A 230686-nucleotide genomic window follows, 5' to 3' on the forward strand; every position below is an offset into this window, starting at 1 on the left:
TGGGATTTAAATGTCAAAGCTAGAAAGACAATCCGTGCTCAACTACATTTATCGGTTTTTCGATATTATTGTATTGTTCTTTATTGTCTTCGATTTAGGTTTTGACCATACCGATAACTTTACAACACCGCATGTCTTCGGCTTAATTGTACTCTCCGTATTATTAATCGTTTTTAATGCGGTTAAGCTTTCGGTTTACAAGTACAAAAAAAACCAAAGAGTAGCCCTGGTAAACATTGTTATCCTCTCGCTGCTACTCCTAGCCTCTACTTTTGTGGGGCTTACCCACCTTAATAACGATTATCATTTTGTATTTCAAAAAATAAAACCGATTTTAGAATCCGGACTCGTTCTCTACTTTCTTCTGCGGCTTCTAGTTTTTGTACGCTACATTTATGAGGTCTATTTTAATCCTGCCATTGTATTTGTAGGAAGCTTTTTTATCCTCGCCATTTTAGGAGCTTTCTTATTAATGCTTCCCAGTGCCACAAGCCATGGCATAAGCTTTACCAACGCTTTATTTACCGCTACAAGTTCGGTTTGCGTTACTGGCTTAGCCGTCTTAGACACCAGTAAAGATTTTACCATTATAGGGCAATCCATTATTCTTGTTTTAATACAATTAGGCGGATTGGGTATTCTTACCTTCACCTCATTTTTCGCCTTTTTCTTTAGAGGAAGTTCTTCTTTTAAAGAAGGCCTTAATACCCGCGATTTTATTGCACAAGATGGATTAAAAGATGTGTTTCGTGCCGCCTTAAATGTGGTGATTTTCACCATCTCCTTAGAGCTTATTGGTGCCATCATTATTTATTCAACCATTATAGAAAATAGTATTATTAAGGATAAGATTTTCTTCTCTATTTTTCACTCTATCTCTGCCTTTTGTAACGCTGGGTTTTCAATATTACCCTCTGGATTGTTTGAAGAAAGCATTCGCTTTAATTATAGTTTTCAATGGATTATAATGCTACTCATTATCTTTGGCGGACTTGGGCATAATATTATTTTTAACTACTATAAGAAAATAAAAATTTTCTTCCTTGAATTGTTTGATCCTGAAGGGGTACACAAACGCGTAAGCATCATCACGCTAAATACCAAAATTGTCATCTTTACCACTATAATTTTACTGCTTGCAGGTTGGCTAGTCTTCTTTATTTCAGAATACAACAACACCATGTTAGAGCATACCACACTTATAGGCAAGCTTACTAACGCGGCCTTTAATTCGGTTAGCCCTAGAACCGCAGGGTTCAATGTTATTGACTATAGCCAAATGACTGTTCCGTCCTTGCTTTTTGTTATTTTTTTAATGTGGATTGGAGCCTCACCCGCCTCTACCGGTGGTGGTATAAAAACAAGTACCTTTGCATTAGCGACGTTAAATATTTTTTCGGTAGCTAGAGGAAAAACGCGAATAGAGATTTTTGGTAAACGGATCTCCTCACAATCAACCTCTAGAGCCTTTGCTATTTTAAGTATTTCACTTATAGTTATAGGTATTGCTATTATGGCTTTATTAGTTTTTGAACCGAAAAACACCCCGATATTAAATGTTGTTTTTGAGTGTTTTTCGGCTTATAGTACAGTAGGATTAAGTTTAAATTTTACACCAACACTCACAGAAGCGAGTAAATATGTTATTATTATCATCATGTTTATTGGCCGTATAGGAATGCTCAACTTAATGATTGGTTTATTAAAACAAATCAACCATCAGTTTTACGAGTACCCTAAAGAGAATATTTTAATTAACTAAGGTCGTTTTACAAGGCATAATTTTTATACAGATGAAAGTAATTGTTATTGGACTCGGAAATTTTGGAAATGCATTGGCACTAAGTCTTACAGAAACAGGCAACGAAGTCATTGCAATAGACCGAGACATGGAAAAAATCAACTTATTAAAGGATTTAGTGTCCCATACCATTTGTATGGACTCTACCAATGAGTTAGCCTATGATGCGGTTCCTTTAAATGATGCCGACAAAGTTGTTGTGGCTATTGGTGAAAACGAAGGCGCAGCCATTATTACCACCGCGATTATTAAAAAATTGAGCGATGTAAAGATCATTAGCCGTGCTATATCACCTATTCACGATACCGTTTTAGAAGCCATGGGCGTCAACAGCATCATTCACCCAGAACAAGATTCTGCAAGACGACTCACACAGCAAATCAACTTTAAATCGACGTTAGAAAACTATCAGTTAGATAATAATTTCACGATTTCTGAAGTAAAAGCTAAAAAGGATTTTTTCAATAAATCTTTAAAAGAACTCGATACCACAAACAAATACAAACTCACACTAATTACTATTATACGAGAGCGAGAAACGCATAATTTAATTGGTAAAAAACGAATAATAAAAGAAAGTATAGGTCGTATAAATTCGGAAACCGTAGTTTTAGAACATGACACTTTAGTTGTTTACGGAAACAACAAAGACATAGAGAATTATTGTGCCGGACAAGAAGAATACGATTTAAGATATAAAAATATATAATATGATTAAGAACGATTTATTTTTAAGAGCATTAAAAGGTGAAACTGTAGAGCGTCCGCCCGTTTGGATGATGCGCCAAGCAGGACGTTATTTACCTGAGTTTATGGAAATCAAAGCCAAATACGATTTCTTTACACGCTGCCAAACACCAGAATTAGCGAGTGAAATTACCGTACAACCAATTCGTCGTTACGGTATGGATGCTGCCATTTTGTTTTCAGATATCTTAGTCATTCCACAAGCTATGAATATTGAGGTTCAAATGAAACCTAATTTTGGCCCTTATTTACCAAATCCTATTCGTTCTCAAAAAGACGTCGATAATGTTATTGTTCCCGATGTAAAAGACGCTTTAGACTATGTTTACCAAGCTATAAAAGCCACTAAAGAAAAACTAAACGACGAGATTCCGTTAATTGGTTTCGCTGGTTCGCCTTGGACTATTCTTTGTTACTGTGTACAAGGTCAAGGTTCTAAAAACTTTGATAAAGCAAAAGAGTTTTGTTTTACAAATCCTATTGCGGCACATGGCTTATTGCAAAAAATTACAGACACGACCATTGCTTACTTAAAAGAAAAAGTAAAAGCAGGTTGTAATGCAGTGCAAGTTTTTGACTCTTGGGGTGGTATGTTATCGCCAGTAGATTATCAAGAATTCTCTTGGCAATATATCCAACAAATCATCGATGCTTTAAAAGACGACGCACCAGTAATCGCTTTTGGAAAAGGCTGTTGGTTTGCTTTAGATACCATGGCAAAATCGGGGGCTTCTGCTTTAGGGGTTGATTGGACCTGCTCTGCTAGAAACGCACGTTATTTAACCGGAGGCAATATCACCCTTCAAGGTAATTTTGATCCTACGCGATTATTTTCGCCACCTGCAGAAATCAAAAAGATGGTGACTCAGATGATTAACGACTTCGGAAAAGATAAGTATATCGTTAATCTTGGTCATGGTATTCTACCTAACATTCCATTAGACCATGCTAAGGCATTTATAGATGCTGTAAAAGAGTACCAAAGCCCGTCATAAGCGTTTTAAAAGCAATAAACGGCTTAGCTAAAACCAGATAATAAGTGAATTAGCGTTTCCATTAACCGGAATCACCTTATAAATTATTTGGGCGTTACCTACTTTTTTGAGTAACAATTTCTTATAAATTGCAACATATAAGTACAAAAAAGTAGGTCGCGCTTTCACGGCTCGCTCTCTGCGAGGAGCTCAAACAAACCGTTCAATCGCTAACGCAAGGCTAGGCTTTAAAACATAGACTATGGTTAAAAACATCCTAAACGGCTTAAAAGCTTACGCAAATAGTTTCACATTAATTTCAGAATTAAAACTCTGGAAATTCTTTTTTATCCCCATTATAATAAGCATTATAACCGCAGCCCTTATTGGGATTTCGGCCTATGGGTTTTCAGATAATGTTGGGGGCTTTATAGCAAAAATATGGTTTTGGGACTGGGGAAAAGAAACCTTCACTTCCATTGCAACAGTTATTGGTGCCATTGCCGTTTTAGCCATTGGTTTAATTTTATACAAACACATTATTATGGCCCTTTCTGCGCCATTTATGAGTCCGGTTTCAGAAAAAATTGAAGCCCACCTCACAGGAGTAGAAAACCACAGCCATAGAAACACCACATTTCAAGGCCAATTATGGCGCGGTATTCGTATAAATATTAGAAACTTAGGAAAAGAACTTTTATTCACGATCCCATTATTACTACTGAAGTTTATACCTATTGTCAATATATTTTCTACCATTTTATTGTTTTCATTACAAGCCTACTATGCGGGTTTTGGTAATATGGATTACACTTTAGAACGCCACTTTAAATACCGAGAAAGTATACAGTTTATTAGAAAAAATAAAGGCGTTGCCATTGGTAACGGTATTGTATTTATGCTCTTTTTATTAATTCCTGTAGTGGGTGTCATTTTAGTTTTACCTCTCAGTGTTACGGCAGCTTCTATAAGCACGGTTAACCTTTTAAAAAACGAAAGCTCAACCACAAATACACTTAAAAATGCAATTTGACGGTTTCGAATTTAATCCAATCCATAATGGAGAGGCATGGAAAATCTGTGATTTCTGACCTGACCTAGCAGGTTTTAAAAACCTAGCAGGTCTTGATCAAGCTTACAACACACAAGACTAAATCCCTAATAAACTAGAATTACTAAATTAAACGTTCAAATAACAAAATAGTACTTTACACTTAATATTTAGCCACCAAATGAGTACACTCAAACCTGACCTAGCAGGTTTTTAAAACCTAGCAGGTCTTGTTCACGCTCACAACACAAGACTAAATCCGTAATAAAATGGAATTACTAAAAAAAGACAATTACTATCATATTTACAATCGTGAAATCAATAGTGAAACTGTATTTCAAGACGCCAATAATATGTCTTATTTTCTCAAGCTTGTTGAGAAATACCTCATTCCAAAAGTTAATATCCTAGCTTACTGTCTACTCAATAATCATTTTCATTTTGCTATAGAAGTTACGGCAGACACTAAAGACGTTAATCAAGCATTTTCTAATTTATTTAATGCCTATACCAAAGCTTACAACAAGCAGAATTCTAGAACAGGGGCCTTATTTGAAAGACCATTTAAAAAGAAAACAGGTTAAAGATGAAAATTATTTAAAACAACTCATTTTATATATACATAGAAATCCAGAAAATCATAATATTGTTGAAGATTTTAAATCTTATGAGTTTTCCTCTTTTAAATTATACAGTACTGAAAACACTACATTAATTAGTGAGAAGAAATCTTATAGTATTGGGCTTTTTGATGACTTGAAAAACTTCAATATAACACATAACAAAAATACAACGGACGCACTACATATGGAATACGATGATTCTAGACCTGCTGGGTTTGAAAAACCCGCGAGGTCTTCAATGAAGGACAAATTCTTCAACTACATACATCAGCTACAAGACAGTATAACCTCAAAACTTGAAGCAGTAGATGGCAAAGCCAAGTTTCAAGAAGATATTTGGGAACGCCCAGAAGGTGGTGGCGGACGAACACGCGTTATAGAAAACGGTAACGTTTTTGAAAAAGGGGGCGTCAATATCTCTGGTGTTCACGGCAAATTACCAGACTCTATGCAAAAATACTTTGGTGTAGAAGACGCCGATTTCTTTGCTTGTGGACTAAGCTTAGTCTTACACCCAACAAACCCAATGGTACCAACCGTTCATGCGAATTGGCGTTATTTTGAAATGTATGATAAGGACGGTAATATTGTAGACCAGTGGTTTGGTGGCGGACAAGACCTAACGCCTTATTATTTGTTTGAAGACGATGCCAAACACTTCCATCAAACCTGTAAAACGGCTTGCGATAAACATAATCCAGAATTCTACCCAAAATACAAAGCCCGTTGCGATGAGTATTTTTATAACGCACACCGAAATGAAGGCCGTGGCTTAGGTGGTTTATTCTTTGATTACTGCAAAGCTACTGCTGAGATGAGCATGCAAAACTGGTACGATTTTGTCACCGAAGTTGGTGATAGTTTCTTAGAAGCTTATGTACCTATAGTTGAAAAACGAAAAGCCTTAGATTACAGCAAAGCACAACGCGATTGGCAAGAAATAAGAAGAGGTCGTTATGTTGAATTTAATCTCGTACATGATAAAGGCACCTTATTCGGATTAAAAACCAACGGTCGTATTGAAAGTATCCTAATGAGCTTACCACCACATGTGCAATGGGTGTACGACCACCATCCAGAAGCAGGAAGCGAAGAAGAGAAACTAATTAAAGTGTTACAAAACCCTGTAGATTGGGTATAATTAGACCTTCAGACCTAGACCTAGACCTTGCAGGTTTTAAAAACCTAGCAGGTCTCACAATCTCGCACACGACAAAGGCACCTTATCTAGATTAGATTAAAAACCAAGAGACGTATTGAACGTATCCTAATAAGCTTACCCACACAAGTGCAACGGATTTACAGCCAGAAGCAGGAAGCGAAGAAGAAAAACGAATTAAAGTATTACAAAACCCTGTAGATCAGACACAACCTAAAACAGACCAGATCTAGCAGGTTTTAAAAACCTAGCAGGTCTCACAATCTCGAACACGACAATCGCACCTCATTTAGATTAGATTAAAAACCAAGAGATGTATTGAACGTATCCTAATAAGCATACCCATACAAGTGCAACGGATTTACAGCCAGAAGCTGGAAGCGAAGAAGAAAAAAGAATTAAGGTATTACAAAAACCTGTAGATCAGATATAACTTAAACAGACCAGACCTAGACCTTGCAGGTTTTAAAAACCTAGCAGGTCTAAGTTCTGAGTATAAACGAACAACCATGAATTGCTACTGCGGAACGACCAAAACCTACCAAGACTGCTGTGAAGTTTTCCATCGTAACAACGGAAAAACAGACACTGCCGAACAACTTATGCGTTCTAGATATTCCGCTTTTGTTCTTGCCGATGGCGATTATTTAATGGCCACACATCACCAATCCACACGACCAATAAAAGAGAAAAAAGCCATTGTAAAATGGGCCAAATCGGTGCAATGGATTAAACTGGAAATCTTAGACACTTCAAAAGGCACCAAAAACGATATTGAAGGCACCGTCACCTTTAACGCTTATTTCTTTGAAAACGGAAAAGTAGATGTCATCCATGAAAAATCGGCTTTTGTAAAAGAGGATGGGCAGTGGTTTTACTTAGGCTTGAGTCGATAGCAAAAACCTCAAAACTGACCTAGCAGGTTTTAAAAACCTTGCAGGTCTAACTTATCACTTCCAAACCAGAACCTCTTTAGTCACGTCCTTAAACGCATTATACACATGAAACAATCGTGCTTTTAAAAGCAGTTTTCGGCCTTCAACGCTTCGTGTAAACACCAATTTGTTTTTCCCTAAATAATGTTTCCAGTGCTTTTGAAACACTAAGGCATTGCCTTTTTTATCACCAAATAACTCCGGAACCGGATAAAAATTTTCAACATCAAAACGCTTTCTAAAGAAGCTGGTTTTTATGATTAAATATCGTGGTGAATCCACAGGTTCTATAAGTTCACTTAAGGCTTTTGCGAATAAGGAATTTTCAAGCGCATTGGCACCAACCAAATTACACACCACATCACCTTTTCCTAAGACATAAGAATTCACGTTTATACTAGCTCTACCCGAAGTGATATAGCCTAAATCATCTAAGGTATCGAGAATGGCTAATCCCATTTTTCCAATCTTTTTATAGAGGTAACCATGACGCAAGTATAATTTTACCGCTTTGTAAAGTTTATAGCCAAAAACACCAACAGAGGCGGCTAAAAGCGCATATATAAAATAGAAAACACCACGCTGTAAGATGAGATGAAAACTTTGAGCTACAAACTCAACATAAAAGAGCAACATGGTAAATAGCAATTCCACCACAAAAAACCGAAGCACATCAAAATAATAGATTTGCTGTTGGCGTTTATAAGGGCGTTTGCCTTGATGTAGAATCTTAACTTCCTTGGTTAATTTAGTACCTTTCCCAATGGCATTATTCCATTTTTCGGTAATTAAAATCCGTTTGGTGGCCACTTCTAATGTAGATTCATTTAAAGTATCAATAGAGTCCACAGGAATCTCATCAGGAATATTTAAACGTTCAAAACCATTTGAAATAAACGGAATGGTACTGTTGGTGACACCCACAAAAGCTTCGAAACGTCGTTTTAAGGTATCCACCTCTTTACCACCATCTAAAACCGTGGGGTCCACACAGGCCAAATGCCAAATATTTCCTGTTTTTTTTGGTGCATTGGCATCTTTCCGAATCGCGCGACCTCGCATTTGATTAGACGACACAAACGAGCCTATGAATGAGGCCAGAATTAAACTGTTAATGGAGGGTGCGTCCCAACCTTCACCTAATAACGATTTTGTGCCGATAAGAACTCTGATATAACCTGCTTCAAAAAGTTGGGTGAGAATGCTTACAATAGAATTTTTCGATTTTCCTTTTGGTGTGACCAACACAAAAGATTCATCGATTTGTAAGGGCGAAAATGAAAAATTATCTAAAGTTTTAATCACCTCAAAATGCCTTAAAATAGAGTGATGAATAATAACGATACTTCCTGAAAGCACTGCTAAATCTTCAGGTTTTTCGCAATACTGCCTTATGTATTGAAAAATAGGAAGCACGCCAATTTTATCGATATGTTCTATTTCAGCGTCTTTAACCGTTAAGAATTCCTTCCGAATATAATCTGTAAGAATCACACATCTTAAATCGCGTTTTAAACTCTTACGTTCGGCATTTACAATACTTACGATGCTTTTTAATTTACTCGGACTGTTTGAAAGGGATTTATAAAGCCGTTGTTCCCCTATAAAATCGACTGAATTTCGTTCAAAAACATGAAGTCGTCTGAGGCGTTTTTCTAAAGCAGCAACGTAGTCTTCCTGTTCAATTAATTGTTCTCTATCACTAACTAGAATGTGCTGAAATAAAATGCCCAACCAATGTAAATCGAGTTCAGGAAACTGAATCAGTTCTTGCTTATCAAAGCCTAAAACTTCTAATTTGTGATGGTCAATTTCAAAACCACAAGCGTATAAAAAGATAAGAATAGCCGAAAAATATTCGGTATTCGCATAAAGTTCGTCTAAATGCCAATTCGGGTTTTTATAAAAACGGTGTTCTATTAAAAAATTAATGAAGGTTTCATCCTTTACTATTTCGTCTTTAAAATCGGCAATATCGCGTCTAAAATCAACAATAAAATTTATCTCTAAATCCTCAGGTTTTGAGAAGTATACGAAATCTTGATGCGGACTTAAATCGCCTTCACGTACCAAATCCGGAACCGCAATTTCATCATCTACCTCGCCACAAAGCGTAAAATATTTAGACACCTCTGCTCTACTGCTATCATAAGGAGGTGTTGCTGTGAGCGCCACAATGTAAAATTCAGAATTCTGTTTTAAATCCATTAAGCATTTCCACCAGGCATTTTTTAAGTGATGCGCTTCATCCAAAACTAAGGTTTCAATGTGATGGGTTTTAAAGAATTGGTAGTAGTCGTTTTTGTCTTCAAACGTCTTATAAAAGGCATGTAACGATTGATAAGTAGAAAATGTAATGTCGCTCGGCGCTTTTAAATCGAAAGAAAAAGCTTCAAAATGGGCCTCTTTCGTAAAAAAAGACTGCAATCTGCTTTCCCATTGGTTTCTAATGGTCAATGTGGGCGCCAACACCAATGTTTTCTTTCCTAGCTTCCTAACAATCTCTAATCCTAAAATGGTTTTTCCTGAACCAGGTGGTGCAATCACGTGAAAATGGTTGTCTGCAATATGGCTATTAAAATGCTTTAAAAGTTCAGCCTGATAGCTGCGCCAAGGAAAAATAAATTCTAAATCATCTAGGGATTTGAGCACTCAGAAATGGGTTTAAATCGTTAACTTTGTATTTCATAAAAGTAATCATAATCCTCATACATAAAAACCTGTCAGGTTTTAGATACTGAATTAACTTCAGCACAACGCCTAACAAGTCTAAAACACATCATCATGTTTCCATTACGAAGAAATAGAAGACTAAGAACTAACGCGGCTATTAGAAGTTTAGTTAGAGAAAACTACATTACACCAAATGATTTTTTAGTACCACTTTTTGTGGTTGAAGGCAAGGGCGTAAAAGATGAAATTCCATCTATGCCCAACTATTTTAGGTACAGTTTAGATTTACTTGAAAATGAAGTGAAAGAATTATGGAGCTTAGGTTTAAAAGCAGTGTTACTCTTTGTAAAAGTTCCGGATAATTTAAAAGATAATAAAGGAACAGAAGCATTAAACCCAGATGGACTGATGCAACGTGCTATTAAAACGGTAAAAAATGCTTGTCCGGATATGATAGTAATGACGGATGTTGCGCTAGACCCTTATTCTTCCGTTGGCCACGATGGTATTGTACAAAACGGGATGATTATTAATGACGAATCGGCCGAAGTACTTGCAAAAATGGCCTTAACACACGCTCAAGCGGGTTCTGATTTTGTAGCGCCTAGCGATATGAATGATGGAAGAACGTTACAAATGCGTCAATTATTAGAACAAGAAGGCTTTAAAAACACAGGTATTATGGCTTATACCGCCAAATATGCGTCTTCGTTTTATGGCCCTTTTCGCGATGCTCTTGATTCTGCACCTGTGGATTTAGTTGATGTCCCAAAAGACAAAAAAACCTACCAAATGGATTTTGGTAACCGAATTGAAGCCGTTAGAGAAACTTTAATAGATATTGAAGAAGGTGCCGATATTGTAATGGTTAAACCAGGGCTTTCTTATCTCGATATTTTAAGAGACATTAAAAATGAAGTCGATGTGCCTGTGGCCGTGTATCAAGTCTCTGGTGAATACGCCATGATTAAAGCAGCTGCAGAAAAAGGCTGGTTAAATCACGATCAGGTTATGCTAGAAACCACGATGGCTTTTAAGCGTGCTGGTGCCGATATTATTACTTCTTATTTTGCTAAGGATGTGGTTAAAATCTTAAACGACTAGTCAATACACTACGAATTAGTGGTTTACAATACATACTTTTTCATTATATTTGGTTATGAATCGTTTGAATAAGACTCAAAACAATTTCGAAACCAAAAATGGACAGTATTGATCAAAAAATTATAGAAATGCTTCGTGTCAATGCGCGCGAAGCATTTTCTACATTAGGAAAAGCGGTAGATTTATCGGCTCCGGCGGTTGGAAAACGCGTAAAACAGCTGGAAAAAAATGGCATTATTGAAGGCTATTCTTTACGCCTTAACCATGATAAATTAGGCGTCAGCGTTAGAGCGTATATCAATTTAAAAATTCACCAATCGAGCACCATAAGAACAGCCTACAACCAAATTAAACCCATTAAGGAAGTAGAACGTTGCGACCGAATTACCGGTGAAGACAGCTTGTGTATTTTAGGCTTTTTCAAGGATAACAAAGCCCTAATTACCTTTTTAGAACGGATTTCGCAATACGGCGTTCCGAATACTAGCATAATTTTAGAAACTTAAGCATGTTATGACCGCTATTAGAAAAACACTATTAATTGTCCTGATCTTAAGTTTATGTTTTAGCTGTAAAGAACAGCCTAAATCAGAAATTCAAAACCTTACTTCTACAGCAAACTCTAGTGAAAAGGAGGATAAAAACCACAAAACAGATCCATTAGCAGACTATCCTTTTAAGACCATTCATTCTAACATAAACCTCACTTATCAAGACTCTTTAGAGTTGCTACAGCTATGGCGAAAAGACGCTTTTACCGTCTTAGACACGGTAAATACAGCGCTTTCAAACCTAGAACTTCAGCAATTGTTATCGGCTAGTACTGATGGCATTAAAGGCATTTCTGTGGGTCGGGTCTATGCCTCTCCAGATCATAAATTTAAAATTTTTGTGGGTCGTGGTGAGTCTTGGGGAGCGTATTGCAACCCGTATTGGATTTCAAAAATTTTACGTACTAAGGACTCCCCACTCTATAACCTACAGTTTAAAGATGTGGAAACTATAGCGGTGATGCCCGATGGGAAATATCTTGTTCTAGAAAGTAGTTTTGGTAGGCCGGCATCCGTTTATTCTGAAACTACTAAATCAGCAACCTTAATAGCCTTTGAAGATTCTGGTATAGACTACCAACGCTTCCATTATAAATACCCGAAATATGGGGACATTCAGAGTGACAGCCTTTACAATCCTACCGGAAAACTCGTCTTGTCTCAAGAACATTTTATTACCAACAAACAGGATCTAACCTATGACCCAAAATCTCAAAGACTGAGGTACCAGTATGCCACAGATTTTTCCTATTGTTGTCAGATTGATTCGGTCTATGCTTACAAAGGTGCATTTGAATATAAAAATGGAACATTTATCCATATCAAAGAACAAAAGCAATACATCAAAGTAGATTAAAACACGCTAAATCGTTTCATTTTAGATTCTGAATTTCAAAACCGCATTCTGCCTAAGAAGTAAAAGACCTTAGCCTTTTTTTACATTAAGTTTCCCCTATTTTAATTTCTTAAATCCCAATTAGAAAGACGGCGAAACATGAAGGCTATTTCTGATAAGCAAAAATTAGGCGACTATTCCACATTCATTTTGTAACTTAGCCATAACTAAAATTTTTATCTATTAATGGGCCTACTCATTTTTTACGCTATTATATCTGTTTTTTTCTCCTTTCTATGTTCTGTTTTAGAAGCTGTGCTGTTAAGCTTAACGCCTACTTTTATCAATATTAAAAAGAAAGAAGGCAAAGCCTATGCGGTGACTTTAGAAGACTTAAAGCAAGACGTAGACCGTCCGTTAATTGCCATTCTTACCTTAAATACGATTGCTCATACTGTTGGAGCTATTTTAGTAGGGGTACAAGCAAAAGTCGCTTATGCCGAACTTTACGGATCAACGCAAAGAAGCATTCTAGGTATTAATCTTACAGAAGATGTTATGGTCGGATTAGTCTCTACCGTAATGACCATTCTTATTTTAGTGGCTTCGGAAATTATTCCGAAAACCATTGGTGCGACCTACTGGAAACAATTAGCTAATTTTACAGCGAAAGCGCTTAACGTCTTAATTTTCCCTTTAAAATATACGGGTATTTTATGGCTTTTACAGCTCACTACAAAACTTATTGGAGGTAAAGGTCACGGAAGTGTACTTAACCGAGAAAGCTTTGCTGCAATGGCAGAAATCGCTCATGAAGAAGGTGTTTTTGAGGAAAACGAAAGTAAAATTATAAAAAACCTACTCACCTTTAAGGAAGTTTTTGCGAAGGATGTGATGACCCCAAGAACGGTCATGAAAACCGTAAATGAAAACATGACGGTAGCACAATTCTTCGAAGAAAACATGAACCTGAGGTTTAGCCGAATTCCTATTTTTTCTGAAGATGCAGATAACATTCAAGGTTTGGTCTTAAAAGATGAAGTTTTTAAAGAAATGGCTTTAGATCATGGCTCTGTAAAGCTTTCAGAACTGAAAAGAAATATTATCGTTATTGAACGAAATCTTCCTATTCCTAAATTGTTTGAAAAATTAGTTGAAAGCCGTAACCATATGGCTTTAGTGGTTGACGAATACGGTTCTGTAAGTGGTATTGTTACTATGGAAGATGTTATTGAAACCCTTCTTGGACTTGAAATTATGGACGAAAGTGATAACGTTTCAGATTTACAATCCTTAGCACGAAAAAGCTGGGAATCTAGAGCGAAAAAATTAGGTATTCTTGAAGAAATCCCGACTACAGATACGGATCCGAAAGACCTGTAATGGCTTTTTGCTATATTAATTCGCCCTTAGGCATCACCAAAATTGTTGGGGACAGCGACGGAATCTCTGAAGTCCGCGTATTAAATTCAGACGTACAAACCTCAGCAATTATACCCTTAGAGCTTCAAGACTGTGTAACCCAATTAGAAGCCTATTTTAATGGCGAACGTAAAGAATTTCAGCTTAAATTAAATCCTAAAGGAACCGTCTTTCAGAAAAAAGTATGGGCCTTACTTCAAAATATACCTGCAGGTAAAACCCTGTCTTACCTAGAACTTTCAAAACAATTAGGCGACCCTAAAGCCATTAGAGCTGTAGCCAATGCCAACGGAAAAAATCCACTTTGGATTATCATTCCCTGCCATAGAGTTATTGGAAGCGACGGAAGTTTAACGGGCTATGCCGGTGGCCTGTACCGCAAACAATGGCTACTGAACCACGAAAACCCCAATAAACAACAATCCTTATTTTAGGCATTTATAACACTATTTTCGGCCTTTACACCAATTCCTTTTCTAAGCATTAGACCGCTAGCCGTGCTAAAATCCACACCCTTAGTATTGAAAACCAAAATATAATTGCTATTTTTAGTCTAAGCCTTTCGAGATCTAAAACCAATTTTAGATTTAAAAGGCCTCATCATCTGCCCACTAACTAACTACTATTGTTAATGAAATACATAAAGAACACGTTTAAAATTCTAGGCCTACTCCTTATACTGCTCGTCGCTACTTTATACATTACAGACACCGATTACCTCCTTAAAGCCGTACGCACCATTTATATGAATGGGCATAAAACGGCCTATTTAGAAGATTATCAAAAATTTGATAACCAAAATATAGCAGCGCCTTCAAACGTACAGCCTTGGCCAAAACATCAGGATTATAACATCGCTACAGAAACGAAAACCCTTACCGCGCTCCACGAGTCCTCTGGAAGTATCGCTTATGTTATTATAAAAAATGACAGCGTTTGGTTTGAAAACTATTACGATGGTTTTACTGAAGATTCTAAATCCAATAGTTTTTCAATGGCCAAGAGTTATGTGTCAGGATTAATGCAAAAAGCCGTTCAAGATGGCTATATAAAAAGTTTAGACCAACCGGTTTGCGATTTCCTTCCTGAATTTTGCGAAGGCCTTGCTGCAAAAATGACGGTTGGCGATTTGTCTAGTATGAGTTCTGGAACCAATTGGGATGAGGCCTACTATTCGCCATTATCTATAACCACACGCGCTTATTTTGATGATGATTTAGCCAAAGTTATTAATGGCTTAGAAATGGAAACTGAACCTGGACAGAGTTTTAAATATGCTAGTGGCGATACGCAAATGCTCGCTATGGTTATTGAAAAAGCCAGTGGCAAAAAACTCTATGACTATTTTGAAGAAAGCTTTTGGAAACCTTTAGGCTCAGAAAACGAAACCCTATGGCAAGTAGATAGTGACGATCACGATTTAGTAAAAGCCTATTGCTGTATTGCCAGTAACGCTAAAGATTTTGCACGTTACGGTAAACTTTTTAAAAACCACGGCAAGTGGAACGGAAAACAAATCCTAGACTCTACGTTTGTCGCCAAATCGGTAAAACCTCGTTTTGAAAATGGAAAAATGTACGGATACGGTTGGTGGTTAGCCGAACGTAATAATAAATCTATTTTTTATATGCGTGGTCATTTAGGGCAATACGTTATTGTAATTCCTGAAGATGATGTCATTATAGTAAGACTTGGACATACCGTTGCAAAAGCAAAAGGCGATGCCCACTCACCCGATTTTTACACCTTTATAGATGAAGCTTATGCCATGATGAATCCCTAAAGACCTAAGCTTTGGTTTAGAGGTTTATAGAAGGACTTAAATTACCGCTTATGATCAGTAAACTCAATCTTGAAAACATTCTATTTTTAGATATAGAAACCGTACCAGAGACCGCACATTATTCGGATTTAGACCCTACCAAACAAGCCCTTTGGGATGCTAAATCGCGCTACCAGCGCAAAGAAGAATACAGTGCTGAAGAATTCTATGACCGGGCCGGTATATGGGCAGAGTTTGGTAAAATTGTTTGTATTTCTGTAGGCTATATTAAAATGGAGGACGAGGTCAGGCAATTTAGAGTTACCTCCTTTTATGGAGATGAAGTAAAAATCTTAAACGATTTTAAGACCTTATTAAATACCCATTACCAAGAGCAAAAGTATTTACTTTGCGCCCATAATGGTAAGGAATTCGATTTTCCCTATATCGCTAGACGTATGATTATTCATCATATTGAATTGCCTAATAAACTCGATCTCTTTGGTAAAAAGCCATGGGAAGTTCCGCACTTAGACACTTTAGAGCTATGGAAGTTTGGCGATTACAAAACCTATACCTCCTTAAAATTACTCACCAATGTTTTAGGCATCCCATCACCAAAGGATGATATTGATGGCAGTGAAGTTTACGACGTTTATTATAAAACGAAAGAAATAGAGCGTATTGTAGTTTACTGTGAAAAAGATACCATTGCAGTAGCCCAAATATTTCTCAGATTACGTGGCGATCAATTGCTTCAGGAACACGAAATTATTCACGTATAAAAAAAGTCCAAATTTAAAATTTGGACTTTTCACCTTTAACTAATTTATTAAGATATTACTGCTTAACAAATCTCTTTACTTTGGTTTTTTCACCAATGTTTAATTGTAATATATAGACACCGTTATCAAACTTAGAAACATCAATCTTAGAGGTATATCTACCTTTAGCAACGGTCTGTCCTAGCATATTATGAATTTCGTAGGTTTGTGCTTCAAAACCGGCCAATTCTATATGGAGTATGTCATTTACTGGATTGGGATGTAATTTAAAAAATTGGTTTGGATTATCAGCTATACTTACTGAAGAAATATCAAAATTAGCATTCCCACTTCCTAAGCAAAAATTTGTGGTTTCAGAACTCGTAAAAGAGCCACCAGACGCTAAAACGACTCCAGAATCGGTATTGGTTAAGGTATAAGAACCATTACCATAAGAACAGCAAATACCATCGCCATACGCATCAGTAATTATAAAATCGTAACAGCCTATTTCTAAACAACCCATATCTATATTTATAGTAGAACCATCAGCTTGACTGCCATAAGTTCCTCCAGAGGCTACTGTAGATCCGGATGCATCAACAAGACTCCAAGCCGTTTCTTCTGGGTAATTATCAAACGTTAAGGCTAAAGAAACCTCAGCACAGGTTGCTCCAGAGCCTGCTTCAGTTAATAAATTAACAGCATCTACCGCCATATCGCCTTGCCAAGTGGTCCCTGTAACCCCATTAAATCGTAATTGAATGGTCTGCCCAACATAAGCGGATAGGTCTACACTAGCAGACAACCAAGAGTTTCCTTGATTTCCAGAAGCACTCCAAACGCTGCTCCAAGAGGCTCCATCATCAAGACTTAATTCTAAGGCTAAACTTCCCATTTCAGAAGCACCATACATATGATATTTAAATGCGAAAGTCGCTTGAGTCTCTGCACTTAAATCAAAACAAGGTGAGTTTAAAATAGCACGCTTCGTGGCATAATTAGGAGATGATGCTTCCATGTAAATATAATAGCTTCCTGTATCGGCACTAGAAGGACCGGTATTACTAGAGGCTGTACTTCCACTTTGAAGGGCCCAATTAAAATCGTCACTTGTACTCTGAGACCATGCGCCTAAAGTATTTTCAAAACTTTCTGAATACGGAAAAGTTGCAATTCCATTAGTACAAGCTGTACCAGAAGCAGGCTCAGTAACTATTATTGTTCTTGTTAGTTCAGTGGCCGCATTGCCAGCCGCATCACTCACATTATAATATTTTGTATAAGTTCCGGCTGTATTAGTATTCACCGTACCTGTAACTACAATGCTCGCGGTTAAATCACCGTCACGATCGTCGGTTGCCGTAGCTCCCAATTCGTTATAAGTATCTCCAACTTCTAAGTCTATAGACGAAGCGCCTATTAAACTCAACACCGGAGCAGTTGTATCTGCTGCACTTCCCGAGAGGTTAACCGTATAATCTTCAACTTCACCATAAGTAAAGGACTCACAAGCTGTTGGTACCGCATTATAACTCATAGAAACACGTAGTCTTGTGGCTCCGGAGTAGGTTCCTGAAGGCACCGTAAACGTACCACTAACCGGAGTGGTTTGCGTGGCCGATTGTGACCAAACTTGTTCTCCTGAATCTGAAAAATCACCATCGTGGTTATAATCAATCCATACGGCATAGCCTTCAGCATAAGAAGTACCTGTCCAAGTTGGTGTTACGGTAATGGTATAAGTTTCACCTTCAGTTAAATCTGTAGACACATTGGTAAAGTCTGAATAAAATTGGGCTGAAGACGCATTATCAATACTTCCTAATTGCACTCGACTTATAAATTCATCATTAACATTACTACTGCTAGAGGCACAATAATTAAGTTGTACCTCTGTGGTGGTAAAGTTTACAAGACTAGAATACGCCGAGCTTGTATTATCATCACAAAGACTTTTCACTTGCGCCTCATACGTCGTTTCTGGCGATAATGCTGAAATTGAAGTAGACGTTGAAGCCACCGTTGAAGTCACCCATGACGATGTTCCCACTTCGCGATATCTTAACTCATAAGTCGCTCCTGGTACAGCATCCCAAGATATGCTTGCTGAATTAGAACCAAAACCATCTACAGAAAGTCCTGTTGGTGTGGTGGCATTACAAACTATTGGCGCACTAGACAAACCGGTAACAATTAAAGAGAAATTCTGACTTCCTCCTGTAAGGCTACCTTTATGACTCACTGTTATGGTATAGGTACCCGAAGCATTAGCCACCTCTACACGTTCGTAAGGATCTTTTGTATTATCTCCTGTTCCATTAGTCGTCACTCCTGTTAATCGCCATGGCGAATAGCTAGTACCGCCTTTAGCAACTCTAATATCTAAGTCATTAACTAAAACGGCTGTATTGCTATTGGCGGTCGTTGTGGCTGTCCCAGCTCTATCGGTCCATGAAATTGAAGCGTATAAGTCGTTTATCCCATCTGCATCTACAGTAATTTGGTAAGTTTGACCATTACTTAAGGTTAATTCTTCAATTTTTGAAGCACCTCCATTAGCAGACAGAGCTTCCGCAGCACGTTTTGTATTCATAAGTCCCCAACCATAAATAGCATCGGGTCCATTAGATCCGGCATCATCTGCAGTGTGTAAGGCCAATCCTTTTAAAGTCGCTGCTCTTAAATAACTTCCTTGGAGGTTTTGAGCATGCTCTTGTAATAACAATAAAGAACCCGCCACATTAGGTGATGCCATTGAGGTTCCAGTAATACTGTTGTACGCCGTATCACTAGATTCGTAAGTAGAATAAACAGAGGTTCCATTTCCAGTAATATCTGGTTTAATTCTATAATCGTCTGTAGGACCTTCACTACTACTGCTATTTATGGTAACACTAATTAAATTTCCGTTGGCATCAATATTAGCATCGTTAGCATTGGCCACAACGATATTATTTTTTGCCGTGGCATGTCCCGACAATTTATCATAAGACGAATTCCCATCTAAAGGAGCGCTATTTGCTGAGTTATCGGCTCCATCATTTCCTGCTGCTACCACCATTAAATAGTAAGGCGCATTAAACATAATCTCATCCCAATCTCTAGAATCGGTGATATAACCACCAAAATAATAACTTGGTAATTGGGCTTGTCCGGCAGAATTTCTTGCAGCATAACCATAAGAGTGGTTAGAAATTAACATCCCATTAGCTGCGGCTGTTGTAGCTTCAGAGGTATCACTATTCCAATCATAACCTACCGCTTTGGCTTTTGGTGCCATTCCTTTTGCATTAGCCACAACACCAGACGCTATGATTGTTCCGGTAACATGAGCCGAGTGATAATGTAAGGTAGAAGTGCCATCGCCGATTGAAAAGCGATTATTACCCCCTGCACCATCGTATTCTTGATGCGAACTTCGAGCTAAACCTCCATCCCAAACGTGGGCCGTCATATTAAGACCGTCTAAACTTAAGCCTAGCGATCCTCCAGAATTTAAATGATCTGCTCTAGTCGATTTTGCCGCGGCCACATTAAAGGTGCGGTAATAAATAGGACGCCCTTCAGAAGATACTTTTTGAAGTTCCATATAAGTGCCCTCTTTTTCGATTACTAATGGCCAACCATTAGTCATGGCCATTTGCTGTGCTACGGCTTTTTCCACTTTAGTTTTAGACTCAAACTGTTTGGATAAATCCTGAAGCGCTTCAAGATTATAACGGCTTATAATCTGTTCTTTCTGAGCTTTTGTTTGTGCAGATGTCGGAAGAACGACCAACATGACTAAAATTACACAAAAAGCAATAAAGTAATTGTTTTTCATAAAAATTGATAATTTTATAGGGTTAAAATTGCTTTAATTCTCTTAAAACTATTAAAATATTGTTAAGAAGAACAAAAATAAATGGGCGTTTTCGATGAAAAACAGCCATAATTTGAAGTTTACGGTTTTACCACAGCAGTATTGAAGAAAATAACTACATTTACTTATGGAGAATACACATTTACTTCAGGTTGAAGCTTTAAATATTTCATTTTATAAAGAGCAGGTTGAAAAGCAAATTATTAACAACAGCTCCTTTTATATTAATGAAAATGAAATTGTTGCCGTTGTCGGCGAGTCAGGATCAGGAAAATCGATTACCTCTTTAGCCCTTATGGGATTACTCCCAAAGGCGATCTCTAAAATTACCTCGGGTAAGATTATTTTTGAAGGTCGGGATCTCGTGAACCTCCCTGAAAATGCTTTTCAACAGATACGTGGTAAAGACATTGCCATGATTTTTCAAGAACCTATGAGTTCTTTAAATCCGTCTATGCGTTGCGGGCAGCAAGTTGAAGAAATCTTAAAGCAACATACAAATTTATCATCATCCGATTTAAAAACGGAAGTTCTTCAACTATTTGATAAGGTAAAGTTGCCCAATCCATCACGACTCTACAAAGCTTATCCTCATGAAATTTCTGGCGGACAAAAACAGCGTGTAATGATTGCTATGGCCATCGCTTGTAAGCCTAAATTACTCATTGCCGATGAACCAACAACAGCTTTGGATGTTACCGTACAAAAAGAAATATTAGAATTACTGAAAAGCATACAAACGGAAACTAAAATGAGTATTCTATTCATTTCTCATGATTTATCTTTAGTTTCAGAATTAGCAGATCGGGTTTTGGTGATGTATAAAGGTGATATTGTAGAACAAGGTCGCACTCATACTATTTTTACAGCAGCAAAACATAACTATACAAAGGCTTTAATTGGCGCACGACCATCTACCGAGGTACGCTTAGAACAACTTCCTACCATTTCAGATTTTATGCATCAAAAGGTAGCGACACGCATCGTGTCTTCTGAAGAACGGGCGGAACATCATAAAACCCTATACCAACAGTCCCCGTTATTGGAGGTGATCGATGTTACAAAAACCTATCTTTCAAAGGCCGGATGGTTTTCTAAAGCTGAACCTTTTAATGCCGTAGATGGGGTGAGTTTTAAAGTTTACCCTGGGGAGACTTTAGGTTTGGTTGGCGAATCGGGTTGCGGGAAATCGACTTTAGGGAATGCCATTTTACAATTAGATAAGGCGAGTTCTGGGCAAATACGTTATAAAGGCCAAGATATTACCCAATTGAGCACTTCGGAAATGCGCCGAATGCGAAAAGACATTCAGATCATTTTTCAAGATCCTTTTGCATCCTTAAACCCAAGACTTACCGTAGGAAATGCAATTTTAGAACCCATGAAGGTTCACGGTATTGGCCGTTCTTCTAAAGACCGAAAAGAAAAAGTTTTAAGCTTATTAGAAAAAGTAGGGCTTGATGCTGATGCTTTTGACCGTTATCCGCATGAATTCTCTGGAGGACAACGTCAGCGTGTGGGAATTGCAAGAACGATTGCCTTAGAACCTCAGCTTATTATTTGTGACGAATCGGTATCTGCTTTAGACATATCGGTTCAAGCTCAGGTTTTAAACCTCTTAAATACTTTAAAAACGCAATTTGGATTTACCTATATCTTTATTTCGCACGATTTAGCCGTTGTCAAATATATGGCCGATCAGTTATTGGTTATGAATAAAGGTAAAATTGAAGAAATTGGAGATGCAGATGAGATTTATGCTGCTCCGAAAAAAGCTTATACTAAAAAGTTAATTCATGCTATTCCTAAAGGTTTATAGCATGAATACTTTTTTAGTTAATTTAAATACTTTTGAGACGAACTCGAAAGTGTTTTCCATTAATGAAAAATCTTGACTTTCCATTAAAGTAGGTTCTGGTAGATTTGATGTAGGTTTCATAAGCGGTATTTCAATATAGGTTTGGGGCAAAAAGGAAATCTAGTTTATGACACTTAGTAGGATTTAATTTAATCTGTTTAGGTACTGCAATATGACACATTTTTTCAATAAGTCAGTCTAAATACATTATAAATCGACAAAAAGCACAAAATTTTAACATTTATAGAAAATTGCTTAAATTTTAGATCTAAAAAAAGCCGCTAAAATTAGCAGCCTTTATACTTTATTCTTTTCGTTCTACAGTTGCATTTCAGGAATATCACCGTCTACAATTAAGGTTCCTTCCGTAGCCGCTTGGATGGCTTCAACAGAAACCCCTGGAGCGCGCTCTAACAATTGAAATCCCTTAGGCGTCACTTCTAAAACGGCCATATTAGTCACAATAGTTTTAACACAACCCACACCTGTTAATGGCAAGGAGCAAGACTTTAATAATTTAGATGCCCCTGCTCTGTTAGTGTGCATCATGGCTACAATAATATTTTCGGCACTGGCCACTAAATCCATGGCGCCCCCCATACCTTTAACCATTTTACCTGGAATTTTCCAATTGGCAATATCGCCTTGTTCTGAGACTTCCATAGCGCCAAGAATGGTTAAGTCTACATGTTGACCTCTAATCATTGCAAAACTGGTTGCAGAATCGAAAAAGGAAGCTCCTGGTAAGGTGGTAATAGTTTGCTTTCCGGCATTAATGATATCTGCATCTTCTTCCCCTTCAAACGGAAAAGGTCCCATACCAAGTACGCCATTTTCGCTTTGAAATTCTACTTCAATATCATCTCTCACAAAATTTGCAACGAGTGTAGGAATACCAATTCCTAAGTTTACGTAATACCCGTCTTTAACTTCTTTTGCTATACGCTTTGCGATTCCGTTTTTGTCTAACATATTATTGAGTCTTTCCCGCCAAGGCAGGCGTCTATTTTATTACTATTACAACTTTATACGTCGCTCTTCGTTTAGAGCTTATACCCCTTTTAAACCTCTGGTTTTGGTCTTACGGTGCGTTGTTCTATACGCTTTTCATAATTGGTTCCTTGAAAAATACGTTGTACAAATATTCCTGGAATATGAATTTGATTAGGATCTAAGCTGCCCACAGGAACTAATTCTTCCACCTCCACAACGGTAACTTTAGCCGCACCACACATATTAGGATTAAAATTTCTGGCGGTACCTTTAAAGATAAGATTTCCGGCCGCATCACCTTTCCATGCTTTGATAAAGGCAAAATCTGCCTTAAATGCATGTTCTAAGACATACATTTTACCGTCAAATTCTCGTACTTCTTTACCTTCGGCAACTTCTGTTCCGTAACCTGCAGGTGTAAATATTGCTGGAAATCCGGCTTGTGAAGCTCTACAACGTTCGGCTAAGGTGCCTTGTGGAATTAATTCAACATCTAATTCTCCCGATAACATTTGGCGTTCAAACTCATCGTTTTCGCCAACATAAGAAGAGATCATTTTTTTGATCTGTTTCTGTTGTAACAACAAGCCCAAACCAAAATCATCCACCCCTGCATTATTAGAGATACAGGTTAGACCTTTTACATTTAGTTTTACAAGTTGAGCAATGGCATTTTCTGGAATCCCAGAAAGGCCAAAGCCACCAAACATAAAAGTCATATCATCACGGACCCCATTTAAGGCTTCAGAAATAGTGTCTACTTTTTTATTAATCATCAGTACAAATTTTTGCTTCTGAAAAATACAAAAATCAGCCTCAAATTAATAATTAAAACTATAAAAAATGGGTGTAGCGCTTAAACGTCTAGAAATCAAAATCGACCTCATCGTCTGAATTATCATCACCAACGAGATCCCCTTCATCTACAGCTTCACAATCAATATTGATAGAAAGATCTACAGGTTTTTCGAAATCTGCAGTAGAAACATTTAAGGTTTCATCGGCATAACAGGCTTTCATATAAAGTCCCCAAATAGGAAGCGCCATAGAAGCACCTTGTCCGTAAGTAATACTTCTAAAGTGTGCTGCTCTATCTTCTGCACCAACCCAAACTCCAGTCACTAAATTAGGCACCATTCCCATAAACCAACCATCACTTTGATTTTGGGTTGTTCCCGTTTTTCCTGCAATTGGATTGGTAAGTTTATAAGGATAACCCGTCATCACCTCTTTATACATTGCCGTATTCTTTAAGTAATCAGAATCATGTCTTAAACGTCTACCAGAACCTGCTTGGGTAACCCCTTCCATAAGATTCACAGTGACATAAGCGACTTCTTCACTCAAAACATCTTTACTTTCAGGAGCAAATTGGTATAATATGGTTCCGTTCTTATCTTCAATACGCGTGACCATAACCGGCTTGTTATACACCCCTTTATTTGCAAAGGTAGAATAAGCAGCTACCATTTCGTAAACGCTAATATCTGCAGTTCCTAGAGCAATTGCCGGAACAGGTAAAATGTCTTGCTCTACCCCTAATTTCTTAGCCATCTCAACAACAGGCTGAGGCCCAATTTCATTCATAAGCCTTGCTGTAACCGTATTGGTAGAACTTGCTAAAGCGTCTTTAAGGGTTTGTTCTCCTGAATAGTTACCATCAGAGTTTTTTGTAGTCCAAGGTTCTGGATTTCCAAATTTATTAGCAGCAATGGTAATTTGTGTTCTTGGAAAGTAATCACAAGGGGATAATTGTAGCTGATCTATAGCGGTCGCATAAACAAAAGGTTTAAAGGTAGATCCTACCTGACGTTTACCTTGCTTCACCATATCGTACTGAAAATGCTTGTAATTCATACCTCCAACCCACGCTTTTACGTGTCCTGTAAGTGGATCCATAGACATCATACCTGGACGTAAAAAGGATTTATAATAACGCATAGAATCGATAGGTTTCATAATGGTATCTACTTCACTAGCTTCACCATTAACCCATTTAAACACACGCATTTCTGTAGGCTCATGGAAAGATGCACGGATTTCCTTTTCAGATTTCCCTTGATTTCTTAAAATTCTCCAACGCTCTCCACGTCTCATGGCATCGTTCAATAATTTATCGACCTCAGATTTACTCAAGTCTAAAAACGGTGCTGTTTTATTTCGTTCGGGTGTGTTTTGATTATCAAATTCAGCTTGTAACCTTGGCATATGTTGCCCAACGGCCTCTTCAGCATATTTTTGCATACGCGAGTCAATAGTCGTATAAATTTTAAGACCATCGGTATACAAATCATATTTACTCCCATCAGGTTTTCTATTGGCTTCATCTTTAGCCCAATCTTTCATAAAACCTCTTAGGTATTCTCTAAAGTAAGTGGCTATCCCTTCACGGTGCGATTCTGGCGAATAATTAAGATCTAACTCGGTTTCTTGAAGTGAATCTTTTACATCTTCAGATAGCCTTTCGTATTTGGCCATTTGTGCCAATACCACGTTTCTTCGATTTCGTGTTCCTACAGGATTTTTATGAGAACGTGGATTGTAGAGTGAAGGATTCTTTAACATCCCAACGATCATTGCAGATTCCTTAATATCTAGGTCCTTAGGTTCTTTGGCAAAATAAATTCGCGCCGCACTACGGATCCCATCGGCATTGTTATTAAAATCTACAATATTAAGATACTGAGCTATAATTTCTTCTTTGGTGTACTGACGTTCTAAACGGATGGCAATAATCCATTCTCTTACTTTTTGAGACAAACGTTCTATGATATTTCTAGAGACTTGTTTGGTAAACAGGTTTTTAGCTAATTGCTGCGAAATGGTACTGGCACCACCACCTTTACCAAGTTTAAAAATAGCACGAAGCGTACCACGCGCATCAATACCCGAGTGGTCAAAATAACGGACATCTTCTGTAGAAATCAGCGCATCTACAATATTTTTTGGTAAATCTTCAAAACCCACAGGGGTTCTGTTATCGTTGAAATAGAACTTCCCTAAAGTTTTATCATCTGAAGAGATAATTTCTGTTGCCAGATTCGTTTCAGGATTTTCTAATTTGGTATGGTCGGGCATTTCACCAAGTGCGCCCCATGATGCGAATAAAAATAATAGTACTACTGAGGCAATTCCACTTAAAAATAGAATCCAAAACCAACGTACATATTTTGAAAAATCTTCTGTTCCTTTAGGAGATTTTACTGTTTTCTTTTTTGCCATATTTACTCTTTTTGAGCTTTTTCTACTCTAAAACCTATATCTGTAATTCCCTTTAAACGCTCTACACCATTAACTGTACCATTTTTTCTCATGGCATGCTGAATATTCACCGTGTAGTTGCCTTCTTCGTTAAATTTGAAAGGTGTTTTATACCCTCTAAACCAAAGTTTATTTTCTTTTACATCTGAAAATCCGGTACCTAAAAGTTCACCGTTAGGCGCCGCCATTTTATACTCTAAGGTATCTGCTACGGTTTTACCATGCGGATAATTGAGCTCTACAATTAAGAACAAATTACTAAACTTATAAGCATCCGTATTTCTAAGATTTACAAAAAGATTGTAATTGTTAGTGGTATCTGGAGCCGTAAACTCAAAACGCGCTATAGAATCTTTGTGCCATTCTTTAGGCACCGATTTATAGGTATCAAACACCGCATTAGAGTCGCAACTCACACTAAAAAAACAACAAAGGACGATAAGAATTAGGCCACTAATTTTTCTTAGCATTTGGCTTTGACTTTGCATTAGAATTTTGATTACGGTTTCGGTTACGAGATTTGTTTTTATTGTTATTTCGGTTATTCCTATTGTTTTTACGTTTCTTTTTCGATTTTGGATTATCGAAACGTGTTAAACTATCTTGACCTACAACGTTCTCAAATTCCGTTTTAGTGTCTTGAATATGGTCAACCGCATACATTTCTAAACTCGCAACTTTCTCTCTTTTCTTATTTTTCTCTATAATTTCATTGGCTTGTTGCGTAGTAATGATATGCCAATTCATCCATTCACCTTCATAAGCATACCACATTAAGCCTTTAAAAATATCGGTTTTCTGGCATACGGCAGTTCCTTTCTCCGTGTACAGCTTCACATCATTTTTAGGAAAAGCCTTAAGCGCATCTAAATAGGCGTCTAACTCGTAATTAAGACAACATTTTAGTTTCCCACATTGTCCTGCTAATTTTAAAGGATTTAAGGATAATTGTTGATAACGTGCCGCAGACGTGCTTACCGATCTAAAATCGGTTAACCATGTAGAACAGCACAGTTCTCTACCACAAGAACCAATACCACCAAGCCTTGCGGCTTCTTGTCTAAAACCAACTTGTTTCATTTCTATACGCGTTCTAAACTCACGTGCAAAAACCTTGATTAGTTCTCTAAAATCGACGCGTTCTTCTGCTGTATAATAAAATGTTGCCTTACTTGCATCTCCCTGAAATTCGATATCAGAGATTTTCATTTTAAGGTTAAGATCTATAGCAAACTGGCGGGCCTTTACTTTCATAGGCTCCTCACGATCTCTCGCTTCAGACCAAATATCAATATCTTTTTGGCTAGCTTTTCGGTATATTTTTAGAACGTTTTCAGAGTCGTCAATTCTCACTTTCTTACGTTTCATTTGTATGCGTACCAACTCCCCAGTTAGGGTGACCATACCAATATCATGTCCCGATTTTGCTTGGGTGGCCACGATATCGCCAATGCTTAATGTAAGATTTTCTGTATTTTTATAATATTGTTTTCTGCCGTTTTTAAAACGCACCTCAACCCCAATAAAAGGCTGTTGTCCGTTAGGAAGTGACATATTAGCTAACCAATCAAAAACCGTCAATTTATTGCAGCTATCCGTGCCACAAGTTCCGTTGTTTTTGCATCCTTTTGGTTGGCCATCTTTACCAGTTGAGCAACTGTTACAAGCCATAAAATTTATATATTAAATCTAATCTCAATACGATTAGATAGCGGATTCGTAAATAATTAATGAGTAAAGATAAGATTATTTCCTGAGTTAACTAAAGTCTCCTTTGTTAATGCTCAACGAGAGGGCTTTGTAAGACTTTACGAGCACTATTTTTTTAAATACGATGTTGTTTTCGGATAAAATCATGAAGGGTTTTAGCTACAAATGAAATTCAATAGCTTCAGAATAATAGGACTTAACGCGCCAAATTATTTCGGATAAAAAAAGCCCACATAACGGTTTTGTTATGCAGGCTAATCAGTTTATAAAACTTGAGGTTCTTTAGACTTTATCAGTTTTTAAAGTCTCAAAAATGTTTCTTAAATCTTTTTTATAAGGCAAATGATCGGCTCTCCCTTTTTTAAATATATCATTACTATTGCCTTGACCTTTACGCAGCGCTTTTTGCTCCTCGTGCGGCAATCGGTTTATCTCCATACAGTTTGTAGAACAGCAGTTTTCCATCTTTTCTTTACAAGAATCACACTGAATAAACAATAAATGGCAGGCTTCATTAGCACAGTTGGTATGTAAATCTGCAGGCTCTCCACACTGGTGACAATGCGCAATAACATCATCACTAATACGTTCTGATCGACGTTGATCGAAAACAAAGTTTTTACCTAAAAATTTATTTTCTAAGCCTTGGGCTTCAATCTGTCTTACGTAATTGATAATACCACCTTCTAACTGAAATACGTTTTTAAACCCTTTGTGTTTGTAATAAGCACTGGCTTTTTCACATCGAATTCCACCGGTACAATACATCACTAATTTCTTATCTTCTTTATGCGCTCTTAGGTCTTCTTCAATTAAATCTAAAGATTCTCTAAAGGTATCAACATCTGGAGTGATGGCGTTTTTAAAATGTCCTATTTCACTTTCGTAGTGGTTACGCATATCCACCAAGACCGTATTAGGGTCTTCTATAAGTTCATTAAACTTTTCAGCATTAACATGTACACCTTTATTAGTGACATCGAAGGATTGATCGTTTAAACCATCGGCAACAATCTTTTTACGCACTTTTACTTTCAACTTTAAAAAGGCAAAATTATCATGCTCAATAGCAATGTTTAATCTTACATTTTCTAAAAATGAAATGGTATCTAAATGTGCTTTAAAGGCGTTAAAATTTTCAGCAGGTACAGAAAGTTGTGCATTAATACCTTCGGTGGCCACATAAATTCGGCCTAAAACGTCTAAAGCGTCCCAAGCTATAAATAGATGGTTTCTAAAAATTTCGGTGTTGTTGATTTTGGCGTACTTGTAGAAAGAGATGGTTAAGCGTTCTTTTCCCGCTTGTTCAATAAGTTCAGCTCTTTCTTTAGCACTTAAGTTATTGTACAGTTGCATGCTATACTAATTTTTAAGGTTAAAGAATAAATAATTATAAGCTGCAAAGGTATCACTTTTAACGAAAACAACTTATAGAAGCATAAAAAAAGCACTCCGATTTTGTCAGAGTGCTTTTAAGATTAACTTACTAACTTAAAACTAAAAAAATTAATCTATACCGGCTTCACAATCGCTGAGGCTTCAACAGCAATTGAAACACCTAATTTTTCAGGCGCGTTGAAAAGAAGACGCTAACATTTCGACCTTTCAACATTAAGATAATCATAGCAATTTTTTCCTTTTTCATTTAGTAGATGTAAAAATTGTAAAAGGGTTGCGTACTAAAATTGAAAAAAATTAAGTTTTATCTTAATCTACAGATCTCCCTTCTACTTCTTTACCTACAAATATTTGTCTTTCAATAACAAATCTTAAAAATAAAATTAGACCCTATTAATGCCATAAAATCCCTTTAAAAACAAGAACCTAGACTTTACTCAACCCTGAATCCACACTCAAGAATTATCATTCTAAAAAAACACTATTTTTATTTGGAATAAATATAAATAAGGATATTTTTGTCAAAAATTCTCACGTGTTCCGATTCAAACTATCTGTTATCTATGTTTTTCTACTTACCAGCGTAATCGCCTTTGGACAAGAAGGTAATTTTTATGGAAAAGTAAAGTACAATTCTAACGAACCTGCAGTGGCTACTTTTATAGCGCTAAAAGGAATGGATATTGAAAAGGAAACGAACGCCAACATTAACGGCGCTTATAATTTTAAGAACCTGCCTTATGGTACTTACAGCATCACCTTTTACTCTGTAAACGACTTACCTAAAACTGTAAACGTACAGTTAGATGCTAAAGACAAGGAAGTCAATGTAACTTTAGAAGTGGCCGCTTTAGATGAAGTTTTTGTAAGATCTAAAACGGAACAACAAAAAATTGAAGAAAAGGGCTTTGCCGTTAGTGTTATAGAAACCAAAGAAGCCGCCATACAATCTATACAAGTTAATGAATTATTAGACCAAACTGCCGGTGTTAGGGTACGCCAATCTGGTGGATTAGGATCTCATGTGCATTATAACCTTAATGGAATGACGGGAAACTCTGTAAAAGTCTTTATTGATGGGGTTCCTATTCTCAATTTCGGACCTTCATTTTCTTTAAACAGCATCCCTCCTTCTTTAATTAAACGAATAGAAGTTTATAAAGGTGTAGTTCCACCGCATTTATCTGATGATGCTATGGGTGGCGCCATTAATGTGGTTTTAAATGGAATTACAAAGAATGAATTAAAAGCTTCAATTTCCGCGGGATCCTTTGGGACTTACAGAGCCGATGTTAACGGAGGCTACCGAAATAATAAAAATGGATTTACCGCAAGAGGATCTGCCTTTATCAATTATGCGGATAACGACTATGAAGTTTGGGGAGATCAAGTTGCTGTGGCACTTTCCGCAGGCACACCCGATGTTTATATTAGAGCAAAACGTTTTCATGACCGCTACCGCTCTCAAGGAGCTAGAGCTGAATTTGGTTACACCCATGTGTCTTGGGCCGACAAATTATTGGGTGCTGTTCTTATCTCTAATATGGATAAACAGATTCAAACCGGGGCCACAATGGAAATTGTATACGGAAACCGTTTTACAGAGCAGACCACTAGAATGTTCAGCTTAGATTATGCGAAAACAAACCTCGCAAAAAATTTAGATGTTAGTGCCTTTGCCTCTTACTCACGACTAAAAAGAAAAACAATAGATACCATTGCCACACAATACAGTTGGTTAGGATACCCAACCAGTTATTATAACGATCCCGATGTATGGGCCTCAGGAGCAGAAGCCGGGGACCCTACCTTACAAGAAGATATAGACCAAACTATTAATACACGTACCAATCTTGCTTATCATCTTAACGACAATAATACATTACAGTTAAATCATCTATTAAATACGTTTTCTCGAGATTCTGATGACCCTATGCTTCCTGCCGCAGAAAATGCACTTAAAGAAACAAGAGAGTATTTAAAATCTATACTGTCCTTATCTTTTGAAAATAAGGCTTTCGATGAAAAATTAAGAACCTCTATTTTCGCTAAATCCTACTACCTTCATAGAACTTCTAAATTAAGAACGCGAGACTCTAATACCTCGGAGGCCACGATCTCTATAGATGAAAATAACATTTCTTCTCACGATCTTGGGTTTGGAGGCTCCATATCCTACTCCATTACTCCACAGCTTACCGTATTTGGGTCGGCAGAAAAAGCCCTTCGCTTACCAGATGCCGATGAAGTTTTTGGAAACGTTGCCGATAATTTAAATGCCTCTATAAATCTGAAACCCGAGCACAGTAACAACTATAACTTAGGGTTTAGTTACGACAATATTCGCTTTAAAAAACACAGTTTTGGTATTTCATCTAATGTCTTTATTAGAGATACTGAAGATTTAATTATGCAACTCCCAACAGGCAGTAACGAAGAGTTTTTTGAAAATTCTAATATCGGAAAAATCTATACTGAAGGTTTTGATTTCACCTTAAGTTATAATTACAATGACGCCTTATTTTTTAGTGCCAACACCTCCTTTTTTAACGCCCGAGATTACAATGTAACCTACGACGTTGACGGAAATCCTATAACACCTACTTACGAGAGACTGGCCAATACACCTTATTTTACGATGAATTATAATGCGAAATATGAAACGCAAAATTTTATTCAGAAAGGCTCAAGATTCAGCACCTACACCAACCTACTTTATGTTCACGAATTTTTTAGAGGAAGTAGCGTTTTAGGAGGTTCTGGGAAAACGGTAATCCCAAGTCAGGTTTCTTTTGATGCCGGATTTGCTTACACCTTCCCGAAAAATAAGGTCTCGCTAAGTTTCGATGTTAAAAATATTTTAGACAATCAATTATTCGACAATTATGCCCTTCAAAAACCAGGAAGAGGCTTTTACGGAAAACTAACTTTTTCAATTTTATAATCATTCAACTCAATACATTATGAAAATTAATTTCAGATCCATTTTAAGTATCGCTTGTTTATCAGCCTTATCATTAAGTACTTTTTCTTGTAGTGAAGATGACACAGCTAGTGCAACGTCTTCAGAAACTTCAGACTACAGACCTTACCACTTAGTGATTGGCTCTAGTCCAACGGGAGAATCTGAAACTTATGCGCAAGGTGCCACTGTAGAAGAACTAAATGATCCTAATAAAACCTTCACCTTTAACGGTTATGGACAGGAAATTCCATCAACACGTACCGCAAGATTATACACTTCTAATGACGGAGAAACGGTATACAACTTAAATTATGGTGGTGGTGATATTGCTAAATACGATTTCATTGGCGGACAAACGTACAACTTACAGCTTACCACAGATGTACAAGCTGTAATGGGAACAGCATACCCACGTTGGACAAAGATTGACGATAACTACGCCATGATCCATAACGTTACCACAGAACATATTTACGAAGATCCAGAAGATGAAACGTCTCCATATATTAAAACTGTGGCTACCGTAACCTTAGCGCGTGTAGAGTTAAGCTCAATGACCGTTGTAGAAAACAATTCTTTTGAATACCCATACAATGAAGCAGAATCTAACGCCGGAATTTACACTTTCCGTATCGATGCCCCTGTAATTACAGATGGTAAACTATATTATGGTGTTGCCAAGAGTTTCTACGATGCCTTAACCGGTGAAAATGGCGATATGGTTTACGACCACGTTGAAACTTTAGTGGTAGACTACCCTTCTTTAGAAAACGAAACTATTATTAGCTCAACTTTAGCACAAGGCTCTACTAACGGTTATAGAACTCCTGTAGCTCATAAAGACGAAATTGGTGACACTTACCAATTAGTAACTTCAGGTGATGTATCTATAATGAAAATTAGCAATGGTGCCTATGATGAAGCTTATGGTAAATTTGATATCCAAGCGCTTTTAGGACATAATGCTGAAGCCAATACAGGATGGTTTTACGTTGGTAATGGTATTGGATATGTTCCTGTTTTAAACACAGACGAAGGAGACAGCGAAAGTTCTAATTGGGATGTTGTACGTGTAGATATTTACAATAAAACTGCCGTAACTATGAATATACCTTTAGACTTATGGTTACGTCAATACCAATGGGCAAGTGTTATTGATGGAAAATTATACATGGCTTTAGCCTCTTTAGGAGGTGAAGGAAAAGTGTATATTTTTGATCCAAGTTCTACAAGTGCAGATGGCTACACGACCGGAGCCACCTTACAAACTGGGACAACAGATGCATCTTACATTGGTTTATTTTAAAAATAATTTGAATCTCTAAGCTTATTAAAAGCGAAATTGATTTATAAGTCTAAAGCCAGAACCTTTTAGTGTTCTGGCTTTTTTTAGTCTTTCTCTTTGAGTTTTAACACCACAAGCTTTCATCTTTTAAAAAAGGCCTAAAATGCCACCTTGCATTTGTAGTAATTTGAAACGAGGAATGTTATTAATTAAAATAAGTGGTATTTTTGAATAATTATTAAATGAAGAATTCTAGAAAAAAGAAATATGAGTAGCGAAAAAGATGCCAAATTAAAAGCTTTAAAATTAACTTTAGACAAGTTAGATAAAGCTTACGGAAAAGGAACAGTAATGAAAATGAGCGATCAAGCTGTGGTAGATGTAGATGCCATATCTTCTGGATCGTTAGGGTTAGACATCGCCTTAGGCGTTGGTGGTTATCCAAGAGGACGTGTCATTGAAATATATGGTCCAGAATCATCAGGTAAAACAACCTTAACGCTTCACGCTATTGCAGAGGCTCAAAAATCTGGTGGTATCGCTGCATTTATTGATGCTGAGCATGCTTTTGACCGTTTTTATGCTGAAAAACTAAACGTTGATATTGATAATCTAATTATATCTCAACCCGATAATGGAGAGCAAGCTTTAGAAATTGCTGATAATCTAATTAGATCAGGGGCAATTGATATTGTTGTTGTCGATTCTGTTGCGGCTCTAACACCTAAAAGTGAGATTGAAGGTGAAATGGGAGACTCTAAAATGGGCTTACATGCACGTTTAATGTCACAAGCGCTTAGAAAATTAACCTCTTCTATTAGCAAAACAAACTGTACTGTAATTTTCATTAACCAATTACGTGAAAAAATTGGAGTGATGTTCGGTAACCCAGAAACTACAACTGGTGGTAACGCCTTAAAATTCTATGCTTCTGTACGTTTAGATATTAGACGCTCAACGCAAATTAAAGATAGTGATGGTAATGTAATGGGTAACAAAACCCGTGTAAAAGTGGTAAAAAACAAAGTTGCACCACCATTTAGACTTGCGGAGTTTGATATTATGTATGGCCAAGGGGTTTCTAAAGTAGGTGAAGTCTTAGACCTTGCTGTAGAACACGATATTGTTAAGAAAAGTGGTTCTTGGTTTAGCTATGGCGATACCAAACTTGGACAAGGTCGTGATGCCGTTAAAATGATCATTAAAGACAATCCAGATTTAATGGATGAACTTGAAGAAAAAGTGCGCACGTTAATTAACGAAGCCTAGTAATATATTAAATGAAAAAAATCCTGATAATCTCAGGATTTTTTTTGTTTATAGACGCAACCCTTTTAACTTTCTCTCATCTACCTAGTGTAATTGATGATGATTATATATGAAAAAATACGCCTTTCTATTTTTAGTTTTTATAGCAACACTCACCTCGTGTAGTATTGAGGACAACGATAACACCCAATATTCCGTTGAGTTTATGCCTATTGAATCTGTTGAGGTTCCAGAATATTTTATTTATGGTGAAACCTATGAGATTGCAATGACTTACACACAACCTAGCTCTTGTTATTTATTTAGAGACTTTTATTACAGTATTGAAGGCAACGAAAGAACCGTTGCTATAGAAAACAACGTCTACCTTAGTGATGCCTGTGTAGAAGAACCAGAATTGGTTACCGTAAGTTTTGATTTCAATGTTACGGGCAACGAAACCTATCTCTTTAAATTTTACCAAGGAAAAGATGAAGATGGTGTAGATCAGTTTCATTTGGTTGAAGTGCCTGTCATAGATTCAAGATCTATTTTAGAAGATTAAGTAAAAGTCAATTATTAACTAATTTCAAACACATGTGAGTTTAGAACAACTCATAGAAAATTGTAAGAAGAGTGATGCTCAAGCTCAAAGCCAATTATACAAGCAGTATGCAAGTAAATTATTTTCGCTTTGTCTCAAGTACTCAAAACACTATGCTGAAGCAGAAGACAACCTGCATGATGCCTTTATTACTATCTTTGATAAAATAGGGCAATACAATCATAAAGGTTCTTTTGAAGGCTGGCTTAAGCGTATTACAATAAATACAGCCTTACAACGCTATAGAGAAGATGTTGGCGTTTATGATATTGTCAATGAAGATCGTATTGAAGACGTCACTTTAGATATTAATAATGAAAATGTAAGCCTTGATTTCTTATTAAAAATTATTCAAGAATTACCCGACAGGTACCGCCTAATCTTTAACCTGTATGTCTTAGATGGCTACTCGCATGTTGAGATTAGTAAACTAATAAAAATTTCAACCGGAACATCAAAATCCAATCTTGCACGGGCCCGAATGATTTTAAAAGATAAAATTGAAGCTTACAATGCGACTCCAAATTCGCAGAGTATTTAGATCATGAACGATAAAAAAAACATAGACAGACTTTTTCAGGAAAAGTTTAAAGATTTTGAAATGGCACCCAACGATGCCGTTTGGGAACGCATTAACGAAAGTCTTCCAAAGAAAAAGAAAAAACGTCGCGTCATAGCCCTATGGTGGCAAATTGGTGGTGTAGCAGCTCTCATTGCTCTACTGTTAACCGCAGGTATTTCCTTTTTTGATACCAATGAAAGTTTTAAGCCAGAGGTTCCTTTGGTAAATACAGAAAATTCAGAGGCTCAACAACCTTCTAAAACACAAGACACAAATAAGCTAGAGATTCCTGAAGCTGAAGCCTTCAATAAAGAGAAAATTGCAGACACAAATACGGATACTTCTAGCGACACTAGCGATACGCTAACCAACGACGAAACTTCTAAAACGACTAAAGAATCTTCTATTAAGAACGATCCTCTAAACACTAATGCTTCCAAAGCTGTAAATACGGCATTGGCGCAGACAGAAACGGGGAACCAATCTACCCAAAACAGGCAAACCACAAATCCAAAAGCTTCAAAAGCGGATAAGGCAAATGGCACGAATGCTCATCAACCTTCGAACTCTAAAAATTCTACGGAGTTCAGCTCAGATGTAAAGCAAAAATCGACCATAAAAGAAGCTACTAAAGCACAAAACAACCAAATTGCACAACAGAGCACCTCAAGTTCTACTCAGAATAATGCAATTTCTAAAACGGATTCAGAAGCCAACAAGGCCACAACTACAGTTGCCGAAAATGACCTTACTGAAACCACTGAAGACAATGCTATCGCTTCCGCTATTGCGGCTTTAGAAGAAGCCACAGATAAAGACGATGAAGAATCAGAACAGACCAAGTGGAGTATTGCACCTAATGTTGCCCCAGTATATTTTAACTCTTTAGGAGAAGGATCATCATTAGACAACCAATTTAATCAAAATGGCAAAAGTGCTGATGTAAATATGAGTTATGGTATTGCTGCAAGTTACGCTGTTGGTCCTAAATTAAAAATTAGAGCGGGTATTAACCGTGTTAACCTGAACCAAACCACAAATGATGTTTATGCCTTTTCAGGTACAGAAACGGCTTCTAGAGGTATTGAAGGCTCGTTTACCAATATTAGCTTTAATAATGCTGAAGAGCATGTTTCTTTAGTGAGTTCTAGCCTAATGAATCGATCTACAGTACCAGAACTATTAACCAATACCGTGGCGGGTGATATAGACCAACGCTTTGGTTTTATAGAAATTCCCGTAGCTTTAGAATACCGTCTTTTAGACCGTAAATTTGGAATTAATCTTATAGGAGGTTTTAGTACACTTTTATTAAGTAATAATGAAATATATGCCGATGTTAATGGTAGTTCTGAACTCATCGGAGAAGCCAATAACATTAACGACACCAGTTTTAGTGCCAACTTAGGTTTTGGTGTAGATTATAGTTTATCTAAACAGTGGCTTCTTAACCTAGAACCCACTTTTAAATACCAATTAAACACTTTTAATAATACTACCGGTAATTTTAAACCCTTCTTTATTGGAGTGTACACCGGATTACGATATAAGTTTTAGGTTGACTTAAATTATTGCAACATAAGAGTTATGTATAGCAATGGTGACAAAAGCTACTCTTGGTTAGGGTAGCTTTACTTTTTTAAAGTCTTAGCACTTAAAGCCTCTAAAATTAAGGTTCTAGTCGTTTTATTTAACGTTTTAGTATCGGCTGTTGTTAAGCCTTCAGTAGGTATAAACTTATGGATTTTCGCACGCATTTTTCCAGGGCTTCCACTGAAAAAGGTATACGAAAAGCGTTTTTTATTATCGTAGAATGTAAGCGGTACAATTGGAATTTGATGGTTAATAGCCAAGCGGAAAGCACCATCTTTAAATTCATCTAATAAAATATGCTCTTCAGGCACACCACCTTCAGGAAAAATACAAATACTTAAGCCTTGCTTTAAACGGCGTTGCGCTCTTAAAAATACGGCCTGTCTACTTTTAGCACTTCTTCTATCCACTAAAATACAGGTGCGCTTATAGAAAAATCCGAACAATGGAATTTTTGCCAATTCTTGTTTACCAACAAAAACAAATGGATTTTTTACGGCCACAAGCATTAGCATTATATCTGCCATGGAGGTATGGTTAGCTACAAACATATAGCTCTTGTTAGGATCAGGCACTTCTGCCCTCTTAATTTTATAGCCAAAGCCCATGCCTATTAATATAAACTTAGACCAGATTCGTGCTAATTTAAAAAAATAAGGGTACCACTGTTCTCTAGAAATAGAAATGATCAACAGCGGAAACAGTACAATAATCGGTATGGCTACTAAAATGTAGAACCAAATCCGGTATAAAAGCCATAATGGATATTTCAAAAATGCCATAGCACCAAAACTAGTTAATTAAATTAAATGCCTACTTATAGTTCTGCTAAAAAATTTACCTTTGTTTTATATTACCAATAGAAGTTTAATTAAAAAAGATTCCTCCTTAAATTCAATACCCAAATGTAATTTGAATTGGATTGAGATCAAGGAACAATTAAAGAGATCCCTGCTTTTGCAGGCATTATTATGGCAAGAATATTAACAGGCGTACAAAGTACAGGAACCCCACATTTAGGAAACATTCTAGGGGCTATTTTACCAGCAATAGAAATGGCAAATGATGCTAAAAACGATTCGTATTTATTTATTGCGAATTTGCATACACTAACCCAAATTAAAGATGCTGAAGAATTAAGAAACCATACATATTCTGTTGCTGCGACTTGGCTTGCCTTTGGCTTAGATATTGAAAAAACAGTATTTTACAGACAAAGTGATATTCCACAGGTTACAGAACTCTCATGGTACTTAAGCTGTTTTTTCCCTTACCAACGTTTAACCTTAGCGCATGGCTTTAAGGATAAAGCAGACCGTTTAGAAGATGTTAACTCTGGTTTATTTACCTACCCTATGTTAATGGCTGCAGATATCTTATTATATGATGCTGAAATTATTCCGGTAGGAAAAGACCAGTTACAACATATTGAAATGACCCGAGATGTAGCCTCTCGTTTTCATGCTAAAATGGGAGAAACTTTTGTTCTACCTGAAGGCAAAATACAGGAAAACGGTATGCTTATCCCAGGTACTGATGGAGAAAAAATGAGTAAAAGCCGTGGTAATTTTATCAATATCTTTTTACCGGACAAAAAGTTACGTAAAAAAATAATGTCTATTGAAACAGATAGCACGCCTCTTGAAGAGCCTAAGGATTGGTCTACATGTAATTGCTTTGCAATCTTCAGTTTACTCGCTTCAGAAGCTCAAATTGCAGAAATGAAAGCAAACTACGAAGGTGGAAATTACGGCTATGGACATGCTAAACAAGCCTTATATGAATTAGTGATAGAACGTTTTGCAGAACAAAGAGAACGTTACCACTATTATATGGATCACTTAGAAGAAGTCGATGCTGCTTTAGCTAAAGGTGCAGAAAAAGCAAAACTCGTTGCAGACGCCGTACTTGAGCGTGTGCGAGAAAAGGTTGGATACTAGTTTTAACCTCCTTTTAAAAGCATTTGAAATAAAAAAAGACCACTATCATAATAGTGGTCTTTTTTATTTAACAGTTGGGCTTATGGTTCCTCAACCTTAATTTATAATTTTCTTAGACACTACGGTATGACCTTCTAAAGTAATAGAAGCCACATAAACCCCTTTTGAAAACTGAAAGTCTTCAGAAATACTATTAGATTGGCCATTAAACTCATAAGACACCACCTGTCTTCCATTGATATCATAAACCTGAATCGCTTTTATAGCTGCGCCAGATTGTACATTTAATACGTTTCCTTTAACAAAAGCAAAGGTATCTGTCTCTAAATGATCATCAACAGAAAGTATATTTTGATATAAAAGATTAAACCTTCCGGTAATTTCACCTTGTTCTCCTGTAAAAGTATATGGTGTAGTTCTTAAATCGACTCCAGTACCCAATAAAGTATCTTCTAAATAAATGCCTTGTGCAGCATTTACAAATACCGATCCTTCTAAATCGCCAATAGCAATTGTATACGATCCTGTTTCAGGCAAGTGTACGCCTAAAGGCACCACATCATCAACATCAAAAGGTAAAGGACGACCTTGAATAACCATTGCTTCGTCATTCAGCATAGAATATATGGCTAATTCCTCTTCATCAGCGTAAGCATCAAAAAGTCTATCTTTAGCTAAAGTTGCGCCATCTACATAACCCACCAAGGTACTTGCCGAAGCATTATTAGCATCAATAAGACTTAACCATACTAAATGTTTCTCTAAATCTTGCGTACTATTTACAGTTACGTTTGGTCTATAAAACTGGGTATTATCATAAGCGATTTCATCTTCATCATAACGCATTTCATTTGTAAAGGTTACTGCTCCTTCAGAGGCATTATCATCTACTTGAACAAAAAATCCTTGTCCAGCCCCCACATAACCATTGGCACTTGCAGGAGGATTAGCTCCTGTAAAGTTGTAACTTACATATTGTTGACCATAATTATAAGCTAAAGCTTGATAAGCGGCACTTGATAAAGGCGTTTCAGTATTAGGCATATCCATATTATTAGCCCATAACTTTATGTTCCCCTCTATAAGGGTGTTGTCTAATAATAATTGGTCAATGCTAAGTCCAGACGGATAAGGATTCCCAATAAGATTTCTATGTTTTTGTTCTGCACTTGGTAAATTTGCACCAACCGATTTATACACGTCAATTGCCACATCACCATTATTTGGTGTCCCATTAAAGCTCGCTGTAAATCCGGTTGACGCCACTTCTGAAGGCACCTCAACAGCATATCCTGTTGCAGTTTGCATAGCCCCAATTGCAGACTCCCATGAGCCAGCTACACCATTAGTATTTGCGGTATTAACACCCCAACTAAAAGCTTGAGCTGTTTCTGATGGGGTTACATTAGCAACATCAAAATCAGCCACCGGTGAAGACCACATAATAAAATCCGTGTCATCTAAATCACTCACCTCACGATTCACAATTATAGCGCCACTATTTTCATTACTCGTCACCTCTTTAGTTTGAATTAAACTTGCACTATCACTTAATGTTAAGGTTCCTCCAGACTCTACCGTTACGGCACCGTATAATTTCAACGTTGAACCCGATGCTATGGTAACTTCACTACCTGAAGGCACTAAACAATCGCATCCTTCTAAATCTCCAGCTTCATTATAATCTGATGAAAAAACCAAACCTCGATCTTGAGGATTTACCACCACACCAGCATTTTGATAAACTAAAGGCAATTGCCAATCCGTTCCGTTCCAATATACAGGAGTTCCTCCAATAGATAAACTAACGGGTACAATTACAGATCCAAAACTATTGGTAGCCTTTAATTTGTAGCTTCCTAAACTGTTTTCGTCTAAAGGTCCTGGAACGGTATAACTAGTTGTTGTCGCTCCGGCAATAGCCGTATTATATTTATACCATTGGTAAGATAATGTTTCTTCAGGAGCACCCGTAGCATTTCCAGAGACTTCAGCAACCCCTGAAAACGTAATTGTTGATGTACTCGGTAAATTACACACAAACTGTGATACAGGATACTCCGTAAACACTGGGGTTTTAATATCAAAAGATCCTCTATTGTAGGCCAAAAAGGCCAAATCTGCTGTTCCACCGGCTACCATATTGATATTATTAATCTCAGAAATGTTTGTGGCATTGATTTCAAAATCCTCAAATTTGAATGCCGCCATACGTAAAGGTCTTTCCTCATTATTACTAAAAGCCCTATCGGTTGGTGTAGCAATTCCGAAGTTAATACCCGATAAAAAGTTATATAAGTCTAAACGCCAACGTGCAAGCAAAGCATCTCCTTGATTATCACTTTCTTCTGAAATGGTTAATTTTATTGGTCGGCCCACAACATTATGTTCAGAATCCGTATAATAATAGACATCTGTACTTCCTGCAGATGCAATTTGTGAGATTAAAAAATCTGGCACATCATCATCTAAAGCTCCTAATTGTCCTCCACTACTAAAAAATTCTACATCGGCGGTAGCATTAAAATTGGTCACCCCTGTTCCAAGATCTAAGCCATTAACACCATCAATAATGGCATCGTAAACTGTGGTTCCAGAAATATTTGGAGACGTAATTGCAGTACCCTCTCCAACTTCACCATCAATCATATCTGCCATCGCTAAATAGTTGTTACCATGTGTAACCCCATCAACTCCATTGGTTGTATAGGCGAAGAACAATTGCGTGCTAAAGCTTACACCGTTATCGGTAAGCAATTGATCATTAACACCTGTAGAATACGTTACCCCATTATAGGTAAAGGCTAACAAATCATGACTCGTATTCGGTTTTAAGTTGTTATTTTCAGGATCGGCTTTCCAATCTGATGATCTCCAAAACCCGTTATAAGTTGTAAAGATCTCTGTGATTTTAGTAACATTACTAGTTTCCCCGTTTTTCAATGCTTTTGATGTTGGACTAATGTAATTTATTACAATGCCTGTAGAAGTCCCATCAACGACAAGTTCTCCCGTTTTATCTACAGAACCCGTATGGGTAATTGTAAAAATCAGTTCCGTAGAGCTAAGCAAGGTAATACCACTATTGTTAATGCCCGCAATACTTACCGTTGTGCTTTCAGTAAAATTTGTTCCTAATACCCTAATTTCAGAATTCGTTGTAATACGACTTGGAAAAGCCTCTGAAACTGAAACCTGTGCAAATAAGCTATTTGAAACAACTATTAAAAACATTATTACAGTCCATTTATGAACATGTCCTAGAAAAAAAGTAGTTTTTTGATTCATAGTAAAAGATTTAAGAAAAGGGCGTAGGTGACTACGCCCTTTAGTATGGTTAAAGCTTAGTTTCGTTTTTCAGTATTTTAAAAGCTCTTGTATTTAAGCGAAGGGGTGCTTAAATAGACTATTCTAGTTCATTAACTTTTTAGTGACTACACTACCATTATCTAGAGTAATAGAAGCAACATAAACACCTCTTGCAAAGTTAAAGTTAGTATTAAATGTATTTTCTGAACCTCTTAAGGTATAGTTCACAACCTTCTTACCATTCATATCATAAACTTCAATAGCTGTAATACCATCAGAAGATTTAACATTTAAAGTCGCGTTGTTAATAAACGCAAAGGTTGTATCGGCAGCAATTTCATCAACAGAAAGTGTAACCGGTGGTGTGTATCTTAAGATAAAACGATCATTAAACGCACCCGATTCAGATGTAAAAGCGTAAGTAGAGGCTCTTAGGTCATGAACTACTCCTGTATAGGTATCTTCTACGTAAATATCTTGTTCTTGTTCTTCAAAAACACTTCCTTTTACATCAGCAATAGCAATTCTATAGATTCCACTTGCAGACACCTCGTAACCTAATGGTACGGTGTTGTAATCTATGAATGGTAAAGGAAGTCCTTGTATCACTAAATTATCATCTTCAGAGGTTAAAGAATAAATATTAAATCCGCCATTATTAGTCTGTGCATCATAAACTCTATCTTTTCCTTCTGTAGCTCCTTCTACATACCCAATTAAAGTACTAATTGCACTATCATTTTCGTTGGCTAAGCTTAACCACAACAATTGCTTTTCAGTTGTTATGCCAGCTTCTGTAGAGGAGCTTCTATAAAACTGATCATTATCATATGCCTCTTCTGCATCGTTGTGACGCATGGCATTAGTAAAAGTTACATTAGATGTGTCATCAGCATCATTTAAGACTTTCACAAAGAACCCTTGTCCTGAAGCAATATAGTTTTCACCTTCATTGGTTGCTCTAGACGCTCCGGTTCCGTTGTAAGCGACATACTGGTCAGAGTAATTAAGACCAAAATTGTCATAAAATGGACTTGAAGCTGAAGCAGAAATCGGGTCACTATGTGTCCATACATAAACGGCACCTTCCAAATTAGTATTATTGATCAATAATTTTGCTGGATCTATAGCTGATGGATACGGACTCCCAATTAGGTTCCAATGTTTATCTCCAGAATCCATACCAGTAGATCCTGATGTTGGTGTTTTCTTAACCTCAATATCAATATCACCATTATTAGGCGTACCTGTAAATACCGCAGTATAATCTATAGCAGAGGGTACTCTTGCAATATAACCTCTTCCTATCTCCATTATATCCGTGGCACTCGTCCAGTTTCCAACAGTACCAGAAACTGAATTGGCTCCATCGACATCCCATTGATATTTGGAAGTACCCGGCATCGAAGATAAATTAGCACTCTCTACAGGAGAAGACCAATACACAAAATCATTAGCATGTAAAGTCGCCCCTTCAACGGTTCTTTTTACGATAATCTCTCCACTATTTTCTACATCATTAATTTGTACTAGGCTAGCATCATCTTCTAGAGTGAATGTTCCTGCTGCAACATAAGGAGAAGTGTATTCTTCTTCATCTGTAAATTCAGGTATTTCATCTTCAACAGTTAATTCATTAACAAGTATTATTTTTGAATCTTGAGGAATAACAACATTTTTACCCGAAGACACAGTACAATCACAACCAAATAAATCATCAGACTCGTTGTAATCATTTGAAAAAATTAAACTTTTATCTTCTGATTTTATACTAATCCCATCGTACACTGGAGCCATTACCCAATTTGATCCGTCCCAATAGGTAGGCGTACCACCTTTTGTGATTGTAAAAGGAATATCTACAGATCCATAATCATTTTCAACTCTTACCTTATAAATTTTGTTTTCAACATCAGTTTCAGTTAAACCAGCTGCAAAAGTGTATGAATCTAAAGTTTCGCTCTTCGAAGTGACTGACGCAAAATTCTCAAACCATTGGTAAGTAATAGTTTCAAGTGTATCTATAGGAGTAGAATAACCGCCTTCTACAGAACCTAAAGCATCAAAAGTAATACTTTCTGTTGTAGGGAATCTACAAAAATATCTAGATACTGGAGCCTCTGTAACAATCGGAGACTTAATATCAAAGGCATCTTTATTATAGGCCATAAACGCCATATCCGAAGAACCACCAGCAGCCATATTAACATTATTTACATCATCAATATTGGATGCATCGATTTCGAAATCTTGAAGTTTCAAAGCTAACATTGTAAATGGTCTAGTCTCTTTTGTACCAAAAGACTCAACCGTTGGATAAGCATTTTCATAAGTTACAGAAGATGACTGATCCATTAAATATAAATCTAATCTCCACTCAAACAATCGTATACTATCTTCATTATAAGGGATTTCCAATTTCACAGGCCTTCCAACAACATTACCATCTGGATCGGAATAATAATAAACATCTTGATTATTAGAGCCACCTGGTTGTGCCATTTGTGTAATTATCAAATCTGGAATAGCATCTAGCGCCCCTACATTACCATTACCACTGTAAAATTTAATTTCGGCATCTTTATTAAAATTGGTAATTCCCGTTCCTAAATCTAATCCATTAACCCCATCTATAATTACATCGTAAACCGTAGCTAAAACAGAACTATTTAAGACACGTCCATTAATAACACCATCCACTTTATCCGCCATAGCTAAGTAATTTGAACCGTGTGGTTTTCCAGTAATTCCTCTAGAGGAATAGGCATTAAATTCTTGACTAACATATTGAGTAGCATCTGTTATATCTACTCCTAAGTCTGTTAACTCATCCTCAAGTAAATCGTCATCTACCCCAGTAGAATAAATAACTCCATTATTCATTTTGAAGCCAAGTAAATCGTGTCGATCGTTAGGCCATGTGGCTTTTCCTTCTACCGAGTTAGATGAATCAAAGTCCGAAGATTTCCAAAATCCAACACCATCACCATTCTGATCCCAAGTAGTGTATATTTCATTCACTCCAAAATCACTTGAGACTGTTAAGATTTTATTTGCTGGAGCAATAAACTCAAAGGCTCCATCAACGCCAGTAGCAAATGAAGTGCCAACATTACCAAGACCGATTGACCTAGTAGTTATATCACCCCCATCTCCTTCATCATAATCAGAAGTTACAGTATAAGTCATTTCAGTTGAACTAACTAAAGTTACATCTGTTGAATTTATATTTGTATCAATCGCACCCGCTGTGGTAGAAGTAAATCCAGTACCAAGGATAGTAACTACACTTCCCGTAGTTAACCGTCGTGGAAAAATATCTGTTATTTCTTGTGAAAAAGATAAGGCACTCACAAAAAGTAAAACTGCTGTCATTACTTTTTTTGACGCTGTGAATGAAAAAACGGTAGGTAAAATTGTATTCATAGGTTAAAATTTTAAAGTCGTTTGAATTGATATTAACATAAGAGATCGTTCTTCGGCTTATATCATTTCAGTGTAAATTTGGGTTTCACACTACAAATGTGGTACAGATTAGGCGTTCACCAAAAAATATTAGCTGATGTGTAAGTAATTTCCCTTTAAGTGTAGAAATGCGCACATAACTCCCACGAACGGTGGTTTTTAAAGGACAAAATATGTCCGTTTTAGATAAAATTTTAACAGTTATTTTGCAATTAATTGAAATAATTTACCCGGTAAAGGTCGTATAAGGTCCTTTAATTCTAGGTTTAAAAGCAAGCTGGCTAGCTTGTAAGTGGGGATCGCACAAGCGAGTGCTATCTGGTCTAAAGAGGATTTATCATTAACTTTCAGGTAATCGAATACCATTTGCTCATCAGGTGTAAGGGTCACAAAAAGTTGGGTCTGCACCGGCGCTTTTTTGTCGGCATCTAATTCCCAATTTAACATATAAGGCACATCTAGAGGTGTCGATAATAAATGGGCTTGTTGCGATTTAATAAGGTTATTACACCCCACACTTTGGCTATCCGTTGTGCGCCCCGGTACCGCAAAGACTTCTCTGTTGTATGAGTTAGCAATATCAGCCGTAACAAGGCTACCTCCTTTTTCTGCGGATTCTATAACAAGCGTTGCTTCACTTAAACCGGCTATGATACGATTGCGTTTTAAAAAGTTATTACGATCAAAGGTGTCGGTACTCCAAAAATCAGTGAAAAATCCGCCATGGGCTTCTACAGCTGCGACGTATTTTTTATGCACTTTGGGATAGATTTGATTAAGCCCATGTGCCAAACAGCCTATGGTTTGTAAATTGTGTTTTACCGCCGCTTTTTGGGCTGTAATATCCGTTCCGTAGGCAAAACCTGAAACAATAATCGGGTTATATGGCGCTAAAGTTTCTACTAATTTTTCGCAAAATGCAATGCCATGGGTTGTAATTTTTCGCGCTCCAACAATACTAATAATTCGTTGATTTTTAATATTAACAGCACCACTCTGAAACAATACTATAGGACCATCAATACAGTGTTTAAGACGTTCTGGATAATGGTCTTCCGTAAAATATAAGACCTCTATATTATGTTGCTTTATAAATTTTAATTCCTGCTCCGCATCACCGATATGGTGACTATCAGCAATTCCTTTAACGGTTAAGGCCCCTATGCCATCTATTTTTAGCAAGGTAGACGGCTTTTCTTTTAAGACCGCCTCTGGAGAACCACAATGCTTAATAAGCTTCTTGGCGGTTGTAGATCCAATTTTTGGAATGTGCTGTAAGGCTAAAGCATAAATAAGTTCTTGGTCTGTCATGAGGTCCATAAAATTTAAAATAGAAACCAACCTTAAACGAATATAACTATTTAATTATTAACATCATAACCTTAAATATCATAACCCTTACATAGGACATCCCCAATGCATATATCACACTCCAAAAACATACTCTATATTATAACAGCATCAAACCAATAGGGACTTCGCTTTAAAACTTCACCTTTCAAAACGACCGAAAGACTTTTATAAACCATCAATAAAAAGCTACTCGTGCTACTCCTCTGGTGATGTTAATAAAAATTTCATCCAACACTTCTTTCAGAAATAAAAATTTTTAACTTTGTCTTTATGCAGTTAGAGACTTACATTAGTGACCTTTTATACCGTTATGATTGTGTGACCGTACCTGAGTTCGGCGCCTTTTTAACGCAACGTGTTTCAGCAGAAATTCATAAGACCACACACACGTTTTATCCGCCTAAAAAAGCATTATCGTTCAATGCGCAATTGCAAAAGAATGATGGCTTATTAGCGCATTATATTGCCGAGGTAGAACAGATCTCATATTCGGCTGCATTACAAGCTATTGCTAAGCAAGTTAGGTCTATTAAATTATACCTTTCTGAAGGAGAAACCATTCAATTTAAAAACATTGGTGATTTTATTTTAAACACGGATGGAAAACTTGAATTTGATCCGTCTCAACACATTAATTATCTGACGGATGCTTTTGGTTTATCGCACTTCTCATCTTCTGAAATTACAAGAGAAACGTATAAAGCCACTGTAGCGACTGTTGAAGAAACGGCCCCTATTAGCATAAGCCCAGAAAAACGTTCTAACCGTAATTGGTTTAAATATGCTGCTGCGGCTGTATTATGTTTAGGTTTAGGTGGTGTTGCTGCTGTAACCTATTACAATACGAGCATTGAAAACCACAATCAGTTAGCTCAAGAACAAGCAAACGAACAACTTGATGCCAAGGTCCAAGAAGCGACTTTTGTGATGAGTCCATTACCTGCTGCAACATTAACTTTAGAAAAGCAGACCGGAAACTACCATATTGTTGCTGGCGCTTTTAGAGTGGAAGCTAATTCCGACACTAAAGTTAAACAACTTAGAGCACAAGGGTTTAAAGCTCGTAAAATTGGAACAAACCGATTTGGCTTACACGAGGTTGTTTACGGAAGTTTTGAAACCCGATCTGAAGCTCAAAACGAATTGTCTAAAATTCGTCGCGACCATAATAGAGATGCGTGGTTATTGATTAAAAATCTTAAATAATTTTATTTCAGAAGTGCTTACTTTTAATAGCGCTTTACCCTCTAATTTCTTAGGATGCCGTCTTATAATAGACTAAACCAAAAAGACTAGACAGGCTTTCGGTTGCTCTAATTGCACCTTATTCGTCTCGGTTTTTTCTCTAATTACAACTTAGAAAAATAGCTTTGAGGTCCGTCTATTTATTTTGAGGCGCTTTTTTCCTATTTCATAAAGGCAACTGATAAAATCCCTTTATCTTTGCGCAAAATTTTAAAAATTACTATGCTATCTAGAACCGCTAATCAGTCTAAAACAGTTTCAACCGATTTGGTATTACCCGGAGAAACCAATCCGCTTCACAATTTATTTGGAGGTGAACTCTTAGCGCGTATGGATAAAACCGCTAGTATTGCTGCAAGAAGACATTCTAGACATATTGTTGTTACTGCTGCTGTAAACCACGTGGCTTTTACTAAAGCGATTCCTTTAGGAAGTGTGGTTATGATTGAAGCTAAGGTTTCTAGAGCATTTTCATCTTCAATGGAAGTTTATATTGATGTTTGGATTGAAGACAGAGAATCTGGCGAGCGTATTAAAGCCAATGAAGCTATTTACACCTTTGTGGCGGTAAATGATGCCGGACGCCCTATGAAAGTGCCTGAGCTTGTCCCAGAAACAGAATTAGAACAACAACGTTTTGATGCTGCTTTACGTCGTAAGCAATTAAGTTTAGTCTTAGCCGGTAAAATGAAACCTGAAGATGCTACTGAACTTAAAGCGCTTTTTGTAGAATAGCCTTAAAGCCGTTCTTATTGTCGTGCTAACCAGGACTCTGGATTAAGCTTTAGATTATTTTTATAGATTCTGAAATCGAGCAGGGTCTCTCCTGTAATTTTATTGCTAAACACCTTACCAATCACCTGCCCTGTGCTAATTTTATCACCTTTTTTCACGTAGAGTTTAGAGAGGTTATGATATATGGTAATGTAATCTCCATGCCTAATTAAGATGGTTGGGTTTCCTCGTTTCATAACGTGTATTGAGGATACTACCCCATTAAAAATCGCCTTTACATCGGCATTGACTTCCGTTGCAATTTTAATTCCGGAGTGATTTACCTGTACAGAACGATCCGTTAAAGAACGTCCTTTACCAAACTTCGCTTTAACGACCCCACGGGCTACTGGCCATCCTAATTTCCCTTTATTAGAGGCAAAATTTGCAGCTAGTTTTTTAGCTTCAGGCGTTAAAATAAACTTTCCGGTTGATGATTTTTTACCCGACTTTTTATTGGCTGCCGCAATAGCTTCAGCAATTAAACGGTCTATTTCCTTATCCAAGCGGTTGGCTTCTTGTTGTTTGGCTTTAATTTGTGAGGCAAACTTGCTCATATCCGATTTAATAGAAGCCATAAGGGCTTCACGCTCCTTTAACTCGCCTTCTAATTCGCGTTTAGCAATTCGGTTTTCTTCAATAAGCTTCTTCTTATCCTCCTTTTGCTTAGAAAGCTGAATATTTAAGTCTTGAAGTTCTTTTGTTTTTACCTTAATCGCTTCGCCTTGCTCTTTTTGATAATCTCGGTATTGTCTAATATATTGAAGCCTTTTATAAGCTTGTTGAAAGTTCTGAGAAGACAACAAAAACATCACTTTACTTTGCTCAGATTTGCTTTTATACGATTTTACCACCATAGCAGCGTAATCGTCTTTTAACTCTTGTAATTGCGTTCTAAGGCTTGTTATTTCTTCTTGATTGCTATTAATTTCTCGCGTCAGCAGATTGGCTTGCTCGTTGGTAATTCGGATTAAATTCTTTCTAACATTCACCTTATAATTAATATCTTCAATAAGGGTAATCGCTGATTTTTGTTCCTTCTTTTTAGAAAATAACAAGGCATTGATCTGCTTCATTTCTCTTAAAACTTGCTGCCGTTGTTGTTCCAATTGTTTTTGCTTATCGCTTTGTGCCCAAAGGGAAATTGTCGGTAGGATTAAGCCGATAATAAGAAGGATATAAAAATTCTTTTTCATTAATTATATAATGATTTTTAGTCGCGATACAGCCTAGTATTTAAAGGCTATCAATGTTATTTAATCTCAATTTCTTTGTAACCCGCCGGAATATTAAATGGGAAACGCACTTCACCATCTAAAGCAACCGATTTAAACTCTAGCGTAATCTTAACTTCATCTTCATGATCTACCGCTACAATTTTAATATTCTGAGGAATAATTTGCTTATTTACCTCTTGATAACTCGCATAATCTACTTGTAACATACGACGCTCTAAGGCTTGATACATTTGTAAGCTATCGATTTTAAAATGTGAAGGGTTTATTAAATAAAACAACTCTAAAAACGCTTCCTGATCTTTAGGACTTAAAGCATAAGCATTATCACTTATAGCTACTTCATGAACTTGATCTTGCAAGTTAAAAATAGCTTGACCCAAAAGAATATTCTGCACTTTATTAAAGTCTAGGTCTACCCCAACAACTTCACTTAATAATTGGTAATTGCCATCAAAATATTCGTTATCTAATTTATTATAAAACTGAACTTTGTTGGGCGTAATCATCATGCGGGCCATCCCGAAAGAGGCACTTAACCAGATGACTTTATCTTTTTCCATGCGCAGGTTAAAGGTATGCCCTTGTTCTTTTTCACCTTGAATAAGATCAATAGCCACTTTAGCATTCATGGTTTTAAAATCGGCCTCACTTTTGTCGTGTTGTTTTATCACTTGTTTGGCCGAGAGCTTATCGCTAGGCACCCCAGAGGCAATGACACTTTTTGTCCCACGACAACTGCTTACTAAAGCAATAAGTAATGCACATAAAACAATTTTGAAAGTGTTATTCTTTTGAAATAAATTCATTTACGATTTAGATTTTAAGGCTTTAGCTTTTTTAGCAAACGTTTCTGATTTACTTATATTATTTAGGGCTTTGTATGCACGACTCAATTCGGAATAAAAATCGGCTTCCATATTAGGATTATCAATTAAAAAATCTAATCCCATTTGAAGCTGCGGAATGGCTTGTTTTGGTGCTTCGGTATTGTTTAAAGCCACAGCATAGACCAAATATAATAGCGGTTGCGCCGGATACAACTCCAAGGCACGTTCACTATCTTTAATGACAGCGTCATAATCTTTTATATCTAGCTGAAGTAATAATACATCTTTTATTAATTTGAAGTCATTAGGCGTCTGTTTTAAAGCCGCTTTAAAATTAGATAAGGCCTTAACCTTATCACCAGCTTTTAAATAATAATGCCCTAAATCGCTATGCGTTTGTGCATCTTTATTTTCATCTACAAGCGCTGTGATATCAATAAGATCTGATTCGTATTCCGGATGCTTGGCAACAAAACCTACAAAATCCTTTAAGACTTTAGCTTTAGCATCGGCATTTATTTCTGGACTCGTTAAAACAACTTTTACAGAATTAATGGCCTCTGAGACTTTATTATCCTGAAGGTAAAATTTATACAACGCCAAGTGTACAAATTTAGAATCGGGCTTCTCTTTTAATAAATTCTTAGCGACTTTATAGGCGGCTTTATGATCTCCAGTTTGGCTATAACGGTAAATTAATTTTAAATGGTTGTCCTCGTTACTTGGATTATTAGCAATACGTTGTTCTAAATTTTCAATTCTATCGTCGGCATTTCCTGTAATGCTATAAATATCGTTACGCATGGCGTCTCTAGACTCACTAAGACCAAACTCGGCATCAAGTTCATCTAAAATCTCTAGAGCTTGCTTATAACGTTCCTCGCGGACGTAAAGTGCCGCCAAATCTTCTTTATAATCGGGATGGTATTTTACCAGTTGTTTAATGGTTCTTAGGGCATTTTTTATATCATCTTGCTGAAAATAGACATCATAAAGTTCATCTAAAAACCACACATTATCAGGTTGCATACTAATAGCCTCCTTTAAGTGCTCTTCTGCCGCACCAAAGTTTTTAAGTTTGTTGTAGTTTTTTCCTAATTCAAAATAAACTACAGGCAACTTATCATTTAGAGTCAGACACTTTTGAAGCGCTTTAACGGCACGCTCATAATTTTCTATCCCTTTTTGTTTTAAGGCTTCAAAAAAGTATTCTTGAAACTCGTCTTCAACATTCCCTAAATCGTCTTCTGCCGTTTTGTTAAAATCCGCTTGGGCATAACTAGGCTGCGGAAGACACATTCCGAACACTAATACAACGATAAAAAGATACTTTTTATTCACTTAAAACTTCCTTTAACCAAGTCCTATTCTTGGTTGTTAAAAACCGGATTCCCGCTTATTCTATAACCGTATAATCACCGATACTAATCTTGGTAAATTGGCCGTTATAAGTCACGTGATTTCCAATCATAGCTTCGTCTAAATTAGCGTTTTTAATGCTAGTCTTATTTTGAATTAAGCTATTTTTAACGCTTGTGTTTTCAAGAACACATTCTTCACCAATAGACACATACGGTCCTACAGTTGTATTTTTTAAGACGGTACCTTTACCAATGTAACACGGCTCTATTATCTTTGAATTTTCTAAAACTACCGACGGGTCCACTAAGACCTCTTCTTTATCTGCAGTTAAAAAGCCCAACATCTTAGCGTTAGTATCTAGCGTAACGGCTTTATTTCCGCAGTCCATCCACTCATCAACCGTTCCGGTTTTAAACACACGACCATCGGCCATCATACGCTTAATACCGTCATTAATTTGGTATTCCCCGCCATTCATAACATTTTCATCTAAAACTTCTTGCAATTTGTCTTTTAAAACGGCAACATCTTTAAAGTAATAAATACCTATTACGGCTTGATCGCTAACAAAGGTTTCAGGTTTTTCTACCAGTTCAACGATATTTTCACTCGCGTCTAGTTTTACAACCCCATAAGCTTCTGGATTGGCCACATGCTTGGTCCAAATAACGCTATCGGCGTTTGGATCTAAATCAAATTCAGCACGGATCAACGTATCGGCATAGGCAATAACTGCAGGCCCCGTTAACGACGGTTTAGCACTCATTATAGCATGACCGGTCCCTAAAGGCTGATCTTGTCTATAAATAGAAGCTTTAGCGCCTAAACCTTCAGCAAGTTCTGTTAAACTCTTAACGACCTCGTCTCCAAAAAACGCAGGGTCCCCTAAAACAAAGGCTATTTCTTCTATAGGCTGCTTTAATACTTTAGCAATATCTTTAACCAAACGGTGAACAATAGGTTGACCAGCTACAGGAATTAATGGTTTTGGTACGGTTAAACTATGTGGTCTAAGGCGCGATCCGCGACCTGCCATGGGTACAATTATTTTCATCTGAAAATTTATTTTTCGTTTCCCAAAAAAGGAAATCGATTGATTGATATCATTTATGTTATTCTTCAGTTTTTTTTACAAGGTAACCTGAATCCTTATCTAAAATCGAGGCTTAAAATACTAATTCTTAGCTTATTTTACACCGGTACTCCCAAATCCACCTTCTCCTCTAGCGGTATTTGACAATTCTTCGGTAACTTCCCATTCCGCACGTTCGTGTTTCGCAATGACTAATTGCGCAATACGCTCACCATTTTCTATGACAAAGTCTTCATTAGAAAGGTTGACTAAGATTACACCAATTTCTCCTCTGTAATCTGCATCAATAGTTCCTGGGGCATTAAGTACCGTGATCCCTTTTTTAGCGGCCAATCCACTACGTGGTCTTACTTGGGCTTCGGTACCAATAGGTAATTCTATATATAACCCTGTGCCAACGATACTACGCTCTAAAGGTTTTAATACTCTAGATTCTGATAGGTGGGCACGAAGATCCATACCTGCTGAAGCAATAGTTTCATAGTGTGGTAATGGATGATTAGATTTATTAATGATTTTTATATTCATGTTGTAATCTGAATGACGAATTAATTTCTCTTTAATACTTGTTTTAGCGTTTTCTTTTCGAGGCTAAATGCTAATCCCAAAAATACGATTAACATTGCAATTCCGATGCCATAATTTCCGCGATAGTTATAGAAAAACACAAAGGAAAACAAAATAGAAACACCTAGATACAGTCCTATTTTCTTTAAGTTATACGGAATCGGGTAGTGTTTTCTTCCGAAGTAAAAAGACAATAACATCATTATGGCGTAGGCAGAAAGCGTTGCAATGGCTGATCCTTTAAAGCCCATACTTGGAATAAGCATATAATTAAGGCCTAGCGTTACAAGTGCTCCTAATATTGAAATATAAGCCCCGTAAGCTGTCCGATCTGTAATTTTGTACCATACGGAAAGGTTGTGATAAATACCGAGGCAGAAATTAGCTAAAAGGATAAATGGGACAATCCACATGGCTTCATAATAGGCCTCACTTCTTATGATAAAGGGTTTAAGCACATCCGCAAAAATTACAACACCGAGGAAAATAAGCGCACCGAGAGCCACAAAGTACTCTAAAATGGTTGCATAATTCTTTTGTGGATTAGCAGCTTTAGAATGGCTAAAAAAATAAGGTTCTATCCCTAAACGGAAGGCCGTGGCAAAAAGCGTCATAAACAAGGCCAATTTATAACAGGCGGAATACATTCCTATTTGTGCATCGGCTAGATCTGCGGGCAAGAGGTATTCTAAGAGAATACGGTCAAAGGTTTCATTAACCGAATAGGCAATCCCTGCGACTAATACTGGTAGCGCGTAGCGCATCATTTTTTTCCACAAGGCGGTATCAAAGTTGAACTTTAATTTGGCGTAAAAAGGCAGAAGGATAGCCAAAGTGACTCCACTAGCAATAAGATTAGATATGAAAATATAATTGATTTCGAAATCGGGCTTATAGATAGGCGCCAAAACAGAATCTGGATGCGCCAAATCTTTTAAATACAGTAACAAAAAGATGTTGAGTCCGAGGTTTATAGCAACATTGAGTATTTTAATAACCGCATATTTCATGGGTTGAGCTGTGGCACGTAACCAGGCAAATGGAATAATGACTAAGGCATCTAAGAGTAAAATGACAAATACAAGATTAAGATATTGGAGATCTATATTTATCAGTGCTGAAATTTGATGACGGCACAAAAAGGCCCCAGCCAATAGTAGCAATGAACTAAGAATAAGAGAAAGGCTTGCGGTATTGGTGACCTTATCTTGCTCTTCTTCTTTATTAAAAAACCTGAAAAATGCGGTTTCCATTCCGTATGCTAAAACCACATTAAACAGTACAAAATAGGCGAATATAAAGGAGACCCGCCCGTATTCTTCTACAGATAGCACCGCAGGATCGGTATATAACGGCACTAGGATAAAGCTCAGCATTCTAGGCAATACCGTAGCGAGTCCGTAGATAAAAGTCTGTTTAAAAAGGGATTTGAAGCCGCTCAATGTAATTCTATTGGTTGAGTTCAAAAGTATTGAAATAATATGAAAAGAAGGTCGATTTAAACCAAGGATTGGCAGATTGTAGTGCTCTAATTAAATCCAAGACCTAGGAAGGTTTAAACCAAAAAAAAAGACCTAACGACTAACTGTTAGATCTTTAATTATAAGAATTCTGCCTCGACAGAAAAATTTAGTTGTTTAAAGCTTCAGCCCCACCAACAATCTCAAGGATTTCGTTAGTAATAGCGGCTTGTCTGGCTTTATTATAAGTTAATTTCAATTGGTCTCTTAACTCAGTAGCGTTATCCGTTGCTTTATGCATCGCTGTCATACGCGCTCCGTGTTCAGAAGCAAAAGAATCTCTAATTCCTTTATACAATTGTGTTTTTAAAGACTTCGGGATTAATTCTTCTACAATTTCTAATTTAGAAGGTTCAAAAACGTAATCTAAGTTCACACTATCATCAGCTTCAACAGGCACTATTGGTAAGAACTGCTCAGTAATGATAATTTGTGTTGCTGCATTCTTAAAGTGATTGTAAACGATCTCTATCTTATCGTAAGTACCTGCTACAAACTCTTCCATTAACATTTCTGCAATTTCAGAAACATTATCAAAAGTTAGATTATCGAAAATTTCACTTTTATTAGCAATGACTCTGTCTTGTTTGGCAAAAGCATCATTGGCTTTTTTTCCAATTGCTAATACAGAAACGTTTTTAGAGGCGTATACTGAATTGATTAAATGTTGTGTTTGCTTTATAATGTTAGAATTAAAAGCCCCACATAAACCTCTATTAGAAGTAATTGCTACAACAAGCACATTTTCAACTTCGCGTTGTTCAGCAAATTTGCTTCCAGAACTCTCATCTAAAGTCGCACTTAGACTCTGCAATAATTCTGACAACTTATTAGAGTAAGGACGCATTGCAGTAATAGCATCTTGCGCTTTCTTTAACTTCGCAGCAGATACCATTTTCATGGCACTTGTAATCTGCATCGTTGAAGATACCGATGATATTCTGTTACGTATTTCTTTAAGATTAGCCATTCTATATTTGTATTCGAATGTTATACAAAAGACTCTTCGCTATTGCTCGGAGTGACATTCCGTTTTAAATCTATTTTATATTATAAAATTTTGAGTTATAGTCGTGAATTTTCAAAACTATAACTCAAAATCTAGGCCTTATTAAGCCTTGTATTTGCTAGAAAGGTCTTTAGCTACAGTTGTTAATGTATCTATAACCTCGTCTGTTAATTTACCAGCTTTAAGCGTGTTTAAAGTGTCTTTATGCTTCGCATTTAAGAACTCTAAATAATCGCGCTCAAATTCTTTCACTTTCTCTACAGGAACATCCTTTAACAAGTTCTTAGAACCAGCGTAGATAATAGCAACTTGATCTTCTACTTTAAACGGATCGTTTTGCGCTTGTTTTAAGATTTCAACGTTACGCTTACCTTTGTTAATTACGTTTAAAGTAACGGCATCTAAATCTGAACCAAACTTAGCGAATGCTTCTAATTCACGGTATTGTGCTTGATCTAATTTTAAAGTACCAGAAACTTTCTTCATTGATTTAATCTGAGCGTTACCACCAACACGAGATACAGAAATACCTACGTTAATTGCTGGACGTACACCAGAGTTAAATAAATCACCATCTAAGAAAATCTGACCATCAGTAATAGAAATTACGTTGGTTGGAATATAGGCAGAAACGTCACCCGCTTGTGTTTCAATAATAGGTAAAGCTGTTAAAGAACCACCACCTTTAACCATAGGTTTTAACACTTCTGGAAGGTCATTCATTTCTTTAGCAATCGCATCATTATTGATAATTTTTGCAGAACGCTCTAATAATCTTGAGTGTAAGTAGAATACATCACCAGGATATGCTTCACGTCCCGGTGGACGTCTTAATAATAAAGATACCTCACGGTAAGCAACGGCTTGTTTTGATAAATCATCAAATACAATTAAAGCTGGTCTACCAGTATCTCTAAAATATTCTCCAATAGAAGCTCCTGTAAACGGTGCATAAACTTGCATTGCTGCAGGGTCAGATGCATTCGCTGCCACGATAGTAGTATACGCTAAAGCGCCTTTTTCTTCTAATGTTTTAGCAATAAGTGCTACTGTTGAAGCCTTTTGACCAACAGCAACATATATACAATATACAGGCTCACCTGCATCGTAAAATTCTTTTTGATTTAAGATCGCATCGATACAAACTGCTGTTTTACCAGTTTGACGGTCACCAATCACCAACTCACGTTGTCCTCTACCTACAGGAATCATAGCGTCAATAGACTTAATTCCGGTTTGTAAAGGTTCTGTTACCGGCTCTCTGTAGACAACACCAGGCGCTTTACGCTCTAAAGGCATTTCGTAAGTATCACCAACTATCGGTCCTTTACCATCAATTGGGTTTCCTAAAGTATCTACAACACGACCAACAATACCTTCTCCTACTTTAACAGAGGCGATACGTTCTGTACGTTTTACTGTAGACCCTTCTTTCACTCCTACTGAAGTTCCTAAAAGTACAATACCTACATTATCTTCTTCAAGGTTAAGTACGATTCCTTCTGCACCACCTTCGAATTCTACTAATTCACCATATTGTGCATTAGCTAATCCGTAAGCACGTACAATACCATCACCTACAGTTAATACTGTTCCGACTTCATCTAAAGAAGCTCCCGCTTCAAAGCCTGAAAGTTGTTGTTTTAAGATTGCTGATATTTCAGCTGGTTTTACTTCTGCCATCTTTATTTAGATATTAGTCGTTAGAAATTGAGATTTTAGTCCCTGCTTCTAACGCTTCTTAATTTAATGTAAATTCTCTTTTTAAATTATTTAGTTTGTTAGCGATACTCGCATTATATTGAATATCTCCAACACGTAACACAAAACCACCAATGATGCTTTCGTCGATAACGTTAGTCACTTCTGCGTCTTTTCCTGTAAGCTCTTTTACTTTGGCTAAGACTTTAGATTTTAAATCGTCACTTAAAGCCACCGCAGTTGTTACTGTTGCAACCTGCATGCCTTTCATCTCATCATATAAATGCGTATAGCTTACGGCTACATCATTTAAAATGGCAAGTCTTTTATTGGCGATTAAAGTATCTATTAAGTTTACAGTAACTGCATTAGTATTCGTAAATACTTGTGTTAATACTGCTTTCTTATCTGAAGCTTTTACTACAGGACTTTGAAGCATCTGACTTAAATCTGTGCTTTCTGCAATGGTATCTGTGATGGTTTTCATATCACTCTGCACTGCATCTGTAGACTTTTGATCTATTGCTAAGCTCAAAACCGCTTTAGCATATCGTATGGCCGCTCTTGATCCTGACATCTATCTTAGTTTAAAGTTGCTTCTCCTAACATTGACTCCACCAATTCTAATTGCTTGTCTTTGTTAGATAATTCATTACGCACTACTTTTTCTGCGATTTCTAAAGATAAACCGGCAACATGACTTTTTAATTCTGCCATTGCTGCTTTCTTTTCTCCTTCAATTGCTGCTTGAGCTTGAGTAATTATGGTATTAGCTTGCGCCTGAGCATCCGCTTCAGCTTCTGCAATCATTTTTTCTTTAAGTTCGCGCGCTTCTTTGATCATTGTTTCTCTTTCTAAGCGTGCTTCTTGTAATAATCTTTCATTATCTGCTTGTAAGTTCGCCATTTCACGTCTTGCTTTTTCAGCTGCGTCTAAGGCCCCTTGAATTCCTTCTTCTCTTTCGTTTAAAGAACTAAGGATTGGTTTCCAAGCAAACTTCACCATTAAGAAAATTAATAATAAAAGCAATACAGTTTGTACGGCAAATAATCCTGGTGAAAAATCGTTTAATAATGTCTCCATTGTATTAAATAATTAAATGTTTTTTTAATTTTTTTTAATTAAAATAGGCTCTGCAACCAACCGTTGCAGAGGCTCTATCTTGTTTTTTAAGCTTACTTTCCTAAGATTAAAGCACCGAATGCTAAACCTTCTAAAAGTGCTGCTACGATAATCATTGCTGTTTGGATTTTTCCAGCAGCTTCAGGCTGACGTGCAATACCTTCCATTGCTTTTCCACCAATTTGACCAAGTCCAAAACCTGCTCCAATTACGATTATTCCTGCTCCAATTAAATTGTACATAGTAAATAAATTATATAGTTAAATTAAAAAAACTCTTCTTAAATGAAATCACCTCTTACGTCTTGCGCATCTGGGATTTCGTGACCGTGAGCATCGTGCTCATGATCATGATCGTGTTCTGCTACCGCCATACCAATAAATAAAGCTGAAAGCATCGTAAAAATATAAGCTTGTAAAAAGGCCACTAAAACCTCAATAAACATAATTAAGACTGAAAGCACAAAAGATAATCCGGTCGCTCCTGCAACACCTAATGAATCTTTCATTACAAACATAATTGCAATTAAAGCCATAATAACCGTGTGACCTGCTGTAATGTTTGCAAACAAACGTACTAATAATGAGAAAGGCTTAATTACAAAAGTACCTACCAATTCAATCACGGCTAAAATAGGACGGATTAAATACGGTACTCCTGGCATCCATAAAATGTGTACCCAGAAATCTTTATTACCACTAAAGGCATAAATAATCAGGGTGAAAATAGCTAAACATGCTGTTACTGCAATCTGCCCTGTAACGTTAAATCCTAATGGTGTTAAACCTACCATGTTTAATAACCAGATAAAAAAGAACACCGTTAATAAATAACCTGTGAATTTTCTGTAGTGTTTATCTCCAATGTTTGGTTTTGCAATTTCGTCTCTTACATAGATAACAAGTGGCTCTAATACACGACCAAAACCAGTAGGAATCTTTTTATTCTTGTACTGCTTAGCCAATCTAGAGAACCAGAAGAACATTAATAAACCAATGACTAAGATACCAACAACACTCTTTGTTATAGAGAAATCTAAAACTCTAGCAGCGTTTGTAGCGTGGTGCTCAGCATCAAAATTAACTGCTGTTGCTCCGGCTTCTAATTCGTAAATCTTAGAATGAATTTTAACAAACTTCAATCCGTTTTTCTCAACAATGACATGACCATCATCATTATGATGAAATTCCGAAGACATAAAAGTCACTAGTCCTTCAGAAGACCACAAGATCACTGGAAGTGGAAAACCGGCGTGTTTGCGCTCACCTTCATCATTCGTATAAGAAAAGAATGAGAAGTCGTGAGAGTCTTGAAGGTGATGTGCAATATACGCATCCACTTCTTCTCTTGTATCTACCTGTCCACCATCTTCAGTAGATGTATTAGCGTAAATAGTTGTTGACAAGAACACTAAGACTACAAGTGCTAAAAATTTAAAACTTCGTTGAAATATCTTCATTGTTAAAAAAATCAAAAAAATTACTCTTTTCAAATTCGGTGCAAAAGTACGTAATAAATTAAAAATACAACATCTTTTTATTCTTAATATTTACGCATCGATTTCCTCTAAGATCTTTACTACAAAAATGACTTCAAGTCCTAAAAATAAGAGCACTGGCACCAAAAGGCTATACCGTTCGGGAGATGTTAAAATTTCTATGTTAAAAATTGAAGTCTTAAAAGCAGCGTAAAATAGCCCCCCTTTGATAAAAAGAGTTGGTAAATAAATGAAGCCTATTTGAGTGTGTAACATTTTTATGCTAGAAAACAGCTTAAGATGTACACATATTAATAAGGACACAATAGCCAAAAACATATTCACATCCCAAGTGCTAAAACGAACCTCAGCATTAAAGGTCTGAAGCAAGCCTTGTTGCGCAAAATGAAGAACAAAAAACATGGCGGTAAAAGACGCAATGTAAATGAAAAGCGATTTAGTCATCTTCTTTAGTTAGATTTATAACTTGCGAAATTACCAAATAAATAGAAGCAAAAACGGATAAAAGTGTCAGACTGGTTTCCCAATAGGTTTTACCATAGGTGGCATCTAGCCATGTGCCTAAATAATGCCCTAAATAAATAACACCTCCCATTTGGAAGCCTACACCTGCAAACCTAAGAAACTTGCTAGGGGTTTTACTTGGCTTTGGCACCTGAAGATTTTAAAGCTTTTACAGCGTTGTCCTCCACGGATTTTACATCGCCCTTCATAGAACAAGTGGCATTAAAGGTTGCTCCAGGCTCTACAGCAAGTTTAGCAATATGCACTTCGCCTTCAATATGAGCACTTGATTTTAAGGATAAGGTCCCGGTAAGAACAAGCTTTCCAGAAAATTTCCCTTCGAAATCAGCATTTTCACCTTGTAAGGTTCCTTGAATTAAACCTGATTTTCCAACCACTACTTTTCCAGATGTTTTTACATTACCTTCTACAATACCATCAATTCTAAACGGACCTTGACTAGAAATATCTCCAACAATTTTTGTGCCGTGAGCGATGATATTCTGTTGTGTACTTGATTCCATAATAGCTTGTAGTTTTGGTTTTTTTCTTTCTGAAGAAAACATAGTGATTAGATTTATATTACTGTATTTTTAAATACGCATTTAAGTTTTTATGACGCTGAACGATGGCGTAATTTGGAGAAGAAATAGCGATGTAAGGTCTTGTAATCTTTGGTTTAACCACACGCCCTCGTTTATCTTTTTCTTCAGACTGAAGTAACTCTGCAAAGCCACTAGCCCCTTGATAACTTTTTAATCCATGGACCACTACAAAGGTTGTATCTGCATCATATACATCTTTTGATACCGTAAGATCAAAGTAGGTAATTTTAGCAACCTCTTCTTCTAAGCGCGTTATAAAGGCTTCAACATCCTCTCCGGCATTATTTTCAAACTGATAAATAACGTTAAACTTATCTGCGGCATCATCTGCAACAAACTTCTTTTTCGCCAAGACTGGTAAGGCCTTTGCAATAATGTCTTTAGCTTTTTGCCCTTCTTCTGTGTTAGAATAATTTAATGCTATGGCGTTAATCGCTTTTTTATAGGCTTCAAAACCATATAATCGGCCTTCAGCAGAAGCTTTTAAAATTTCAAACTTAGGCACTATAGCTTCGCCCTCAAAGCGTTTAATCTGAGCTTCCGTACCTTCAATAACCTCTGCATAGGCTTCTTCTTCAAATTGTTTGTAAAGATTGGCGTAAATCACCTCTGGACTGTTTTCATCTTTAGACAATTCAGAACTTGGGTTTAAAAGTATTTCTGCATAGCGCGATTCCGGGTAACCTTCAATGATAGCTGTTTTCATGGCTGCCGCTTTTTGATTACGCCCCAGAGCTAAATAAACTTGATACAAATTGTATTTTGAAGGTAGAATAAGTCGGTCTTCAGGTTCTTTGGCCAAAAGGCTTTCAAGCTTATCCTCTGCCAATTCAAACTCTTTAAATTTTTCCTTGTAAATAACGCCTAATTGGTAATAGGCATAGTTACGGGCCTTAATAATACTATCGATGTCTTTCTGTTCCTTAGGAAGGCTATTGAGGTAGGTCTCTGGCATAAAACGAACATCTTCAACCGATTTCTCCTCGTCATCATTAGAGGCTACAGATTCATTTTTATAATCAGAACGCTGTGTGTTACGTCTCCAATTGTCTTGAAGTTTGCGTTCGCCCCAAAGTTTTAAAAATTCATTTTTTCCGTAGGCTACTGTTGTAGAATTATAAAAGTAAAACGAACTATTCTGTTGTGAGCTATTAAGACTCATAGGTTGCCTTGCCCCCATAATCTTGGCTTGGGCTGCTAACCTATTATTAGAAGCAGCCTTTGGTGCCGCTGCATTTTCTCTACGCTCTAAGGCTTCTTCTTGTTTTTTTAATTCTTCTAAAGCTTTTAAACGCTGCGCTTCCGCATGTGCTGTGTAGAGCGCTAATTGCTCATCTTTAGAAAGACTTAAAATATGTAAAATACTATCGTTGGTCTGTGCAATTCCTTCATAATAAATAACATCATCAAGATTTTCGCGCTTCCTTTTAATTACTCTATAAGGCTTAGAATTGAATTCCATAGCCGTCATGGTACTGTCATAATACGCTCCAGCCGTTTTATAGCTATTATTATCAAAATACATATTTCCGAGCGTCTCATAATCGAGTGCTTTTAAGTATTTGTCTGAACGAATTTTTCTAAGCGACTTATTATAATAGACTTCTGAAATACTATCGGATCCTTTCTCGCGGTAATACTCAGCAATACGGTAGAAAATTTTATCTAAATACGGACGGTTTTCTCTATTCTCCTCTAAGTCTACAAGGTATTCTTCGAATTCAACGCGGTCGATATTTGAAAAATCATAATTATTAGATTTCTCAATATGAGCATTAATATAGAAAGACCTCGGAATTTGACGGTGCATCTTTATAATAGCATCGAACTCTAAATTAGCGCTATCCTTTTTACCAAACTCGTTATACAACTGCGCTTTAATGTAATGGTAGCGTGCTTTTTCTCTTTTTATTTTGGTATGTTCTGCCGCTATGCCAAGTTGGGTAATGGCACTATCTTTAGCTTTTATATTGATATAAGCTTGGGCTAAGGCCGCTGTAGCATCCGCTAAATCTTGATCTTCGAGTTCTTCTTCCTCTAGAAGGCGTTTTAGCTTATCTATTGCACCACGGTTATTATCGAGGCGCATACTCGTTTTTTCGCGCCAAATTTTAACCTGATTAATTTTATCTGAGGTTGGGTATTTATTTAGAATATTATTGAAGGCGGCCATGGCTGGTACAAAGCGCTGATCGAAATAACGGGCTTGACCAAGGAGTAAATACGCCTCATCGATCTGAGGGTTTTTCTCTTTCCCGTCTATATTCATCCCATGCTTCTGAACGGCTTTAATGGCCTTTTCTTCCGCACGTTCAAAATCGGCATTTTTGGTTTGCCCTGGCAAAAAGATATCCTCTTTAACCTCCATACGCTCAACAGGCAAAAGGTTCCAGAAATCTTCGGTAAACTCGTTATTGACACTCTCAATTCCGCGTTGTAAGGCAATATTTCCGTTATAGAGAATATTGTATTCCGTACTAAGAGCATGGAAATTTCGGTTAATAAATTTATCCTTTTTACGCGAACAACTTTGCATTAACACAAGGACACCAAATAAGGACAATATGACTTTGTAAACGGTTTTCAACGGGAATTCTATTTGATTAATAGATAACTAAAATGTACGGTATTTAGTGTGTTAGTTCGTAAAAATAAGCATCTTTTTGAATTTCTAATATTATTTAGTGCCTTTTCGAGCAAATGCGGCGTGTTGTAAGTAAAAAAGGCGCACTATGATCACCTCATAGTACACCTTTTTCGTTGTCTAACTATAAAATTTTAAAGCTTAAACTTCTGTAAGCACTGTAGCATTGGCGAAATGTGCTTCTAGCTCCTTCAAGGTTTCTGGATTGGTCTCTAAATCTTTTACAATTTGTCCTTTCTCTAAAACCACAATACGTTCGCAGACTTCAGTAACGTGGGTTAAGTCGTGACTAGAGACTAAAACAGTAACCCCTTGTTTTTGCGCAAGATCTTTTATAATTTGCTTTAATCGTATTTGCGTTGTTGGATCTAAGTTAGCAAAAGGCTCGTCTAAAATAATCACTTCAGGATTCCCGATAAGGGCCGCAACGATTCCTACTTTTTTCTGATTTCCTTTACTGAGGTCTCTTAGGTATTTTTTCTGATTGAGAATTTCGCCGTGGAAAAAGTCTGAAAACTGTGCTAATAATGCATCCACATCAGATTTATTTTGACCTCTTAATTCACCAATAAAATAGAAGTATTCCTCTGGTGTTAAATAACCGATTAAAAAGGTCTCGTCAATAAAGGCTGCCGTAAAAGGCTTCCAATCTTCACTTTCATTGACTTGGATATTATTGCTTTTTATGGAACCCGTTGAAGGCTGAATTAAATCGAGCAACAAACTAAAATAGGTTGTTTTACCCGCACCGTTATTTCCTACTAAACCAAAACTTTGACCTTTTGGAATCTCTAAGGCATCAATATTTAAAACAGTGTTCTCTTTATAGGTTTTTGAAAGCTTATACGTGGATATCATAGTTTCTAATTTTTTTGTTGGTAAGCGGCTAGTGTTTTATATTTTTCTGCTTTGTAAATTCGCTCTACAATGCCAAATACTTTATTCTTAAATAGCAGTCCAATAAGACCTGATACCGCCACTAAGATAAAGCCTAAGACCTCACCACTGGCAAAATGACCAATGGCATAAATGGCTACGGGTAATATTATTTTAGGGATGGTTAAAAGCAGTGTTTTTACATTAAATGCTTTTTTGTCTCCGAAGGCTTTTTTATTGGAGGATAAATCGATAGGCGTTTTAATATAAGCACCACCCCACAGAACAATATGAGAATTCACACCAATATTATAAATAGCGCCAACCACAACAGCAGCATAAGCCTGCCAGCCCAAATAGAGATAAAATGATGCTATTATGGTGGTAATAATCGTAGCAATAACCATTAAATACCATTTAGATTCTAAATACTGTTTGTACCTGATATTTTGACTCATCATTAGTGGATAATACGCACTGTCCCAACTAGGCACAAACTGTCCGAAACTAAATAGAAAACCACCAGACACAAAAATACCTGCAAATACGCGCCAAAAAGGACCGTCATAAGCTTTTACAGCTCCAGTAAAAAATAATAAGCCATAAAAGATAAACAGCACACTCATTAAAACCGTCGTTTTAGAACGCTTGTTTCTTTTTATAAGTTTTATATCATTCTTTAGAAATGTGGATACACTACCAAAGCGGTCTAAATAGGCCATATTATCGGTTTCTCCTACAGCTACTTTTTGAGCTAAACCAGCATCTAAGTAAAAGTTTTTTCGGAAGTAGTTAAAGGCCATTTTATAAAGCAGAACCATTAATCCTACAGCTAAAATTGCAAGGTAAGGTCTATCATAAAAAGCCTGAAAAATTGGGCCTGTAAATACGGTGATATCAAAAATATTGTAGTACGTCAGTGCAGCAAAGCCAACAATCACAGCGACTAAGGCATAAAACACCACATCTTTATTATTTACAAAAATATTAATGAAGTTATTGCAATACACCAATGCCAACATAGCCACGACCCATCCTGAAACGTTAAGCGCATCATGCCCATTTAGGAGCATTACAATTGAAAAAGGTATAAAAAAGAAAGCGTGGACAATATTAAAAAACGAAATGATGGTTTTATTAATTCCGAAGCCTACAATTTTGTCTTTCTTCAGCGGTAAATACAAAAAGGACTTAATGTTTAAAATTGGCATTTTCTGAAGAAAATAACGCAGTGATAAGTCGGCTAGAAAATAAAATATGAGAATTTGATTTACAAATACTAAAGGCTCCTTTTTAAGGTACTCATCAATGATGTAATAGGCCCCTACCCCAATAAGCAACATATAGAGTAATATTGCCAAAGCACCGAACGCCATTAAAATTTTTAATATAAGATTGACTTTAAAAGAGGCTGAGCGCGTAAATGCTTTCCACTCTAAGCTTATAAAATGTTTTATCATAAGGCAATGAAGGGTTGGTTTATGCAATAAGTATGAAAAAACAACAAAATGTTACAGACTAAATTCTGGATAAGTCTCATTAAGTAGTTTTTCAGCTTTACTTGGTATAACTTCTAAACTGATATAGTTAATTAGCGTTAGAGCCGTAAAACCTAAAGAAAAGAGGAATAAAAAATAGGCATTGTCGCCAAAGTGTTCTGGGATTTTATAAACGTTGTACAACTGTGACATAAAGACAAACATTGTACTTCCTGCTTGTCTAAAAATCATTTCTTCAAGCATCCATTTTTTATGAGACACTTCTTTTCGTCGTCTAAACTGCCTATTGAGCTGTATACTTTTATAGCTACACCAGATTAAAATAATTCCGAAGAAAATTAAAGCTATAGTCGCAATATCTCCTAGAGAGAACGAGACGTAGAACACTAAATACAATGTAATGGTGGCCAAAACCTGAGGTAGCTGTAACCATTTTTTAAGCTCTGCCCACAAATAGCCTCTGTAGCGTTTATTCATGGCTTTACCTTTTTGCTCAATGGCATCCATAAAACCAAATATGCCGAATTTTTTAAAGGCTCTGTTTTTAGCGTCTTCAAAAGAAAGCTCTGGCCTTACCTGCCATTGGGCTTCTATATCATTGGCCAAGTGATCAACGAGTTCCGTTTGTAAGTCGTAATGCTCCACATAATGTTGTCTTGTAAAAGCGTAAAGATCTTGTATTTGGGGTTCGGTTAGTTTCATATTTCTTTTACAAATTGGATATATTTCTCTACAATTTTACTTCTATTATTTTCAATTACAATTACCGCAGAAAGACTTAATAAAAGTGAAACACTACAGTATAAGACTAATACTATCGGCGTTTCGAATAAATAATCTTTTAGAGCACCAAACGCATATAAAAACACAGAAGGAAGCGACGTTATCGTAAACAATGATTGCATAGATTGCACTTTTTTTAATGCTTTAGAATACCTAATTTGATAATATATTGGATAAAGCATCAAAATTGCTATTGTTGCTAACCAAATAAAGCTAAAGGTCTTTAAGCTAAAAAGGTTAAATGCCGTGTATACAAAAATTTCTAATGCTATAAATATGACTACAAATTTTAATTGATAGAAAAACTTTGCAAACTGCAGCCACAGCAACTTTTGATAACTCCAATGTATCGTCTTTTTTTGTTTCTTATCAAATTCTATTATGAAATTAACTTTACTTAATAAAAAATCTTCAATAAGCACATAAGCAGAGCTTTCTTCGAACTCTGTTGCTAAATGATCTATTAACTCAACTCTAATATCGAGATATTTAATCTTTTTATTTATAAGAAAATCATCTATAAATTTTATGTCTTCTTTGGATAATTTCATTTTGGTTAACTCTTAAAGACCTCCAGGTCAACATCCTTATTTTTGTTTTTACGCCAATTTAGGGTTTACTAAAGCTTGCATTGTTTTAATATACTCGGCAAGTTCTTCTAATTTATTCACGGTTTCTTTAGTCCCGGTTTCGGTGAGTTTGTAGTATTTACGCAGCCTATTATCCACCTTGGCCACTTCAACATCCAATAAACCTTCAGCTTCTAACTTATGCAAAGCCGGGTATAAGGCGCCTTCAGTTATCTTTAACTCGCCTTTAGTTAATTCCTTTACTTTTTGGGTAATTTCATAGCCATACATCTTATCGTGCTCATTTAAAAGCTTTAAGATAATGGTCGTTAAACTCCCTTTATATAATTTTGAATTGCTCATGGTCTTACAAATATATACATAATTTTCTTATGTATAAGAAACTTAGGTATGTCTTTTACCCATACAAGCTGTTTTATAACTTGCGGGTCTATGTCTAGAATGTTTATCTTTGCTCAAAATAATTTTTGATGTCACAATTTCATTCACTCACTATACAGTCCATTGATAAGGTTACAGATCAATCCGTTGCCATAACATTTGATATTCCTGAAAACCTAAAGGAGACGTTTAGCTTTACAGCTGGACAATATATTACTCTTAAAACCACAATAAACGGAGAAGACATTCGTAGAGATTACTCTATTTGCGCTTCACCAAAAAGTGGAAACTTAACCGTAGCTGTAAAAGCTGTAGACGGCGGAACATTTTCGGTTTATGCTAATAACAGCCTTAAAGCAGGTGATGTTTTGGACGTTGCCGCTCCTAATGGTCGTTTTACTTTTGAAGCGAATCCGGCTAAAACCAGAACCATTGCGGCTTTTGCTGCAGGAAGTGGTATTACCCCTATTCTAAGCATTGCTAAAACGCTTTTAGAAGAGGAACCTTTTAGTAATTTCATCTTGGTTTACGGAAATAAGTCGTCTAAAAACACCATGTTTTTTAAAGACCTAGTAGAATTACAAGCCCAGTATGGTAATCGTTTTCATGTTCATTTTATCTATAGCCAAGCACGTGAAGAAGGCGCTTTATTAGGTCGAATTGAAAAAAGTACGGTTAACCTTATTGTAAAGAATAAATACAAAGGGGTAACTATTGAAAAGTTTTACCTCTGCGGACCTGAACAGATGATTCACACCGTAAAAGAGGTCTTAGTAGAAAACGGCGTTAAGGAAAAGGCCATTGCTTTTGAATTGTTTACGGCACCAGTTGAAGCTGAAGCTACAGCAGCCACAGATTTACCTTCTGGAGATACTAAAATTACGGTTTTAGTTGATGAAGAAGAATTTGAATTTAGCATGCCGAAAGACCAGTCGATTTTAGAAGCAGCCTTAAAACAAGATATTGACGCGCCTTATTCTTGCCAAGGCGGAATTTGCAGCAGTTGTATTGCACGTGTAACGGAAGGTGAAGCTAAAATGCGACAAAATAATATCTTAACGGATGGCGAAGTTGAAGAAGGCCTAATATTAACGTGCCAAGCCCACCCAACTTCAGCACAGATTGTTGTAGATTATGATGATGTTTAAATAAGTGATTAGCGTTTAGATTACGCAACTTTTATAAGACTTAAGACCTGTTAGAATTTAATTTCTGATAGGTCTTTTTTATTGTAGAAGTTCTCGATACAAAATTCTGAAAAACGAATTTCACTCGAACTGACGTGCGCTAATTAAACCCAATACCGTCACTTCAAGTGATTTTTGAGGCACAAGAAAATTGTATCGAGAAGTATTAGAAACTGAATTAAAAAAGAATATGACTGACTCTTAAGGCGAACCACTTAAAACGATTCTCGATACAAAATTCTGAAAAAAGAATTTCACTCGAACTGACGTGCGCTAATTAAACCCAACACCGTCACTTCGAGTGATTTTGAAGGCACAAGAAAATCGTATCGAGAAGCATTTGAAACTGAATTAGAAAAGAATATGACTGATTCTTGAAGTTAGCCACTTGAAAGGTTCTCGATACAAAATTCTAAAAAAGGAATTTCACTCGAACTGACGTGCGCTAATTAAACCCAACACCGTCACTTCGAGTGATTTTTGAGGGACGAGAAAATCGTATCGAGAAGCATTTGAAACTGAATTAGAAAAGAATAAAGTTGACTCTTAAAGTTAACCACATGAAAGGTTCTCGATACAAAATTCTAAAAAACGAATTTCACTCGAACTGACGTGCGCTAATTAAACCCTATACCGTCACTTCGAGTGATTTTTAAGGGACGAGAAAATTGTATCGAGGAGTATTTGAAACTGAATTAGAAAAGAATAACATTGACTCTTAAAGTTAACCACTTAGAAGGTTCTAGATACAAAATTCCGAAAACGAATTTCACTCGAACTGACGTGCGGTAGTTAGACCCAATACCGTCACTTCGAGTGATTTTTGAGGCACGAGAAAATCGTATCGAGAAGCATTTGAAACTGAATTAGAAAAGAATAAAACTGAATTTTTAAGTTAATTACTTAGAAGGTTCTCGATTCAAAATTCTAAAAAGCGAATTTCACTCGAACTGACGTGCGCTAATTAAGCCCAACACCGTCACTTCAAGTGATTTTGGAGGCACAAGAAAATCGTATCGAGAAGCATTTGAAACTGAATTAGAAAAGAATAAAGTTGACTCTTAAAGTTAACCACTTCACACCGTTCTCGAGACAAAATTCTGAAAACGAATTTCACTCGAACTGACGTGCGCTAATTAAACCCAACACCGTCACTTCAAGTGATTTTTGAGGGACGAGAAAATCGTATCGAGAAGTTTACAACCTAAACCACTTCTTTAATTTTGGAAACAACAGTCGCCTCGAGCACACTACCCGCAGCGTTCTCGTACCCTTCTGGATATTTATTTCCGTAAATTGAAGTTGGAATTAAAGGAAACTGTGTTCTGTCAGCTAACAAGGCCATATCTTCAGCCTGATTAAAAGGTGCAAAGCCTGCAAAAGGATGCGTTACGCCCCAAATGGTTATAACTTTTACCCCTAACATCGCTGCCATATGAGCATTACCAGAATCCATAGCCAGCATAACATCTAAATGTGAAATAAGGCTTAGTTCTTCTTCTAAACTTAGTTGTCCTGCCACAGATTTCACATGCCTATTATCCTGCTCTATTTGATCTAAAATTTTAACCTCTTTGGCGCCACCTCCAAATAAAATAACGTTATAATGCTCAGAAACCTCAGCTATAACGGCTTTCATTTTCTCAAGAGGATACATTTTACTACTATGAGCCGCAAAAGGGGCAATTCCAACAGTTTTACGATTTTTATTAGAAATATATTGCCCTAAATAAGGCGCCAAAGCTTCCGGTTTAGCAAAGGTCGGTGCCGTTAAATCCACAGGATAACCTAAAGTCTTAAACACCTCGGCATAACGTTGATGTGTTGTTTTTAAGGGCCTAAAATCGGCTCCTGAAACCAAAGCTTTTTTCTCTGCCCTCCCCTTATCTAGCTGCACGACTTTTTTCCCGAAGAAAAAGACCTTTAAAATCTTACTACGAAGTACGTTATGCAAATCGGCCACGGCATCAAAACGTAAGGCTTTTAGCTCCTTGGCCAATTTATAAAGCCCTAACACCCCCTTATGTTTTCCTTTAAAGTCGGCAGCATACACGGTAACGTTATTTAAATCCTTAAAAAACGGTTTAAAAAAGGCTCTTGTTACCACTGTAATTTTTAAATCAGGGTATTGTGAAGTCAGTGCTCTTAGTACGGGAACGGTCATTGCCACGTCTCCCATAGCCGAGAATCTAAGTACTAGTATATGATTAGGATTTGCCATAAAACTACTTATTACAAAAGGCATTAAAAAAACCGTTATCGTAGAAACACCACGACAACGGTTATAAATTTATATCGAATTCGATAGTTAAGATTTTAGAATTGCTCTTATAGGTTTTTCAACCCTAAAAACACTTATTTCTGTCCTCTTAACACCGGATTAAGCTCATCGTCGTTGTACATTTTCATTTGCTTATAAACTTTCATGTACTTATCGCCATTAGCAATATCAGTAAGTAAATCGTCTATAGCAGTGCTTAAATCTACACGTTGCTCTAATAAAACGTCAAGTTTTTTCTGACAAGCTGCTTTATGAGCCTCAGAAGCATCTTCTCTTACCGTTTCAATATGCATATGATAAATTTTCAACGCTAAAATAGACAGTCTGTCTATGGCCCACGCCGGACTTTCAGAATTAATCTTAGCATCAGGTTTAACGCTAACCTCTTTATATTTATCTAAAAAATAGCTATCAATAAACTCCACCGTATCCGTTCTATCCTGGTTAGAGGCATCAATCATTCGTTTCAGCTTTAAAGCCGCCACAGGATCGATATTAGGATCTCTAATAATATCTTCGTAAGCCCACTGAACAGTGTCTATCCAAGACTTTCTATATAATAAATGCGCTATTAAATCTTCGTTTTTATCGTACTTATTAGTAAAAGGTTGATCTACGGTATTTAATACTTTATAGGTTTTTATAACGTCCTGAAAAATGGCGTTTGCTTTTTGTGAAAACATAATGAAATTAATTTATTGTTTACAAATATAGTTGGAATTATTAACTTTAACGACTGAACTAATTCTCAAAATATGCATATTCATAACCTTTCTGAAACCCCTTCGATTTTAAATACTTTTATGTCAGAATTACGTGACGAAACCATACAAAAAGACAGTATGCGATTCCGTAGAAATATTGAACGTATTGGTGAAATTATGGGGTATGAATTGAGTAAATCGCTTCAATATGATGCTGAAACAATACAGACACCTTTAGGGAAATCTGAAACAGTGTTACACCGTAAAGACATTGTACTTTGTTCTATCTTAAGGGCTGGTGTTCCGCTTCATGATGGTTTACTAAATTACTTTGATGCCGCAGAAAATGCTTTTATTTCAGCTTACAGACAGCATAAACATGACCCTGAGAGTTTTGAAATTATTGTTGAATATTTAGCCTGCCCTAGTTTGGAAGGCAAAACCTTAATCCTAGCCGACCCGATGTTAGCAACCGGGCAATCGATGGTGGCTACCTTTGAAGCTCTTAAACCTTTTGGAACGCCTAAAGCCATTCATCTTGTCAGTGTTATTGGCGCACAGCCAGGTGTCGATTTTGTCTCTAAAGCCTTTGACCAAGAGGTACACCTTTGGATTGCTGCAATTGATGAGAAACTAAACGACAAGGGCTATATAATTCCGGGCTTAGGAGATGCTGGCGATTTAGCGTTTGGAAATAAGTTACAGCAATAAACCAATTATAGGAACCACAATTAAAAGGCCTACAAAGACTTCTTTAAACCAACGTTCCGAAATCATTTCCATATAGTTGGCCATTACAATAGCAAAAGGGGCCAACAAAAAGAGAAATTCACTTCCGTTTTTAATCGGGGCGATAAGCGCTATTAATACCGCGATTACAGAAGCCCAAGCGATTAAAAAATAAGATGGTTTTAGTTTTTTATTTTTTTCAGGAATCATTCTGAAATAATAAAAAAGCGCCCAAACCAACAAACTAAATAAAATGGTGAGTTTCAGAATGCTCTCTCTACTGTTGTAAGCGGTAAAGTCTAAGCTGGCATAACGCTCAAAATCCGACGGATTAAAGTAAACATCGTAAAAAACAATATTATAAGCCATCAATAAAATTAGTGCTGTAGCCATCCCCGTAAAAGGAATGATAACATTTTTAATATCGTTCTGCGCGTAATAAATTAAGGCTACAAGAATTAAGGCAAAAAACAAGATGGCCCAAAAGTAAAATAAGGCCGCGATACCAATCCAGAAGGCCGCATCAAACAATTTTTTCTTAATATGTAATTTAGAATGGAGACTTATAAGGCGTCTTAGCGCAAAGATTACAAACAAATTAGAGAGCAGTAAGTCAGCATGTTTTAAAGCCTCTGGCAGTAGTCCAACAAGCAGACCAAACGTCATAATAGCATAACTATTTCGTTGTGTAAGATTGTTTTTGGAAACAATAAAATCGAGTAAAAAAACTAAAAACAAGGTTAAGAACCACTTAAACAGCACCGCAAGACCGCTTTGCATATTAGATAGCATTGCGCTGTAGTTGGTAAGTACAAAAAGTATACTTACGTAAACGGCAACTATAATAAAGTTTATAGGTTTAGATTTACTAAAAATACTTGTAATCATAGCGTAATTCTTATAGGTATACTAGGGGTTGGTGTTGCGCGCATCGACTTAAACCTTACTTATTCTGAATAAAACAATGCCACAAAAAATGTATAGAGCCAATAATAACAGTCTGATTTCTTTTTGTATTTTTGCTTTTCAAATCTCAAATATATAACCAACTTAGAATTGGTGTAAATTTATAAAGTTATGAAAGATTTCTTTTACGCAATACAAGATTTATTTGTTAATGTGCTACTTGCACCGCTTGATGGCTTAAGAGCACTTGAATTAGAAAACTGGTTTTCTGCCAACATTTTAAACTGGCTTTTTATGGCTATTGGTGTTGTTGCTTTTGTTTATTGGATGTTACAATTGAAGAAATTCAATGATAATAACGAAGAAAATAAAAGTATTTCTTCGCACTCATACCTTTAATAGTTTCCTTATTACAGTAAAAGAACTTTGATTTCCGTACTTAATTAAAGCAATAATAGAGGACCTATTAGTGTTTTAGTATTCGGCAACCAAAGTTCTTTATATAATAATAATTGGGTTGATTTTTATAAATCGAACCCAATATCTTTACGATAATACATCTTATCAAAATGTAGATTTTCTATACTTTGGTAAGATTTTTTTATGGCCTCATTGTAAGTATCCCCATAAGATGTAATAGCCATTACACGACCACCAGAGGTGACAGTTTTTCCTTCTTTAGAGATAGCCCCCGCATGGAAAGCAATAGAATCTGTAAGCGTCTCTACTCCGGTAATTTCTTTACCTTTTTCGTAGGCTTCCGGATATCCACCAGAAACTAGCATTACAGTTGTAGCTGCGCGCTCATCAATAGTAATTGTTACGTCTTTTAGCGTTTGGTTAGCCATAGCCTCAAAAACCTCAACGATATCCGTTTTTAAACGAGGTAATACAACTTCGGTTTCAGGATCCCCCATTCTAACATTATATTCAATAACTTTAGGGTCGTCTCCTACCTTAATTAAACCGATAAATATAAATCCGACATACGGTAAGTTATCTTTCTTTAAACCTTCTACTGTAGGTTTTACGATTTGATTTTCAATTTTATCTAAAAAGGCCTCAGTTACAAAAGGTACTGGCGATACAGCTCCCATTCCTCCTGTATTAAGTCCGGTATCCCCTTCTCCAATACGTTTATAATCCTTTGCCGTTGGTAATACTTTGTAATCTTTACCATCGGTTAAGACAAAGCAACTTAATTCGATACCATCTAAAAACTCTTCAATAACAACTTTAGTACTTGCCTCACCAAACTTCGCATCAACAAGCATACTTTTTAATTCAGCTTTAGCGTCGTCTAAATCATTAAGGATAAGCACCCCTTTACCTGCTGCTAAACCATCTGCTTTTAAAACGTAAGGTGGTTTTAGGGTTTCTAAAAATTTGTACCCCGCTTCTACGTTCGCTTTTGTAAAGCTTTCGTAAGCCGCAGTAGGAATATTATGACGCATCATAAATTCTTTAGCAAACTCTTTACTTCCTTCTAATTCTGCAGCCGCTTGTTGTGGTCCAATAACCGCCACGCCTTTAAGGGCTTCATCTTGTAGAAAAAAGTCGTGAATACCTTGCACTAAAGGATCTTCAGGACCTACCACAACGATATTGATTTTGTGTTCTAAAACAGCCGCTTTAATGGCTTCAAAATCAGTAACACCAATATTAAGATTGGTGGCAATAGCCTCTGTGCCCGAGTTTCCTGGCGCTACAAAAAGCCCTTTACAACGGTTACTTTGCGCAATTTTCCATGCAAATGTGTGTTCTCTTCCTCCAGAACCTAATACTAAAATATTCATCCTAAAAATTGTTTCAGCAAAAATAATTGGTTTTAAGTTTAAAAAGCAATTATTTTACGGAAACCTTAAAGCCAAAAACAACATTGCGATTATTCGATTTATCATTACAACTCAATGGCTTTAATATCCAAAAGGCGAAGTCTGTATTATCTACAATTCAGGCCAAAAGTGATAAGGACTTTCAATTGTATGTTGAAGCCCAAAAAAAGGCCATTATTTTATACCATTTAGCGCATAATCCATTTTATAAAACTTTAGGAAAAGCCATTGACCCTGAAGATTTGGATACCGTACCTATTCTAACAAAACGCCATTTACAGCAACCCTTAGAACAACGATTGAGTTCGGACTACACCCCTGACACTGTATACAAAAACAAAACCTCAGGAAGTTCTGGAGATCCCTTTATTTTTGCAAAAGACAAATGGTGCCATGCTCTGACTTGGGCCGAAATAATGAATCGTTTTGGTTGGTATGGCATTGATTTTAATCACTCTAAGCAGGCGCGTTTTTACGGTATTCCTTTAGATAAAAAAGGCTACTACAAGGAACGATTAAAGGATTATTTTATTAACCGCTATCGATTTTCCGTTTTCGATTTAAGCGATACGGCTTTTGAAAAGGCTCTGAGCAAATTTCAAGCGACGCATTTTAATTTTATAAACGGTTATACTAGCGCTATTGTTCAGTTTGCGAAATTTTTAAAGCGCAAAAACATCATTTTAAAAAGTGTCTGTCCTAGTTTACAAGCTTGTATTGTAACCTCTGAAATGTTATTTGATGCCGATAAAGAATTATTAGAAACCCAATTTGGACTGCCGGTAATTAATGAATACGGGGCTTCTGAATTAGATTTAATAGCTTTTCAGAACCCACAAGACGAATGGCAGGTTAATAGCGAAACGTTATTTGTGGAAATTTTAGATGCTAACAATAAGGTTTTACCCTACGGAGAAGAAGGCCGGGTGGTCGTTACCTCCTTGTACAATAAAGCCCATCCTTTTATTAGATATGATTTAGGTGATATAGGTGTTTTATCTGAAGAAAGTACCTTAAGAAAGCCTATTCTGAAGAAACTCACCGGAAGAACCAACAGTATTGTAGAACTGCCTAGTGGTAAAAAAGCCGCAGGATTAACCTTTTATTACATTACTAAAAGTGTGATTGAAGATGATGGTAATGTTTCTGAATTCATTGTAGAACAAACCCTCATAGATCATTTTATTATTAGATATGTAAGTGTGGAAGCCCTAAAACCTGATAAAAAGGATAAAATCACTTCTGAAATAGAACGTTATTTAGAAAGTGGTATTAAGGTTAGTTTTGAGCGTGTCTCTCAACTGAAGCGCACCAAAGCAGGGAAATTAAAACAGTTTATTTCTAATTTTAATACAAACAGTTAGTGGAAAAATTAATGATCATAACAAGTTACTACCCTCCTGAAATTGGTGCAGCTTCAAATCGAATTAATCACTTGGCAGAGGGCTTGAAAGAAGATTACAAAATAAGTGTAGTAACCCCACTTCCTAATTATCCAACCGGAAAAATTTTTAAAGAATATAAAAATAAATTTCAGTGTAAAACAGAAGAGAACGGTATTGAAGTGATTAGATTATGGCTTTATGCATCAGTATCTAAAAATAAGTTTTTACGATTATTTGCAATGCTATCATACAGTATGAGTTTAATCTGGTTTTTTATTTGGAATAAAATTCCTGATAAAGTAATTGTACAATCTCCCCCTCTTTTAGTTTCTTTCACTTGTATGTTCTTTTTAAGGTTTGGTAAGAGAAAACTAATTTTAAATGTAAGCGACCTTTGGCCAAGTGCCGGTTTAGAATTAGGCGCTTTAAAAGAAAATTTTTCCTATTATCTATTAAAAAAGTTAGAGGCTTTTAATTATAACAATGCTAATCTAATTTTAGGACAAAGTAAAGAGATTCTTGCTCATATTGAAACCATTACTACAAAACCAAAACTATTTTTATATAGAAATTTTCCAGAAATTAAAACTATCCATCTTGAAAAACCGAACGCAGCTAAAGGAAGAATAAAGGTAGTTTATGCAGGGCTTTTAGGCGTAGCTCAAGGAATTCATAAACTTTGTAAAAAAATAGATTATACGAGTATCGAATTTCATATATATGGATCTGGTACTGAAGAAGAAGCGATTAAAAGCTTCATTAATTCTAATAAAGATATACCACTATATTTTCACGGAAGAGTTAATAGAGAGGAATTACATCAAAAACTTCTCAACTATGATCTGACTATTATTCCACTATTAAATCGAATTTACGGATCTGTCCCTTCTAAAATATTCGAATATGCAAATCTAGGTTTACCCATGCTATATTTTGGAGGAGGCGAAGGAGAAGAAATAATAAACCAAAATAATTTAGGGTGGGTTGCTGAAGAAGGAAATTACAAAGACTTAAATAACGTCCTTAATTCCATTTCTACTGAAGACTTAAACTTAACGTTTAAAAATAATATTCAGAATGTAGCAAAACTAAATTTCGATTTTAAAAAACAACTAAAGCATCTTAAAGACCTAATTTAATACGCCTTTTCGTCACCTTTAATCATATTGACTAAGGTTTGGAAAATAATTTTTAAGTCTAAGAGCGGTGACCAATTTTCGATATAAAATATATCGTATTTAATTCTATTAATAATATCCTTATCGCGTTTAATTTCACCTCTATAGCCTTTAATTTGCGCTAATCCCGTGACTCCTGGTTTAACATTATGTCTAAAAATAAAATTGTATTTATTAATCTTTTTAGAATAGTCTTCAGTGTAGGAAAGCATATGAGGCCTTGGTCCTACCACCGACATATCGCCCTTTAGGACATTAATAAATTGAGGCAACTCATCAATACTAGTTCTTCTTATAAATTTACCAATAACTGTAAGTCGCTTATCATTTTCTTTTACATAAGTGCCTTTTTGCTCTTTCGTTTCTGTTAAAGATCGGTACTTGTAGCAAGTAAAGGGGTGGTAATTGATCCCTGTTCTTTTGTGCTTAAAGAATAAAGGTCCTTTAGATTCTAATTTTATTAATAGGAATAAAATGACCGAAACCCAAGACAGTACAAAAACAATCATCAGTAAGGAAAACACAATATCAAAAGTACGTTTTAAAAACTTGTTGACGTCGTTATTTAAAGCTACATCTTGTATAGACAAGACCGGTATATAATTGTAATAATCGGTTTTAAAACGCTTTGTAAAGAGCTTTTTGGTATCTGGAATAAACTTAATATTACAATGGTTAAGGTTAGCGTACCTTACATACTCGTTAATTTCGGGTTCCGTTAAATCTGAAATGGAACAATAAATCTCATCGATATTGTCTGTATTCGATTTTAAGTACTTAAAGCTATCTTTTATAGTACCAGTAGTCTTATTGCTCTTAGTATCGCTAAAAATGGCTTTAATATGGTATCCTAGATCTTTTTTCTTGAAGACTTTTTTTAATTCATTAACGCTATTACCACTTCCTATTAAGATAATGTTTCTTTGATTTCCGCTTAAGTATACTCTAAAGTATTTGAGCACGTAATACGTAAGCAGTTTCATAAAACTGATGGCCAAGAAGACTAGTAACAGATATTTCAACGTAATAGAGGCTTCTATATTGATACTTCTAAATAACCCTTCAAAGGCAAACACCAATATGGCATACACGAGAAATTGTTTTATAATAAGCGATAAAATATTGAGTACGGAAGTGTATCTATAGACTTTATAAAACTTTAAAAACTGTGTGGATAGTAACCAGAATACAATAGAGTAAAAAAGGTAAAGGAAATTTTTGTTGTTTAAGAATTCTATTGAAAAAAAATAAAGCCCTTGACGGTTAAAATTAAGCAGGTAGAGCGCAAAAACATTGATAACAAGAAGATCGTAAATCATTAAAAGAGGCCGTAGCAGCCATGAATATCTTCCTCTTATAAATTCCATATTTAATTGCCCTTACTGTAGGGTTATTTTGTTTTTTAACTGATCTCTATTGGAAAGGAATTGATTTGATTTAGCGCTAAGCCTAATAGGCTTTATCTTCTCCTTTTACGGCATTGACAAAGGTCTGAATGATGATTTTGATATCTAAAAGTAAGGACCAGTTTTCGATATAAAAAATATCATATCTCACACGGCCAATAATATCTTTATCCGTTTCTACCTCACCTCTAAATCCACTTGTTTGCGCTAAACCTGTAATTCCTGGCTTTACAAAATGTCTCACCATAAATTTGTCAATTTTCTTAGCGTATAGCGTCGTATGGCTCACCATATGTGGTCTAGGCCCTACTACAGACATATCGCCAAAAAGCACATTGAAAAACTGAGGCAATTCGTCTATACTTGTTTTTCTTATAAATTTCCCCACTTTAGTAACCCTTTGGTCTCCCCTAGTGGCTTGGTTAGCATGTGCATCTTTATTAGGCATCATTGACCTAAATTTATAACAATCAAATTCCTTATAATTAAATCCGTTTCTAGTTTGTTTAAAAAATACAGTTCCCCGAGATTCTAATTTAATTAATATCGCAATTATTGGAGTTAACCATGAGAGTATCAATATAATTACTAAAGAAGAAAACAGAATATCAAACCCTCGTTTTATAAAGGTGTTTACTGAATCTTCTAATGGAATATTTCTTAACGTAAGAACCGGGATATAATCATAATATTCGTAACGCAGTTTTTTGGAATAAATTTCCTTACTGTCTGGAATAAATTTTAAAATCTTAAGATTATTATCAGCGAAATTTACAATATCTGCAATTTGGCTATTGGTAAGTTCTGAAATAGAACAATAAATTTCATCGATATCTTCAGCTAATACATATTGAAAACACTCTTTTAAAGTGTTTGTTTTATGTTTCAGGTTGAAGGTCTTTTTGTGCAAATAACCGTATTCTGGATTTTTATTAAAAAAGTTATTTAACGCTAAAGTTTTCTTATTCAACCCTATGATTACTGTTTTTCTATAATTACCACCAAAAGAGGTTCTATACTTTTGCAATAGATAATAAATGGTGAACTTAAAAATTGAGATCAGTATAAAGCACAGTATGGTATATATGACGATAGGCTTTGAATATATAAGCAACTCATGAAATAAGCCCGAAAAGGCAAAAACGACGAGTAAAAATAGAATGTATTGCCTTACTATAAGAGATAGAATATTTACGGGACGTGTATATCTATACACCTCATAAAAACGAGAGTAAACCGATAATAAAAACCAACTTATGGAGATGATAATAAAAAACACCGTTGGGTCATTACTTTTAAATAAGTATAAAGCCGCTACACCATTAATGATAATTAAATCAATAATGTATGAAATAGGTCTTAAATATCCGGAATATCGGCCTTGTTTGAATAAACTCAATTCTTAAATTTTATTATCTAACGTTTTAAATGTAAGCCAACCTATCTAAACTTATAAGTCAACACCTTAAAATATTTATTGAACAATTAATTTGAAGCTTCTATTAGGTTAACTTTTCTTTCAGGACTAAATATATAAATTTTGAATTACCAACTAAATAACGCTTCCACATCCGCTTAGGTTCTTGAGCAAACCTATAAAACCACTCTAAACCGTAATTCTGCATCCAAACGGGAGCACGTTTCACTTTACCGGAAACAACATCGAAGCTTCCTCCTACACCCATAATAAAGTTGACGTTTTTAAGTAAAACCTTGTTATCATATAAAAAGTTTTCTTTAGTTGGAGAACTAATTGCTACGAAAAGCATATTCGCACCACTTTGGGCTATTTCCTTTGCTATATCTTGCTCTTCTTCTTTTTTAAAGTATCCATTTCTATATCCTGCAATAATATCAGGAGAGTACGTTGACGAATATTTATTAACTACAGATTTTACGATTTCTTCTTTAGCACCGAAGAAAAATATTTTATATTTTTTTTTGTGCGCTAATTCCACCAAATTAACCATAAGATCAATACCTGCTACACGCTCTTTTAAAGGCTTTCCAAGGGTTTTAGACGCCCACACAACGGCTTGCCCATCGGCATTAATTAAATCACTCTCATTAACGCTTTGTCGGAGTTGTAAATCTGTTTGCATCGCAACGATCTTCCCAGCATTTACAACGACATGATGAATTTGTTGATCAGCATCAATGGATCTCTCTACCAAATCCAAAGTTTCTACCATGGAGAGGTTATCTACCTCTGTATTTAAAAATTTATGTCTATTCATCATTTAAATTATAAAAGCTTAGCGCATAAAACATCCATCCTTGTGCCCAGCGAATGTAAGGGATTTTAGAAGAAACCAATTTTCGCTTTTGATAAATAAAATATCCTTTTCGAGTTTGCATATTATCTATCGTCCATTGTAAAACGCGATGAACTAGTTCTTTATTTTGGTCAATTTTATGATTTCTAAAAAGTGTTACAACAAGTTGCGCTGGTGCATGAACATCAATAGGATAAGTTTGGTTGTTGTAATATTTTGACATGCCATCTTCAGTAAAGAAAGTATTCAAATAATAATTCATCCCTTTATCTATATGAGAACTAAAGGTGAAATCATCCGAGACGTCTTGATAAATTTTCAGGCACTCCAAATTATAACCTGTGTGAAAGTTATCAATCCATTGATGAAAAGGTAAAGTTCCATAAGCCCATGATCCATCTTCATTTTGTTTCTTACAGACATAAGAGGCTACAGATTTTGCACAAACTAATAAGTTTTCATCCTTGGTGTATTTATAGACTAAACTTAAAAGTTTGGCCCCCAATAAACCTGCGTTATAAACTTGAGTCTTATCTATTGGTGAGTAAGAAAATGTAAAATCTCCTTCATCATTATAAGACCTATTTAAATCGTTCAATACAAATTTAGAGGCACTAATAGCGACATCTAAATAACTATCGTTTTTAGTAATCTCATACGCTTCGATTAATGCATCTGCTATAAACGTTGTTGCAACAACTGTTGGTGTATATTTAGGTTGAAAAAAAGCTCTTGCCTGCCAGTCAAAATTATAGCCCCAACATGCCCCTGAATATCCTTTTGTTTGAAGCTTAATAATTTTTTCAGCTAAAAAAATAATCTTTTCTAAATAAGTCGTATTGGGATCTTTCTTGTATAAATTACAATAACCCATAAGGAAAAGTCCTAATCCTTTTGGATTATAGTCTTTTGTAATTCCAAATATTGGTCTTAAATTTATTGGGTTTCGTTTAAACAATTGAATCCATGCCAATCTAAAAAAACGAGATTTCCCAAGTGGTGTTTTTTGAATCACCCAACTATTTAATCCATCATAAGGATCCCAACCTTTAAATGTTTCCTTCTCACAATATTTTCTAAGATTTTCAAAACTAGTTTTTGTATCCAAAATTTTAATAAATCAATTTGGCACAAAAATATTAAATATTACCTTCAATTAGCATGTGTTCAACATAAATAAATAATAGACTATAAGATATTTAGATTGTCTCTTATTAGACCTGTTATTGATTTAAAATTCCTCGCTCTTTATATCATTATCAACACAGGCGTTTATACAAATAGCAATTTATGCTTAATTGAGACTAGGACCGTTGTACTAGTTCTGTTTTATGAGATAGACGATTTTGATTATTATTAAATTTTAAACAGAAATAGATTCACAAAACCAAAAGTAACATAGAATATTACCCGTTGACTTCAGATTTTAAGATTAAAAACTTTCCATTAGAATTCATAATCAACTTTTTAACTGTCACAATTTTTATCTTAGTTGACAGATGTAATCGACTTTGAAAATGCTCTATGAGTTTCTTTTCTACCGTATCGTTATAACTGTCATTCGGAATTATTAGCACCTCTAATTCTCCTTTTATTTTCTGATAATACTGAAGTCCTTCAATATGCGTATACAACTCGTTGTGTAAGTTTAAGGCTGTTGGAGAAACAAAGGTACCGTCTTTATTAAAAATTTTCATTTCTCGCCATCTCCCTTCTATAGCATTCAAAATAGATCCGCTATTAACGTTGTATTGATAATAGGAAGAAAAGTCACCTGTTTTATAACGTATTAAGGGCTGTCCGTAATTATCTAAAGTTGTAGTAACTATTTCTCCAATTATACCAACTTCTGTAATAACATTACTGTTGTTATCAACCAGTTCTAAATAACCATAATCATTTAACACTTTATATCTACCTTCTCCTTTAAAGTCCACAGCTAAGCCAAGTTTTTCGCTATGGCCGTAAACCGAAATAACAGGTAGATTAAGTTTATCTTTTAATAAAGCCTTTTGGTGCGGTAAAAATATTTCTGAACTCAGAAAAATTCCTTTAATGAAGTTTAAATTCCACCCTCGTTTATTAGCTATAACAGCAAAATGATATGCCGATGAAGGGTAGCATTGTAGGTAATTAATCTTGTATTGTATAAGTGTGTTGTATATAATTTCAAAATAGTCTTCTGTATTTCGAAATCCATCAAAAACTAACTCTTTAGTAATCGGGTTTATTTTATAGTCTATATTCTCGTCTAATTTAGTGTTTCTGATAACACCTCTTAGTTGATTTTTATAGCCTTTTGTAGCCCATATCTTATGAAAAAAGGCATATTCCTTTTTAAATCTATCTTTTTTGAGATAAAATCGGCTTGGTTTACCAGAGGTACCACCTGTTGTTACAATTTCATATTCTTTTCTATCAAAATTTTTGGATAATAAATCTTGTTTATCCTCAAACAAGTTATCTCTAGTTAAAAACGCTATTTTATTTTCAAAATCGGCTCTACTCTCAATGTTGAAATTGGAATATTTCTTAGCATAGTAGGGTACATTTTTAATCGTGTAATTAACGATACTAAAGAGTTTTTTATCGTTGATTTTGGAATCAAAATTGATTTCATCGTAATAACGCCTATAAGATTTACCAAATAAGAATCTATTCCCTGGAATGATTTTATATACTAAAAAAGCAAACAATGGATATTTATCCAGCTGCGTGTTTATTTTTTTTACAAAATTTATAATTGAATTCATTTGTATTCACTTTTTAATCTATTATTACTACAAGCACAGATAAAACTAATCAATAAACTAAAGAGTATAATTCCTCTTTGTCTAACCAAAATAGACTCTGTAATCATAAAAATCACAAACGCAGCTACAATTATAATAGACAGTGTATTTTTAGATTTTATGGCATAAAACAAGGGATATACTAAAGTTGCTATTAAAAAAATAAGCCCTAATATTCCATAATAAATGGTTTGCTCTAAATATTGATTATGAGCGTTATATTTATACCTAAAACCAGACTCAAAACCAACAATATCGTATTCGTTTATTAGTAATTCTTCGCCTCGTTCTCTTCCGCTCCCAACCCATAAGTTTCCTTTTTGAATAGATTGAACTACGGCTTCCCAATGAAGCCATCTGGTACTTAAACTAGGGGCTTTAAAATCGGTAGTAGAGCTTTGTGTATTTCTTTTTTGAAAATTTGGAGATAGCATAAGTCCTACCACTGAAATAGTAACGATTGCTATTGACACTATTTTTTTACTAATTGAAAATGATGGAAACAATTCAAAGAATAAAAATAGTACTGAGCCTACTAAAAGAACCAATAAACTAATTCTAGCACTTACAATATATAAAGATAGTATTAGAAAGAGGCTACAGCCGTAATTAACCCAACGATTATTACTCTTGTAAATAAAAATATCTCTAACAAAATAGAATATAGCAATGACTATAAAAAGTGCCATATAGGTGGTGTGCATTTCTAACACTTTAGAAAAATCAGTGTAATAAAAATAGGTACCTAAATCAAATATTTTAAATAACAATGCTTTTAATAAACCAATACATAGGCTTAATACCACACCAAAGCTAAAAACTTTTAATACATAATTAAACAGCTTCTTTTCATTAAATGAAGTTAAAATGATTGTAGGTAAAATTAAAAAAGGTAGGTTTTTTGTTATCAGTTTAGAATCGAAATTATCTATAAAAAATGAGTTAAATATACCCAACCAAAATGGAGAAGAAATCAGTATAATTGGAATACAATTCCTTTTAAATTTATCGAACCAACAGGTCCAATCATTGTATAAAATCCAGGAGATAACAAACAAAATTAAGCTTAAAGAGTTTAAACTATACTTTGGCAATGGCACAGTAATTACAAATAAAAACAAAGACCAATAAAAAAACGGTGCAATTTTTTCCTTCATTTAAGCGCATTAGTTAAGTTTAATGTAAGGATGTCTTGACCTACCGAATTTAAATGTATTCCGTCTGCCATAAATATATTAGTATTAATAGGTGCTAATGCTTCCAAATCAATAATCTCTACATTATCATGTTTATCAAAATCTTTATATACTGACGTAATATTTTGATACGATTTTTCAAAACTAGACACTTTGTAATGTGGAGGCGAAACTAAAATAATTTTTGATTTACGCTGCAACAGCTTATCTATTATTAAGCTTAAATTCTTGTTTGTTTGCTTCACTTTTTCTTCATGCGCACCTAAAAATAATATATAGGTTTCAGATTGTGGTACTTGATTAATTTGATTTAATAACCTTTCACTATTATTTAAGAGGCTTACTGAGTGTTTATAACCAAAGACATCCGTGTTATTACCAACAAATTTTACGTCTTCCAACTTTTGACTTATAGCTCTTCGAAGATATTTTAAATCTAACCATATTAATTGGGAATCTCCAATCATACACACCGTATGATTCCCTTTTTGGTTCAATTCTAAATTAACAATCGAAAAATCAGAGGCATTTGTTTGCTGACTAGGCTTGGTATTGATCCAATATACTCCTTTAAATTCTATAGTATCAGATTCCTTTGATATACTAACACACCTAAAATAATAGTCATCGTTTATTGCGTATGAACTAAAAGGACTTAAGTTTTCATTTCCTATAGTATTATTATCAATAAGCCTCAAATAATCATAGGATACAGAATCTAACTTCACATTCGTAAAGCGTTCTATTGTTTTAATCTCACCCCAATTATAATTTAATTGAAAGAACTTATTCTTTGCCTTATATTGAAAATCTATCGCTAGATAAATTAAAAGGGATAGAATTGTCAGAAAAACAATTTTATTAGATGGAAGGTTCTTCACTCTGATATTTAATTATTTTTGCAGGAATACCTGCAACTATAGCATTATCTGGAATATCATTGATCACAACAGCATTTGCTCCAATAGTAACATTATTACCAATTGTTATAGGTCCTAAAACCTTTGCTCCGGTCGCAATATATACATTGTCTCCTATCTTAGGTACTTCGTAATGATTAGACTTTCCGCCAATGGTTACATTGGTACCAATTGTGCAGTGACGACCAATTGAAACTCTTTTATGTAAAACAACCCCTATTCCACCGTATCCAAATCTTGTACCTTCTTTTATTTCACACTGATAAGGAATACTAGAATTATAAAGTAAAAAACATAGAAGTTTAATTAATTTAGGCACTATTGGAATATGCCATTTGTATAACTGATGACTAAGTTTATATAAATAATAAGCGTTTAGCATTATTTAAGAGTATGGATTATATAGTTTTGATTTAATTAATAACGTTCTTATAAATTGAGTAAGCAAAATATAGTTATACTTTAACGTAAAAGAAAAATTACCGTAAGTGTCAAAAGTAGGGTAATACTTAGAAGCTTTTTTGTTTTTTGTGTAAAATTGTAAGTATTGCTTATTTGAAAATCCTTTAAAAGGGTTCTTTTCTAGCATCTCATCAATATTCAACTCCTTATCATAGCTCACTTTATTTTCATCTTGATGCATCTTAACTCTATGAACTCTTATATTTTCTTTATTTTCAAATTGAATTATATAGCCAAGATTAGTTAGTGGGTTATTGTAATTTAACTTTTTACCTAAATAAACCGTTTCAGGTATCGCGAAATTTCCTATGGAATAAAAAATATATTTGCCCTTATATTTTTCTACATCTTGAACAATATGAGGATGATGAGCAATAACGCTATCGACTCCTAAATCAATAAATTTCTTAAATAATTCTCTATCGGCTGGTACAGGATAAGGACTTAACTCTAAACCGCAATGCGATATGACTATTAATGTTGTATTAGGATTTTTCTCTCTATATCGTTTTACTTTTGCAAGACTATCTTTATCAATAGAATTTACTCCTTTATTACTAACGGGCAAGGTTAGTTTACTATTAAAGGCAAATACGCAGTAATTCTGATTATCATCTGTGTTTTTATATTCTATATAAGGATTTTTATCTGTTCCGAAATAAGGTTTATTATCATTCTCAAGAATGTCTATAGTAGCGTTTAACCCCCTCTTAAAATCATTTATATGATTGTTTGCTAAAATTAATGAAACATCATAGTCTTTAAAACGATCTAGGGCATCATTATTTGAATACAAATTATATTTATGAGGGTTTATTGGTCTAAGAACTTTATCATCCAAAATAGGCCCCTCTAAATTCAATATTAATTTGTCATGTGGTTTTATTAAGCTTTTGAGTAAGGGGAATTCAAGATCGCCATTCGGATTAACAAAATCACCTAAAAAAAACAAACTCATAAATTTCGATTTATATAATTAAAGAAATTATTAGATACCACACCATTAGAATAATTATCAATAATTCTATTCTTAGCCTTTTCAGATAGAATTAGCCATTGATTATTTGTTATAACTTGTGTAATTGCCTTAGTATAATCCTCTTCTGAGGCTTCCTTACTAAGAACAATACCACAATCATCTACTATTGTTTTATTAAAACCGTTGTCAGACACAACAGGTACAAGACCATAGGCCATAGCCTCCGTTAACGCGTTAGATTGACCTTCTCCCGGGTGCAGCGATGGAAATATAAAAAAATGAGAGTGCTCTAATAAGCTATTTATTTCGCTTTTGCTCTTTGGTGGTAGAATAATTAAATTCTCCTTAGCATAACATTCTACATCTTGTTTTAAATCTAAACTATTAAAACCTCCTATTACTATTAGTTTAATATTAAAACGTTGTTGTAATAACTCAAAGGTTTTTAGAATTGTATAAATTCCTTTAGTTTCAGTTATTCTTCCAAAATAGATTATCTGAATTGGTTCAGTACCTATTAAAGTTCTCTTAGCTGGCAGTATGTGATCATCTTTAACATAATTAGGGTAATATAAAATATCTTTATTTTGACTTAAATCTTCAATAATAAAATTTTTATAAATCAATCCCTCAACGGCAATATGCTTAGATAAGGAGAGAAGCTTTCTAATAAAAAACCTATAAAACCTTGTGTTTTTATTGTAATAATCTATAAAAGAACCTGCTCTGATATCTGTTAAAATATCTTTATTAGACATTTTGAAGACCAGCACCAAAAAAAACTCGATATAAATAAAATACTTATACAGAGGGGTTATATGCACTAATGTAGCCTTAGATGAGTTAAAAAGAGAATGATAAACACATTTAAAAAAATATAAGAACCATTTTAAAAGATATAAAACAATTTGAACAGGATTCTTGGCATATAAAATTGGGTAGTGAATAGCTAAAACTTCGATATTCTGTTTTTTATACTCTTCAATATTTCTCTTATTTGCTGTAGCATACCCGCCTACAAGATCTCGCTTATGGCTTGGTATTATCCCTAAATAAATCACCTTCGTGTACTTCATTCTTCTAATAAGGTTTTTTGCTTGTTATACAATATTGGATAAACAAATAATATGGTCATTGTTAGCATGACTAAGTTATTTAAAGAAAAAGAAAATAAACTATCAAAAAATAACATCCCATAGACAATACATAACATCTCGAGTTTATCATATCTCATCCTTCTATACATCAAAGGGATTAAAAGGACGAAAAGATAGGATAGTCCACCTAATATTCCCATTTCTACAAACAAGTGAGGATAGTATGTATCCGTTGTCGCTAGAAGCGTAGTATCATACCAGTTAAAATCTATTTCGTCATAATATGGCGAATTATATTTGGTTGATGCCGGCCCACCAAAAACTCCAATACCTTCTCCCAACAAATTAAAATCTTTAAATTCATTGAACATAGCTCTATAAGATTCCGATCTCGCAGAATTACCTTCTGTAACGTAAAGTCGTAATCTTATTTCAATAGATTTCTCTATAGAATCACGTATTTCACTCCCTACAAGAAAATAAAGACATATCGCTACAGGTGGTAGTATTAGTAAATACTTTAGCTTTTTATAATACTTAATAACCAACGTTATTAAAAAGAAGCCTATAGTTTTAAACGATGTACTAATAAACACACCTAGTGAAAAGATTATTAAGCATAGTTTTCTATACCTACCAAAATAATAGTAATAGGTAAGCCAAAACGCCATAAAATTCAAAATTCCAAATGCTCCAAAAAAGATCACCAGTCCTGTAGCCCTAAGTACACCAAAAGTTTTGGCTGGCCAATAGATTGTTTTATTTTGACTTTCTATAAAATACCTTATATAAAACCATTGCCGTTGTGGATCAATATAATAGTAATAATAATTATTTAATTGGGCTAAAAAATTAAGGAGGGTAAATATGATAATAAATCCAACAAAAAGATTAAGCTTATGTTTGTTGTAATACCCATATAACAGTACTGCTATTGGAAAAAAATACCTAATACCATCTTCTAATGCTGCCTTATAATTAAAAGATTTAGTAAAAGCAATTACAAAGAAAAAGATAAAAACCAATAGTGCAAAAACCAGCTTACTTGGTATTTTTATTTTTAACCAAATCGGAAAAATTAACATCAAACAGGTTAATACCTTTATTGGTGAAGATAAAAACGGATAAATGTAAGACACAATTTCACCTACAAAGACCATAATAAGAGGTATCAGTAAAGTGAAATCATTAAAATATTTTAATTTTAATTTCATCTAATTATAAATCAAATCCTGTTATTTATTCTCACCAACAATATAAACCTAAGAATTAAACTCATTAAGCTTGAAAGAGCGATTCCTATCAAGCCAAATTCATAGTATAAGAAATAACTTAGAATAACATTAGCAATTAAGGCAGAAAGGTTAATGGTTAAATTCTGTGAAAATAACTTTTTAATTAGGACTACTGCCCCGTATGAAACTGAAATAGCTTGGATAAATTTAGCTGCGATAATTATTAAAAACACATATAGTACGGAGCTATAATTCTCAAAGTAATAATGTGTTAAAAAAAGAAACACCATAACCAAAATCAAAGTCATACTAGCCACTAAATACAAAATTTTATTTCTAAGTACTTTAAAATAGTCTATTTGCTTCTTTAGCTTTTCAATATCAACCTGAACTAAAGTTAAAGGAATAATGATAAGTGCATTGGCTATATTTAATGAAAAACTATAATTCGCAATTTCAATATCTGCAGTATTTGATAATAATTTGATGATCAATATATCTGTATACAAAAACATCATATTAGCAAAATTACTCACAACAATAGTTAACGAGCTAATAATGAGTTTTTTAAAAATAAACCAATACCGTTTTAAAGTATGAAAAATGATATTATTCTTATAAATATAAAAGATGGTATAGCAGAATAACAGAGGTAATAACAAGTAACTTACATATACAAATGCAAAATCGGGTTCTTTAGAATATAGAATAGTTATAAGTACAATGCTATAAAACAATAATGAAATTACAGCCTTATAAATGGAAGCATAGTTACTCCCTTTATGCGTTAATATAAAGGGAGCTATAATACCATTATTAAAAAAAATGGAATGAAAATATATGGGTATTAATAAAAATAAGTAATTAAAAAGATTAAGAAATGGCGCTGTCGCTATAGATAAACCCGTAATAAACAATAAGGATATAAATGTGAAGTATACCTTACTCTCATTACTTTTAGGATAACTTAATATTAATGTAGGTAATCCAAAAGTTAGAATAGCCGCACCAAGTTCAATTATTTTTTTATAGAACTCTAAGCTCCCATAATTTTCTTTTGTAAGATATAATGGAGCTATTAGAAGTATCAAGTATTCTAAACCTCTACTAAATAATATTGAACTACCATAAAAAAAATATTTTTTCAAAATTCTTACTTTCTAACCCCACAAAAATCTAATATCACCTTATCCGAGGATATTTCTAAGGTCTTAAACTCATCATGGGCTACCAAAAAAGCAAAAATATCAGCTTTATCTACAGCTTCTTGATAAGGGGTAATTTTAAACACCTTATGGTCATTTATGTTTGGTTCTACAATATAGTAGGCTTCATTGTTTGAGTTTTGCAATACTTTTTGTGCAATATATTTTGCAGGAGACTCTCTTAAATCATCAATATTAGGTTTAAATGCTAGTCCCATTAAAGCAATACTAGGTTTACGTCCATGTTTTAACTCAAACTCTAATTTTGCAGTTTGAACTTTTTCTGCACACCAAAAAGATTTGTAATTATTGATCTCACGGGCTTTACCTATAATTTTAGACTCCATAGGATAATCAGATACGATAAAATAAGGGTCTACCGCGATACAATGACCACCAACTCCACAACCAGGTTGTAATATATTAACCCGAGGGTGTTTATTAGCTAATTCTATGAGTTCCCAAACGTTAATATTTGCTTTGTCACAAATTAAAGATAACTCGTTAGCAAAAGCAATCTGAACATCTCTGGATGAATTTTCCACTAATTTACACATCTCTGCAGTACGTGCATTAGTTTTATGTAAGGCCCCTTGAATAAATTGCTGATAAAATGCAACCGCTTTTTCAGTTGATTTTTCATTTACACCACCAATAACGCGATCGTTGTGCACCAATTCATACATTACGTTTCCTGGCAAAACGCGCTCCGGACAGTAGGCAATATTAATTTTATCTTCTAGCTCTGGGCGCTCAGTATAAATCAATTCCATCATCTTTTCAGTTGTACCGATTGGAGATGTTGATTCTATGATATAAAGATCATTTTCTTTTAGTAAAGGTAATACTGCTTTTGTTGCCGCTTCAACAAAAGAGATATCAGGCTCATTTTTAGCTTTAAAAGGCGTAGGTACAACAATTAAATAGGTGTTTGCTTGCACCGGTGTTGTAGCCGCTTTTAAATAACCTTCTTTAACAGCTTCTGCTACTGCTGTATCTAATTCTGGCTCTACGATATGTATTTTTCCTTGATTTATTGTTTCAACAACACTAGGATTGATATCTACACCATGTACATAGGTCTTGTTTTGAGCAATTAAGGCCGCTGTTGGCAACCCTATATACCCTAATCCAATCATTACAACTTCAGGTTTATTCATGTGATTTATTTAATATAAAATCGACGATACGTTGACAAGCTTTTCCATCTCCATAAGGGTTGTGAAGCTTACTCATTGTATCATAGTTTTTTTTATTGCTTAAAAGTCTTTCTGTTTCACTTATTATTTTATCCGCATTAGTGCCTACTAGTAATACCGTACCGGCCTCAACAGCTTCAGGTCGTTCTGTTGTATTTCTCATGACCAAAACTGGTTTACCTAGACTTGGAGCTTCTTCCTGCACACCACCGCTATCCGTAATAATTATATGAGATTTATTCATCAACCACACAAAAGCTGGATAAGACAGAGGGTTTACTAATTTTATATTATCTTGATTACTCAATAATTCATAAACTGGCTTTTGAACATTTGGATTTAAATGAACAGGGTATATGATTTGAACATCTTCATGATTTTGAGCTATCTGTTTTAAGGCTAAACAAATATTAATAAAGCCTTCTCCATGATTCTCTCGTCTATGGCCTGTTACTAATATTAGTCGCTTTGATGCATCTACAACACTCTTTAAATCCTCTATTTCTTGGTCTGAATACTCCTCAGAATTTACAATAGCTGAACTATAATCTAGAGCGTCTATTACCGTATTACCAGTTACTAAAATATTAGATTCTTGTATGTTTTCATTCAACAAATTTTGCTTAGATGTTAAAGTTGGTGCAAAATGATAATCTGAAATACGACCTGTAATACTTCTATTGATCTCTTCTGGAAATGGAGAACGCTTATTAAACGTTCTTAAACCGGCCTCCACGTGGCAAATTTTAGCTCCAGAATAAAATGCTGCAATACTAGCAGACATCGTCGTTGTTGTGTCGCCATGCACGTACACATAATCTGGATTAAAATCTTCTAAAACTGGTTTAAGTTCCGTAATAATATCGGAAGTTAAGGTATAAAGGTTTTGATTTGGCTTCATTAAATCCAAATCATAATCTGGAATTATATTATAAAAATCTAAAACTTGATCTAACATCTCTCTGTGCTGAGCAGTAATGCAAACTTTAGTTTCAAACTTATCTGAATTTTCTAAGAATAATTTCACTAATGGGGCCATTTTTATAGCCTCAGGACGTGTTCCGAATATAATAAGGTTTTTCTTTTTCATTTAAGAATAATATTCTCTTTTTAGTCTAATTACAAGGTATTAAACTTTGCAAAAGCAAAAATACTATTATAAATGGTTTCAGCAATTAATTACTTCAAATACAGTTAATATCTTCCCAGATACAATAACCCTTTAAAATTTCTTTAAACTTTAGGACCAACTGAAAATTGTTTTATATAAAGCTTAGCTCTAATGAAGCCCTTCATAACGAGTGCTCCAAATACACAGAACATAATGACTCTATTCTGATAACAAAAAAAATAGCTTAAGTAGTTAAAATAGGTACCAATTTATAGTTGGTTTAAGATAACGAATAGCTATTTTAATGCCTCTCTCTTAATGTTATTCCTCTAAATTAGAATAGGCTATTAGTAAACTTTTTTCCCAAGCAGGAATCTTTATGTTTAAAGTTTTTTCAATTTTAGACGTATTTAAAACACTGTACATAGGGCGTTTTGCTGGTGTAGGATAATCTGAAGTTTCTATTTTATTAAGTTTAATCTGGCTCTGCGCTATCTTAAAGATTTCATTCGCAAAATCATACCAACTCACTTCGCCTTGATTGCTATAATGGTAGGTACCAAAATTGGTGTCATTCTGTTCTATAATTTGTAAAACGACTTCTGCTAAATCCTTGGCATAGGTTGGGCTTCCTATTTGATCACCAACCACCCCAATTTCATCACGCTGGCTAGCCAATCTTAGCATTGTTTTCAGAAAATTATTTTTGTATTCTGAATACAACCAAGAGGTTCTTATAATAAAATGTTGTTCTAAAGTCTTAGCGATAGCCTTTTCTCCATCTAATTTGGTTTTGCCATAAACGCCTAATGGATTGGTAGAGGCGCTTTCTAAATAAGGGCTATGCGCTTCCCCATCAAAAACAAAGTCTGTAGAAATATGGATTAAAGTCACTCCGAATTTCTCACAAGCTTCAGCAATATTCTGGGCGCCTAAATGATTCACCTTATTGGCTAATTCAACAGCTTCTTCGGCTTTATCTACGGCCGTATAAGCCGCACAGTTAATACAGTAATCAAAAGCTTGTGTGTTAAATACAGCTTCAATATGGTCTTTATTTGTAATGTCTAATTCTGAAGAATTTTTAAAAACAAATTGAAGATTTTGATGCTTAGAGGCTAGATCTTGAAAGCAATGCCCCAATTGACCATCTTTAGCAGTAACAAGTATGTTTATCATAGTTTAGCATCTTTTAATTTAGGTAAAATGATGTCTTTGTCTGAAAGAATAAAATCGGTACTTGGCAATTGCCAATCGATATTTAAGTCGTCATCATTATAAATTATACCTGCTTCTGATGCTTTGTTGTAATAATTATCGCATTTATAACTAAAAATGGTTTCATCTTCTAATACAATAAAACCATGTGCAAAACCTCTAGGTACAAAAAGCTGCGTTTTATTGGCTTCCGTTAATTCTACAGCTACATATTGTCCAAAGGTTTTAGAACCCTCTCTAACATCTACGGCAACGTCTAAAACAGCGCCTTTTACTACACGAACAAGTTTAGCTTGGGCATGTGCACCCAATTGATAATGTAAACCTCTTAAAACACCTTTAGAAGATTTAGATTCATTATCTTGAACAAAATTGACCTCTAAGCCTAATAATGAATTAAAGGTCTGTTGATTAAAGCTTTCAATAAAATAACCTCTTTTATCTGTAAAAATATTAGGTTGCAAAATATAGCAACCTTCTAATTTTGTTTCTTTAAATGTCATGCTTTTTATTTCGGTAATAAACTTAATAAATGCTTCCCATATCCGCTTTTAATTAAAGGCTCTACAAGAGCTTTAAACTGCTCTTCATCGATATATCCCATTTTAAAAGCCACTTCTTCAATAGCACCAATTTTTAAACCTTGACGCTCTTCAATGACTTGAACAAATTGAGAAGCTTGCATTAAAGATTTAAACGTCCCAGTATCTAACCAAGCCGTGCCTTTGTCTAAAACACTCACCTTTAATTTCCCTGCACTTAAATACGCTTTATTAACATCTGTAATTTCTAATTCTCCTCGATGACTAGGGGTAATATTTTTAGCAATTTCTACTACAGAATTATCATAAAAATAAATCCCTGGTACGGCGTAATTAGACTTCGGCTGTTCAGGCTTTTCTTCAATAGAAACAGCCTTACCTGATGCATCAAATTCTACAACACCATAACGTTCAGGGTCATGCACATGATAGGCATACACAATTCCGCCGTCAGGATCGTTATTTTCTTGCAATAACTCAGCTAATCCAGTGCCATAGAAAATGTTATCTCCTAAAATTAAAGCCACTTTATCATCGCCAATAAATTCTTCACCAATAATAAAGGCTTGGGCCAAACCATTAGGTTCTTCTTGTACGGCATACTGAAAATCACAACCAAACTGTTTTCCGTCACCTAATAATTTCTGAAATAAAGGTAAATCTTGAGGTGTAGATATAATTAAAATTTCCTTAATCCCTGACCACATTAACGTCGATAAAGGATAGTAAATCATAGGTTTATCGTAAACCGGCATTAATTGTTTACTAACAGCTAAGGTTAAAGGGTGTAATCTTGTTCCGGATCCCCCTGCCAATATTATTCCTTTCATCTTAGTTATTGTATTTATTTAGGTACCATTCTATGGTTTTCATGATGCCAGATTCAAAATTCTCGCTAGCCTTCCACCCTAATTCGTTTTCTAATTTAGTGGCGTCAATAGCGTATCTAAAATCGTGACCAGGCCTATCAGTAACAAAAGTGATTAAATCGGCATAAGAACCGCCATCTTCCTTTGGTTTTATACTGTCTAGGATTTCACAAATTTTATGAACGATATACAAATTATCGCGTTCATTCTTTCCTCCAACATTATAAGTCTCTCCAGCTTTTCCTTTCTGAAAAGCCAAATCAATTCCTGTACAATGATCTAAAACGTACAACCAATCTCTAATATTCTTACCATCTCCATAAATTGGGATTGGTTCATTAGTGATGGCTTTTCTTATGATGGTCGGAATCAACTTTTCATCATGCTGTTTTGGACCATAATTATTACTACAATTGGTCGTTACCACATTCATCCCATAGGTATGAAAATAGCTTCTTACAATAAAATCTGAGGAAGCTTTAGACGCACTGTACGGACTGTTAGGTGCGTAAGGGGTGTCTTCTGTAAATAAACCCGTTTCCCCTAAAGTACCATACACCTCATCTGTTGAGATGTGATGAAATCTATTATTTTCACAACCCGTCTTAAATGTAAATGGGCTTTCCATCCAATGTTTTTTAGCAACATCTAATAAGTTAAATGTTCCGTTAACATTAGTTTTTACAAAGGCATCAGGGTTTTTAATAGAATTATCTACATGAGATTCTGCAGCAAAATGAATAACACCAGAAAACTTATAGGTTTCAAATAAGGAATTGACAAGCGCTGTATCGCAAATATCACCTTCTACAAAAGTGTAATTTGAATTATTTTCAAGTTCACTTAAATTACTCAAATCTCCTGCATAAGTCAGCAAATCGAGATTAACAACCTTAGTATCCTTGTAGGTTTCTAAAAAATAAACGATGAAATTTGAACCGATGAAGCCTGCGCCTCCTGTCACTAACATTGTTTTACTCATAATTTTTAATAAACCTTATAAATTTAATAAATAAAAACCCAACAGTTAATAACAACAATACGAAAATAGGAAGTTTAAAATAGAAACGATTTATTAAAAGCTTATCGTAACTTCCAAATTTATCGAAATCAGAGATGATATCGAAATAAGTATTCTCTTCTGCAATCAAAGAATTCACTTCATTAAGATTTCTTCTAATCTCTTGCTCTTTTATAAAAAGTTCATACTCTTTGGTGATCGATCTTTCTTGTTGCAAAGGGATACTTGAACTAATAGCAAACGATAATGCTTTATTTTGAGAATCATTTTTTAATACTTCTAAATATGTTTTCTGAAGACTATCTAAACGCGATAATTCTGTGGTTAAAGACTGACGCTCAATATAAGCAATAGTATCTCTAACCTGCATTTGATGTTTTGAATATTCATTTTCAAAGGTCTTTTTTATCCCCTTAGTTAAATCTAAAAAGATATTTTGCTTACTAGAATACGCCGTAATCGTAAAAATATGACCCGATAAAAGCCCTCTATTATTGATGTACTCTACGTAACTCAATTCGTTAACCAAAGACGTATCTACAGATTGTAGGTATTCATCATACTCTAAGAATAAATCATTTTGAGTCTCTGGTCCTGCTCTAAGTTCAAATACCTTTAACTGTTTTGCAGAGGCACTATCAATTTCAAAAATAGTGGATAATTCTTCAACATTATCTGCACCTATAAGGGCATTAAAGTAATCTATATCACTCTTTAATTGATACTTGGAGTCAAAATGCGTTTTAACGATCAAATCAGAAAAATAAATCGGTTTTTTCGTTTTTTCAATTATAAAACCAACAATAAACGCCGCGACTAACGCAATACCTACTATTTTAAAATGATGTACTAATGGTTTTAAAACATAAATAAATGCTGAAAAAATGCCTTTAAAAATACGCCCTATAAAAGCAAAAAACTTATCGAATAACTTTCCTATAGCATTAAACAATTGCCCTAAATCAACCTCTTCATTTTGGGGTTGCTGCGGTAACTTTTCACTCATTTCTTATGAATTAAATATTTGTTCTATTATTTTTTTTGTAATGACGTAAGTTGGTTTAACTCCTGAGGTTCCTAGACCTCCAGAAGCTAAGGTTGCCCCAGTTTCTAAAGGGTTATCACTAGCGTAATACGCATAGCGTACTTTAACATCTTCATTGATGTTCCCTCTCACCTTAGAAGCGGCCTGAATGGCTTTTTGGTAATGTGCCCCCTCCATTTCTAAACCAATAACATTCCAAGTTGATTTTTTAAAGAATTTTAAAATCTCTTTATTCTGAAGTGAGGTTCCTAAAACAGTAACCATTGTACCTTCGTAAACAGAGACCCCGCAATCAGAAAGATCATCTTTACTCAATTCATTTTTAAAAGGATAGTTATCTGCAGTACCTTCAAAAATATGCGCATTAGGAATCATAACATCTCCTTTTCCTCCTTGTAAAATACCTGCTTTCCCCATTATAGAGATCGATTCTACATTAAGGTGAACATCCTTATCCTCAACATAAATTGGCTTTAATAATTCATCTAAGGTTTCATACGCCTGTTCTCCAAAGGCATAGTCCATAACAATTAGCACCGCTTTCTTCTCTTTAACCTCTTCTAAATACTTAAATTCTGTTTTAGAGAAATCTATTTTATCGGTATCAAAAACTTGAATGTCTATGTTTGTTCCTGAAGTATCTTTGATACTCATCATACCATTTTGAAGGGCCAATTTTTCAATCTTAGCTCTTAAATGTCCGTTTTTAGAATCACTTAAAGCTTCATAGGTTTGGAAAATATCCTTTTTAGCGTCTGCACCTTTAAGGGCCCCTTTGGCAAATAAAGAATTCATAACACTGTGCATATTGGCACTGATAATATGAATAGGACGCTCTAAAAGTCCTTTGTCATGTAAAGCCGTCTTAATGGTATCTGCCCATATTTCACCATGAATATGGTGCCCTAAACGCTCTCTTAATACAGGACTAAACGTAATGGTACGCTTAACGTTATTAATGGTTTCTTCTATGGCTAATTTTCCTAACCAATATACAATATGCAGTAAACGCTCTGGCTGACTTTCTGTTGCAAATTTAGGATAAGCGTCAGTTAACTCATGAAACGTACGGCCTAAGATATTTGCCGTATGCGTAATAGCAATTTCGCGCTCCTTTTGTGTTAATTTATTAGAAGACAATACCGCGTTTTCTAATTTCTGCCAATCTCTAACCGTAGAGCCGTCTTCATCAATAATAACGCGTTTGCTAATTTTATGAGACTCCACAAATAAAAACGTAAGGTGCGTTAAAATATCGTAAATCTCTGAGCGCCCTCTAGTGATTTCAATATTCATTTGTTCATCGTCAATACGATAACAGTTACGTCTTCTTTTTGGTGGAATTATAGATTTAAAATGCGAATTAGCATAGCCCTCATCACTGGTTAAGTTAATAAAGGTACACTCTTCTATTCCTTGTGGTAAACGATCTACGACGTAAAGTAAGCCTTCTAATTCTGCTTTTTCTTCTCCAATAGAACCGTAAATTTCTGGACGTAAAAGTAGTAAAGCCTCACGTAAAGTTTCTCCTGAAACTCCCATAGGCTTATAAAAACCACGATTAAAAAGGTGGCGCATAGTAATATACATACGCTCTATAGCACTAGAACTCTCTTGTGCTCTTGTTCGTCCTTGTTCTTTTTTTGTTGTACTCATATAATAATTTAACCTACAAATATAGGCTTATTTAGTTAATTTCAATTCATATAAGCGGTCTGCAATTTTTCGATCGTTCGCCAATCTTGGAATTTTGTTTTGTCCACCCAATTTCCCTATAGATTTCATATACGTCTGAAAACCATCTTTTTTAATTCTTGTGAGCTGTAAGGGTCTTAACACCTTTCCTGTTATTAAATCGAAATAATAACTGTTTTGTTGTTGTAAGGACTGTTCTAAAGCTGCAATAAACTGGATTTCATCTTCAGGGGCGTTCTCAAACTCAATAAACCATTCGTGATAAGGTAAACCTTCCTCAGGATTTATTTGCGGTGCCACCGTAAACTCATTGACCGAAATTAAAGTATTTTTTGTGGCTTCTTTAAGCGCTTGTTCCACTTCCTTACCTATAACATGCTCTCCAAAGGCCGAGATAAAATGTTTAATTCTCCCGCTAACAATCACTCTATAAGGCTTTAAAGACGTAAACTGAACCGTGTCTCCAATATTGTAGGCCCATAAGCCCGCAGTAGTAGAAATAATCATAACATAATTTACGCTTAACTTAACCTCTGCAATGGTAAGACGCTTTGGATTTTCATCAAAAAAATGTTCCGCCTCAATAAATTCATAAAATATGCCCGAATTTAATTGCAGCAACATCCCTTTTTCATTTTGCTGATCTTGAAACGCAAAAAATCCTTCACTCGCCGGATATAATTCTATACTATCAACTTTCCGCCCGATAAGGTTCTCAAATTTTGAACGGTATGGCTCATAATTCACCCCTCCAAAAATGAACAAATTAAAATTCTTAAATAAGTCGCCTACGTTCTTACCAGACTTCTCAATAAGCTTTTCAAAATACATTTGTACCCATGATGGAATTCCAGAAATGATACTCATGTCTTCATTTATGGTTTCCTCAACGATGGCATCAACTTTAGTCTCCCAATCTTCAATGCAATTGGTCTCTAAACTTGGCAATCTATTTTTTTGTAAATACTTCGGAACAAAATGCGCCACAATACCAGACAAACGCCCTAGTTTAATGCCATTTTTTTCTTCTAAAATCGGACTGCCTTGTAGAAAAATCATTTTACCATCTACAAACTTAGAATTCCCAGTTTCATGTATATACATTAAGATGGCATTCCTTGCCGCTTCAATGTGTGTAGGCATACTTTCCTTAGTAATAGGAATGTATTTAGCCCCGGAAGTGGTCCCTGACGTTTTAGCAAAGTACAAGGGTTTTCCCTTCCAAAGAATATCAGGTTCACCAGCAACAACGCGTTCTACATAGGGTTTTAAATCTTCATAATCTCTAATTGGAACTTCTTTCTGAAAGGCCTCATAAGAGCTTATGCTTTCAAAATTATGATCTTTTCCAAAGGCCGTATGTTGTGCTGAAGATATTAAATCTTGAAACACTTTTTGTTGGGTTTCTACAGGATTGGAAGACCATTTATTGATTTTCCAAGCTATATATTTCGCAAACGGTTTTGAGAGTGCGGCTTTAAGTGATGCCATTACTGAAAATTAATAAAGTTAATAGGGTTTACAGAATAACCTTTACTCCAAAGTTCAAAATGTAAGTGAGGTCCGGTGGTTAATTCGCCCGAATTCCCAGACATAGCAATCACCTCCCCAGATTTTACAACATCGCCTTGGCTTTTTGTAATTGCAGAATTATGCTTGTACACCGAAATAAGTTCGCGGTTGTGCTCAATTATCACCACATAACCGGTTTCTACGGTCCATTCTGCAAAGATTATAGTGCCATCTGCTGTGGCTTTCACGGGTGTATTTAAAGGCACTACAATATCTACAGCGTAATGCTTTTCTTCTAAGTTATAGTTTTCAGAAATCGTACCATTAACGGGAGGAAACAACACATAACTAGACTGATCTGCGGTTTCTTCAAACAAACTGTACTTATCTTCTTTTTCTACTTTTTCTCTTAAAAGGGAGTCTTCTTTATTGGTTGGGACCTGTAAAATATCAAGATCATTCTTAGCAGCTTCTATGATAGAATCTCTATTAAAATCTATAGTTGCCACGTCTCCGGTAAGCACTTTTCTTATGGAAGCGTAATACCGCTTGTTCATCTCTAATTCTTGAACTAAAGAATCGGTTTTATAGTTTAAAATCGTGGCCTTCTTTTTTAATTTGGCTGAAGAATACCCCGGAATATATTCTCTTAACGGTGTAAAAGCAATTAAGAGCACCGTAAAAAAGATTAAAGAAATTGCGGAGATGGTAGATAACACAAAAACGTTAAGCCGTGTTAGTTTAATAGCGAAACGTTCTTCAAAAGTATCTTCATTAAGGATCACCAATCGATACTTATGTAGCAATTTTTTCCTGAATTTTTTCTCTTTATTTTTCTTTTTTGCCATCGAAACAAAATTAGTTAAAATCCTGTAATAGCATCATCATAAAGTCTTAAAGTTGACTAAAGAATACTATTATATAAACTATAATCACTAACTTTGTACTCTAAAATTTAAAATTATGATTTTCAGCAATATATTTTTATTTATTGGACCATGGCAATATGTAATTATTGGTCTTGCGATACTTTTATTGTTTGGTGGGAAAAAAATCCCTGAGTTAATGAAAGGTTTAGGTAGTGGAATTAAGGAGTTTAAGGACGCTAGCAAAGAAGAACCTAATGACGTTAAAGAGAAAGACTCTAACGCTTAAGAAAAAGACATATAACAAAAAAGCCAACTGATAAAGTTGGCTTTTTTTGTTTCTTATTTAATGTCAATGGACTTAATCATTGCTTCCAATTCAAATATATAATCCCGTTTTTCTAATGACGGTGCATACACATAACCATCGGCAACAACATAGCGGTTGTTTGCTTTATCTTCAATGGCATAAGTAATAAACGGTCCGGCCATTGTAAAACCATTCATCACCCACATACCGCGCACTTCATAAGCCGCTTTATCATCTATAACGGTTTCAAACATTGAAGGCACATAGGCATCTTCAACTTCCATATAGATGTCGTCTTCTCCAGGAATTTTAGTTTTAGTAATCTCATTTCGCATTTTTACGATATCTACAATAGTACTATCACTTTTAGAAATGGTTTCCATAGGAACCGTATAAAGCATTAAATCGATCGTTTTAGTATTACTTAAACTCTTTCTAATCCAGAAAAATTCATCTTCAGATTTTCCTATTTTGTACGCAGAAGGAATATCTATAGTAATCCCCAATTGCTTTTCGATATCCTTATCTGAAAGTGGTGATAAATTAATTCGTCTTAACTTCTCCTTCACCTCTTCTTGGGTAAAAGCTTCGATAATTTTATCCTTATTGGCCTTTAACTGGGCTATGATATCCTCATCGGTCTTTCCGCCAACAACGGCCACTGTTTGAGGCTTAGCAAAGGCTTCATGGACTATTTTAGTCGTAGTTTCTACATTTCCTTTTTCAATTTTAAGTACAATTCTGCTTCTCGCCGCAAAACCATCAAAAACCTGCGTTGGGATTTGTTTCATGTTAAACATAGGCTCTTCGGTTGGTAAACCATTAACAGGGGCCGCAAAAATGCCTCTAATAGCCTCACCGACTTCGCCCTCCCAAACTATATTATCAGCAACAATAGAAATGGTATTTAAGTTTCCATTAGATGAGGGTAAATAAGTCCGATTGTCATTCTCCTTATTATCGCCACATGCCAGCAATAACACACAAAATAATACAGTATAAAAAGCTTTCATAGTTAAATGTTTAAGTTGGGTTTTTATTTAGACACAATAAGTGTCATTCCTATTTTGAGTTTATTACCACTAATATCGTTCCATTCTTTTATATTATCAACAGAAACGCCAGGAAACTTTTGAGCAATACTCCATAGTGAATCGCCCGACTTTACCTTATAGACCTGTTTACCAGCAGTATTAATGACTTTTTTAGGCGTTTTTGTGGTCGTGGTAACATTGTGATTTTTTGGAAAAATAGTAAGTCGTTGGCCAATTTTTAGGTTATGACCACGAAGTCCATTCCATTGTTTTAGCTGACTCACCCGAACTCCATATTTCCTTGCAATCTTCCCTAAGTAATCGCCACTTCTTACGCGATAGGTAATTTTACTCTCTGCTTTTATGAGCTCTGGTAAAGGCTTTTCACGTTTTTCAAATTCAGCATTAGCATAAGCGTAAATTTGATCTTCATTGGTGACAAAAGTGCCTATAGCTGTACGTGGTAACCTCAGTGTATAGCTTTTACCTTCTACTTTTGGTATAATATCTAATTTATAAGCCGGATTCAAAAATTGTAAAGCTTCAATTTTTATCCCCGTAGCCTCAGACACATGATTTAAAGAAATCATTTGCTTAACATGAACCGTATCCGTTTGTACCAACTGAAAATCTGGTCGTTCAGGTTTAAATCCGTGCTCTTTAGCATATTCAAAAATATACATAGTGGCTAAAAAGGCTGGTACATATCCTGCGGTTTCTCTTGGTAGGTTATGGCGAATATTCCAATAGTTGGTAGCACCATTAGAGCGCCTTATGGCTTTATTAACGTTGCCTGGACCCGAATTGTACGCTGCTAACGCTAAATCCCAATCATTAAAAATACGGTAAACCCTATTTAGATATTCAGCAGCCGCAGTTGTTGCTTTTATAGGATCGCTACGATCATCAACATAACTGCTCACCTCTAAACCATGCTCTTTCCCTGTTCCATACATAAATTGCCAAAGTCCGGTGGCACCCACACGCGAACGCGCTCTAGGCTTCAAGGCCGACTCTACAATGGCCAAATATTTCATCTCTAAAGGAATATCATGAGTAGCAAATTCTTGCTCAAACATTGGAAAATAAAAATGACTCAAGCCCATTAACTTTTCAAACGATTTACGTCGGTGTTTTAAGTAGCTTTTAATTACACTCTCTAAAGAGGCATTATATTCTACATTAAAAGGGGTTCTAGCGTTTAAACGTGCTAATCTCGCCTTTAATGTGTCTGTAGAAAGCTCAGGATACTCAACGGGTTCGTAACTCATTTCTACGACAGACTTATAAATGGTGTCGTAAAGCGCATTGCTATACAGCTCATCTAACCACTTTTTATCTAAGGCCGCAGCTTCGGGTAAATCTAAAAGGTTTTTAATATCTAAAGAATCCTTAATTGGATGAATCTTATCTCCAGATTTAATCAACTTGCCATCAATTACGGAAGTTTGGCTTGAATCAACTTTAGTCGATGTACTTACAATGCTATCCGTTTTAACTTGTGCTACAAGATGAGCACTACAAATAATTGTACAAAAAAATAATACTATAACGCGTAGCATAGCTCAATATCGTTTATTAAATTAATCGAATTGATTAATTAGGTTTAAAATAAAAAATTGGGGAATTTCTAGAATGAGGTTCACCTTCCACACCTTGTGGTAATAACTCTCCTGTAATGGTATTTATTATTCCGACTTCTTCCCTACCGTCACCATCTATAAAATATTCAAAAGTACTTTCATCAGTATCGTAACCTATTGAGGCCCGTCCTATAAACGAATAACCATCAGAATTATCAGTAATTAAATGACCTTGTAAATCTGTTAAATATTCGTGGACTTGATAACTAATTTCCTTTCTTCCGATTAGAAATTGATGCTCGGCATCACCAAAAGCTTTAAAAAAGTTGTAATTAAAGTTGGTATGCTCTCCTACTAAACTAAAGGTATCTAAATCGATAATCTTTGTTTTTTGAGTTGAAGAATTAAACACATCTTGAATAATAACTAGTTTATTAGACGCTTGAAGATAACTAATTCCTTCTATACCAAAATTAGAAATACCAAAGGTTGACGTTACATTTTGAGTCTCTACCAACGCTCCATTCTCAAAAGTTTTTAAAAGAATATTTGAATCGTCTTCAGTAACCAAAAAATGATATCTATTTTCTGATTCCATAAAGACACCAGACATTAAATAATCATTTTCATCAAAATTAATCTCAGAAGATTGAACCATATAGTGGTAATCTCTATTCTCGTATAAGTCTTGTAAATCAATATAATTCAACTTAAAACCTGAATAAAAATCACTTCTAGAAATAAAGTACAACCGTTTAGATTGTACTTTATTATAATAGCCTAAAATGCTCAAATAATACTCAGAAGAGCTACTTTCAAAAATCACCTTATTTGATTGGTCACCTATGAAAACGATATCTCCATCATAATCTAAGAGCACTTTATATCTTATATCTGTTACTTCTGAAGAGGTATCATCAGAATCACAGCTAAAAAAGAAAAATAATAAGAAGATGTATTTAAACAACCTCATATATTAATCTAATATCGCAGCGATACCTGGTAACGTTTTACCTTCTAAGCTTTCTAACATAGCACCTCCACCAGTACTTACGTAGCTTACTTTGTCTTCGAATCCAAATTGTTTTACAGCAGCAACAGAATCACCACCACCAACTAAAGAAAACGCTCCGTTTTTAGTTGCATTGGCTATAGAGTTTCCTAATTCAATGGTCCCTTTAGCAAAACTTTCCATTTCAAAAACACCTAAAGGTCCATTCCAAAGAATCGTTTTACATTGGTTTACAACAGTATCAAAAATCTCGATAGATTTAGGTCCTGCATCTACACCTTCCCATCCATCAGGGATAGCTGTAACATCACAAAATTGTGTATTTGCCGTATTACTAAAATCATCAGCAGCAACTACATCTACAGGTAAATGTACCTTTACACCTTTAGCTTCAGCTTGTTTTAAAATATCTAAAGCCAATTCCATTTTGTCATCTTCACAAATAGAATTACCAATTTTACCACCTTGTGCTTTAATAAAAGTAAAGGTCATACCTCCACCAATAATTAAATGGTCTACTTTATCTAAAATATTCTCGATAACGGTAATTTTAGAGGACACTTTTGCACCACCAAGAACGGCTAATACTGGTTTTTCACCATCTTCCATTACTTTTTTGATGCTTTCTATTTCCTGTGCTAATAGGCTTCCAAAACATTTGTGTTCCGGGAAAAACTCAGCGACGATTGTTGTAGAGGCATGAGCTCTATGAGCAGTACCAAAGGCATCGTTTACATAGATATCACCTAACTTAGATAATTGTTCTGCAAACTCTTTATCCCCTTGCTTTTCTTCTTCGTGAAAACGTAAATTTTCTAATAATAATATTTCTCCAGGTTGTAATGCTGCAGCCATTGCTTCAGCTTCAGCCCCAACACAATTGTCGGCAAACTTGACTTCAACCCCCAATATATCTTCAATTTTTGGAACAATATGCTTTAAAGAAAACTCATCTTGCACCCCTTTCGGTCGTCCTAAATGCGACATTAAAACACAGCTTCCTCCGTCTTCTAAAATCTTAATTATCGTTGGTTTTGCAGATACAATTCTTGTTGCATCAGTAACTTCAAACTGATCATTTAACGGCACGTTAAAATCTACTCTGATTAATGCTTTTTTATCCTTAAAATTAAAGTCGTTCAATGTTTTCATGATATATATTTTATAACACAAATATAAAGATTAGAAACATAAATATTTTATATAGTTTTGCTTAATATCGAATCGTTGTAGAATTTAACCTTTAAATTAAATTTACAACGGAAAAGCGGCTAATAATCCCGTAAAATCAATCCTCTTAAGTGAGGTTAACCTATAATAGAATTCATTTCATGTTATTTTCTGAAGTTTTAGGTCAAAACCATATAAAAAAACACCTTACTACGAGTGTCGATGCCGGCAGAATTGCCCACGCCCAACTCTTTGTTGGGGCTGAAGGAACCGGCACCCTCCCTATGGCTTTAGCCTATGCGCAATATATACTTTGCCAAAATACCGATGGTGAAAATACAGGAGGTTTAGAGGCCTGCAATATTAAGTTTAAAAATTTTTCGCACCCCGATTTGCATTTTGCTTTCCCGGTAACCACAAGCGATAAAGTAAAAAGTAAACCCGTTTCTAAATTTTATTTAGAAGAATGGCGTCAACTATTAAACCAGCAACCGTATGGAAATCTTTTTGATTGGTACAAACTATTAGGTGTCGATAATAAACAAGGTATTATTGGTGTTGAAGAAGCCATGGATATTGTAAAATCACTAACGCTAAAATCTTTTGAAGGCGGTTATAAAGTGATGATTATTTGGATGGCTGAAAAAATGAATATCCCTAGCGCCAATAAACTTTTAAAACTTATTGAAGAGCCACCAGAGAAAACCATATTTCTTCTAATAACTGAAGATGAAGAGCAAATTATTAATACGATAAAATCGCGTTGTCAGGTGTTGCACTTTCCGCCTTTGGCCGAAGAAGCCATTGTAGAAGGTTTAATAAAAAACTACCATATTGAAGAAGCTGTAGCGGTTAAAATAGCGCATCAGTCTAATGGAAATTACAACAAAGCCTGCGACCTTATTTATAATGACAGTGAAGATATTCAGTTTGAAAAATGGTTTGTGCTATGGGTGCGTTCTGCATTTAAAGCACGCGGAAATAAAGCCGCTATTCACGATTTAATTTCGTGGTCTGAAGAGATTGCGAAAACCGGACGTGAAACCCAAAAGAAATTTCTAAACTTCTGTCTTAATTATTTCCGCCAAGCTTTACTGATGAATTACCATGCGAACGACTTGGTATACTTAGAACCGAAATCAGAAAATTTTAAACTAGAAAAATTCGCTCCTTTTGTACATGATAATAATATCATGGAGATTGCAGAAGAATTACAAGATGCCATTTACCATATAGAACGAAATGGAAATTCTAAAATTATTCTCACCGATCTCTCTATAAAACTAACGCGGTTATTGCATAAAAAAAGTCAAGCTTCATAGCTTGACTTTTTTAGTTCCTAATAAAACTTAGGTTTATTTTTTCGCTTTATATTCAGCGTTAAGGGCCTCAAGAACTTCGTCCGTTAAATCGTTAGCCTCTTTACCATACATTACACTTCTAGACGCATCACTAGTTCCAAAAATATAAGTGTATCCATTGGTTTCTGCATAGGCTTTTACAAAGTCTACCACTTCTACAATAGAAGAATCTATTTCCGTTTGAAACTCCGTTTGGAATTTCTGCTGCTCAGCTTTCATTTGCTGCTCTACCATTTGCCATTTTTGCTGAAACGGTTGTGCTGCGGCTTGCTGTTGCTGTTCTGACATCGTTCCTAACTTCTGTTGCAACTCCACCACTTCCTTTTGGTAAGCTTGTGCTAAACTATCACTCTTCTTTTGTGAAGCGACATCTCTAGCCTGATACTTTTCTTCAATATCGATTTTTCCTTGATAGTCATTAATCAATTCTGAATTATTTATAAAACCCGTTTTTTCTGTTTGAGCGCAAGATGCTAAAACAACTAATGCACCTAAGCTTAAGATTATTTTCTTCATAATTTATATTAAAATTAATTTCTGCAAATGTATAAAAGTTAAGCAGGCATTTAACGAATTATTTAACTATTGACGTTTCCTATGCTTATAATTATCAATAATTAACAAAATCTATTAAAAACAAGTCCAAATAAAGCGTTTTAAGCGCGTTTTAAAAATTTTTATTACCACAGTACATTTATCCTAAAAATAAAAACACAGCGCCTTTTAAATTAAGAATTCGACTTATTTAAGACGTAAATAAGGGATGAATAGGAATTTGTACGGCGCGCCTTAAGATTAGAGCGCCAACCTATCCAAAAGGCCTTGAACGGATTCATAACACCAGTCTTATACTTCTCGGAAAGTAAAGACACATAGTAGGCATCAAATTTCATCGGGAGCGTTTTTACCACAGCCATCTGATGATTTTGAAATAATTTAGAAATAGACGTTTTAGAAAAGTGCCACAAATGTCTTGGCACATCATAAGCGGCCCAAAAGTTTTTATAATAAGCCGCATCGTAACTTTTATAATTAGGAACCGCAATCACTAAAGTACCTGTTGGTTTTAAAAGTGATTCTAACAATTGTATATGCTGCTCAAGATTTGGTAAATGTTCCAAAACATGCCAAAGCGTAATCACATCAAAACTATTCGGTTTTAATTGCGCTAAGGTTTCGCTATTAAAAACCACACCGTTCGTTTTTGTATTCGCAATCTGTCGCGCTTTCTCATCCGGTTCAATACCGGTAACCTCCCACCCGCCTTTAAGAGCCGTCTCTAAAAAATCGCCTGTTCCACAACCAATATCTAAAAGTGTTTTAGATTCCGTCTTAAACGAATTGATAAGTTTTAATTTTCGTTTTAACGCCAGACCTCTTACAATATGGTAAACATATTCTAACGCATTTCGCTTGGTATCGGTGTGCGAAATATAATCTTCACTTTTATAATAAGCCGCTAATTGTTCTCCTTTGGGTTGCGGAACGGTTTCCAACATATCAAATTCCGCATTGTACATTAATTGGAATTCTTCCTTAGAAACAGAATGATCTTTTACTTTAATATAGATTGAATTTTCGCTTAACACTAACGTCGTTTATTTTTATGAAGTTCCATTTTAAACAGAACGAAAAGTCTATTTTTTAATTTAAATTCTGAAAGCTGAACCTTAAATTGAAATACCATAATTCTTCGGCATTTTAAAATTCGCGATATGCTTTTACTAAAAAATTGATTCTGATTAGCGTTTTTTTATCCTTACAATAAACTCTAAAATCAGAATCAATTTCTTCAATTGTTTCACGTGGAACATTAAAATTTTAAAATTCTAAGGTCACCACTTTAATAAAATTAGCGTCCTAAGTAAACCAATAATACCGAAATATCGTTTGGTGAAACGCCACTAATTCGAGACGCCTGCGATATGGTTACCGGTTCAATTTTACTTAATTTTTGACGCGCTTCAATACTCATAGATTTCAATTTTGAATAATCGAAACCAGCCGGAATTTTTAAATTCTCAAGTCGATTAAGCTTATCAGCGTTGTTCTTTTCCTTAGCAATATACCCTGCATACTTCACTTGAATTTCGGTTTGGTCAATAACTTCTTGATCTAAATCATTAGACACAATATAATCATCAACCGCTTTAAATTGTCTTACATCATCAATGGTAATATTAGGACGTGCATACAATTTAAACATCTTATCTTGCTGCTTCACCGGTGCTGATTTTTTAGATTCTAAAACCGGATTTGCTTCTTCAGGAGTTACACTTGTATCTCTAAAAAATTGAACAAAGGCATCAGACTTAGACTGTTTTTCTTCCATACGCTTTAAACGTTTTTCAGAAGCTAAACCTAAATCAAAACCTTTAGGTGTTAATCTAAAATCGGCATTATCTTGTCGTAATAAGGTCCTATATTCCGCACGAGAGGTAAACATTCTATAAGGCTCTTCCGTGCCTTTTGTAATTAAATCATCAATCAAAACTCCAATATAAGCCTCATCACGCTGCAAGGTAAAAGCATCTTTTTCCTGCACTTTTAGACTAGCGTTTATACCTGCCATTAAACCTTGAGAAGCTGCTTCTTCATACCCCGTAGTTCCGTTAATTTGCCCTGCAAAATACAAGCCATCGACCAACTTCGTTTCTAAAGTATGCTTTAATTGTGTCGGTGGAAAATAATCGTATTCTATCGCGTAACCCGGTCTAAAGAATTTTACATTTTCAAAACCAACTACAGAACGCAGCGCTTTAAATTGTACATCTTCTGGAAGGGAAGTTGAGAACCCATTAATATAATATTCGCAAGTATTCCAACCTTCCGGTTCCACAAATAATTGATGACGATCCTTATCTGCAAAGCGGTTAATTTTATCTTCAATAGACGGACAATAACGTGGCCCCACGCTTTGAATTCTTCCGTTAAACATCGGCGAACGATCAAAGCCTTCACGAAGTAAATCATGAACCAATTCACTCGTATAAGACATATGACAAGAGCGCTGTTCCGTTAGCGGTTTTGAGGTATCTAAATATGAAAATTTATGCGGATGTTCATCACCAGGTTGCTCAATCATTTTAGAGAAATCTAAAGAACGACCATCGACACGCGGAGGTGTTCCAGTCTTCATTCTTCCTGATTCAAAACCTAAGTTTACGAGTTGTTCTGTTATCCCCGTTGCAGCTCTTTCTCCTGCTCTACCACCACCAAAATTTTTATCTCCGATATGGATTAAACCATTTAAAAAAGTACCGTTGGTAAGCACTACAGATTTGGCTTTGACTTCAATTCCTAAAGAAGTTTTTACACCGACCACTTTATGATTTTCGACTAACAAACCAGAAACCATTTCCTGATAGAAATCTAAATTCTCAGTCCCTTCAAGGAGCATTCTCCAATCCTCAGCAAAGCGCATACGATCACTCTGTACCCTCGGACTCCACATTGCTGGCCCCTTAGATTTATTAAGCATTTTAAATTGAATGGCAGAGGTGTCAGAGACGATTCCGCTATATCCACCAAGTGCATCAATTTCGCGCACAATTTGTCCTTTAGCAATCCCACCCATAGCAGGATTACAAGACATCTGTGCAATATTCTGAAGGTTCATGGTAATTAATAAGGTCTTACTTCCCATATTTGCAGCTGCCGCGGCAGCTTCACTCCCCGCATGTCCTGCACCAACTACGATAACATCGTAAACTTCATTAAACATAATTCATTTATTTAATTGTTCCACGTGGAACATTTTCGATTTTACTTTCGTAGAATCCTATTTCAATACTTTAACTAAGCGCGTATTATATGCAATTCTATTAGACGATAACTCAGCTAACAACTTGCAAATATACGCTTAAAGCCCGACTTAAAAATCACGTTTTTCTAAGTACCAATCTTCTTTAGTTCGCATCACTTTTTCATCGGCTTCGGTCTTGTCTTTGTAACCGCAATAATGAAGGACCCCATGCACCATGACACGGTTAATTTCATCCTTAAAGGATACTTTAAAATCCTCCGCATTATCCTTTACACGATCTACAGAAATATAAATATCGCCATGCAATTCTTTCCCTAAAGAATAGTCAAAACTAATCACATCCGTAAGGGTATCATGATCTAAAAAATCGACATTCAATTGGTGTAAATAATCATCAGAACAAAAGATATAATTAATCTCTCCTTCATTACAATTTTCTTCTGCGATGGTCTTTGAAATCCAATCTGAAATTTGATCGGCCTGCTCTAAACTAAAGGCCGTTTCGTAATTAAAACTTATCATTTATAATGCTTTATTAACGAATGTAAACACATCCGTTTTCTTATTATACGCTAAATATCTAAAGGTTGTTTTTGTAAATACTGTAGAAGTATGCTTTAATTTTTTATTCTCTTCTAAGGTCTTAATATGTGCTTTCTTATCGATCTCTTGGTATAAGGTTTCACTAGAAGCCCCATCCACTACTCCACCGGAAGCATCAATAGTAATTTCAAAATAACTCTTATTCTCACCAACAAAATAATAATCACTAACTGCAGCAGGACCAAATGAAGGCACAGAATGTCTCATATTCTGTTGCATCATTAATTGCATTTGTTGCATCTGCCAATGGTGATGCCACCACCAATCGTAACGGTAATTGTAGGTGTTTTTATTTACAAAATCGAAACGCACTTTTAACTTATTATCCTTAGTCGCGTTAATCGTCACTGTAGGTTCATTAACCTTCTTTGACGCTTGTTTTGTAAACGCCTTAGTGCTCTCAAAATTGTCGGCACTACCCGACGGTTTTACATTCATAAGATCAGTAGAACTTTTAAAATCTGAATCGATTCCGAAGACATCTAAAACCGCCACTTCTTTTCCTAATTGCAATTGGTACAACTTATCATTATTTACATAAGAGGTACTTTTTTTAATTTTTAAATCTGGTTTTTCACCACCAAAAATTAAGGTCTTTGCCGTCTGTTCTGAATCTCCATCTAAAGGAATTTGAACCACATTTGTTAAAGCCTCCTTAGTATTTTCTTCAGTAATTAAAACCGAAGCTCCATCACTATAAGCTCTAAACGTACTAATAGAACCATTGGCCACAAACTCATCATTATTAATGGCGTCAAGGTTACTATTGGACAAGGTTTTTAGAAAATCGGCAGAAGAAGCATCCGCTTTTACCGTAATTGTATTCATGGTTTCTGCGCCTTTAACATCAATAATTTTAACCTCTTCTTTATCGGAAAAGACCATTAAATTCTTATCCTTTTTTCTGATCAGGGTTTTAAAATCATCCGTATCAATAGCCTCTGAAATTGAAGACGCACCCGAACTTAAATTAAGATCTACAACGTTAATCATCTCATCACGCCCCACTTTAGATTGGGTCACTAAACTTAAAATATCGTCGTTGTTATGAAACGATAAAACGGAGGGTAACTTCTCAAAAGTAACGGCCTTTAATTTGATGATTTCTTCCTCTTGATACAGATAAGGTATAATTTCAAAATTCTTGGTGTTGTTGTTCTTTGCTATAATTAAATGGAAACTGTTTTCACCTTCAGTGTTCCCGGAAAAGGTCCCTTCTATTTTATAATGATCTGCTAAACTTATAGAATTTACAACCCCTAAATTAGGTGGTGCATGTAAGGCAAAAAGAGTAACGAAGAGTACGACTAATGTTTTCATATAATTTATGGTTTTGATTGATAAAATTCAATAACATATAAGCACACAAAAACACTATAGACTATTCCTCTTCACGCTTAAAGTACTCCTGTATTTTCTTTTTTAAATGCTCTTGCAAAGGTAAGGCTTGGCGATTTAAAATTTCAGTGGTATTAAAATATTGTTTCGCCGTTTTAATCGGGTCCACATGATTTGGATTAAAGCTTTCGGTACTCGTTTCCGATTTACGCTTTTTATCTTGTCCTTGCATAAAAGTGGCATTCTCCATTTTTAACAACTGATGCTGCACATCCATCATTTTTTGTAAGGTCTGATTAGTGAATCCCGTATTCAATAAATCTAATTCTATAGCCTCCATTTGACGTATTAATTGTCCGGCCGATTGTATGGTACCATCTTTAGTTAAACGGTCCTCTAAGGCCTGTCTAAGTTGTTGCTGCTGCTGATATATTTTATACAACTCGGCGTTTTGTTCTTCGGACCCGCCTTCTCCATAACCATCATTCTTCTCCCCTTCACCATCGCCGTTAGGACCATCACCTTTTCCTTTGCCTTTTTGCCCATTTTTGCCTTGCTGACCTTTAGAATTCCCTTCGCCATCTTGTCCATTTTCTCCAGATTGTCCCGACTGCCCACTTTTCCCTTGCTGTCCTGATTGTCCGTTTTCACCGGATTGGCCTTGTTGTCCTTCCTTACCCGATTGCCCTTGCTCTCCGGGTTTTTCCCCTTCGCCATCTTTTCCAGATTCACCAGGTTTTTCGCCTTCACCTTTTTCTTTCCCCTCCTCACCAGGGCTTCCTTCTTTACCTTTTTTAACGCCCTCTTCCATTTTTTTATTGAGCTCTTCTTGACTCATAATAATATCTGGAAGCGACTCGCCATCACCTTCACCTTGCCCCATTTGAGGTTGCATGGCCATTTCCATTTGATCTAAAACATCACTTAGAAAATTAGCCAATTCATTGGTAGCAGTAACCGCATATTGTTGGGCGCCTACACCAAGGTAAATATTATTTTCTGTTAATTGCGATAAGGCTTTATCAATATTAAAATAGACCTCGGTAATTTGCTTATTAACGTGTTCTGAAAGTTTAGGTTGACGCATAGACAGGGCAAATAAACTATCGTCTATATGCTCAAAATGCGCACGGAGATTACTCTGTTCTATGATATAACTTCCATACTTATTACTGTTACTATCTAAATCTTCAAAAGTCTCCATAAGCGCCTCTTGATCAAAAGAATAATTTAATAAATTCTCTAAAATTTGACGTAGCGTATCCATATCTTCCGCATCTTGGCTACCACCACCGCCACCACCAGACATAGTCTGCTCTAACATTTCGGCCATCTTACGCATCTTCTTAGCAGCACTCTTCTGCTTTTCTTTGGCCTTTTCTTGCGCTTCTTGTGCTGCTTTAGGGTCTTGGTCACCTTCCTGCTTTTCCCGAGATTCTAGAGCCTCTTTCGCCGCCTTTTGATCGTATTCTATTTCATCCTCTAAAAATTCATCCGTAGGCACCTTCATCGGTTTCCTTAACTTTCTATCTTCACTTTTAAGGTCTTCTAAATCCTCCTGAAGTTTATTAAATTCTTTGTTCAATTCCTCTTGAGCAGCTTTCGAATTTTTATCTTTAGATTCTGATAGTTCCTCTTGCTTGTCGGATAATTCTTTCAATTCATTTGAAATCTTTTCCGCCTTCTTCATCACATAAAAACGTTTCGTCAACTCTAAAAGCTGTTGCATACTTCGTTTTTTATTCTTGTTTTGCTTGGCTAACTCTTCAAGTTTTTGCGTGAATTGTTCCTTATTAATTTTGTCCTTTAATTTCTCAAGTTCTTCAAGAAGCTTTTCATCTTTCTTAAGTTGTTCTTCATTATCTTTTAAACGTTCAATAAGATCGTCTTTAAAAGGATGCTCTTTCTGTTCTTCTTTTTGAAATTCTTGTAAATTGTCTCGAAGCTTTTTGTTGAAATTTTTCATCAACTGCTCCTGATTCTTCTGACGCTTTAAGAAGTCTTCAAATTTCTTTTTGTCATTAAAATTTAAACGTTCCTTTTCTTTTTGAGTTTTTGAAAATTCATCCAAACTCTTATCTTGCTCTTCAAGTTTTTGAAACGTTTTACTAATATCTTTGATGGTTTCACTTTGCTCATTAAGCTGTTTCTCCTCCGTTTCTTCTTTCGTTAATTTACGGTAATTAAACGTTGCGCTCTTGGTACGCTTATACTGATGGATAGCGTCATTATCAAAAACTTCAAAATAGAGTTGGTAACTCACCCCCTCTTCTAAGTTGAATTGATTTGGAAAAGCACTAACAAATTCACTAAAATTAGCTCTGCTCAAAGCCAAGGGTACCACCACTTTTTTAGAACTGTCTTCAGCAGGATAATACACCATTTGCAATTTGCTTAAGCCATAATCGTCGCTGGCCTGACCATAGAAATATAAACTTTGTTGATCTATAGAATCCTTTTGCACCTTTATAGTCAACTCCGGATGAAGATCCTTAACCACACTTATATTATAAGCTAAGTTTTCGTAATCCTTTAAATCTTGATTACTAGTCGTAAGGTTATAATTATAATGCTTAAAAAGTTGCTTGGTGGCTTCAAAATTGTCTTTAGCCTTCGCTGTAAACGTTAAGGTATCGTCAGCAAAAATTTGCACCTTAGTTGTCGCTTTGGTTTTAGCTTTCCATGTGACTTTGGTTCCTTCAGGAATGACAGCAGATCCTGTACTTTTTAAAACTTCATCTTGCTTTTGGGTATGAGCAGGGTAATCTAAAACCATATCAAAATTGACAAGATTTGGTGTGTTCACCACCTGAAGTTGATAAGGTTTTGAGGTTACTCCATTAGCTGTTAACCTAAATTCTAAAGCATCCTTAGGAAGGGTAAACGTATATTGAAATTGCCCTGGAGTTATGGGTTGTAAAAAATAAGACTGCCCGTTAAATTTAATTTCTGCATTTTCCGGAATCACCTCTCCTGCTGTAGACACATGTAGCTTAAAATCTTTATTTTCTACCGCCTCTAGCGATTCATTTAAAATAAAGAATTGAAACGGAGCCGGTGGTTCATAAGCTGTTTTATAATTAACCACACGCTCATAGCTATCACTAAACCAATTTATTTTACCACTCACTAGAGAGACAATTAAAATAAGCACCGGAATCGCGGCATATTTTAAATATTTGGCATTCGATTTAAAATTAATAGCCGCTTTAAACGGAATGGGTTGGAGTTCTAAAGACTTTTGTTCTATACTAGCAAGTAGTAGATCCGATTGTTGCGGACTTTGATTAAGCTGAAGGACGTTAACTAACTTATCGTTAACTTCAGGAAAGTGATTACCAATTAAGGTCGAGGCCGTTTCAAAATTAATCCCTTTTCTCAGGTTAAATAAATGGAGTAACGGCAGCGCAATAAATTTTATAAAAAGGGCTAGTTCTACGACCACAAACAACCAAAATAAAATTGTCCGTGCTGTCGGATTTAACCATAATACATATTCAATAAGTAAGGTTACCATAAAATAAAGCAAACCCATGGCAAAAAACAGAATAGCGCCCTTTAGTAACTCATTGGTATAATACCGTTTAATGAATTCCTCTAATTTGATTTTTATGGTTTCAAAATTGCTCATATATGATTCTAACTGACTAAACTACAATTTTATTTTTACTGTAATCGCCTCAAAATTGGTAAGATTCTGTTAATAATAGCCCATTTTGTCGGAATATTTAGATGAAATGCCTCGATTTTTAATATTAAGCGCATTCAACACCGCTAATTTTTGAACTTTAATTTAGCACTATCAATAAAAAAGTATAGCCCTCACCCTTCCTACTTCACAGTGATAATTTTATCTTTGCACGAAATTCTGAAATAAATTCAGATTTACAAACCATTACGAAATTCTGTTATGTCTCAAAAAGTACGTGTGCGATTTGCACCAAGTCCAACAGGACCTTTACATATAGGTGGTGTAAGAACCGCTTTATTTAACTATTTATTTGCCAAGAAACATGGTGGTGACTTTGTTCTTAGAATTGAAGATACAGACCAAAACCGTTACGTAGAAGGCGCAGAAGATTACATTATAAAATCTTTAGATTGGTGTGGAATGCCTTTTGATGAAGGTCCAGGAAAAAATGAAAAATTTGGTCCTTATAGACAAAGCGAACGTAAGCATTTGTACCGACAATATGCAGACGATTTAATTGCTAGCGGAAACGCGTATTACGCCTTTGATACTGCAGAGCAATTAGACGCTGAACGAAAAGGTCATGAAGCCGAAGGAAAAACATTTATCTACAACTGGCATAACCGTGAAAAAGGGCGTTTAGTCAACTCTTTAACCTTAAGCCCTGAAGAAACTAAAGCTAAGATTGAAGCCGGTGACGATTATGTGATTCGTTTTAAATCGCCACAAGATGAAACCTTACATTTAAAGGATATCATTAGAGGTAACATAAAAATTGACACTAATATTTTAGATGATAAGGTCTTATTTAAGAGTGATGGGATGCCAACCTACCACCTTGCTAATATTGTTGACGATCATTTAATGGAAATTACCCACGTGATTCGTGGTGAAGAGTGGTTACCTTCTTTAGCGTTACACCAATTATTATACAATGCTTTTGGTTGGAAGGCTCCAGAATTTGCCCACTTACCTTTAATTTTAAAACCAACAGGAAAAGGAAAATTAAGCAAACGTGATGGTGATAAAATGGGATTCCCTGTATTTCCTTTAGAATATAACGCCGCAGATGGTAGCGTTTCTAGAGGGTATAAAGAAGATGGTTATTTCCCTGAAGCTGTAGTTAACTTTTTAGCCTTTTTAGGATGGAATCCTGGTACCGAACAAGAAATATTTAGCTTAGAGCAGTTAATTTCTGATTTCGATTTAGAAAAAGTTCATAAAGCAGGCGCACGTTTTGATCCGGATAAAACAAAATGGTTTAACCACCATTATATGCAACAACAGTTAGACTTAGATTTAGCGACTCAATTTAAAGCGATTCAACCAGAATTAGCGGAAATGGACGTTAATTATATTGCTTTAGTTGTAGGCTTAATTAAAGAACGTGCCACTTTTGTTAGCGATTTTTGGAACCTAAGTCACTTTTTCTTTACCACCCCAACTTCCTTTGATGAAAAAGCTTCGAAAAAAGCCCTTAAAGAAGGAACTGCTGATATCTTAAATAAGGTAATAGCCCTCGTTAATGCCACTGAAGATTTTACCGTAGAAAACCTTCAAACTGAAATTAAAGGTTGGATTACCACCAATGAGATTGGATTTGGAAAAGTAATGATGCCCTTAAGACTTGCCTTAGTTGGTGCCTTACAAGGTCCGGATGTATTTGATATTATGTTTATGATAGGAAAAGCAGAAACGGTTAAGCGTATCGAAAATTTAGTGCGTACGTTATAATTTATTGATACCTTTAAGATTCACTAAACTACCGACCATGCAATCTAATTATAAACTCGTTTTACTTCTGTTTTTAGGGCTCAGTTTAAATGCCTTTGCGCAAACCAAAGCTGATGCTTTAAGAGACGCTAAAATAACGTCTAAAGCCGCAAAAGAGATGGATTTCGATCTGGTCTTAAAGCACACCTTACCTTCTGTCTTAGATATGATGGGTGGTAAAGACGTGGCTTTATCAGTACTAAAAGCGACTTTTGAAGGCATGGAAGCCCAAGGTTTTGTCTTTGAAAAGGCTAATGTTGTAAGTGTTTCTGAAGTGGTAGAAGAACAAGGCCAATACCGTTGTTTGGTAGAAAGCTATAAACAAATGCTTATGTCAGGGCAACGTATTTCTTCTACAAGTCACCTTTTAGGAATTTATAACGAGGCCGATAACTATTGGTGGTTTATTGAAACCAAGCAATTAAACAATAACGCAATGACGGCGGAAATTTTACCGAATTTTAAAACGGCAATCGAAATTCCGGAAGATAGCGTGAGCATGGAAGCGATCAAGTCTTAAATGGACTTGTTTTTATCCCATAAAAAAAACCTCATAATCTAAATTATGAGGTTTTTTTATGTTCAAATAAGACTAATTATCAAGCGTTTTCGTCTAAAACTTACCTAGAGTTCTGAAGCTTCAGCTACTAACAATTCATTCTTATCCGCTTTTGCTTTTGTAATAAACTCATCAATAGCTTCATTACGTTCTAAGCCTTTATTGAGTAGCACTTTTAACGCGATTAAAGTAGCAATACGTGTCCCTACTTTTTTAACTGCAGTACCAAATAATGGCTCTAATTCTTCATAAGCTACCTCTTCTGCAAGCTTTATAATTTCTGCCTTAGATTTTTCTTGTTTGGCCTCTGGGACATTAGTGTATTTTTTACCTAATTGCTGTATCACACTTATCGCCGATCGTTTTTGCTGTGGGGCTTTAGGTTTATTTTGTCCTGAATTATTCTGTGCTTTTGGCTTTTGTTTGGCCCAACTGTCTCGTAAACCTACCGTTTTATTAAAGACTAAATGCTCAGCGGTAGAATCATCATCTACATTAAAATACCCTAAACGTTGAAATTGAAACTGCTCCCCTACTTTAGCCTCGGCTAAACTTGGTTCTAAATATCCTGTTTTCAGGGTAAGCGATTTCGGGTTAAGATGTTCCATAAAATCTTTATCCTTATCACTGTCTGGCGACTCGTGCTTAAATAAACGATCGTACTCTCTAATTTCAGCTTTAATGGCATGTTTTATAGACACCCAATGAAGCGTACCTTTCACTTTTTTAGAGGTATCTTCATCATACGTACAGTGAATTTCAGTGATGTTACCATCCGCATCTTTCACCACGTCATTAGCTTGTATGATGTAAGCATTCTTTAAACGCACCTCACCACCAAGTTTCAACCTAAAGAATTTATTGCCTGCTTCTTCCTTAAAATCTTCCTTTTCAATATAAATTTCTCTAGAAAAAGGCACTTTTCTAAATCCGGCGCTGTCATCTTCTTGGTTATTTTCTGCTTCTAACCATTCTTCTTTCCCTTCAGGATAATTAGTAATGATCACTTTTACAGGATCTAAAACCGCCATAACACGGTTTGCTGTTTTATTTAAATCTTCACGAATACAAAATTCAAGTAAAGACACATCAATTACATTTTCGCGCTTAGCAACCCCAACTTTTTTAATAAATTGACGTATAGAATTTGGTGTATAGCCACGACGACGTAAGCCAGAAATCGTTGGCATACGCGGATCATCCCAACCTGAAACGACACCTTCTTCTACCAATTTGAGCAATTTACGCTTACTCATTATAGTATAGCTTAAATTTAAACGGGCAAATTCGCGCTGTTTTGGTAACATTGGGTAATCTCCTTCCGCATATTGGTACACATGTTCTTTAAACCAATTGTAAAGTTCGCGGTGTGGTTTAAATTCTAAAGAACATAAAGAGTGTGAAATTTGCTCTATATAATCGCTTTCCCCATGGGTCCAATCGTACATTGGGTAAATGCACCAATCGTTACCCGTGCGGTGATGCTCGGCATACATAATACGATACATCATAGGATCGCGCATAAGCATATTAGGGTGCTCCATATCTATTTTAGCACGTAAAATATGGGTCCCAGCAGGAAATTCGCCCGCTTTCATACGTTGAAATAAGTCTAAATTTTCTTCAACACTACGATCTCTATACGGACTGTTTTTCCCAACTTGTGTTGGAGTTCCTTTTTGTTCAGCAATCGCTTCAGAAGTTTGGCTGTCTACATAAGCTTTCCCGTCTTTTATCATTTGAAGGGCCCAATCATATAACTTCTGAAAGTAATCTGAAGAATACAATTCATTTTCCCATTGGTAGCCTAACCACGCAATATCTCTCTTAATAGCATCTACATACTCTTGTTCTTCTTTTGATGGGTTGGTATCATCAAATCTTAAGTTTACCGGAGCGTTATAAGTTTCCCCCAAGCCAAAGCTTATTCCTATAGCCTTAGTATGTCCTATATGCAAATACCCATTAGGTTCTGGTGGAAAACGAAATCGAAGTTTATCTTTTGCTAAGCCATTAGCTAAATCTTCCTCTATAATATGCTCAATAAAATTGAGTGCTTTTGTTTCTTCTGACATGCTTTTCTTTATAATTAACTATTGAATGTTTTAGGGCATTAAATCCGCCTAAAACGCAAAACCATCTTACACTCCTATTCTGCTATAAGACCCTACAAAATTACACAAATTGTGGGTATAATACTGTAACATTTTCACTGTGGTTTACACTTATCTATTGAACCTAAAAATATAATAATGATGAACTACCAATGTCCTAAATGCAATAACACGACCTATACCGTAGATCAGATGCGTGCCACAGGTGGAACTTTTTCTAAAATATTTGATATTCAAAATAAGAAATTTACCTCAGTGACCTGTAAAAAATGTACCTATACTGAATTTTATAAGGCTAAAACCAGTGCGATTAGTAACATTTTTGATTTGTTTACCAGCTAATAAAAGTCTTGGTTGCCCATCATTTTAAAAGCGCCAATTTTAACCTATTTTTGTAGTATGGGAAAAATTAAAGTTGAAAATATAAGAGTTTTTGCAAACCACGGTTGTTTAAAAGAAGAAACTGCCATTGGTAGTGATTACCGTGTAGATTTAGTTATTAAAGCGAATTTGCAAACGTCTGCCGTTTCTGATGAACTTAATGATACTGTAGATTACGTTTTACTCAACAAGGTGGTTAGAGAAGAAATGGCGATTCCGTCTAAACTTTTAGAAACCGTTGCTAAACGAATTTTAGACCGTGTTTTTGAGGAAGAATCGTTAATTACTAAGGCAACTGTAACCGTGAGCAAAATAAATCCGCCCATAGGTGGTGACGTTGAGATGGTTAGAATAAAAATGAGTCAGAAGCGAAAAAAGTGATGCTAATTAGGGGTTAACGTTAATAATTTTTATATTTGCGCTCTCAATGTACAATTGAGAATCCTATTTGCAATATATAGGGTGTCGTGGCCGAGTGGCTAGGCAGTGGTCTGCAACACCATCTACAGCGGTTCGAATCCGCTCGACACCTCTGAAAAATGAACCTCTAAGAACTCTTAGAGGTTTTTTTATGTCTTAAATTTTAAGAAAATTTAGAGTAATCAATACGCGGTTCGAACTCAAACGCTTTAACAACCTCATAAAATGAACCTCTGAGAACTCTTAGAAGCTTTTTTATAATTTAAATTTTTAGAAAAATTAGAGTAATCGTTACGCGGTTCGATGCTTAACGCTTTAGCAACCTCACAAAATGAACCTCTAAGAACTCTTAGAAGCTTTTTTTATATTTTAAATTTTTAGAAAATTTAGAGTAATCAGTACGCGGTTCGAACTTAAACGCTTTAGCAACCTCAGAAAATGAACCTCTAAGAACTCTTAGAAGCTTTTTTATGTTTTAAATTTTTAGAAAATTTAGAGTAATAAATACGCGGTTCGAAGCCTAGCGCTTTAGCAACCTCAGAAAATGAACCTCTATCATCTCTTAGAAGCTTTTTTATATTTAAATTTTTAGAAAATTTAGAGTAATCAATACGCGGTTCGAACTTAAACGCTTTAGCAACCTAATAAAATGAACCTCTAAGAACTCTTAGAGGTTTTTTTATGTCTTAAATTTTAAGAAAATTTAGAGTAATCAATACGCGGTTCGAACTCAAACGCTTTAACAACCTCAGAAAATGAACCTCTATCATCTCTTAGAAGCTTTTTAATGTTTTAAATTTTTAGAAAATTTAGATGAATCAATACGCAGTTCGAACTCAAACGCTTTAGCAACCTCAGAAAATGAACCTCTAAGAACTCTTAGAAGCTTTTTAATGTTTTAAATTTTAAGAATATTTAGATGAATTGATATGTGGTACGAAGTCTAACGCTTATAGGAACTTCAGCAAAACTTCAAGACAACATAGCGCTAGACAACTAAACAACCTCTGAGATCATTAGCTGTTTATTTATGCTCAATATGTAAGCTTTAAATCAGTTAAGCCTTCACTTCTACCGTGTTTTAAGCCGGTTTTAAGACCTTAAACCTAAATTGCTTGAAGTATGTTTCATTCTGAATTTAATGGACGTCAAAGAGGCTTTAAAGTCTAAATAGCCTTTTCCGTATGTACTGGAGAAAAGAAGTTGAACGGAAAACTAAGAAGACCTAAAATTTAAATAGGATTCACGTTTTCTAACTGTTCAATCCCTCTTTCATAGAGATCAGGAAACAAGCCTTGGCTGAGTAGAATAATCCCAAAAACTAAAATGACTAAAGCTACAATCTTCTTCGTTTTAAAAATACGACGCGGCGTCAGTTTACTTTTTAGACGTTTTGCCGCGGCTATTTTGACCAGATCGGTTAAAAAATAAGCCAGCAACATAGTTACAATGAAAACGGTTACCCCATTTTCTGATTTGGTAATAGAAGTCCCAATAACAATAAAGCCCAACCAACCGAGTAATACCCCAATATTGATAAAGTTTAAAAGGAAACCTTTGATAAATAGCATCCCGTATTTCTTTTTAGGCAAGGCTATTTTATGGTGTTCTCTTACAATAGTTCTAAAGGATTTAGAGGTTTTAATAAAACTAATAAGTCCGTAAATAACCAAGAGCGCACCCCCAAAGACCAAGAGTTTAGGGTCGTCCTTAATTTTTTCTAACAAGGAATCGGTACTGAGAAAAATGACAAAGATGAAAACAACATCTGCCAAAATAACGCCTAAATCAAAAATAATGGCACTAGTAAAGCCTTTGGTAGCACTAGTTTCTAATAATACAAAAAAAACTGGACCAATAGTAAAGGCTAATATAATTCCGAAGGGAATGGCTGTTAAGATATCGTCTAACATGTAAAAACTTGCGGTTTTTACAAAGGTAAGAAACTCAAAGCATATTACATACGTTTTATTGTACCTCCAAGCATTGTACTTTCAGTAACCTCTTTAGGTTTACCGTAGATAAATACACTACCTCCCGCTTTAACTTTGGCATCTACCGTTTCTGAAGCATAGATATAAGCTTCACCTGCAGCATTTATACTCACTTCGGTATGTTCTGTAATCAAGGTTTTAGCATTAACCTCGCCACCCGTATAAATAGAGATATCTTGTTGTTTAGAGCTTCCTGAAACGTTGATAACCCCACCTGTTACTGCTCTTAAATTAGCATAGGTAGTTTCTAGTTCCGCAGTGATTTCAGCACCTTCTTGGGTTCTTAAATCAATTTCATATTGTTTTAATGGTGCTTTAAGCGTCACCTTAGCGCCTTCATTAGCATCTATTTCATCTACAGACGTAAAATACAATTGTACCACGGTGTCTTCACCATCATAACTTTCTCTGATGTTCATTCTGATTTTCAGCTTTCCATTGTTATTTACAACTTCTACATCTTTTCTGTTTTTACCAGAAATGACCACTTTATTTTCATTAGAAGCAATCATCTTAAGATGAATTAAATCGAAAACCTTAACGGTTGAAAAACTCCCTAAGTTTTTTTCTATAGACTCTTGAGCATTTATAAAAACTGAACTACACAAAAGACATAACAGCAAAATATTTTTCATTACAATAACTTATTTTAAGTTCATTATTTTTTTACTAAATAACCATTTTAGTTGAATTTCCTCTCCCGATTGTTTTTTAACGATACGACGCTGCGGCGTTAAAATCACCGTAATTACGGCCGATGCCACTGCTAATACCATTGAATTAATATCTTCAAAAATAAATTGAAGCATAAAACGTACGGCTACATAAATAACGGCGAATATGACAAAAACGTATATGCCAGCTTTGGTACTTGTTTTCATTATAGGATCACTTTTACAGCCGTTCCGGTTACGGAAACCATGGCATAATTATGTGTTGTTAATTCTATTTCAACTTTTATGCCAACCACGGCATTGGCTTTTAATTTATTGGCATTATCCAATAAATTTTGAAAGGCTTCTTCCTTTACGGTTTCAATACTCGATTGTATTTTACCGTAATATTTAGACATACTAAAGCCCATACCAATCCCCTCTTTGTTCATGGAGACCCCAGTAACAATACCGAGGTAGTTTACAATATTATACCCTTCAATAGAATTTGTCGTTGTAAGAATCATGTTTAAAATGTTTATGTATAAGACCTCTTTGGGCCCAAACGTTACACTAAAAATTTAAGCTTCGTCTTCAGTTTCCGGTTTTCCCACCATATAAAAATCCAAATGCTTTTTCACTAAATCGGCATTTTTCACTTTTACAATAACTTCATCACCTAATTGGTACATGGTTCCGGTTTTGCTTCCAATCATGGCATACTGATCTTGATCAAACTGGTAGTGGTCGTCTTTCATATCTCTAACACTAACCATCCCTTCACATTTATTGGAAATAATTTCAATATAAATTCCCCAATCAGTAACTCCAGAAATAACGCCTAAGAATTCTTCATTTTCATGATCCTGCATAAAACGGATTTGCATGTACTTAATAGAATCACGTTCGGCTTTAGTGGCTAAATACTCCATATTACTCGAGTGCTTACAACGTTCTTCGTACACCTCTTGGTTGGCCGATTTTTCGCCGTCTAAGTACTGTTGTAAAAGTCGGTGTGCCATAACATCGGGATAACGACGTATTGGCGATGTAAAATGGCTATAATAATCAAAGGCTAAACCGTAATGCCCAATATTGTGCGTGGTATACTCGGCCTTAGACATGGTTCTAATGGTAAGCGTATCAACTAGATTTTGCTCTTTTTTACCAACAACATCTTTAAGTAAATTATTTAAAGACGAAGAAATACTGCCTTTATCTTTAAAATTTAATCGGTGGCCAAAACGTCCAACCACAGTTTGCAGTTGTGCCAGTTTAGATTCGTCCGGTTCATCGTGAACACGATACACAAACGTTTTTTCTGGTTTTTGTTTTCCAACAAATTCTGAAACTTTTCGGTTAGCTAATAACATGAATTCTTCAATCATTTTATTAGCATCTTTACTTGTTTTAAAGAACACCCCAACCGGATTAGCCTCTTCGTCTAAATTGAATTTCACTTCAACCTTATCAAAAGAGATTGCCCCATCGCGCATTCGTGCATTACGCATTTTTCGCGCCAGCTGATTCATTTTTACTGTGGCCTGTGCAATTTCGGTAGTAGTTTGGTATTCCTCACCCGTTAATGATACTTCCTGCGGAATAGTGGTCTCTATTTTATTTTTGTGTTTTAAAACATCGATTTCATTAAGACCGGCATTATTCTCAATAATAGCTTGAGCTTCTTCATAAGCAAAACGCGCATCAGAATACGTCACAGTTCTTCCAAACCACTGGTCTTTGATTTCACATTTTTCATTCATCTTAAAAACCGCCGAAAAGGTATATTTTTCTTCATGCGGACGTAAGGAACAAGCACCATTAGATAAAACCTCTGGCAACATTGGCACCACACGATCTACTAAATAAATAGATGTGGCACGCTCATAAGCTTCATCATCTAATACGGTACCTGGTTGCAGGTAATGTGAAACATCTGCAATATGGATTCCGATCTCATATAAGCCATCATCTAGAATTTTAAAAGATAAGGCATCATCGAAATCTTTGGCGTCCTTAGGATCGATGGTAAAGGTTAAATCTTTACGCATGTCGCGACGTTTCGCAATCTCTTCGGGTTTAATTTCTAAATCAATATTATTGGCGTAAGCTTCGACCTCATGAGGGAACTCACTTGGTAAGCCATACTCTGCCAAAATGGAATGAATTTCGGTGCTGTGTTCTCCAGGTTTTCCTAACACCTGAATAACTTTTCCATTTGGTGAATCGGCTTTTTCTGGCCAATCTTCTAAAGACACCAAAACTTTGTCGCCATCTTCGGCTTTGTGAATTTTATTTATCGGAACAAAAATATCGGTATACATTTTATTGTTGTCCACCACCACAAAAGCAAAATTCTTTTTGTCGTGAATTTGGATGGTTCCGACATATTCACTTTTAGCCCGTTTTACAATATTGGTAATCTCACCTTCTTGTTTGCCTCTGTGTTTTCTTTTGTACGCGTAGAATTCTACTTCGTCTCCGTGTAAGGCTTTATTAATATTGTTTGAGGCTATGAAAATATCGTCTTCAAAATCGTCTGAAATAATATAACCATTTCCTTTAGACGCCATGTCTAAAATTCCGGTATGGTATTCTGTATTAACGACAGCTTTGAACTTTCCACGATCTACTTCTTCAATTTCTTTTTTGGCTTTAAGTTGTTGAAGTTTTTTTATAATCTGGTTACGACTACTCGCATCATTGACGCCAAGCTTAGCTGCAATTTGTTTATAGTTGAAAGTTGATTTTCTATCTTTTTTTAAAATACTAAGAATTGTATTTGTAAGGTTGGAAATCTTATTATGTGAAGGTTTCCTTTTTCTCTTTTTTGTCATTTAATTGTAATCTTATTCGTTTCCTAAAAAGTGTTAGGAATTCTAAATTTAAACTCAATATAGGTAGAAGAGAAGATACTGAGTTTCTTACAAAGTTAAGCTATTAAAATTAAATAGTGTTTAGTAAAGGTTAAATTAATAAAAAGCTATAGTCATAAGGTAAAAAAAATGGGCTGTTTTTCTGATCAATTACACCTGTAAAAACGGACTAGATTTTTGGCTATTCTACCGACTAAAATTAAGGCTCTTTTAGCACCTCCATTTCTAACTGATTTTGAAAATTAACTAAAGGTTAGGCTAAGGGTCATTTATATTAAGGTAACACAAAAACGAGGTTCTATGTTCTATTTTTATAGCAGTCCTTAAAATTAAAAAAACGGAATATTCATAGGTTATAAAAGCCCTAAATCTACATCTAATAAATAGCCTAAATTTTCAATTTTAAAGCCTCTAAAAACACTCCGTTTTTACTGCTTTAGGTTATAAACATTGTAAGCAAATAGTCTTTAAAATGGCGTTTTCTTATTTTCTGTTTTCTAAAAAAATCGAGGTTATCAACATCTCTATTCATATCATCTTTTTTCTTTAAAAATTTAAAAAATAAAATAATGGTTATTATAGTCTGTTAATATCTGATATAACTTTTAGAAGATTTATTTTGATAACTCGTAGTTTACAATTCGCTAGCATTTAATTAACAATTGATTTTTTTGTAACAAGTTCATTTATAAGAGAAACTTTAAGGTTATTAACAGCTGTTGATATCGATTGTTAATAGAATTTATGGATATGTTTATTTTGAAAAACTGTTAACTTCGTAAAAATGATGTTTAATAACTTAATCGAAAAAAAATGCTAACTAATTAGGTTTTTAATTTCTGATTCTTGTTTGAAAAATTTTATGGATAATCCTAATTTTCCTTATCAATAGTTATGAACAGATATTAACATTTATTTTTCAGTTTATCTTGAGTTATTAACATTGTTAATAACTGCGATTTTGGACACTCGAAACAAAGTTAAAACTAATGGATAACTAAGCCCTCATAAGTTGTGCTTACTTGTTAGCAATTATTAACTTTGAGCTTGAATAAAAAAACTCATTTATTATGACTATTTCAATAGGAAACGATCACGCAGGTCCAGATTACAAATTTGCAATTGTAAAACATTTAGAAGCCAAAGGGCATACAATTACCAACTACGGAACCGACACTTTAGACAGTGTAGATTACCCCGATTTTGTACACCCAGTTGCCAAGGATGTTGATGCCAATAAAGTTGATTTTGGGATCCTTATTTGCGGGAGTGCAAATGGTGTTGCAATGACCGCAAATAAATACCCTAAAGTGAGAGCTGGGGTTTGTTGGACAAACGAAATTACCGAGCTTACACGCCTCCATAATAACGCTAATATTATCTGTGTTCCGGCACGTTTTACATCGATTCCTCAAGCTATAAAAATGGTGGATACATTTTTGGAAACGGCTTTTGAAGGTGGACGTCATCAAAACAGAGTGGATAAGATTTCACTATCCTGTTAATCTAAAAAGGTCCGTAAAAAGGTAGACCATGAGTCATTCACATCCCCATATTCCTGCAACAGATTTAAGCGGCAAAAAGCTCTTAATATCTATTGTTTTAAATATTGTTATCACCTTAGCACAAGTGGTGGGTGGACTCCTTTCTGGGAGTCTGTCTTTGCTTAGTGATGCCTTGCATAATTTTAGTGATGTGGTGTCTTTAATCGTGAGCTATATCGCCTCTAAATTATCAAAACAAAAGGCTTCAATTAATAGAACTTTTGGCTATAAAAGAGCTGAAATTTTGGCCGCATTTATCAATGCTTCCACCCTTATTATTGTTGCTGTTTTATTAATTATTGAGGCGATAAAACGGTTTAGTGATCCGCATGAAGTGGCTTCAGATTTGGTGATCGCTTTGTCTATAATTGCGATTATTGGGAATGGTTTAAGTGTGCTCCTTTTACGAAAAGATGCAAAGAATAACATCAATATGCGGTCGGCATATTTGCATTTATTTACGGATATGTTAGCCAGTGTGGCGGTATTAATTGGAGGTATATTAATGAAATTTTACCAACTTTTTTGGGTAGATAGTTTGTTAACCCTCCTTATTGCTTTGTATTTAATTTGGGTGGCTTATGACCTTTTAAAGGTGTCTACTAAAATGCTCATGTTATTTACGCCAGACACTATTAGTATTAAAGAGGTGGTTAGAGCTGTAAATAAGCTTCCAAAAGTGGCTAAAATACACCATGTGCATCTCTGGAATTTAAGCGATGATGAGTTGCATTTAGAAGCGCATTTAGACCTTAAAGAGGATATTTCTATTACCGCTTTTAACGATTTATTGCTGAAGATAGAAACCTTATTACATGAGAAATTCAATATTAATCATGTTACCATTCAACCAGAATTTAATAAAAAAGACCCTAAAGAAGTTATCGTTCAAGATTAAATTTCGCCATCATAAAGATTAAATATGTTAGCTATTAAAATAAAAACCTTTGATGAATTATCCACTCAAGAGCTCTATGAATTGCTACAATTGCGTAGTGAAGTTTTTGTTGTAGAACAAGATTGTGTTTACCAAGATATCGACGGAAAAGACCAAAAAGCGCTTCATGTTTTAGGGTATAGTGAAGGTGAATTAGTGGCCTACACCCGCATTTTTGATGCAGGATATTATTTTAAGGAAAGCAGTATTGGACGCGTTATAGTGAGATCTAAGGCACGGAAGCTAAACTATGGCTATACTATTATGGAAGCTTCTATTGCAGCTATTAAATCGCATTATAACACGACGAGTATCCGAATTTCGGCACAACGCTACTTAATAGGGTTCTATACAAACTTAGGATTTGTTGCTGTTGGTGAGGATTACCTAGAAGATGGTATTCCGCATATTAATATGATCATGTCTTAATTAGTCTTCATCGTAAACGCGAGTCACCACAATTTCTACACGTCGATCTAATTCTGGTTCGCCACCAAGGGGAAATTTTCTACGCATTCCGGCAAATTTCATTCGGTAATGCTTTACACCTTTGTCTATAAGATAATCATAGATATACTTAGCTCTTGCTAGCGATAAATTACGCTTTTTAGTCTTACGATCAACCGCATCTCTTTGCCCTTGTGTACAGCACACATGACCTTCAATAGTGAAATAGATGTTGGTTCTTTTGGCTAATATTTCAGCAATTCTATCAAGAACTAGCTTAGATTCCTTGGTTAAGTAGCTATACCCGGTTCTAAATAATAGATTTTCTAAAAGAATTTTATCGCCTTCTTTAAGGTCACCCTTTAATAAATCTTCAGTGCTTTCTGGTTTTGGTGCCTCTACAACTACAGGCTCTGGTGGGGATAATGGCGTTACAATAATCTCTACTTTTCGGTTTAATCCACGGATTTTATTAAGATCATTTTCCTTAATAATGTTCACCAAAATCTTTCCTTTTCCATCGACATTAGTCATTTTTGACTCGTCAAATTTATTGTCAGAAAACACTTTTTTTATGGCATCGGCTCTATTCTGAGATAAAACTAAGTTGTAATTGTCGCTACCTCTATCATCCGTAAAACCGTATATGGTAACCTTTTCAATATTGATATCTTTAATTTTAGATAAGAAAAGTAATAATCTACTATGCTCGGTTTCGGGAATGTCGTGCTGATCTGTTTCGAAATAGACCTCGTGTTTCAATTCCTTTTGAGCGAAAGACAATTGAAAACAAAAGCATAAAAAGATAATAAGGGATTTCATTTGTTGTAATTTTCTTGTTGCAGAAAAGGATTGTGTCAATAAATATAGAAAAATAATGTTCTACCTCAAAATACTCGCATATTGTGTAGGATTATTTAGAATGCTTAAAGCCTTTTTTATTTCTGAATTGTGACTTGTGTAGTAAGTATAAAGCCCTTCACTATAAAAATAACGCTTAATAATCTCATCGGTAAGTAAGGCGTTTAGTTGGGTTTTATTCTCCTCGATAGCCATGGTTTTATAGGCTTCTAAAGTTTGGGTTAAATCTTTAAAATCGGAGGCAATGACGTTGTCTAAAGCTTCTTCTTTGGCTACTAAAATAGCTTCGTTTAAAGCCTTTTCTGTTTTAGTTTCAAAATTAAATCCGCTTTTTTTGACGTAGTTTTTAAAGTTTTTGAAATCCGCATTAGAGAGTTCAAAGGTCTTTAAATCTTTAACCTTATTGTTGTAATAATACTCGGTAGCAAAGTTGAATATTAAATTTTCACTAGAGATCGCTTTGGTTACTGGGGTATGTTTAGAGAATTCCACTTCTACATCGGGTTCTACACCACCACCATCGTAAACATCACGGCCATTTTTAGTTTTAAAGGCGTTATAGTTTTCTTGTTTTGTTCTGGTGGCTTTTCCATTTTCATCGCGATTCCAATAATCTAAAGCCTGAATACAACGTCCAGATGGAGTATAATATCTAGAGATTGTAATTTTCATTTGCGTGCCATAGGTAAGGGCTTTTGGACGTTGAACGAGACCTTTACCAAAACTACGTGTTCCAACCACAACGGCACGGTCCATATCTTGTAAAGCGCCCGAAACAATTTCACTTGCAGAGGCACTTTTACCGTTAATTAATACGACCAATGGCATCTGTGTATCTACGGGTTCGCGTTGCGTATAATAGGTTTTGTTGTATTTCTTTACTTTAGATTTAGTGGTTACCACCAACTGATCTTTAGGAACAAAAATATTGGTAACATTGACAGCTTCACTTAATAAACCTCCAGGATTCCCTCTAAGATCTAAAATAAGTTGTGTGGCGCCTTGATTCTTTAAGGCTTTAATAGCACTAATGGTTTCTGCCGATGCTTTTTGGTTAAATTTTCTAAGCACAACATAACCGGTATGCGCATCAATCATGTTATAATAGGGTACAGCTTTAATTTCTAAAGACTCTCTAATAATAGAAACGGTAGCTGTTTTACCTTGTCTTTTGTACGTGACCGCTACTTCTGTTCCAGCGGCGCCTTGCAATAAATTGGCCGCATCATCTTTAAAATCGGCCACCGATATTTTATCAACTTTAATAATTTCATCACCTGCTTTAAGGCCCGCTTTGTCAGCCGCATAACCTTGGTAAGGTTCTACAATAACTAGTTTATCTTCTAAGGTTAAGACTTTGGCTCCAATACCTGTATAATCGCCGGCATTATTAATTCTAGAGGCTTCTACGTCTTGTTCGTTGTAAAATTGTGTGTAAGGATCTAAATCATCTAACATGCTTTTTATCGCGGTATCCATAAGGTCACCAGGATTGGTATCATCCACATAATTCATATTAATTTCTTTGAAAAGTGTGGTAAAGATTTCAATCTGTTTTGCGATTTCAAAAAAGTCATTTTTAAAAGCCGTAGTGCTAAAGAAAATGAGAAGGGCAATTGCGGGAATGACTATTTTTTTTTGAAGCAATGTTTTCATGTTTCAGACGTATTGGACTCTGATGTTTCAATCAAAGGCTCATTTTTAAGTAAAAATTTTTTAAATAACTGTTGGATGCTCTTATTCAGTTTATCAAAGGTGGTGGCATCCTTACTAAGGTACAAAATCATAAACGCATAAGAATGCGAATTAGTGTTAAAATACTGTGGTTTATTAAGGCGATAGACCTCACGTAAGAGTCTTTTAATTTGATTTCTAGCCACAGCGGTTTTGTGCAAACGCTTGCTCACCGAAACTCCTGTTTTTAGCTGAGAACCATCCTCAAATTCGGTTTTAAGATACACCAATCTTAACGGATAAGCGGTAACGGCTTTCCCTTCTGTAAAAAGCTGATCTATTAGCTTTTTACTTTTTAATTTATCTTTCTTAGTGTATTTAAAACTCATTAGGTTGCATCTATAATAGCGCAAAAATAGAAAACCGCATCAACTTGATGCGGTTTTGTGAGATTTATATTATTGGTAAGGCTTATTTAGACCATACATTATTTTCTCGTTTTACGTCTGCCATTCTTTTTGAGGCATCAATTTCAACAGATTTTACAGCTTTTTTAGCATCAAAAGTATAGGTTGGTATAGCCCAAGCCCAATCTTTAATAAGCGTTGCTGAAGTTGGTTTTTCACCACGCATCATTTGTAATGGAATATAAAATGATTCCGTTGTACCATCTACATAAGTCACTTCTAAATCTATAGGCATTGGCATTAAACCAATACGTTCTAGCGTAATTGTATTGCCTTCTACCGCATTTACAGCATAGTCAATAGTGTTAGTGGTTTGTGCAAAATCTATAAAATACCAATCCAATTCTAAGTTTGTAACGCGTTCTGCTGTTCGGATAATATCGAAAGGCTTAGGGTGTTTAAATTTAAAATCTTGGTAGTATTTTTTAATGGTAGCTTCTAAATTCTCTTGCCCTATAACATAACCTAACTGTGCTAAAAATACCGCGCCTTTACTGTACGCTGCGGCACTATACGCTTGGTTATATTTATAGCGGTCTGAGTGTGTGGTTAAAGGTTGCTCTACCCCAGAGTTTGCCAAAGCGATGTAACCTGCATAGGTTCTAGCAAGTGGATTATCGCTCTTTTTTTCTTTAAAAAGTTCCATAGCCAAAGTAGAAATATAGGTTGTAAATCCTTCATCCATCCACTCGTGCTTAGATTCATTACTGGCTAATAAAAATTGAAACCAAGTATGGGCTAACTCATGTGCTGTAACGCCCAATAAGCTTCTGTAGCTTCTTTGGCCTGTAATTAAGGTAGACATGGCATATTCCATACCGCCGTCACCACCTTGAATCACGGAGTACTGCTCATAAGGGTAGGTCCCAACAGAAGTACTGAAAAATGACATTAATTCTGCCGTATCGGCTTGAAGTTTTTTCCAGTTTTCAAGATATTGAGGCTCTAAATCCTTTTTGTAGTAGAAGTTTAAAAGTGGACCATTAGTGACCTGAAATGTATCATGGATAAAATCTGGATCTGCAGCCCAAGTGAAATCATGTACATTAGGAGCTTTAAAATGCAGGGTTTTCTTTCCTGATTTTACTGTTGGTTCACCTTGTAAGTATCCGGTACCTCCTACTACATAGTCTTCATCAATGGTTAGTTTGATATCAAAGTCACCCCAAACACCGTGAAATTCTCTTCCGATGTACGGATCTGCGTGCCATCCTTCATCATCGTATTCCGCTAATTTAGGATACCATTGCGCCATAGATAAGGCAACACCTTCTTTATTGTTTCTTCCTGAACGACGGATTTGAACAGGCACCTGAGCATCAAAATCCATATCGAAAGTTACCTTCTCACCAGGTTGAATAGGCTCAGCTAAACGAACTTCTAAAACAGTCCCCACAGTATTATAACTGATGGCTTTACCATTTTGTTTTAACGCATTTACTTTAATATAGCCAATTTCATCAGGACCAAGCTGACTAATTCTACTGCCTACACGAGGATCTGGATCTTGAATGGTACGTGAGCGTACATCCATTTCGCTACCAGGTTGAAAGGCATTAAAATAAAGATGGTAGTACACACGGTGTAATACGTCTGGCGAGTTATTAGTGTAAACTAATTTTTGCTTCCCTTGGTATTGGTAGCTGTTAACGTCCATGTCTATATCCATGGCATAGTCTACATGCTGCTGCCAATAACGATTGGTCGCCTTGCTAGTCGTTGTAACATCTGCGCTAGGCTGAACCGCCGAGCCGCAAGATGTTAAAACGAGAAGTAATAAGAGATTTATTTTGAAAAATTTCATGTCTTATAGTTTTGAAGCCATAATTAAGGCGTTGTAAGCATTCACAATGCGTCCAGAAGTCGATAAATCTGAAAAAGGTTTCACATTTGAAGCATCACCACCAACAACAACTTTAGTCGGTATTGCTAAGCCAGAATTTAAAATAACTTGCTTTACCTGCGCCGCAGATAATTTAGGAAAGTAAGAACGTACTAAAGCTACAACTCCTGCTACAGATGGAGAGGCCATTGATGTACCGCTGATACTCTTGTAATCGTTATCTGGGAACGTTGAGTAAATTGCAGAACCAGGACCAAAAACATCAACGTTCTTTTTTCCGTAGTTAGAGAAACTTGATACAATTTTAGAACCGTATTTAGAAGTGATTGAACCAACTCTAATATAAGTTTCAGAAATTTCTACAAAATTTACGTTATCATCAGGGAAGTTTGTGCCTTCATCTACATTTTTACTGTCATTACCAGCAGCATGTACAAATACCACATCATTATCTGAAGCATATTTAATAGCATCTCTTACCCATTCTGCATGTGGAGAAAATGACTTACCAAAACTTCCATTAATAACTTGTGCACCATTATCTACAGCGTAACGGATAGCTAAAGCTACATCTTTATCGTACTCATCACCGTTTGGTACTGCTCTAATAGACATAATTTCTACGTTATTAGCAACACCATCTACACCAATACCATTATGACGCTCTGCAGCAATAATACCTGCAACGTGTGTACCGTGAGATTCTGAATTTTTAACAGGCTTTACATTCCCATTACCGTATCCGATATCAGATAAATCATTGATATCATCTCCAGTTGTACGTCCAGAAAAATCAGGATTAAAGTGGTAGTTTAAACGCTCGTTAATCCCAACTAAGGCATTGTTAATTTCAGTTTGAGCTTCCGCTAAACTAAAACCATTTGCATTCATTCCATTAGCAACTTGGATGGCTTGCGATAACATATCATCTTCAGTTGTGATAGCGTTTACCTCTTCAATTGTATAATCGCTTTTTCCAAAGTGCTTTGTTAAAGTAGCATCAGCGCCTTTTATAGCTTGTGCAATCTGATCGTATCTTGCTTTTGCATTAACGTATTGTTTAGACTCATCTTCAAGAAGTTTTACAGCCTCGTCATAACGTGGATCTGTAGTATCTCCACTTGCAATTAAGCGTACATATTCTAATTGTTCATCATAGGCATCTCCTAAGAAATTCCAACCATGAATATCATCTATATAGCCATTTTTATCATCATCAATCCCGTTATTAGGAATTTCATCTTCATTAGTCCATAATACATTTTGTAAATCTTCATGATCAATATCAATACCAGAATCGATTACTGCAACGATGACTTTACTTCCTTTTTTGTCTTTAATGATTTCATCATAAGCTTTATCCACACTCATCCCTGGGATGGTATCTTTAATAAGGTCTAAATGTCCCCAGTGTTTCTTTTCTGCGTCTGTTAAATCAGATACTTTTAGAGGTGTAGCATCGATATTTTCAATCGGTGTAGAAAGAATTTCTGCAGTACTACCACAACCTACAAATAAGGCTCCAGCAAGACTTAGGTATGCTAATGATCGGTAATTAAATTTCATTTGTTTTAGTTTAAGTTTAAATGATCATATTCCTATTCCGTAGGTCAGTTACTTATAGAAATAAGCAGGCTTATTACGCGCTTAGGAATATATTGTTTATGTTTAGTTGAATATTTCTTGAGTTGTAAAAGTGTCCTTAAGGCGCACTCCTTTTTCGGTATGTTTTACCGTAATAATTTCGTTATGTGCGTCGTGTTCTAAAAATAAAAAGAGTTCTTGGTCTGCAGCTTTATTAAGAAACAGCTCTTTTTCATCTAGGGTGAGCAAAGGTCTCGTATCGTAACCCATAACAAAAGGCATAGGTAAATGTCCTACGGTAGGTAATAAATCGGCCATAAAACAAATGGTTTTACCTTTGTAATGAATCATAGGAATCATCTGCTTATCGGTATGGCCATCTGCAAAAAAGATATCGAAACCAAGGGCCGAATTTTCTAAAATATGATTTTCAGCTAAGCCCGTAAATTTCAATTGACCACTCTCTTCCATCGGTAAGATATTTTCTTTTAAGAAGGAAGCGCGTTCTCTACGATTGGGTTCTGTAGCCCATTTCCAATGGTCTGCATTACTCCAAAAATGAGCGTTTTTAAAGGCAGGTTCGTAACCGGTACGGTTTTTATTCCATTGTACACTTCCACCACAGTGGTCAAAATGCAAATGGGTCATAAATACGTCGGTAATATCATCGCGATGAAAACCATGAGCCGCTAAAGATTTATCAATGCTATGGTCGCCCCAAAGGTAGTAATAGCCAAAAAACTTTTCACTTTGTTTATCGCCCATACCTGTATCTATAAGTATCAGTCGGTCCCCATCTTCAATCAATAAGCAGCGCGCTGCTATATCAATCATATTATTCGCATCAGCAGGGTTGGTACGTTGCCATAAAGGTTTGGGTACAACACCAAACATAGCACCACCATCTAATTTAAAGTTCCCGCTTTCTATAGGATATAACTTCATATTCTGAATTTAAAAAGATAGACTGTGCAAAGTACTAAAACCATCAAAATTAAACGATGAAACGGTCAATTATTAGGGCATATTTAACAAATTGATTTGACAAGTTTTTAACTCCTTTTAAAAATAATTACATTTAGAAGGAATAAATGAATGTCTCATGGAAAAATTATCAAAATCCCCTTTAAAAATGAAGAAGATTAAACTCTTACGTTTTGGGCGTGATTTTAAGCCCGATCAGCAAGTTATTTTACGCGATTATTTGGCAATTGAGCGTACACGTTTGGCTAATGAACGCACCCTTCTCTCCTACATTCGGTCTTCCTTATACCTGCTTTTAGGGGCTATTGCCTTATTCCAACTCAAAGAATTTTCAAATTTTGAATACTTAGCCTTAGCAGCTTTAGTGTTTAGTATTTTGTTTTTTATCATTGGGGTATACCGATTTACCTTACTAAAAAAGAGTTTAAAGCGGGTGTATTACAAATCGGAAGAGAAGGAAGCCAGTAATGATGAAAATGAATAAGGGGAAGACCTACAATTGTGTTGAAGATGTAAATTTAAATCTGCTATAAAGGGAGAATTTAGTATTTTCACAAAAAAAGTAAATCAATGTTAGAACTTGCTGGAATTATCATTCTGGGAATATTGGCACAATGGGTGGCATGGAAATTTAAGATTCCGGCTATTTTGCCTTTAATTTTAATAGGATTATTAGTAGGCCCTATTGCTGCAGAATTTTTAAGTGAAGATGGGACCAAGTGGATTGAACCTATTTATAATCCTCAATTGGACCAATACGGAAAACCAATTTTAGATGAATTTGGAAAACTCATCACCGGAAAAGGTCTGTTTCCGGGAGACAGTTTGTATTATTTTGTGTCCTTAGCCATTAGTATTATTTTATTTGAAGGGGGCTTAACGCTTAAGCGTTCTGAAATTAAAAATGTAGGCCCTGTGATTACTAAATTAATCACGGTAGGTTCTGCAATTACCTTTTTTGGTGCTGGTATTGTAGCCCATTTTATTTTTGAATTAAGCTGGGATGTTTCCTTCTTATTTGCGGGTTTAATCATAGTTACCGGACCAACGGTAATTACGCCAATCTTAAGGAATATTCCCCTTAAAAAAGACGTTTCGGCGGTCTTAAAGTGGGAAGGAATATTAATTGATCCCATTGGGGCTTTAGTGGCCGTATTGGTTTTTGAATTTATTAGTGTTGGTGGCGATAGCGGTTTTACAAAAACAGCCCTTATTGAGTTTGGTAAAATTGTGTTATTTGGGACCACCTTCGGGTTTACCTTTGCCCATGCCCTAGCCTTTGCTATCAACAAAAAATTAATTCCGCATTATCTATTAAACGTCGTCTCTTTATCTACGGTACTCTTGGTTTTTGTGGAGTCCGAATTGTTTGCTCACGAGTCCGGTTTACTCGCCGTAGTGGTTATGGGAATGGTGTTAGGAAATAGTAAATTAGAGAATTTAAAAGAGCTACTGTACTTTAAAGAATCTTTAAGTGTATTATTAATTTCTATTTTATTTATCCTTCTAGCCGCCAATATTGACATTTCAGATTTACTCTTGCTATACACTTGGAAAACGGCTATTCTTTTTGCTATTGTGGTCTTTGTTATTAGGCCTATTGCGGTTTTTGTAAGTACGCAAGGTTCTAAATTAAACCTCAATGAAAAGCTATTTATCAGTTGGGTTGGCCCACGTGGTATTGTAGCGGCAGGTATTGCTTCTTTATTTGGAAGTAAACTCATGAAGCAAGGCGTTGAAGGTGCCGAATATATTACACCTTTGGTGTTTATGATTGTTTTAGGTACCGTATTATTAAATGCTACGACGGCGCGTTTGTTTGCCCGTTTAGTAGGTGTATTCCTTACCAAATCTAATGGTATTTTAATTGTTGGTGCTTCAAAATTACCGCGTTTATTAGGGCATTATTTGGTAAACAATGGCAGACATGTGGTGCTTATAGATAGCAATCAAAATAATATTGATAAGGCTCAAGAGTTAGGATTAGAAGCGTTGAGCAGTAATATTTATTCGGATACGCTTTCGGATAATATTGAACTTAACGATGTGGGGTATATTATGGCCATGACCGGAAACTCGGACATTAATGCTTATGTGATTGAAAAATTCAGCAAAGAGTTTGGTGAAAATGGGTCTTATAGATTGGTGACTTCAGATGAAATGAATGATCCTGATAAGAGTCCGAAGGAAGGTTTATTTTCTCCTACCGATGACTATATAAACTTAACGGAAGTTACCCGTAAATATCCTGCGATACAAGAGGTTGATATTGATGATGCAACGCATTATGCCAGTCTTATTGAATTAGCGAGTAAGGATAAATATATGATTCCTTTATTCTTGAAGGATGATGAAGGTGAACTTCACATTATATCAGTTTACGATACTAAAGCGGAAGCTATAGGGAAAGACTACAAATTAGTGTATTTGGGTAAACCTTATGACGTTGAAAAAGTGACTAATGAAGAACAACAATAGTTGACTTGATATAAAGGCCTGTAAACGGTTTTATTCATAAAAAAAGATTCCCACTTTCGTAGGAATCTTTTTTAGTTTTAAGCGGCGTTAAAAAATTAATCATTCAATTTTAAAACGGCCATAAAGGCTTGCTGAGGAATTTCTACATTTCCTACTTGACGCATACGTTTCTTACCTTTTTTCTGCTTTTCTAATAACTTACGTTTACGAGAAATATCTCCACCATAACATTTAGCGGTAACATCTTTTCTTAAGGCTTTTACGGTCTCACGCGCAATAATTTTCGCTCCAATGGCAGCTTGAATCGGAATATCGAACTGTTGTCTTGGAATTAATTCCTTTAATTTTTCACACATCTTTTTACCGATGTTATGAGCGTTATCAGCGTGGATTAATGCTGATAGTGCATCTACAGGTTGAGCGTTTAATAAAACGTCTAAACGTACTAATTTAGAGGTTTTCATACCAATTGGGTGGTAATCAAAAGAAGCATAACCTTTAGAAACCGTTTTTAAACGATCGTAAAAATCAAAAACAATTTCTGCGAGTGGCATTTCAAAAATTAACTCTACACGTTCTGTGGTTAAATAGGTCTGATTTACAATCATTCCTCGTTTTTCTATACAAAGACTCATTACGTTTCCAACAAAATCAGATTTGGTAATGATAGTGGCTTTTATAAAAGGTTCCTCTACCCTATTTACAGTTGTAGGTTCGGGTAAATCACTTGGATTATTTACAATAAAAGCTTCATCCGGGTTTTTATTGGTATAGGCATGGTAAGATACGTTAGGTACGGTGGTAATCACGGTCATATCAAACTCACGTTCTAAACGTTCTTGGATAATTTCCATATGAAGCATTCCTAAGAAACCACAACGGAATCCAAACCCTAAGGCTGCAGAACTTTCTGGAGCAAAAACCAATGACGCATCATTAAGTTGTAATTTTTCCATAGAGTTTCTTAACTCCTCATAATCTTCGGTATCTACAGGGTAAATTCCGGCAAAAACCATAGGTTTCACATCCTCAAATCCTCCAATAATATTGGTGGTTGGATTAGCAAAATCTGTAATGGTATCTCCTACCTTAACTTCTTTAGCCGTTTTAATTCCTGTAATTAAGTAGCCTACATCACCTGCTTTTACACTTTGTTTTGCAACTTGATTTAGTTTTAAGGTCCCTACTTCATCTGCAAAATATTCCTTATCCGTAGCGACGAACTTAATTTTTTGTCCTTTTTTAATTTCTCCATTAAAGACTCTAAAGTAAGTTTCAATACCTCTAAAGGTATTGTAAACAGAGTCGAAAATTAAGGCTTGTAAAGGTTCATCTACATTTCCTACTGGCGCCGGAATACGTTCAATAATAGCTTCTAAAATATTTTCAACACCAAAACCGGTCTTTCCACTAGCATGGATGACCTCTTCAGGATCGCAACCTAAAAGATCTACAATATCATCTGTAACTTCTTCTGGATTGGCACTTGGTAAATCGACTTTATTTAAAACAGGAATAATCTCTAGATCATTTTCTAAAGCTAAATACAGGTTAGAAATGGTTTGAGCTTGAATACTTTGTGCGGCATCTACAATTAATAACGCGCCTTCACAAGCGGCAATAGATCGTGATACTTCATAAGAAAAATCAACGTGGCCAGGCGTGTCAATAAGGTTTAAAACATAGTTTTCTCCTTTGTATATATAATCCATTTGAATGGCATGCGACTTAATAGTGATACCACGTTCACGCTCCAAATCCATACTGTCTAGAAGTTGCGCTTGTTGTTCACGCGCGGTTACAGAACCTGTAACATCTAATAAACGGTCGGCCAGGGTACTTTTACCGTGATCAATATGGGCTATAATACAAAAATTACGAATGTTTTTCATGTCTTTATTCTAAGGCAATAATCTAATTTGCAAATATAATCGAATTCTTGTGCATTAAGGTATCAATTTCAACAATAAAAAGTATAAGCATTACGTAAAAACCACAAGAGAATTTAAAAAACAATTTATATATTGCAAAACAAACCTAATTTTATGATTATAAGCTTACGCCATTGTTTTTGTGTGATTTTTTCTGTTTTAAGTTTATCTCTTTTCTCACAAGAATACAGCGTCTCCGGACAGGTTGTGGATGTCGATCAGCGTCCCATAGAATTTGCAAATGTTGTTGTTCTAAACGCCATCGATGAAGATTATTTAACCGGAACCTCTACCGATGAAACCGGACATTTTACCCTAGAGCGGCTAGAAGAAGATAGCTTCTTTTTAAAGATTAGCTATATGGGTTTTGAGGATTATTACCAAAAAATAGAACTCACAAAAGATTTAGATTTAAGAGTCATTACGCTTAAGGAAACCGCCGAAACTCTTGGTGAAGTCACTGTTGTTGCTAAAAAACCAACCATTACCAGAAAGCCGGACCGCTTAGTTTTTAATGTAGAAAATACGGCGCTTATAGAAGGATCTACCTTAAGTGTGTTAAAAAATACGCCTGGAGTTATTGTTACAGACGGGAGTATTAATATAAAAAGTGTAGCTGCTACGGTCTATATCAATGACAGGCGGGTGCAATTAACTTCAGAAGAGTTAATACAGCTTTTAGATAGTGCCCCAGCAAATAGTATAAAATCTATAGAGGTGATTACCATTCCTCCTTCTAATTACGATTCCGATAGTGCTTCTGTGATTAACATTATAATGAGTAAAAACTTAATAACGGGCTATAGAGGGAGTGCTGTAGTGAATTATTCGCAGGGTGTATTTCCGAGGTATAATGCCGCTACGAGTCATTTTTTCAAGAATAATAAGGTGAATTTAAACGTTAACTATAGTTATACGGGGCAAAAACGCAATAGAGATACCGATGCTACAGTGAATTATTTAGACCAATCCAATGCTTTAGAAGAAGTGTGGCAATCTAATGTGAACCGAAATACTTGGTCTGAATCGCACCACTTGAATTTAAATTTTGATTATTATTTTGATGATAATAATACATTGAGCCTAACAAGTACTGGGCTTTATACACCTTATTTTAAGTATAAGATTGCAAACCGTACTGATATTTACGATGAAAATGCGGTGTTTCAATCGGGTTTTACAGCCGATAATTTATCTAGAGATAACAAGTTTAACATTGGTACAGATTTAAGTTTTGTACATAATTTTGAAAATGGGGCTAGTTTAACCGCACAAACTCACTATACCTTTTATGATTATGATAGAGATCAGAATGTACTAAGTAATTATTACGATAATACGGATGCCTTTGTTGGTGCTTCAGAATTTAATACCATAGCCAATCAGAATACCGATATTATTACCGGAAAATTAGATTATAACCTTCCTTTTGAAGATGGTTCTACCATAGAAATGGGACTTAAATATTCTAATGTAAATACGGATAGTGATATTACAAGAACTGATATTATTGGAAATACCGAAGTGATAAATACGGGGAATACAGATCGTTTTAATTATGATGAGAAAGTATTTTCAGCCTATACCAATTATAGCGCCACTTGGGAAAAATGGGATATGAATTTAGGCCTAAGGTTAGAGCAAACCAATATTGAGGGCGAATCGTTAATGATGGGCGAAACCAATACACAGGACTATCTTAACCTATTTCCTAATGTGAGTTTATTGTATAATATTTCTGATGCTATTAGTGTGTATGGAAATTATAAACGTAGCATTTCTAGACCATTATATACCAATTTAAATCCTTTTACATTCTATTTAAATGAAAACACGGTGGTTAAGGGAAATCCAAATTTAACACCGAGTTATAGAAATCATTATGTTATAGGAACTAGTTTTCTAAGACACTTTAGCGTGGAGGCTTATTACAGTCACTTTGATGGAGATATTGTAGAGTTAGCGTTTCAAGACAACTCTACCAATATATTTTCTTATACGCCAACCAACTTAGATCGTAAAGTAGATTATGGTTTCGATTTTCTATTCCATAAGCAGCTTACGGAGCGCTATTATATTTCAGCAATTACCTCATTTTTTAATTTAACCGAAGAAGTTGATATTAATAATAGTACCGTTAAAATGGAGCGTTGGTCTAACTATAGTGTGCTTTATAATGGCTTAACTTTTTTAGAAGATAATAGTTTAAATGTGGGCTTAACTCTAACATGGGTTGGGAAAAATGTCCATAAATTACATACGGTTGAACATCGCTTGTTTTCTGATTTAGGGATCTCTAAATCTATAATGAATAGAAAAGGCGTTATCTCATTAACTATAGAGGATCTTTTTAATCTTCAAGATACTGATGCTTCACAACGTTACCTAAACCAGTGGAATTCTTATTTTAATGACTCCGATACGCGTTATATTAGACTTGGTTTTCGTTACAATTTTGGGAATACCAAACTTAACACTAATGAACGTCGCACAAGTGCAGAAGAGCGTACAAGACTTGGAAATTTAAGGTAATTTAAAACGAAATATTAACCCACTAAGGAATTAATCTTGCCACTCTGCAATAAACAAGTTGGTATCTCTACCTCCACCATTATTTCGGTTAGACGAGAAGGCTAAATACTTTCCATCATTAGAAAACACAGGGAAAGCATCAAAGGTTGTACTATGGGTTACACGCGTTAAATTCTTACCATCAATATCAATTAAATAAAGGTTGAATGGAAATCCACGTTCAGATTCAAAGTTAGAAGAGAACAATACTTTTTCTCCTGATGGGTGAAAAAATGGACTCCAGTTAGCGTTTCCTAAATCGGTTAATTGGCGTAAATCTGAGCCATCAGCATTACAGATATACAATTCCATATCCGTTGGTTCTACTAGACCTTCAGCCAATAGATCTTTATAGTCTTTAATTTCTTGTTCTGTTTTAGGGCGCGATGATCTAAAGATAATTTTAGTACCATCTGGTGAGAAGAAAGCCCCGCCATCGTAACCTAATTCGTCAGTAATTTGCTTTACATCGCTCCCATCTAAATTCATGGTGTACAATTCTAAATCGCCACTTCGTGTGGATGTAAATACAATTTTATCGCCCTTAGGAGATACGGTTGGTTCCGCGTCATAACCTACTTCATTTGTCAATTGACTTACAATATTACCTTCTAAATCGGCCACAAAAATATCATAGGTATCATAAATGGGCCAGATGTATTTTCCGTTTTTTCTCAGTGGTGTATCAGGGCAAGCATCATCGCCAAGATGTGTAGAGGCATAGATGATATGTTTGTTATCGGGCATAAAATAAGAACAGGTGGTTCTCCCCTTTCCGGTACTCACCATAGGCGGCGCAATACTGTCGGTAAAAGTTTGGTTGGCGTCCATTAAAAACATTTGGTCACAACTTACATTCCAATTGGTGTTATTAGATTGAAATACGAGTTGTTTATCATCAAAACTCCAATAGGCTTCAGCATTATCGCCACCAAAAGTAACCTGTCTCATAGACTTAAAATGTGTTTCTTCAGGGTAAATTAAAGAGTCGTATTTTTTGGTAGCACCAGAAGTAGTATCTGTTGTTTTAGCAGTTTCATTTTTACAAGATGAAACGGTAAGTAAGAGTAATAAAATAGCGACGATTCTGTTCATAATATTGAATTATAATAAGTGGTATTTAATGCCTAATTTTGGGCAAAAGTAAGATTTAATAGTGAAATATAAGCGGAATAGTAGTTTATAAGTATTTCAATAGAATGTCTTAAATCACTTTAAAGTTAAGGTCTTCAAAATAGAATTCAGAATGAAAAAAATAGTGTTATTATCTTTAATGTTAGGAGGTCTCGCCTGTACTAACCAAGTTAAAGTTGCAGAAAATAAAATTGAAGCTGATGTAGAGTATTTAGCCAATGATAAGCTAGAAGGTAGGCAAACCGGAACAGCGGGTGAAGTTCTAGCTTCAGAATATCTGGTAAAACGATTTAAAGCTATGGGCGTGGCGCCTAAGGGAACGGATGGTTATTTGCAGTCCTTTTCGTTTAAACCTAAAACCGATCCGCATAGCGAAGTGGATTTTACCACCAATGCCGATAGTACAATTACAGGTCATAATGTAATAGGTTATATAGATAATAATGCGGCAACCACAGTGGTTATTGGGGCACATTACGATCATTTAGGTTATGGTGGCGAAGGGTCTTTATACCGTGGTGAAGATAAAGCCGTCCACAACGGAGCCGATGATAATGCTAGTGGTGTAGCGGTAATGCTGAATTTGGCGAGTCGCTTAAAAGTAAAAAATGAGCAAGCTGAAGTTAAAGACCGTAATAATTATCTTTTTATGGCTTTTTCTGGCGAGGAAATGGGCTTATTAGGGTCTAATTACTTTTCTAAAAATCCTACAATTGATGCCAGTTCTATTAATTACATGATTAATATGGACATGGTAGGTCGTATGAAAGCTGATAGTACTTTGGCCGTTTACGGAACCGGAACTTCACCAATGTTTAAGCAGACCTTAAAGTCTAATAATGATAAGTTTAAGATTGTGGAAAATGAAAGCGGGGTAGGACCAAGTGATCATACGTCATTCTATCTTATCGACGTCCCAGTGTTGCACTTTTTTACAGGTCAGCATGAGGATTATCATAAGCCTGGTGACGATGCCGAAAAGCTTAATTACGATGGGATGAATCTTATTTCAGACTATATCTACACCATAATTAATGATTTGGATGATAATGGCGAATTAGCCTTCAGAAAAACTAAGAACGAAACCGAATCGACGCCACGTTTTAAAGTGGGCTTAGGGGTTGTACCCGATTATTTATATGACGGTACCGGAATGCGAATTGATGGCACTCGTGAAGAAACCCCTGCATTTAACGCGGGTTTACAAAAAGGAGATGTTGTTTTAAAGCTAGGCGATAGTACCATTACAGATATGATGAGTTATATGCGTGCGCTTTCCGTTTTTGAAAAAGGTGATGAAGCGGGCATAATCGTGAAGCGTGGTGAAACAGAAATACAGACTAAGGTTCAGTTTTAAAATTACTGAAATAGACCTTATATAAATGGCTTAGACCTTGCAAGTTTTAAATCTTGCAAGGTCTTTTCATAAAAAGCAGTAATTTTGCATCAAAATATATACTCTTGGTTAAAATAGGCGACATAGAATTACCAGACTTTCCATTGCTACTAGCACCTATGGAAGATGTAAGCGATCCACCATTTAGAGCCCTCTGTAAGGAGCAAGGTGCAGACGTAGTGTACACGGAGTTTGTAAGTAGTGAAGGTTTAATACGTAACGCCGCTAAAAGCGTTATGAAATTGGATATTTACGAAAAAGAACGCCCTGTTGGGATTCAGATTTTTGGCGCTAATATGGAGAGTATGTTGCAAACCATTGATATAGTTGAAAAATCCAATCCAGATATTATAGATATTAATTTTGGCTGTCCGGTTAAAAAAGTAGTGTCTAAAGGTGCAGGAGCAGGGATTTTAAAGGATATCTGCCTAATGGAACAATTGACTGCGGAAATGGTAAAACGTACCAATTTACCAGTTACGGTTAAAACCCGATTGGGTTGGGATCATGATTCTATAAAAATTGTAGAGGTGGCAGAGCGTTTGCAAGATGTAGGCTGTAAGGCCATTTCTATTCATGGGAGAACCCGTGCGCAAATGTATAAGGGCGAAGCCGATTGGAAACCTATTGCAGAAGTTAAGAATAATCCACGTATGCATATTCCTGTTTTTGGTAATGGTGACGTTGATACTCCTGAAAAGGCCATGTTAATGCGCGATTCTTATGGTTTAGACGGCGCTATGATTGGCCGTGCTTCTATAGGAAACCCTTGGTTTTTTAAACAAGTAAAGCACTTTTTTGAAACCGGTGAGCACCTAGGTCCTATTTCGTTAGCTGAACGTGTAGAAGCCGCGCGAAGACACCTTCAGATGGCTATTGATTGGAAAGGTGAAACGCTTGGCGTGTTTGAAACCCGTAGACACTATACCAACTATTTTAAAGGAATTCCTCATTTTAAAGAATACCGTATGAAAATGGTTACTAGTGACGACTCTAAAGACGTATTTGCGGCTTTTGACGAGGTATTAGATAAGTTTGCAGACTATCAGTTTTAGAGATACCTTAGAGCATTCTAAGCCTTGTTTAATCTTTATGTTTTGTAATTAAGGAAGGGCTTTGCTTTCTTGAGTGTAATCCCATTTTTACATAGCCTTATTCCTAAAGAGACAATTGGTGATTTTTTCGGCGTAGAGCAGGAGAGAAGTGTCTTTAGCTTTTAATTAAGTTAGGGGTAATACGCTGTGAAGCAATCTTAGAAGCCAAGATTCCCAAGCCAAAAATGGTAGCTAATACAATAAGAATATTTAAGGCGTTAATTCTAACCGGATAAGGTAAGTCTGGGGTTAGCATTACCAATTCAAACATCAGTTGTAAAAAGACCACGAGTAAGCCTATACTCACGCCTATAAGGCCACTTACCACGGTCATTAAACTTCCTTGTAAAAAGAAAATAGATTTAATAGTTTTTGTTTCGGTCCCTAAATTAAACAGGGTATTGAGGGAATTCTTTTTATCTAAAATCATCATAATTATGGCACCAATGACATTAAATAAGGCAATGATTATGACGAGCGTAAAAATTAAATACACGGCTAAATTTTCAGTATTTAGCATTTTAAATAAGGCATCGTTAAGTTGTGCTCTATTTTTTATGCTAAGTTGATCTCCAAAAGTCGTTTCAAGTTGTGCTCTTATATCAGCTTCATTGGCTGTTTCAGCTAACTTAAGTTCAATAGCACTGAGCTGATTGGCGTTGTAACTGAGCAATTCCTTAGCCAATGAAATATCAGAAAAAATATAATTATTATTTAATTCTTCATTAATTTCAAATAGTCCCACGTTATTGACAAAGACAGAATTATAATAATCTTTAACCGAGCTAGCCTGACCTTTACCGGCCTTAGGGACGTATAATGACAAGGATTTTCTAAAATCTAAAATACCAAAAGAGAGGTTGTTAGAAATTCCCCAACCCGAAACCACTTCATGGCTGTTAGGGTGTATCCAACTGCCTTTAGTCACCATAGTATCAATTTGGGTCACATTAAGATAGTTGTTATCCACGCCTTTAAGTGTGGCAATAAGGTTTTTGTTGTCAGATTTAATAATAATGCGCTCTTCAATCACTTTTGAATAAGCCGTTATCCCCTCAATATTTAATAAAGCGGTATGGTCGTTATCCGTCCATTGAAAGGATTTCCCTTCTGAAGGAATAAGTTTTAAATCGGGATCAACAAATGAAGAGAAGTTAAGACTGTAGTCCTTTAACCCTGCAAAAACCGATAAGACAATAAAGAGAGCTGCTGAAGCGATGATAACCCCTCCAGAAGCAATTAAAGTCATGATATTAATAGCATTATTACTGCTTTTTGAAAACAGATAACGTTTTGCTATATACAGGGGGAAATTCACTTAAGATTTTTTACGCTTACCTAATAAATCTGGATTCTCTAAAGGGTTGTCTTCTCCTTTTAAGGAACGTTCTATACCGTCAATATATTCTAAAGAATCATCAATAAAAAATTCTAATTGAGGCATACGTCTTAATTGGTGACGTGTACGCTGTGCTAATTCGTGTCTAATAAGCGGTTTATTAGATTGAATACCTTCTAATAAAGGTTGCGCTTCTTTATTTGGGAAAATACTTAAATAGACCTTAGCTACAGAGAGATCTGTAGTTACATTAACCTTACTTACCGAGATAATAACGCCTCTTAAGCCCCCGTCAGTAGCGGCTTTTTGTAAAACTTCAGCTAAATCTTGTTGGAGTATACCTCCTATCTTTTTTTGTCTTTGTGTAAATTCTTCCATAATATTCATTATTAACTAATGATCTGCAAAAGTAGAGGTTATTTAAAGATAATCTTATTTTTGAATGCAATTTATTCATATATATTCCATTTTAAGAGGAAAATAAAACCCGTTACAGATGAAAAAAATAGAGCATATCGGTATTGCTGTTAAAGATCTTGAGCAGTCTAATCAGCTTTTTGCGACCTTATTTGGTGAAGCCCATTATAAAGTTGAAGAGGTCGAGCGTGAAGGGGTTAAAACCTCGTTTTTTCAGTGTGGTCCTAATAAAATTGAATTGCTACAGGCAACAAATCCCGAGAGCCCAATTGCTAAATTTATTGCGAAAAGCGGGGAGGGGATGCATCATATTGCCTTTGCTGTAGATGATATTGAAGCTGAAATAGAGCGTTTAACACAAGAAGGGTTTACCCTAATTCATAAAAGTCCTAAACCTGGCGCCGATGATAAATTAATTGCTTTTTTACATCCAAAATCTACTAATGGGGTATTAATTGAGTTGTGTCAGGATATAAAGGGATAAAAATACTTTGCCAGTTTTAAAATATGTAGTAATATTGCACACTCTTTTAACGAAGAGTAAAAATTAGCAGCAATGTTAATGGTCCCATAGCTCAGTTGGTTAGAGCACCTGACTCATAATCAGGTGGTCCTTGGTTCGAGCCCAAGTGGGACCACTTCCAAAATTATAAACCCTTGCAAGCATTTAATGTTTCAAGGGTTTTGTTTTTTCTAGGCCTTAGCGACACTTCTTTTTCTAAGGGTATATAAATAAGATCCATATCCGTTCTTTTTTAGGATTCAGTAGCTTTTATGGAGCACTTCAATCAATTTACTTTTTTCAATATGAAAGCATCTTCAGCTTCTTTCGTCTATTTCAAGTATTAACCTGTAATCGAAGCAGATGTTATTTTTTAAATGACATAATATCGGGATACTTTCTTGATACTTTAAGACTAGATTGCCCACAAAATATATTAAAATGGTTCAAATTTTAGTTGTTGAAGATGATGTCCATATCGCAGAATTGGTCACGATCAACCTTGAAGACGATCAAACAAGCGTAAAAAGTTGCTATAATGGTAACGAAGGTTTTATAGAAGCCTCTACCCATACGTACGACCTTATTATTTTAGATTTAATGCTTCCCGGTAAAAAAGGCTTAGATATTTGTCGAGAATTAAGAGCTTCAAAAGTTAATACGCCTATACTTATGCTTACGAGTAAAAGTGATGAAATCGATAAGATTTTAGGTCTTGAAACCGGAGCAGACGATTATATGACCAAGCCTTTTAGCGTTCGCGAATTGCAAGCACGTGTCAAAGCCATTATTAGGCGCCAAAGCTTCGGTACTACAAGTACGACTTCAGAAGAAGACGCTGATTTACCGGTATTAACCCGTAAAGATCTTGTGGTTAATCAGGAAATGCGAAAAGTTGAATTACAAGGGGAACGTCTTAATCTTACACCCAAAGAATTTGAACTACTCTGTTTATTAGCCAATAACGTTGGTAAAACCTATAGCCGTGCGCAATTATTACACCGCATCTGGGGCTATGAATTTGAAGGTTACGAACACACCGTAAATTCTCATATTAACCGCTTACGCGCAAAAATAGAACAAGACCCTGGAAACCCTGAATATATTCTGACCACTTGGGGCGTGGGCTACCGATTTTCTGAATCTTAAGACCTTATGAAAACAAAAAACACCTTATTCTACAAAATTGCGGGTGTCCTTACCCTCTTATTTGTAGTACTCGCCTTTTTAATTACCAAAACATCTACACAGCTTTCGGAAGATTATCACGATGAAATTACCCAAGGCCTAAATAAAAATGTCGCTGGATTTATTGTTGAAGAAATCCAAGGACTCTACGATGGCGATTCGGTAGTGGGTTCTAAAATGAGCAGTTTAATGCATCATGTTATGGCCACTAATCCTGCTACCGAAGTCTATTTATTAGACTTAGAAGGGAATATCCTGAAGCATGTCGCTATGAATAAAGAGGTGAAAGCCACAAGCATCGATTTAAAGCCGATAACCGAATTTATCGCCCAAGATGGTGAGGTATTTATTAAAGGTGACGACCCAAAATTACCAGGAACAAAAAAAATATTTTCAGCAGCACCTTACCTTTATAAAGATAAAAAAGTAGGGTATATCTATACGATTGTTGGTGGTAACGATTACGACTCGCTAATTAAAAAACATGAGGCCAGTTATATTCGTAAACTCAGTATGCGTAATATTTTATATGCGCTATTTGCAGCATTATTGGTGGCATTGCTGTCCATTTATATTATCACAAGAAATTTCAATAAAATTATTGCGGCGTTTACCTCCTTTAAAAATGGGGATCATGATGCTCGCGTTGCAGGAGTGCAGCATGGCGAAATGGGATTATTAGCCAATACCTATAACGACATGGCCGATACCATTCAAAGTAATATTCAAGATTTGCAGAGCGTAGATAACTTACGTAAAGAACTTATTGCAAATATTTCTCACGATCTAAGAACACCTATTGCCTCTATTCAAGGTTTTGTTGAAACCATTATGATTAAGGGTGACACTTTAGAAGACAAGGAAAAGCAGCGTTACATGGAAATAGTGCTTAAAAATTCTGAACGACTTAAGAAATTGGTGAACGATTTATTTGAGTTAAGTGTTTTGGAAGCTAATCAAAAAGCCGTGCAGCCAGAAGCCTTACAAATGGCCGAAATTATTCAAGATATTGCCGATAAATACCGCATTATCGCTAAAAATAAAGGGGTGAGCATAAACACGGTGTATTCTAAAGATCTCCCTTTTGTTTACGCAGATATTGCTTTAATCGATAGAGCGTTACAGAATATTATAGACAATGCCATTAAACATTGCGAGCAAGGCGATGTCGTTACCTTAGAGCTTTACACAGTAAATGATCAGGTGATGGTAAAGGTGTCCGATACCGGAAGAGGCATAGAGTCTCAAGAGTTACCGTATATATTTGAACGCTACCGAAAAGGCAAGTTTTATTCCGATGCCACAAAAGGTAGTGGACTAGGCTTGGCCATTGTTAAAAAGATTATGGACCTTCACAATTCAACAATAAAAGTAGACAGCATTCTAAACCAAGGAACCCAGTTTTATTTCAATTTGCCTGTGCTTAAAAGAACGGCTTCGTTATAAATTTTATATAATAATTTACACTATAGTTATGGTGCTGTTATAATTTGGTGATACTCTCAGAAGATATTTGTAGGTATATAATCATTAACATATTTACAAATGAAAAATTTTAAATTTATTACCCTTTTATCCGTTATTACCCTTTTAGCAAGTTGCGATAGTGACGACGACAACACAATAGTTAACCCAAGCGAAACTACCAATTTTACAGTAAGTATTGAAAATATTGGGACGGCCTATAGTTTTATAGACTCTGGAGTATTTAATACCCCTGTGGGCGATGCAGGTCCTGGCCCAGCAACTCCAGGAAAACGTTACGAATTTATGGTTGATGCCGGTAGAAGTCAAAAATTGTCTTTTGTAACCATGTTAGCAGCAACCAACGATTTATTTTTTGCGCCTGATGGTAACGGTATTGCGTTTTACGATGAGAATGGAGACCCTATTTCTGGAAATGTTACAGATCAAGTTTATTTATGGGATGCAGGAACAGAAGTCAACGAAGAACCAGCAGTGGGTCCTAATACGGTTGGCATGCAATCTGGTCCTGATACTGGAGAAGTAGAAAACGGAAACGTATTAAAGATTGCAGACGTTACCAATGGTTTTATGTTTGATTACCCAGCGGTAAACGAAATAATTTCTGTAAGCATCACTCATGAAGAAGGGACACTATTCACCGTTTCTATAGAAGATTTAACAACAGCAAGTTTAGAGACGAGCGCAGGTAGTTCTGTTGCGCCTTTATCACCTGGTGTTTATGTGATTCATGGTGGCGAAAATCCTTTGTTTACAGAAGGTGAAGCAGATTACGGACAAGGTGTTGAAGCGATTGCTGAAGATGGAAATGCAGCCCCTTTAAGCGACTATACAGTCGATAATACGGGCGTAACTTACCCATCGTCTCCAGGAATCTTTGTAGTTCACGAAGGAAATACGATGCCATTATTCACTTCAGGAGTTACAGATTACGATTTAGGATTAGAACATATTGCTGAAGATGGAAATACGGCTGTTTTAGCGGATAATCTAAGTGCTTTAGAAGGCCAAATTTCAGGTGCTGTTTTTAATACTGTAGAGGGAGGTAGTGGTCCTGGGCCTTTATTACCAGGAAACACTTACACGTTTAGCTTTACAGCTGAAGCAGGAAATAGCTTATCATTTGCAAGTATGTTAGCGGCTACAAACGATGTGTTGTTCGCCACTCAAGATACAGGAATTGAATTATTTAGTGCAGACGGATCGCCTTTAAGTGGTGATATTACAAATGAGGTTTACTTATGGGATGCTGGAACAGAGGTTAACGAACAGCCTGCTATTGGTCCTAATACAGTGACGAATCAATTAGCAGCAGATACGGGAATGGTTGAAACGGAACCAGTTCAATTATTATCTAATGTTAATGATGGTTACGATTATCCAAGCGTAAATACGGTTCTAAAAATTACAATTACCGCAAATTAAGAGTATTAATTATTTTATATAATCCGCATTTCTCCATTATGTGAAATGCGGATTTTTTTTGTGATTAATGATACTTGTATGTGGTTCAGTAGTATAACGTTGTCTTTATGAGAAAAAAGTTATAAAAATCTGAAAGAACTCTAATTTAAATACGAACGTTTCCTTTTAAAAAATCTAATTTTTAAAGTTAAAATAGCGTTTCTGAGACTTCAGAATGCAATAAAAAATTAGCCTTTATAAAAGGTGGTTTATTGGTCATTTTGAAAACTTTTCTATGTTATAATGAACGCCTAATACCTAATTCTAAACCACGTAATTCTGCCAAGCCACGTAAGCGTCCAATACCAGAATACCCAGGATTAGTTTTCTTCTTTAAATCGTCTAACATTTTATGACCATGATCGGGTCTAAAAGGCATTCTAGTGTCCTTTCGACCTGCTTCAATGCGCTTTTGTTGTTCTTTAATTAAGGCTTTCATTACAGCATACATATCGACGTCACCATCCAAGTGATCGGCTTCGTGAAAATTTCCTTCCGCATCACGCTTCGTGGCACGTAAATGAATAAAATGAATCCGTTCGCCAAGGCGTTCTACCATTCCGGCTAAATCATTATCCGCTCTAACACCGAAAGAACCCGTACAGAACGTTAATCCATTGTTGTGTGACGGCACCGCTTCATAGATATCTATAATATCTTGTTCTGTTGAAACCACTCTTGGCAAACCTAAAATTGGAAAAGGTGGATCATCAGGATGAATGCACATTAAAATACCGGCTTGTTCTGCGGCAGGTATAATTGCTGATAAAAATGAAAATAAATTCGCTTTTAATTCCTTCGGGCCTATGTTGTTATATGTTGCTAAGATGGCATTGAATTCTTCTAAAGTATAACCTTCCTCAGCACCTGGTAAACCTGCAATAATATTTCGGATTAAGGTTTTTTGAGTGTCTTCAGAGCTATTTTTTAGAAACGCTGCAGCTTGTTCTTTTTGAGCATCCGAATAGTGTTGTTCAGCACCTGGTCTTTTTAATAAATACAATTCAAAAGCAGCAAAAGCAGCGGCTTCAAAACGTAAGGCGGTAGATCCATCTGAAACTTCGTAATCTAAATTGGTACGTGTCCAATCTAAAACCGGCATAAAATTGTAGCAAACGGTATCGATACCACATTGCCCTAAATTTAATAAGGTTTGTTTGTAATTGTCAATATACAATTGGTAATCTCCAGATTTTGTTTTAATGTTTTCGTGGATAGGTACCGACTCTACAACAGACCATGTAAGTCCAATGTTTTCTATAATTTCTTTTCTTTTGTTGATTTCTTCAACGGTCCAAACCTCTCCATTTGGAATATGGTGTAATGCAGAAACGATTCCTGTGGCTCCTGCTTGTTTTATATCTGATAAAGAAACAGGGTCATTTGGGCCATACCAACGCCATGTTTGTTCTAAATTTTGTTTCATAATTTTATTTTTTTAAACGCCGCTATAAGCTGGTATTTTTGTTAATGGGGTAAAGGCATTCATAGATGAAATATTAAGCAACGGACAGTTGTCTCTACTGAACTTATCTGTAGCAAAAACTTGTGTAGGAATTAAAGTGCCTAAACAAGTTAAGGTTGAAGATGAACCCAATCCCTTTAAGGCCTACATCGAAAAAAGTTTTAAAACCTATTGCTTTATTGAGTAAATCTTCCGTTTCTAAAAAAAGATTTGAGGTGGTTACCAAAGGGTGATTTCTACCTATACTATTCACCAAAATAACTATTTTAATATAAGTCTCATTTATAATTTTTTTGCCGCTTTTAATGAATCTTTCTTTAAAACGTAGGCTAAAATTCCTAAAGCGGTTCTGCTTGAAGTCTTAATTTCATTAACAACATTGTCGGCTGCTTTTTTTTAATTGTAACACGGCGATTTTATGATCTTGTTTTGCACGTGCAATAGCTGAAGTGCTGTATAAAATGCCTCTAGCTCCGGTTAATACGATGACTTTACTCATTATTTAGGTTTTGAATTTATAGACGATTGAAATTATCGTTTGCGTACACTCAAATATAGCGATAGTATTTTGTGTGCGCACACAAAATTGTGTTGTTTTGGAAATCACCCTATCTCGGAGTTTTAAAAACTGCCGATGAAGTAAAAAGTTTTGGAGTTCAGGTGAACAGTTTTACTTTTAATCGATCGGATTCCGATTCTTATCTCGCCGCATTTAAGGCGCTCTTAAAAACACAACCATCAGCTGTGATAATGGTGCCTAATTTTTCTGAAGAAACCACACAAATCATCAATCAATGAGAAAGTCTTAAGGTTCCATATTTGTTTTTAAATATTGATTGCTATAATAACATGAGCTACGTAAGGCAAGACTCTTATACGGCAGGTTATATTGCTGCTAAGTTACTGCATCGCCAAGCCCAAGAAACTACAGAATCCGAATCTACTACTCAATTCGTAAAAGAGTAACCATAAAAAAAAAGAGGACTTAAGCAATGTCTTTCACCATCGAATTAGAATTGTAAAGGGAGCATGTATTAAAGTCCGCTTTTTAATGATATCAGAATTTAATAAAGCTAAGTTTATTCTTAACGCTTCTTCTGTAACAAAAAAGAAATTTTATAGACCTATCTTGTATAAATCTTAGCTTTTGAAAATTACAGTAAATCATTTATCACCTGAAGATAGCGTTCTCCTAAAGCAAGCCAAAATGAGCATGGAGAATTTAGGCTGGGGCATACGAAGTGTCAATAAAATAGGAATGACCGTAGAAACGGGCATCAATTATGTTCCGGAAAAAGTATTGGTTAAAGTTCAGAAAATTACTGAAACTGTTTTGCTTAAAATTATTAAAGCGAATTTATTAACCATTCAAAAAAATCAAACCTTTAAAAAACCTTCGAAAAGTACTTACAAAAGTATTGTGACTAGTACAGGGGCTTTAAGTGGTTTCTTTGGGGCGTCTACAGGATTTGGAACTGCTATTTTTGCGTCTGAAGTCACCTTAACAACTAAGTTTTTAATGCGTACCATAATGGATATTGCTAGAAGTGAAGGCGAAGATATTTATACCTTAGAAGGGCAAATGGAGTGCCTAAGGGTATTTGCTTTAGGCGGACAAGCCTCAGGGGATGACGATATGGAAATGAGTTATTACACAACCAGAATTGCTCTAAATTCAACAATTAATAATATCTCTTCAGCAGGTTTAAAAATGACTTTAGAAGGGCTAATTAAAAGTAGTTCGGTTATTGGGTCTAATGCAATTGGTAATTTACTATCTAAGATTGCCACCCGATTAAGTTTATTGATTAGTGAAAAGTTTTTAGCACAAGCCCTACCTGTTATAGGCGCTGTTGGAGGCGGAGGACTCAATTATATTTTTATTGATCATTTTCAGAATATGGCCAGCGCACATTTTACAATAAGACGCTTAGAGCGAAAATATGGTGAAGCCACAGTGAAATTGGCTTACAAAGAAATGGACACTAGTATAAACTAAAACGTCGCTTATACTTTGTTTATTTGAGGTTGGTGCAATAGTTTTTTTAAATGATTTCAGACTTAAGACCTAATTTTCAGAATTAAATGGATTGAAGGCTGCTGGTTAAGATAAAAATAGGCTTTCTAGTGGTTGAATTTTTAATGTCAAGATGAACATAGAAACAGAGTCTATTATTTATAAAATTTTAGCTTTGAATATCTTGAACTCGATTTTTAAGAAATTTTCTAAGCTTATAAGTTTGATGAAATACATGTTTTGTTAGACAAACTGTACTTTGTTTGTTTTTAAACTGTATAATAATATGACGATTATGTTAAATAGCACTACAAAAAGAGCGTGTTTTCTCTAATATAACTGACTTTTTAACGTTTTATCGATGAAATATGCTTTTTGAAGATGTTTTAGTCTTGCTTTAATTTTGTCAGTTCATTTTTTTTTATACTTTTACAGCATATAAATTAAGCATGCAGAAGAAAAATGTTTTTGCCTCAATTTTAGTTTTTTTTGTAGGTTTTATGGCGTTGGCTCAAGAAGATTTACCGCCACCAGAAGCTATGAATGGTCCACCAGTACCAATTGGGGCCCCTATTGATAGCAATATTGTTATACTTTTGGTAGTAGGCCTAGGGTTTGGTGTCTATAAGTCATATCAATATTCGAGACGAAACGCTTAATTTCGTAAATCGTTAAGGCGTTTAACGTATTTTCCTATGACATCAAATTCTAAGTTTACAGCATCACCTTCTTTTAAATATTGAAAAGTGGTATGCTTATAAGTATAAGGAATTATTGCCACTGAAAAACGATTCAATTCAGAATTAACAACTGTTAAACTAACTCCATTAACAGTAATCGAGCCCTTTTCTATAGTAACATTATTAAGAGCTTTATCATACTCAAAAGTATAGACCCAACTACCATCTTGTTCTAAAATAGTTATACAGGTTGCTGTTTGATCAACATGACCTTGTACGATATGGCCATCTAAGCGGTCTCCAAGTTTCATAGCACGCTCAATGTTTACAGCTTCATGTTCATTTAAAAGCCCTAAATTCGTTTTAGCAATAGTTTCTTGTATCGCTGTAACCGTATAGGTGTTTCCATCTATGGCCACAACCGTTAGGCAGACCCCATTATGAGCAACACTCTGGTCTATTTTTAGTTCATTAGTAATAGAAGTCCTTACCGTGATATGAAGATTTTCACGCTCTTTTTCTATTTTCTCAATGCGGCCTAAATCTTCTATAATTCCTGTGAACATAATTTGTACTTTATTTAGTTAAATTTGCAATGACAAAGTTAAAGACAAAAAATGAAAAAAGACGAAAAGATAATTGTAGGGATTTCAATTGGTGATCTTAATGGTATTGGAGCGGAAATAGTCATAAAAACATATGAAGATCCGAGGTCTCTAGAATTAAACACACCTGTGATCTTTGCTTCAGCGAAGACCATGCAGTTTTTTAAGAATCATTTTAATAGTAAAATTAATTTTTTTAGCATTGACAGTCCGGATAAAGTGGTTCATGGTAAAGTGAACGTCGTCAATGTTTGGAAAGAGCCTGTTAAAATAAAGTTTGGTACCGAAGATAAAAAGATAGGAGAATATGCCATAAAATCTCTGGAAGCGGCAACATCGGCTTTAAAAGAAGGCACTATTGATGTATTGGTAACCGCACCTATTAATAAACATAACATTCAGTCAGAAAAATTTAATTTTCCCGGACATACCGATTATTTAGCACAGGCCTTAAATGGTAAAAGCTTAATGTTTATGGTTTCAGATGATTTACGAGTAGGCTTACTTACCGATCATGTCCCTTTAAAAGAAGCTAGTGAAACTATAACTGTGGCCTTAGTTAAAGAAAAAATAGCGACGGTTACTAAATCTTTAAAACAAGATTTTGGGATACGTAAACCAAAAATCGCGGTATTAGCCATTAATCCACATGCCGGAGATCATGGTGTTATTGGGGATGAAGATGACGTTGTCTTAAAACCTACATTAGAGAAAATTAAATCTGAAGGGCATTTGGTCTATGGGCCATACGCCGCAGATAGTTTTTTTGGCTCTAATACTTATAGAAATTTTGATGCGATTATTGCCTCTTATCACGATCAAGGCTTAATTCCGTTTAAAACAATCGCCTTTGGTAAAGGGGTCAATTATACGGCCGGACTTTCTAAAGTAAGGACCTCTCCAGACCATGGAACGGCTTATGAAATTGCCGGTAAAGGCACAGCAGATGAAAGTTCTTTTAAACAAGCTATTGTTACTGCTATTGAAATATTTAGGCACCGAGAGGAGTACAATATCTATGCAAAAAACCCGTTAAAAAGGCAGACCCGATAGTTATAAACAAAATTTGTTGATATCTAGGCTTGAAGTAAATAAAAATTTATATATTTGCACGCTCAAAATGAATGTGATAATGAAGGCATTAAAATCTTATACAATCCCTTTTGTAGGACTAAAAATAGGAGAGCATCATTTTGATTATCAAATTGATAATACGTTCTTTGAACATTTTGAATATGATGAATTTAACGCCGTTGACGTAAAAATTGACCTCAAGTTCGAAAAAAAAACAACCCTTTTAGAGTTGTGTTTTTCAGCTAAAGGCTCAGTAAACGTAAACTGCGATATAACGAACGAACCCTTTGACCTGGCTATAGACGACGAATTTAAATTGGTTGTAAAGTTTGGTGATGCGTACAATAATGATAATGAAGCCATATTAATTGTACCTCATGGGGAATACGAAATTAATGTAGCTCAATATATCTATGAGTTAATTGTTTTGGCCGTTCCTATAAAAAGAGTTCATCCTGGTATAGAAGATGGTACATTGCAATCTGATATACTTTCAAAATTAGAAGAGCTTCGTCCAAGTGAGGATCAAAACACAAAATCATCAGAGGATATTGATCCTCGTTGGGATAATTTAAAAAAACTATTAACGGATAAATAACATTTAAAATGGCACATCCAAAGCGTAAAATTTCGAAAACAAGAAGAGATAAAAGAAGAACACATTACAAAGCTTCTGTACCTCAAATAGCAACTTGCCCAACTACTGGTGAGCCACACTTATACCACAGAGCTCACTGGCATGATGGTAAATTATATTACAGAGGTCAAGTATTAATTGACAACTCTGTTGAAGAAGAAAATGTAGCATAAGTATTATGCGTGCATACAAGAAAACGCTCCTTTGTGAGCGTTTTTTTTGTTATTATTTTTTCAATACCGCAAAAACCATTTACTTTGCGTTTCTATTTACATTTGCCAAAATCAAGGAAAATTGAATCAACTGTACTAGATTTTGTCAATTTTTCATACTTTTAATTAATCTAAAAGCTAATAATGAGTAAAATCACAGCGGCAATTACAGCTGTCGGAGGCTACGTTCCTGACTTTATTTTAACCAACAAGATTCTTGAGACAATGGTTGAAACCAATGACGAATGGATCACCTCAAGAACTGGTATTAAGGAACGACGAATACTTAAAGAAGATGGTAAAGGAACCTCTTTCTTGGCGATTAAAGCAGCTGAAGACCTTATTCAGAAAAAAGGCTTAGATCCTAAAGAAATAGATTTAGTTATTGTCTGTACGGCTTCTCCAGATATGAAAGCAGCCTCAACCGCAGCATATACCGCCACACAAATTGGCGCTATTAATGCTTTTTCTTATGATTTAGAAGCGGCTTGTTCTAGCTTTTTATTCGGTATGTCTACCGCAGCAGCTTATATAGAAGCTGGGCGTTACAAAAAAATTCTTCTTATCGGAGCCGATAAAAATTCCTCTTTTATAAATTACAAAGACAGAGCAACGTGCATCATTTTCGGTGATGGCGCAGGCGCTGTATTGTTTGAACCTAACGAAGAAGGATTAGGGCTTCAAGATGAATTACTAAGAAGTAACGGTGAAGGACGCGAATTTCTTCAGGCGACATACGGAGGCTCGTCATACCCAATCAATAAAGATACATTCGAGGAAGGAAAGCACTACGTGTTTCAAGACGGAAAAACGGTCTTTAAAAATGCCGTTTTCAATATGGCTGATGTGGCCGAAAAGATTATGAAAAGAAATGATCTTACTAATGATGATATCTCATGGTTGGCAGCACACCAAGCCAATAAACGTATCATTGATGCCACTGCAAATAGAATCAATTTAGAAGACGATAAAGTTCTTATGAATATAGAGAAGTACGGTAACACGACTTCTGCAACCTTACCTTTATTATTATTTGATTTCGAATCAAAATTTAAAAAAGGTGATAAAATTATTTTTGCTGCCTTTGGTGGTGGATTTACATGGGGCTCAATTTATTTTAAATGGGCTTATAACTCCTAATGAAAAACTAACTAACAAAATATCTTTATTATGGATATAAAAGAAATTCAAAACTTAATAAAATTTGTAGCTAAATCTGGTGCAAGTGAGGTTAAGTTAGAAATGGATGATATTAAAATTACAATTAGAACCGGTTCTGAGAACGAAACTACAATAGTACAACAAGTTCCTATGCAGGCTCCAGGTATGGTACAACAAGCCGCTCCTGCACAAGCTGTTGTTCCTGCAGCAGAGGCAGCACCAGCAGCCGCAGCGCCAAAAGCCGAAGATTCTAAATATATTACTATAAAATCTCCTATTATCGGAACATTTTATCGTAAGCCTTCTCCAGACAAACCTGTATTTGTTGAGGTAGGAACTGATATTAAAGAAGGTGATGTGCTTTGTGTTATTGAAGCAATGAAATTATTCAACGAGATTGAATCAGAAATTTCAGGAAAAATTGTAAAAGTACTGGTTGACGACGCTTCTCCAGTAGAATTTGATCAACCATTGTTTTTGGTAGATCCATCATAACCAAATTTAAGATTCCAAAACATAATTCTAAGAACTTTTAGAATTTGGAATTTGAAATTTTAAATATTAAAAAGTGATGTTTAAAAAAATATTAATTGCCAATAGAGGGGAAATAGCACTTAGAGTTATTAGAACCTGTAAAGAAATGGGCATTAAAACGGTAGCAGTATATTCTACTGTAGATGCTGAAAGCTTACACGTTAAGTTTGCAGATGAAGCCGTTTGTATAGGACCACCACCAAGTAGTGAGTCGTATCTTAAAATGTCTAATATTATTGCTGCTGCAGAAATCACAAATGCAGATGCCATTCACCCAGGTTATGGGTTTTTGTCTGAAAACGCTAAGTTTTCTAAAATATGTGAAGAGCATGGCATAAAATTTATCGGTGCTTCGGAAGAAATGATTAACCGTATGGGAGACAAAGCGAATGCTAAAGCGACCATGAAAGCTGCTGGTGTACCTTGTGTTCCTGGTAGTGATGGAGTTATTGAAACTTTTGAAGACTGTGTGAAAATAGCTAAAGAAACAGGTTATCCAGTAATGCTTAAAGCTTCTGCCGGAGGTGGTGGAAAAGGAATGCGTGCGGTATGGAAACCTGAGGATTTACAAGCCGCTTGGGAGTCTGCACGTTCAGAATCTAAAGCTGCTTTCGGAAATGATGATATGTATATGGAGAAGCTTATTGAAGAGCCTCGCCATATCGAAATACAAGTGGTTGGTGATTCTCGTGGAAAAGCCTGTCATTTATCAGAGCGTGATTGTTCTATACAAAGACGTCACCAAAAATTAACAGAAGAGGTGCCTTCACCTTTTATGACGGATAAGTTAAGAACCAAAATGGGTAAAGCCGCTGTAAAAGCTGCTGAATTCATTAAATATGAAGGCGCTGGTACTGTAGAGTTTTTAGTAGATAAGCACAGAAACTTCTACTTTATGGAAATGAATACACGTATCCAAGTAGAGCACCCTATCACAGAGCAAGTCATTGATTTCGATTTAATCCGAGAGCAAATATTAGTGGCTGCAGGGGTTCCAATTTCTGGTAAAAACTACACACCAAACTTACATTCTATTGAGTGTAGAATTAATGCTGAAGATCCATTTAATGACTTCAGACCGTCACCAGGTAGAATAACAACACTTCATGCTCCAGGTGGGCACGGTGTAAGATTAGATACACACGTATATGCCGGATACATTATTCCGCCTAATTACGATTCTATGATCGCCAAACTTATTACCACTGCACAAACCAGAGAAGAAGCAATTCATAAAATGAAACGCGCTTTAGATGAGTTTGTAATTGAAGGAATTAAGACAACGATTCCTTTCCACAGACAACTGATGGATCATCCAGAGTATTTAGCCGGTAATTATACCACTAAGTTTATGGAAGACTTTAAGTTAGAAAAGCAAATTGAAGAATAGTTTTTAAAACCCAAACATTTACGTTTGGGTTTTTTTTATTTCAGAATTTACCGAAAATAGAAAGGCGATTTTAAGGGATTAAGGCGTTTTAAATATAATTAGCGTAACTTTATAAGCTAGTAAAAAAAAATATTCAATATGCTTAAGAATTACGCTTTAAGATTATGCACTATAGCCATTGTGCTTTTATCGGTTTCGGCGCAAGCCCAAAACAGTACGTCACTATGGACACGTGTAGATGAACAAAAGGCCAAACAATCCGAACAAGTTATCAGAAAAATAAAGCTTCAAGATGAAGCGTTTTTTCATCTCGATTTAGAGGCTTTAAAAACGGTTTTAGAAACTGTAGGAAATCGTGAAAATACTGGGAATACCGTTGTGTCTTTTCCAAATTCAGAAGGAAAATTAAGTGCTTATCAGGTTTTTGAAGCTTCTGTTATGGAAGATGAACTTCAGGCTAAATATCCAAATCTTAGAAGTTATGCCGGTCAAGGTGTAGATAACCCTAATGAAATCATAAGATTCAGTGTGACCACAAAAGGTCTTCATGCTATGGTGTTAGGGACTCAAAAAGGGACACAGTTTATAGATCCTTTTTCAACCACAGGAGATCTTTATACGGTGTATGCTAAATCAGCGATATACGATAGCAATTCCGAATTTGAGTGTGGTGTTATTGAGGATGAAACGCTATTAGAGAATACAACGCTAAATACAACATCAACTCTTGATGCTAATGATGCAACGCTAAGAAATTACCGTTTGGCTGTAGCTTGCACTGGAGAATATGCACAGTTCCATGGTGGTACGGTTGCAGATGCTTTGGCAGCTATTGTAGTAACTATTACAAGAGTAAATAGTGTTTATGAGCGCGATTTATCCATTACGTTAACTTTAGTAGCAGATAATGAGGATATTATTTTTACCGACCCTGCTACAGACAACCTTAATAACGATAATGAAAGTATTTTAATATCCCAAAGTCAGTCCGTAATTGATGCCGCTATTACTACAGCGGGTTATGATGTAGGACACACCTTTAGCACCGGAGCTGGTGGTTTAGCAGGTGTTGGGGTGACCTGTAATTCTAATTTTAAAGCTAGAGGCGTTACCGGTGTCTCTCAACCTATTGGGGATGCTTTTGATATTGATTACGTTTCACATGAGTTAGGACATCAGTTTGGTGCTCCACATACCTTTAATGGTACGGTAGGAAGTTGTTCTGGTGGAAACCGTTCAACGTTTAACGCTTATGAGCCAGGAAGTGGATCTACCATTATGGCTTATGCAGGAATCTGTGGATCTGATAATGTTCAAGTGGGAAGTGATGCTTATTTTCATCAAAATAGTTTAAATGCGATATGGAGTCATGTTAGCAGTACAGGAACCTGTCCTGTTAATAGAACCGCTACAGGTAATAGTGAGCCTACAGCAGAAGCTGGCGCTAATTATTCTATTCCTAAAGGAACGCCTTATAAATTAGACGGAAGCAACTCTACAGATGTAGACGGTTTGGAAACCTTAACGTATACTTGGGAGCAATACGATTTAGGTAATGCAGGCGTACCAACAGAAACGATAACATCAGGACCTTTAGTGCGTTCTTTTGAAGGGACTACTAATCCTACTCGATTTGTACCACAGCTTTCAGATCTTCTAAATAATGGAGGAACTTCAACCACATGGGAGAAATTATCTAATGTTGATAGAAATATCAATTTTAAATTAACCGTACGTGATAATGATTCAAGAGGAGGGCAAACGGACTCTGATCAAATGACCATTACTAACGTATCGGCTGCAGGACCATTTGTAGTGACTTCACAAAGTGAAAGTGAAATTGTTTGGACTCCAGGAGAAACTGAAACTATTACTTGGGATGTTGCAGGAACTACAGGGAACGGTGTAAATACAGCGAATGTAAACATCTTATTATCTACTGATGAAGGCTTAACGTATACGACAGTATTAGCATCTAACGTGCCTAATAACGGTTCATATACCATTACCGTACCGGATGTTAGTGCACCTAAATGTAGAGTTATGGTTGAAGGCGCTGGGAACATCTTCTTTAATGTTAACACAAGCTTTTTTGCGATTGGAAATTATGTCTATGAAAATGTACAGGTTTGTGAGAGTTATACCTATAACATCAATACCGCTGTGCCAGAGAGTACTTCAAGTTATTCTGGGTATGGACTTACATTCCCAACGTCTATAAACATGACCGATGCTAATATTACCGTTGATATTACGCACCCTAATAGTGGTGATTTACTATATGGGATTAGACATCCAGAATACTCAGGGTCTTTTCTTATCCGTTTGGCTTCTCAGGAATGTTCAGGAACAGCGAATCCTAATTTAGTGTTTGATGATCAAGGATCAGCAATTAATTGTGGCACCTTGAGTAATGGAGATAATGTAATCCCAGAAGATGCTTTGTCAGCAGTAAACGGAACAAATGCTCAAGGAAATTGGATTTTCTATATTTTTGATAATACCGTAAACAATACCTCAAGTGTTTTAAATTCGGTTACAATTGAAGCATGTCAGTTTTCAACTGAAGCGGTCTTATCTGTAGAAGATAACGAGCTAGAGGCTTTAAGTATCTATCCTAACCCAAATAATGGCGACTTTAACGTACAGTTTAACCCAAGGTCTGGAGAAGCAATCTCTCTTGCGGTTTATGACATTAGAGGACGTGCTATATATGCTGAAAGTTATAACAGTGTGAGTCGTTTTAATGAAACCGTTCACTTACAGAATGCACAATCTGGAGTGTACTTATTAACGATAACCGATGGTGGGCAAAAAGTCACTAAAAAAATTATAGTAGAATAAACATAGAAATGATTATTTTAAAAGCTCCTTAATAAGGAGCTTTTTTTATGCTATGAATTTATCGTATTGGGAAATAAAAACGTGGTTATCTAACATTGATTTTACAATTGTTGGGAGTGGTATCGTAGGACTTAACTGTGCCTTGCGCCTAAAGGAAAAATTTCCAAAAGCCAAGATCTTAATTCTTGAAAAAGGCATGTTGCCACAAGGAGCAAGTACTAAGAATGCCGGTTTTGCTTGTTTTGGCAGCTTAAGTGAAATTATAGACGATTTAAAAGACCATACCGAAGAAGAAACCTTAAACCTCGTAACACAACGTTTCAATGGGCTTAAACGTCTTAGAGAAACGCTAGGCGATCGCAGTATTGCTTATAAGAACTGGGGCGGGTATGAACTGTTTCTAAAAACCGATACCGAACTCTACCAATCCTGTTTAGAGCAGCACCATACAATCAATACGCTTTTAGAGCCCTTATTTAAGGCTCCTGTATTTCAATGGAAAGCAACCAGCTCAGGTTTTAATCAGGTGCAACCCAAATACAGCTTTAATGCTTTTGAAGGTCAAATAGATACTGGTAAAATGATGGAAGCTTTAGTGCTTAAAGTACAGGGTTTAGGCATTAAGATTTTAAATAATTGTACAGTAGAGTCTTATGAAGATTTAATAAATTCAGTAGAAATAAGGACCAATCATTTTTCTTTTTCAACTAAAAATCTCTTTATTGCAACCAATGGATTCTCTAAAGCTTTAAATCTTACAGAAGTGGTTCCGGCAAGAGCTCAGGTGCTTATAACAGAGCCTATACCTAACTTGCACTTTAAAGGAACCTTTCATTTAGATAAAGGGTATTATTATTTTAGAAATATAGATGGAAGAGTCTTGTTAGGCGGCGGAAGGCATCTCGATTTTAAAACTGAAGAAACCACCGAGTTTGGCGAAACAGCTTTGATACAAGGCCAATTAGAACAGTTATTAAAAACGACGATTTTACCCAATACAGATTTTAAAATAGACCATAGATGGTCTGGAATTATGGGTGTAGGTAAGCAGAAAAAAGCCTTAGTAAAGAAGCTGTCCAACCATGTGTTTTGTGGGGTGCGTTTAGGCGGAATGGGAATTGCTATAGGAAGTACAATTGGTAAGGAATTAGCCGATTTATTAGATTAAAGAATGAAACGAATTTTTCGATTTTTTGTAAAAGTATTAATATGGTGCCTCTTACTTTCGGTTGGTGTCGTGTTCCTTTTTAAATATGTTCCGGTGCCCCTCACGCCCTTAATGCTTATACGTTATGTGGAGGCTACTAATGAAAATCCAAGTTGGGAACACCAATGGGTTCCTATGGAAGAAATTTCAGAACACATGCAGCTCGCCGTAATTTGTAGTGAAGATCAAAAATTTGTGACGCATAAGGGCTTCGATTTAGAAGCTATTGAAAAGGCTTATGAGCATAATAAAGCAGGAAAGCGGATTAAAGGCGGGAGTACTATTAGCCAACAAACTGCAAAGAATGTATTTTTATGGCCCGAGCGCAGTTGGCTCCGCAAAGGGTTAGAGGCGTATTTTACGTTTTTAATTGAAAGTATTTGGAGTAAAGAACGCATCTTAGAAGTGTATCTTAACAGTATTGAAATGGGGCCAGGGATTTATGGTGTAGAGGCTGCCGCACAACATTGGTTTGGTAAATCGGCAACACAGTTAGGACGCTATGAAGCCGCAGCGATAGTGGCAATACTACCCAACCCTAGGTCTTATAAAGCGCAACCAGCGACCTCTTATATTCAGAAAAGAAAAGAATGGATTGTAAAGCAAATGCGTTATTACGGCCCTTTAAATCTAAAACCTAAAAATGACAACTAAAAAAGCTTTATACGAGGCCTGCTTAACGTATATTGATGAGCGCCTTAAAACCGTACAAAAAACGATTCTTGATATTCAGCAGTCTTTAGAGTCCGAAACGAAAAGTAGCGCTGGGGATAAGCATGAAACCGGAAGAGCTATGCTGCAGTTAGAACGAGAAAAGGCGGGACAACAGTTATTAGAAATCGAAAACCAAAAGGCCATACTTCAAAAAATTAACCCTGAAGTAAAGCATGAGAACGTAACTTTAGGAAGTGTTGTAAAAACTACAAATGCTAATTACTTTATAGCAATAAGTGCCGGTGAACTTAGAATAGAAAACACGGCTTATTATGCTATTTCTGTGGCGACACCTATAGCAAAACTGCTCGTATCTAAAGCTAAAGGGGATCCTATTGTATTTAGAGCGCAACCCTTTACCATTACAGATGTTCTATAGCGGACTGTAGCGCTGTAAATCTTAACTATTAAAAACAAAAAAATCCGAACAGTATACTGCTCGGATTCTTTTTATGATCATCTCAAACCGTAGTTTGAGTGTTATCTAATACTAATTATTTAGCTTCAGCATAACGACGCTCAACTTCATTCCAGTTAATCACGTTAAAAAACGCGTCAATATAATCTGGACGTCTGTTTTGGTAGTTTAAGTAGTAAGCATGTTCCCATACGTCTAAACCTAAAATAGGTGTTCCTTCACATCCAATTCCTGGCATTAAAGGGTTGTCTTGGTTTGCTGTAGAGCAAACTTCTACTTTACCACCTTCATGAACACATAACCAAGCCCATCCAGACCCAAAACGTGTTGCTGCAGCACTAGAGAATGCATCTTTAAACGCTTCAAAAGAACCAAATTCTGCTTCAATAGCATCTTTTAAGTCTCCAGATAAACGACCTTTTCCTTCAGGATTCATCACATCCCAAAATAAAGAGTGATTATAAAAACCACCACCATTATTTCTAACAGCTTTGTTATCTGTATCTAAATTAATAAGAATATTCTCAATTGTTTTTCCTTCTAAATCAGTTCCTTCAATCGCTGCGTTCAATTTATTTGTGTAGCCTTGGTGATGTTTAGTATGATGAATCTCCATTGTGCGAGCATCAATATTTGGTTCTAAAGCATCGTAAGCATATTTTAATTTCGGTAATTCGAAAGCCATAATATATTTGTTTTTAATTGGTTAATAAATTCTTTGCACTCAAATTTACAATTTTGTCTAGAATTTTCTCTTAATAAACTATTAAGATTGCCTATTTTGGTATAAAAATTATCTCTTGCAAAATTCAGCCTTTAAAATATACAACGCTTCTGCCGGTAGTGGAAAGACATTTACATTGGCAAAGGCCTACTTAAAAATTTTAATTCAGTCTAAAAGTCACGATCAGTTTAAGTCCATTTTAGCCATCACCTTTACTAATAAAGCGGTAGGGGAAATGAAAGAACGGATTATTGATATGCTGAAACGCTTTTCCGAAGATAGCAATTTAGAAACGCCACACCCGATGTTTGTTGCTATTTGCGAAGAACTTGAGATAACCCCAATAGTCCTTCAGCATAAATCTAAAGCGATATTAAAGCACATTATACACAATTATGGTGCTTTTGATATTTCTACCATTGATGGATTTACCCATCGTGTGATCCGAACCTTTGCGCACGATTTAAAATTGCCTTTAAATTTTGAAGTGGAATTAGATCAGGGACGACTTTTAAGTGAGGCTGTAGATAGTCTAATTGCTAAAGCAGGAAGTGATAAAGCCTTAACCAAGGTCTTAGTGGACTTTGCTATTGAAAAAGCAGATGATGATCGCAGTTGGGATATCAGTTACGATTTCAATGCCATTTCTAAACTGCTGGTGAATGAAAACGATATTTCGGCCCTAAGTAGTTTGAAAAACAAGACTTTAGAGGACTTTAATAATCTGAAGCAACAACTGTCTAAAGACATTAAAGAAATCGAAGCACAGATTGTGGACGTTGCACATGGAGCTTTAGCTTTGATTGAAGAATGTGGCTTAGAATTTAAAGATTTTAGTGGCAGTTATTTGCCTAAATATTTTCAGAAATTAAGTACAAAGTCGTTTTATGTCAATTTTGGCGCCGCTTGGCAAAATACCTTATTAGAAGGAAATACCATTTACCCTAAGCGTGTTAAGCCTGATGTGGCCTCCGTAATTGACGGTATTCAATCGCAACTCGCTGATGCCTTCCTTGGAACCAAAAATGCCTTGTTTGCAATTAAACTTAAAAAAGGCTTTTACAGAAATATTACGCCGCTTTCCGTTCTAAACGCCATAAAAAACGAATTAGATCTCTTAAAATCGGATCAGAATAAAATGCTGATTTCAGAATTTAATACCATCATCAGTGAAGAAATAAAAAACCAACCAACCCCATTTATTTATGAGCGCCTAGGCGAAAAGTTTAAGTACTATTTTATTGATGAATTTCAAGACACCTCTAATATGCAATGGGACAATTTAATCCCTTTATTAGATAATGCTTTGGCGGCAGTAAATGGATCAGCTATGTTGGTGGGCGATGCTAAACAAGCTATTTATAGGTGGCGAGGTGGTGAAGCCGAACAATTTATAAGACTTTATAACAAAGACGATGCGCCATTTGCGTTTGAGGCTGAGGTACTGGCATTAGAGACCAATTACAGAAGTGCGAAAGCTGTCATAGAATTTAATAATGCGTTTTTCGAGTTTTTAAGCAGTACTGCTTTTAATGAAGAGGCTTATGCGTCGCTCTATAAAAATGCCAAACAACACACCCACAATAGTTCTGAGGGGTATGTAAATCTTCATTTTTTAGAATTTGATAAAGAAGATGATCAGCATGAAATGTATGCCAATCAGGTTTTAGAAACCATTCAAAATTGTCAGAGTCTTGGCTTCCCATTAGATGATATCTGTGTGTTAGTTAGAAAACGAAAAGACGGCGTTGCCATCGCTAATTTTTTAAATGATCATGGCATAAAGATTACGTCTTCAGAAACCTTACTCTTAAAAAATTCGGATAAAGTAAGATTTATTAATTCGGTATTAAAGGTGCTCACGCAACCTGATAACGACCGTTTGAAAGTGGATATTCTCAACTATTTAGCCGAACAACGACAAGCAGAAGACAAGCATTTGTTTTTTAGTACTTACCTAAAAAGTACTTTAGATGCTATGTTCCTCGCTCTGCAAAGCATTGGGATATTTATTGATAAAAACCATTGTCTTCAATTGCCATTATACGAGTTGGTAGAGCATATTGTTAGGGTTTTTAAGCTTAATGAGGACTCGGATGCCTACTTACAATTCTTTTTGGATGTGGTTTTAGAGTTTACCCAAAAACAGAACTCAGACGTTGCAGCTTTTATTCAGTATTTTGAAAAGAAAGAAGATAGTCTTAGCGTGGTCACTCCAGAAAATATGAATGCGGTGCAGATTATGACCATCCATAAATCTAAAGGTTTAGAGTTTCCGGTGGTGATATTTCCTTATGCCGATCTCGATATTTATAAAGAAGTCGATCCTAAAGTTTGGTTTCCGGTGGCTCCTGAAGATTATAACGGTTTTGATACCTTATTACTCAATTATAACAAAGATGTTGAAGCTTATGGCGAAGTGGGCGCTGCAATTTATAACAAGCACCAATCGGAACTAGAATTAGATAACATCAACTTACTCTATGTCGTTTTAACGCGTGCTGTAGAGCAATTGTACATAATAACTAAGAAAGATTACGATTCTAAAGGCGCAGTAAGAAAGAGCACTTATGCAGGGATGTTTATGAATTTTTTAGGCCAAGAACAACTCTGGAATGACAGTCAGTTAAGCTATAGCTTCGGAAGTTTGAACCCCAACGCCAACACGGTAGAAGAAGACACGCCATTGGCAGCACTACAATTGTTGTCCGTCCCTAAGGAAGTTCATAATTTAAACTTGGTGACCAATTCCGGACTTTTATGGGATACCCAACAAGAGGCCGCTATAGAACGCGGAAATTTAGTGCATTTACTATTATCTAAAATTACCACGGAAGAGGATCTTGATGCGGCTTTTACAGATTTAATTCTTTCCGGAGACTTAACCACAGACAACCGTGAAGCACTTCAGAAATTAGTTTTACAAGTTATTCATCACCCTAAATTGGAGCCATATTATCAAGACGGTTTTAAAATTTATAACGAACGCGATATTATAACACGGACAGGGCAGTTGTTAAGACCCGACCGCTTAAATATCAATGCTGAGAACAACGTTATCATTATTGATTACAAAACCGGAGAAGCTAAACCTAACCATAGTGCTCAATTACGAGACTATGAGTTTGTGTTAGAACAGATGAATTTTAAAGTTATTCATAAACTGCTGGTTTATATAAATGATACAATTGAAGTTCTAGAAGTCTAATTTTTCATAGTATCTTTGGCCGTGTTAAACAAAAAATAATAAGCATGTACGGAGATATAAAGAAGCATTTACAGCAAGAAATCGAGTCTATTAAAGAGGCCGGACTTTTTAAAGAAGAACGAATTATCACTTCACCACAAGGGGCAGAAATAACCTTAAATACTGGACAGAAAGTACTTAACTTTTGTGCTAATAATTACTTAGGTTTATCGGCGCACCCAGATGTTGTTCAAGCTGCTAAAGATACAATGGATACCCATGGATTCGGAATGTCTTCAGTACGCTTCATTTGTGGAACTCAAGATATTCATAAAGAATTAGAGCAAAAAATAGCTGATTTCTATGGCACAGAAGATACCATTCTTTACGCCGCAGCCTTTGATGCTAATGGTGGTGTTTTTGAACCGCTATTAACGAAAGAAGATGCCATTATCTCAGATTCTTTAAATCACGCTTCTATTATTGATGGGGTGCGCTTATGTAAAGCGGCGAGATATCGTTACCAAAATAATGATATGGCCGATTTAGAAACTCAATTAATTGCTGCCAATGAAAATGGTGCCCGTCACAAGATTATTGTGACCGATGGGGTGTTTTCTATGGATGGCTTAGTGGCACCTTTAGATGAAATTTGCGATTTAGCAGATAAGTACGATGCTATGGTTATGATCGATGAATGCCATGCTACCGGATTTATAGGAGAAACAGGAATTGGAACGCTTGAAGAAAAAGGCGTTTTAGGCCGTATCGATATTATTACCGGAACCCTTGGGAAAGCTTTAGGAGGTGCTATGGGAGGTTATACGACCGCTAAAAAAGAAATTATAGAATTGTTACGTCAACGTTCTAGACCTTATTTGTTTTCAAACTCCTTAGCTCCGGCAATTGTAGGGGCCTCTATTAAGGTGTTTGATATGCTTAAAAATGACACCACTTTAAGAGATAAAGTAGAGTGGAATACCAATTATTTTAAAGCGGGAATGAAGGCTGCAGGATTTGATATTGTAGATGGAGATTCGGCAATTGTTCCGGTGATGTTATACGATGCCAAACTCTCTCAAAATATGGCCAATTTATTGTTGGAAGAAGGGATCTATGTTATAGGATTCTTTTATCCAGTTGTACCAAAGGATAAGGCAAGAATTAGAGTACAACTCTCTGCGGCTCACGACAAAAACCAACTCGATAAAGCTATTGAAGCCTTCGTAAAAGTGGGGAAAGAATTAAAGGTTATCTGAATTGATTCAAATCTTAACTCAAACGCTGTAATGTAGGGCGATGTAACATTATTTTTATATATTTGTCTTTGTTAATACTTTTTAACACATTATTTTTGCATCAATTAACACTTAAAATTAAAATTAATTAGAATATGAAAAATCTTAGCAGATTATTTTTTGTCGCTGTGCTTATTGCAAGTTTTAGCACATCTAATGCACAAGACAAGAACAATCCATGGGCCATTGGTTTTGGAGCCAACGCAGTTGACGCTTACCCAGTAGGAGAAGACGCACCACAAGGAGGATATTTTGACGAATATTTCAATGTAAAAGAGCACTGGAATGTTTTACCTTCAATTTCAACACTTTCTGTATCTAGATACCTTAGTGATGGGTTTACATTCACAGCTAAAGGATCTCTTAACCGAATTGATAAATTTGGAGATGATTCTGTAGATGATTTAACATATTACGGTGTAGATGGTAACCTTACTTATAGCTTTATGAATATCATCAATTCTAAAGTTATCGATCCTTATTTAGGAGTTGGTGGTGGTTACACTTGGTTAGATGAAATCGGAGCAGGAACGGCTAACGGAACTGTTGGATTTAAATTCTGGTTTACTGAAAACCTTGGTTTAGATATTAACTCTACTTACAAGCATTCATTCGAAGATTACTTACCTAAGCATTTCCAACATTCAGTTGGTATTACTTTCAAGTTTGGTGGTACTGATACTGACGGTGATGGTATCTACGATAAAGATGACGCATGTCCAGAAGAAGCAGGTTTACCTGAATTTAACGGATGTCCAGATTCTGATAATGACGGAATCCAAGATTCTAAAGATGACTGTCCTAACACAGCTGGTTTAGCTGAGTTTAACGGATGTCCTGATACTGACGGAGACGGTGTAATGGATAAAGATGATAAGTGTCCAGAAGTTGCTGGTCTTAAAACTTTAGCGGGTTGTCCAGATGCTGACGGAGACGGTGTTTCTGATGCTGATGATAACTGTCCAAATCAAGCAGGACCTGCTGCAAACAGCGGATGTCCTTGGCCAGATACTGACGGTGACGGTGTATTAGACAAAGATGATAAATGTCCTAACGAAGCGGGTACTGTGGCAAACAACGGTTGTCCAGAAGTTAAGCCAACTGAAGAAGTTATGGATACATTAAACGAATACTCTAGATCTATCTTATTTAACTCTGGTAAGGCAACTTTCCAAAGACAAACAGATAAAGTATTACAATCTATGGTGGCTATCTTTAAAGAATACCCACAAGCACACTTCTCTCTTGAAGGTCACACTGATAGCGATGGTTCTAAATCTATGAACCAAGCATTATCTGAAAGAAGAGCAAATGCAGTTAGAGATTACTTAATCGCTAATGGTATTGACGCTGACAGATTAACAGCTGCTGGTTTCGGTGAGTCTAACCCAATCGCTAGTAACAGAACAAGCGCTGGTAAGAAAGAAAACAGACGTGTAGAGGTGAAGTTGAAAAACTAATCACATCTAAAATATATTAAAAAAACGCCCCGAATTTCGGGGCGTTTTTTATTTTTATAAAATGATAAGTTTTATAAAATCCGTACTTCTAGACCTTCAAGAAAAACAACTTAATCTTGAGGATGTCTATTTTGTTTTACCTAGTAAACGTGCAGGTGTGTTCTTAAAACACCACTTGTCGTCGTTATTAGATCAGCCTATTTTCTCACCACATATTGTAAGTATTGAGGAATTTGTTGAAGACCTTTCCGGATTAAAAAACCTCCCGAATACCGATTTACTATTTCGGTTTTATGAAACCTATTGCGGCCTTACACCCGTAGACGAGCAAGAGTCTTTTGAATCCTTTACTAAATGGGCGCAGATCCTCCTACAAGATTTTAACGAAATTGACCGTTACCTTATTCCGCAATCGCAAATTTTCGATTACCTAAATGCCATTAAGGAACTTAATCATTGGTCTTTGGATGTTGAGCAAACCGGTCTGGTTAAAAACCATTTAAAGTTTTGGAAACAGCTTAAGGCCTACTATATCGCTTTTACCAAAAACCTGTTAGAGGCCGGGCAAGGCTACCAGGGTTTAATTTATAGAGAAGCGTCTAAGAAAGTGGACCCTTATATCACAATAGCAGAGGACAAAATACATGTTTTCTTAGGCTTTAATGCCCTTAATTCTGCCGAAACTAAAATTATACAAGCGCTTTTAAAAGCTGAGGTCGCCCATATTTATTGGGATATTGATAAAGCCTTTATTGACGATGCTAAGCATGATGCCGGTTGGTTTACTAGAGAGCATCGTAAAGACTGGGAGCATTTTAAAACGGAACCTTTTCAATGGACCACCAGCCATTATTCCGAAGAAAAAAATATTAACGTTATAGGGATTCCTAAGCTTGTTGGCCAAGCTAAATATATTGGGCAAATCTTAGAGGATTTAACCGCCTCAGCAACCAACTTATCTAAGATTGCGGTCGTACTGGGGGAAGAGCAGCTGTTATTGCCGGTTTTAAACTCTATTCCTGCCGCTATTCAAAAGCTCAATGTCACAATGGGCCTACCCTTGCAATACGTTCCCTTATCCTCTTTGTTTGAGCTGTTGTTTTTTATGCATAAAAACAATCCACAACAGTATTATTATAAAGATGTTATTGGGATTTTATCTCATGCTTCGGTGTATCCTTTATTTGAACAGGACACAGTTAACGAGGCCAGTGCTTTGGTTTCAAAGATTCAAAAGAATAACCTCGTCTATATTACTTTAGCAGAGTTAAAAAGCTTAGCGCCGGCAAGTGAAGCGCTTTTGGAGTTGTTATTTAAATCGTGGACCAACCAGCCAACCTTGGCTTTACAACAATGTGCGGCTTTAATTTTTAAAATGAAGGACCACTATGATAGTGATAAAGTCAGTTACCGTTTAGAATTAGAATACCTATACCGCTTTAATACGCTGTTTAATCAACTTTCAGAACTAAACAACACTTATAGATATCTAAACTCTATTGTGGCCTTACAAACCGTTTATAAGGAGTTGTTAAGCTCAGAAACCTTAGATTTCCAAGGTGAGCCGTTAGAAGGACTTCAGGTTATGGGAATGTTAGAGTCGCGTGTTCTCGATTTTGAAACCGTGATTATTAGTTCAGTGAATGAAGGGATTCTTCCTTCCGGAAAAACCAATAATTCTTTTATTCCATTCGATGTAAAGCTCGAAAATAAGCTACCGACCTTTAAAGAAAAAGATGCCGTCTATACCTATCATTTCTATCGCTTATTACAACGGGCAAAAAATGTGTACATTCTGTATAATACTGAAATAGATGCCTTAAAAGGAGGCGAAAAAAGTCGGTTTATTACACAATTAGAAATTGAAGGCTTACATGCTATTTCTCATAAAATCGTCTCGCCAAGCGTTCCTAATATTAAAGAAGAATTACAAGAAATTACGAAGACATCTAGTGTTTTAGAACAGATAAAATCCCTTTCTGAAAAAGGGTATTCGCCCTCCTCATTAACCAATTATGTAAGGAATCCTATAGATTTTTATTACGATAAAATTCTTGGAATTAAAGAGTTTGACGAGGTTGAGGAAAATATCGCTGCCAATACTTTGGGGTCGGTTATTCATAATTCGTTGGAAGATTTTTATAAACCTTTAGAGGGTAAATTATTAACGATAGCGCATGTGGAAGGCTTTAAGAAGCGGGTAAAACCAATGGTGACCAAGCATTTTGAAGAGCTGTATAATAAAGGTGGATTTTCTAAAGGAAAAAACCTGATTATTTATGAAATTGCCCAACGTTATATTTTAAATTTTCTGAATTTAGAGATTGAGAGTTTAAAAAAAGGACAACAGATAGAAATCTTATCTATTGAAGCAGATGAACAAATTGCGATCACTATAGAAGGCTTAGATTTTCCTATTAAATTAAAGGGAAAAGTAGACCGTGTAGACCGCTGCGATGGGGTAATTAGAGTCATTGATTATAAGTCGGGAAAAGTAGACCAGAGCAAGGTAGAAATTGTAGATTGGGAAGCCCTAACTACGGATTATGAGAAGTACAGTAAGCCTTTTCAGATTTTATGTTACGCTTATATGATGCGAGAAAATAAGCGCTTAGAATTGCCTGTTGAAGCTGGTATTATTTCCTTTAAAAATCTCAGTGGTGGATTCTTAAAATTTGCAAAGAAAGACAAACCTGGGGCTTATGCTAAGAAGGACCAATTTATTACGGATGAGACCTTAGATCGTTTTGAAGTGGAACTGAAAAAGCTCATTTCAGAAATTTGTAATCCAGAGCTTAAATTTATCGAAAAAGACCTTACTAAATGAACATAGAGAAGAATTACATTTTAGAGCGAGAAGGCAAGAAACCAATCCTCATTGATACCTTTTATAGCGAAGAGCAGGAGCATCAACCTATTGTTATTTTCTGTCATGGCTATAAGGGTTTTAAAGACTGGGGAGCTTGGGATGTTATGGCTAAAACATTAGCAACATCAGGGTGTTGTTTTGTAAAATTTAATTTTTCTCATAATGGCGGTACGATGGCAAATCCTATCGATTTTCCGGATTTAGAAGCCTTCGGCAATAATAATTACAGTAAAGAACTGGAGGACTTAAATGATGTTATAGATTGGGTGCAAGAACGTTTTAAAGATGATGCGAACGTTCATACAGAAAACATTTGCTTAATTGGTCATAGTCGTGGCGGTGGAATTGCGATATTAAAAGCTTCCGAAGATGCTAGAATCAACAAGTTAGTCACTTTGGCCAGTGTGAGTGACTTTGGATCGCGATTTGGATCTGAAACTGAAATTAAAGCTTGGAAGGAAGACGGGGTGAAGTTTGTTAAAAACGGAAGAACCAAGCAAAACATGCCACACTATTATCAGTTTTTTGAAGATTTTAAGGCCCATGAAGATCGGCTTCATATTGAAACAGCAACCCGAGCCTTAACGTTGCCTATGCTTATTATTCATGGCGATAAAGATACTTCAGTAAGCATAGACGAGGCTTATAATATCTATGATTGGAGCAGCAATAGCCTGCTAGAGATTGTTCCTGATGCAGACCATGTGTTTAATACAAAACATCCTTGGTCAAAGGATACACTTTCTCCTGAATTAGCTAAGGTAACGGAACGCGTAATCAATTTTATCCTCTAAGGATTTTCAGACTTAAGCCACATTTAAATTGCTATTTTTAAAGCAATTGTTGATTTTTTTATAGAGCAATTCTCTTTTAATTGGTTTGGTCATATAATCATTCATCCCAATATCTAAAACACGTTGTCGCGTTTCTTCCATAGCATCTGCCGTTACAGCAATGATAGGGATGTTTTCTATGGTAAATCCAAGCTGTCCACTTCTGATCAGTTTAGTGGTTTCATAGCCGTCCATTATAGGCATCTGTAAATCCATGAGTATAAGGTCAAAAACATCATGCTTCAAAGCGTTAAGTGCTTCTTGTCCGTTTTCTACAACTGAAAAGCTAAAGTGGCCAAAACTGCCAAGAAGCTTGCGCATAACCAACTGATTAAGCTTGTTGTCTTCTACCACTAAAATATGTAAAGGTTTATCAAATACTGCGGTAGCTGGGGCGTCTACGACAACCTCTGTGTGTATGCGTTTAAGTGGAATTGTAATAAAGACATCCGTACCCTTATTGACGGTGCTTTCAATTTTAATAGTGCCTTTATATAGCTCTACCAAATGTTTTGAGATGGTGAGCCCAAGACCGATGCCTCCAAATAGTCGTTTGTGATTGAGCTGCATTTGGTTAAAACTAACAAAAACATTGTTCTTATTCTCCTCGGTCATTCCTACTCCCGTATCCGAAATTTGAAAATGGAAACTAGAAACACCATCGGGCTGTGTTAAACAGGTTAATTTAACGATGATTTGGCCGCTATTAGTGAATTTTACGGCATTGGCCAATACATTATTTATAATCTGAATAAACCGATCTGCATCGCCTAATACTTTAGTCGGAATCTCAGAATCCATTTCAAAAACATAGTTTAAACCTTTGTTGTTGGCTTCAATTTTCCAATTATTACTAATTTGATTTAAAATAATGGAAGGGTTAAATTCCTCTTCTCTCAAGGTGAGCTTTTGGTTTTCTATTTTTTCAAAATCTAAAACGTCATTAACATTACTAAGCAAACTGATAGACGCATTTTTAATAATTTGATATTTTTTTCGGCTTTCATTATCATTGTTTGTATTGGCCAATTCTAATTCTGCCATCCCCATAATCGTATTAATCGGCGTCCGTAATTCATGACTAATATTAGACATAAAATAACTCTTCAATTCACTAATTTCTTCAGATTTTTTTAAGGCCAATTCTTGGGCGTGTTCATTATCTAAACGTAACTTTCTAATTAAATTAGTCATCGATAACGAGAGTAAAACAACTTCAATTCCGGTTCCGAATTTAGAACTGTTTATGGTGTAAAAATTAGTAGGTAAAAGGCCTAAGTTATTCATTACAAACCCGGCTAAACCAATTACCAAAAACAAGATGCCTACAGAGAAATAAGGATCTATATAAATACGGTTAAAACGCATTTTAAAAATGGTGGCAATGATTAATACAAAACTGAATAAGCCGTTTAAATTGCTTAATGGGTATGCTATTTCTAAGGTTGTAGGACTAATAAATACCATAACACAGATAAGACTTAACAGTACATATATAGTGTTGTAGTATTTTTTATAACCTAACAGATTTGCATTGATGTTTAAAAAGTACTCACAGTATTTCAGTAAAAATAAATTAGAACATAAGGCTGTAAGTAATACCGCGCGGCTATTCATATAACTGTTAGAGGGCAACAGATATTGGTGTGTAAAACCATCTAAAGACATTTGCATTAAGGCAATAGAGAAGGCATATAAACTGTAATAGAGAAAAGTTTTATTCTTTAAACTGGTGTAGAAAAATAAATAGATCAGGCTAGTGAGGAGCAATACACCATAGAATAACCCAAAGAACAATTGTTGGGTATAATTACTGTCTATAAAGGTGTTTTCATCATATAAATTAAGAGGAACATTTATCGTTTCGCCATCACTAGTGAGGTTTAAATAAAATAACTGCTCACTTTGTGGCTTCAGTGTAATTTTAAAAACATTAGACCGATGTTGAATAGCTTTATCACTAAACGTAATTTGATCCCCGTTTTTATAAACTTCAATTTCAGGTTTTATAACGTAGAGGTCAACCACATCGGTTATTGGTCTTGCGGTTTCTAAGTAATAGGTTTTATTTGTTTTAGAGCTGTTTTCCAAACGAAATCGAACCCAGTATTGATCTGAAGTAAAACCGAAGTCGTGATTTTCAGATTTTAAATCATTATACTGTAAATTTGCGTTGTCTAAGACGTCTTCAATGGTGAAAAGCTGTTGCTCTGTATTGACGTATTCCGCGTACTGGAACAGTTTTCCCGAGGAAGTATCAGGATTAAAGGCTGGTTTTTGAGCATGTAGGGAGCATGCTAAAAAGTAGATAATTAGTAAGATAGGTTTCATGTTGGGGCATTAAACGGCAGCTAACTTACGTAAAAAATGTTAATTCGGTTTTTAAAATAAAAAAAGCGTGTAAAAACACGCTTGTTGTGGAGAAGATCGGGCTCGAACCGACGACCTCTTGACTGCCAGTCAAGCGCTCTAGCCAACTGAGCTACATCCCCTTAATACAGATGTAAATATAGTCTTATTTTTCAATTTTAATTAAAAAAACGAGCCGGAAGGCTAAATATAATTTTTCATGATTTGTAAAGCAACCTTATCAGATATTCCTTCTGTTTTAAACCTTACCAAAGCATGTGCTGCGGCTATGAGCGCACAGGGGATTTTCCAATGGAATGCCAGCTATCCTAACCAAGACGTTTTTATTAAAGATGTGGAGCGCGAAGAACTCTATGTCCTAAAAGTCAATGCGCGTATTGTGGGCTGTATTGTTAGTTCTAAACGTATGGATGCCGAGTACAAAGCCGTGAATTGGCTTACTACAGATCGCCATAACCTCTATATTCATAGGCTTGCCGTTCATCCTGAATTTCAAGGCTTAGGCTATGCCCAACAGCTCATGTCTTTTGCAGAACAGCAGGCTGTGACCCATAAATACCAGTCGATTAGATTAGATACCTTTTCAAAAAACAAAAGAAACCAAAAGTTTTACGAACTTCGCGGCTATAAAAAATTAGGTGATATTCACTTTCCAAATCAGAGTGACTATCCCTTTCATTGTTATGAACTAGTCCTGTGAGCACCTCAATAACCTTAAAACAGATAAATAAGCTTGCGATCCCTGCCCTAATAGCAGGTGTGGCAGAACCCATTTTGTCTTTAACAGACGCCGCTATTATTGGTAATATGGATTATGAAGCTACGACATCCTTGGCCGCTGTAGGGATTGTAGGAACGTTTTTCTCCATGCTGATATGGGTTTTGGGCCAAACCCGAAGTGCTATTTCTTCTATAGTCTCGCAATACTTAGGCGCCAATCAGCTTAATGCTGTAAAGAATTTGCCGGCTCAGGCCATTTTTATCATCACCATTTTAAGTTTACTAATTATAGGCATGACTTATCCTTTGGCCGCTTCTATATTTAAACTTTATAATGCCGCCGGACCAATATTAGATTTTAGTGTTACCTATTACCAAATAAGAGTGTTTGGTTTTCCCTTTACCTTATTTACTATCGCTGTTTTTGGCACGTTTAGAGGGCTTCAAAACACGTATCATCCCATGCTTATTGCTATTGTTGGGGCCGTTTTAAATATTGCTTTAGATGTAGTTTTGGTATATGGTATTGATGGCTTCTTGCCTGCAATGCACATTAAAGGCGCCGCTTACGCAAGTGTCTTGGCGCAGGTGGTTATGGCCTTATTATCGGCGTTTTATTTGCGTAGAAAGACCGATATTCCGCTTCTGGTAAAATTGCCATTTAATTCTGAAATGAAACGTTTTGTGTTCATGATCGCTAATTTATTTATAAGAACCTTAGCTCTTAATTTGGCGCTGTATTTGGCCACAAGTTTTGCGACAAAATATGGTGAAAATTATATCGCAGCTTATACCATTGCCATTAATCTATGGTTTTTAGGCGCATTCCTCATTGATGGTTATGCTGGCGCAGGAAATATCTTATCGGGGAAATTATTTGGAGCTAAAGATTATAAAAACCTTATTGAACTGAGTAATAAACTCATTAAATACGGTATTGTGGTTGGGGTCTTAATTGCTACCATAGGAGCTATATTTTATTATCCTATTGGACGGATCTTTAGTAATGACGAGGCTGTTTTAAGTGAATTCTATAAGGTGTTTTGGATCATTTTGGCCATGCAACCCTTATGTGCCTTGGCTTTTATTTTTGATGGTGTTTTTAAAGGCCTAGGTAAAATGAAATACCTTAGAAATGTACTCCTGTTTTCTACCTTGGCCGTTTTTGTTCCTATCGTATTCTGGACCGATCATTTAGACTACAAACTGTACGGTATTTTTATTGCCTTTACCTTTTGGATGATAGCACGCGGATTACCTCTAATTATAAATTTCCGTAAAACCTTTATATCACTAGCCAAAAACGCTTAAATTTGGCTTATAAATAAAACGAACATATGGATATTTTAGGTTTTTTAGGCGGAAATGGCTTGTTTCTAATTTTAGGTCTAGCTTTGATTATTATATATTTATTTAACAGATTTAAAAGACGTTAAAACCCGGTTATCGTGTTTTAAACCAACCTGTAATACTCAATCTTGTGGTCGTTACGGGTTTTACTTCGTGTTCTAATTCTTGACTTTCAAAAATAACAACCTTCCCTGGCAAAGGATAAATGACTTCGTCTTTACCATCTAAGTAAAGGACCAGCTCACCACCGTTTTCAGGTTGCCAATCTTCAGAGTTAAGGTAGCAGACTAAAGATAATTTACGCCTATCATCATTCTGAAACGTATCTAAATGCCGTTTGTAAAACGTCCCCTTAGGATACATAGCATAATGAAACTCCTTATCCTGGATGCCTAGAAAGCAAGTTTGATTTAAATAGGTTTGGAGATCGTTAATTTTAGCAAAGAACATCTGTTCTGTCACATTGATAACGCGTTCATCGATCCAAAAAATTCGATCTCCACGGACGGTTTTTTTAACCAATTCATGGGTTTTGTTTCCAATGGCAGATGTTTTAAAGGCGGCTTCTTCATCTTTTAAAAGTAGAGAATGCCTTAAGGCAATGACCTCTTCTTCGGAAAAAAAATCATCTACAATACTATATTTTTGAGATGAAATGTCTGAAATAATGCGCTCGTAAAGCGGATTTTCAATAAACGGGATCGCTTCGTAAAGGTTACTCACCGTGACTTTTATAGAAATTGAATCCTATCATTTGCATTTTTAATATTAAAAAAAGTGCGCAAATGTAATCTAAAAAGCTATTCCTTTTACATTTATAATATCTTTGCAAGATAATATAGAATCACATGAGCAAAATTCGCATTACAAAACAGTTTTCTTTTGAAACAGGCCACGCACTTTACGGTTACGACGGGAAGTGTAAAAACGTGCATGGGCATAGCTACCGTTTGTATGTTACTGTAATTGGTACTCCAATTTCAGATAGTAGCAATGTAAAATACGGTATGGTAATTGATTTTGGCGATTTAAAGAAAATCGTAAAGGAAGATATTGTCGATGTGTTTGATCATGCTACCGTTTTTAATCAAAATACACCACATGTAGAGCTTGCTAAAGAATTAGCCGATAGAGATCATAACGTGCTATTGGTAGATTACCAGCCTACAAGTGAAATGATGGTGATTGATTTTGCTGATAAAATAAAGAAACGTCTGCCAGATAATATAAAATTGCATTCGTTACGCTTGTCAGAAACCGCGTCTTCTTACGCCGAATGGTTTGCTAGTGATAATGAGTAAACCCCAACACATAAACATTGCTGAAGGCAAAAAAGTCTATTTCGCATCAGATAATCATCTAGGTGCACCTACTCAGGAAGCTTCACGACCGCGTGAAAAGAAATTTGTGGCATGGTTAGACACGGTAAAAGATGATGCTGCGGCCATTTTTCTTTTAGGTGATTTATTCGATTTTTGGTTTGAATATAAAACCGTGGTCCCTAAAGGGTTTACAAGAACCTTAGGAAAACTAGCCGAAATAGCAGATTCTGGAATACCAATTTTCTTTTTTGTGGGTAACCATGATTTATGGATGAAGGATTATTTTAAAACTGAATTGGGTATTCCTGTTTACCACGAACCTAAAATATTCACTTTTAACGACACCTCCGTGTTTATTGGGCATGGTGATGGTTTAGGTCCTGGAGATAAAGGATACAAACGCATGAAAAAAGTGTTTACCAATCCTTTTTTTCAATGGTGTTTTAAATGGATGCATCCTGATATTGGCATTAGGATAGGGCAATACATGTCGGTAAAAAATAAGCTGATTTCTGGTGATGATGATGCTAAATTTCTAGGTGAAGATAACGAGTGGTTGGTGGCTTATTGCAAACGTAAACTTGAAGATAAACACCGTGATTATTTTGTGTTTGGTCATAGACATCTGCCTTTAGAGATTCCACTTAATGAAAATTCTAAGTATATTAATCTAGGCGATTGGATTCAATATTACACTTATGGTGTTTTTGATGGCGACACTTTCGAATTAAAGACATTCTAATTTTAAGCTTTTTCGTGGGCATCAATATCTTTAGTAAGGTCCAAGTCTCTGAGCGCTTTGTTTTTAAAACTCATGGTGGCCACGGTAATGAGTGTTACGGTTCCACCAAGGATTACCGCCAATGGCGCACCAAATAGTTTTGCCGCTATTCCACTTTCTAGCGCACCAAGCTCATTAGAAGAGCCTACAAACATAGAGTTGACGGCACCAACCCGTCCTCTCATATCGTCTGGAGTCTTAAGTTGTAGAATAGTTTGCCTTATTACCATAGATACACCATCAAACACGCCAGATAAAAATAAAGCGATAAGACTTAACCAAAGTAGTTTTGAGGCGCCAAATACAATCATGAATACTCCAAAGCCAAAAACTGAAATTAATAGTTTTTTACCAGTGTTTTTTGTAATCGGAATGTAGGTCGTCGCAACCATAGTAATAATACTTCCAGAGGACAACGCGGCATTCAAAAATCCGAATCCACGCGGACCTGCATCTAAAACATCTTTGGCAAATACAGCAAATATAGCGACCGCACCTCCAAAGAGCACCGCAATCATATCTAGTGTTAGTGCTCCTAAAACTACCTTATCATTAAATACAAATGTGAGGCCTACCTTTAAACTGTCCATCACAGATTCCCCGGTTTTTGTATTGAGTATTGGTTTCTTTTTAATGCCAAAAACCAAGATTAAGGCGAGCATTACTAACGAAAATATAATACCAAGGGTATAATGAACACCAATCCAAGAAATTAAAAACCCACCACAAAGGGCGCCAAACACACTAGCACCTTTCCAAGTGCTACTGCTCCATGTTGCGGCATTAGGATATATTTTTTTAGGAACAATGAGAGCAATCAACGAGAAAATCGTGGGGCCAAAAAAGGCTCTTAAAACACCACCAAAAAACACGAGACCATAAATGCTATAGAGAATAGGACGGACGTTCCAAGTCGATTCAATTTGTTCTGAAGTCAACCAATACAGGCCAAAACTTATTAGGGAGAATAAGGCAATACAAAGGGTAAACAGATTTCGTTTTTCTTTTTTGTCAACGATATGGCCTGCAAAAGGCGCGAATAAAAAGACTGGTAAAAACTCGCATAATCCTATAATGCCTAAACTCAGTTTGTCATTGGTTAAAGCGTAGACTTGCCATTCAATGACAATAAATTGCATAGACCAACCAAAAACTAAGGCAAAGCGCACCAATAAAAAAATATTGAATTCCTTAATTCTTAGTGCTGCGTAGGGATCGTTTTTTACCAATTTAGTTAAGATTTAAGCGACCTGTAATATGTTATAAGCTAACAGGTCAGTATTACTATACAAATGTAAAACAAGCAACGTAATATTTTATTCCTGAATCAACTTAAAAGCAACACGTCTATTTAATTGACGCCCTTCTTCACTATCATTATCTGAAATGGGTTGCGTACTTCCAAAACCAAAGGACGTAATGCGTGTGGTAGCTAATCCTTTTTTAATTAAATAATTAGAAACGGCTTTGGCGCGTTGTTCTGATAATTCTTGGTTTCTAATTTCTAAGCCACTGTTATCGGTATGACCATAGATTTCCGCGTTTAATTCAGGATTAGTTTTTAAGTATTTATAAAGTTGATTCAATTCTTCTTTTGAAACTTCTAACAATTCGGCTTTATCAAAATCGAATAATACGTTCTTAAACGTGTAAATCTCATTAGTTTTAATGGAGGTTTCTTTAGCCTTTACAAAGGATTCCGTTTTAACGTTTACTTCTTTTTCTGATGGTTCTATAGATACCTCATCTACATAGTAATAAGAGAAAAAGTAAGGACTATTAGACAAGGAACTTTGTTTTTTCGTTTTAGAATTTCTATAAAAATTGCCTATTGAAAAATAGTTTTCATAACCCTCAGCTTCAAATTCAAATGAATATTTAATCCATAATTCTTTATCTAAAAAATAAACATCATCAGTATTTGAATACATTTTAAACTTTCCTTCAGTAGCTTTAGACGGTTTAATCGCTTTTTCACAATTGTTAGAATGATGGCACGGCTTTAACTTTTCTTCTGTAATTAAAACTTGAATATCCTTTAACGCATAAGACGATTTATCTGCTAAACTCAAATAAAACGTCATTTTGTAGTTCTTCCCTTTTATTAATGTTTTAGAGAGTTCTCCTTGAATATATTCTCGGTAGTTTTTATCAGTATACAGATACATGCCAGCATAAGTTGTTCCTGATTTAGCTTCTTGAAACCCATTATAGTTTCTGCCTCCCATCGTCTTTTCACATGTATCAAAAAAATCTGTTGATCCATAATTTGGTATAGACCAATTTGTAATATGAATATTAAAACCTCCTAACATTGAAATACAATGTTTTGTTAAATGGTCTTCAAAACTAGGGTTGAGCACTAAGTTTTGCCCAATGGAAATAAAACCACAAAGAATGAAAAGCAATAGAATTGATTGTTTCATGTTTTATCAACGAAAAGGGGATAGATTATATTTTATACCTACAAAGTTTTAGAAACCTTGCAGGGTTTATCATGCTTTAATATCCTTCAATTTCAACTGTAAACTCACATTGCCATTCCAATGGTTTTCATCAATAGCATAAGCCGCACTAAATGGTCTTTTGCTTTTAATAAGGCCTATTTTATCGCCTAAGCCAAAACCAATACAGACAATTTTATCATTGAAGGATTGAGTGACCGTTAATCGAATATGTTTATCGTCTTCACCAACGCATTTTCCCCAACCTGTATCTTTTAAATGTTGTGTCATAAACGTCGGCGACATATTATTAGGACCAAATGGCGCAAATTGTTTTAAGATGCGCATTAATTTATCATTAATTTCACCAAGTTCTATGTCTAAATCAATACTTAACTCTTCGGTTAATAATTTTGGATCAATACGTTCTTTAACGACACTTTCAAATTTAGCTTTAAAGGCCTCGTAATTTTCTGGTTTTAAGGTTAGTCCTGCTGCATATTTGTGACCTCCAAATTGTTCTATATGCTCAGAACAAGCTTCAAGCGCATTATAGACATCAAAACCTTTTACAGAACGTGCCGAAGCAGCCAACTTATCACCACTTTTTGTAAATACGAGCGTAGGCCTGTAATAGGTTTCTATTAGTCGGGAGGCTACAATACCGATAACGCCTTTGTGCCAAGATTCATGGTAAACCACTGTTGTAAAACCCTCTTGCTCGTTATTGTCTTCAATTTGCGCTAAAGCTTCTTTGGTGATTTTTTTATCCGTTTCCTTTCGGTCCGAATTATATTCTTCAATCTCTGAAGCATAAGTCTCCGCAAGTGCAAAATCGGTTTCAGATAATAACCTCACCGCATAATTACCATGTTTCATACGGCCTGCGGCATTAATACGCGGCGCAATAGTAAAAACGACATCTGTAATGGTAAGAATCTGCTTTTTAACCTGATTGATAATAGCTTTCATTCCAGGTCTCGGTGTGCTATTAATAACTTTTAAGCCTAAATAAGCTAAGGCTCTATTTTCTTCTACAATAGGCACAATATCTGCTCCAATAGCCGTGGCAACCAAGTCAAGATATTCCGTTAAGTCTTCGGCAGTTTGGCCTTGGTTTTCAGCAAGAGCGGTAATGAGTTTAAAACCTACCCCACAGCCACAGAGTTCTTTAAACGGATAATCGCAATCCTTTCTTTTGGGGTCTAAAACAGCTACAGCATCTGGAATTTCATCACCAGGTCTGTGGTGATCACAGATAATAAAATCAATACCTTTTGTTTTGGCATAAGCCACTTTTTCTATGGCTTTTATACCACAATCTAAAGCCACAATTAGCGTAAAATCGTTATCATGAGCAAAGTCAATACCTTGATAGGATACCCCATAACCTTCATCGTAGCGATCTGGAATATAAGTCGCTACAGTGTCTGTTCGGGTCTTTAGGTAAGTGGACATTAGAGCTACAGAAGTGGTACCATCCACATCATAATCGCCATAAACCATAATGTTTTCACCTTGGGCTATCGCTTTTTCAATACGTGCCACAGCTTTATCCATATCTTTCATGAGGTATGGATTGTGGAGATCGTTAAAACTAGGTCTAAAAAACGTTTTGGCAGTGTCAAAATCCTCAATGCCACGTTGCACCAATAACGTAGCAACGATATGGTCTACTTGAAGAGCGTTTTTTAAGGCTTCAACTTTTAAAGGGTCTGGTTTTGGTTTTAAGGTCCAGCGCATGCGAACGTAACAAAATTTAGGATTCAGTAGTAAAATACGTGCAGCCTAAGGTTTTGTAATCTAAGCTTGTTAACCTATGCGCTGCACCTTATAATATCAATTAGTTTAAACTTTTATGAAAATGGATGTTGGTTTCGACCTTAGCGAAACGTCTAAACATTTCCATAACACCACAGTATTTATCTACAGATAAATTAACGGCGCGTTCACATTTTTTTTCATTTAATTCTGCACCATAAAAATGATAATCGACCACCACGGTGTGGTAATATTTAGGGTGTTCCTCGGTAAGTTCTCCAGAGACATCCATTTTAAAATCGTCAATTTCAACTTTCATTTTATCTAAAGTAGAAATCACATCTAAACCAGAGCATCCGGCTAATGACGATAACATCATTGCTTTAGGCGAAAGTCCATGACGTTCGTCAGAGCCTTCAATATTAGTGTCCATAAGGACCGTTTTTCCACTTGGATTGTCAGATTCAAAAGTTAATCCGCCTTTCCACATTGTTGTTGTTTTATGTACCATGATTTTTAGTTTTTAATTTGAAGAGGCTTGTCTTATTTAAGCCTGGTAATAATACTAATTCTTAAAATACTATCTTAGTTATTTCAAAAATACGACTTAAAAAAAAATAATATGGCATTAGTAACTCCATTATCCGCAGAGCACGATATAGAGACCAAAGAATTGGCAGAATTTTTTAATGAAACCCTAGGGTTTTGCCCCAACTCCGTTTTAACCATGCAGCGCCGACCTGCAATAAGTAAGGCGTTTATTAATTTAAATAAGGCCGTTATGGCGAATGAAGGCCGCGTTACTTCGGCTTTAAAACGAATGATTGCTTGGGTGAGTAGTAATGCCACTGGTTGTCGCTATTGCCAAGCACATGCTATTAGAGCTGCAGAACGTTATGGGGCAGAGCAAGAGCAGTTAGAGCACATTTGGGATTACCGAACGCATGATGCTTTTTCTGAAGCCGAACGTGCAGCACTGGATTTTAGTTTAGCGGCCTCGCAAGTGCCCAATGCCGTAAACGCTGAAATAAAAGAGCGCTTATACCAATATTGGGATGAGGGTGAAATTGTAGAAATGTTAGGGGTCATTTCCTTATTTGGCTATTTAAACCGTTGGAATGACTCTATGGGAACCACAATTGAAGAGGGTGCCGTTGAGAGTGGACACAAATATTTAGGTAAACACGGTTATGAGGTGGGCAAACACGATGGCTCTAAATACTAAAGTAGCAATCGCTAAAAGGTTTCTGTTTTAATGTTGAAATCGTTGCTGTTTTATTCTGAAAGACAAGCCAAAACTAATAGGGCAAGGATTAAAAATGTTAATCCTTGTCTTTTAGCATGCTCTTTAAATCATTGCTATAGGAAGGGTATGTAAATATCTGTTTTTTAAATTCGGTTACCGTCATTTGGGTATTGATAGCCATGGTTAAAATATTGATAGTTTCATTAGCTTGGTTGCTTAGTAAATGCGCTCCAACAATAGTATTGGTACGCTCGTTTACTAAAATTTTATAGGCATAGACCTCTGCGTTTTCTTTTTTAGCATTGTACCATTTTGAAGCGTCACCTTTATAGACTTTTATATTTTTATAACGGCTTTTGGCTTCGGCTTCAGAATAGCCAACCATTGCCAATTGTGGATGTGTAAAGACTATAGATGGCACTAATGGGTCTTCAAAAGTTTTAGTATTTCCATTGACAATATTATGTCCGGCAATATAACCTTGTAATCCAGAAAGTGGCGTTAAGGGTAAAGATTTGCTAGAAACATCGCCACAAGCATAAACATGGCTATGGCTTGTGCTTTGCATATAATCATTGACAACGATTCCTGTTGCATCAGCATCAATGTCCGCTTGTTCTACATTAAGTTTTTCAATAGCTGGAACTCGTCCCGAAGTATTAAAAATCTTTCTTGCTTTGAGGGTAAATTCTTCGCCATCCTTCTCATAGGTGAGTTTGACGTTCTTTTTTAATTTTTCTATAGCAAGGGGTTTCGCTTTAAATATAAAGGTGATTCCCATTTTTTCTAAAACTTTAACGAGTTTGTCCACTAAAAATGTATCGAATGGCGCCAACGGTTGATCGCTTAACTCTATAAGGGTAACCTTGCATCCCATAGCGGCTAACATATAGCTAAATTCCATGCCCACATATCCGGAACCAATAAATACGGCCGAATTAGGAATGTTTTTCATATTTAAAAGCGCATCACTAGTTTTTAGGAGATTAGAGCCTTGTATATTTAAAGGTCTTGGAATAAGTCCTGTGGCGATAACAAATTTATCGGCGGTAATGGTTTTTCCTTCAACAAGAACTTCATTTTTACTTATAAATTTCGGGGATTGGTGGTAAAGGTCAATGCCAAGTTGCGATAAATCTTCTTCAGTAGCTAAAGGTACGGGCTGCGTAAAGGAGGTTTTAAACTTCTGAACGGTTTTCCAATCTATCTTTGGCACTTCAGTAACCCCTAGGTCTTTCAGCTGTGATGATTTTTGCATTAAATCTGCAAACTGCATGAGCACTTTTTTAGGGTCACAGCCACGTATGGCACAGGTGCCTCCATAAATTCGGTTGTCTGCAATAGCAACCTTTAGTCCTTTTTTAGTGCAGGCTTTCGCTGCGGTTTGTCCCGCAATACCGCTCCCAATAACAAATACATCGTAGTGAATTGTTTCCATAACTTTAATTTGAACGAGAAAATTAAAAAAAGCATTCGGCAAATGCTGCTGCTGTTCCACTAAAGGTTAACCCAATTACGAAAGTCTAAGTGCTGCCATTGTTTTTTACCCTTTAAAAGGTCAAAAGGCTACAAGCGATTTAAAGGAAATGTTTTAAAGGCTAAACCCTCAAACCCTGTCATTATAAAATTCCGGATGTTCTGATGTCCTGTACCTTCAGGCTTGATGGCTACATCTTTAAAATAATGGGCACCAAAACAGGCTAAGGTTTCGGGTTTGCTTAAATTTTGGTCTATAGCAAAGGCAAATAGCTTACAAGAGCCTTGGTTCTCATCTGCTGAGTTTTCTAAGTTACCATTACTAAAAGCGGTTGGTGTAAACTGATAATACGCCTCTATAACGGTCATGGTTTCAGAAAACGCAATAGCTTCCGGTTGCGATTTAAGTTTCGCTAAAAAATCTTCTAAGGTCATAAGTGCTATTTGTGTTTTCCGTCTACAATAATTACAATTTCTCCTTTAGGCGGTTTGTTGGTGTAATGGGCTAGAACTTCTTTTACGGTTCCTCTTATGGTTTCTTCGTAAAGCTTCGTGATTTCTCGTGAAACGGAAACTAATCGGTCCTCTCCAAAGTACTCACAGAAGTGTCCTAAAGTTTTTACTAACTTATGTGGGCTTTCGTAAAAAATGATTGTTCTGGTTTCTTCAGCTAAAAGGAGTAATCGAGTCTGGCGCCCTTTTTTTACAGGTAGAAATCCTTCAAAAACAAATTTATCATTAGGTAAACCACTGTTAACTAAGGCAGGGACAAAGGCTGTAGCGCCAGGGAGGCAGTTCACTTTAATTTGCTGTTCTACACAGGCTCTAACTAATAAAAACCCAGGGTCTGAAATAGCAGGTGTGCCCGCATCGCTAATAACGGCAATGGTCATTCCTGATTTTAATTTTTCTATTAAAGCATCCACCGTTTTATGCTCATTGTGCATATGATGGCTTTGCATAGGGGTGGTAATTTCGTAATGCTTTAATAGCTTTCCAGAAGTCCTGGTGTCTTCAGCTAAAATTAAATCCGCTTCCTTTAAAACTTCAACCGCTCTAAAGGTCATGTCTTTTAAATTTCCAATGGGTGTTGGTACTAAGTAAAGTTGACTCATATGTAGATCCTGAAAAATCGAGGATAGTTTTATAATTATAATTTAATCTCTTATGTATTTGCCTAAAAAATAGGAAGGGAAAAGCAGGAGTAAGCCATAAAAGGAAATTCCAAAAATCCCGTGGTCAGCATTGTAATGGGCAGCGGTTGCAAGCACCAAATCAAAGAAAAAACCGGCATAGGCCCATTCTGTAAGCCATTTGCTTTTGCGCCATAACACCATTCCCACACCAAGTACTTTTAATACGGCAAGCGGAATAACAATATAACTGGGATAGGTTAAGTTTTCAAAATATCCTTGCATCATAGCAGTATTAAAAAAATACATCTGCGCAGAATACAGGAAAATAAAACATAAAGCTAGGGTGCAAACCCAATAGGTTATTTTTTTAAGTTTCATTAATTATATTTGCCTTCAATAAGTTGCAGAAAACGTTCCTCGTATTCTTCTTTTCCTTCCCAATTGTTATAGTCGGGTTTTACCATTTCAGAAATTAAGGTTTTAGCCTCAGATAGGGAGCTTGTGGTGTTAATTTGAGAAATAACACGGTCGTAACTTTCACTTTCTCCTTCAAATAAATGCTTTATAAATGCCAACTTATCGTTTAATCCTATTTTTAAATTCTGACCTTTTAGTCGGTCGTTTAATGATTTACTTGCAGTTTCAGCCTCACGTTTTTTAGCCTCTTCAATAGGTTCAAATTCCGGAATGGTATCAAAGCCCGATGTAATATCATCAAATTGAAGGGTTGGTGTGCTTGGGTTGTCTTTCGGTAAATCTTGTTCAAATAAAGATTCTGTAGGTTTTGGTGCTTCAGGTTGTTTTGGGGTTGGAGCCTTCGCTTCAACTTTTGGTTGTTCTATGGCAACGTCAGCTTGGGCCTCATCGTCTTCGGGCATTTGGGCCACCAAGTCTTTAATTTTAGTCATTACCGGCTCCATAATGCCATCATCTTCCTTTTCATCTAAGTGAATGTACGTTTTGTCTTCCACTTCAATGTTGTCGCTAAACTTGTTATTAAAGGCCGTTTCAAGCATACTGAAAAATGAAGAATCGTTTCCAATTTTTGGTATTTTGTCCTCAAAATTCTCTTCGGCAAATTTTAAAACCGTTAGTTTTTCATAAAGTAGAGCAACTTCTTCATGAAGTTTACTGAGGTCTTCTCTTCCAGATAATTTTAGAATCCTATGGGCAATACTTACTAATTCTGATTCTAATTTCTTTTTCATAGTTCTAAATTTTTATAATGAAGCACTTTAGTTTTTTCTTTTTTTATCCTATCGATGTGCGTGTTGCAAATGGAAATATAATTTCTTTATTCGCTTTTCGTAAGTTTTGCTATCGATTTTTTAATAAATTTGTCTCACCTTATAATCTCGAAGAACAACTTCGATTTAGTGCTAAAATTACAAAATGTTTCTCGAAAATACAGTAAATCAGAAAGAACAATTTGGATGGATTGAAGTCATCTGTGGCTCAATGTTCTCCGGTAAAACCGAAGAGTTAATTAGACGATTAAAGCGTGCAAAATTTGCCAAACAGAGAGTTGAAATTTTTAAGCCCGCCGTAGATACACGTTACGATGAAGATATGGTGGTCTCTCATGATGCTAATGAAATCCGTTCAACACCGGTTCCGGCCGCTGCTAACATTCCTATTTTGGCAGATGGTTGCGATGTGGTAGGGATTGATGAAGCGCAGTTTTTTGATGAAGGGATTGTGCGTGTGTGTAATGATTTAGCTAATAAAGGAATTCGTGTTATTGTAGCGGGATTAGATATGGATTTTAAAGGAAACCCCTTTGGACCCATGCCTAATTTAATGGCTACGGCAGAGTATGTGACTAAAGTCCATGCGGTGTGCACAAAAACAGGAAATCTAGCGCAATACAGTCACCGTAAAGCCCTTAGTGATGAGTTGGTTTTATTAGGTGAAGTTGATGAGTACGAACCTCTAAGTAGAGCGGCTTATTTTAAAAGCGTACAACGCGATAAGCTGAAAAACGTCACGGTAGTAGATCCTCAAGAATTAGATTTTAATCAGGACGAGACCAATGCCTAAGGTTCAAGAAACAGTGCTTGAAATTAATTTGAGCGCGCTAACGCATAATTACCATTATTTAAAATCGAAATTACAACCAGAAACTAAGTTTTTAGCCGTTGTTAAAGCCTTTGCTTACGGGAGCGACTCTGTAGCAATCGCAAAACACCTGGAAACGCTAGGGGTTGATTATTTTGCGGTGGCCTATACCCAAGAGGGCGTTGTTCTAAGAGACGCCGGGATTAGGACGCCGATATTGGTACTGCATCCACAATCTTTAAATGCAGATACCTTAATAGATCGCTGTTTAGAACCGAGTATTTACAGCGCACGACTTTTAAAAGACTTTATTGCTACTGCGGAAAAAAGAGGGCAGACCAATTATCCTGTTCATATTAAATTTAATACCGGATTAAATCGTTTAGGCTTTGGCGAACAAGATATCGCAGGGATTACTGAACAGTTAAGCGCCACTAAAGCCGTACAAGCTAAGTCTATTTTTTCACATTTAGCGGCTAGTGAAGATCTTACGGAGAACGATTTTACAGCCTTACAGATTAATCGTTTTAAAACCTTCGCAGAAACCTTTAAGCGCCTTTCCGGAACAACACCTTGGATGCATCTTTGTAATACATCGGGTATTATTAATTATTCTGAAGCTCATTTTAATATGGTGAGAAGTGGTATTGGCTTATATGGGTTTGGTAACTGTGACGAAGAGGATGCTAATTTACAACCTATAGCAAGTTTAAAATCGGTTATTTCTCAAATTCATGAGGTAGAAAAAGGACATTCCGTAGGGTATAACAGAGCTTTTACTACTTCACGAAAAGAGTGTATTGCAACGATTCCTATTGGTCATGCCGATGGGTTGAGCCGTATTTATGGTCAGAAAAAAGGATTTGTTTATATCAACGACCAGAAAGCATTTATTGTTGGAAATGTATGTATGGACATGATTATGGTGAACGTAACGGATATTAATTGCCAAGAAGGTGATGAGGTTATTGTTTTTGATGCCAAGTATAAAGCAAACACCTTAGCCGAATCTGCTGCCACTATTTCTTATGAAATCTTAACTGCACTCTCTCAGCGTATTAAACGAATTATTGTAGGAGAATAATCTTTTTTTAACATTTTGTGACTTTTTTCTTAACTTGGTGTCATATTAAATAGCCTAACTAAAAAATTAGAACATTATGTTAAAAGAATTCAAGGAATTTGCAATGAAGGGGAACCTTATAGACATTGCAGTTGGTTTTGTTATGGGTGCTGCTTTTAAAGAAGTAGTTACTGCGTTTACAGGAGGAATCGTTTCTCCATTAATTGGAATGATCTTTAATTCAGATTTCAAAGCGTTGAGGTATCAGCTTAAAGAAGGAACTTTAAACGATGCTGGAGAACGTGTTGGAGACGTATTTTTAGAATACGGAACGTTTTTAACAAACGTTATTGACTTTATCATTGTAGCATTTGTTATGTTCCTTGTAGTAAAAGGAGTTAATAAAATGAAGAAGAAAGAAGAGCCAGCTCCTGCTGCGCCATCTGGACCATCTGAAATCGATTTATTAAAAGAAATCAGAGATTCTTTAAAAAAATAAGACCGTTTAGCAGCATCGCTACACTATTATTTTAACCAAACCCAGGCGATAACAGCCTGGGTTTTCTTTGTTTTAAAAGGTCTGGTGCACATCTCATAATGAATCCTCCTTATTTTTATGAGATTTTTAAAGCTAATTACCCCTTAAGAGTAAAAGAAATATTCTAATTTTGATATCTTAGAGTTGTGTCTTTATAAAAAAATTATAACCCTGCATAAGGACTTTAAATGAGGGCGTTATAATGCATATAGGACCTAAGAACATTAAAAATATAAACGTATGAAAGTAGCAATTGTAGGTGCAACAGGTATGGTTGGCAACGTGATGCTAAAAGTATTAGAGGAACGTAACTTTCCTTTAGATGAATTATTATTAGTCGCTTCAGAGCGTTCTGCAGGTAAGGTATTACAGTATAAAGGTAAGGATATTACAGTCATTAGTATTCCTGCCGCTATTGAAGAACGTCCAGATATTGCTTTGTTTTCTGCTGGTGGTGGGACTTCCTTAGAATGGGCACCAAAATTTGCTGAAGTCGGAACAACAGTTATCGATAATTCTTCGGCTTGGAGAATGGATGGTTCAAAAAAATTAGTGGTACCAGAAATCAATGCCGCGGAATTAGCAGCAACCGATAAAATTATCGCAAATCCTAATTGCTCAACCATTCAAATGGTTATGGCTTTAGCGCCTTTACACGAAAAATATAAGATTAAACGTATCGTTGTGTCTACGTACCAATCGGTATCGGGAACAGGAGTAAAAGCGGTAGAACAATTAGAAAATGAAATTGCAGGTAAAGAAGGCGATATGGCTTATCCTTACCCAATTCATAAAAATGCTATTCCTCATTGTGATGTTTTTGAAGATAATGGTTATACCAAGGAAGAAATGAAATTGGTGAATGAAACCCGTAAAATTTTAGGGGATGATAGTATTGCAGTTACTGCAACTGCTGTTAGAATTCCAACTGCAGGTGGACATAGTGAAGCTATTAACGTAGAATTTGAGTCTGATTTTGATCTTGCAGAGGTTAAAAGCTTACTCGATAGTACTGATGGAGTAACACTTCAAGATAATTTAGACGAAAACCTTTATCCAATGCCAATGTATGCGCATGGTAAAGATGATGTTTTTGTAGGACGTATTAGACGTGATGTGTCGCAAGCAAACACTTTAAACTTATGGGTGGTGAGTGATAACCTTAGAAAAGGTGCAGCGACAAACACCGTACAAATTGCAGAATACCTTATTAAAAACGATCTTGTTTAAGGTGTTTTAATCTTAAAAGTATAAGCAGCTTTTTGTTTTTCAGTCTATTGCTTAATTAGGTGGCTGAAATTATGCTTATATTGTACTTCCAATTTTAGGTTAAGTTTTGAGTTAAAGCGTTCTCGTAAAACTCAAAACTTAACTTTAAAATGAAATTGTAAGTTATAAAAACACCTAATTATGAAAAAACTTCCCTTCCTTGCTTTAGCGTTAAGTATTTTTGTCTCTTGTAAAAATGAAACTGAAAGCATGAAACCCATTACTGTAGATTACCCTCAAACCCAAAAAGTAGATACTATAGACACTTATTTTGATGTGGCTGTTGCAGATCCTTACCGTTGGTTAGAGGACGATAGAAGTACGGAGACAGAGGCTTGGGTAAAGGCGCAAAATAAAGTAACTTATAATTATTTAGATCAAATTCCTTACCGCAAAGCTTTAAAAGAGCGTCTTACGACCTTATGGAATTATGAGAAGATTGGAGCGCCTTTTAAAGAAGGAGACTATACTTATTTTTATAAAAATGATGGGCTTCAGAATCAATATGTGATTTACAGGTATAAAACAGGAGCAGACCCAAGCACAGCAGAGGTCTTTTTAGATCCTAATAGCTTTAAAGAAGATGGTACCATCTCATTAGGAGGCACTAGTTTTTCAAAAGATGGAAAAACTCTAGCCTATGCCATTTCTGAAGGTGGAAGTGATTGGCGAAAAATCTTAATCATGAATACCGAGACCAAAACTATTGTTGAAGATACTTTGGTAGACATTAAATTTAGCGGCATGTCTTGGTATAAGAATGAGGGGTTTTATTATTCAAGTTACGATAAGCCTAAAGGGAGCGAATTGTCAGCCAAAACAGATCAGCATAAGGTGTATTATCATAAATTAGGAACACCGCAGTCTGAAGATCAATTAATCTACGGCGGTACGCGAGAAGAAAAACATCGTTATATCTATGCTACGGTGACGGAAGATGATCGCTATTTAGTGATTACGCCTAGAGTGTCTACCTCGGGGAATAAACTTTATATAAAAGATTTATCAGTCGCTAACGCACCATTAATAGAAATTTTAGGGCATACCAATTCTGATTCTAATATTATTGAGAACGTAGGGACCAAACTTTATATTGCGACAAACCTAGACGCACCAAACGAGAAAATTGTAACGGTAGAGGCGTCTCATCCTACACCAGAACACTGGGTTGATTTTATTCCGGAAACCAAAAACGTTTTAACGCCAACGACTGCCGGGGGTTACTTTTTTGCCCATTATATGGTAGATGCGGTTTCAAAAGTCTTTCAATATGATTACGAAGGCCAACTTGTTAGAGCGGTAGAATTACCGGGAATAGGAACGGCAGGAGGATTTAGTGCTAAAAAGGAAGAAACAGAATTGTATTACTCTTTTGCTAATTACGTCACACCAGGGAGTATCTATAAATATTCTATTGAAAGCGGGGCCTCAGAACTTTATAAAAAGCCTAATATCGATTTCAATCCTGAAGATTACGAAAGCAAGCAGGTCTTTTATACTTCGAAAGACGGCACTAAAGTTCCTATGATTATCACACACAAAAAAGGACTTAGATTAAACGGTGAAAACCCAACCATTCTGTATGGCTACGGAGGTTTTAATGTAAGTTTAACACCGAGTTTTAGTATCGCCAATGCTGTTTGGATGGAACAAGGTGGAGTTTATGCAGTACCTAATCTTAGAGGTGGTGGTGAATACGGAAAAGCATGGCACGATGCTGGGACTAAACTTCAAAAACAAAATGTATTTGACGATTTTATTGCCGCAGCAGAATACCTTATTAGTGAAAAATATACAACCTCAGATTTCTTAGCGATTAGAGGGGGCTCTAACGGCGGTTTACTCGTAGGCGCTACCATGACGCAGCGTCCGGAGTTAATGAAGGTGGCTTTGCCTGCCGTTGGCGTTTTAGACATGTTACGTTATCATACTTTTACCGCTGGTGCTGGTTGGGCTTATGATTACGGAACGGCAGAAGATACCAAGGAGATGTTTAACTATTTAAAAGGCTATTCTCCTGTACATAATGTAAAAGAAGGAACCGCATATCCTGCCACATTGGTTACCACAGGAGATCATGATGATCGGGTGGTGCCTGCGCATAGTTTTAAGTTTGCTGCAGAACTACAAAGCAAGCAAACGGGTGAAAACCCTACATTAATTAGAATTGAAACAGATGCAGGCCACGGGGCCGGAACACCGGTAAGTAAAACCATAGAACAATTTGCCGATATCTACGGATTTACGCTTTATAATATGGGTTTTAAAACTTTACCAACAGCATTAGAAAAGTAATAATTACACTATAGACAGGGCGTTTTAGGGAAACCTAAACGTTATAAGACTAGTCCTATTTCAGCAAGCCTTCAGGGCACATGTGTAGGAATTGTACAATCAAAAAAGAAGGGTGATGAGGTAGGTGATTTGGGGCTTAAGTTGTTTTATAAGTGAGGGTTAACCATTGCATATGACAAAATTTTACGGTATTTTATTTCTAATAGGTTTGCTCCTAGTTTCTTGCGCTAAGGATGACGGCCTTACGGCTTTAGATACCGAAAGTGTGGTGCATTACGATTTAGAAAATATGCCGTTTTCAACCTTGTCTGAATACCAATTTTTTCAAGGTGAACTCAAAAATTTAGAGCCTAGTCATGGGGTCTTACCCTATACCCTAAATGCCACATTATTTAGCGATTATGCTAAAAAGAAACGCTTTATATGGATGCCTAACCAAAGTAAAGCCGCTTACGTCAGTGATGATCAAATGTTAGATTTCCCTAGAGGAACCATTCTGATCAAAAATTTTTATTACGATAATGTACGTCCTGATTATAGCACTCAGATTATAGAAACACGGCTTATGATTAAAAAGGAAGCGGGTTGGGTTTTTGCGAATTACAAATGGAATGCGCTTCAATCTGAAGCTGAATTAGACTTGAATGGGAGTTTTGTTCCTTTAGAATGGGAAGAGAATGATGAGGTAAAGTCTGTAGAATACCGTATTCCTTCAGAAGCAGAATGCCATACCTGCCATAAGATTATGGAAACGGCGCAGCCTATTGGCCCTAAACCACGAAATTTAAATCTCACGTTTCAAGCGGATGAAGGCCTTCAGAATCAATTAGACTATTTAGTGGAGTTTGGGTACTTAGACAATTCACTGCCCGAAACCATATACCAATTGCCTGATTATACCGATACCAGTGTTCCACTGATCCAAAGAGTAAGAGCCTATTTAGAAATTAACTGTGCGCATTGTCATTCCGATTATACACACTGTTCTTATCGCCCTATGCGTTTCGATTATTCCTTAACGGATGACTTCGCCAATATGGGGGTTTGTGTTGATGCCGATACTCCTCTAGGTGAAGATTTAGAGCGTATTGTAACTCCGGGAGATGCAAGGAGTTCGGTGTTGTATTACAGGTTAAGTGCCACAGAACCTTCTACAAGAATGCCTTTATTAGCCCGAACATTGGTTCATACAGAAGGGCTTCAGCTTGTAGAAGCTTGGATAGAATCTTTAGACATGAATTGTAACTAAACAAATTGATATGAAGACACAACTACGCTTTACATTTTTATTGCTGCTTGTTTATGGTTTTTCTCAAGCCCAGCAATTAAATGAACCGGCCAATTGGCCTAATGCGCAATGGACGCTCACAGGGAGTTATGATTCCTTGTATTTAGATGAAAATCCAACCAGCTCGTCTAGTGGTTCGTTTTCTTTTGATGATGATGATGCTGGCGGAACTTCCATTAACAATATTGCTGCGGAATCTCCTGTGGTTGATCTTTCTGCTGCCTACACGGCTAATGAAACCGCAATTACGGTGGCATTTAACTATGTGCTAAATATTTATCAAAATGAAACCCTTAGCTTACAGTATTGGGATGCCGATACAGAATTATGGGTCAATTGGGGAGCGCCCTTACAAGAGAACTCTGGGACTAATGATGAATTTTGTAATGAAGAATATACCGCTTTTATAAGTGAAGATTTAAACGTGTCTGCCTTTACAAGCACACAATTAACCGGATTTAAATACCGCATTTTATATGACGATAATGGCTCTTATGGTTGGGGATTTTGTGTAAATGCCCCTGTTATTAGCTCGGCTGTGCCACCAGCTTGCCCAAACGTCTCCGATATAGTTATCAGTAATATTAATGCCTTTAGTGCTATGGTACAATGGGAAAGTGGTGCTACCGAAACCTCGTGGGAGATTGTTGTTCAGTTGTTAAGTGAAGGTATTCCTAGTTCTGGTACCCTGGTCACCAGCAATAGCTATAATGTGTCTAACCTTAGTGCAGATACCGATTATGTGGTTTTTATAAGAGCACAATGTTCTCAAGGAGGCGTAAGCAACTGGATGACGCAAATGTTTAAAACAGGAGTCGATTTTTCTACCTACCCAGTAGCGTTTACAATTAACCCTATGGTAACCACAGGATTTTATGATACGGCCTTGGTGGATTTAAATGGCGATTTTTTAGACGATGTGATCTCCGTGAGTAATGACCATATTAATATACATTACCAACTGCCTTCAGGAGGCTTTAATGAGGTTGATATTACGATGACTCCAACATCTAACTCTCCAAATTGGAGTATTGCCGCAGGAGATTTTGATGGTAATGGTTATAATGATTTATTGTATGGAGGCTACAGTGGAGTCACCTTTATGCAAGCCAATAGTACCGGTACAGGCTATACCGAAATTTCAGGAGCAGAGTACGTGTTTTCTCAACGTTCTAATTTTGTAGACATTAATAATGATGGGTATTTAGACGCTTTTGTCTGTCATGATGTGCAAGCGAACGTGTATTACCTCTCAGATAGTTCTGGAAATTTAACCTTTTATCAAGGCCCAAGTACAGTTGTTCCTAATGGTTTAGGCACCGTACCGGGAGGTGGAAATTACGGCTCAGTTTGGATCGATTTTGATAACGACAGGGATATGGATCTATTTCTCGCTAAATGTAGAGGTGGCTCATCGATTAGTATGAACGAGTTATGGCGAAATGATGGCAACGGAAGTTTTGTAAACGTCGCTGATGCCAACGGCTACTATAGCACTAATGCTCCAGGTGTTGGGCATGATAATTCTTCAAATTTAGGTGACTTGGTACAAACTTGGTCTTCAGCATGGGCAGATTATGATAACGATGGGGATATGGATGTTTATGTCGGGGCAAGTACTACCGTAGATGGCGATTCTAAATTAATGCGAAACAACGGTGATGGTACCTTTACAGATGTTACAGCAGGTTCTGGAGTTCTATTGGCATCCTTAGGACGAGAAAATGTAGCGGTAGATTTTGATAACGATGGCTATATCGATATTTTTAGTAATGGAGATGTATTGTTTAATAATGGTGATCTTACCTTTACGAATTATAACACCAATATGCCACCAAGTGGGGCCATTGGCGACACCAATAACGATGGGTTTTTAGATGTTTATTACAACGGTAATATTTATTTAAACAATACCAACGCCAATAATTGGATAAAGATAAATACCATAGGAACCACAAGTAACCGTAACGGTATAGGCGCACGTATAGAACTAGAAACCAGCAACGGCACACAAATTAGAGATGTGAGAAGTGGTGAAGGCTTTGAGTATATGAGTAGCTTAAACACGCATTTTGGTATTGGTAGTCTTAGTAGTATTAACAGCCTGACTATTTATTGGCCTTCCGGAACGGTAGATTATATCGAGAATCCTGATATTAATGCCACCTTAAGTGTTACTGAAGGGAGCACGTTAAATGTAGAAGATCCGGCTTTAGTAGATCTGTCTATTTATCCGAACCCGGTAGATGATACCTTGTTTTTAAAGACTACAGGAGCCTTAGTTCATAAAATTGCAAGTGTTTTTGATGCTAATGGTAAACGGGTGTTTAATGAAAAGCTTAGCGCGTCTACAGTAGATGTTTCACATTTAGCCCCTGGGGTTTATGTGCTACGTATAGAATCGCAAGGAAAAATGATAAAACGTAAGTTTATAAAAAACTAAATGAATTTAACTTCGCTTTTAAAGCCGCTAGAGAAATCCGGCGGTTTTTTTATGTAATTTAAGTCTTGAAGTAGTATTTTTGAAATGCATTGCTGCGACTAAAGCACCGTAGCGATAGATTTTAATGCTTTTTTACAGAAGAGCTAACTTAAAGTAAAGCCCCAATGCTACAGGTAAATAATTTAAATTTCGGATACACAAATACCAAGGTTTTAAATGCGATTGATTTTAAAGTTGAAGCTGGAAAAAATCTCGCCATTATCGGTGAAAGTGGCTCCGGAAAAAGTACCTTATTAAAACTTATTTATGGGGAATACGATTTAGACGAAGGACAAATCTTCTGGAAAGATCAAGAAATTTTAGGCCCTAAATACAATTTAGTGGTGGGCTATGAGTTTATGAAATCTGTAAGTCAAGAATTCGATTTAATGCCGGTAACCACGGTTGCTGAAAACATCGGAAAATTCCTTTCTAATTTTTATCCTGAAGAAAAAAAGGAACGCACCAAAGAACTTATTGAGGTGGTAGAGCTTGAAGCTTTTGCGAATACCAAAGTAAAATTATTGAGTGGCGGCCAAAAACAACGTGTTGCCATTGCTAGAGCCTTAGCAAAACAACCCGAAATATTACTCCTCGATGAGCCTTTTAGTCATATTGATAATTTTCAAAAACAAGGTTTAAGGCGTAATGTCTTTAATTACTTAAAAGCTAAGAATATTGCGTGTATTGTGGCTACCCATGACCGCAATGATGTATTGGGCTTTGCTGATGAAATTATTGTACTCGATACTGCTAATATCATCGCTAAAGACAGTCCTGAAAACCTCTATAAAAATCCTCAGTTACCTCTTATAGCCTCATTCTTTGGGGAATTTAATGTCATTGAACCTTATGGTATTGTTTATGCGCATCAGCTTTATATTGTAGCCGAGTCCGATTTTAAAGCCGTAGTAAGAACCTCGTATTTTAATGGGAGTACTTGGTTAATTGAAGTACTGTATCAGTCCGACGTTGTTTTTATTCAACATACGGAGGCCTTAGAGCGCGACACAACAATTTATTTTTCAGTAAAAGCGAAATAGGCTTTAGTCGGTAAGACGTCAAGATAAGAATGATGAGTTTTTTTTGGGCTTAAAGAGAGTGCTCTAAAACTAAAAGATTTATAAGGGTTAGGCCATCTTAATTGGGCTGGTTGTTGTGTAACAGCTTGTAAATTAATAGTGTAAACCTATTAAAAATGAAAAAGGATGAACAGTCGTTCATCCTTTTTGCCCCAAATCTACCATAAACTTAACCTACTTATGTTATGGTGAGCCAAATATACGGGCTCTTCTATCGAAATTTCTAATTTTATGGATAAACGACCTATATATTAGTCTAAATGTGGAATTTTGATTGATTTTTTAATGCTGTTTCTGTTAAAAAAATCAATTTTCTTACACGCTTCACGTCTATAAAAGCGATTAATAAAAAAGGGTGAACGATTGTTCACCCTTTTTTGCCCCAAATCTACCATGAACTTAACCTACTTATGTTATGGTGATACTAAGTTATATTTAATTTAATGATTCTCACCAATAATCCGGTGAAATACAGTATAATACGATAAAACAATAATTTTATCGGATAAAACGCGTTTTAAGCGCTGTGCTTTAGTAAGCGCGTTTATTATTTCCTTCGTAAAAATTAATAAAAGCTCTGTTAACCACTCTATTACCTCCTGGTGTTGGGTAGTCGCCAGTAAAATACCAATCTCCTAAGTTATCCGGACATGCCTCATGAAGGTTATCTACTGGTTGAAAAATAACCTTAACCTCTGCTTTAGTATGTTCGTTACTTAATAATTCTGAAATCTTATTAGAAATCTGCTCATCTGTAAACTTCGCGTAAATCTCCTTTACATAGTTTACGATGTCTTTATCCTTATTATTAACTTGTTTAATACACTTATTATAAACTTCTTCTACTATATGGTATTGGTCGGTATCTTTTAATAAGGCTAGGGCTGCTTTAAAGGCCACTAAGGTTTCTAAATTAGCCATATCAATACCGTAACAATCAATATATCGGATTTGAGGAGCAGAAGAAACCACTACAATTTTCTTAGGGCTTAAACGGTCCATCATCTTAATGATACTCTTTTTTAGTGTTGTACCACGTACAATACTATCGTCTATAATCACTAAGTTATCATTAGGTTTTATAACGCCGTAAGTAACATCGTAAACGTGTGCTACTAAGTCATCTCTACTACTATCTTCAGTAATAAAGGTTCTTAGTTTAACGTCTTTAATGGCTATTTTCTCAATTCTTGGACGTTCTGATAAGATGTCGGTTACTGTTTCTGCAGACAATTTACCGTCACCGTCTAAGATCGATTTTGTTTTTTGTTCGTTGAGGTGATCTTCAACCGCTTCTATCATTCCAAAGAAAGACGTTTCAGCAGTATTAGGAATATAAGAAAATACACTGTTTTTAGTGTCGTTATCAATAGCCTCTAAAACCTTTGGCATTAATAAACGACCTAGTTTTTTTCGTTCCTGATAAATTTCAGCATCACTACCACGAGAAAAGTAAATGCGCTCAAAAGAACAAGCTTTACGCTCTAAAGGTTCTAATATTTTTTTAATCTGAGTAACGCCAGACTTCTTGGTAATTATAGCGTGTCCGGGTTGTAACTCTATAACCTTTTCAAAAGGCACGTTAAATACTGTTTGAATTACAGGACGTTCTGAAGCAACCACCACCACTTCATCATCTTTATAATAATACGCTGGTCTAATTCCTGAAGGATCTCTTAGTACAAAAGAGTCACCATGTCCTAATAAACCTGCCATAGCATAACCACCATCCCAGTTTTTAGCCGCTCGCTTAAGTATTTTACCAACTTTTAAACGCTCTGCAATAAGTGGCGAACATTCGTTTTTACTATAGCCTTCTTTTTTTAAATCTTTATATATTTTAGAAACAGCATCATCTAAGAAGTGCCCTATTTTTTCCATTACGGTAATGGTATCTGCTTTCTCTTTAGGGTGTTGTCCTATTTCTATAAGATTGTCAAAAAGCTCATTAACATTGGTCATGTTAAAGTTACCGGCAACAATAAGGTTACGGTGCATCCAGTTATTCTGTCTTAAAAACGGGTGTACACTCTCTACGCTATTTTTACCATAAGTACCATAACGAACGTGGCCTAATAAAACCTCACCAACGTAAGGGATTTTTCGTTTTTGCAAATCAACATCATCTTGATATTCTGGATTTTTAGTCAGCTCATCATTGATACGGGCATTAATCTGCGCAAAGATATCTTGTATGGGTTGCTGTGCATTAGAGCGCACACGACTAATATAACGCTCTCCAGGTTTGGTATCTAATTTTATACTTGCAAAACCAGCACCATCTTGTCCTCGGTTGTGCTGTTTTTCCATCATTAAATACATCTTATTTACACCATAAAAAGCACTGCCATACTTTTCTTTATAGTATTCTAAGGGTTTTAAAAGTCTAATAAGTGCAATACCGCACTCATGTTTTAATGCATCACTCATGATTGTTTGTCTGCAATTAGTTATATAATTTTGAAAATAAAAACGCGCTCATTTTAGAGCGCGCGGGTTTTTACGATAATTCGATATCAAATTGTGTTAGCGTCTTAAACTGCTCTAAGCGCTTATAAATTTCTTGGTCGCTAAGGTTCTCCATACGCGCTGTGCCAAATTTTTCAACACAGAAGGATGCTAATGTAGAGCCATAAATGACCGCTGTTTTCATGTTTTCAAAAGAGAAATCTCCTGTTTTGGCTAAATAGCCCGCAAAACCACCGGCAAAGGTATCTCCGGCCCCTGTAGGATCAAAAACTTCTTTTAATGGTAAAGCAGGTGCATAAAACACATTGTCGTCATGAAATAATAAGGCCCCGTGTTCGCCTTTTTTAATCACCACATATTTAGGTCCCATTTCATGGATTTTCTTTGCTGCAACCACTAAAGAATATTCCCCAGTTAATTGGCGGGCTTCTTCATCGTTAATGGTAATTACATCCACGTTTTTTATAACCGCAAGCAAATCATCTAAAGCGATATCCATCCAGAAATTCATGGTATCTAAAATAGCAAGCTTAGGCTTTTTAGTCATTTGGTTAAGAACGCCCTGTTGTACTAAAGGGTGTAAATTACCTAACATAACCACCTCTGCATCTTTATAAGAGTCAGGAACAATAGGGTTAAAATGTTCTAATACATTAAGCTCTGTAGCTAAAGTATCACGAGAATTCATATCATTATGGTACTTGCCACTCCAAAAGAAGGTTTTTCCCTCTTTTACAATTTCTATACCTTCAATATCAATGTTTTTATTGCTTAACAATTCTAAATAGTCTTGCGGAAAATCACCACCAACCACTGAAACTGCTGCGGCATCCACATTAAAATTAGAAGCTGATAAACCAATATAGGTTGCAGCACCACCAAGAATTTTATCGGTTTTACCAAATGGAGTTTCAATAGCGTCAAAGGCTACGGTTCCAACAATTACTAATTTGCTCATAAAAGAATTTTGAATTAAAGTGCAAATTTACGTAAAAATAATTCCTTGTGAAATAGGAAATTTTAGCCTTGTAAAGCCGGGTGTCGTTTTAAAGAAAACAACTAAGCCTACTTTAATCCTGGCCTATTATGAAGCTTAAAGGGGGGTAGGGCGCTTTGGTGTAGGCGTATCGTATAAAAAGAATGCATATCGCCGAGATTTTAAGACCAAAAAAAAGCCACAATAGTTAAATTATGGCTTTTCTTTTATACTTGTAAACGCTTTAACGTCTCACTAATAAATTATAATTTAGTTATACCGATATGGGTATAAGTACCTGATAAAGTAGTACTATTAATATCGTCATTTTTTAAATAGTATTTAATGTCTATAACATCTTCGGCGTTAAAATAATACTGAAATGTTCCAGTTACACCAAAATGATCTCCACTTGGAAGCGTAGCAACACCTCTAGAAAGGTAGGAAATACGAGAACCATTTAGAAAAACAGCAAGAATATATTTGTTGCTTCCTGTTTTTAAATTAGAAACAGACCAACTAGCGTTAATGATGTAACTACCCGGTTTTAGAATTTGAATTTTACCATCACTTATCACGGAAAAATAATCAGTGTTATTTTCTTGAATCTCACTAGTTGCACCTCCTACAGGTAAATTATAAAAAGTACCATTGCTTGAATCTATTTGTCCTGTGTTAGCACTGTACAGTGTTAGGGTAGGAGTTGCATCTGCTTCTGTTGATAAGTGACTCCATCCTGTTTCCTCTGAAATATAAACCTCAAGACTTTCTGTGTCGGTATTATATATGGTAAGGCCTACGGCTGGTGTTGCGATAAGATCACGATCTGCAGTTGACAGTCTAGGTAATAATAGACCTTTATCAGTACTCTGTAATTCTAAAATACTAGAGGCGTCTGGAGTTTCTGTACCAATACCTACTTGAGCAAAACACGTGCTTGTACATAATAAAAATGCACCTAAAATGGTAAAAATTGATTTCATTCTTCTATTTGGTTTACATGGATTTAGTGACAAATTAACATTAAAAAATGGGATTTATCAAATTTGTGGCTTTTTAAATTTTTAAAAATAGTTAGGCTAAGAGGCTGTAAGTAGATTTGTATTAAAACGATAAGGTGCTTTTTTTAGATTGTAATACTTTACTTTCATTATAAGGGTTGGAGGTCGTCAGTCTTTTTTTTAATGACTTAAAGTCTTAAATCTTTAAAAAAAAGACCTTTAAGAGCTTGTAAATCTTAACGTTTTAAAGACGGCCATAACGTAGGGTTTGCTAAATTATTTTACAATTATCTTGAATTATATAAATTATTGCCGTTTCTTGCATACTTACTTAATTAAATGATGATTAACATGAAATCGACTTGTATTGCTTTAATATCAATGTTTTGTATAAATCTTGGTGCTCAAGATTTTGAAAAGACCATGACGGTAAGTCCGGGGACCTCTATGCGTATAGAGACAGGAACTGTTTTTGGTGCTGATACCTTAACTTTAAAATCAAGCTCAAGTAAATTTGCAACGGTTTTAACTGATGTTGATGGTTTAACGTCTGGAGCTGTTGTTAATTACGATAGGTATGTTAATGTTGTAGGGCAAACTTCAGTGAATGGAGGAAACGATTTAGTGGCTTTACCTTTAAAAGATGGTGCTGCTACTTTTGCTGATTTTTTAACCTATAGTGATGATGGGGGAACAACCACTAATGCAGATTACATGGTAACTTCGCCATCGATCCCGACCTTATATGCTTTTGGCCCTTTTGATACAGCAAATTACACCTATATTAATTATGATTCTAGTTCAGATGGAGCTGTAGAGTTACTAAGAGGTAAAGGGTATAGAGCTGCAACCCCTTCTGGGAGAACCTTAAGATTTACAGGAAGTATTACGACGAATATTGAAGATACGCCTATTATTACAGGAACTTACTCTAGATGGAATTTAATAGGAAATCCTTATCCTACTTATTTAGATTCGGAAGCATTTTTAACGGCAAATAGCGAGGAATTAGATCCAGATGCTTTGGCTATTTATGGTTATAATAGTGGAACCAACGCAAGTAGTGTTGGGACCATAGGAAACTATACCATTATAAATTATAATACCAATACGGACTTAAATATTGCTCCAGGGCAAGGATTCTATGTGGCAAATGACCCTAGTGTATCTAGTAATACCGTTACCTTTTCTCCTGCAATGCGCCTTTTTAATGGTGGAGATGATTTTATAGCAGGTAGAGATGCTAATAATCAAATGTTACGTTTAAAGGTGGCACAAGCTAACGCTGATTTTGCTACCGAGTTTTATTTTAATGATAATTCTACCCAGGCTTTAGATCCGGGTTATGATGCAAAACTATTTGGGGCATCTTCTCTAGGGTTCTCATTGTATTCGCATTTGGTTGCAGATAACCAAGGCACAGCAATGGCTATTCAAAGTTTAGGATCTTCAGATCTTAGTTCTGTAGTTATTCCTTTAGGATTAAAAGCAGGAGAAGGGCAACAGATAACCTTCAGTATTGAGAATTCTACCTTGGCCTCTGACGTTTCAGTATATTTAGAAGATACAGTAGCCAACACCGTGACCTTATTAAACAATACAGACTATACCTTTACAACAAATTCAGCTATTTCTGGTACAGGACGTTTTTATCTAAATATTGGTAATGCAACCTTATCTCAAGTTGATGATGAGTTGAATAACTTAAATTTATATGCAGCTCAGAAAACGATTGTGGTTACAGGACAACTTGTAGAAGCAACAGAAATGACTGTTTACGATACTTTAGGACGTAAAGTGATGTTCTCTACCTTAGAGACCGGATCTAACGCTAATGAAGTAGACGCTTCGCAATTAACGGCAGGTATTTATATTGTAACATTAGAAAACGCGACACAAGAGCTTTCTAAAAAGGTGATCCTAAAATAAGCAACACCATCATAGTATCATAAAAAGGGCTAACAATATTTTGTTAGCCCTTTTTATTTTTTAGATCAAAAGTGTCTTAAAAGATTTATGGTCCTTATTTTGGGCTATTTCCTCCCAAAATCTGCAGGTATTTCTCCCCAAGCCTTGGTTTCCCATTTTACTATGGTGGTCGTGTATTCGTTGGTTTTTAACCATTGTACGGCACGGTCTACCAAATCAAACACCGGTTTATTTTTAGCATTACGTTGTAGTTTTGTATTACAAGCTTTTTTGCGCACCCAGCTCATAGCCGTTCTAGAATCCGTATACATAATGCGTGTGCTATTGTGTTGCTTTAAAAAAGCCAAACCATGCACAAGCGCTAAAAACTCACCAATATTATTGGTGCCTTGCTCAAAAGGTCCTTGATGAAACAATTGTTTTTTAGTTTTCGTATCCACACCACGGTATTCCATAATTCCGGGGTTGCCACTAGAAGCAGCATCTACAGCAATGGAATTGTAATTGGGTTTTCCTATTTTTTTTAATTCGGCCTCAGAGAGTCCACTACTAAATGTTTTTTGCTTTCCTATAAAGTCAAAGTAGTTGCCTTCTAAAGCCTTTTCGGCTTCAGCTTGGGTAGGGAAGGATTTGTATTGTGCTCCGGGGAAATCTTTAATCTGCGTTTTACAAGCATTCCATGAGCTGTAAACCCCAGGTTTATGACCTTGCCAAACCGTGTAATATTTCTTTTTCTTTTTACTCATCTTTAGTTTCCGCGATAGCGGAAATCTTATTATTTAAGTTCTTTCTTTAAAAGTTGATCCACCACCTTAGGAAAATGTTCCATCTCTAAGCCGTGAATTTTTTGCGCAACATCATCTGCGGTATCTGAGGCTGAAACTGCACATTTGGCTTGAAAAATTAAGGCGCCTTCATCATAGTTTTCGTTAACATAATGAATACTAATGCCGGTTTCGGCTTCTTTGTTTTCAACAATAGCGTTATGCACATGCATGCCATACATTCCTTTTCCGCCGTAATTAGGGAGTAAAGCAGGGTGAATATTAATCACTTTATTTTCAAACTCTTTCAGTATAAACTCAGGAAATTTCCAAAGAAATCCCGCTAATACAATAAGGTCGGGCTGCGTGGCTTTTAAAAGGTTTAAGACATCATTAGATTTAGAAAAGGCAATGCGGTTAAAAGATAAGGCGCTAACTTTTAAAGTTTTGCAACGCTCCAAAACTTTGGCATGAGGATTGTTGGTTAAGACCTGAATAACAGAGGCCGTATCGCTGTTTTGAAAGAACTTAATTAAATTTTCTGCATTAGATCCGCTACCGGAAGCAAAAATGACAATACGTTTCATCAGTAGATTTTATTTAAGATTAAGATGAAATGGAATTAACCCTTAAAAATTTACTAAAATGTTTAGCAAACTTTAGTTCAGTTCATTGCATTTACAGTTATATTTGTTTCAAATATTTAGAACAAAAAAAAGAATAATAATTTAATATTAGGGGTAAAAACCAAATACTTCAATCGATTTACATTAATTTATATGTACATTTTATTGGTAAAAGTGTTTTTTAAAATAAAGTTTTTTATTTTTGCCGTCTAATAAAACTTAAAATAAAAAAATTATGTCAGACATTGCATCAAGAGTAAAAGCGATTATCGTAGACAAGTTAGGTGTTGATGAAAACGAAGTTGTAACTGAAGCAAGCTTCACTAACGATTTAGGAGCGGATTCATTAGATACTGTTGAATTGATAATGGAATTCGAAAAGGAATTTGATATTCAAATCCCAGATGATCAAGCAGAAAATATAGCGACAGTTGGTCAAGCCGTTTCTTACATAGAAGCAGCAAAATAATAACTTTATTTTTATGGAATTAAAGCGAGTCGTTGTTACAGGTTTAGGTGCTCTTACACCCATAGGAAATACCAAAGATGAATATTGGGATGCTCTTATCAGTGGGAAGAGTGGTGCCGCTACTGTGACGCATTTTGATCCTGAAAAATTCAAAACTAAGTTCGCTTGTGAAATAAAAAACTTTAAAGTTACTGACTTTATTGATAGAAAGTTAGCAAAGCGAATGGATAAATTTTCGCAGTATGCGATGGTTGCTTCAGATGAAGCCATTGTAGACTCGAAATTAGATGTAGATTCATTAAACAAATTAAGAGTCGGTGTTATTTGGGGCGCTGGTATTGGTGGTTTAGAAACATTTCAAGATGAAGTGTTAAACTATGCTGCTGGTGACGGAACGCCACGATTTAATCCCTTCTTTATACCGAAAATGATTGCTGATATAGCACCTGGAAACATTTCTATTAAGTATGGTTTCATGGGGCCTAATTATACCACAGTCTCGGCTTGTGCGTCTTCAGCAAACTCAATGATCGATGCCTTAAACACCATTCGTTTAGGAACTTGTGATGTTGTGATTACTGGAGGTAGTGAAGCCGCAGTGACTATTGCTGGTATGGGTGGTTTTAATGCTATGCATGCCATGAGTACTCGAAATGATGATCCGCAATCGGCCTCTAGACCTTTTGACGCTAACCGTGATGGTTTTGTCTTAGGTGAAGGTGCTGGTGCTATTGTCTTAGAAGAGTATGAACATGCCAAAGCTAGAGGCGCTAAAATCTACGCCGAAGTACTTGGTGGAGGTTTGTCTTCAGATGCTTATCATATGACGGCACCACATCCAGATGGTATTGGTGTTGTTGCGGTAATGAAAAATTGTTTAGAGAACGCTGGTTTAAATCCCGAAGATGTAGATCATATCAATACGCACGGAACATCAACACCATTAGGTGATGTTGCGGAGCTAAAAGCTATATCTGAAGTATTTGGAAGCCACGCTAAAAACATCAATATTAACTCTACAAAATCTATGACAGGTCACTTGTTGGGTGCTGCCGGAGCTATTGAAGCGATTGCTTCTATTTTAGCTATGGAGCATGGTATTGTACCACCAACAATTAACCACGAAACGGTTGACGAAAACATAGATCCAGAGTTAAATTTGACACTCAATAAAGCTCAGAAACGAGACATTAAAGTCGCAATGAGTAATACCTTTGGATTTGGCGGACATAACGCCTGTGTATTATTCAAAAAATTAGATTAAATCCCGAATGAGCTTCATTCGTAACATATTAAATTCCCGCTCTCAAGAAGACGGGAATTTTTTTATTCAACTTAAGGATATTTTAGGCTTTAAACCCAAGTCTACAGCCATCTATATGACGGCTTTTACCCACCGTTCTATGAATATTAAGGACGATAAGGGAAATCCCATTAACTACGAACGTCTCGAGTTTGTAGGCGATGCTATTTTAGGCTCCGTAATAGCGGCATATTTGTTTCAAAAAGTTCCGCATGGCGATGAGGGTTACCTTACTAAAATGCGTTCTAAAGTAGTGAGTAGAGAGCATCTTAATAAACTAGGAGAAGAACTTGGACTGATTAACTTTGTAGAAAGTAAAATTCCGACCTCTAATTTTGGGAACAATATTCACGGTAATCTTTTTGAAGCTTTAGTCGGCGCTATTTATCTAGATCGTGGCTATAAGTTTTGCGAGAAATTTGTTTACAAGCGCGTTATTAATCCGCATGTAGATATTGAGGCCCTAGAAGGTAAAGTTATTAGCTATAAAGGCTTACTGATAGAGTGGTGCCAAAAAGAAAAGAACACCTTTAATTACGAAGTGTACGAAGATACGGGTAAAGATGAACTAAAGCATTTTTCTGTAAAGCTTAGTATTAATGAGAAGGTGGTGGCCAAAGCCCGTGCAACCTCTAAGAAAAAGGCGGAAGAAAAAGCCTCTAAACGTGCCTTTTTCGCTTTTCAAAAACAAATTACCAACCAAGGCTAATTGAAGATTATAAACGTGTTAGGATAACCTAAACGATAACGTTTTCGTAGATTATCACTGCTAATCTTAACCATTTCTTAAGCCAACTAAGCGTTTAATGTGGTATATTTGCCACTCAAAGTTATAATTGGATGGCTTTACACAAACTTCAAGTGGATGATTTTTACGATGATGCTTTTAAATTAATAGCTATTCATTGTAGATTAGAAGATTATCGACTAGCATATTTGCTTAACAAGCATTTAGGGCTGAGATTAGTGCGTAAGGATAAAGATATAGACTTCAGGTATTTGGAGGCTTCCTACAGTATTTTTGAATGGGATAATGACATAGAGTTTACGCTGTGGAATTTAATTTCAAACGTCTGTAAAAAAGAGGAAGACAGTCTATATAGTTCTGGGACATTGTTTGCGAACAACGAAAAAGTGCTCAAAACATTCCATTTAATTTCGGAATATAAAAAAGTAGATTTCTTTCTTAAGATTTCTGAAGATTCACACAGCGTGGATGACAAAGAGATTTTAAATAAATTGAAGGATATTCCACAAATCATAACAAGTTATACGGTAGATCCGTTAAATATAAAATCAAAAGACCATTTAATTTTTTGAATCGATGTCACACAAAAAAACAAAAATAGTAGCCACATTAGGACCCGCAACAAGCAACAAGGCTGTATTAAAAGCCATGCTAGATGAAGGTGCCAATGTGTTTAGAATTAACTTCTCTCATGCCGATTACGCAGATGTAGAAGAACGCATTAAAATGATTAGAGAGCTTAACGAAGAGTACGGCTATAACGCTTCAATCTTAGGAGACCTTCAAGGACCTAAGTTGCGTGTAGGGGTAATGAAGGGTGAAGTTATCGTTAATGAAGGCGACGAAATCATTTTTGCTACAGGAGAACGTTTTGAAGGGACAAAAGAGCGTGTTTACATGACTTATGAGCGTTTCCCTCAAGATGCTAAGCCAGGAGAGCGTATCTTATTAGATGATGGAAAATTAATTTTTGAAGTGGTTTCTACCGATATGAAATCTGAGGTGAAAGCCAAAGTTATTCAAGGAGGTCCATTAAAATCTAAGAAAGGGGTTAACCTTCCTAATACTAATATCTCTCAGCCTGCTTTAACAGAGAAGGATATTGAAGATGCTATTTTTGCCATTGGACAAGAGGTAGATTGGATTGCTTTATCTTTTGTGCGTCATGCCGAAGATTTAATGCAGCTTGAAAATTTAATTAACGAGCACAGTGAGCATAAAATTCCAATTATAGCGAAGATTGAAAAGCCTGAAGCTGTAGAGAATATTGATAAGATTGTTGCCTATTGTGATGGTTTAATGGTTGCTCGTGGTGATCTCGGTGTAGAGATTCCTGCAGAAGAAGTACCGTTAATTCAAAAGCAACTGGTATTACGTGCTAAGCGTGCTAGAATTCCTGTAATTATTGCCACGCAAATGATGGAGACTATGATTTCTAGTCTTACACCAACACGTGCAGAGGTAAATGATGTTGCCAATTCAGTAATGGATGGTGCAGATGCAGTAATGTTATCTGGAGAAACTTCAGTAGGGCAGTACCCTGTACAAGTGATCCGTCAGATGGCAAACATTATCCGCAGCGTAGAAGACTCTCCGTTAATTGAGGTACCACAATCGCCACCACATATTCGTACAAAACGTTATATCACCAAAGCGATTTGTTTTCACGCGGCTAACATGGCCAACGAAATTAATGCAAAAGCTATTTCTACCTTAACCAATAGTGGTTATACCGCCTTTCAAATTTCAGCATGGAGACCGTCAGCACATATTTTAGTCTTTACATCTAACCGTCGTATCTTAAATCAATTAAGTTTACTTTGGGGTGTTACAGCGTTCTACTACGATAAATTTGTAAGTACAGATGAAACGATTGAAGATGTAAACGCTATTGCTTGTAAAAAAGGCTATTTAGATGTTGGTGATATGCTTATTAGCTTAGCAGCGATGCCTATTCAAGAAAAAGGAATGGTAAACACGTTAAGAGTTACAGAGATTGAAAGCTGTAGCTTTTAATCCCAACACCTTATAATTGAAAACGATCCGTTTTTAAAAATAGAATCCCCTTTTAGGGGATTTTTTTTGCTTAAAACTTTAATTTTAGTTGCACACTAATGCTGCTGTTGTCTGCTTTGTCCTTCTTCGGAATTTTGGCATTGGTATTTAAGTTAGATAAGGAAATACCTAGCAGTCGTACTGAATTATTTAAGCGGTCTTGATACAATAAGTCTTTAGCGGTTTCAAGGATAAGAGCGGCTTCTTTTACGTAATAAGGAAGGGTTTTACTGCGTGTTTGTAGGGTGAAATCGCTATATTTTATTTTTAAAGTGATGGTTTTTCCTGAAACGTTATTTTTATGTAAGCGTTTGGAGACTTCTTCAGCAATAAGCTTTAATTTTTCAAGCATAAATATTTCTGAAGAAAGGTTTTCGCTAAAGGTCCGTTCTGCGGCTAAAGATTTTCTAATGCGATTGGGTTTTACCTCACTGGTATGGATGCCACGAACCACATCGTAATAATAGGCCCCAGATTTCCCAAAATGTGTTTTAAGGTAATCTAAAGATTTCGATTTTAAGTCCTTACCGGTAAAGATCCCTTTCTGATACATTTTTTCGGCCGTTACTTTCCCCACGCCATAAAATTTCCGAATGTCTAAAGCCTCTAAAAACGGAAGCACATCTTCTGGGTTTACGGTTTTTTGCCCATTAGGTTTATTATAATCGCTCGCTACTTTGGCAATAAACTTGTTAATGGAGATTCCTGCGGAAGCCGTTAAGCCCACTTCGTCATAAATACGTTGTCTTATGTCTTCTGCGATTAAAGAGGCGCTGTAAAGGCCTTTTTTGTTTTCTGTAACGTCTAAGTACGCCTCGTCGAGGGATAAGGGCTCAACCAAATCGGTATAGTCTAAAAAAATGGCTCTTATTTTGCTAGAAATGGATCTGTAACGCTCAAAATCGGTTTTAACGAAAATTAAATCAGGACAAAGCTTAAGGGCCAATCGGCCAGACATGGCGCTTTTTACCCCAAATTGTCGGGCTTCATAACTTGCCGCACTAATAACCCCTCGTGGGCCACCGCCACCTACAGCAATGGCTTTACCTTTAAGTTCAGGAGCATCTAATTGGGCTACCGACGCATAAAATGCATCCATATCCACATGAATTATCTTTCTTATTGGTAAATCGCTTAGCATACTGTAAATTTATGAAATCCTGTGGCTGCAGCGCGCCGTAAGGGGTGATTATCACAAATTAATAATTAACTTGTAAATTCAGAATATATAAAATGATAGAAATAGAACGGAAATTTCTTGTGAACTCCATGGCTTTTAAAGCTGAGGCTCATAAAAGTTACGCGATTAAGCAAGGGTTTTTAAATAGTGCTAAAGAACGGACGGTCCGTGTAAGGCTTAAAGACGAGGCTGGATTTTTAACGGTAAAAGGGCAATCTACAGCCAATGGTTTATCGCGTTTTGAATGGGAAAAATCGATTTCTACAGCGGAAGCGGAAGCCTTGTTAGCCCTATGTGAACCTGGAATTATAGATAAAGTCCGTTATGAAGTGACCTGTGGAAAGCATGTCTATGAAATAGATGAGTTTTTTGGTGATAATGAAGGTTTAGTGGTGGCAGAAGTAGAGTTAAATGCCGAAAATGAGTCCTATACCAAACCGGCTTGGTTGGGTAAAGAAGTGACTGGCGATTTAAAATATTACAATTCAATTTTAAGTAAAACCCCGTATAAATTATGGTCTATATAAAACGGTTCTTAACGGTTTCTGTTGTTTTAGGAACGTTGTGGTCTTGCAACGACGCGAAAAAAGAAGGCGATGCTACGCCGACGTTTCCTGTAGAGGAGATGCAAACTAAGCTTAAACCTATAGATAGTGTTCAGAGCACAACGCCAGAACCTGTATCTCAGGCGGCTTTAAAAGCTCAACTTATGGAGAAGGGGTATGAGGTGTTTGATTATGTAGATGCCAAAACTCAGGATACCATTTTGATGCAAAAGTATTTTATGGCGTTTTTAAAGGAAGGACCAATTAGAAATCAGAATGAAGAAGAAGCTGCGCTTTTACAAAAAGCCCATTTAGCGCATTTAGGGAAGATGTATGATTTAGGCTATGCCGATATTTCAGGACCCTTTGATGATGATGGGGCCATAAGAGGGATTACCATTTATAATGTGCCTACAAAACAGATGGCGGATAGTTTGGCACAGGCTGATCCTATGGTGCAATCTGGTCGGTTAAAGATTGAAATGCATCCGTGGTGGGCCGCCAAAGGTTACCGCTTACGTTAAAAACAATACAACATAAAAAAAGCTCTGAACAACTGTTCAGAGCTTTTTTATAAGTAAAATTCAATGGATTTTAGTTTTCTACCGTTTCTGTAGTTACAATGATGAATTCAGAACGTCTGTTTTCAGCATGTTGTTCTTTAGTACATCCACCAGCACAATCTACTTTAGGTTCAGTTTCACCTTTACCTTCAGCAGTAATTCTAGAAGCATCAATACCTTTAGAAATTACATATTGTACAGTAGTCTTAGCTCTACGCTCAGAAAGATTAGCATTGTAAGACTCAGGACCTCTAACATCTGTATGCGACGTTGCTTTGATCTTCATTTCAGGATATTTGTTCATGATCTGAACTAATTTATCCAATTCAAAAGCGGCTTGTGCTGTAATATTAGATTTGTCGAAATCAAAATAGATAGGCGCTAAATCAATAGTTTCAGCTAAGATTAATTTTTCGATAGGATCTAAAGAAATCTGAACGTCGTTTTCTTCTTCGTTCGTTCCTTTAACTGTGACTTTTTTACTGTCAAAACCATCCATTACAACTTCAAGTTCTGTGTCTTCATCACATTCTACCATGAATTCAGCAACACCTTCTTGATTTGTTGTTTTAGAAAGAACTTTATTTCCTTCAGCATCAAATAACGCTACAGTAGCACCTGCAATTGGCTGACGTGTTTTGTCATCTAAAACCGTTGCAACAACTAAAACATCACAAAGAGGTTGTAGTTTTTTGAATTCGTAGATATCATCACTTCCTTGTCCACCTTCTCTATTAGAAGATACTAAACCTTCGTTTTTCTCTTCATCAATTCTGAAAGCAAAATCATCAGCATTACTGTTAATTGGAATCCCAACATTACGTACCGTTGCTAATTTTCCATCAACTTCTTTAGTGTAAAATACATCTAATCCACCTAAGCCTAAATGACCGTTAGAAGAGAAATAAAGGGTATTGTTACTGCTGATAAAAGGAAACATTTCTTGTGCTTCAGTGTTTACTTTCTGACCTAAATTAACAGGCTCTCCTACTGTACCATCTGCATTGATCTCTGCTTTGTAGATATCGTAGTTTCCGTAACCACCTGGCATGTTAGAAGAAAAGTAAAGTGTTTTTCCATCGGCACTTACAGAAGGGTTTTTTACAGAATAGTTTTCGCTGTTGATCGCTAAACTCTCAACAGTATCCCACTCGTCACCTAATTTAGTCGCTTTAAATAAGTATACCTGGCTGAATCTAGCACTGCTGATAGAATCTTTTTGGTAGTCTTTTTCAAAATAACTCTCTCTAGAAAAATACATGGTTTTTCCATCTGGAGTAAAAGACACTAAACCTTCATGGTATTTAGTGTTTAATTTACCTTCAGCTAAAGTTGCTGCTTGAGAGGTACCATCTGTATTTTTAGTTACCGTATAGATATCTAAAAACGGTTGCTCGTTCCATCCGTAAGTTTTACGGCTATCATTACGACCAGAGGTAATGTATAATTTACCATCGTGCATGGTCCCTCCAAAATCAGATTGCTCTGAGTTGTAATCTGCATTTTGAACGTTGAACTTTTTACCTTGTTCTAAGATCTTAGGAAGGTAATCTGGGTTTGCTCTAAATGCGGTAGCTCTGTTATCTGATGGTCGCATAGATGCAAATTTCTCCATCTGTGCATTTGATTCTTCATACTTCCCATTAGCCTTAAGCATCTGAGAGTATTTAAACACCATTTCTGGGTCTGTTGAAGTTTCTAAAGCTTTGGCATAGTAGCGTTCTGCTTCTACCGTATTAAAAATGTTATAGTAGCTTTCTGCTAATTGTCCGTAAACATAGCTGTCTGCTTTTCCTTTTTCTACAAGCTTATTATAATCTTCTACGGCTTCTACAAACTCGTAACGATCAAAATGCTTGTCTGCTTTTTTTGTGTCTTTGTTTTGAGCCGTTAAGCAAAAGCCACTCAACAACGCAGTAAATAATAAGTTATTAATGTTTTTCATAATTGTTTTTAGCTTAGCTGATTAAAAGTATCTAGGAGAACGTGAAACGCGTTTTGGGAAATTAAGATCAAATAATAACATAATTTCGTGAGATGCTGGGGCGTAATCCTTGATGTCTGAAGATACAGCATCGTAAGCATATCCAATTCTTACCGAAGGTGTGATTGCAAAATTGATTAATCCAGAGAATGAATCATCTAAACGGTAAGACGCTCCAATTTCTAATTTCTTATAGAACCTAGCGTTTAAGTTTACATCAAAAGATGTTGGGGCATCAAAAGCCGACTTAAACATTACCGATGGTTTTAACTCGGTATTAGGTGAAAGGTCAAATACATAACCCCCTGTTAAGAAATAGTGTTGTGTTTCTGATCCTATTTTACGACCATCATTATCTAAGTGAACTGATGATAATAAGTTTGGTGCAGAAAACGATACGTAATATTTATCGGTGTAGTAAAAGAACCCCGCTCCAATATTAGGCGTAGTTGTATTGACATCCTGAGAGAAAAAATCATCTGTAGGATCTACAACATCTAATCCTGTTAAACCGATATCATGAAATGTAGCTCCAGCTTTTACACCAAAGGCAAGGCGGTGTTCACCGCCAAGCTTTAGAGTGTATGAAAGATCTACGTAAGCATTGGTTTCATTCACAGGGCCAATGTGATCTGAAATAACAGAGGCACCTAGTCCTAAATTGCTACCAATTGGAGCGTGACCGAAAAACGTTCCTGTTTCCGGTCCTCCATCAATTTTAGTCCATTGATTTCTGTACAATAATCCGAAAGACAGGTTGTCTTTCGACCCTGCATAGGCCGGGTTGATTATGTTCATATTATACATGTACTGTGTGTACTGAGGATCTTGTTGTCCGTGCATTTTAAATGCCAATAGCAAGATCGCTATAATAGTGAGTTTTTTCATTATAAGTTGTAGTTGATTCTGTTATTTGATTATCTGTTAATATATACCCAAGCACTCTTAGACTTCGTACCACCTTCGTAAATAACGGTGTAGAAATAAGTTCCTACAGGTAGTTCTTCTCCATCATCAGTTTGTCCATGCCACTCGTTAGTATAATTGTTTTTGAAGTATACTCGTGTACCGTATCTGTTGAAGATTTCTAATTTAGAAACATCGAAGCTACTTAAATCAAAAGTATCATTCTTACCATCATTGTTAGGTGAGATCCCTTCAGGGAAAATACAAGATTCAGCTTCTTCTACCTCAATGTCAACCGTGTTTGTACAACCTGAGTTATTAAATTCAATAATCGCTGTATAATCTCCTGGTAATAAAACTGTATCTAAGATTAAACCTGTACCTGGTGTTGATGTTCCGTTGTATTCCCATGTTACAGTAACTTCAGATTCTGTAAAGTTATCTGGAGTAATACCAATGGTTACTGGTACTGTAGCATTAGGACATACAATGTTGTTAAAGCTAGAATCAACTGAAGCTAAAGGAACAAGGTTAATCACTAAGTTAAATGATGTTGTTTCATAACATCCTGTTACACTGTCTTCAGCTCTTACGTAAACGGTTTCACCGCTACTTGCATAAGGACTTGCTAATGGGTTTGTTCCTGCTTCAGCATCGTCTAAAGAAGTGTGGTAACTCATCACCATGTTAGGGTCTGTTGTTACTTCGTCATCTATAGAAACTAAATCAAATTCTGTTGAACCATCAACAACACCATCTAAATCATCACAAACGATGAAATCTTCTGGTTGGTTAATTTCTGGTCTTGGGTTTACAATTAATGAAACTTCAGATATTTCTCTACAGCCTAAGTAACCATTGTTGTAAGCTTCAGTATCTTCAATACGCATTACTAAAACTTCTCCAGTTGATGTGTAAGGTGAAGTTACAGCGTTGATAGCTTGGTTAGCATCATTTGTTGTTAAGTAATACGTTACCGTATAACCGTCTAAGGCTAATGAGGCTGTAAGCGCATCTAGATCAAATACTTCAGAACCGTCAGCTTCAGGACCATCACATGCAATAAGTTCTTGTGGCTCTACCGCTGGTGCAGCATCATAAAGGTTAATGATAACTTCCTGAGATAATGCAGAAGAGTTACACTGTGAGTCAAAGGCTAAAACTTGGTAGGTTCCAGATTCTGTTACCGTTAAGTCTGTTGCGTTAGCTCCTGTAATTTCTACACCATCTTTAGTCCATACAAAATCATCTGCGAATGGAGAGTAAGTTTCAATAACGATAGAACTGTATCCACATAACGATACTTCGTCTGTTTCTGTTGGGTCATTGTTAGGATCGATGTAAACATCATCACTTACAAGAGAGGCTGTAATATCTGCAATAGTACTACCTGCTCCTGCTCCACCAATATTGGTTTGTCTTACTTGAATAACACCTGGTTCTTTTTCGTAGTTTGTAATTAAGAGTAAATAAATTTCTCCTTGTACAGCATCTGTAAGTGTTACGTTTTCTATAGCTGCTGCAGAGTAACTACAATCAACTACTGCTGATAAGTCACATAAATCATCTCCTGGAGCAAATGGTCCCCAAAGGATAAAATCGACATCAAGTTCATCTCCAATTGGATTGTCATTACTATCAAAAGCCGTATTCTGTACCATTTCAATTAAAATATCTCCAGATGTTCCAATCTCTAATACACTATAGGTTGGGTTTGGCGTTGTATATAAACAGTCAATTGTTCCGTCACCAGGTTCTACTCCAATAGTGTTGTAAGTATATAAGATATCTGTAGCATCACTACCACTACAGTAGTTGTCTGCAAGGTCACATGTTAAGTTAGCTGGCGCAACGTAAGGTGTAATACAAAGATCAAAGGTCGTCGTTTCATTTTCAGTCCCTCCTGAGAAGACTCTGATATAATACGTGCTTCCTACTGTAAGTTCTGGTGTTACACTAGATAATAAGGCAAAACCTGAAGTACAAGCGATTTCTGTTAAACCATCACAAGTTCCTTCGTAAAGTGTATAATCAATATCTGTAGTGTTACTTCCAGCAAGATTAGTTAATGAAATAAGTTGGTATGGGTTAGTTGCTGTGAACTGGAACCAAACATCATCATCTGCATTTGGACTACAAGAAGGATCAGCAACATTTGATGCTGAGGCTCCAAATAACGTACCTGGTGTGCTTTGTACACATAAAATATCATCATTAACAAAAGCAACAGTGGCGTCACAAGGATCGTCATTAGTAGGAGGACAAGCCACCATAATAAGGTTTTCACTACTAATCTTACAGTCTGTATCTTGTTCGTTAGTGATATAAACTTTCACTAAAGTACCAAAGTCAAATGGTCCAACGGTATAGTTACCTGTTGTAGAAACTTGTTCAGTATCTGTATTTACACTGTTAGAAATTTCTAAAGTATCAGCGTCTCCAACACTTGTAAGATCAACGGCAATACTAAATTGGTCATTGTCACAATCAGGAACAATAGTGTAAGCTGCTTCTGCAACGGTACATGCTAAGGCCTGAATATTCACCATAAAGTCTAAAGTTACTCCAGAAGAGCCATTATAACATGGTGTTGGTGTTGAAAAGTTTGTTGTTCCAATACGTAATCTGTGTTCTCCTATTGCTGCTGTTATTGGCATTAAGAATGAAGCATCTAAAACATG

Annotated in this window: 195 protein-coding genes and 3 tRNA genes (1 of these 198 only partly in view); 88 read left to right on the forward strand and 110 right to left on the reverse strand. The window is 35.9% G+C overall.

The features are described 5' to 3' along the window. Window positions 1–10 precede the first annotated feature (10 nt). The 7 genes from ACFQ13_RS13475 to ACFQ13_RS13505 all read left to right on the forward strand — a co-directional run bounded on the left by ACFQ13_RS13475 (window position 11) and on the right by ACFQ13_RS13505 (window position 7251). A complete protein-coding gene (locus ACFQ13_RS13475; RefSeq protein ID WP_386118207.1) occupies window positions 11–1762 on the forward strand; it encodes a TrkH family potassium uptake protein in 1752 nt (583 codons plus the stop codon). A 31-nt stretch (window positions 1763–1793) separates the two neighbouring features. Further along, a complete protein-coding gene (locus tag ACFQ13_RS13480; RefSeq protein WP_114308009.1) occupies window positions 1794–2510 on the forward strand; it encodes a potassium channel family protein in 717 nt (238 codons plus the stop codon). 1 nt (window position 2511) lies between these two features. After that, window positions 2512–3543, forward strand: coding sequence for a uroporphyrinogen decarboxylase (gene hemE / locus ACFQ13_RS13485; RefSeq protein WP_386118210.1), 1032 nt, complete (start codon window positions 2512–2514; stop codon window positions 3541–3543). Between the two features lie 241 nt (window positions 3544–3784). After that, a complete protein-coding gene (locus ACFQ13_RS13490) occupies window positions 3785–4555 on the forward strand; it encodes an EI24 domain-containing protein (protein WP_386118212.1) in 771 nt (256 codons plus the stop codon). Window positions 4556–4842: 287 nt separating this feature from the next. Beyond that, window positions 4843–5157, forward strand: coding sequence for a transposase (locus ACFQ13_RS13495; RefSeq protein WP_386118213.1), 315 nt, complete (start codon window positions 4843–4845; stop codon window positions 5155–5157). A gap of 277 nt (window positions 5158–5434) precedes the next feature. Further along, a complete protein-coding gene (gene hemF, locus ACFQ13_RS13500; RefSeq protein ID WP_386119458.1) occupies window positions 5435–6337 on the forward strand; it encodes an oxygen-dependent coproporphyrinogen oxidase in 903 nt (300 codons plus the stop codon). A 527-nt stretch (window positions 6338–6864) separates the two neighbouring features. Next, complete coding sequence (locus ACFQ13_RS13505) at window positions 6865–7251, forward strand: YchJ family protein (protein ID WP_386118215.1); 387 nt, start codon at window positions 6865–6867, stop codon at window positions 7249–7251. A gap of 54 nt (window positions 7252–7305) precedes the next feature. On the opposite strand, the gene ACFQ13_RS13510 is transcribed toward ACFQ13_RS13505, so the two are convergent. Continuing rightward, window positions 7306–9942, reverse strand: coding sequence for a DEAD/DEAH box helicase family protein (locus ACFQ13_RS13510; RefSeq protein ID WP_386118216.1), 2637 nt, complete (start codon window positions 9940–9942; stop codon window positions 7306–7308). Window positions 9943–10074: 132 nt separating this feature from the next. Between ACFQ13_RS13510 and hemB the strand changes: the two genes are divergently transcribed. The 7 genes from hemB (at window position 10075) to ACFQ13_RS13545 (ending at window position 16422) form a co-directional block, all read left to right on the forward strand. Then, entirely contained in the window at window positions 10075–11067 is a 993-nt protein-coding gene (gene hemB, locus ACFQ13_RS13515; protein WP_386118217.1) for a porphobilinogen synthase, read from the forward strand. Between the two features lie 98 nt (window positions 11068–11165). After that, window positions 11166–11573: an Lrp/AsnC family transcriptional regulator gene (locus ACFQ13_RS13520; protein WP_386118218.1), complete on the forward strand. Its 408-nt coding sequence runs from the start codon at window positions 11166–11168 to the stop codon at window positions 11571–11573. Window positions 11574–11580: 7 nt separating this feature from the next. Continuing rightward, window positions 11581–12474, forward strand: a complete 894-nt coding sequence (locus ACFQ13_RS13525) for a hypothetical protein (protein ID WP_386118220.1) — start codon at window positions 11581–11583, stop codon at window positions 12472–12474. A gap of 225 nt (window positions 12475–12699) precedes the next feature. After that, a complete protein-coding gene (locus ACFQ13_RS13530) occupies window positions 12700–13836 on the forward strand; it encodes a CNNM domain-containing protein (RefSeq protein WP_114308018.1) in 1137 nt (378 codons plus the stop codon). Next, on the forward strand, window positions 13836–14309 hold the full coding sequence (locus ACFQ13_RS13535) for a methylated-DNA--[protein]-cysteine S-methyltransferase (RefSeq protein ID WP_386118222.1): 474 nt from the start codon (window positions 13836–13838) through the stop codon (window positions 14307–14309). The genes ACFQ13_RS13530 and ACFQ13_RS13535 overlap by 1 nt, the downstream gene beginning before the upstream one ends. A 197-nt stretch (window positions 14310–14506) precedes the next feature. Next, window positions 14507–15658 (forward strand): serine hydrolase domain-containing protein, encoded by a 1152-nt coding sequence (locus ACFQ13_RS13540; protein WP_386118224.1) that lies wholly within the window; start codon window positions 14507–14509, stop codon window positions 15656–15658. Between the two features lie 50 nt (window positions 15659–15708). Then, window positions 15709–16422, forward strand: a complete 714-nt coding sequence (locus ACFQ13_RS13545) for a 3'-5' exonuclease (RefSeq protein ID WP_386118227.1) — start codon at window positions 15709–15711, stop codon at window positions 16420–16422. A gap of 55 nt (window positions 16423–16477) precedes the next feature. Here the strand turns inward: ACFQ13_RS13545 and ACFQ13_RS13550 are convergent, their stop codons facing one another. Then, entirely contained in the window at window positions 16478–20227 is a 3750-nt protein-coding gene (locus tag ACFQ13_RS13550; RefSeq protein WP_386118230.1) for a S8 family serine peptidase, read from the reverse strand. Between the two features lie 166 nt (window positions 20228–20393). Between ACFQ13_RS13550 and ACFQ13_RS13555 the strand changes: the two genes are divergently transcribed. After that, window positions 20394–22085 carry an ABC transporter ATP-binding protein gene (locus ACFQ13_RS13555; RefSeq protein WP_386118232.1) on the forward strand — a complete coding sequence of 564 codons (1692 nt, stop codon included), beginning with the start codon at window positions 20394–20396 and terminating at the stop codon, window positions 22083–22085. Window positions 22086–22442: 357 nt separating this feature from the next. Here ACFQ13_RS13555 and ACFQ13_RS13560 read toward each other — a convergent pair whose 3' ends face one another. The 6 genes from ACFQ13_RS13560 to trhO form a co-directional block, all read right to left on the reverse strand. Beyond that, window positions 22443–23096: a CoA transferase subunit B gene (locus tag ACFQ13_RS13560; protein ID WP_386118235.1), complete on the reverse strand. Its 654-nt coding sequence runs from the start codon at window positions 23094–23096 to the stop codon at window positions 22443–22445. Between the two features lie 89 nt (window positions 23097–23185). Then, window positions 23186–23893 (reverse strand): CoA transferase subunit A, encoded by a 708-nt coding sequence (locus ACFQ13_RS13565; protein WP_386118238.1) that lies wholly within the window; start codon window positions 23891–23893, stop codon window positions 23186–23188. A gap of 88 nt (window positions 23894–23981) precedes the next feature. Further along, window positions 23982–26339 carry a penicillin-binding protein 1A gene (locus ACFQ13_RS13570; RefSeq protein ID WP_386118240.1) on the reverse strand — a complete coding sequence of 786 codons (2358 nt, stop codon included), beginning with the start codon at window positions 26337–26339 and terminating at the stop codon, window positions 23982–23984. Between the two features lie 2 nt (window positions 26340–26341). Then, window positions 26342–26848 carry a gliding motility lipoprotein GldH gene (locus ACFQ13_RS13575; protein ID WP_386118241.1) on the reverse strand — a complete coding sequence of 169 codons (507 nt, stop codon included), beginning with the start codon at window positions 26846–26848 and terminating at the stop codon, window positions 26342–26344. Beyond that, window positions 26832–28049 carry a PSP1 domain-containing protein gene (locus tag ACFQ13_RS13580; protein WP_114308028.1) on the reverse strand — a complete coding sequence of 406 codons (1218 nt, stop codon included), beginning with the start codon at window positions 28047–28049 and terminating at the stop codon, window positions 26832–26834. Before ACFQ13_RS13580 ends, ACFQ13_RS13575 begins: the two co-directional genes overlap by 17 nt. 321 nt (window positions 28050–28370) lie before the next feature. After that, on the reverse strand, window positions 28371–29444 hold the full coding sequence (gene trhO, locus ACFQ13_RS13585) for an oxygen-dependent tRNA uridine(34) hydroxylase TrhO (protein WP_386118243.1): 1074 nt from the start codon (window positions 29442–29444) through the stop codon (window positions 28371–28373). Window positions 29445–30021: 577 nt separating this feature from the next. On the opposite strand from trhO, the gene ACFQ13_RS13590 reads away from it, so the two are divergent. The 6 genes from ACFQ13_RS13590 to ACFQ13_RS13615 all read left to right on the forward strand — a co-directional run bounded on the left by ACFQ13_RS13590 (window position 30022) and on the right by ACFQ13_RS13615 (window position 37707). After that, window positions 30022–32430 carry a TonB-dependent receptor gene (locus ACFQ13_RS13590; protein ID WP_386118244.1) on the forward strand — a complete coding sequence of 803 codons (2409 nt, stop codon included), beginning with the start codon at window positions 30022–30024 and terminating at the stop codon, window positions 32428–32430. 19 nt (window positions 32431–32449) lie between these two features. Further along, window positions 32450–33757 (forward strand): hypothetical protein, encoded by a 1308-nt coding sequence (locus ACFQ13_RS13595; protein WP_386118245.1) that lies wholly within the window; start codon window positions 32450–32452, stop codon window positions 33755–33757. Between the two features lie 246 nt (window positions 33758–34003). Further along, a complete protein-coding gene (recA, locus tag ACFQ13_RS13600; protein WP_386118246.1) occupies window positions 34004–35005 on the forward strand; it encodes a recombinase RecA in 1002 nt (333 codons plus the stop codon). Window positions 35006–35114: 109 nt separating this feature from the next. Next, window positions 35115–35549: a hypothetical protein gene (locus ACFQ13_RS13605; RefSeq protein ID WP_386118248.1), complete on the forward strand. Its 435-nt coding sequence runs from the start codon at window positions 35115–35117 to the stop codon at window positions 35547–35549. A 34-nt stretch (window positions 35550–35583) separates the two neighbouring features. Continuing rightward, on the forward strand, window positions 35584–36129 hold the full coding sequence (locus ACFQ13_RS13610) for an RNA polymerase sigma factor (RefSeq protein WP_114308034.1): 546 nt from the start codon (window positions 35584–35586) through the stop codon (window positions 36127–36129). Window positions 36130–36132: 3 nt separating this feature from the next. After that, window positions 36133–37707: a hypothetical protein gene (locus ACFQ13_RS13615; protein ID WP_386118250.1), complete on the forward strand. Its 1575-nt coding sequence runs from the start codon at window positions 36133–36135 to the stop codon at window positions 37705–37707. Window positions 37708–37781: 74 nt separating this feature from the next. Here ACFQ13_RS13615 and ACFQ13_RS13620 read toward each other — a convergent pair whose 3' ends face one another. Continuing rightward, window positions 37782–38525 carry a lysophospholipid acyltransferase family protein gene (locus tag ACFQ13_RS13620; protein WP_386118251.1) on the reverse strand — a complete coding sequence of 248 codons (744 nt, stop codon included), beginning with the start codon at window positions 38523–38525 and terminating at the stop codon, window positions 37782–37784. 189 nt (window positions 38526–38714) lie between these two features. On the opposite strand from ACFQ13_RS13620, the gene trpS reads away from it, so the two are divergent. Further along, on the forward strand, window positions 38715–39683 hold the full coding sequence (gene trpS / locus ACFQ13_RS13625) for a tryptophan--tRNA ligase (protein WP_386118253.1): 969 nt from the start codon (window positions 38715–38717) through the stop codon (window positions 39681–39683). Window positions 39684–39779: 96 nt separating this feature from the next. Here the strand turns inward: trpS and ACFQ13_RS13630 are convergent, their stop codons facing one another. From ACFQ13_RS13630 to dprA, 3 genes are all read right to left on the reverse strand, one after another. After that, window positions 39780–42971, reverse strand: a complete 3192-nt coding sequence (locus ACFQ13_RS13630; RefSeq protein WP_386118255.1) for a T9SS type A sorting domain-containing protein — start codon at window positions 42969–42971, stop codon at window positions 39780–39782. A 123-nt stretch (window positions 42972–43094) separates the two neighbouring features. Then, on the reverse strand, window positions 43095–46418 hold the full coding sequence (locus ACFQ13_RS13635) for a T9SS type A sorting domain-containing protein (RefSeq protein WP_386118257.1): 3324 nt from the start codon (window positions 46416–46418) through the stop codon (window positions 43095–43097). A 240-nt stretch (window positions 46419–46658) separates the two neighbouring features. Beyond that, entirely contained in the window at window positions 46659–47768 is a 1110-nt protein-coding gene (gene dprA, locus ACFQ13_RS13640; RefSeq protein WP_386118258.1) for a DNA-processing protein DprA, read from the reverse strand. Window positions 47769–48080: 312 nt separating this feature from the next. Between dprA and ACFQ13_RS13645 the strand changes: the two genes are divergently transcribed. After that, the gene (locus ACFQ13_RS13645; protein WP_386118260.1) at window positions 48081–49016 is read left to right on the forward strand and encodes an HU domain-containing protein; all 936 of its coding nucleotides are present in this window, start codon (window positions 48081–48083) and stop codon (window positions 49014–49016) included. Between the two features lie 261 nt (window positions 49017–49277). Next, window positions 49278–49790, forward strand: coding sequence for an acyl-CoA thioesterase (locus ACFQ13_RS13650; protein WP_386119460.1), 513 nt, complete (start codon window positions 49278–49280; stop codon window positions 49788–49790). A 14-nt stretch (window positions 49791–49804) separates the two neighbouring features. Here ACFQ13_RS13650 and ACFQ13_RS13655 read toward each other — a convergent pair whose 3' ends face one another. The 21 genes from ACFQ13_RS13655 to ACFQ13_RS13755 form a co-directional block, all read right to left on the reverse strand. After that, window positions 49805–51025, reverse strand: a complete 1221-nt coding sequence (locus ACFQ13_RS13655; protein WP_386118262.1) for a murein hydrolase activator EnvC family protein — start codon at window positions 51023–51025, stop codon at window positions 49805–49807. Between the two features lie 56 nt (window positions 51026–51081). After that, window positions 51082–51873 (reverse strand): DUF4292 domain-containing protein, encoded by a 792-nt coding sequence (locus ACFQ13_RS13660; RefSeq protein WP_386118264.1) that lies wholly within the window; start codon window positions 51871–51873, stop codon window positions 51082–51084. Beyond that, entirely contained in the window at window positions 51874–53235 is a 1362-nt protein-coding gene (locus ACFQ13_RS13665; protein ID WP_386118266.1) for a tetratricopeptide repeat protein, read from the reverse strand. A gap of 55 nt (window positions 53236–53290) precedes the next feature. Then, window positions 53291–54310, reverse strand: a complete 1020-nt coding sequence (locus ACFQ13_RS13670) for a sugar phosphate nucleotidyltransferase (RefSeq protein WP_386118268.1) — start codon at window positions 54308–54310, stop codon at window positions 53291–53293. A 132-nt stretch (window positions 54311–54442) separates the two neighbouring features. After that, window positions 54443–54877, reverse strand: coding sequence for a dUTP diphosphatase (dut, locus tag ACFQ13_RS13675; protein WP_386118270.1), 435 nt, complete (start codon window positions 54875–54877; stop codon window positions 54443–54445). 20 nt (window positions 54878–54897) lie between these two features. Next, complete coding sequence (locus ACFQ13_RS13680; RefSeq protein WP_386118272.1) at window positions 54898–56358, reverse strand: oligosaccharide flippase family protein; 1461 nt, start codon at window positions 56356–56358, stop codon at window positions 54898–54900. Between the two features lie 187 nt (window positions 56359–56545). After that, a complete protein-coding gene (gene atpG, locus ACFQ13_RS13685; protein WP_386118274.1) occupies window positions 56546–57406 on the reverse strand; it encodes an ATP synthase F1 subunit gamma in 861 nt (286 codons plus the stop codon). A 141-nt stretch (window positions 57407–57547) separates the two neighbouring features. Continuing rightward, a complete protein-coding gene (gene atpA, locus ACFQ13_RS13690) occupies window positions 57548–59128 on the reverse strand; it encodes a F0F1 ATP synthase subunit alpha (RefSeq protein ID WP_386118276.1) in 1581 nt (526 codons plus the stop codon). Between the two features lie 58 nt (window positions 59129–59186). Continuing rightward, the gene (gene atpH / locus ACFQ13_RS13695) at window positions 59187–59723 is read right to left on the reverse strand and encodes an ATP synthase F1 subunit delta (RefSeq protein WP_386118278.1); all 537 of its coding nucleotides are present in this window, start codon (window positions 59721–59723) and stop codon (window positions 59187–59189) included. Window positions 59724–59728: 5 nt separating this feature from the next. Next, the gene (locus ACFQ13_RS13700) at window positions 59729–60229 is read right to left on the reverse strand and encodes a F0F1 ATP synthase subunit B (protein WP_348419223.1); all 501 of its coding nucleotides are present in this window, start codon (window positions 60227–60229) and stop codon (window positions 59729–59731) included. Window positions 60230–60321: 92 nt separating this feature from the next. Then, the gene (gene atpE, locus ACFQ13_RS13705) at window positions 60322–60510 is read right to left on the reverse strand and encodes an ATP synthase F0 subunit C (RefSeq protein ID WP_114308053.1); all 189 of its coding nucleotides are present in this window, start codon (window positions 60508–60510) and stop codon (window positions 60322–60324) included. A gap of 38 nt (window positions 60511–60548) precedes the next feature. After that, window positions 60549–61727 (reverse strand): F0F1 ATP synthase subunit A, encoded by a 1179-nt coding sequence (atpB, locus tag ACFQ13_RS13710; protein WP_386118281.1) that lies wholly within the window; start codon window positions 61725–61727, stop codon window positions 60549–60551. A gap of 90 nt (window positions 61728–61817) precedes the next feature. Further along, window positions 61818–62210 (reverse strand): DUF6168 family protein, encoded by a 393-nt coding sequence (locus ACFQ13_RS13715; protein WP_386118282.1) that lies wholly within the window; start codon window positions 62208–62210, stop codon window positions 61818–61820. Continuing rightward, complete coding sequence (locus tag ACFQ13_RS13720) at window positions 62203–62421, reverse strand: AtpZ/AtpI family protein (RefSeq protein ID WP_386118284.1); 219 nt, start codon at window positions 62419–62421, stop codon at window positions 62203–62205. Before ACFQ13_RS13720 ends, ACFQ13_RS13715 begins: the two co-directional genes overlap by 8 nt. Next, window positions 62405–62836 (reverse strand): bactofilin family protein, encoded by a 432-nt coding sequence (locus tag ACFQ13_RS13725; protein ID WP_386118286.1) that lies wholly within the window; start codon window positions 62834–62836, stop codon window positions 62405–62407. Before ACFQ13_RS13725 ends, ACFQ13_RS13720 begins: the two co-directional genes overlap by 17 nt. A 16-nt stretch (window positions 62837–62852) precedes the next feature. After that, the gene (porW, locus tag ACFQ13_RS13730) at window positions 62853–65462 is read right to left on the reverse strand and encodes a type IX secretion system periplasmic lipoprotein PorW/SprE (RefSeq protein ID WP_449361598.1); all 2610 of its coding nucleotides are present in this window, start codon (window positions 65460–65462) and stop codon (window positions 62853–62855) included. Between the two features lie 198 nt (window positions 65463–65660). Beyond that, the gene (locus ACFQ13_RS13735) at window positions 65661–66377 is read right to left on the reverse strand and encodes an ABC transporter ATP-binding protein (protein WP_114308059.1); all 717 of its coding nucleotides are present in this window, start codon (window positions 66375–66377) and stop codon (window positions 65661–65663) included. Window positions 66378–66382: 5 nt separating this feature from the next. After that, window positions 66383–67855 (reverse strand): DUF5687 family protein, encoded by a 1473-nt coding sequence (locus tag ACFQ13_RS13740; RefSeq protein ID WP_386118288.1) that lies wholly within the window; start codon window positions 67853–67855, stop codon window positions 66383–66385. Between the two features lie 51 nt (window positions 67856–67906). After that, on the reverse strand, window positions 67907–68596 hold the full coding sequence (locus tag ACFQ13_RS13745; RefSeq protein WP_386118290.1) for a hypothetical protein: 690 nt from the start codon (window positions 68594–68596) through the stop codon (window positions 67907–67909). Beyond that, complete coding sequence (locus ACFQ13_RS13750; RefSeq protein WP_386118291.1) at window positions 68593–69228, reverse strand: hypothetical protein; 636 nt, start codon at window positions 69226–69228, stop codon at window positions 68593–68595. Before ACFQ13_RS13750 ends, ACFQ13_RS13745 begins: the two co-directional genes overlap by 4 nt. A gap of 48 nt (window positions 69229–69276) precedes the next feature. Further along, entirely contained in the window at window positions 69277–69609 is a 333-nt protein-coding gene (locus ACFQ13_RS13755) for a PadR family transcriptional regulator (RefSeq protein ID WP_092445958.1), read from the reverse strand. 128 nt (window positions 69610–69737) lie between these two features. Between ACFQ13_RS13755 and ACFQ13_RS13760 the strand changes: the two genes are divergently transcribed. Continuing rightward, complete coding sequence (locus ACFQ13_RS13760; protein ID WP_386118293.1) at window positions 69738–70796, forward strand: 2Fe-2S iron-sulfur cluster-binding protein; 1059 nt, start codon at window positions 69738–69740, stop codon at window positions 70794–70796. Window positions 70797–72039: 1243 nt separating this feature from the next. On the opposite strand, the gene ACFQ13_RS13765 is transcribed toward ACFQ13_RS13760, so the two are convergent. Next, window positions 72040–73056: a glycosyltransferase family 9 protein gene (locus ACFQ13_RS13765; protein WP_386118295.1), complete on the reverse strand. Its 1017-nt coding sequence runs from the start codon at window positions 73054–73056 to the stop codon at window positions 72040–72042. 134 nt (window positions 73057–73190) lie between these two features. After that, window positions 73191–73799, reverse strand: coding sequence for a DUF4254 domain-containing protein (locus ACFQ13_RS13770; RefSeq protein WP_386118297.1), 609 nt, complete (start codon window positions 73797–73799; stop codon window positions 73191–73193). A gap of 72 nt (window positions 73800–73871) precedes the next feature. Here ACFQ13_RS13770 and upp point away from each other — a divergent pair, with 72 nt between their 5' ends. Further along, the gene (gene upp, locus ACFQ13_RS13775) at window positions 73872–74531 is read left to right on the forward strand and encodes a uracil phosphoribosyltransferase (protein WP_386118299.1); all 660 of its coding nucleotides are present in this window, start codon (window positions 73872–73874) and stop codon (window positions 74529–74531) included. On the opposite strand, the gene ACFQ13_RS13780 is transcribed toward upp, so the two are convergent. Next, complete coding sequence (locus tag ACFQ13_RS13780; RefSeq protein ID WP_386118301.1) at window positions 74520–75437, reverse strand: DUF6427 family protein; 918 nt, start codon at window positions 75435–75437, stop codon at window positions 74520–74522. The genes upp and ACFQ13_RS13780 overlap by 12 nt on opposite strands. Window positions 75438–75626: 189 nt before the next feature. On the opposite strand from ACFQ13_RS13780, the gene ACFQ13_RS13785 reads away from it, so the two are divergent. Next, on the forward strand, window positions 75627–75854 hold the full coding sequence (locus ACFQ13_RS13785; RefSeq protein WP_114308068.1) for a DUF6341 family protein: 228 nt from the start codon (window positions 75627–75629) through the stop codon (window positions 75852–75854). Window positions 75855–75979: 125 nt separating this feature from the next. Here the strand turns inward: ACFQ13_RS13785 and purD are convergent, their stop codons facing one another. Then, window positions 75980–77251 carry a phosphoribosylamine--glycine ligase gene (gene purD / locus ACFQ13_RS13790; protein WP_386118303.1) on the reverse strand — a complete coding sequence of 424 codons (1272 nt, stop codon included), beginning with the start codon at window positions 77249–77251 and terminating at the stop codon, window positions 75980–75982. An 83-nt stretch (window positions 77252–77334) separates the two neighbouring features. Here purD and ACFQ13_RS13795 point away from each other — a divergent pair, with 83 nt between their 5' ends. Further along, entirely contained in the window at window positions 77335–78654 is a 1320-nt protein-coding gene (locus ACFQ13_RS13795; RefSeq protein WP_386118305.1) for a phenylacetate--CoA ligase family protein, read from the forward strand. Next, a complete protein-coding gene (locus ACFQ13_RS13800) occupies window positions 78654–79814 on the forward strand; it encodes a glycosyltransferase family 4 protein (protein WP_386118308.1) in 1161 nt (386 codons plus the stop codon). Before ACFQ13_RS13795 ends, ACFQ13_RS13800 begins: the two co-directional genes overlap by 1 nt. Here the strand turns inward: ACFQ13_RS13800 and ACFQ13_RS13805 are convergent. The 22 genes from ACFQ13_RS13805 to ACFQ13_RS13910 form a co-directional block, all read right to left on the reverse strand. Then, window positions 79811–81220: an exopolysaccharide biosynthesis polyprenyl glycosylphosphotransferase gene (locus ACFQ13_RS13805; protein ID WP_386118311.1), complete on the reverse strand. Its 1410-nt coding sequence runs from the start codon at window positions 81218–81220 to the stop codon at window positions 79811–79813. The genes ACFQ13_RS13800 and ACFQ13_RS13805 overlap by 4 nt on opposite strands. Window positions 81221–81302: 82 nt before the next feature. Then, window positions 81303–82658, reverse strand: coding sequence for an undecaprenyl-phosphate glucose phosphotransferase (locus ACFQ13_RS13810; RefSeq protein WP_386118313.1), 1356 nt, complete (start codon window positions 82656–82658; stop codon window positions 81303–81305). Between the two features lie 103 nt (window positions 82659–82761). Further along, window positions 82762–83499, reverse strand: coding sequence for a WecB/TagA/CpsF family glycosyltransferase (locus ACFQ13_RS13815; RefSeq protein WP_386118316.1), 738 nt, complete (start codon window positions 83497–83499; stop codon window positions 82762–82764). Further along, complete coding sequence (locus ACFQ13_RS13820) at window positions 83489–84643, reverse strand: delta-aminolevulinic acid dehydratase (RefSeq protein WP_386118319.1); 1155 nt, start codon at window positions 84641–84643, stop codon at window positions 83489–83491. The genes ACFQ13_RS13815 and ACFQ13_RS13820 overlap by 11 nt, the downstream gene beginning before the upstream one ends. A 298-nt stretch (window positions 84644–84941) precedes the next feature. Continuing rightward, the gene (locus tag ACFQ13_RS13825; RefSeq protein WP_386118322.1) at window positions 84942–86288 is read right to left on the reverse strand and encodes a hypothetical protein; all 1347 of its coding nucleotides are present in this window, start codon (window positions 86286–86288) and stop codon (window positions 84942–84944) included. Beyond that, complete coding sequence (locus tag ACFQ13_RS13830; RefSeq protein ID WP_386118324.1) at window positions 86285–87484, reverse strand: O-antigen ligase family protein; 1200 nt, start codon at window positions 87482–87484, stop codon at window positions 86285–86287. Before ACFQ13_RS13830 ends, ACFQ13_RS13825 begins: the two co-directional genes overlap by 4 nt. Next, window positions 87481–88404, reverse strand: coding sequence for a hypothetical protein (locus ACFQ13_RS13835; RefSeq protein WP_386118326.1), 924 nt, complete (start codon window positions 88402–88404; stop codon window positions 87481–87483). The genes ACFQ13_RS13830 and ACFQ13_RS13835 overlap by 4 nt, the downstream gene beginning before the upstream one ends. Continuing rightward, entirely contained in the window at window positions 88385–88825 is a 441-nt protein-coding gene (locus ACFQ13_RS13840; protein WP_386118329.1) for a serine O-acetyltransferase, read from the reverse strand. The genes ACFQ13_RS13835 and ACFQ13_RS13840 overlap by 20 nt, the downstream gene beginning before the upstream one ends. 3 nt (window positions 88826–88828) lie before the next feature. Further along, window positions 88829–89863, reverse strand: coding sequence for a CapA family protein (locus ACFQ13_RS13845; RefSeq protein ID WP_386118332.1), 1035 nt, complete (start codon window positions 89861–89863; stop codon window positions 88829–88831). Beyond that, complete coding sequence (locus ACFQ13_RS13850; protein WP_386118334.1) at window positions 89860–90960, reverse strand: glycosyltransferase family 4 protein; 1101 nt, start codon at window positions 90958–90960, stop codon at window positions 89860–89862. The genes ACFQ13_RS13845 and ACFQ13_RS13850 overlap by 4 nt, the downstream gene beginning before the upstream one ends. Continuing rightward, window positions 90957–92195, reverse strand: coding sequence for a hypothetical protein (locus ACFQ13_RS13855; protein ID WP_386118336.1), 1239 nt, complete (start codon window positions 92193–92195; stop codon window positions 90957–90959). The genes ACFQ13_RS13850 and ACFQ13_RS13855 overlap by 4 nt, the downstream gene beginning before the upstream one ends. Before the next feature lie 11 nt (window positions 92196–92206). After that, a complete protein-coding gene (locus ACFQ13_RS13860) occupies window positions 92207–93364 on the reverse strand; it encodes a hypothetical protein (RefSeq protein ID WP_386118339.1) in 1158 nt (385 codons plus the stop codon). A 5-nt stretch (window positions 93365–93369) separates the two neighbouring features. Further along, window positions 93370–94581: a UDP-N-acetyl-D-mannosamine dehydrogenase gene (gene wecC / locus ACFQ13_RS13865; protein ID WP_386118342.1), complete on the reverse strand. Its 1212-nt coding sequence runs from the start codon at window positions 94579–94581 to the stop codon at window positions 93370–93372. Then, window positions 94574–95710, reverse strand: a complete 1137-nt coding sequence (gene wecB / locus ACFQ13_RS13870; protein WP_114308084.1) for a non-hydrolyzing UDP-N-acetylglucosamine 2-epimerase — start codon at window positions 95708–95710, stop codon at window positions 94574–94576. Before wecB ends, wecC begins: the two co-directional genes overlap by 8 nt. A 342-nt stretch (window positions 95711–96052) precedes the next feature. Further along, window positions 96053–96910: a dTDP-4-dehydrorhamnose reductase gene (gene rfbD / locus ACFQ13_RS13875; RefSeq protein ID WP_386118344.1), complete on the reverse strand. Its 858-nt coding sequence runs from the start codon at window positions 96908–96910 to the stop codon at window positions 96053–96055. Beyond that, window positions 96907–97452, reverse strand: coding sequence for a dTDP-4-dehydrorhamnose 3,5-epimerase (gene rfbC, locus ACFQ13_RS13880; RefSeq protein WP_386118347.1), 546 nt, complete (start codon window positions 97450–97452; stop codon window positions 96907–96909). The genes rfbD and rfbC overlap by 4 nt, the downstream gene beginning before the upstream one ends. Before the next feature lie 5 nt (window positions 97453–97457). Beyond that, on the reverse strand, window positions 97458–98321 hold the full coding sequence (gene rfbA / locus ACFQ13_RS13885; RefSeq protein ID WP_386118350.1) for a glucose-1-phosphate thymidylyltransferase RfbA: 864 nt from the start codon (window positions 98319–98321) through the stop codon (window positions 97458–97460). A gap of 1 nt (window position 98322) precedes the next feature. Continuing rightward, window positions 98323–99342 carry a dTDP-glucose 4,6-dehydratase gene (rfbB, locus tag ACFQ13_RS13890; protein ID WP_386118353.1) on the reverse strand — a complete coding sequence of 340 codons (1020 nt, stop codon included), beginning with the start codon at window positions 99340–99342 and terminating at the stop codon, window positions 98323–98325. Next, a complete protein-coding gene (locus ACFQ13_RS13895) occupies window positions 99335–100387 on the reverse strand; it encodes a hypothetical protein (RefSeq protein WP_386118355.1) in 1053 nt (350 codons plus the stop codon). The genes rfbB and ACFQ13_RS13895 overlap by 8 nt, the downstream gene beginning before the upstream one ends. A 3-nt stretch (window positions 100388–100390) precedes the next feature. Then, entirely contained in the window at window positions 100391–102082 is a 1692-nt protein-coding gene (locus tag ACFQ13_RS13900) for a DUF6909 family protein (protein ID WP_386118358.1), read from the reverse strand. A gap of 27 nt (window positions 102083–102109) precedes the next feature. Next, complete coding sequence (locus ACFQ13_RS13905; RefSeq protein WP_386118361.1) at window positions 102110–103612, reverse strand: GH3 auxin-responsive promoter family protein; 1503 nt, start codon at window positions 103610–103612, stop codon at window positions 102110–102112. Then, the gene (locus ACFQ13_RS13910) at window positions 103612–104481 is read right to left on the reverse strand and encodes a M23 family metallopeptidase (protein ID WP_386118364.1); all 870 of its coding nucleotides are present in this window, start codon (window positions 104479–104481) and stop codon (window positions 103612–103614) included. Before ACFQ13_RS13910 ends, ACFQ13_RS13905 begins: the two co-directional genes overlap by 1 nt. 115 nt (window positions 104482–104596) lie before the next feature. Between ACFQ13_RS13910 and ACFQ13_RS13915 the strand changes: the two genes are divergently transcribed. Beyond that, window positions 104597–104788, forward strand: a complete 192-nt coding sequence (locus ACFQ13_RS13915) for a Sec-independent protein translocase subunit TatA/TatB (RefSeq protein WP_114308093.1) — start codon at window positions 104597–104599, stop codon at window positions 104786–104788. A 53-nt stretch (window positions 104789–104841) separates the two neighbouring features. On the opposite strand, the gene ACFQ13_RS13920 is transcribed toward ACFQ13_RS13915, so the two are convergent. From ACFQ13_RS13920 to ACFQ13_RS13935, 4 genes are read right to left on the reverse strand one after another with little or no spacing between them, the layout of a single operon-like run. After that, window positions 104842–105822, reverse strand: a complete 981-nt coding sequence (locus tag ACFQ13_RS13920; RefSeq protein WP_386118365.1) for a DUF4837 family protein — start codon at window positions 105820–105822, stop codon at window positions 104842–104844. Between the two features lie 23 nt (window positions 105823–105845). Further along, the gene (locus tag ACFQ13_RS13925; protein WP_386118367.1) at window positions 105846–107405 is read right to left on the reverse strand and encodes a LysM peptidoglycan-binding domain-containing protein; all 1560 of its coding nucleotides are present in this window, start codon (window positions 107403–107405) and stop codon (window positions 105846–105848) included. Window positions 107406–107439: 34 nt separating this feature from the next. Further along, a complete protein-coding gene (locus ACFQ13_RS13930) occupies window positions 107440–108399 on the reverse strand; it encodes a hypothetical protein (protein ID WP_386118369.1) in 960 nt (319 codons plus the stop codon). Window positions 108400–108402: 3 nt separating this feature from the next. Then, window positions 108403–109590 (reverse strand): phosphoglycerate kinase, encoded by a 1188-nt coding sequence (locus ACFQ13_RS13935; RefSeq protein ID WP_386118370.1) that lies wholly within the window; start codon window positions 109588–109590, stop codon window positions 108403–108405. Window positions 109591–109769: 179 nt separating this feature from the next. Here ACFQ13_RS13935 and ACFQ13_RS13940 point away from each other — a divergent pair, with 179 nt between their 5' ends. Beyond that, complete coding sequence (locus tag ACFQ13_RS13940) at window positions 109770–110930, forward strand: DNA polymerase III subunit (RefSeq protein ID WP_386118372.1); 1161 nt, start codon at window positions 109770–109772, stop codon at window positions 110928–110930. A 33-nt stretch (window positions 110931–110963) separates the two neighbouring features. On the opposite strand, the gene ACFQ13_RS13945 is transcribed toward ACFQ13_RS13940, so the two are convergent. The 6 genes from ACFQ13_RS13945 to ACFQ13_RS13970 form a co-directional block, all read right to left on the reverse strand. Then, a complete protein-coding gene (locus ACFQ13_RS13945) occupies window positions 110964–111485 on the reverse strand; it encodes an OmpH family outer membrane protein (RefSeq protein WP_386118375.1) in 522 nt (173 codons plus the stop codon). 212 nt (window positions 111486–111697) lie between these two features. Then, window positions 111698–112558: a class I SAM-dependent methyltransferase gene (locus tag ACFQ13_RS13950; protein ID WP_386118377.1), complete on the reverse strand. Its 861-nt coding sequence runs from the start codon at window positions 112556–112558 to the stop codon at window positions 111698–111700. Window positions 112559–112821: 263 nt separating this feature from the next. Then, window positions 112822–114693 (reverse strand): tRNA uridine-5-carboxymethylaminomethyl(34) synthesis enzyme MnmG, encoded by a 1872-nt coding sequence (gene mnmG / locus ACFQ13_RS13955; RefSeq protein ID WP_386118379.1) that lies wholly within the window; start codon window positions 114691–114693, stop codon window positions 112822–112824. Window positions 114694–114843: 150 nt separating this feature from the next. After that, window positions 114844–115257: an rRNA maturation RNase YbeY gene (ybeY, locus tag ACFQ13_RS13960; RefSeq protein WP_386118380.1), complete on the reverse strand. Its 414-nt coding sequence runs from the start codon at window positions 115255–115257 to the stop codon at window positions 114844–114846. After that, on the reverse strand, window positions 115258–116658 hold the full coding sequence (locus ACFQ13_RS13965) for a hypothetical protein (protein WP_386118382.1): 1401 nt from the start codon (window positions 116656–116658) through the stop codon (window positions 115258–115260). A gap of 61 nt (window positions 116659–116719) precedes the next feature. After that, on the reverse strand, window positions 116720–120307 hold the full coding sequence (locus tag ACFQ13_RS13970; protein WP_386118384.1) for a collagen-like protein: 3588 nt from the start codon (window positions 120305–120307) through the stop codon (window positions 116720–116722). A 279-nt stretch (window positions 120308–120586) separates the two neighbouring features. Here ACFQ13_RS13970 and gltX point away from each other — a divergent pair, with 279 nt between their 5' ends. Beyond that, window positions 120587–122101 carry a glutamate--tRNA ligase gene (gene gltX / locus ACFQ13_RS13975; protein ID WP_386118386.1) on the forward strand — a complete coding sequence of 505 codons (1515 nt, stop codon included), beginning with the start codon at window positions 120587–120589 and terminating at the stop codon, window positions 122099–122101. 37 nt (window positions 122102–122138) lie between these two features. Continuing rightward, on the forward strand, window positions 122139–122660 hold the full coding sequence (locus ACFQ13_RS13980) for a hypothetical protein (protein WP_386118388.1): 522 nt from the start codon (window positions 122139–122141) through the stop codon (window positions 122658–122660). A gap of 104 nt (window positions 122661–122764) precedes the next feature. Here the strand turns inward: ACFQ13_RS13980 and ACFQ13_RS13985 are convergent, their stop codons facing one another. Then, complete coding sequence (locus ACFQ13_RS13985) at window positions 122765–124774, reverse strand: glutamine--tRNA ligase/YqeY domain fusion protein (protein ID WP_386118390.1); 2010 nt, start codon at window positions 124772–124774, stop codon at window positions 122765–122767. Between the two features lie 180 nt (window positions 124775–124954). Here ACFQ13_RS13985 and ACFQ13_RS13990 point away from each other — a divergent pair, with 180 nt between their 5' ends. The 3 genes from ACFQ13_RS13990 (at window position 124955) to ACFQ13_RS14000 (ending at window position 125726) form a co-directional block, all read left to right on the forward strand. Then, entirely contained in the window at window positions 124955–125155 is a 201-nt protein-coding gene (locus ACFQ13_RS13990) for a zinc ribbon domain-containing protein (protein ID WP_181858356.1), read from the forward strand. Between the two features lie 57 nt (window positions 125156–125212). After that, the gene (gene folB, locus ACFQ13_RS13995) at window positions 125213–125575 is read left to right on the forward strand and encodes a dihydroneopterin aldolase (protein ID WP_114308108.1); all 363 of its coding nucleotides are present in this window, start codon (window positions 125213–125215) and stop codon (window positions 125573–125575) included. Window positions 125576–125655: 80 nt separating this feature from the next. Next, window positions 125656–125726, forward strand: a tRNA-Cys gene (locus ACFQ13_RS14000). A 1120-nt stretch (window positions 125727–126846) separates the two neighbouring features. On the opposite strand, the gene ACFQ13_RS14005 is transcribed toward ACFQ13_RS14000, so the two are convergent. The 5 genes from ACFQ13_RS14005 to ACFQ13_RS14025 are packed head-to-tail and all read right to left on the reverse strand — an operon-like array spanning window position 126847 to window position 131098. Further along, window positions 126847–127527: a LysE family translocator gene (locus tag ACFQ13_RS14005; protein ID WP_114308109.1), complete on the reverse strand. Its 681-nt coding sequence runs from the start codon at window positions 127525–127527 to the stop codon at window positions 126847–126849. Window positions 127528–127571: 44 nt separating this feature from the next. Next, the gene (locus ACFQ13_RS14010; RefSeq protein WP_386118393.1) at window positions 127572–128243 is read right to left on the reverse strand and encodes a head GIN domain-containing protein; all 672 of its coding nucleotides are present in this window, start codon (window positions 128241–128243) and stop codon (window positions 127572–127574) included. Window positions 128244–128252: 9 nt separating this feature from the next. Continuing rightward, the gene (locus tag ACFQ13_RS14015) at window positions 128253–128489 is read right to left on the reverse strand and encodes a hypothetical protein (protein ID WP_386118395.1); all 237 of its coding nucleotides are present in this window, start codon (window positions 128487–128489) and stop codon (window positions 128253–128255) included. Continuing rightward, window positions 128489–128788: a YbjQ family protein gene (locus tag ACFQ13_RS14020; RefSeq protein WP_386118396.1), complete on the reverse strand. Its 300-nt coding sequence runs from the start codon at window positions 128786–128788 to the stop codon at window positions 128489–128491. Before ACFQ13_RS14020 ends, ACFQ13_RS14015 begins: the two co-directional genes overlap by 1 nt. 54 nt (window positions 128789–128842) lie before the next feature. Next, window positions 128843–131098 (reverse strand): ribonuclease R family protein, encoded by a 2256-nt coding sequence (locus tag ACFQ13_RS14025; RefSeq protein WP_386118398.1) that lies wholly within the window; start codon window positions 131096–131098, stop codon window positions 128843–128845. A 1109-nt stretch (window positions 131099–132207) separates the two neighbouring features. Here ACFQ13_RS14025 and rpiB point away from each other — a divergent pair. Genes rpiB through ACFQ13_RS14040 form a run of 3 tightly spaced genes read left to right on the forward strand, consistent with a single transcriptional unit; the run spans window position 132208 to window position 134047 of the window. After that, complete coding sequence (gene rpiB / locus ACFQ13_RS14030) at window positions 132208–132642, forward strand: ribose 5-phosphate isomerase B (RefSeq protein ID WP_386118400.1); 435 nt, start codon at window positions 132208–132210, stop codon at window positions 132640–132642. A gap of 28 nt (window positions 132643–132670) precedes the next feature. Further along, window positions 132671–133579: a cation diffusion facilitator family transporter gene (locus ACFQ13_RS14035; protein ID WP_386118402.1), complete on the forward strand. Its 909-nt coding sequence runs from the start codon at window positions 132671–132673 to the stop codon at window positions 133577–133579. 24 nt (window positions 133580–133603) lie between these two features. Continuing rightward, the gene (locus ACFQ13_RS14040) at window positions 133604–134047 is read left to right on the forward strand and encodes a GNAT family N-acetyltransferase (protein WP_114308116.1); all 444 of its coding nucleotides are present in this window, start codon (window positions 133604–133606) and stop codon (window positions 134045–134047) included. Here ACFQ13_RS14040 and ACFQ13_RS14045 read toward each other — a convergent pair whose 3' ends face one another. The 6 genes from ACFQ13_RS14045 to ACFQ13_RS14070 form a co-directional block, all read right to left on the reverse strand. After that, window positions 134048–134887 (reverse strand): OmpA family protein, encoded by an 840-nt coding sequence (locus ACFQ13_RS14045; RefSeq protein ID WP_386118404.1) that lies wholly within the window; start codon window positions 134885–134887, stop codon window positions 134048–134050. Window positions 134888–134947: 60 nt separating this feature from the next. Further along, window positions 134948–136582, reverse strand: a complete 1635-nt coding sequence (locus tag ACFQ13_RS14050) for a S41 family peptidase (RefSeq protein WP_386118406.1) — start codon at window positions 136580–136582, stop codon at window positions 134948–134950. Beyond that, window positions 136579–136989 (reverse strand): ribonuclease P protein component, encoded by a 411-nt coding sequence (gene rnpA / locus ACFQ13_RS14055; RefSeq protein WP_114308119.1) that lies wholly within the window; start codon window positions 136987–136989, stop codon window positions 136579–136581. The genes ACFQ13_RS14050 and rnpA overlap by 4 nt, the downstream gene beginning before the upstream one ends. 82 nt (window positions 136990–137071) lie before the next feature. After that, window positions 137072–138871 (reverse strand): M1 family metallopeptidase, encoded by a 1800-nt coding sequence (locus ACFQ13_RS14060; protein WP_386118408.1) that lies wholly within the window; start codon window positions 138869–138871, stop codon window positions 137072–137074. Between the two features lie 3 nt (window positions 138872–138874). Then, complete coding sequence (locus tag ACFQ13_RS14065; protein ID WP_386118411.1) at window positions 138875–140476, reverse strand: S8 family peptidase; 1602 nt, start codon at window positions 140474–140476, stop codon at window positions 138875–138877. Window positions 140477–140578: 102 nt separating this feature from the next. Then, window positions 140579–141439, reverse strand: coding sequence for an MBL fold metallo-hydrolase (locus ACFQ13_RS14070; protein WP_386118413.1), 861 nt, complete (start codon window positions 141437–141439; stop codon window positions 140579–140581). Window positions 141440–141596: 157 nt separating this feature from the next. Here ACFQ13_RS14070 and ACFQ13_RS14075 point away from each other — a divergent pair, with 157 nt between their 5' ends. Beyond that, entirely contained in the window at window positions 141597–141962 is a 366-nt protein-coding gene (locus ACFQ13_RS14075; protein ID WP_386118416.1) for a DUF202 domain-containing protein, read from the forward strand. Between the two features lie 86 nt (window positions 141963–142048). After that, the gene (locus ACFQ13_RS14080) at window positions 142049–143956 is read left to right on the forward strand and encodes a cation:proton antiporter (RefSeq protein WP_114308123.1); all 1908 of its coding nucleotides are present in this window, start codon (window positions 142049–142051) and stop codon (window positions 143954–143956) included. Between the two features lie 95 nt (window positions 143957–144051). On the opposite strand, the gene lepA is transcribed toward ACFQ13_RS14080, so the two are convergent. Beyond that, window positions 144052–145848 carry a translation elongation factor 4 gene (gene lepA, locus ACFQ13_RS14085; protein WP_114308124.1) on the reverse strand — a complete coding sequence of 599 codons (1797 nt, stop codon included), beginning with the start codon at window positions 145846–145848 and terminating at the stop codon, window positions 144052–144054. 153 nt (window positions 145849–146001) lie between these two features. Between lepA and ACFQ13_RS14090 the strand changes: the two genes are divergently transcribed. Beyond that, complete coding sequence (locus tag ACFQ13_RS14090; protein WP_386118418.1) at window positions 146002–148419, forward strand: TonB-dependent receptor domain-containing protein; 2418 nt, start codon at window positions 146002–146004, stop codon at window positions 148417–148419. A 30-nt stretch (window positions 148420–148449) separates the two neighbouring features. On the opposite strand, the gene ACFQ13_RS14095 is transcribed toward ACFQ13_RS14090, so the two are convergent. After that, a complete protein-coding gene (locus ACFQ13_RS14095) occupies window positions 148450–149553 on the reverse strand; it encodes a TolB family protein (RefSeq protein WP_386118420.1) in 1104 nt (367 codons plus the stop codon). Window positions 149554–149704: 151 nt separating this feature from the next. Between ACFQ13_RS14095 and ACFQ13_RS14100 the strand changes: the two genes are divergently transcribed. Both ACFQ13_RS14100 and dusB read left to right on the forward strand, forming a co-directional pair. Next, window positions 149705–150949 carry a M28 family peptidase gene (locus ACFQ13_RS14100; protein ID WP_386118422.1) on the forward strand — a complete coding sequence of 415 codons (1245 nt, stop codon included), beginning with the start codon at window positions 149705–149707 and terminating at the stop codon, window positions 150947–150949. A 104-nt stretch (window positions 150950–151053) separates the two neighbouring features. Next, window positions 151054–152043 carry a tRNA dihydrouridine synthase DusB gene (dusB, locus tag ACFQ13_RS14105; protein ID WP_114308128.1) on the forward strand — a complete coding sequence of 330 codons (990 nt, stop codon included), beginning with the start codon at window positions 151054–151056 and terminating at the stop codon, window positions 152041–152043. A gap of 154 nt (window positions 152044–152197) precedes the next feature. On the opposite strand, the gene ACFQ13_RS14110 is transcribed toward dusB, so the two are convergent. Both ACFQ13_RS14110 and rbfA read right to left on the reverse strand, forming a co-directional pair. Continuing rightward, window positions 152198–153331, reverse strand: coding sequence for an ABC transporter permease (locus ACFQ13_RS14110; protein ID WP_386118424.1), 1134 nt, complete (start codon window positions 153329–153331; stop codon window positions 152198–152200). 69 nt (window positions 153332–153400) lie between these two features. After that, a complete protein-coding gene (gene rbfA, locus ACFQ13_RS14115) occupies window positions 153401–153799 on the reverse strand; it encodes a 30S ribosome-binding factor RbfA (RefSeq protein WP_114308651.1) in 399 nt (132 codons plus the stop codon). 118 nt (window positions 153800–153917) lie between these two features. Here rbfA and mce point away from each other — a divergent pair, with 118 nt between their 5' ends. From mce to ACFQ13_RS14140, 5 genes are all read left to right on the forward strand, one after another. After that, window positions 153918–154322 (forward strand): methylmalonyl-CoA epimerase, encoded by a 405-nt coding sequence (gene mce, locus ACFQ13_RS14120; RefSeq protein ID WP_386118426.1) that lies wholly within the window; start codon window positions 153918–153920, stop codon window positions 154320–154322. An 80-nt stretch (window positions 154323–154402) separates the two neighbouring features. Continuing rightward, window positions 154403–154476 (forward strand) — tRNA-Ile (locus ACFQ13_RS14125). A gap of 305 nt (window positions 154477–154781) precedes the next feature. After that, a complete protein-coding gene (locus ACFQ13_RS14130; protein ID WP_386118428.1) occupies window positions 154782–155489 on the forward strand; it encodes a winged helix-turn-helix domain-containing protein in 708 nt (235 codons plus the stop codon). A gap of 6 nt (window positions 155490–155495) precedes the next feature. Continuing rightward, window positions 155496–156974 carry an ATP-binding protein gene (locus ACFQ13_RS14135; RefSeq protein WP_386118431.1) on the forward strand — a complete coding sequence of 493 codons (1479 nt, stop codon included), beginning with the start codon at window positions 155496–155498 and terminating at the stop codon, window positions 156972–156974. 99 nt (window positions 156975–157073) lie between these two features. After that, complete coding sequence (locus ACFQ13_RS14140; RefSeq protein WP_386118433.1) at window positions 157074–158438, forward strand: spondin domain-containing protein; 1365 nt, start codon at window positions 157074–157076, stop codon at window positions 158436–158438. Between the two features lie 277 nt (window positions 158439–158715). On the opposite strand, the gene uxuA is transcribed toward ACFQ13_RS14140, so the two are convergent. Then, the gene (uxuA, locus tag ACFQ13_RS14145; RefSeq protein ID WP_386118436.1) at window positions 158716–159903 is read right to left on the reverse strand and encodes a mannonate dehydratase; all 1188 of its coding nucleotides are present in this window, start codon (window positions 159901–159903) and stop codon (window positions 158716–158718) included. Window positions 159904–160312: 409 nt separating this feature from the next. Beyond that, a complete protein-coding gene (locus tag ACFQ13_RS14150) occupies window positions 160313–160441 on the reverse strand; it encodes a hypothetical protein (protein WP_386118438.1) in 129 nt (42 codons plus the stop codon). A gap of 89 nt (window positions 160442–160530) precedes the next feature. Here ACFQ13_RS14150 and ACFQ13_RS14155 point away from each other — a divergent pair, with 89 nt between their 5' ends. The 3 genes from ACFQ13_RS14155 (at window position 160531) to ACFQ13_RS14165 (ending at window position 162618) form a co-directional block, all read left to right on the forward strand. Beyond that, the gene (locus ACFQ13_RS14155) at window positions 160531–160740 is read left to right on the forward strand and encodes a hypothetical protein (protein ID WP_386118441.1); all 210 of its coding nucleotides are present in this window, start codon (window positions 160531–160533) and stop codon (window positions 160738–160740) included. A gap of 349 nt (window positions 160741–161089) precedes the next feature. Then, complete coding sequence (locus ACFQ13_RS14160) at window positions 161090–161941, forward strand: EcsC family protein (protein ID WP_386118443.1); 852 nt, start codon at window positions 161090–161092, stop codon at window positions 161939–161941. A 467-nt stretch (window positions 161942–162408) separates the two neighbouring features. Next, the gene (locus tag ACFQ13_RS14165; RefSeq protein WP_386118446.1) at window positions 162409–162618 is read left to right on the forward strand and encodes a hypothetical protein; all 210 of its coding nucleotides are present in this window, start codon (window positions 162409–162411) and stop codon (window positions 162616–162618) included. On the opposite strand, the gene ACFQ13_RS14170 is transcribed toward ACFQ13_RS14165, so the two are convergent. Next, a complete protein-coding gene (locus ACFQ13_RS14170) occupies window positions 162615–163205 on the reverse strand; it encodes a riboflavin synthase (RefSeq protein WP_386118448.1) in 591 nt (196 codons plus the stop codon). The two genes, ACFQ13_RS14165 and ACFQ13_RS14170, sit on opposite strands and share 4 nt — an antisense overlap. 51 nt (window positions 163206–163256) lie before the next feature. Between ACFQ13_RS14170 and pdxA the strand changes: the two genes are divergently transcribed. The 10 genes from pdxA to ACFQ13_RS14220 all read left to right on the forward strand — a co-directional run bounded on the left by pdxA (window position 163257) and on the right by ACFQ13_RS14220 (window position 173396). Then, window positions 163257–164297 carry a 4-hydroxythreonine-4-phosphate dehydrogenase PdxA gene (pdxA, locus tag ACFQ13_RS14175; RefSeq protein ID WP_386118450.1) on the forward strand — a complete coding sequence of 347 codons (1041 nt, stop codon included), beginning with the start codon at window positions 163257–163259 and terminating at the stop codon, window positions 164295–164297. Window positions 164298–164376: 79 nt separating this feature from the next. Continuing rightward, window positions 164377–164916 (forward strand): YceD family protein, encoded by a 540-nt coding sequence (locus ACFQ13_RS14180; protein ID WP_386118452.1) that lies wholly within the window; start codon window positions 164377–164379, stop codon window positions 164914–164916. A gap of 8 nt (window positions 164917–164924) precedes the next feature. After that, window positions 164925–165128: a 50S ribosomal protein L32 gene (gene rpmF, locus ACFQ13_RS14185; protein WP_114308164.1), complete on the forward strand. Its 204-nt coding sequence runs from the start codon at window positions 164925–164927 to the stop codon at window positions 165126–165128. A gap of 183 nt (window positions 165129–165311) precedes the next feature. Further along, window positions 165312–166307: a beta-ketoacyl-ACP synthase III gene (locus tag ACFQ13_RS14190; RefSeq protein WP_386118454.1), complete on the forward strand. Its 996-nt coding sequence runs from the start codon at window positions 165312–165314 to the stop codon at window positions 166305–166307. A 30-nt stretch (window positions 166308–166337) separates the two neighbouring features. Then, on the forward strand, window positions 166338–166823 hold the full coding sequence (accB, locus tag ACFQ13_RS14195; RefSeq protein ID WP_348347533.1) for an acetyl-CoA carboxylase biotin carboxyl carrier protein: 486 nt from the start codon (window positions 166338–166340) through the stop codon (window positions 166821–166823). A gap of 76 nt (window positions 166824–166899) precedes the next feature. Continuing rightward, on the forward strand, window positions 166900–168252 hold the full coding sequence (gene accC, locus ACFQ13_RS14200; protein WP_386118456.1) for an acetyl-CoA carboxylase biotin carboxylase subunit: 1353 nt from the start codon (window positions 166900–166902) through the stop codon (window positions 168250–168252). Window positions 168253–168390: 138 nt separating this feature from the next. Next, window positions 168391–171096 (forward strand): zinc-dependent metalloprotease, encoded by a 2706-nt coding sequence (locus tag ACFQ13_RS14205; RefSeq protein WP_386118458.1) that lies wholly within the window; start codon window positions 168391–168393, stop codon window positions 171094–171096. A 52-nt stretch (window positions 171097–171148) separates the two neighbouring features. Then, a complete protein-coding gene (locus tag ACFQ13_RS14210; protein WP_386118460.1) occupies window positions 171149–172264 on the forward strand; it encodes an NAD(P)/FAD-dependent oxidoreductase in 1116 nt (371 codons plus the stop codon). A 3-nt stretch (window positions 172265–172267) separates the two neighbouring features. Further along, window positions 172268–172957, forward strand: a complete 690-nt coding sequence (mtgA, locus tag ACFQ13_RS14215; RefSeq protein ID WP_386118462.1) for a monofunctional biosynthetic peptidoglycan transglycosylase — start codon at window positions 172268–172270, stop codon at window positions 172955–172957. Further along, the gene (locus ACFQ13_RS14220) at window positions 172947–173396 is read left to right on the forward strand and encodes a 3-oxoacyl-ACP synthase (RefSeq protein WP_386118464.1); all 450 of its coding nucleotides are present in this window, start codon (window positions 172947–172949) and stop codon (window positions 173394–173396) included. Before mtgA ends, ACFQ13_RS14220 begins: the two co-directional genes overlap by 11 nt. A 115-nt stretch (window positions 173397–173511) precedes the next feature. On the opposite strand, the gene ACFQ13_RS14225 is transcribed toward ACFQ13_RS14220, so the two are convergent. Then, the gene (locus tag ACFQ13_RS14225) at window positions 173512–174120 is read right to left on the reverse strand and encodes a superoxide dismutase (protein WP_386118466.1); all 609 of its coding nucleotides are present in this window, start codon (window positions 174118–174120) and stop codon (window positions 173512–173514) included. A gap of 115 nt (window positions 174121–174235) precedes the next feature. On the opposite strand from ACFQ13_RS14225, the gene ACFQ13_RS14230 reads away from it, so the two are divergent. The 5 genes from ACFQ13_RS14230 to ACFQ13_RS14250 all read left to right on the forward strand — a co-directional run bounded on the left by ACFQ13_RS14230 (window position 174236) and on the right by ACFQ13_RS14250 (window position 183767). Continuing rightward, window positions 174236–177367, forward strand: a complete 3132-nt coding sequence (locus tag ACFQ13_RS14230) for a UvrD-helicase domain-containing protein (RefSeq protein WP_386118468.1) — start codon at window positions 174236–174238, stop codon at window positions 177365–177367. Between the two features lie 44 nt (window positions 177368–177411). Next, on the forward strand, window positions 177412–178605 hold the full coding sequence (kbl, locus tag ACFQ13_RS14235; protein WP_386118471.1) for a glycine C-acetyltransferase: 1194 nt from the start codon (window positions 177412–177414) through the stop codon (window positions 178603–178605). Between the two features lie 134 nt (window positions 178606–178739). Further along, the gene (locus ACFQ13_RS14240) at window positions 178740–180104 is read left to right on the forward strand and encodes an OmpA family protein (RefSeq protein ID WP_386118473.1); all 1365 of its coding nucleotides are present in this window, start codon (window positions 178740–178742) and stop codon (window positions 180102–180104) included. 61 nt (window positions 180105–180165) lie between these two features. Next, window positions 180166–182931, forward strand: coding sequence for a PD-(D/E)XK nuclease family protein (locus tag ACFQ13_RS14245; protein WP_386118475.1), 2766 nt, complete (start codon window positions 180166–180168; stop codon window positions 182929–182931). Next, window positions 182928–183767, forward strand: coding sequence for an alpha/beta hydrolase family protein (locus ACFQ13_RS14250; RefSeq protein WP_386118476.1), 840 nt, complete (start codon window positions 182928–182930; stop codon window positions 183765–183767). Before ACFQ13_RS14245 ends, ACFQ13_RS14250 begins: the two co-directional genes overlap by 4 nt. Window positions 183768–183779: 12 nt before the next feature. On the opposite strand, the gene ACFQ13_RS14255 is transcribed toward ACFQ13_RS14250, so the two are convergent. Beyond that, window positions 183780–186137, reverse strand: coding sequence for a hybrid sensor histidine kinase/response regulator (locus ACFQ13_RS14255; protein WP_386118479.1), 2358 nt, complete (start codon window positions 186135–186137; stop codon window positions 183780–183782). Between the two features lie 87 nt (window positions 186138–186224). Then, window positions 186225–186298 (reverse strand) — tRNA-Ala (locus ACFQ13_RS14260). A 77-nt stretch (window positions 186299–186375) separates the two neighbouring features. Here ACFQ13_RS14260 and ACFQ13_RS14265 point away from each other — a divergent pair. Next, entirely contained in the window at window positions 186376–186876 is a 501-nt protein-coding gene (locus ACFQ13_RS14265; RefSeq protein ID WP_386118480.1) for a GNAT family N-acetyltransferase, read from the forward strand. Then, window positions 186873–188207: an MATE family efflux transporter gene (locus tag ACFQ13_RS14270; protein WP_386118483.1), complete on the forward strand. Its 1335-nt coding sequence runs from the start codon at window positions 186873–186875 to the stop codon at window positions 188205–188207. The genes ACFQ13_RS14265 and ACFQ13_RS14270 overlap by 4 nt, the downstream gene beginning before the upstream one ends. Window positions 188208–188339: 132 nt before the next feature. Here ACFQ13_RS14270 and ACFQ13_RS14275 read toward each other — a convergent pair whose 3' ends face one another. Then, entirely contained in the window at window positions 188340–188969 is a 630-nt protein-coding gene (locus ACFQ13_RS14275; protein WP_386118486.1) for a 2OG-Fe(II) oxygenase, read from the reverse strand. 125 nt (window positions 188970–189094) lie between these two features. Between ACFQ13_RS14275 and ACFQ13_RS14280 the strand changes: the two genes are divergently transcribed. Together ACFQ13_RS14280 and ACFQ13_RS14285 are read left to right on the forward strand one after the other, a co-directional pair. After that, a complete protein-coding gene (locus ACFQ13_RS14280; RefSeq protein WP_386118488.1) occupies window positions 189095–189547 on the forward strand; it encodes a 6-pyruvoyl trahydropterin synthase family protein in 453 nt (150 codons plus the stop codon). A gap of 10 nt (window positions 189548–189557) precedes the next feature. After that, window positions 189558–190310, forward strand: a complete 753-nt coding sequence (locus tag ACFQ13_RS14285; RefSeq protein WP_386119464.1) for a UDP-2,3-diacylglucosamine diphosphatase — start codon at window positions 189558–189560, stop codon at window positions 190308–190310. A 2-nt stretch (window positions 190311–190312) separates the two neighbouring features. Here the strand turns inward: ACFQ13_RS14285 and ACFQ13_RS14290 are convergent, their stop codons facing one another. The 4 genes from ACFQ13_RS14290 to ACFQ13_RS14305 all read right to left on the reverse strand — a co-directional run bounded on the left by ACFQ13_RS14290 (window position 190313) and on the right by ACFQ13_RS14305 (window position 195065). Continuing rightward, entirely contained in the window at window positions 190313–191578 is a 1266-nt protein-coding gene (locus tag ACFQ13_RS14290; RefSeq protein ID WP_386118490.1) for an MFS transporter, read from the reverse strand. Window positions 191579–191665: 87 nt separating this feature from the next. After that, entirely contained in the window at window positions 191666–192775 is a 1110-nt protein-coding gene (locus tag ACFQ13_RS14295; protein ID WP_386118492.1) for an OmpA family protein, read from the reverse strand. Between the two features lie 69 nt (window positions 192776–192844). Continuing rightward, window positions 192845–194536: a single-stranded-DNA-specific exonuclease RecJ gene (gene recJ, locus ACFQ13_RS14300; RefSeq protein WP_386118493.1), complete on the reverse strand. Its 1692-nt coding sequence runs from the start codon at window positions 194534–194536 to the stop codon at window positions 192845–192847. Between the two features lie 100 nt (window positions 194537–194636). After that, a complete protein-coding gene (locus ACFQ13_RS14305) occupies window positions 194637–195065 on the reverse strand; it encodes an OsmC family protein (protein ID WP_386118495.1) in 429 nt (142 codons plus the stop codon). A 111-nt stretch (window positions 195066–195176) separates the two neighbouring features. On the opposite strand from ACFQ13_RS14305, the gene ACFQ13_RS14310 reads away from it, so the two are divergent. Further along, window positions 195177–195779 (forward strand): carboxymuconolactone decarboxylase family protein, encoded by a 603-nt coding sequence (locus tag ACFQ13_RS14310; protein ID WP_386118498.1) that lies wholly within the window; start codon window positions 195177–195179, stop codon window positions 195777–195779. Window positions 195780–195876: 97 nt separating this feature from the next. Here ACFQ13_RS14310 and ACFQ13_RS14315 read toward each other — a convergent pair whose 3' ends face one another. The 5 genes from ACFQ13_RS14315 to ACFQ13_RS14335 all read right to left on the reverse strand — a co-directional run bounded on the left by ACFQ13_RS14315 (window position 195877) and on the right by ACFQ13_RS14335 (window position 199620). Beyond that, entirely contained in the window at window positions 195877–197238 is a 1362-nt protein-coding gene (locus tag ACFQ13_RS14315) for a dihydrolipoyl dehydrogenase family protein (RefSeq protein WP_386118500.1), read from the reverse strand. A gap of 128 nt (window positions 197239–197366) precedes the next feature. Continuing rightward, window positions 197367–197711: a HopJ type III effector protein gene (locus tag ACFQ13_RS14320; RefSeq protein ID WP_386118502.1), complete on the reverse strand. Its 345-nt coding sequence runs from the start codon at window positions 197709–197711 to the stop codon at window positions 197367–197369. A 5-nt stretch (window positions 197712–197716) separates the two neighbouring features. Next, window positions 197717–198391: a 16S rRNA (cytidine(1402)-2'-O)-methyltransferase gene (gene rsmI / locus ACFQ13_RS14325; protein ID WP_386118504.1), complete on the reverse strand. Its 675-nt coding sequence runs from the start codon at window positions 198389–198391 to the stop codon at window positions 197717–197719. Between the two features lie 42 nt (window positions 198392–198433). Beyond that, window positions 198434–198790 (reverse strand): DoxX family protein, encoded by a 357-nt coding sequence (locus ACFQ13_RS14330; RefSeq protein WP_114308190.1) that lies wholly within the window; start codon window positions 198788–198790, stop codon window positions 198434–198436. Beyond that, window positions 198790–199620: a hypothetical protein gene (locus ACFQ13_RS14335; protein WP_386118506.1), complete on the reverse strand. Its 831-nt coding sequence runs from the start codon at window positions 199618–199620 to the stop codon at window positions 198790–198792. The genes ACFQ13_RS14330 and ACFQ13_RS14335 overlap by 1 nt, the downstream gene beginning before the upstream one ends. 184 nt (window positions 199621–199804) lie before the next feature. Here ACFQ13_RS14335 and ACFQ13_RS14340 point away from each other — a divergent pair, with 184 nt between their 5' ends. The 8 genes from ACFQ13_RS14340 (at window position 199805) to ACFQ13_RS14375 (ending at window position 210448) form a co-directional block, all read left to right on the forward strand. Next, entirely contained in the window at window positions 199805–200452 is a 648-nt protein-coding gene (locus tag ACFQ13_RS14340) for a thymidine kinase (protein WP_114308192.1), read from the forward strand. Further along, window positions 200445–201554 carry an alanine racemase gene (gene alr / locus ACFQ13_RS14345; protein WP_386118509.1) on the forward strand — a complete coding sequence of 370 codons (1110 nt, stop codon included), beginning with the start codon at window positions 200445–200447 and terminating at the stop codon, window positions 201552–201554. The genes ACFQ13_RS14340 and alr overlap by 8 nt, the downstream gene beginning before the upstream one ends. A gap of 76 nt (window positions 201555–201630) precedes the next feature. Further along, window positions 201631–202032: a large conductance mechanosensitive channel protein MscL gene (mscL, locus tag ACFQ13_RS14350; protein ID WP_386118511.1), complete on the forward strand. Its 402-nt coding sequence runs from the start codon at window positions 201631–201633 to the stop codon at window positions 202030–202032. A 279-nt stretch (window positions 202033–202311) separates the two neighbouring features. Beyond that, window positions 202312–203301 carry an aspartate-semialdehyde dehydrogenase gene (locus ACFQ13_RS14355; protein ID WP_386118513.1) on the forward strand — a complete coding sequence of 330 codons (990 nt, stop codon included), beginning with the start codon at window positions 202312–202314 and terminating at the stop codon, window positions 203299–203301. Between the two features lie 180 nt (window positions 203302–203481). Continuing rightward, window positions 203482–205635 carry a prolyl oligopeptidase family serine peptidase gene (locus tag ACFQ13_RS14360; RefSeq protein WP_386118516.1) on the forward strand — a complete coding sequence of 718 codons (2154 nt, stop codon included), beginning with the start codon at window positions 203482–203484 and terminating at the stop codon, window positions 205633–205635. A gap of 172 nt (window positions 205636–205807) precedes the next feature. Continuing rightward, a complete protein-coding gene (locus ACFQ13_RS14365; protein WP_386118518.1) occupies window positions 205808–206884 on the forward strand; it encodes a hypothetical protein in 1077 nt (358 codons plus the stop codon). A 10-nt stretch (window positions 206885–206894) separates the two neighbouring features. After that, on the forward strand, window positions 206895–209366 hold the full coding sequence (locus ACFQ13_RS14370; RefSeq protein WP_386118520.1) for an FG-GAP-like repeat-containing protein: 2472 nt from the start codon (window positions 206895–206897) through the stop codon (window positions 209364–209366). 164 nt (window positions 209367–209530) lie between these two features. Next, window positions 209531–210448: an ABC transporter ATP-binding protein gene (locus ACFQ13_RS14375; protein ID WP_386118522.1), complete on the forward strand. Its 918-nt coding sequence runs from the start codon at window positions 209531–209533 to the stop codon at window positions 210446–210448. 570 nt (window positions 210449–211018) lie between these two features. Here ACFQ13_RS14375 and ACFQ13_RS14380 read toward each other — a convergent pair. The 3 genes from ACFQ13_RS14380 to ACFQ13_RS14390 all read right to left on the reverse strand — a co-directional run bounded on the left by ACFQ13_RS14380 (window position 211019) and on the right by ACFQ13_RS14390 (window position 214915). After that, on the reverse strand, window positions 211019–212917 hold the full coding sequence (locus ACFQ13_RS14380) for an amidophosphoribosyltransferase (protein ID WP_386118524.1): 1899 nt from the start codon (window positions 212915–212917) through the stop codon (window positions 211019–211021). Between the two features lie 70 nt (window positions 212918–212987). Further along, complete coding sequence (locus ACFQ13_RS14385) at window positions 212988–213914, reverse strand: PfkB family carbohydrate kinase (protein WP_386118526.1); 927 nt, start codon at window positions 213912–213914, stop codon at window positions 212988–212990. Window positions 213915–214195: 281 nt separating this feature from the next. Continuing rightward, the gene (locus ACFQ13_RS14390; protein WP_386118529.1) at window positions 214196–214915 is read right to left on the reverse strand and encodes a hypothetical protein; all 720 of its coding nucleotides are present in this window, start codon (window positions 214913–214915) and stop codon (window positions 214196–214198) included. 369 nt (window positions 214916–215284) lie between these two features. Here ACFQ13_RS14390 and ACFQ13_RS14395 point away from each other — a divergent pair, with 369 nt between their 5' ends. Further along, a complete protein-coding gene (locus ACFQ13_RS14395; protein WP_386118531.1) occupies window positions 215285–216862 on the forward strand; it encodes a T9SS type A sorting domain-containing protein in 1578 nt (525 codons plus the stop codon). Between the two features lie 104 nt (window positions 216863–216966). Here ACFQ13_RS14395 and ACFQ13_RS14400 read toward each other — a convergent pair whose 3' ends face one another. Together ACFQ13_RS14400 and purN are read right to left on the reverse strand one after the other, a co-directional pair. After that, window positions 216967–217608, reverse strand: a complete 642-nt coding sequence (locus ACFQ13_RS14400) for a ribonuclease H1 domain-containing protein (protein WP_386118533.1) — start codon at window positions 217606–217608, stop codon at window positions 216967–216969. 29 nt (window positions 217609–217637) lie between these two features. Continuing rightward, entirely contained in the window at window positions 217638–218213 is a 576-nt protein-coding gene (gene purN / locus ACFQ13_RS14405; protein WP_386118536.1) for a phosphoribosylglycinamide formyltransferase, read from the reverse strand. 274 nt (window positions 218214–218487) lie between these two features. Here purN and ACFQ13_RS14410 point away from each other — a divergent pair, with 274 nt between their 5' ends. From ACFQ13_RS14410 to pyk, 5 genes are all read left to right on the forward strand, one after another. Then, window positions 218488–218721: an acyl carrier protein gene (locus ACFQ13_RS14410; RefSeq protein ID WP_013869581.1), complete on the forward strand. Its 234-nt coding sequence runs from the start codon at window positions 218488–218490 to the stop codon at window positions 218719–218721. Between the two features lie 13 nt (window positions 218722–218734). Beyond that, window positions 218735–219985 (forward strand): beta-ketoacyl-ACP synthase II, encoded by a 1251-nt coding sequence (gene fabF, locus ACFQ13_RS14415; RefSeq protein ID WP_114308206.1) that lies wholly within the window; start codon window positions 218735–218737, stop codon window positions 219983–219985. A gap of 7 nt (window positions 219986–219992) precedes the next feature. Next, window positions 219993–220733 carry a ribonuclease III gene (rnc, locus tag ACFQ13_RS14420; RefSeq protein ID WP_386118540.1) on the forward strand — a complete coding sequence of 247 codons (741 nt, stop codon included), beginning with the start codon at window positions 219993–219995 and terminating at the stop codon, window positions 220731–220733. Window positions 220734–220864: 131 nt separating this feature from the next. Further along, entirely contained in the window at window positions 220865–221344 is a 480-nt protein-coding gene (locus ACFQ13_RS14425; protein ID WP_114308208.1) for an IPExxxVDY family protein, read from the forward strand. Between the two features lie 4 nt (window positions 221345–221348). Beyond that, on the forward strand, window positions 221349–222788 hold the full coding sequence (pyk, locus tag ACFQ13_RS14430) for a pyruvate kinase (RefSeq protein ID WP_386118542.1): 1440 nt from the start codon (window positions 221349–221351) through the stop codon (window positions 222786–222788). A gap of 70 nt (window positions 222789–222858) precedes the next feature. Here pyk and dinB read toward each other — a convergent pair whose 3' ends face one another. Next, the gene (gene dinB / locus ACFQ13_RS14435; protein WP_386118545.1) at window positions 222859–223968 is read right to left on the reverse strand and encodes a DNA polymerase IV; all 1110 of its coding nucleotides are present in this window, start codon (window positions 223966–223968) and stop codon (window positions 222859–222861) included. A 92-nt stretch (window positions 223969–224060) separates the two neighbouring features. On the opposite strand from dinB, the gene ACFQ13_RS14440 reads away from it, so the two are divergent. Together ACFQ13_RS14440 and ACFQ13_RS14445 are read left to right on the forward strand one after the other, a co-directional pair. Then, entirely contained in the window at window positions 224061–224534 is a 474-nt protein-coding gene (locus ACFQ13_RS14440; protein WP_386118548.1) for a CYTH domain-containing protein, read from the forward strand. Further along, on the forward strand, window positions 224522–225076 hold the full coding sequence (locus tag ACFQ13_RS14445; RefSeq protein WP_386118550.1) for a YciI family protein: 555 nt from the start codon (window positions 224522–224524) through the stop codon (window positions 225074–225076). Before ACFQ13_RS14440 ends, ACFQ13_RS14445 begins: the two co-directional genes overlap by 13 nt. 70 nt (window positions 225077–225146) lie before the next feature. On the opposite strand, the gene ACFQ13_RS14450 is transcribed toward ACFQ13_RS14445, so the two are convergent. The 3 genes in view from ACFQ13_RS14450 to ACFQ13_RS14460 are tightly spaced (at most 29 nt apart) and all read right to left on the reverse strand, a layout consistent with a single transcriptional unit that may run on beyond the window. After that, window positions 225147–227060, reverse strand: coding sequence for an OmpA family protein (locus ACFQ13_RS14450; RefSeq protein ID WP_386118552.1), 1914 nt, complete (start codon window positions 227058–227060; stop codon window positions 225147–225149). A gap of 21 nt (window positions 227061–227081) precedes the next feature. Further along, window positions 227082–227987, reverse strand: a complete 906-nt coding sequence (locus ACFQ13_RS14455) for a PorP/SprF family type IX secretion system membrane protein (RefSeq protein ID WP_386118554.1) — start codon at window positions 227985–227987, stop codon at window positions 227082–227084. A gap of 29 nt (window positions 227988–228016) precedes the next feature. Continuing rightward, window positions 228017–230686 carry the final stretch of a GEVED domain-containing protein gene (locus tag ACFQ13_RS14460; protein ID WP_386118556.1) on the reverse strand. It continues 3354 nt past the right edge of the window, so the window shows 2670 of its 6024 coding nt (coding positions 3355–6024); the start codon falls outside the window, past its right edge; the stop codon is at window positions 228017–228019.

The sequence above is a fragment of the Winogradskyella rapida genome (genome assembly GCF_042675845.1).
In the GTDB taxonomy this organism is placed as follows: Bacteria; Bacteroidota; Bacteroidia; order Flavobacteriales; family Flavobacteriaceae; genus Winogradskyella; species Winogradskyella rapida.

Coding starts and splice junctions, on each gene's coding strand:
- ACFQ13_RS14240 (WP_386118473.1), top strand. CDS start 178,740: ATGAAAAATCTTAGCAGATTATTTTTTGTCGCTGTGCTTATTGCAAGT.
- ACFQ13_RS13520 (WP_386118218.1), top strand. CDS start 11,166: ATGGACAGTATTGATCAAAAAATTATAGAAATGCTTCGTGTCAATGCG.
- ACFQ13_RS13475 (WP_386118207.1), top strand. CDS start 11: ATGTCAAAGCTAGAAAGACAATCCGTGCTCAACTACATTTATCGGTTT.
- lepA (WP_114308124.1), bottom strand. CDS start 145,848: ATGAAAAACATTCGTAATTTTTGTATTATAGCCCATATTGATCACGGT.
- ACFQ13_RS13505 (WP_386118215.1), top strand. CDS start 6,865: ATGAATTGCTACTGCGGAACGACCAAAACCTACCAAGACTGCTGTGAA.
- ACFQ13_RS13605 (WP_386118248.1), top strand. CDS start 35,115: ATGAAAAAATACGCCTTTCTATTTTTAGTTTTTATAGCAACACTCACC.
- ACFQ13_RS14050 (WP_386118406.1), bottom strand. CDS start 136,582: ATGAAAACATTGCTTCAAAAAAAAATAGTCATTCCCGCAATTGCCCTT.
- rpiB (WP_386118400.1), top strand. CDS start 132,208: ATGACTATTTCAATAGGAAACGATCACGCAGGTCCAGATTACAAATTT.
- trpS (WP_386118253.1), top strand. CDS start 38,715: ATGGCAAGAATATTAACAGGCGTACAAAGTACAGGAACCCCACATTTA.
- purD (WP_386118303.1), bottom strand. CDS start 77,251: ATGAATATTTTAGTATTAGGTTCTGGAGGAAGAGAACACACATTTGCA.
- rpmF (WP_114308164.1), top strand. CDS start 164,925: ATGGCACATCCAAAGCGTAAAATTTCGAAAACAAGAAGAGATAAAAGA.
- ACFQ13_RS13805 (WP_386118311.1), bottom strand. CDS start 81,220: ATGGAATTTATAAGAGGAAGATATTCATGGCTGCTACGGCCTCTTTTA.
- ACFQ13_RS14225 (WP_386118466.1), bottom strand. CDS start 174,120: ATGGCTTTCGAATTACCGAAATTAAAATATGCTTACGATGCTTTAGAA.
- ACFQ13_RS13850 (WP_386118334.1), bottom strand. CDS start 90,960: ATGAAGTACACGAAGGTGATTTATTTAGGGATAATACCAAGCCATAAG.
- ACFQ13_RS14075 (WP_386118416.1), top strand. CDS start 141,597: ATGGAAAAATTATCAAAATCCCCTTTAAAAATGAAGAAGATTAAACTC.
- ACFQ13_RS13635 (WP_386118257.1), bottom strand. CDS start 46,418: ATGAATACAATTTTACCTACCGTTTTTTCATTCACAGCGTCAAAAAAA.
- ACFQ13_RS14110 (WP_386118424.1), bottom strand. CDS start 153,331: ATGACTTTAATTGCTTCTGGAGGGGTTATCATCGCTTCAGCAGCTCTC.
- ACFQ13_RS14165 (WP_386118446.1), top strand. CDS start 162,409: ATGCAGAAGAAAAATGTTTTTGCCTCAATTTTAGTTTTTTTTGTAGGT.
- ACFQ13_RS13725 (WP_386118286.1), bottom strand. CDS start 62,836: ATGTTTTCTTCAGAAAGAAAAAAACCAAAACTACAAGCTATTATGGAA.
- wecC (WP_386118342.1), bottom strand. CDS start 94,581: ATGAATAAACCTGAAGTTGTAATGATTGGATTAGGGTATATAGGGTTG.
- ACFQ13_RS14440 (WP_386118548.1), top strand. CDS start 224,061: ATGATAGAAATAGAACGGAAATTTCTTGTGAACTCCATGGCTTTTAAA.
- atpH (WP_386118278.1), bottom strand. CDS start 59,723: ATGTCAGGATCAAGAGCGGCCATACGATATGCTAAAGCGGTTTTGAGC.
- ACFQ13_RS13620 (WP_386118251.1), bottom strand. CDS start 38,525: ATGGCATTTTTGAAATATCCATTATGGCTTTTATACCGGATTTGGTTC.
- ACFQ13_RS14400 (WP_386118533.1), bottom strand. CDS start 217,608: ATGAGTAAAAAGAAAAAGAAATATTACACGGTTTGGCAAGGTCATAAA.
- ACFQ13_RS14065 (WP_386118411.1), bottom strand. CDS start 140,476: ATGAAATTTAATTACCGATCATTAGCATACCTAAGTCTTGCTGGAGCC.
- ACFQ13_RS13765 (WP_386118295.1), bottom strand. CDS start 73,056: ATGGCAAATCCTAATCATATACTAGTACTTAGATTCTCGGCTATGGGA.
- ACFQ13_RS13645 (WP_386118260.1), top strand. CDS start 48,081: ATGCAGTTAGAGACTTACATTAGTGACCTTTTATACCGTTATGATTGT.
- ACFQ13_RS14020 (WP_386118396.1), bottom strand. CDS start 128,788: ATGATTCTTACAACGACAAATTCTATTGAAGGGTATAATATTGTAAAC.
- ACFQ13_RS14360 (WP_386118516.1), top strand. CDS start 203,482: ATGAAAAAACTTCCCTTCCTTGCTTTAGCGTTAAGTATTTTTGTCTCT.
- ACFQ13_RS13935 (WP_386118370.1), bottom strand. CDS start 109,590: ATGAAAACATTGAACGACTTTAATTTTAAGGATAAAAAAGCATTAATC.
- ACFQ13_RS13945 (WP_386118375.1), bottom strand. CDS start 111,485: ATGAAGAAAATAATCTTAAGCTTAGGTGCATTAGTTGTTTTAGCATCT.
- ACFQ13_RS14060 (WP_386118408.1), bottom strand. CDS start 138,871: ATGAAATTTTTCAAAATAAATCTCTTATTACTTCTCGTTTTAACATCT.
- ACFQ13_RS14365 (WP_386118518.1), top strand. CDS start 205,808: ATGACAAAATTTTACGGTATTTTATTTCTAATAGGTTTGCTCCTAGTT.
- ACFQ13_RS14180 (WP_386118452.1), top strand. CDS start 164,377: ATGAAGGCATTAAAATCTTATACAATCCCTTTTGTAGGACTAAAAATA.
- ACFQ13_RS13565 (WP_386118238.1), bottom strand. CDS start 23,893: ATGATTAATAAAAAAGTAGACACTATTTCTGAAGCCTTAAATGGGGTC.
- ACFQ13_RS13615 (WP_386118250.1), top strand. CDS start 36,133: ATGAACGATAAAAAAAACATAGACAGACTTTTTCAGGAAAAGTTTAAA.
- ACFQ13_RS13660 (WP_386118264.1), bottom strand. CDS start 51,873: ATGAATTTATTTCAAAAGAATAACACTTTCAAAATTGTTTTATGTGCA.
- ACFQ13_RS13550 (WP_386118230.1), bottom strand. CDS start 20,227: ATGAAAAACAATTACTTTATTGCTTTTTGTGTAATTTTAGTCATGTTG.
- alr (WP_386118509.1), top strand. CDS start 200,445: ATGCCTAAGGTTCAAGAAACAGTGCTTGAAATTAATTTGAGCGCGCTA.
- ACFQ13_RS13920 (WP_386118365.1), bottom strand. CDS start 105,822: ATGAAAGCTTTTTATACTGTATTATTTTGTGTGTTATTGCTGGCATGT.
- pyk (WP_386118542.1), top strand. CDS start 221,349: ATGTCACACAAAAAAACAAAAATAGTAGCCACATTAGGACCCGCAACA.
- accC (WP_386118456.1), top strand. CDS start 166,900: ATGTTTAAAAAAATATTAATTGCCAATAGAGGGGAAATAGCACTTAGA.
- ACFQ13_RS13740 (WP_386118288.1), bottom strand. CDS start 67,855: ATGATAAAACATTTTATAAGCTTAGAGTGGAAAGCATTTACGCGCTCA.
- atpG (WP_386118274.1), bottom strand. CDS start 57,406: ATGGCTAATCTTAAAGAAATACGTAACAGAATATCATCGGTATCTTCA.
- ACFQ13_RS14280 (WP_386118488.1), top strand. CDS start 189,095: ATGAGCAAAATTCGCATTACAAAACAGTTTTCTTTTGAAACAGGCCAC.
- ACFQ13_RS14370 (WP_386118520.1), top strand. CDS start 206,895: ATGAAGACACAACTACGCTTTACATTTTTATTGCTGCTTGTTTATGGT.
- ACFQ13_RS13970 (WP_386118384.1), bottom strand. CDS start 120,307: ATGAGCAATTTTGAAACCATAAAAATCAAATTAGAGGAATTCATTAAA.
- dinB (WP_386118545.1), bottom strand. CDS start 223,968: ATGCTAAGCGATTTACCAATAAGAAAGATAATTCATGTGGATATGGAT.
- ACFQ13_RS14070 (WP_386118413.1), bottom strand. CDS start 141,439: ATGAAGTTATATCCTATAGAAAGCGGGAACTTTAAATTAGATGGTGGT.
- ACFQ13_RS13770 (WP_386118297.1), bottom strand. CDS start 73,799: ATGTTTTCACAAAAAGCAAACGCCATTTTTCAGGACGTTATAAAAACC.
- ACFQ13_RS13830 (WP_386118324.1), bottom strand. CDS start 87,484: ATGAAGGAAAAAATTGCACCGTTTTTTTATTGGTCTTTGTTTTTATTT.
- ACFQ13_RS14310 (WP_386118498.1), top strand. CDS start 195,177: ATGGCATTAGTAACTCCATTATCCGCAGAGCACGATATAGAGACCAAA.
- ACFQ13_RS14170 (WP_386118448.1), bottom strand. CDS start 163,205: ATGTTCACAGGAATTATAGAAGATTTAGGCCGCATTGAGAAAATAGAA.
- ACFQ13_RS14390 (WP_386118529.1), bottom strand. CDS start 214,915: ATGAAATCAATTTTTACCATTTTAGGTGCATTTTTATTATGTACAAGC.
- ACFQ13_RS14380 (WP_386118524.1), bottom strand. CDS start 212,917: ATGAGTGATGCATTAAAACATGAGTGCGGTATTGCACTTATTAGACTT.
- ACFQ13_RS14080 (WP_114308123.1), top strand. CDS start 142,049: ATGTTAGAACTTGCTGGAATTATCATTCTGGGAATATTGGCACAATGG.
- ACFQ13_RS14140 (WP_386118433.1), top strand. CDS start 157,074: ATGAAAAATTTTAAATTTATTACCCTTTTATCCGTTATTACCCTTTTA.
- ACFQ13_RS14040 (WP_114308116.1), top strand. CDS start 133,604: ATGTTAGCTATTAAAATAAAAACCTTTGATGAATTATCCACTCAAGAG.
- fabF (WP_114308206.1), top strand. CDS start 218,735: ATGGAATTAAAGCGAGTCGTTGTTACAGGTTTAGGTGCTCTTACACCC.
- ACFQ13_RS14445 (WP_386118550.1), top strand. CDS start 224,522: ATGGTCTATATAAAACGGTTCTTAACGGTTTCTGTTGTTTTAGGAACG.
- ACFQ13_RS13570 (WP_386118240.1), bottom strand. CDS start 26,339: ATGGCAAAAAAGAAAACAGTAAAATCTCCTAAAGGAACAGAAGATTTT.
- upp (WP_386118299.1), top strand. CDS start 73,872: ATGCATATTCATAACCTTTCTGAAACCCCTTCGATTTTAAATACTTTT.
- ACFQ13_RS14205 (WP_386118458.1), top strand. CDS start 168,391: ATGCTTAAGAATTACGCTTTAAGATTATGCACTATAGCCATTGTGCTT.
- ACFQ13_RS14255 (WP_386118479.1), bottom strand. CDS start 186,137: ATGAAACCTATCTTACTAATTATCTACTTTTTAGCATGCTCCCTACAT.
- rnpA (WP_114308119.1), bottom strand. CDS start 136,989: ATGAGTTTTAAATACACTAAGAAAGATAAATTAAAAAGTAAAAAGCTA.
- ACFQ13_RS13575 (WP_386118241.1), bottom strand. CDS start 26,848: ATGCTAAGAAAAATTAGTGGCCTAATTCTTATCGTCCTTTGTTGTTTT.
- recA (WP_386118246.1), top strand. CDS start 34,004: ATGAGTAGCGAAAAAGATGCCAAATTAAAAGCTTTAAAATTAACTTTA.
- ACFQ13_RS13825 (WP_386118322.1), bottom strand. CDS start 86,288: ATGAATTCAATTATAAATTTTGTAAAAAAAATAAACACGCAGCTGGAT.
- ACFQ13_RS13630 (WP_386118255.1), bottom strand. CDS start 42,971: ATGAATCAAAAAACTACTTTTTTTCTAGGACATGTTCATAAATGGACT.
- ACFQ13_RS13490 (WP_386118212.1), top strand. CDS start 3,785: ATGGTTAAAAACATCCTAAACGGCTTAAAAGCTTACGCAAATAGTTTC.
- ACFQ13_RS14340 (WP_114308192.1), top strand. CDS start 199,805: ATGTTTCTCGAAAATACAGTAAATCAGAAAGAACAATTTGGATGGATT.
- ACFQ13_RS14220 (WP_386118464.1), top strand. CDS start 172,947: ATGACAACTAAAAAAGCTTTATACGAGGCCTGCTTAACGTATATTGAT.
- mnmG (WP_386118379.1), bottom strand. CDS start 114,693: ATGTTTAATGAAGTTTACGATGTTATCGTAGTTGGTGCAGGACATGCG.
- ACFQ13_RS14335 (WP_386118506.1), bottom strand. CDS start 199,620: ATGAAAAAGAAATTAGAATCAGAATTAGTAAGTATTGCCCATAGGATT.
- ACFQ13_RS13655 (WP_386118262.1), bottom strand. CDS start 51,025: ATGAAAAAGAATTTTTATATCCTTCTTATTATCGGCTTAATCCTACCG.
- ACFQ13_RS14450 (WP_386118552.1), bottom strand. CDS start 227,060: ATGAAAAACATTAATAACTTATTATTTACTGCGTTGTTGAGTGGCTTT.
- ACFQ13_RS14425 (WP_114308208.1), top strand. CDS start 220,865: ATGGCTTTACACAAACTTCAAGTGGATGATTTTTACGATGATGCTTTT.
- ACFQ13_RS14035 (WP_386118402.1), top strand. CDS start 132,671: ATGAGTCATTCACATCCCCATATTCCTGCAACAGATTTAAGCGGCAAA.
- ybeY (WP_386118380.1), bottom strand. CDS start 115,257: ATGATAAGTTTTAATTACGAAACGGCCTTTAGTTTAGAGCAGGCCGAT.
- ACFQ13_RS14245 (WP_386118475.1), top strand. CDS start 180,166: ATGATAAGTTTTATAAAATCCGTACTTCTAGACCTTCAAGAAAAACAA.
- atpA (WP_386118276.1), bottom strand. CDS start 59,128: ATGGCAGAAGTAAAACCAGCTGAAATATCAGCAATCTTAAAACAACAA.
- ACFQ13_RS13535 (WP_386118222.1), top strand. CDS start 13,836: ATGGCTTTTTGCTATATTAATTCGCCCTTAGGCATCACCAAAATTGTT.
- rsmI (WP_386118504.1), bottom strand. CDS start 198,391: ATGAGTCAACTTTACTTAGTACCAACACCCATTGGAAATTTAAAAGAC.
- ACFQ13_RS14130 (WP_386118428.1), top strand. CDS start 154,782: ATGGTTCAAATTTTAGTTGTTGAAGATGATGTCCATATCGCAGAATTG.
- ACFQ13_RS14135 (WP_386118431.1), top strand. CDS start 155,496: ATGAAAACAAAAAACACCTTATTCTACAAAATTGCGGGTGTCCTTACC.
- ACFQ13_RS13580 (WP_114308028.1), bottom strand. CDS start 28,049: ATGGCTTGTAACAGTTGCTCAACTGGTAAAGATGGCCAACCAAAAGGA.
- hemE (WP_386118210.1), top strand. CDS start 2,512: ATGATTAAGAACGATTTATTTTTAAGAGCATTAAAAGGTGAAACTGTA.
- ACFQ13_RS13910 (WP_386118364.1), bottom strand. CDS start 104,481: ATGGCAAAAAAGAAAAATAAAGAGAAAAAATTCAGGAAAAAATTGCTA.
- ACFQ13_RS14015 (WP_386118395.1), bottom strand. CDS start 128,489: ATGAAAACAAGTACCAAAGCTGGCATATACGTTTTTGTCATATTCGCC.
- ACFQ13_RS14100 (WP_386118422.1), top strand. CDS start 149,705: ATGAAAAAAATAGTGTTATTATCTTTAATGTTAGGAGGTCTCGCCTGT.
- ACFQ13_RS14320 (WP_386118502.1), bottom strand. CDS start 197,711: ATGACCTTAGAAGATTTTTTAGCGAAACTTAAATCGCAACCGGAAGCT.
- ACFQ13_RS13845 (WP_386118332.1), bottom strand. CDS start 89,863: ATGAGTTTGTTTTTTTTAGGTGATTTTGTTAATCCGAATGGCGATCTT.
- wecB (WP_114308084.1), bottom strand. CDS start 95,710: ATGAAAAAGAAAAACCTTATTATATTCGGAACACGTCCTGAGGCTATA.
- ACFQ13_RS14305 (WP_386118495.1), bottom strand. CDS start 195,065: ATGGTACATAAAACAACAACAATGTGGAAAGGCGGATTAACTTTTGAA.
- mce (WP_386118426.1), top strand. CDS start 153,918: ATGAAAAAAATAGAGCATATCGGTATTGCTGTTAAAGATCTTGAGCAG.
- ACFQ13_RS13840 (WP_386118329.1), bottom strand. CDS start 88,825: ATGCTAAACGCTTATTATTTATATAAACTTAGTCATCAGTTATACAAA.
- ACFQ13_RS13495 (WP_386118213.1), top strand. CDS start 4,843: ATGGAATTACTAAAAAAAGACAATTACTATCATATTTACAATCGTGAA.
- ACFQ13_RS14375 (WP_386118522.1), top strand. CDS start 209,531: ATGCTACAGGTAAATAATTTAAATTTCGGATACACAAATACCAAGGTT.
- ACFQ13_RS14095 (WP_386118420.1), bottom strand. CDS start 149,553: ATGAACAGAATCGTCGCTATTTTATTACTCTTACTTACCGTTTCATCT.
- ACFQ13_RS14010 (WP_386118393.1), bottom strand. CDS start 128,243: ATGAAAAATATTTTGCTGTTATGTCTTTTGTGTAGTTCAGTTTTTATA.
- ACFQ13_RS13545 (WP_386118227.1), top strand. CDS start 15,709: ATGATCAGTAAACTCAATCTTGAAAACATTCTATTTTTAGATATAGAA.
- rfbD (WP_386118344.1), bottom strand. CDS start 96,910: ATGATAAACATACTTGTTACTGCTAAAGATGGTCAATTGGGGCATTGC.
- ACFQ13_RS13815 (WP_386118316.1), bottom strand. CDS start 83,499: ATGATGAATAGACATAAATTTTTAAATACAGAGGTAGATAACCTCTCC.
- recJ (WP_386118493.1), bottom strand. CDS start 194,536: ATGCGCTGGACCTTAAAACCAAAACCAGACCCTTTAAAAGTTGAAGCC.
- ACFQ13_RS14385 (WP_386118526.1), bottom strand. CDS start 213,914: ATGAGCAAATTAGTAATTGTTGGAACCGTAGCCTTTGACGCTATTGAA.
- trhO (WP_386118243.1), bottom strand. CDS start 29,444: ATGCAACTGTACAATAACTTAAGTGCTAAAGAAAGAGCTGAACTTATT.
- ACFQ13_RS13530 (WP_114308018.1), top strand. CDS start 12,700: ATGGGCCTACTCATTTTTTACGCTATTATATCTGTTTTTTTCTCCTTT.
- ACFQ13_RS13755 (WP_092445958.1), bottom strand. CDS start 69,609: ATGAGCAATTCAAAATTATATAAAGGGAGTTTAACGACCATTATCTTA.
- gltX (WP_386118386.1), top strand. CDS start 120,587: ATGTCTCAAAAAGTACGTGTGCGATTTGCACCAAGTCCAACAGGACCT.
- ACFQ13_RS14355 (WP_386118513.1), top strand. CDS start 202,312: ATGAAAGTAGCAATTGTAGGTGCAACAGGTATGGTTGGCAACGTGATG.
- ACFQ13_RS14330 (WP_114308190.1), bottom strand. CDS start 198,790: ATGAAACTTAAAAAAATAACCTATTGGGTTTGCACCCTAGCTTTATGT.
- ACFQ13_RS14005 (WP_114308109.1), bottom strand. CDS start 127,527: ATGTTAGACGATATCTTAACAGCCATTCCCTTCGGAATTATATTAGCC.
- ACFQ13_RS13750 (WP_386118291.1), bottom strand. CDS start 69,228: ATGAAATTATCCAAAGAAGACATAAAATTTATAGATGATTTTCTTATA.
- ACFQ13_RS13940 (WP_386118372.1), top strand. CDS start 109,770: ATGTTATTTTCTGAAGTTTTAGGTCAAAACCATATAAAAAAACACCTT.
- mscL (WP_386118511.1), top strand. CDS start 201,631: ATGTTAAAAGAATTCAAGGAATTTGCAATGAAGGGGAACCTTATAGAC.
- ACFQ13_RS13555 (WP_386118232.1), top strand. CDS start 20,394: ATGGAGAATACACATTTACTTCAGGTTGAAGCTTTAAATATTTCATTT.
- ACFQ13_RS13915 (WP_114308093.1), top strand. CDS start 104,597: ATGATTTTCAGCAATATATTTTTATTTATTGGACCATGGCAATATGTA.
- ACFQ13_RS13980 (WP_386118388.1), top strand. CDS start 122,139: ATGCAATCTAATTATAAACTCGTTTTACTTCTGTTTTTAGGGCTCAGT.
- ACFQ13_RS14295 (WP_386118492.1), bottom strand. CDS start 192,775: ATGAAACAATCAATTCTATTGCTTTTCATTCTTTGTGGTTTTATTTCC.
- ACFQ13_RS14210 (WP_386118460.1), top strand. CDS start 171,149: ATGAATTTATCGTATTGGGAAATAAAAACGTGGTTATCTAACATTGAT.
- atpE (WP_114308053.1), bottom strand. CDS start 60,510: ATGTACAATTTAATTGGAGCAGGAATAATCGTAATTGGAGCAGGTTTT.
- rbfA (WP_114308651.1), bottom strand. CDS start 153,799: ATGGAAGAATTTACACAAAGACAAAAAAAGATAGGAGGTATACTCCAA.
- accB (WP_348347533.1), top strand. CDS start 166,338: ATGGATATAAAAGAAATTCAAAACTTAATAAAATTTGTAGCTAAATCT.
- ACFQ13_RS14395 (WP_386118531.1), top strand. CDS start 215,285: ATGAAATCGACTTGTATTGCTTTAATATCAATGTTTTGTATAAATCTT.
- ACFQ13_RS14150 (WP_386118438.1), bottom strand. CDS start 160,441: ATGAGTAAAGTCATCGTATTAACCGGAGCTAGAGGCATTTTATACAGC.
- ACFQ13_RS13745 (WP_386118290.1), bottom strand. CDS start 68,596: ATGAAACTAACCGAACCCCAAATACAAGATCTTTACGCTTTTACAAGA.
- ACFQ13_RS13480 (WP_114308009.1), top strand. CDS start 1,794: ATGAAAGTAATTGTTATTGGACTCGGAAATTTTGGAAATGCATTGGCA.
- ACFQ13_RS14090 (WP_386118418.1), top strand. CDS start 146,002: ATGATTATAAGCTTACGCCATTGTTTTTGTGTGATTTTTTCTGTTTTA.
- atpB (WP_386118281.1), bottom strand. CDS start 61,727: ATGAAGATATTTCAACGAAGTTTTAAATTTTTAGCACTTGTAGTCTTA.
- ACFQ13_RS13715 (WP_386118282.1), bottom strand. CDS start 62,210: ATGACTAAATCGCTTTTCATTTACATTGCGTCTTTTACCGCCATGTTT.
- ACFQ13_RS13785 (WP_114308068.1), top strand. CDS start 75,627: ATGAAAGATTTCTTTTACGCAATACAAGATTTATTTGTTAATGTGCTA.
- rfbB (WP_386118353.1), bottom strand. CDS start 99,342: ATGAGTAAAACAATGTTAGTGACAGGAGGCGCAGGCTTCATCGGTTCA.
- ACFQ13_RS13700 (WP_348419223.1), bottom strand. CDS start 60,229: ATGGAGACATTATTAAACGATTTTTCACCAGGATTATTTGCCGTACAA.
- ACFQ13_RS13760 (WP_386118293.1), top strand. CDS start 69,738: ATGTCACAATTTCATTCACTCACTATACAGTCCATTGATAAGGTTACA.
- ACFQ13_RS13900 (WP_386118358.1), bottom strand. CDS start 102,082: ATGAGTACAACAAAAAAAGAACAAGGACGAACAAGAGCACAAGAGAGT.
- ACFQ13_RS13560 (WP_386118235.1), bottom strand. CDS start 23,096: ATGTTAGACAAAAACGGAATCGCAAAGCGTATAGCAAAAGAAGTTAAA.
- uxuA (WP_386118436.1), bottom strand. CDS start 159,903: ATGAAACAAAATTTAGAACAAACATGGCGTTGGTATGGCCCAAATGAC.
- ACFQ13_RS13595 (WP_386118245.1), top strand. CDS start 32,450: ATGAAAATTAATTTCAGATCCATTTTAAGTATCGCTTGTTTATCAGCC.
- ACFQ13_RS14410 (WP_013869581.1), top strand. CDS start 218,488: ATGTCAGACATTGCATCAAGAGTAAAAGCGATTATCGTAGACAAGTTA.
- rfbA (WP_386118350.1), bottom strand. CDS start 98,321: ATGAAAGGAATAATATTGGCAGGGGGATCCGGAACAAGATTACACCCT.
- ACFQ13_RS14455 (WP_386118554.1), bottom strand. CDS start 227,987: ATGAAAAAACTCACTATTATAGCGATCTTGCTATTGGCATTTAAAATG.
- ACFQ13_RS14265 (WP_386118480.1), top strand. CDS start 186,376: ATGATTTGTAAAGCAACCTTATCAGATATTCCTTCTGTTTTAAACCTT.
- ACFQ13_RS14025 (WP_386118398.1), bottom strand. CDS start 131,098: ATGACAAAAAAGAGAAAAAGGAAACCTTCACATAATAAGATTTCCAAC.
- folB (WP_114308108.1), top strand. CDS start 125,213: ATGGGAAAAATTAAAGTTGAAAATATAAGAGTTTTTGCAAACCACGGT.
- dut (WP_386118270.1), bottom strand. CDS start 54,877: ATGAATATAAAAATCATTAATAAATCTAATCATCCATTACCACACTAT.
- ACFQ13_RS13895 (WP_386118355.1), bottom strand. CDS start 100,387: ATGAGTGAAAAGTTACCGCAGCAACCCCAAAATGAAGAGGTTGATTTA.
- ACFQ13_RS13525 (WP_386118220.1), top strand. CDS start 11,581: ATGACCGCTATTAGAAAAACACTATTAATTGTCCTGATCTTAAGTTTA.
- ACFQ13_RS13650 (WP_386119460.1), top strand. CDS start 49,278: ATGCTATCTAGAACCGCTAATCAGTCTAAAACAGTTTCAACCGATTTG.
- ACFQ13_RS13985 (WP_386118390.1), bottom strand. CDS start 124,774: ATGTCAGAAGAAACAAAAGCACTCAATTTTATTGAGCATATTATAGAG.
- ACFQ13_RS13905 (WP_386118361.1), bottom strand. CDS start 103,612: ATGGCATCACTTAAAGCCGCACTCTCAAAACCGTTTGCGAAATATATA.
- ACFQ13_RS13780 (WP_386118301.1), bottom strand. CDS start 75,437: ATGATTACAAGTATTTTTAGTAAATCTAAACCTATAAACTTTATTATA.
- ACFQ13_RS13670 (WP_386118268.1), bottom strand. CDS start 54,310: ATGAAAATAATTGTACCCATGGCAGGTCGCGGATCGCGCCTTAGACCA.
- kbl (WP_386118471.1), top strand. CDS start 177,412: ATGTACGGAGATATAAAGAAGCATTTACAGCAAGAAATCGAGTCTATT.
- ACFQ13_RS14250 (WP_386118476.1), top strand. CDS start 182,928: ATGAACATAGAGAAGAATTACATTTTAGAGCGAGAAGGCAAGAAACCA.
- ACFQ13_RS13540 (WP_386118224.1), top strand. CDS start 14,507: ATGAAATACATAAAGAACACGTTTAAAATTCTAGGCCTACTCCTTATA.
- ACFQ13_RS13965 (WP_386118382.1), bottom strand. CDS start 116,658: ATGAAAACATTAGTCGTACTCTTCGTTACTCTTTTTGCCTTACATGCA.
- hemF (WP_386119458.1), top strand. CDS start 5,435: ATGAAGGACAAATTCTTCAACTACATACATCAGCTACAAGACAGTATA.
- ACFQ13_RS14045 (WP_386118404.1), bottom strand. CDS start 134,887: ATGAAATCCCTTATTATCTTTTTATGCTTTTGTTTTCAATTGTCTTTC.
- mtgA (WP_386118462.1), top strand. CDS start 172,268: ATGAAACGAATTTTTCGATTTTTTGTAAAAGTATTAATATGGTGCCTC.
- rfbC (WP_386118347.1), bottom strand. CDS start 97,452: ATGACATTTAAAGAAACAAAATTAGAAGGTTGCTATATTTTGCAACCT.
- rnc (WP_386118540.1), top strand. CDS start 219,993: ATGAGCTTCATTCGTAACATATTAAATTCCCGCTCTCAAGAAGACGGG.
- ACFQ13_RS13925 (WP_386118367.1), bottom strand. CDS start 107,405: ATGCTACGCGTTATAGTATTATTTTTTTGTACAATTATTTGTAGTGCT.
- purN (WP_386118536.1), bottom strand. CDS start 218,213: ATGAAACGTATTGTCATTTTTGCTTCCGGTAGCGGATCTAATGCAGAA.
- hemB (WP_386118217.1), top strand. CDS start 10,075: ATGTTTCCATTACGAAGAAATAGAAGACTAAGAACTAACGCGGCTATT.
- pdxA (WP_386118450.1), top strand. CDS start 163,257: ATGAAAAAAGACGAAAAGATAATTGTAGGGATTTCAATTGGTGATCTT.
- ACFQ13_RS14315 (WP_386118500.1), bottom strand. CDS start 197,238: ATGGAAACAATTCACTACGATGTATTTGTTATTGGGAGCGGTATTGCG.
- ACFQ13_RS14190 (WP_386118454.1), top strand. CDS start 165,312: ATGAGTAAAATCACAGCGGCAATTACAGCTGTCGGAGGCTACGTTCCT.
- dprA (WP_386118258.1), bottom strand. CDS start 47,768: ATGACAGACCAAGAACTTATTTATGCTTTAGCCTTACAGCACATTCCA.
- ACFQ13_RS13930 (WP_386118369.1), bottom strand. CDS start 108,399: ATGAGGTTGTTTAAATACATCTTCTTATTATTTTTCTTTTTTAGCTGT.
- ACFQ13_RS13735 (WP_114308059.1), bottom strand. CDS start 66,377: ATGATATCCACGTATAAGCTTTCAAAAACCTATAAAGAGAACACTGTT.
- ACFQ13_RS13990 (WP_181858356.1), top strand. CDS start 124,955: ATGAACTACCAATGTCCTAAATGCAATAACACGACCTATACCGTAGAT.
- ACFQ13_RS13855 (WP_386118336.1), bottom strand. CDS start 92,195: ATGAAATTAAAATTAAAATATTTTAATGATTTCACTTTACTGATACCT.